The 230,686-nt window shown below is 57.6% G+C and carries 188 protein-coding genes, 6 tRNA genes, 3 rRNA genes, 1 pseudogene and 2 riboswitches (2 of these 200 only partly in view); of the genes and pseudogenes, 113 read left to right on the forward strand and 85 right to left on the reverse strand.

Annotated features, from left to right (window positions below):
* The 4 genes from CKROP_RS01360 to CKROP_RS01375 form a co-directional block, all read left to right on the forward strand.
* Positions 1 to 287, forward strand: partial view of a PTS sugar transporter subunit IIC gene (locus CKROP_RS01360; RefSeq protein ID WP_052292442.1) — the 3' end only. 742 nt of this gene lie to the left of the window's left edge; the window shows 287 of its 1,029 coding nt (coding positions 743-1,029); its start codon lies beyond the left edge, outside the window; it ends in the stop codon at positions 285 to 287.
* 804 nt (positions 288 to 1,091) lie between these two features.
* Entirely contained in the window at positions 1,092 to 2,339 is a 1,248-nt protein-coding gene (gene dnaJ, locus CKROP_RS01365; RefSeq protein ID WP_012730954.1) for a molecular chaperone DnaJ, read from the forward strand.
* A gap of 210 nt (positions 2,340 to 2,549) precedes the next feature.
* Positions 2,550 to 2,960, forward strand: a complete 411-nt coding sequence (locus CKROP_RS01370; RefSeq protein WP_041629054.1) for a heat shock protein transcriptional repressor HspR — start codon at positions 2,550 to 2,552, stop codon at positions 2,958 to 2,960.
* Positions 2,947 to 4,227, forward strand: a complete 1,281-nt coding sequence (locus tag CKROP_RS01375; RefSeq protein WP_041628723.1) for a hypothetical protein — start codon at positions 2,947 to 2,949, stop codon at positions 4,225 to 4,227. Before CKROP_RS01370 ends, CKROP_RS01375 begins: the two co-directional genes overlap by 14 nt.
* Before the next feature lie 58 nt (positions 4,228 to 4,285).
* Here CKROP_RS01375 and CKROP_RS01380 read toward each other — a convergent pair whose 3' ends face one another.
* From CKROP_RS01380 to CKROP_RS01400, 5 genes are all read right to left on the reverse strand, one after another.
* On the reverse strand, positions 4,286 to 7,687 hold the full coding sequence (locus CKROP_RS01380; RefSeq protein WP_012730957.1) for a pyruvate carboxylase: 3,402 nt from the start codon (positions 7,685 to 7,687) through the stop codon (positions 4,286 to 4,288).
* Between the two features lie 73 nt (positions 7,688 to 7,760).
* Positions 7,761 to 11,363 carry a proline dehydrogenase family protein gene (locus tag CKROP_RS01385; RefSeq protein ID WP_012730958.1) on the reverse strand — a complete coding sequence of 1,201 codons (3,603 nt, stop codon included), beginning with the start codon at positions 11,361 to 11,363 and terminating at the stop codon, positions 7,761 to 7,763.
* A gap of 128 nt (positions 11,364 to 11,491) precedes the next feature.
* Positions 11,492 to 13,084, reverse strand: coding sequence for an alpha/beta hydrolase (locus CKROP_RS10500; protein WP_012730959.1), 1,593 nt, complete (start codon positions 13,082 to 13,084; stop codon positions 11,492 to 11,494).
* An 11-nt stretch (positions 13,085 to 13,095) separates the two neighbouring features.
* A complete protein-coding gene (locus CKROP_RS01395; RefSeq protein ID WP_041628724.1) occupies positions 13,096 to 13,434 on the reverse strand; it encodes a hypothetical protein in 339 nt (112 codons plus the stop codon).
* 181 nt (positions 13,435 to 13,615) lie between these two features.
* Positions 13,616 to 14,386 (reverse strand): TSUP family transporter, encoded by a 771-nt coding sequence (locus CKROP_RS01400; RefSeq protein ID WP_012730961.1) that lies wholly within the window; start codon positions 14,384 to 14,386, stop codon positions 13,616 to 13,618.
* Positions 14,387 to 14,457: 71 nt separating this feature from the next.
* On the opposite strand from CKROP_RS01400, the gene CKROP_RS01405 reads away from it, so the two are divergent.
* The 5 genes from CKROP_RS01405 (at position 14,458) to clpB (ending at position 21,827) form a co-directional block, all read left to right on the forward strand.
* Positions 14,458 to 15,288: a carbon-nitrogen hydrolase family protein gene (locus tag CKROP_RS01405; RefSeq protein WP_012730962.1), complete on the forward strand. Its 831-nt coding sequence runs from the start codon at positions 14,458 to 14,460 to the stop codon at positions 15,286 to 15,288.
* Between the two features lie 881 nt (positions 15,289 to 16,169).
* The gene (locus tag CKROP_RS01410; protein WP_012730963.1) at positions 16,170 to 16,886 is read left to right on the forward strand and encodes an ABC transporter ATP-binding protein; all 717 of its coding nucleotides are present in this window, start codon (positions 16,170 to 16,172) and stop codon (positions 16,884 to 16,886) included.
* Between the two features lie 356 nt (positions 16,887 to 17,242).
* Positions 17,243 to 18,190, forward strand: a complete 948-nt coding sequence (locus CKROP_RS01415; protein WP_148209613.1) for a hypothetical protein — start codon at positions 17,243 to 17,245, stop codon at positions 18,188 to 18,190.
* Between the two features lie 35 nt (positions 18,191 to 18,225).
* Positions 18,226 to 18,816, forward strand: a complete 591-nt coding sequence (locus tag CKROP_RS01420) for a hypothetical protein (protein ID WP_041628726.1) — start codon at positions 18,226 to 18,228, stop codon at positions 18,814 to 18,816.
* A gap of 437 nt (positions 18,817 to 19,253) precedes the next feature.
* On the forward strand, positions 19,254 to 21,827 hold the full coding sequence (clpB, locus tag CKROP_RS01425) for an ATP-dependent chaperone ClpB (protein WP_012730965.1): 2,574 nt from the start codon (positions 19,254 to 19,256) through the stop codon (positions 21,825 to 21,827).
* A gap of 61 nt (positions 21,828 to 21,888) precedes the next feature.
* On the opposite strand, the gene CKROP_RS01430 is transcribed toward clpB, so the two are convergent.
* Both CKROP_RS01430 and CKROP_RS01435 read right to left on the reverse strand, forming a co-directional pair.
* Complete coding sequence (locus tag CKROP_RS01430) at positions 21,889 to 23,577, reverse strand: hypothetical protein (protein ID WP_012730966.1); 1,689 nt, start codon at positions 23,575 to 23,577, stop codon at positions 21,889 to 21,891.
* Positions 23,578 to 23,580: 3 nt separating this feature from the next.
* Entirely contained in the window at positions 23,581 to 24,315 is a 735-nt protein-coding gene (locus CKROP_RS01435; protein ID WP_012730967.1) for an ATP-binding cassette domain-containing protein, read from the reverse strand.
* 293 nt (positions 24,316 to 24,608) lie between these two features.
* Here CKROP_RS01435 and CKROP_RS01440 point away from each other — a divergent pair, with 293 nt between their 5' ends.
* From CKROP_RS01440 to CKROP_RS01475, 8 genes are all read left to right on the forward strand, one after another.
* Positions 24,609 to 25,337: a sulfurtransferase gene (locus CKROP_RS01440; protein WP_169302936.1), complete on the forward strand. Its 729-nt coding sequence runs from the start codon at positions 24,609 to 24,611 to the stop codon at positions 25,335 to 25,337.
* 179 nt (positions 25,338 to 25,516) lie between these two features.
* Positions 25,517 to 25,637, forward strand: a riboswitch (glycine riboswitch).
* Between the two features lie 197 nt (positions 25,638 to 25,834).
* A complete protein-coding gene (gene gcvP, locus CKROP_RS01445; RefSeq protein ID WP_012730969.1) occupies positions 25,835 to 28,972 on the forward strand; it encodes an aminomethyl-transferring glycine dehydrogenase in 3,138 nt (1,045 codons plus the stop codon).
* A 45-nt stretch (positions 28,973 to 29,017) separates the two neighbouring features.
* Complete coding sequence (gene gcvT, locus CKROP_RS01450) at positions 29,018 to 30,178, forward strand: glycine cleavage system aminomethyltransferase GcvT (RefSeq protein WP_052292321.1); 1,161 nt, start codon at positions 29,018 to 29,020, stop codon at positions 30,176 to 30,178.
* 86 nt (positions 30,179 to 30,264) lie between these two features.
* Positions 30,265 to 30,663 carry a glycine cleavage system protein GcvH gene (gene gcvH, locus CKROP_RS01455; RefSeq protein WP_012730971.1) on the forward strand — a complete coding sequence of 133 codons (399 nt, stop codon included), beginning with the start codon at positions 30,265 to 30,267 and terminating at the stop codon, positions 30,661 to 30,663.
* Positions 30,664 to 30,802: 139 nt separating this feature from the next.
* Positions 30,803 to 32,665 carry a type III secretion system chaperone family protein gene (locus CKROP_RS01460; protein WP_041628727.1) on the forward strand — a complete coding sequence of 621 codons (1,863 nt, stop codon included), beginning with the start codon at positions 30,803 to 30,805 and terminating at the stop codon, positions 32,663 to 32,665.
* A gap of 54 nt (positions 32,666 to 32,719) precedes the next feature.
* A complete protein-coding gene (gene pyrE / locus CKROP_RS01465; protein ID WP_012730973.1) occupies positions 32,720 to 33,319 on the forward strand; it encodes an orotate phosphoribosyltransferase in 600 nt (199 codons plus the stop codon).
* A complete protein-coding gene (locus tag CKROP_RS01470; RefSeq protein ID WP_012730974.1) occupies positions 33,312 to 34,031 on the forward strand; it encodes a TrmH family RNA methyltransferase in 720 nt (239 codons plus the stop codon). Before pyrE ends, CKROP_RS01470 begins: the two co-directional genes overlap by 8 nt.
* A gap of 116 nt (positions 34,032 to 34,147) precedes the next feature.
* On the forward strand, positions 34,148 to 35,503 hold the full coding sequence (locus CKROP_RS01475; RefSeq protein WP_012730975.1) for a glycoside hydrolase family 76 protein: 1,356 nt from the start codon (positions 34,148 to 34,150) through the stop codon (positions 35,501 to 35,503).
* A gap of 3 nt (positions 35,504 to 35,506) precedes the next feature.
* Here CKROP_RS01475 and CKROP_RS01480 read toward each other — a convergent pair whose 3' ends face one another.
* The 5 genes from CKROP_RS01480 to CKROP_RS01500 all read right to left on the reverse strand — a co-directional run bounded on the left by CKROP_RS01480 (position 35,507) and on the right by CKROP_RS01500 (position 42,928).
* Complete coding sequence (locus CKROP_RS01480; protein WP_012730976.1) at positions 35,507 to 35,923, reverse strand: MerR family transcriptional regulator; 417 nt, start codon at positions 35,921 to 35,923, stop codon at positions 35,507 to 35,509.
* An 8-nt stretch (positions 35,924 to 35,931) separates the two neighbouring features.
* Positions 35,932 to 36,786, reverse strand: coding sequence for an aldo/keto reductase (locus tag CKROP_RS01485; RefSeq protein WP_012730977.1), 855 nt, complete (start codon positions 36,784 to 36,786; stop codon positions 35,932 to 35,934).
* A 147-nt stretch (positions 36,787 to 36,933) separates the two neighbouring features.
* A complete protein-coding gene (locus CKROP_RS01490) occupies positions 36,934 to 38,091 on the reverse strand; it encodes a GIY-YIG nuclease family protein (protein WP_012730978.1) in 1,158 nt (385 codons plus the stop codon).
* The gene (locus CKROP_RS01495; RefSeq protein WP_041628729.1) at positions 38,092 to 40,104 is read right to left on the reverse strand and encodes a DEAD/DEAH box helicase; all 2,013 of its coding nucleotides are present in this window, start codon (positions 40,102 to 40,104) and stop codon (positions 38,092 to 38,094) included. It abuts the gene before it with no gap.
* Entirely contained in the window at positions 40,097 to 42,928 is a 2,832-nt protein-coding gene (locus CKROP_RS01500) for a class I SAM-dependent DNA methyltransferase (protein WP_012730980.1), read from the reverse strand. Before CKROP_RS01500 ends, CKROP_RS01495 begins: the two co-directional genes overlap by 8 nt.
* A gap of 765 nt (positions 42,929 to 43,693) precedes the next feature.
* Between CKROP_RS01500 and CKROP_RS11425 the strand changes: the two genes are divergently transcribed.
* Entirely contained in the window at positions 43,694 to 43,834 is a 141-nt protein-coding gene (locus tag CKROP_RS11425; protein ID WP_012730981.1) for a hypothetical protein, read from the forward strand.
* A gap of 114 nt (positions 43,835 to 43,948) precedes the next feature.
* On the opposite strand, the gene CKROP_RS11430 is transcribed toward CKROP_RS11425, so the two are convergent.
* The 3 genes from CKROP_RS11430 to CKROP_RS01510 form a co-directional block, all read right to left on the reverse strand.
* Positions 43,949 to 44,110, reverse strand: a complete 162-nt coding sequence (locus CKROP_RS11430; protein ID WP_169302937.1) for a hypothetical protein — start codon at positions 44,108 to 44,110, stop codon at positions 43,949 to 43,951.
* 129 nt (positions 44,111 to 44,239) lie between these two features.
* Complete coding sequence (locus CKROP_RS01505; RefSeq protein ID WP_012730983.1) at positions 44,240 to 45,499, reverse strand: AlbA family DNA-binding domain-containing protein; 1,260 nt, start codon at positions 45,497 to 45,499, stop codon at positions 44,240 to 44,242.
* A 412-nt stretch (positions 45,500 to 45,911) separates the two neighbouring features.
* Positions 45,912 to 46,838 carry a DedA family protein gene (locus CKROP_RS01510; RefSeq protein ID WP_237698430.1) on the reverse strand — a complete coding sequence of 309 codons (927 nt, stop codon included), beginning with the start codon at positions 46,836 to 46,838 and terminating at the stop codon, positions 45,912 to 45,914.
* A 210-nt stretch (positions 46,839 to 47,048) separates the two neighbouring features.
* On the opposite strand from CKROP_RS01510, the gene CKROP_RS01515 reads away from it, so the two are divergent.
* Positions 47,049 to 48,176 carry an FUSC family protein gene (locus CKROP_RS01515; protein WP_148209614.1) on the forward strand — a complete coding sequence of 376 codons (1,128 nt, stop codon included), beginning with the start codon at positions 47,049 to 47,051 and terminating at the stop codon, positions 48,174 to 48,176.
* A 46-nt stretch (positions 48,177 to 48,222) separates the two neighbouring features.
* Here CKROP_RS01515 and CKROP_RS01520 read toward each other — a convergent pair whose 3' ends face one another.
* The gene (locus CKROP_RS01520; RefSeq protein ID WP_041628730.1) at positions 48,223 to 48,510 is read right to left on the reverse strand and encodes a WhiB family transcriptional regulator; all 288 of its coding nucleotides are present in this window, start codon (positions 48,508 to 48,510) and stop codon (positions 48,223 to 48,225) included.
* A gap of 769 nt (positions 48,511 to 49,279) precedes the next feature.
* On the opposite strand from CKROP_RS01520, the gene shbA reads away from it, so the two are divergent.
* Positions 49,280 to 49,891, forward strand: a complete 612-nt coding sequence (gene shbA, locus CKROP_RS01525) for an RNA polymerase sigma factor ShbA (protein WP_012730988.1) — start codon at positions 49,280 to 49,282, stop codon at positions 49,889 to 49,891.
* A gap of 168 nt (positions 49,892 to 50,059) precedes the next feature.
* Positions 50,060 to 51,169 (forward strand): hypothetical protein, encoded by a 1,110-nt coding sequence (locus CKROP_RS10505; RefSeq protein WP_012730989.1) that lies wholly within the window; start codon positions 50,060 to 50,062, stop codon positions 51,167 to 51,169.
* Positions 51,170 to 51,175: 6 nt separating this feature from the next.
* On the opposite strand, the gene CKROP_RS11050 is transcribed toward CKROP_RS10505, so the two are convergent.
* A complete protein-coding gene (locus CKROP_RS11050; RefSeq protein WP_012730990.1) occupies positions 51,176 to 51,544 on the reverse strand; it encodes a DUF5319 domain-containing protein in 369 nt (122 codons plus the stop codon).
* 119 nt (positions 51,545 to 51,663) lie between these two features.
* Between CKROP_RS11050 and guaB the strand changes: the two genes are divergently transcribed.
* The 3 genes from guaB (at position 51,664) to guaA (ending at position 56,145) form a co-directional block, all read left to right on the forward strand.
* The gene (gene guaB / locus CKROP_RS01540) at positions 51,664 to 53,178 is read left to right on the forward strand and encodes an IMP dehydrogenase (protein ID WP_012730991.1); all 1,515 of its coding nucleotides are present in this window, start codon (positions 51,664 to 51,666) and stop codon (positions 53,176 to 53,178) included.
* Positions 53,179 to 53,348: 170 nt separating this feature from the next.
* Positions 53,349 to 54,503 (forward strand): GuaB3 family IMP dehydrogenase-related protein, encoded by a 1,155-nt coding sequence (locus tag CKROP_RS01545; RefSeq protein ID WP_012730992.1) that lies wholly within the window; start codon positions 53,349 to 53,351, stop codon positions 54,501 to 54,503.
* Between the two features lie 67 nt (positions 54,504 to 54,570).
* Positions 54,571 to 56,145 (forward strand): glutamine-hydrolyzing GMP synthase, encoded by a 1,575-nt coding sequence (guaA, locus tag CKROP_RS01550; protein WP_012730993.1) that lies wholly within the window; start codon positions 54,571 to 54,573, stop codon positions 56,143 to 56,145.
* 85 nt (positions 56,146 to 56,230) lie between these two features.
* Here the strand turns inward: guaA and CKROP_RS01555 are convergent, their stop codons facing one another.
* A complete protein-coding gene (locus tag CKROP_RS01555) occupies positions 56,231 to 56,695 on the reverse strand; it encodes a hypothetical protein (RefSeq protein ID WP_052292322.1) in 465 nt (154 codons plus the stop codon).
* A 433-nt stretch (positions 56,696 to 57,128) separates the two neighbouring features.
* Between CKROP_RS01555 and imuA' the strand changes: the two genes are divergently transcribed.
* The 3 genes from imuA' to CKROP_RS01570 are packed head-to-tail and all read left to right on the forward strand — an operon-like array spanning position 57,129 to position 60,854.
* Positions 57,129 to 58,001 (forward strand): DnaE2-dependent mutagenesis accessory factor ImuA', encoded by an 873-nt coding sequence (gene imuA' / locus CKROP_RS10510; RefSeq protein WP_012730995.1) that lies wholly within the window; start codon positions 57,129 to 57,131, stop codon positions 57,999 to 58,001.
* Positions 57,998 to 59,719, forward strand: a complete 1,722-nt coding sequence (locus tag CKROP_RS01565; RefSeq protein WP_012730996.1) for a Y-family DNA polymerase — start codon at positions 57,998 to 58,000, stop codon at positions 59,717 to 59,719. Before imuA' ends, CKROP_RS01565 begins: the two co-directional genes overlap by 4 nt.
* 31 nt (positions 59,720 to 59,750) lie before the next feature.
* Positions 59,751 to 60,854 (forward strand): ferredoxin family protein, encoded by a 1,104-nt coding sequence (locus CKROP_RS01570; protein ID WP_081429371.1) that lies wholly within the window; start codon positions 59,751 to 59,753, stop codon positions 60,852 to 60,854.
* A gap of 16 nt (positions 60,855 to 60,870) precedes the next feature.
* Here the strand turns inward: CKROP_RS01570 and CKROP_RS01575 are convergent, their stop codons facing one another.
* From CKROP_RS01575 to CKROP_RS01585, 3 genes are read right to left on the reverse strand one after another with little or no spacing between them, the layout of a single operon-like run.
* On the reverse strand, positions 60,871 to 61,641 hold the full coding sequence (locus tag CKROP_RS01575) for a methionine ABC transporter permease (protein ID WP_012730998.1): 771 nt from the start codon (positions 61,639 to 61,641) through the stop codon (positions 60,871 to 60,873).
* The gene (locus tag CKROP_RS01580; protein ID WP_012730999.1) at positions 61,641 to 62,783 is read right to left on the reverse strand and encodes a methionine ABC transporter ATP-binding protein; all 1,143 of its coding nucleotides are present in this window, start codon (positions 62,781 to 62,783) and stop codon (positions 61,641 to 61,643) included. The genes CKROP_RS01575 and CKROP_RS01580 overlap by 1 nt, the downstream gene beginning before the upstream one ends.
* On the reverse strand, positions 62,783 to 63,673 hold the full coding sequence (locus CKROP_RS01585; RefSeq protein ID WP_012731000.1) for a MetQ/NlpA family ABC transporter substrate-binding protein: 891 nt from the start codon (positions 63,671 to 63,673) through the stop codon (positions 62,783 to 62,785). Before CKROP_RS01585 ends, CKROP_RS01580 begins: the two co-directional genes overlap by 1 nt.
* A gap of 441 nt (positions 63,674 to 64,114) precedes the next feature.
* On the opposite strand from CKROP_RS01585, the gene CKROP_RS01590 reads away from it, so the two are divergent.
* Entirely contained in the window at positions 64,115 to 67,399 is a 3,285-nt protein-coding gene (locus CKROP_RS01590) for an error-prone DNA polymerase (protein WP_041628732.1), read from the forward strand.
* Between the two features lie 37 nt (positions 67,400 to 67,436).
* Here the strand turns inward: CKROP_RS01590 and CKROP_RS01595 are convergent, their stop codons facing one another.
* Both CKROP_RS01595 and CKROP_RS01600 read right to left on the reverse strand, forming a co-directional pair.
* Complete coding sequence (locus CKROP_RS01595) at positions 67,437 to 68,024, reverse strand: tRNA (cytidine(34)-2'-O)-methyltransferase (protein ID WP_012731002.1); 588 nt, start codon at positions 68,022 to 68,024, stop codon at positions 67,437 to 67,439.
* Between the two features lie 75 nt (positions 68,025 to 68,099).
* Entirely contained in the window at positions 68,100 to 68,864 is a 765-nt protein-coding gene (locus tag CKROP_RS01600) for an SDR family NAD(P)-dependent oxidoreductase (protein WP_041629074.1), read from the reverse strand.
* A gap of 742 nt (positions 68,865 to 69,606) precedes the next feature.
* On the opposite strand from CKROP_RS01600, the gene CKROP_RS01605 reads away from it, so the two are divergent.
* Positions 69,607 to 72,318, forward strand: a complete 2,712-nt coding sequence (locus CKROP_RS01605) for an ATP-dependent Clp protease ATP-binding subunit (protein ID WP_012731004.1) — start codon at positions 69,607 to 69,609, stop codon at positions 72,316 to 72,318.
* Positions 72,319 to 72,324: 6 nt separating this feature from the next.
* Here the strand turns inward: CKROP_RS01605 and CKROP_RS11800 are convergent, their stop codons facing one another.
* A complete protein-coding gene (locus tag CKROP_RS11800; protein WP_012731005.1) occupies positions 72,325 to 73,368 on the reverse strand; it encodes an HhH-GPD family protein in 1,044 nt (347 codons plus the stop codon).
* 228 nt (positions 73,369 to 73,596) lie between these two features.
* On the opposite strand from CKROP_RS11800, the gene CKROP_RS01615 reads away from it, so the two are divergent.
* The gene (locus tag CKROP_RS01615; RefSeq protein ID WP_012731006.1) at positions 73,597 to 74,301 is read left to right on the forward strand and encodes a carbonic anhydrase; all 705 of its coding nucleotides are present in this window, start codon (positions 73,597 to 73,599) and stop codon (positions 74,299 to 74,301) included.
* A 115-nt stretch (positions 74,302 to 74,416) separates the two neighbouring features.
* Positions 74,417 to 75,130: a hypothetical protein gene (locus CKROP_RS01620; RefSeq protein WP_012731007.1), complete on the forward strand. Its 714-nt coding sequence runs from the start codon at positions 74,417 to 74,419 to the stop codon at positions 75,128 to 75,130.
* A gap of 134 nt (positions 75,131 to 75,264) precedes the next feature.
* Here the strand turns inward: CKROP_RS01620 and CKROP_RS10515 are convergent, their stop codons facing one another.
* The gene (locus tag CKROP_RS10515; RefSeq protein ID WP_012731008.1) at positions 75,265 to 75,891 is read right to left on the reverse strand and encodes a hypothetical protein; all 627 of its coding nucleotides are present in this window, start codon (positions 75,889 to 75,891) and stop codon (positions 75,265 to 75,267) included.
* Positions 75,892 to 76,136: 245 nt separating this feature from the next.
* Between CKROP_RS10515 and CKROP_RS01630 the strand changes: the two genes are divergently transcribed.
* The 3 genes from CKROP_RS01630 to rlmB all read left to right on the forward strand — a co-directional run bounded on the left by CKROP_RS01630 (position 76,137) and on the right by rlmB (position 79,234).
* Complete coding sequence (locus tag CKROP_RS01630; RefSeq protein ID WP_012731009.1) at positions 76,137 to 76,727, forward strand: CarD family transcriptional regulator; 591 nt, start codon at positions 76,137 to 76,139, stop codon at positions 76,725 to 76,727.
* Between the two features lie 40 nt (positions 76,728 to 76,767).
* Positions 76,768 to 78,189, forward strand: a complete 1,422-nt coding sequence (cysS, locus tag CKROP_RS01635; protein ID WP_012731010.1) for a cysteine--tRNA ligase — start codon at positions 76,768 to 76,770, stop codon at positions 78,187 to 78,189.
* Positions 78,190 to 78,271: 82 nt separating this feature from the next.
* The gene (gene rlmB / locus CKROP_RS01640; RefSeq protein WP_012731011.1) at positions 78,272 to 79,234 is read left to right on the forward strand and encodes a 23S rRNA (guanosine(2251)-2'-O)-methyltransferase RlmB; all 963 of its coding nucleotides are present in this window, start codon (positions 78,272 to 78,274) and stop codon (positions 79,232 to 79,234) included.
* On the opposite strand, the gene CKROP_RS01645 is transcribed toward rlmB, so the two are convergent.
* The 3 genes from CKROP_RS01645 to CKROP_RS01655 are packed head-to-tail and all read right to left on the reverse strand — an operon-like array spanning position 79,185 to position 81,982.
* On the reverse strand, positions 79,185 to 80,162 hold the full coding sequence (locus CKROP_RS01645) for a metal ABC transporter permease (protein ID WP_012731012.1): 978 nt from the start codon (positions 80,160 to 80,162) through the stop codon (positions 79,185 to 79,187). The genes rlmB and CKROP_RS01645 overlap by 50 nt on opposite strands.
* A 32-nt stretch (positions 80,163 to 80,194) precedes the next feature.
* Positions 80,195 to 80,953, reverse strand: coding sequence for a metal ABC transporter ATP-binding protein (locus CKROP_RS01650; RefSeq protein ID WP_012731013.1), 759 nt, complete (start codon positions 80,951 to 80,953; stop codon positions 80,195 to 80,197).
* 9 nt (positions 80,954 to 80,962) lie between these two features.
* Positions 80,963 to 81,982 carry a metal ABC transporter solute-binding protein, Zn/Mn family gene (locus CKROP_RS01655; RefSeq protein WP_012731014.1) on the reverse strand — a complete coding sequence of 340 codons (1,020 nt, stop codon included), beginning with the start codon at positions 81,980 to 81,982 and terminating at the stop codon, positions 80,963 to 80,965.
* A gap of 233 nt (positions 81,983 to 82,215) precedes the next feature.
* Here CKROP_RS01655 and CKROP_RS01660 point away from each other — a divergent pair, with 233 nt between their 5' ends.
* The gene (locus CKROP_RS01660; RefSeq protein WP_012731015.1) at positions 82,216 to 83,409 is read left to right on the forward strand and encodes a LacI family DNA-binding transcriptional regulator; all 1,194 of its coding nucleotides are present in this window, start codon (positions 82,216 to 82,218) and stop codon (positions 83,407 to 83,409) included.
* A gap of 59 nt (positions 83,410 to 83,468) precedes the next feature.
* On the opposite strand, the gene otsB is transcribed toward CKROP_RS01660, so the two are convergent.
* From otsB to CKROP_RS01680, 4 genes are all read right to left on the reverse strand, one after another.
* On the reverse strand, positions 83,469 to 84,326 hold the full coding sequence (otsB, locus tag CKROP_RS01665) for a trehalose-phosphatase (RefSeq protein WP_012731016.1): 858 nt from the start codon (positions 84,324 to 84,326) through the stop codon (positions 83,469 to 83,471).
* An 8-nt stretch (positions 84,327 to 84,334) separates the two neighbouring features.
* Positions 84,335 to 84,694 (reverse strand): 2Fe-2S iron-sulfur cluster-binding protein, encoded by a 360-nt coding sequence (locus CKROP_RS01670; protein WP_012731017.1) that lies wholly within the window; start codon positions 84,692 to 84,694, stop codon positions 84,335 to 84,337.
* Entirely contained in the window at positions 84,687 to 86,213 is a 1,527-nt protein-coding gene (locus tag CKROP_RS01675) for an alpha,alpha-trehalose-phosphate synthase (UDP-forming) (RefSeq protein WP_012731018.1), read from the reverse strand. Before CKROP_RS01675 ends, CKROP_RS01670 begins: the two co-directional genes overlap by 8 nt.
* A 112-nt stretch (positions 86,214 to 86,325) precedes the next feature.
* On the reverse strand, positions 86,326 to 87,321 hold the full coding sequence (locus tag CKROP_RS01680) for a LysR family transcriptional regulator (RefSeq protein ID WP_012731019.1): 996 nt from the start codon (positions 87,319 to 87,321) through the stop codon (positions 86,326 to 86,328).
* A 102-nt stretch (positions 87,322 to 87,423) separates the two neighbouring features.
* Between CKROP_RS01680 and CKROP_RS01685 the strand changes: the two genes are divergently transcribed.
* Positions 87,424 to 88,653, forward strand: a complete 1,230-nt coding sequence (locus tag CKROP_RS01685) for a TDT family transporter (RefSeq protein WP_041628733.1) — start codon at positions 87,424 to 87,426, stop codon at positions 88,651 to 88,653.
* 188 nt (positions 88,654 to 88,841) lie between these two features.
* On the opposite strand, the gene CKROP_RS01690 is transcribed toward CKROP_RS01685, so the two are convergent.
* A complete protein-coding gene (locus tag CKROP_RS01690) occupies positions 88,842 to 89,309 on the reverse strand; it encodes a hypothetical protein (RefSeq protein WP_012731021.1) in 468 nt (155 codons plus the stop codon).
* Between the two features lie 101 nt (positions 89,310 to 89,410).
* On the reverse strand, positions 89,411 to 91,048 hold the full coding sequence (gene thrE / locus CKROP_RS01695; protein WP_081429374.1) for a threonine/serine exporter ThrE: 1,638 nt from the start codon (positions 91,046 to 91,048) through the stop codon (positions 89,411 to 89,413).
* A gap of 227 nt (positions 91,049 to 91,275) precedes the next feature.
* Here thrE and CKROP_RS01700 point away from each other — a divergent pair.
* Both CKROP_RS01700 and CKROP_RS01705 read left to right on the forward strand, forming a co-directional pair.
* A tRNA-Thr gene (locus CKROP_RS01700) sits at positions 91,276 to 91,348 on the forward strand.
* 431 nt (positions 91,349 to 91,779) lie between these two features.
* Positions 91,780 to 92,700, forward strand: coding sequence for an Abi family protein (locus CKROP_RS01705; protein WP_041628734.1), 921 nt, complete (start codon positions 91,780 to 91,782; stop codon positions 92,698 to 92,700).
* A gap of 187 nt (positions 92,701 to 92,887) precedes the next feature.
* Here the strand turns inward: CKROP_RS01705 and trhA are convergent, their stop codons facing one another.
* Positions 92,888 to 93,598 carry a PAQR family membrane homeostasis protein TrhA gene (gene trhA / locus CKROP_RS01710; RefSeq protein ID WP_012731024.1) on the reverse strand — a complete coding sequence of 237 codons (711 nt, stop codon included), beginning with the start codon at positions 93,596 to 93,598 and terminating at the stop codon, positions 92,888 to 92,890.
* Positions 93,599 to 93,731: 133 nt separating this feature from the next.
* On the opposite strand from trhA, the gene CKROP_RS01715 reads away from it, so the two are divergent.
* From CKROP_RS01715 to CKROP_RS01725, 3 genes are all read left to right on the forward strand, one after another.
* Complete coding sequence (locus tag CKROP_RS01715; protein ID WP_041628735.1) at positions 93,732 to 94,706, forward strand: daunorubicin resistance protein DrrA family ABC transporter ATP-binding protein; 975 nt, start codon at positions 93,732 to 93,734, stop codon at positions 94,704 to 94,706.
* Between the two features lie 27 nt (positions 94,707 to 94,733).
* Entirely contained in the window at positions 94,734 to 95,498 is a 765-nt protein-coding gene (locus CKROP_RS01720) for an ABC transporter permease (RefSeq protein WP_012731026.1), read from the forward strand.
* A gap of 102 nt (positions 95,499 to 95,600) precedes the next feature.
* Positions 95,601 to 96,401 (forward strand): fructosamine kinase family protein, encoded by an 801-nt coding sequence (locus tag CKROP_RS01725; RefSeq protein ID WP_012731027.1) that lies wholly within the window; start codon positions 95,601 to 95,603, stop codon positions 96,399 to 96,401.
* A gap of 39 nt (positions 96,402 to 96,440) precedes the next feature.
* Here CKROP_RS01725 and CKROP_RS01730 read toward each other — a convergent pair whose 3' ends face one another.
* A complete protein-coding gene (locus CKROP_RS01730) occupies positions 96,441 to 97,535 on the reverse strand; it encodes an AbrB family transcriptional regulator (RefSeq protein ID WP_012731028.1) in 1,095 nt (364 codons plus the stop codon).
* 190 nt (positions 97,536 to 97,725) lie between these two features.
* On the opposite strand from CKROP_RS01730, the gene CKROP_RS01735 reads away from it, so the two are divergent.
* Together CKROP_RS01735 and CKROP_RS01740 are read left to right on the forward strand one after the other, a co-directional pair.
* Positions 97,726 to 98,430, forward strand: a complete 705-nt coding sequence (locus CKROP_RS01735; protein WP_012731029.1) for a response regulator transcription factor — start codon at positions 97,726 to 97,728, stop codon at positions 98,428 to 98,430.
* A 134-nt stretch (positions 98,431 to 98,564) separates the two neighbouring features.
* Positions 98,565 to 100,400, forward strand: a complete 1,836-nt coding sequence (locus CKROP_RS01740) for a sensor histidine kinase (protein ID WP_012731030.1) — start codon at positions 98,565 to 98,567, stop codon at positions 100,398 to 100,400.
* Here the strand turns inward: CKROP_RS01740 and CKROP_RS01745 are convergent.
* Together CKROP_RS01745 and CKROP_RS01750 are read right to left on the reverse strand one after the other, a co-directional pair.
* Positions 100,375 to 101,340: an alpha/beta fold hydrolase gene (locus tag CKROP_RS01745; RefSeq protein ID WP_169302938.1), complete on the reverse strand. Its 966-nt coding sequence runs from the start codon at positions 101,338 to 101,340 to the stop codon at positions 100,375 to 100,377. The two genes, CKROP_RS01740 and CKROP_RS01745, sit on opposite strands and share 26 nt — an antisense overlap.
* Before the next feature lie 29 nt (positions 101,341 to 101,369).
* The gene (locus CKROP_RS01750; protein WP_041628737.1) at positions 101,370 to 101,804 is read right to left on the reverse strand and encodes an HIT family protein; all 435 of its coding nucleotides are present in this window, start codon (positions 101,802 to 101,804) and stop codon (positions 101,370 to 101,372) included.
* 72 nt (positions 101,805 to 101,876) lie between these two features.
* Here CKROP_RS01750 and purD point away from each other — a divergent pair, with 72 nt between their 5' ends.
* The 4 genes from purD to CKROP_RS11435 all read left to right on the forward strand — a co-directional run bounded on the left by purD (position 101,877) and on the right by CKROP_RS11435 (position 106,435).
* Positions 101,877 to 103,157 (forward strand): phosphoribosylamine--glycine ligase, encoded by a 1,281-nt coding sequence (gene purD / locus CKROP_RS01755; protein ID WP_041628738.1) that lies wholly within the window; start codon positions 101,877 to 101,879, stop codon positions 103,155 to 103,157.
* Positions 103,158 to 103,179: 22 nt separating this feature from the next.
* Positions 103,180 to 104,460 carry a pyridoxal phosphate-dependent aminotransferase gene (locus tag CKROP_RS01760; RefSeq protein ID WP_012731033.1) on the forward strand — a complete coding sequence of 427 codons (1,281 nt, stop codon included), beginning with the start codon at positions 103,180 to 103,182 and terminating at the stop codon, positions 104,458 to 104,460.
* Positions 104,461 to 104,659: 199 nt separating this feature from the next.
* Entirely contained in the window at positions 104,660 to 106,072 is a 1,413-nt protein-coding gene (gene purB, locus CKROP_RS01765; RefSeq protein ID WP_041629086.1) for an adenylosuccinate lyase, read from the forward strand.
* Positions 106,073 to 106,168: 96 nt separating this feature from the next.
* Positions 106,169 to 106,435 (forward strand): hypothetical protein, encoded by a 267-nt coding sequence (locus CKROP_RS11435; protein WP_169302939.1) that lies wholly within the window; start codon positions 106,169 to 106,171, stop codon positions 106,433 to 106,435.
* A 34-nt stretch (positions 106,436 to 106,469) separates the two neighbouring features.
* Here the strand turns inward: CKROP_RS11435 and CKROP_RS11440 are convergent, their stop codons facing one another.
* Positions 106,470 to 106,622 carry a hypothetical protein gene (locus CKROP_RS11440; RefSeq protein WP_169302940.1) on the reverse strand — a complete coding sequence of 51 codons (153 nt, stop codon included), beginning with the start codon at positions 106,620 to 106,622 and terminating at the stop codon, positions 106,470 to 106,472.
* A 19-nt stretch (positions 106,623 to 106,641) separates the two neighbouring features.
* Here CKROP_RS11440 and CKROP_RS10520 point away from each other — a divergent pair, with 19 nt between their 5' ends.
* The 3 genes from CKROP_RS10520 (at position 106,642) to CKROP_RS01785 (ending at position 111,000) form a co-directional block, all read left to right on the forward strand.
* Entirely contained in the window at positions 106,642 to 107,589 is a 948-nt protein-coding gene (locus tag CKROP_RS10520; RefSeq protein WP_169302941.1) for an alpha/beta hydrolase, read from the forward strand.
* Between the two features lie 114 nt (positions 107,590 to 107,703).
* Positions 107,704 to 108,597 (forward strand): phosphoribosylaminoimidazolesuccinocarboxamide synthase, encoded by an 894-nt coding sequence (locus tag CKROP_RS01780; protein WP_041628740.1) that lies wholly within the window; start codon positions 107,704 to 107,706, stop codon positions 108,595 to 108,597.
* 105 nt (positions 108,598 to 108,702) lie between these two features.
* A complete protein-coding gene (locus CKROP_RS01785) occupies positions 108,703 to 111,000 on the forward strand; it encodes a S9 family peptidase (protein ID WP_012731037.1) in 2,298 nt (765 codons plus the stop codon).
* A 5-nt stretch (positions 111,001 to 111,005) separates the two neighbouring features.
* On the opposite strand, the gene CKROP_RS01790 is transcribed toward CKROP_RS01785, so the two are convergent.
* Entirely contained in the window at positions 111,006 to 111,626 is a 621-nt protein-coding gene (locus CKROP_RS01790) for a TetR/AcrR family transcriptional regulator (RefSeq protein ID WP_012731038.1), read from the reverse strand.
* A 139-nt stretch (positions 111,627 to 111,765) separates the two neighbouring features.
* On the opposite strand from CKROP_RS01790, the gene CKROP_RS01795 reads away from it, so the two are divergent.
* The 9 genes and pseudogenes from CKROP_RS01795 to CKROP_RS01835 all read left to right on the forward strand — a co-directional run bounded on the left by CKROP_RS01795 (position 111,766) and on the right by CKROP_RS01835 (position 123,115).
* On the forward strand, positions 111,766 to 112,596 hold the full coding sequence (locus CKROP_RS01795) for a carboxymuconolactone decarboxylase family protein (RefSeq protein ID WP_012731039.1): 831 nt from the start codon (positions 111,766 to 111,768) through the stop codon (positions 112,594 to 112,596).
* A gap of 2 nt (positions 112,597 to 112,598) precedes the next feature.
* Complete coding sequence (locus CKROP_RS01800) at positions 112,599 to 113,039, forward strand: cupin domain-containing protein (protein WP_012731040.1); 441 nt, start codon at positions 112,599 to 112,601, stop codon at positions 113,037 to 113,039.
* An 81-nt stretch (positions 113,040 to 113,120) separates the two neighbouring features.
* Complete coding sequence (locus CKROP_RS01805) at positions 113,121 to 114,536, forward strand: C4-dicarboxylate transporter DctA (protein WP_012731041.1); 1,416 nt, start codon at positions 113,121 to 113,123, stop codon at positions 114,534 to 114,536.
* Between the two features lie 54 nt (positions 114,537 to 114,590).
* Positions 114,591 to 115,079, forward strand: coding sequence for a glutathione peroxidase (locus CKROP_RS01810; protein WP_012731042.1), 489 nt, complete (start codon positions 114,591 to 114,593; stop codon positions 115,077 to 115,079).
* A gap of 84 nt (positions 115,080 to 115,163) precedes the next feature.
* Positions 115,164 to 115,457 carry a phosphoribosylformylglycinamidine synthase subunit PurS gene (purS, locus tag CKROP_RS01815; protein WP_012731043.1) on the forward strand — a complete coding sequence of 98 codons (294 nt, stop codon included), beginning with the start codon at positions 115,164 to 115,166 and terminating at the stop codon, positions 115,455 to 115,457.
* A complete protein-coding gene (purQ, locus tag CKROP_RS01820; protein ID WP_012731044.1) occupies positions 115,457 to 116,125 on the forward strand; it encodes a phosphoribosylformylglycinamidine synthase subunit PurQ in 669 nt (222 codons plus the stop codon). The genes purS and purQ overlap by 1 nt, the downstream gene beginning before the upstream one ends.
* Positions 116,126 to 116,128: 3 nt before the next feature.
* Complete coding sequence (gene purL, locus CKROP_RS01825; protein WP_012731045.1) at positions 116,129 to 118,717, forward strand: phosphoribosylformylglycinamidine synthase subunit PurL; 2,589 nt, start codon at positions 116,129 to 116,131, stop codon at positions 118,715 to 118,717.
* Between the two features lie 408 nt (positions 118,718 to 119,125).
* Positions 119,126 to 120,344: pseudogene (locus CKROP_RS11910) on the forward strand (glycosyltransferase).
* Positions 120,345 to 120,553: 209 nt separating this feature from the next.
* Complete coding sequence (locus tag CKROP_RS01835; protein WP_012731048.1) at positions 120,554 to 123,115, forward strand: ArnT family glycosyltransferase; 2,562 nt, start codon at positions 120,554 to 120,556, stop codon at positions 123,113 to 123,115.
* A 64-nt stretch (positions 123,116 to 123,179) separates the two neighbouring features.
* On the opposite strand, the gene CKROP_RS01840 is transcribed toward CKROP_RS01835, so the two are convergent.
* Positions 123,180 to 124,238: an acyl-CoA thioesterase gene (locus CKROP_RS01840; RefSeq protein WP_012731049.1), complete on the reverse strand. Its 1,059-nt coding sequence runs from the start codon at positions 124,236 to 124,238 to the stop codon at positions 123,180 to 123,182.
* Between the two features lie 100 nt (positions 124,239 to 124,338).
* Here CKROP_RS01840 and CKROP_RS01845 point away from each other — a divergent pair, with 100 nt between their 5' ends.
* The 3 genes from CKROP_RS01845 to purM all read left to right on the forward strand — a co-directional run bounded on the left by CKROP_RS01845 (position 124,339) and on the right by purM (position 127,682).
* Complete coding sequence (locus CKROP_RS01845) at positions 124,339 to 124,713, forward strand: sterol carrier family protein (RefSeq protein WP_012731050.1); 375 nt, start codon at positions 124,339 to 124,341, stop codon at positions 124,711 to 124,713.
* A gap of 56 nt (positions 124,714 to 124,769) precedes the next feature.
* The gene (purF, locus tag CKROP_RS01850) at positions 124,770 to 126,383 is read left to right on the forward strand and encodes an amidophosphoribosyltransferase (RefSeq protein ID WP_420838950.1); all 1,614 of its coding nucleotides are present in this window, start codon (positions 124,770 to 124,772) and stop codon (positions 126,381 to 126,383) included.
* Positions 126,384 to 126,572: 189 nt separating this feature from the next.
* The gene (gene purM / locus CKROP_RS01855; protein ID WP_012731052.1) at positions 126,573 to 127,682 is read left to right on the forward strand and encodes a phosphoribosylformylglycinamidine cyclo-ligase; all 1,110 of its coding nucleotides are present in this window, start codon (positions 126,573 to 126,575) and stop codon (positions 127,680 to 127,682) included.
* Between the two features lie 148 nt (positions 127,683 to 127,830).
* On the opposite strand, the gene CKROP_RS01860 is transcribed toward purM, so the two are convergent.
* Together CKROP_RS01860 and ygfZ are read right to left on the reverse strand one after the other, a co-directional pair.
* Positions 127,831 to 128,013, reverse strand: a complete 183-nt coding sequence (locus tag CKROP_RS01860) for a DUF3073 domain-containing protein (RefSeq protein ID WP_012731053.1) — start codon at positions 128,011 to 128,013, stop codon at positions 127,831 to 127,833.
* Between the two features lie 283 nt (positions 128,014 to 128,296).
* The gene (gene ygfZ, locus CKROP_RS01865) at positions 128,297 to 129,607 is read right to left on the reverse strand and encodes a CAF17-like 4Fe-4S cluster assembly/insertion protein YgfZ (RefSeq protein WP_169302942.1); all 1,311 of its coding nucleotides are present in this window, start codon (positions 129,605 to 129,607) and stop codon (positions 128,297 to 128,299) included.
* Positions 129,608 to 129,765: 158 nt separating this feature from the next.
* On the opposite strand from ygfZ, the gene CKROP_RS01870 reads away from it, so the two are divergent.
* Positions 129,766 to 130,638: an aminodeoxychorismate lyase gene (locus CKROP_RS01870; RefSeq protein WP_012731055.1), complete on the forward strand. Its 873-nt coding sequence runs from the start codon at positions 129,766 to 129,768 to the stop codon at positions 130,636 to 130,638.
* A 77-nt stretch (positions 130,639 to 130,715) separates the two neighbouring features.
* Here the strand turns inward: CKROP_RS01870 and CKROP_RS01875 are convergent, their stop codons facing one another.
* Together CKROP_RS01875 and CKROP_RS01880 are read right to left on the reverse strand one after the other, a co-directional pair.
* Complete coding sequence (locus tag CKROP_RS01875) at positions 130,716 to 131,774, reverse strand: N-formylglutamate amidohydrolase (RefSeq protein WP_148209619.1); 1,059 nt, start codon at positions 131,772 to 131,774, stop codon at positions 130,716 to 130,718.
* 192 nt (positions 131,775 to 131,966) lie between these two features.
* Positions 131,967 to 134,909: an FAD-binding and (Fe-S)-binding domain-containing protein gene (locus tag CKROP_RS01880; RefSeq protein ID WP_202795512.1), complete on the reverse strand. Its 2,943-nt coding sequence runs from the start codon at positions 134,907 to 134,909 to the stop codon at positions 131,967 to 131,969.
* Positions 134,910 to 135,177: 268 nt separating this feature from the next.
* Between CKROP_RS01880 and CKROP_RS01885 the strand changes: the two genes are divergently transcribed.
* The 3 genes from CKROP_RS01885 to CKROP_RS01895 all read left to right on the forward strand — a co-directional run bounded on the left by CKROP_RS01885 (position 135,178) and on the right by CKROP_RS01895 (position 137,773).
* A complete protein-coding gene (locus tag CKROP_RS01885) occupies positions 135,178 to 135,720 on the forward strand; it encodes a YceI family protein (RefSeq protein WP_012731058.1) in 543 nt (180 codons plus the stop codon).
* A 145-nt stretch (positions 135,721 to 135,865) separates the two neighbouring features.
* On the forward strand, positions 135,866 to 136,762 hold the full coding sequence (gene hchA / locus CKROP_RS01890; RefSeq protein WP_012731059.1) for a glyoxalase III HchA: 897 nt from the start codon (positions 135,866 to 135,868) through the stop codon (positions 136,760 to 136,762).
* Positions 136,763 to 136,846: 84 nt separating this feature from the next.
* Positions 136,847 to 137,773 carry an esterase/lipase family protein gene (locus CKROP_RS01895; protein ID WP_237698431.1) on the forward strand — a complete coding sequence of 309 codons (927 nt, stop codon included), beginning with the start codon at positions 136,847 to 136,849 and terminating at the stop codon, positions 137,771 to 137,773.
* A 38-nt stretch (positions 137,774 to 137,811) separates the two neighbouring features.
* On the opposite strand, the gene CKROP_RS01900 is transcribed toward CKROP_RS01895, so the two are convergent.
* Positions 137,812 to 138,546: a heme-binding beta-barrel domain-containing protein gene (locus CKROP_RS01900; RefSeq protein WP_041629099.1), complete on the reverse strand. Its 735-nt coding sequence runs from the start codon at positions 138,544 to 138,546 to the stop codon at positions 137,812 to 137,814.
* Positions 138,547 to 138,616: 70 nt separating this feature from the next.
* Positions 138,617 to 139,510, reverse strand: coding sequence for an LmeA family phospholipid-binding protein (locus CKROP_RS01905; protein ID WP_169302943.1), 894 nt, complete (start codon positions 139,508 to 139,510; stop codon positions 138,617 to 138,619).
* Between the two features lie 152 nt (positions 139,511 to 139,662).
* Between CKROP_RS01905 and CKROP_RS01910 the strand changes: the two genes are divergently transcribed.
* The 8 genes from CKROP_RS01910 to CKROP_RS01945 all read left to right on the forward strand — a co-directional run bounded on the left by CKROP_RS01910 (position 139,663) and on the right by CKROP_RS01945 (position 148,383).
* Positions 139,663 to 140,340 carry a winged helix family transcriptional regulator gene (locus CKROP_RS01910; RefSeq protein WP_012731063.1) on the forward strand — a complete coding sequence of 226 codons (678 nt, stop codon included), beginning with the start codon at positions 139,663 to 139,665 and terminating at the stop codon, positions 140,338 to 140,340.
* Positions 140,341 to 140,487: 147 nt separating this feature from the next.
* Entirely contained in the window at positions 140,488 to 141,573 is a 1,086-nt protein-coding gene (gene mshD / locus CKROP_RS01915; RefSeq protein ID WP_012731064.1) for a mycothiol synthase, read from the forward strand.
* Positions 141,574 to 141,749: 176 nt separating this feature from the next.
* Positions 141,750 to 142,865, forward strand: coding sequence for a phosphate ABC transporter substrate-binding protein PstS (pstS, locus tag CKROP_RS01920; RefSeq protein ID WP_012731065.1), 1,116 nt, complete (start codon positions 141,750 to 141,752; stop codon positions 142,863 to 142,865).
* Between the two features lie 100 nt (positions 142,866 to 142,965).
* Entirely contained in the window at positions 142,966 to 144,030 is a 1,065-nt protein-coding gene (gene pstC, locus CKROP_RS01925) for a phosphate ABC transporter permease subunit PstC (protein WP_148209620.1), read from the forward strand.
* Between the two features lie 63 nt (positions 144,031 to 144,093).
* A complete protein-coding gene (pstA, locus tag CKROP_RS01930; protein ID WP_012731067.1) occupies positions 144,094 to 145,035 on the forward strand; it encodes a phosphate ABC transporter permease PstA in 942 nt (313 codons plus the stop codon).
* Positions 145,036 to 145,102: 67 nt separating this feature from the next.
* Positions 145,103 to 145,879 carry a phosphate ABC transporter ATP-binding protein PstB gene (gene pstB / locus CKROP_RS01935; protein WP_012731068.1) on the forward strand — a complete coding sequence of 259 codons (777 nt, stop codon included), beginning with the start codon at positions 145,103 to 145,105 and terminating at the stop codon, positions 145,877 to 145,879.
* Positions 145,880 to 146,222: 343 nt separating this feature from the next.
* On the forward strand, positions 146,223 to 146,939 hold the full coding sequence (gene deoD, locus CKROP_RS01940; RefSeq protein ID WP_012731069.1) for a purine-nucleoside phosphorylase: 717 nt from the start codon (positions 146,223 to 146,225) through the stop codon (positions 146,937 to 146,939).
* Positions 146,940 to 146,949: 10 nt separating this feature from the next.
* A complete protein-coding gene (locus CKROP_RS01945) occupies positions 146,950 to 148,383 on the forward strand; it encodes an MFS transporter (protein ID WP_012731070.1) in 1,434 nt (477 codons plus the stop codon).
* On the opposite strand, the gene phoU is transcribed toward CKROP_RS01945, so the two are convergent.
* Entirely contained in the window at positions 148,380 to 149,114 is a 735-nt protein-coding gene (phoU, locus tag CKROP_RS01950; protein WP_012731071.1) for a phosphate signaling complex protein PhoU, read from the reverse strand. The two genes, CKROP_RS01945 and phoU, sit on opposite strands and share 4 nt — an antisense overlap.
* Positions 149,115 to 149,189: 75 nt before the next feature.
* Complete coding sequence (gene dusB / locus CKROP_RS01955) at positions 149,190 to 150,293, reverse strand: tRNA dihydrouridine synthase DusB (RefSeq protein ID WP_052292328.1); 1,104 nt, start codon at positions 150,291 to 150,293, stop codon at positions 149,190 to 149,192.
* Between the two features lie 323 nt (positions 150,294 to 150,616).
* Between dusB and scpC the strand changes: the two genes are divergently transcribed.
* Together scpC and CKROP_RS01965 are read left to right on the forward strand one after the other, a co-directional pair.
* A complete protein-coding gene (gene scpC / locus CKROP_RS01960) occupies positions 150,617 to 152,131 on the forward strand; it encodes a succinyl-CoA:acetate CoA-transferase ScpC (protein WP_012731073.1) in 1,515 nt (504 codons plus the stop codon).
* A gap of 157 nt (positions 152,132 to 152,288) precedes the next feature.
* Positions 152,289 to 152,361: transfer RNA gene (locus tag CKROP_RS01965), tRNA-Lys, on the forward strand.
* A gap of 44 nt (positions 152,362 to 152,405) precedes the next feature.
* Here the strand turns inward: CKROP_RS01965 and CKROP_RS01970 are convergent.
* The 4 genes from CKROP_RS01970 to CKROP_RS01985 all read right to left on the reverse strand — a co-directional run bounded on the left by CKROP_RS01970 (position 152,406) and on the right by CKROP_RS01985 (position 155,698).
* Positions 152,406 to 153,473: an ABC transporter substrate-binding protein gene (locus CKROP_RS01970; RefSeq protein WP_012731074.1), complete on the reverse strand. Its 1,068-nt coding sequence runs from the start codon at positions 153,471 to 153,473 to the stop codon at positions 152,406 to 152,408.
* Positions 153,474 to 153,579: 106 nt separating this feature from the next.
* Complete coding sequence (locus CKROP_RS01975) at positions 153,580 to 154,242, reverse strand: ABC transporter permease (protein ID WP_012731075.1); 663 nt, start codon at positions 154,240 to 154,242, stop codon at positions 153,580 to 153,582.
* Positions 154,239 to 154,889 carry an ABC transporter permease gene (locus tag CKROP_RS01980; RefSeq protein WP_012731076.1) on the reverse strand — a complete coding sequence of 217 codons (651 nt, stop codon included), beginning with the start codon at positions 154,887 to 154,889 and terminating at the stop codon, positions 154,239 to 154,241. The genes CKROP_RS01975 and CKROP_RS01980 overlap by 4 nt, the downstream gene beginning before the upstream one ends.
* Positions 154,886 to 155,698 carry an ABC transporter ATP-binding protein gene (locus CKROP_RS01985; protein WP_012731077.1) on the reverse strand — a complete coding sequence of 271 codons (813 nt, stop codon included), beginning with the start codon at positions 155,696 to 155,698 and terminating at the stop codon, positions 154,886 to 154,888. The genes CKROP_RS01980 and CKROP_RS01985 overlap by 4 nt, the downstream gene beginning before the upstream one ends.
* A 205-nt stretch (positions 155,699 to 155,903) precedes the next feature.
* Here CKROP_RS01985 and CKROP_RS01990 point away from each other — a divergent pair.
* Positions 155,904 to 155,976: transfer RNA gene (locus CKROP_RS01990), tRNA-Glu, on the forward strand.
* Positions 155,977 to 156,186: 210 nt separating this feature from the next.
* Here the strand turns inward: CKROP_RS01990 and CKROP_RS10525 are convergent.
* The 4 genes from CKROP_RS10525 to CKROP_RS02010 all read right to left on the reverse strand — a co-directional run bounded on the left by CKROP_RS10525 (position 156,187) and on the right by CKROP_RS02010 (position 159,627).
* Positions 156,187 to 156,612 (reverse strand): hypothetical protein, encoded by a 426-nt coding sequence (locus tag CKROP_RS10525; RefSeq protein ID WP_012731078.1) that lies wholly within the window; start codon positions 156,610 to 156,612, stop codon positions 156,187 to 156,189.
* Between the two features lie 27 nt (positions 156,613 to 156,639).
* The gene (locus tag CKROP_RS02000; RefSeq protein ID WP_041628743.1) at positions 156,640 to 156,837 is read right to left on the reverse strand and encodes a hypothetical protein; all 198 of its coding nucleotides are present in this window, start codon (positions 156,835 to 156,837) and stop codon (positions 156,640 to 156,642) included.
* A gap of 232 nt (positions 156,838 to 157,069) precedes the next feature.
* Complete coding sequence (locus tag CKROP_RS02005) at positions 157,070 to 158,152, reverse strand: glycerophosphodiester phosphodiesterase family protein (RefSeq protein ID WP_012731079.1); 1,083 nt, start codon at positions 158,150 to 158,152, stop codon at positions 157,070 to 157,072.
* Positions 158,152 to 159,627 carry an MFS transporter gene (locus CKROP_RS02010; RefSeq protein WP_012731080.1) on the reverse strand — a complete coding sequence of 492 codons (1,476 nt, stop codon included), beginning with the start codon at positions 159,625 to 159,627 and terminating at the stop codon, positions 158,152 to 158,154. The genes CKROP_RS02005 and CKROP_RS02010 overlap by 1 nt, the downstream gene beginning before the upstream one ends.
* Positions 159,628 to 159,948: 321 nt before the next feature.
* On the opposite strand from CKROP_RS02010, the gene CKROP_RS02015 reads away from it, so the two are divergent.
* The 6 genes from CKROP_RS02015 (at position 159,949) to CKROP_RS02040 (ending at position 165,041) form a co-directional block, all read left to right on the forward strand.
* Positions 159,949 to 160,022: transfer RNA gene (locus CKROP_RS02015), tRNA-Asp, on the forward strand.
* Between the two features lie 139 nt (positions 160,023 to 160,161).
* Positions 160,162 to 160,309: riboswitch (cobalamin riboswitch) on the forward strand.
* 136 nt (positions 160,310 to 160,445) lie between these two features.
* On the forward strand, positions 160,446 to 161,579 hold the full coding sequence (locus tag CKROP_RS02020; protein WP_169302944.1) for an ABC transporter substrate-binding protein: 1,134 nt from the start codon (positions 160,446 to 160,448) through the stop codon (positions 161,577 to 161,579).
* Positions 161,576 to 162,613: a FecCD family ABC transporter permease gene (locus CKROP_RS02025; protein ID WP_012731082.1), complete on the forward strand. Its 1,038-nt coding sequence runs from the start codon at positions 161,576 to 161,578 to the stop codon at positions 162,611 to 162,613. Before CKROP_RS02020 ends, CKROP_RS02025 begins: the two co-directional genes overlap by 4 nt.
* Positions 162,606 to 163,418: an ABC transporter ATP-binding protein gene (locus CKROP_RS02030; RefSeq protein WP_012731083.1), complete on the forward strand. Its 813-nt coding sequence runs from the start codon at positions 162,606 to 162,608 to the stop codon at positions 163,416 to 163,418. Before CKROP_RS02025 ends, CKROP_RS02030 begins: the two co-directional genes overlap by 8 nt.
* Positions 163,419 to 163,576: 158 nt before the next feature.
* Positions 163,577 to 163,649 (forward strand) — tRNA-Phe (locus tag CKROP_RS02035).
* A 1,089-nt stretch (positions 163,650 to 164,738) separates the two neighbouring features.
* On the forward strand, positions 164,739 to 165,041 hold the full coding sequence (locus tag CKROP_RS02040) for a GNAT family N-acetyltransferase (RefSeq protein WP_012731084.1): 303 nt from the start codon (positions 164,739 to 164,741) through the stop codon (positions 165,039 to 165,041).
* Between the two features lie 42 nt (positions 165,042 to 165,083).
* Here CKROP_RS02040 and epsC read toward each other — a convergent pair whose 3' ends face one another.
* Both epsC and cysK read right to left on the reverse strand, forming a co-directional pair.
* A complete protein-coding gene (gene epsC, locus CKROP_RS02045) occupies positions 165,084 to 165,704 on the reverse strand; it encodes a serine O-acetyltransferase EpsC (protein WP_041628744.1) in 621 nt (206 codons plus the stop codon).
* Positions 165,705 to 165,795: 91 nt separating this feature from the next.
* A complete protein-coding gene (gene cysK / locus CKROP_RS02050; protein WP_012731086.1) occupies positions 165,796 to 166,734 on the reverse strand; it encodes a cysteine synthase A in 939 nt (312 codons plus the stop codon).
* Positions 166,735 to 167,127: 393 nt separating this feature from the next.
* On the opposite strand from cysK, the gene CKROP_RS02055 reads away from it, so the two are divergent.
* From CKROP_RS02055 to ramA, 3 genes are all read left to right on the forward strand, one after another.
* Complete coding sequence (locus tag CKROP_RS02055) at positions 167,128 to 168,003, forward strand: enoyl-CoA hydratase-related protein (RefSeq protein ID WP_012731087.1); 876 nt, start codon at positions 167,128 to 167,130, stop codon at positions 168,001 to 168,003.
* Between the two features lie 70 nt (positions 168,004 to 168,073).
* Positions 168,074 to 168,634 carry a DUF2505 domain-containing protein gene (locus CKROP_RS02060; protein ID WP_012731088.1) on the forward strand — a complete coding sequence of 187 codons (561 nt, stop codon included), beginning with the start codon at positions 168,074 to 168,076 and terminating at the stop codon, positions 168,632 to 168,634.
* Between the two features lie 566 nt (positions 168,635 to 169,200).
* Positions 169,201 to 170,040 carry an acetate metabolism transcriptional regulator RamA gene (ramA, locus tag CKROP_RS02065; RefSeq protein ID WP_012731089.1) on the forward strand — a complete coding sequence of 280 codons (840 nt, stop codon included), beginning with the start codon at positions 169,201 to 169,203 and terminating at the stop codon, positions 170,038 to 170,040.
* A gap of 46 nt (positions 170,041 to 170,086) precedes the next feature.
* Here the strand turns inward: ramA and CKROP_RS02070 are convergent, their stop codons facing one another.
* The gene (locus CKROP_RS02070) at positions 170,087 to 170,686 is read right to left on the reverse strand and encodes a cob(I)yrinic acid a,c-diamide adenosyltransferase (RefSeq protein ID WP_012731090.1); all 600 of its coding nucleotides are present in this window, start codon (positions 170,684 to 170,686) and stop codon (positions 170,087 to 170,089) included.
* Here CKROP_RS02070 and CKROP_RS11445 point away from each other — a divergent pair.
* The 5 genes from CKROP_RS11445 (at position 170,685) to rrf (ending at position 178,067) form a co-directional block, all read left to right on the forward strand.
* Complete coding sequence (locus CKROP_RS11445; RefSeq protein WP_169302945.1) at positions 170,685 to 170,855, forward strand: hypothetical protein; 171 nt, start codon at positions 170,685 to 170,687, stop codon at positions 170,853 to 170,855. The genes CKROP_RS02070 and CKROP_RS11445 overlap by 2 nt on opposite strands.
* Before the next feature lie 18 nt (positions 170,856 to 170,873).
* Positions 170,874 to 172,151 (forward strand): UDP-N-acetylglucosamine 1-carboxyvinyltransferase, encoded by a 1,278-nt coding sequence (murA, locus tag CKROP_RS02075; RefSeq protein WP_012731091.1) that lies wholly within the window; start codon positions 170,874 to 170,876, stop codon positions 172,149 to 172,151.
* A gap of 686 nt (positions 172,152 to 172,837) precedes the next feature.
* Positions 172,838 to 174,358 (forward strand): 16S ribosomal RNA (locus tag CKROP_RS02080).
* Between the two features lie 409 nt (positions 174,359 to 174,767).
* Positions 174,768 to 177,842, forward strand: a 23S ribosomal RNA gene (locus tag CKROP_RS02085).
* A 108-nt stretch (positions 177,843 to 177,950) separates the two neighbouring features.
* Positions 177,951 to 178,067 (forward strand): 5S ribosomal RNA (rrf, locus tag CKROP_RS02090).
* The 16S, 23S and 5S rRNA genes sit together here, the layout of an rRNA operon.
* A gap of 180 nt (positions 178,068 to 178,247) precedes the next feature.
* On the opposite strand, the gene CKROP_RS02095 is transcribed toward rrf, so the two are convergent.
* Positions 178,248 to 179,468, reverse strand: a complete 1,221-nt coding sequence (locus CKROP_RS02095; protein WP_052292448.1) for an aminotransferase class I/II-fold pyridoxal phosphate-dependent enzyme — start codon at positions 179,466 to 179,468, stop codon at positions 178,248 to 178,250.
* Positions 179,469 to 179,600: 132 nt separating this feature from the next.
* On the opposite strand from CKROP_RS02095, the gene CKROP_RS10530 reads away from it, so the two are divergent.
* Positions 179,601 to 180,758, forward strand: a complete 1,158-nt coding sequence (locus CKROP_RS10530; RefSeq protein WP_052292329.1) for a hypothetical protein — start codon at positions 179,601 to 179,603, stop codon at positions 180,756 to 180,758.
* A 90-nt stretch (positions 180,759 to 180,848) separates the two neighbouring features.
* On the opposite strand, the gene CKROP_RS02105 is transcribed toward CKROP_RS10530, so the two are convergent.
* The 3 genes from CKROP_RS02105 to CKROP_RS02115 form a co-directional block, all read right to left on the reverse strand.
* On the reverse strand, positions 180,849 to 181,490 hold the full coding sequence (locus tag CKROP_RS02105; protein WP_012731095.1) for a DUF3239 domain-containing protein: 642 nt from the start codon (positions 181,488 to 181,490) through the stop codon (positions 180,849 to 180,851).
* A 4-nt stretch (positions 181,491 to 181,494) separates the two neighbouring features.
* On the reverse strand, positions 181,495 to 183,171 hold the full coding sequence (locus CKROP_RS02110; RefSeq protein ID WP_012731096.1) for a DNA repair helicase XPB: 1,677 nt from the start codon (positions 183,169 to 183,171) through the stop codon (positions 181,495 to 181,497).
* Positions 183,172 to 183,251: 80 nt separating this feature from the next.
* Positions 183,252 to 185,960, reverse strand: a complete 2,709-nt coding sequence (locus CKROP_RS02115) for a helicase-associated domain-containing protein (RefSeq protein ID WP_012731097.1) — start codon at positions 185,958 to 185,960, stop codon at positions 183,252 to 183,254.
* A 74-nt stretch (positions 185,961 to 186,034) separates the two neighbouring features.
* Here CKROP_RS02115 and CKROP_RS02120 point away from each other — a divergent pair, with 74 nt between their 5' ends.
* Positions 186,035 to 186,235, forward strand: a complete 201-nt coding sequence (locus CKROP_RS02120; RefSeq protein ID WP_041628746.1) for a hypothetical protein — start codon at positions 186,035 to 186,037, stop codon at positions 186,233 to 186,235.
* Positions 186,236 to 186,434: 199 nt separating this feature from the next.
* Here CKROP_RS02120 and CKROP_RS02125 read toward each other — a convergent pair whose 3' ends face one another.
* On the reverse strand, positions 186,435 to 187,217 hold the full coding sequence (locus CKROP_RS02125; protein WP_012731098.1) for a resuscitation-promoting factor Rpf1 domain-containing protein: 783 nt from the start codon (positions 187,215 to 187,217) through the stop codon (positions 186,435 to 186,437).
* A 465-nt stretch (positions 187,218 to 187,682) separates the two neighbouring features.
* On the opposite strand from CKROP_RS02125, the gene CKROP_RS02130 reads away from it, so the two are divergent.
* Complete coding sequence (locus CKROP_RS02130) at positions 187,683 to 188,075, forward strand: cold-shock protein (protein WP_012731099.1); 393 nt, start codon at positions 187,683 to 187,685, stop codon at positions 188,073 to 188,075.
* Between the two features lie 88 nt (positions 188,076 to 188,163).
* Here CKROP_RS02130 and CKROP_RS02135 read toward each other — a convergent pair whose 3' ends face one another.
* The 4 genes from CKROP_RS02135 to CKROP_RS11450 form a co-directional block, all read right to left on the reverse strand.
* Positions 188,164 to 188,772: a DUF2771 family protein gene (locus tag CKROP_RS02135; protein ID WP_041628747.1), complete on the reverse strand. Its 609-nt coding sequence runs from the start codon at positions 188,770 to 188,772 to the stop codon at positions 188,164 to 188,166.
* A gap of 21 nt (positions 188,773 to 188,793) precedes the next feature.
* Entirely contained in the window at positions 188,794 to 190,302 is a 1,509-nt protein-coding gene (locus CKROP_RS02140) for an MFS transporter (protein ID WP_169302946.1), read from the reverse strand.
* A 42-nt stretch (positions 190,303 to 190,344) separates the two neighbouring features.
* Positions 190,345 to 191,064 carry a glutaminyl-peptide cyclotransferase gene (locus CKROP_RS02145; protein WP_041629112.1) on the reverse strand — a complete coding sequence of 240 codons (720 nt, stop codon included), beginning with the start codon at positions 191,062 to 191,064 and terminating at the stop codon, positions 190,345 to 190,347.
* 119 nt (positions 191,065 to 191,183) lie between these two features.
* Positions 191,184 to 191,462 carry a DUF2530 domain-containing protein gene (locus CKROP_RS11450; RefSeq protein ID WP_169302947.1) on the reverse strand — a complete coding sequence of 93 codons (279 nt, stop codon included), beginning with the start codon at positions 191,460 to 191,462 and terminating at the stop codon, positions 191,184 to 191,186.
* A gap of 102 nt (positions 191,463 to 191,564) precedes the next feature.
* On the opposite strand from CKROP_RS11450, the gene CKROP_RS02155 reads away from it, so the two are divergent.
* Both CKROP_RS02155 and CKROP_RS02160 read left to right on the forward strand, forming a co-directional pair.
* Entirely contained in the window at positions 191,565 to 193,058 is a 1,494-nt protein-coding gene (locus tag CKROP_RS02155; protein WP_012731104.1) for an NCS2 family permease, read from the forward strand.
* A gap of 16 nt (positions 193,059 to 193,074) precedes the next feature.
* On the forward strand, positions 193,075 to 194,052 hold the full coding sequence (locus CKROP_RS02160; protein ID WP_012731105.1) for a TrmH family RNA methyltransferase: 978 nt from the start codon (positions 193,075 to 193,077) through the stop codon (positions 194,050 to 194,052).
* Here the strand turns inward: CKROP_RS02160 and CKROP_RS02165 are convergent.
* The 3 genes from CKROP_RS02165 to serC form a co-directional block, all read right to left on the reverse strand.
* Positions 194,049 to 195,143 carry a DUF6928 family protein gene (locus CKROP_RS02165; protein ID WP_012731106.1) on the reverse strand — a complete coding sequence of 365 codons (1,095 nt, stop codon included), beginning with the start codon at positions 195,141 to 195,143 and terminating at the stop codon, positions 194,049 to 194,051. The genes CKROP_RS02160 and CKROP_RS02165 overlap by 4 nt on opposite strands.
* 74 nt (positions 195,144 to 195,217) lie before the next feature.
* Positions 195,218 to 196,750, reverse strand: coding sequence for a septation protein SepH (gene sepH, locus CKROP_RS10540; protein WP_012731107.1), 1,533 nt, complete (start codon positions 196,748 to 196,750; stop codon positions 195,218 to 195,220).
* Between the two features lie 292 nt (positions 196,751 to 197,042).
* Positions 197,043 to 198,203 carry a phosphoserine transaminase gene (gene serC / locus CKROP_RS02175; protein WP_041628748.1) on the reverse strand — a complete coding sequence of 387 codons (1,161 nt, stop codon included), beginning with the start codon at positions 198,201 to 198,203 and terminating at the stop codon, positions 197,043 to 197,045.
* 439 nt (positions 198,204 to 198,642) lie between these two features.
* Between serC and CKROP_RS02180 the strand changes: the two genes are divergently transcribed.
* From CKROP_RS02180 to CKROP_RS02200, 5 genes are all read left to right on the forward strand, one after another.
* Positions 198,643 to 199,953: a citrate synthase gene (locus tag CKROP_RS02180; protein ID WP_012731109.1), complete on the forward strand. Its 1,311-nt coding sequence runs from the start codon at positions 198,643 to 198,645 to the stop codon at positions 199,951 to 199,953.
* A 152-nt stretch (positions 199,954 to 200,105) separates the two neighbouring features.
* A complete protein-coding gene (locus CKROP_RS02185; protein WP_012731110.1) occupies positions 200,106 to 200,465 on the forward strand; it encodes an FKBP-type peptidyl-prolyl cis-trans isomerase in 360 nt (119 codons plus the stop codon).
* 67 nt (positions 200,466 to 200,532) lie between these two features.
* Positions 200,533 to 200,943: an ArsR/SmtB family transcription factor gene (locus CKROP_RS02190; protein WP_052292330.1), complete on the forward strand. Its 411-nt coding sequence runs from the start codon at positions 200,533 to 200,535 to the stop codon at positions 200,941 to 200,943.
* Complete coding sequence (locus CKROP_RS11640) at positions 200,940 to 201,176, forward strand: hypothetical protein (protein ID WP_012731112.1); 237 nt, start codon at positions 200,940 to 200,942, stop codon at positions 201,174 to 201,176. Before CKROP_RS02190 ends, CKROP_RS11640 begins: the two co-directional genes overlap by 4 nt.
* Before the next feature lie 12 nt (positions 201,177 to 201,188).
* A complete protein-coding gene (locus tag CKROP_RS02200) occupies positions 201,189 to 202,925 on the forward strand; it encodes a heavy metal translocating P-type ATPase (protein WP_012731113.1) in 1,737 nt (578 codons plus the stop codon).
* 17 nt (positions 202,926 to 202,942) lie between these two features.
* On the opposite strand, the gene CKROP_RS02205 is transcribed toward CKROP_RS02200, so the two are convergent.
* A complete protein-coding gene (locus CKROP_RS02205; RefSeq protein ID WP_012731114.1) occupies positions 202,943 to 204,493 on the reverse strand; it encodes a carboxyl transferase domain-containing protein in 1,551 nt (516 codons plus the stop codon).
* A gap of 158 nt (positions 204,494 to 204,651) precedes the next feature.
* On the opposite strand from CKROP_RS02205, the gene CKROP_RS02210 reads away from it, so the two are divergent.
* The 6 genes from CKROP_RS02210 to CKROP_RS02235 all read left to right on the forward strand — a co-directional run bounded on the left by CKROP_RS02210 (position 204,652) and on the right by CKROP_RS02235 (position 212,256).
* Entirely contained in the window at positions 204,652 to 205,536 is an 885-nt protein-coding gene (locus CKROP_RS02210) for an aldo/keto reductase (protein ID WP_052292449.1), read from the forward strand.
* 90 nt (positions 205,537 to 205,626) lie between these two features.
* Positions 205,627 to 206,487, forward strand: a complete 861-nt coding sequence (locus tag CKROP_RS02215) for an enoyl-CoA hydratase (protein ID WP_012731116.1) — start codon at positions 205,627 to 205,629, stop codon at positions 206,485 to 206,487.
* Between the two features lie 123 nt (positions 206,488 to 206,610).
* On the forward strand, positions 206,611 to 209,184 hold the full coding sequence (locus CKROP_RS02220) for an HAD-IC family P-type ATPase (protein WP_012731117.1): 2,574 nt from the start codon (positions 206,611 to 206,613) through the stop codon (positions 209,182 to 209,184).
* A 180-nt stretch (positions 209,185 to 209,364) separates the two neighbouring features.
* Positions 209,365 to 210,588 carry a cation:proton antiporter gene (locus CKROP_RS02225; RefSeq protein WP_420838949.1) on the forward strand — a complete coding sequence of 408 codons (1,224 nt, stop codon included), beginning with the start codon at positions 209,365 to 209,367 and terminating at the stop codon, positions 210,586 to 210,588.
* Positions 210,589 to 210,711: 123 nt separating this feature from the next.
* Positions 210,712 to 210,784 (forward strand) — tRNA-Arg (locus CKROP_RS02230).
* Between the two features lie 188 nt (positions 210,785 to 210,972).
* A complete protein-coding gene (locus tag CKROP_RS02235; protein ID WP_012731119.1) occupies positions 210,973 to 212,256 on the forward strand; it encodes a heparan-alpha-glucosaminide N-acetyltransferase domain-containing protein in 1,284 nt (427 codons plus the stop codon).
* A gap of 5 nt (positions 212,257 to 212,261) precedes the next feature.
* Here the strand turns inward: CKROP_RS02235 and CKROP_RS10545 are convergent, their stop codons facing one another.
* Together CKROP_RS10545 and CKROP_RS02245 are read right to left on the reverse strand one after the other, a co-directional pair.
* Positions 212,262 to 213,008, reverse strand: coding sequence for a hypothetical protein (locus CKROP_RS10545; RefSeq protein WP_012731120.1), 747 nt, complete (start codon positions 213,006 to 213,008; stop codon positions 212,262 to 212,264).
* A 67-nt stretch (positions 213,009 to 213,075) separates the two neighbouring features.
* Entirely contained in the window at positions 213,076 to 213,642 is a 567-nt protein-coding gene (locus tag CKROP_RS02245) for an SRPBCC family protein (RefSeq protein WP_012731121.1), read from the reverse strand.
* A gap of 238 nt (positions 213,643 to 213,880) precedes the next feature.
* Between CKROP_RS02245 and CKROP_RS02250 the strand changes: the two genes are divergently transcribed.
* Positions 213,881 to 214,201: a cg0963 family protein gene (locus CKROP_RS02250; protein ID WP_148209622.1), complete on the forward strand. Its 321-nt coding sequence runs from the start codon at positions 213,881 to 213,883 to the stop codon at positions 214,199 to 214,201.
* Positions 214,202 to 214,265: 64 nt separating this feature from the next.
* On the forward strand, positions 214,266 to 215,090 hold the full coding sequence (cobF, locus tag CKROP_RS02255) for a precorrin-6A synthase (deacetylating) (RefSeq protein WP_012731123.1): 825 nt from the start codon (positions 214,266 to 214,268) through the stop codon (positions 215,088 to 215,090).
* 28 nt (positions 215,091 to 215,118) lie between these two features.
* Here the strand turns inward: cobF and CKROP_RS02260 are convergent, their stop codons facing one another.
* The 4 genes from CKROP_RS02260 to CKROP_RS02275 form a co-directional block, all read right to left on the reverse strand.
* Positions 215,119 to 215,406: a mycoredoxin gene (locus CKROP_RS02260; RefSeq protein WP_012731124.1), complete on the reverse strand. Its 288-nt coding sequence runs from the start codon at positions 215,404 to 215,406 to the stop codon at positions 215,119 to 215,121.
* Positions 215,407 to 215,447: 41 nt separating this feature from the next.
* Complete coding sequence (locus tag CKROP_RS02265; protein ID WP_012731125.1) at positions 215,448 to 216,113, reverse strand: dihydrofolate reductase; 666 nt, start codon at positions 216,111 to 216,113, stop codon at positions 215,448 to 215,450.
* Positions 216,114 to 216,142: 29 nt separating this feature from the next.
* Positions 216,143 to 216,961, reverse strand: a complete 819-nt coding sequence (locus CKROP_RS02270; protein WP_041629128.1) for a thymidylate synthase — start codon at positions 216,959 to 216,961, stop codon at positions 216,143 to 216,145.
* 90 nt (positions 216,962 to 217,051) lie between these two features.
* Positions 217,052 to 217,810 (reverse strand): 3'(2'),5'-bisphosphate nucleotidase CysQ, encoded by a 759-nt coding sequence (locus CKROP_RS02275; protein WP_041628751.1) that lies wholly within the window; start codon positions 217,808 to 217,810, stop codon positions 217,052 to 217,054.
* Between the two features lie 287 nt (positions 217,811 to 218,097).
* Here CKROP_RS02275 and CKROP_RS02280 point away from each other — a divergent pair, with 287 nt between their 5' ends.
* Together CKROP_RS02280 and CKROP_RS02285 are read left to right on the forward strand one after the other, a co-directional pair.
* On the forward strand, positions 218,098 to 219,711 hold the full coding sequence (locus CKROP_RS02280) for a PepSY-associated TM helix domain-containing protein (protein ID WP_052292331.1): 1,614 nt from the start codon (positions 218,098 to 218,100) through the stop codon (positions 219,709 to 219,711).
* A gap of 14 nt (positions 219,712 to 219,725) precedes the next feature.
* A complete protein-coding gene (locus tag CKROP_RS02285; protein ID WP_012731129.1) occupies positions 219,726 to 220,859 on the forward strand; it encodes an ABC transporter substrate-binding protein in 1,134 nt (377 codons plus the stop codon).
* Positions 220,860 to 220,922: 63 nt separating this feature from the next.
* On the opposite strand, the gene CKROP_RS02290 is transcribed toward CKROP_RS02285, so the two are convergent.
* The 5 genes from CKROP_RS02290 to CKROP_RS02310 all read right to left on the reverse strand — a co-directional run bounded on the left by CKROP_RS02290 (position 220,923) and on the right by CKROP_RS02310 (position 226,297).
* Entirely contained in the window at positions 220,923 to 221,828 is a 906-nt protein-coding gene (locus CKROP_RS02290) for an ABC transporter ATP-binding protein (protein WP_012731130.1), read from the reverse strand.
* Positions 221,825 to 222,916 (reverse strand): FecCD family ABC transporter permease, encoded by a 1,092-nt coding sequence (locus CKROP_RS02295; RefSeq protein ID WP_012731131.1) that lies wholly within the window; start codon positions 222,914 to 222,916, stop codon positions 221,825 to 221,827. The genes CKROP_RS02290 and CKROP_RS02295 overlap by 4 nt, the downstream gene beginning before the upstream one ends.
* Positions 222,913 to 224,022 (reverse strand): FecCD family ABC transporter permease, encoded by a 1,110-nt coding sequence (locus CKROP_RS02300; protein WP_012731132.1) that lies wholly within the window; start codon positions 224,020 to 224,022, stop codon positions 222,913 to 222,915. Before CKROP_RS02300 ends, CKROP_RS02295 begins: the two co-directional genes overlap by 4 nt.
* Positions 224,023 to 224,166: 144 nt before the next feature.
* On the reverse strand, positions 224,167 to 225,837 hold the full coding sequence (pgi, locus tag CKROP_RS02305; protein ID WP_012731133.1) for a glucose-6-phosphate isomerase: 1,671 nt from the start codon (positions 225,835 to 225,837) through the stop codon (positions 224,167 to 224,169).
* 148 nt (positions 225,838 to 225,985) lie between these two features.
* Positions 225,986 to 226,297 (reverse strand): chorismate mutase, encoded by a 312-nt coding sequence (locus CKROP_RS02310; protein WP_012731134.1) that lies wholly within the window; start codon positions 226,295 to 226,297, stop codon positions 225,986 to 225,988.
* A gap of 138 nt (positions 226,298 to 226,435) precedes the next feature.
* Here CKROP_RS02310 and CKROP_RS02315 point away from each other — a divergent pair, with 138 nt between their 5' ends.
* Positions 226,436 to 229,048 (forward strand): UvrD-helicase domain-containing protein, encoded by a 2,613-nt coding sequence (locus CKROP_RS02315; protein WP_012731135.1) that lies wholly within the window; start codon positions 226,436 to 226,438, stop codon positions 229,046 to 229,048.
* Positions 229,049 to 229,180: 132 nt separating this feature from the next.
* Here the strand turns inward: CKROP_RS02315 and CKROP_RS02320 are convergent, their stop codons facing one another.
* Positions 229,181 to 229,975: a M23 family metallopeptidase gene (locus CKROP_RS02320; RefSeq protein WP_012731136.1), complete on the reverse strand. Its 795-nt coding sequence runs from the start codon at positions 229,973 to 229,975 to the stop codon at positions 229,181 to 229,183.
* A 376-nt stretch (positions 229,976 to 230,351) separates the two neighbouring features.
* Between CKROP_RS02320 and CKROP_RS02330 the strand changes: the two genes are divergently transcribed.
* Positions 230,352 to 230,686, forward strand: the beginning of a protein-coding gene (locus tag CKROP_RS02330) for a cell division protein PerM (protein WP_148209623.1). 1,936 nt of this gene lie beyond the right edge of the window; 335 of the gene's 2,271 nt are visible here — the first part of the coding sequence; the start codon lies at positions 230,352 to 230,354; its stop codon lies beyond the right edge, outside the window.

The following is a 230,686-nucleotide window of genomic DNA, read 5'->3' on the forward strand; positions in this document are numbered from 1 at the left end:
CTGTTGCGCTGTTGCCGGCGATAGTTGCGTGCGGTGTTAGCGGCATTGTGGCGGGCATTTTCCGGGTGCAAGGTACGCCCATTTCGGCCGGGTTCGGGATTTCCGGGCTGGTCGGCCCGCTGGCGGCGCTGAATGCCGACGGCTGGGGCTGGAGTGTTCGGAACATCCTGGTTGTCGCGCTTGTTTACGCGGTCGTGCCGTGTGTGTCGGCGTTTTTCGCGGTCAAGCTCTTCGATAAGAAGCTCGGAGTGACCAATGAAAACATGTATGCCCTGAAATTCCACTAAACCTTTCTGGGGGAGCGATCTGAGATTTAGTTGGCGGGGGATGGCGCCTGGTGTTCGGTGGGGCGCAATCAGTCCGGGTGGCACCGCCTTGTGTTGGTGGGGGCTGAGCTGGTCTTTTTGGGGTGGGGAACGCCCGGTCCAGGCCCCCTTCCGTGCTTAGCGCCTAAAACTGCGGCGGTATATGGCGGGTCTATGCGAGAACTGCGGGGGTATATGGCCAGTTTTCGGCCATTTTTCGCCCTTATACCCCCGCACTTTTAAAACGTCCCAATATTCCCCCGCAGTTTTCACGCTTCACTCAGGTCGGGACGACGCCCGACGGCTCTCGGGCTTGTGACTCGCCGGCTTTGTGATTCCCGACCGCGCCTTATTCCCCGGTTCTTTGCCCGCCGCACTTTATCTAGGAGCAAATCATGAGATGGGCGGTTGAAGCTCCGGCCTCGAAAACCTGGCTCGAGCCTGGAATATTTTCCCTGTTTAAGCCGTTATTCCCAATGTAAAGTTAAGTCTACTAGACTCAACCTTTGAGGTTTGGTGAGCGAGCCACGTGTGTGGTGGCGATAGTTTGTTCTGCGGTTTTGGCATGCACCGACGGTTACCGCGCGTCCGGAACCACGAGCACAAACCCCGACGCCAGCCGGGCGGCGAGATGGTCGGAAACGGCTAACGCGCCACGAAGGTGCCGCAATACCATAAGGCGCTACGTGGCATCCCACATACCCCACGGCGCATCAACCCCACCAACCAACACAAGACAACAACAGTAGCAAGCAACAAAGCGATAAATAGCGGAAGAAGGCAACTATGACGGCTCAACGAGAATGGGCAGAGAAGGATTATTACAAGGACTTAGGCGTTTCTCGCAGCGCTAGCGAGGATGAGATTAAGAAGGCGTACCGCAAGATCGCGCGCGATAACCACCCGGACAGCCACCCGGGCGACTCCGCCGCGGAAGAGCGTTTTAAACAAGCCAGCGAGGCGTATTCCGTCGTCGGCGATGCCAAAAAGCGCAAGGAATACGACGAATTGAAGGACATGCTCGCTTCCGGCGGTCTCGGTGGCTTCGGTGGCAGTGGCTTCAATAACGGCGGGTTTAACTCGGGCGGATTCGGTGGCCAGTACGGGTCGTCGGGCGGTTTCCGCACCACATTTAGCAATTACGACACGGGCAGCGGCTTCTCCGCGTCCGACCTGTTCGGCGGCGGGTCCGGCGGAGGCATCGGCGATATCCTCGGCGACCTCTTCAACGGCCGGGGTAGCGCGTCTGCTGCCGCCAGCCGTGGCCAGCGCAACCTCCGCGGCGCCGACGTCGAAACGGAAATTACGTTGGATTTCCGCGAGGCCACCAAAGGCGCCACGGTGCCGATCCGCTTGACGAACCCCTCGTCGTGCCAGGAGTGTCACGGTTCGGGCGCCAAACCTGGGACGTCGCCGCATACATGTTCGACGTGTAATGGCAAAGGTGTCGTGTCCGACAATCGCGGCGCGTTCGGGTTGTCGCGGCCGTGCTCCGATTGCGGCGGCACGGGCACGAAGATCGACGATCCCTGCCCGGCCTGCAAGGGCAGCGGTGTGACCAACCGCACTCGGACGATTACCGTGCGTGTGCCGTCGGGCGTTGTCGATGGCCAGAAGGTTCGCTTAGCTGGTCAGGGCGAGGCGGGAATGCGCGGCCGCCCGGCGGGCGATTTGTTCGTCACCGTACATGTGCGGCCGGACAAGCTCTTCACTCGCAAGGGCGACGACCTGCGCGTTACCGTCCCAGTTAGTTTTTCTGAGCTCGCGTTGGGCGGGGTCGTTACAGTGCCGACGCTGGACAACAAGGTTCGCGTCAAGATCCCCGCGGGCACTAACGACGGCCGGACGTTGCGTGTTCGTGGTCGCGGTGTGCCGAAGCGCAATCAGAAGAATGGCGACCTCCTCGTGACGGTGAAGGTGGCGGTCCCGCCGAAGCTGGACGAAGGGGCCGCCTCTGCGCTCCGTAGTTACGTGGCCGAAGAGAAGCGTCTGGGCTTTGATCCGCGCGCTAACTGGCCAGGGAAGGAGGGGTAAGTCATGGCTTCGAACTCTGATCGACGACGCAATACGACGGGCCCCTCGAACGCTGGCGGAGCTGCTGGAACGCGTGGGGCTGGCGCTGGCGCGACTGGCGGAGCTGCTGGAACGCGCGGTGGCGAAGCTGGCGCCGAAACACGTGGCGGCGAAAACCGCGCGACCCCCGACACGTCTCGGCAAACTCACACCAGAGGAAATAGGCAGCCGCTGGGCGAGGTACGTCGGGAAGAAGTTTATGTCATCTCGGTGGCAGCGGAACTGACCGGACTCCACGCTCAGACGCTCCGCACCTACGACCGCATGGGGCTGGTGACGCCCGAGCGAACGCGGGGAGGTGGGCGTCGGTACTCGCCGGACGACATTGAGATGCTTCGCGAAATACAGAAGCTTTCTCACGAAGATGGTGTTAACCTCGCGGGGATACGGGCGATCATTGACCTGAAGTCTCAGGTGGATGAGCTGCAGGCGGAGAACCACCAGCTTCGGGAGCGGTTGGCTCGTATGGAAGCTCAACACGGCAGGTCACGTGGGGAAATTGTGCATGTGCCTCGGTCTACCGCTGTTGTGATGTGGGAACCGGGGGCTCGCCGTAGAAAGGATAGGCGTGATAGAAGGTAGCCGGCCGCGCGGCCATGACTCCGTGGTGCAGGATGGCGACGCCGTTGACGACGATGTGGCGCAGGACGCCACCGGAGTCCATGAAGCATCCCTGGTCCCCGTCGTCACTGTCCTTCAAACAGACGGGTCGCGCTTCGTCGACGCCGTGTTTACTCATCTTTTCGCCCGCCGTCCCTCGTTTATCCGGCGTCTTCCGGCGGACTTGTCGCAGCTTAAGCCCAGTTTTCGGCGTGCGCTGGTGCACGTCTACGCCAAGCAGGCAACAGGTAATGGGTTGGATCGACGCACGCGGCGTTTCCTCCGGCACCTTGCCGAGGACCACCGCAGCTTCGGCGTCGAAGCCCCCGACTATGTCGCAATGGGGGACGCCATTATCGACGCCGGCCGCGAAATAATCGCGCCGCAGGTCACGTCGGAAGAATTCGAGCTGTTCGCGATGGCGACCGGCCAAATCATCGGCCTCCTTGAGGAAGGCGCCGCCGAATACAGCGAAGTCCCCGTGCGCTGGGGCGCCACCGTCCTGGATGTCGACCACCGATCCGACGCCATCACGGTCGTCCGGCTCGCCGCGGATTCGCCGATTCCGTACCGCGCCGGGCAGTTGGTGCCAGTCCTGGCGCCGCAGTCGTCGGGTAAGCGGAAATGGCTGGCGCCCGCCATCCCGCACAGCGACGATAGGCTGATCGAGTTTCATCTCGAAGTGCCGCGATTTGAGGGGCCCCGGCAGCAGTCGCTAAAGGGCAGCTCAGCGCTGGTTTTTGACCTCGCCCGCATGACTCGTCCTGGCGACGTGTGGGAGATCGGCGCCGCGCGCGGTTCCATGACGGTTGATCTTCTCGACGGTTCGCGCCCCGTATTGATGGTGGCCCACGGTGCCCATCTGGCGGCGATTCGCGCGATCATCCTCGACCTTGCGTCGAAACCGTCGCCGCCGCAGACGTACCTGTTCTTCGGCGCCGAGTACCCCAGCGACCTGTACGAACTCCGGACGCTCTGGTCATTCGACACGGCCATGGACTGGCTGACCGTGCACCCGTCGACGGTGCATGCGGAGGAAGACCAGTTCGCCCGCATGTCGGCCTACGCTGTCGCGCCACGCGATTTCACTGTTCGGGAGGGTATTTCACTTGCCGACGACGTTATGGCGCGCGGCCCGTGGCTCGGCCATGAAACGCTGTTGGCGGGGCCGAAGACAGTGGTGGGGGATATCAAACGGAAGCTCATGGCGTCGGGCATGAACCCGGCGCTGATCACCATGGCCTCGTAGGCGGCCCGACGCGGGGAACGACCCGGTCGCCCGACGCGGGGCCGCTTTTCGTCGCGCGCTACGAAATAACCACCACGAGATCCCCACCATCAACGTGGAAGGTCCCGTCGGAAATAATGCGCTCGATGGTTCCATCAACGGGGGCCGTGATGCTGGCCTCCATCTTCATCGCCTCGATCACCGCGATCTTGTCGCCGGCGTGAACAGTGTCACCTTCGTCCACGGTCACCGTGACATTGCCCGCGTAGGGCGCGGCAACGTGGCCGGGGTTGGAGCGGTCGGCTTTCTCCGCGGGGTTGACGTCGGCTTCGACGGATTCGTCGCGGACAAAGACGGGCCGTAGCTCACCGTTGAGGAAGCACATGACGGTCCGCACGCCGCGCGCGTCGGGCTCCGAAATGGACTGCAGCTGCACAATAAGGTCAATGCCCTTTGCCAACTGAATCTTTTGTTCTTCGTTGGGGTACAGGCCGAAGAAGAACTGGTTCGTGGAGAGGCGGCTGACCTCGCCATATTCGTTGCGGTGGGTATCAAAATCGGCCGCGGGTCCGGGGAAGAGCAGTCGATTCAGCGTGTTCCGCCGATCCTCCGATGACCCATTCAAGTGGTCTTCGTCCTCGGCCGACACGGGCGTGATCTCTGGCGTCTTCTCCCGACCCTTGAGCGCCTGGGTACGGAACGGCTCGGGCCACCCACCGGGCGGCGTCCCCAGCTCACCGTTGAGGAACCCGATGACCGAATCCGGGATGTCATAGTCATTCGGATTTGCAGCGAAGTCGGCCGGATCAATACCCGCTCCGACCAGCTGTAACGCGAGATCGCCGACCACCTTGGACGACGGCGTTACCTTCACCAGGTGCCCGAGCATCTTATCGGCCGCGGCATACGCGTCCTCGATCTGCTCGAAGTTGTGCTCCAAGCCCAGCGCCGTCGCTTGCGCGCGAAGGTTCGTCAGCTGGCCACCAGGGATTTCGTGGTTGTACACCCGGCCCGTCGGGGCAGCGAGCCCCTTATCAAACGGCGCGTACACCGAGCGCACACCCTCCCAGTACGGTTCCAACGCACTCACGGCCGCAAGGTCCAGGCCAGTGTCGTACTTCGTGTTCGCCGTGGCCGCGACGATGGCCGACAGCGACGGCTGCGACGTCGTCCCCGCCATAGGAGCCGACGCACCATCGATAGCATCCGCGCCAGCCTCCCATGCAGCCATGTACGTGGCCAGCGATCCGCCGGCCGTGTCATGTGTGTGAATATGGATGGGCAGGTCGAATTCCTTACGCAGCTCGGTGACAAGCATGCGCGCCGCCTCGGGGCGGAGCAGCCCGGCCATGTCCTTGATCGCCAGAATATGCGCGCCCGCATCCACGATCGTGTGCGCCAGATTCATGTAATAATCCAGCGTGTAGAGCTTTTCGTTGGGGTCGGCGACGTTGCCGGCGTAGCTCATCGCTACTTCCGCCACCGCGGTCCCGGTCTCTCGGACGGCGTCGATCGCGGCCTTCATCTGGCTCACGTCGTTCAGGGCGTCGAAAATTCGGAAAATGTCGACGCCAGACGCGGCAGCTTCCTTCACGAACGCCTTCGTGACCGTCTCGGGGTAGGGGGTATATCCGACGGTGTTACGCCCGCGGAGCAGCATCTGGATACACACGTTCGGCATCGCTTGACGCAGGCGGTCCAGCCGCGCCCACGGATCCTCCTTGAGGAACCGCATGGCGACGTCATAGGTGGCGCCACCCCACGCCTCGACGGACAGCAGCTGGGGTGTCGTGCGCGCAACATGGCCCGCGGCGGCAACGAGGTCGTTCGTGCGGACGCGCGTGGCCAGCAACGACTGGTGCGCATCGCGGAACGTCGTGTCGGTCACCGCCACACCGCGGCGTTGCCGCAGCTCCTGCGCGAATTTCTCGGGCCCGAGCTTCAGGAGCCGGTCGCGTGATCCCTCCGGCAGCGGAGCCGACGTGTCCAGCGTCGGCAATTTATCTGCCGGGTTGAGAGTGGTCGCGCGCTCACCGTTCGGCTTATTCACCGTCACAGTGCCCAAGTACCGCATGATTTTGTCGGCGCGGTTGGCGTACGGCTTGGTCGTGAGCAGATCGGGGTGATCCGCGATAAACGACGTGGTGAAATTGCCGGCGCGGAAATCCGGGTTATCCAGGACCCCGCGGAGGAACCGGATGTTCGTCGCCACACCCCGAATGCGGAACTCGTCGAGCGCGCGCCGGGCACGATGGACAGCGGAGTCGAAGTCTCGCCCGCGGCACGTGAGCTTGACCAGAAGCGAATCGAAGTGCCCGGTGACCTCCGCGCCCGTGGCGGTACCCCCGTCGAGGCGAATACCGGAACCGCCCGGCGACCTATAGGCCGTGATGTATCCGGTGTCGGGGCGGAAGTCGTTGGCTGGATCTTCGGTGGTGATGCGGCATTGCATCGCGGCACCGTGGAAAGAGATCGTGTCCTGGGTCAGCCCGATCTCGGGCAGCGACGCGCCCGCCGCGATCTGCAGCTGTGCCCGGACAATGTCGATATCCGTGATTTCCTCGGTGACTGTGTGTTCGACCTGCACGCGCGGGTTCATTTCGATGAACACGTGGTTGCCGTCTTCATCAACAAGGAATTCGACGGTTCCCGCGCCGCGGTAGTTGATGTGCCGCGCGAAGTTCACCGCGTCGGTGCAGATGGCCTCGCGCTGTTCAGGCGTGAGGCTAGGCGCAGGCGCGAGTTCCACGACTTTTTGGTGGCGACGCTGTACGGAGCAGTCGCGCTCAAAGAGGTGGACGACATTGCCTTGTCCGTCGGCAAGGATCTGCACCTCGATATGCTTCGGATTAACCACGGCCTGCTCGAGGAAAACGGTGGGGTCGCCGAAGGCGGTTTTGGCCTCATTAGATGCTGTTTCGCACAGCTCGCGGAGTTTGTCGCGGGAGGGAATGAGGCGCATACCGCGCCCGCCGCCCCCAGCAACCGCCTTGACGAAGAGCGGGTAGGGCATATCCGATTCGTCAGCCAGGCGTTCTAGCTCGTTGAGGTCGTCGGTCGCGGGAGTGTCCCCGAGGGTAGGCAGCCCCGCCTCTTTCGCGTTATGAATAGCGGTGGCTTTGTTACCCGTCATATCGAGGACGTCGGCGGTGGGCCCGACGAACGCGATGCCCTCGCGTTCACAGGCGCGCGCGAGCTCGGGGTTCTCGGACAGGAACCCGTAGCCGGGGTAGATGGCTTCGGCCCCGGAGTCTTTGGCGACGGAGATGATTTCGTCGACGTTGAGGTAGGCCTTGACCGGGTGGCCTTCTTCCCCGATTTCGTAGGCTTCATCAGCCTTGATGCGGTGGGAGGAGTGTCGGTCCTCCCAGGGGTAGACCGCGACTGTGCTGGACTCGAGTTCGTGTGCTGCGCGGAACGCGCGGATGGCGATCTCGCCGCGGTTGGCGACGAGAACCTTAGAGAACTGACGTAGTGGCATAGCTTCCTATCTCAACATTGAGGCGAGCTGGTCGTGTCGATGAGTTTAGCGGTAACCATGCCAACAAACGATGTCAGTTGGTCAGGCCCTTGATGTAACCAAACCGGTGGTTCGTGATCGATACCGCTTGTTCCAGCAGGAATGGCAGAATTTCACGACGCCCATCGGCAAGAACCGGGTGGTCGATAACAATCGATCCCGAGTGCGCCGCCGCTTTGTACAGCGCCGGGTCGACGTCGCCGAGGGTGCGCACACGAACGGACTCTGCGTTTTCCACTTCGGCCGCGTAGGTGGCGTCTTCCACACGACGGATACTGAATCCCATGGCCCCGAGCTCGGTGGCGGTCTCTGCGGTAGCGGAAACGTCCATCGGAGTGCCCGAGATTTCCGACGCTAACGTCAGGCGGACAAGGTCACGAATGAGGGTCGGCGACGAGCTGGGCGATCCAACTCGGACGCGCAGCGGTGCCAACAGAGGCCGGTAGCGGAAGATGTTGGACTCGGCGATGAGTGCGGTGTTGTCGTGCTCAACGCCGAACTCGGTGCTCCAGGCGTAGGCGTCGGATTCAGCCGCGCGACGCAGCCAGTACAGGTCGGCCGGGGTGAGCGTGTTGTCCAGCTGGCCCTTGATCCGGCGGAGCCGCCGGGCAACGTGGCGCTGAAGCCCCGCACGGGGTAGCTCGTCGACGTCCCCTTCGGACCAGGTTCCCTGTTGCGCCACGTAGTTCGGGCCGCCAGCTTTGGCGCCCGACCCGAGCGCGGAGGCCTTCCACCCGCCGAAGGATTGCCGCTGCACGATGGCCCCGGTAATACCCCTGTTGACGTAGGCATTACCGACCTCGACGTGGTCAATCCACCAGTCGATCTCGTCCGGGTCGAGGGCGTGCAGACCACCGGTGAGCCCGTAGCCCGTGGAGTTCTGCCATTCGGTAGCTTCCTCCAGGGTGGCGGCGTGCATGATGCCGAGCACTGGCCCGAAGCACTCGTGTGTGTGGTACCACGATCCGGGCTTGACATTGTCTCGCAACCCCGGGGACCAGAGCGTCCCTTCTTTGTTCAGCTTCCGTGGCTTGACCAGCCATTTCTCTCCGCTCTCTAGCTGCGTCAACCCTCGCATGAGCTTGTCGGATGGGGGCTCGATGATTCCATTCATGGTGGTGGAAATATCGGTTCCCGGGCCGACTTTGAGGGTCTCGACGGCGTCGATCAGCTGGTTCATGAATCGCTTTGACTTGCCGACGCTGCCCACCACAATGACCAGCGACGACGCCGAGCACTTCTGCCCCGCGTGGCCGAAGGCCGACTTGTAGACGTCGGAAACGGCGAGGTCTGGATCGGCAGATGGCGTGACGATGATGGCGTTCTTGCCGGAGGTTTCCGCGTTGATCACCATCTGTGGTTTCCAGCTGCGGAAGAGCCGCGCCGTGTCGGAGGCGCCGGTGAGGATGATGGAGTCCACCGCCGGGTGGGAGACGAGGTGTTGGCCGGCTTCATTCTCGGCAACGTTGACGAGCTGGAGGAGTTCCTCGTCGATGCCAGCTTCACGCAGTATCCCCACCGCAACTTCGGCGATGCGGACGACTTGTGGTGCAGGTTTGATGACAACGGCCGCGCCGGCAGCGAGGGCGGCGAACACGCCACCCATGGGGATGGCCAGCGGGAAGTTCCACGGCGGGGTGATAAGGACTACGGAGTACGGGGTGAACCGTGATCCCTTGACGCCGTCGAGCGCGCGGGCGGATTCCGCGTAGTAGCGGGCGAAGTCGATGGCCTCGGAGATCTCGGGGTCGGATTCCGCCACGGTCTTGTTCGCCTCGTGCGTCATGGCGGCCAGTAGTTCCCCGCGGTGCGCGGCCAGCGCGTTAGCGGCGGCGTCGAGTACCTCGGCGCGGTCGTGTCCGCTGGTGTTGCCCCACGCGGAGGACCGTGATCGTGCGCGGGCCACGATGGCATCGATATCCGACTTCTCCGTGATCAGCGGGCTGGTGACGGGGCCCGGGTCGTGGTCCAGCCACCGCAGGGCCCACTCGCGGTTGGCGGGCAGCGATGGGTCGGTGTCCGGCTCGTTGACGAAGTGGCCGGGGACGGACTCGACTCGCTTGGACACGTCAGCAGCGGATCGTTCTTGCCGACGGTCCTGCTGGCGCCGTGGTCCTGCGAACGTGGTCCAGCGGTCGTTGACGGCGTTGAGGTAGCGCTTTTCTTGCTCCTGCATGGGCGTCATGTCGTCATCGCCGGCGACATCGGGCGCGAACAGCGCGTACAGGAAGTTTTGGTGCGCGCCGTTTTCTTCGAGCCGTCGGACCAGGTAGGACACGGCAACGTCGAAGTCTTCCGCGTGCACAACGGGGGTGTACAGGATGACCGTTCCCGTGATCTGACGCACGGCCCTGGCCTGGGCGGGCGCCATACCTTGGAGCATTTCGATATCGAGCTGGTCCTCGACGCCGCGCTGCACAGAGAGTTCGTGCGCGGTGGCCACCGTGTAGAGGTTGTGAGAGGCCGCACCGATCCGAATGGCGTTGGCGTGCTCAGGCTGCAGCGCCACATCCAGGAGCCGCAGGTAGTTGGCGTCTACTTCAGCCTTCGTGAGGTACGGGGTCTGCTTCCAGTCGTGAATTTCGGAGTCCACGCGCTCCATGGACAGGTTCGCGCCCTTCACAATGCGCACCTTGATGGGCGCACCGCCCTTGTTGACGCGCTCGTGCGCGAAGTCAATGAGTTCGTGCAGGGCATCCAGGGTGTCGGGGAGGTAGGCCTGAAGCACGATACCGGCTTCCAGGTCCATGAACTCGTCTTCACTCATGAGCTCCTTGAAGAGCTTGATGGTGAGGTCGAGGTCTTTGTATTCCTCCATATCCATATTGATGAACGGATGCGGTGTGCGTTTGACCGCTTCCCGGTACAGAGGACGGAGGCGTTCCTTGAGCCGCCGCGTGTTGCCTTCGATATCCCACGGGTTGAGCTGCGAGCACACCGACGATGCCTTGATGGACACGTAGTCCACCTTGGGGTTGCGGAGCAGCTCGATGGTCCGGTCTAGCCGACGTGTTGCCTCGCGCTCGCCGAGGACAGCCTCGCCGAGGAGGTTGATGTTGAGCCGGAATCCGTTGGCGTGCGCGTCGTCAAGCAGTTTGTCAAGCGCCTTGCCATTGGCGTCGAGCACCAGGTGTCCCACCATTTTCCGCAGGTAGCCGCGGGCGATGGGCATCACGATGCTGGGCAGCACTTGTCCGGCCAGCGCTCCGAGGGAGACGAGTGCCGTATTCAGCGGCCCGAGGAAGTCGGGGAGGGATTCTTTCCGTCCAAACGGGCTGCCCAGGGAGGCAAATTCCTTCGCGGCGACGGCGTTGTCTTCTGGGCGCGCGACTCGGTCGACGAAGCCCATGGTGAAGTCGATGCCCTGTGGATCGTGAACGAGGGCCGCGAGTTGTTCAGTGGACGACGATTCCTTCCGCGTCTGTTCCCCGTTCGTCGCCTCGAGCCATTCGTGTGCGCGGGCGATGGCGCGGTCGGTGATGTTGTCGAGGTCGTGGGAGTTGGGCGGGGGCTTGAGGAAGTCGGGGTTGTCGACGTTGCTGGCGGTTGTGGTGGTGGCGGAGATTTCGTCACCGGTGGCGTTCAGCTTCTTATCTTTCTTGTTTTTCTTACCGCTTTTGTTGTGTTTGCTGCTCATGGGGTGCTCCCTTGTGGAGTGTGGGTGGTTGGTGTGCGTCCTGGCTCAGTGTGTGGCCGAAAGCCACAATTGCGCTGGTCAGTATGTGTGAAAACCACATTATTGCGCTGCTGCACCTCCTGCAATGATCACCCCTGAGATGTGTGGGCATCGGCCGGCACCCCGTCGGTAATGACCTGTGCAAGCGCCGCCGAGTAGTCCCTGTACCGGTGGTTTTTCATCAGCTCACCGAACCTCAGCCCAGGAATAACGAGTCCTCCCAGGTCGCGAATTTTCTGGTCACTGGGGGGAGTAGCCGCCAGACCGTTGGGGGTGAGCCACGCATCGGCACCCCAGCGTGCGTAGGACGGGTCTGGGCCGTGCGCACCGACGTCTGGTCCGGCTGCGAACATGATGGGATCAGCATCATTCCTACCGACGACGATCTCCGCGTGCCTGTCCAGCGCGTGTGGCGCTAATTCGTGCGCATGATTCGCGCCGGTTCCGGGGGAGCCGACGATGACGACGGTGTCGGCTTCGAGTGGCGGTGTTGTGTCTGACGGCGTTGCGTCTGAAGATGTCGCGTCCGAGGACCGTGCAGCATGCCCGACGACGACGCTGCCGTAGCTGTGGCCGGTGACGGTGAGTTGGGCGGAGGGGTTGCGTGTGCGGAGCGATTGTTGGAATGAACGCAGGTTTTGTGCTCCGCGGATGGCGTTATCTGTGCTGGCTGCAGCGGGTAGCGATTTGGGCGCGGGGTAGGCCGACCATGCGATGACGCTGGCTTTGTTGCCGCTGGCTTGCCTGATCTCACGTGCCCAGTCTGTGTGCCCGTGAATACGTCCGGGTTCACTGGAGCCGACTCCGCCGACGAGGGTGGCGACGGCGGGACTTGTGGTGGGATCTCCCAGCGCGATGGCTACTCCGTCATGGTCGAGGTGGACGAGGTAAGCGTCGTCGTTGTCGGCGAGTGTCTTCAGTATTCCCTCCAAATACTGCTTTTCTTTGTCGTCGTGCGCGGTAGAAAGCCAGGTGTCGAGGCGCTCCCGGAGGATATAGTCGGTGTCTTCAACGGTGCGTCCGTCGAGCCAAGGTTGTGAGTTGTCACGTTGGGGATCCGGGGCGGGCACGGTAGTGGGGAGGAAGGCGTCGGTGATCCCGGCGTCGGCAAGGACATGGGCGAGTGCTTTGAAGTTGGGGCTATTCCATACGTCGACCAGGAGGTGCGCGAGCACACCGTCGATAGTGTCCAGGAACTTGAGTAGGAGGGCGAGGTCGGCTTTGTGGGCCGTTTCGATGATGTACAGGCCGGCGCTGATGAATGGGTCGGCGGTGGCGTCGCGTTGAGCTTGGAGCTCTTTGATGGTGTGCTCGAGGGATTGCGCGTGGCAGAGGGGGCCGCAAAGTGCCGACGAGTGCGCGCGCAATAAGCCGACGGACTGTGTGATGTGGTCGGTGACCGCGCGCGTATCCGCATTAATCGATTTTAGCGATGCATTGGCGGCGTCGCCGTTGATTCCGCCGATGATGGTGGCGGGGATGGGGCTATCTGAAATGCGGGTGGTCAGGGGTCTGATGAGTCCGGCCATTGAGGCGGCGACGGCATTGAGCTCGTCGGGGCTCCACTGAGGGACATGTGTGAGCGGTCCTCCTCCGAGCAGTCCGTGTGCCAGCGGTCCTCGCATTACCGACGCTTGAGCTGCCGAGGTTTTGTTCACCGTCGAGGTTGCATTAAGTGCCATGAGCTGCGCCTTTAGCCGAGTTTGTCCGCACGCGTGGCAGTGTCACCTGCATGCATCGGGGATAGTTCGCTCAAGTGCGTTGACGAGGCGTCGTCCGCGGCGCAGACACGACGTCGTAATGAATCGACGGATTCCGCGAACCGCGTATGCCGTGCGCTCAGTTCGTGGGCCTGGGTATAGGCGGCGTCGGCCATAGCGAGCAAAGCGGCATGGGTTCGCGATAAGTGGAAGCTGGGCGCTTGTTCATGCGCGGCGTCGCATACGGCGCCGACGTGCTCGGCGTGTTCCGCATGGTCGTGGTGGTCGTGCATCAGGGTGCGCAGCGCGGACGGAGTGATCGTGAGAGTCATGCGCCACATCGTGCCAAGAACATGCCCGTGGTGCGCGTCGTCAATAGTCGTAAATCGCGTTTTCTGTGGATAACTCCGCGCCTGTGGATAACTGGGGGTCGGCGGCCAAAATAACCCCTAACGTGTCACATCCTGCCGTTAAACTGCCACGGGGGGACCTCTATGCCGTGACAGCAAGCCCCTATGCCGTCACCCCAAATTGATCGAGCGCCAACTTCCCGGCCATCAACACCACCACGACAAGCAAAACAATACGGACGAATCCAGCACCTTTACTGAGGACCATTCGCGCCCCGATCTGCGCGCCCACAATGTTGGTGACGGCCAGCCCGAAGCCCAGCAACCACCAGATATCCCCATTGATCGCAAACACAACCAGCGCGCCTAAGTTCGTGAAGGTATTGAGGATTTTGGCCCACGCGGCACTGTTCAAAAAGTCCTCCCCCAGCAGCGACGTGACCGTGAGGATCAGAAACAAACCGGTGCCGGGGCCGAACGCGCCGTCGTAAATCCCGAGCCCCGTGATCAGCAACAATGCCGCAATCCATCGCTCATGCGTGACGGTCCGTCGGACTGTGACCTGCCCAAATGACGGCCGGAGCAGCACGAACGCCCCGACCGCGATAAGGAGCACGATAACGATCGGCCGCATAATGTCCTTATCAACGGACGACGCGATAACCGCCCCGAGCGCCGACCCACCAAACGCCAAAGGCGCGTAACGGAAAGCGGTCCGCGCGGCCGGGACGCGCCGGGCCATGGTGATCGCGGAGCTGCCGGTACCGCAGATAGCAGCGACTTTGTTTACGCCGAGCGCCTGCGAATACGTAAAGCTGGGGTTCAGGATCATGATGAGCGGGAGGAGGATGAGCCCGCCGCCTCCGACGACGGCGTCGACCCATCCGGCGAAGAGTGAGGTGGTCAGCATGAGGGCGATCACGGTGGGGGACATGCGAAAATCGTATCGCTTCCCTTACTGGTTCTCACTGATAGCTACTGCTATTCACTGATAGTCTGTGGCGTATGCGCATTTCACTGGCCCAGATTTGTTCCGTCCCCGATGTTTCTAGGAATACGGATGCTGTGTGTGAGTTGATCATGCGCGCGTCGTCGGAGAACTCTGACCTCATCGTGTTCCCGGAGGCCTCGATGTACCCGTTCGGTCAGGGGCGGTTGGACACGATCGCGGAGCCGCTGGATGGTCGGTTTGCGACGACTGTCCGCGAGACTGCCGAGGCTGCCGGCATTGTTGCCGTGGTGGGTATGTTCGCGCCGGCCGATTCTGTCGAGACGGAGAAAGGCACGCGCCATCGGGTGGACAACGTTGCGTTGGCGGTTGGCCGCGATGGTGCCGACGGTGATCGCGTCGACGCGGCGTACCGCAAGATCCATTGCTATGACGCGTTCGGGTACCGCGAGTCGGACACGGTTCGCCCAGGTAATGAGCTGGAATATTTCCAGTGCGCGGGTATGACTGTCGGACTGTCGACGTGTTACGACATTCGCTTCCCGCAGCAGTTTAAGGATCTGGCACGGGGTGGTGCGCAGGTTATTGTTGTGCCGACGTCGTGGTCGGATGGCCCGGGCAAGCGCGACCAGTGGCGGACATTGACCGCTGCACGAGCGTTGGATTCGACGACGTGGATCGCGGCTGCGGGGCAGGCTCGCCCGGGCGGATATGACAAGGTTGGCCAGTCCGACGGTCCGACCGGGATTGGCCACAGTGTTGTGGTCGGTCCCGACGGAACGAGGGTCGCGGAATTGGGCTACACCTGCGGATATGTCACCGCGACTATTGATACTGATCGGCTGAACTCCGTGCGACAGAGTATCCCGGTGCTTGGCGACGATTAGTGCCGACGGTGGAGTCAGTGAATCCCGAGGATGGTTTTATTCCTCTATATGATTCGACGGCTGCCCTGGTTTAGATGAGGTTGGTGAGGGAGCGTACGAAGTTGTATCGATTCATCCCACGCTGCTGTATTTCGCCCCTTGCTTGTTTTGAGGCGCGCTTATAGGGCTGTAGTGTCCAGTTTTTCATCCGTCAGTAACTGAAGTTACGCACCCTACTCGGTTTTGAGGGTAGAGACACCTTAAGTGTCGTCACAGTTAGAAAATTTGCTAACTTAAGTAAAAGCTTTAAGAAAAACTTTTACTTACTGGTAAATGTTATAGGTAAGGGTTAAAGTTATCAGCTTTGCTGAAAGTGGGGTTAACCTGGCCAAACGAAGAGGTAGCGTTGTAATAAGTTAGCCCCAGGTGGGGGTGAAATCTACATCAAATAAGGGTTATCTTTCTTAGGGTATGGACATCTGTTTAATGGAGCTTATATCCTAAATTTGAGTTGCTTACGAAATGAATTTTGTAAGAGCTCTGACCGAATTTTGACTTTGATTGGATTTGCGATGAAGAAGAAAAGCGTACTAATTGCTGCCGCAATGGGGATTATGGCGTCATTTTTTCCGGTAGGGGTAGCCTCCGCCGCTCTTGACATCCCGCAAGGAACCGCGGACTGCGGAGACATTAATTTGGATGGTTCGAAGGCAAATGCCGAATGTAAGAATCTAACAGATCACAGTGTAACGGCGGAACTTTGGGTTAATTGTAAACCTGCTTCTCCGGATCAGCATACAACTCAAGAGTTGCAGCCAGGTGAATCCTCAAGGTTGCAAGTAGATTGCCCAGCTCCATGGGATCATGCCTCTGGCGGAGCGGCATCCGTACACTAAGATACTATGCGCATCGAAGTAAGCGGGTTGAGTTTTTCGTATAAAAAGGCTAAGTCTGTGTTGGACGGAATTTCGTGCACTTTTTCCGGTGGAATTAATATCGTGCTCGGTTCTAATGGCGCGGGGAAAAGTACCTTAATGAAGATTCTCGCGACAGAGCTTGAACCCCAGTCCGGCGTGATCAGGTATGATGGCAAAACAGCGGAGCGAAAAAACCGTCCTACAATCGTTTCGCGCTTAGGTTGGGTGCCGCAACATAATGCGGTTGATACATCTCAAACTGTGCGGGACTTAGTTCAGACGGCAGCGTGGCTTCATGGTTATTCCATGAGTGAGGCCCGGAGCGCAGCGTCCGAGGCCATTGCGCTTGTCCATTTGTCCGATAACGAAGGCGACCGTTTTTCTTCGTTGTCCGGTGGCATGCAACGTCGGGCGATGGTTGCTGTCGGGATAGCTCACCGTCCCGACGTCCTTATTTTGGATGAGCCGACATCGGGATTAGACCCAAACCACCGGGCGTCGCTCCTGAATATAATTCGTCGCCTCAGTGAGAAAACCTCAGTCATTATGTCGACGCATATTTCCTCCGATATTGAGCCTACTGATCGAGTTCTTTTCCTTGATTCCGGACACATTGTCGCTGATGTGCCCTCGGAAGAGCTCGAAAGGAAATATGGAAGTATTGATGCTGCTTTCGGTCAATTGACTGCGGGAGTGATCTAATGGGGTGGCGACGACATCTCCGTTATTTTGTCCCAGTGCCCTTCGTTGCTTTTCTTTTATTCTCCGCGTGGCGAGTGGGCTACATTATTGGCTATTGGCCGGACGTTAACGAAGTACATTCTGAAACACTTGCCCTTATCGGAGTGTGCTTAGCGGGGTGTACTGCCTATGACATCGCGCGTCATGATGTTGACTATCTCCGCACGATATCGTCAACCTCCATAAGACTAAGCTGGTATCTTTGCGGGCTCGGGGCATTGTATGCATTGATATACAACATCGTAACAATAGTTGTGTTGTATGCCGTGTGTTTATCCGGAGACCCCGGTGGTTATCCATGGTGGTCGATTCCGATTATGGGACTGATTTGGTCCCTGTTCTCCGTGGGGCTCGGCGGAGTTATTGGCCGATCACTCCATACCAAACCGCGTTTAGCGGCGATTGTCGGCTTCATTGCGGGGATGGCCGTCGTGGTTCTCACTTTGATGGCAGGGCTGCTACGCGTAGTTCCGAAAATTCTATTCTTGAGGCCGTATTCATCGGGGAACTACGTGGGCTACGTAGAACAATCAGTCCAATTACGTCCAGTTGTTGTTGGTGTTGTTATAGGAATTGCACTGGCAGCAGTGCTCATTTTCGTCACCACAGCCGATTGGGTAAGGGGTAAAAAGCTTTTATCGTTAGCTCTACCTGGAATCGTTATCGTCTCTGTGGTGGCAACTCTCGTCGGAATAAATGGGCCTCTGGTGACTGCACGTGAGAAACCATCGAATCCTTCATGCACTCATTCAGCCGACGGTGCTCGGTATTGCAGTTGGCCAGAAGATGAATCCACTGTGCGTGAAGTGGATAAAAACTGGTCTGCCTTTTTGTCTGAATTGGACGAGTTGGGGTTCGGGGTCGACGCTGGTGAGTATGCTCCCAAAAGAGTTGGTGGCGACGTCACCTTGATGGCGGCTGACGCGGGACGATCCTCAACTCTTGTGTTCCATGACGTGGCTGAAACCGTCATTGCACAAGACAGCGATAAATCGGGGTGTGAGCTTTCCGAAACGGATGGAGTATCGACTATCTATATCGTCGCAGAATGGATTGCCGATCATTTCGGAGACAAGCCAGTTCGCGACGTCATCGGTGGGGCGAATGGCCCGGGTACCAGTGATGCCCAGAAGTGGATGGACAAGAACACTGAGGGGCGGCCATTTCAGGAGCAAGAAGAGCGAATTAAAAACATCACGGGGGATCTTAAGGCCTGTATAGCTTCTTCTGAGAAAGGCAATGCCCAGGATAATCCAGGAAAATAAAGCACCCTGAAGTGAAAGAAGTGTGAGGATTACATATGAGTAATAGCGTCTTCCCCTATCTCCGCCTTCGTGGCTGGCGTGAAGCGCTATTGCTGTGTTGCGTTGTCATTCCTCTGATCTGGTTCCATGATTTTTCGCTCCCACAATTGTTTGGTCCAGAATTGAGCATCCCTGTTTTCCTTCCGAATCTGGTCCCGGTGGTGATGGCAGGGGCGATGGGTGTTCTGCTGGGGAGTCAATGGTCGGAATCGTATGAGCGCGCCGTGACGTCTCGCTCGACGGAACGCCCGCGCCTGATTCTGTCTGTCATATGTGTTCTCATCTTGGTTGCTGTAGCCGGCCTGATGAGGGCTCGTTATCTGGGGTGGGAAACGGTTAGTTTGATCAGTGCTCACAGCATTGTGGCTATTGGGTGTGCGGCTGCAATTGGTGGCTGTTGGGGGTCGGCAGTGTCTTTGCGCCTAATGCCGGCTCTTTCTCTTATCCTTTGCCTCAGCCCGTGGTTTGTGGGGGAGAGCACGGCGTTGGGAAATTCGGTCGGGATCGGTACGAGTCCCGTGGTGTTAATAGGGGAAGCTGTTCTGGGGGTCATAGGTTTGGGCGTCTGGGTCCGGCAGGGTCGTTAGCTCATCTGGGTGCGGTGGCCCGTTACTGCCGACGTGCCCCATCCCGCCGGTCGACGTTCCCGTCCGGCTCGCACGTGCCCATCTCGCGCATACGCGCACAACTCATGCACCCATCATGCGTCCATCCTGCGCACGCATGTCCAACCCACGCACTCACCCCTCACCACCGTCCCCATCCGCCACAAAAATTTTTTCTAAAAAATCTACCTTGAGTGGAATAGACTCAACTTCGTGTCAGTTGTACTAGATGTGATTAAAACTTGCGTGACGTACACTCAACAATGGTTATAGCAACGTTCTTCGTCGGCTAGCGGTCAGCAACCCGGTCGGTTCCGTCGACTGAGTCACAAAGCTTCCGCCGCACAGGCCACACACAGAACGGTCAACATAGAAACAACAAATACAGAACAACGAACAAAGAACAGAAAGGTGACATCATGAGCTCTTTTACCCCCACAACACGCACAGCTGAGGCCCTCCAGGCTGCACTTCAGGACGCCTCGAAACGAGGTAACCCGGACATCCGTCCAGCGCACTTACTCGTCGCTCTCCTCGAGCAGGCCGATTCTATTGCGTCGCCGGTTATTCAGGCTGTCGGCGCAGACCCGAACCAGGTCCTCACTCGGGCACGAAGTCTGGTTGGCGGATACCCCACCGCCACTGGCCAACAAATGGCGAACCCACAGTTCAACCGCGATTCCCTCAACGCACTAACCACCGCGCAGGAATTAGCAGGCCAGCTGGGCGATAGCTACGTCTCCACCGAGGTTTTGCTCGCCGGCATCGCATCCGGCGATAGCGACGCAGCGAAATTGCTGCAGGAGTTCGGTGTCACCGCGGACGCCCTCAAGGCAGCGTTCCCGTCGGTACGCGGAAACCAAAAAGTGACTACCGAGGACCCAGAAGGCCAGTTCCAGGCCCTCGAAAAGTACTCCACGGACCTCACCGCCCGAGCGCGCGACGGCAAAATCGACCCCGTCATCGGCCGCGACGCCGAAATTCGACGCGTCGTCCAAGTGCTGTCACGGCGGACGAAGAACAACCCGGTGCTCATCGGTGAGCCCGGCGTCGGTAAAACCGCCATCGTCGAAGGCCTCGCGCGGCGTATCGTCGCTGGTGATGTGCCCGAATCGCTGAAGGATAAGAAACTCGTCTCGCTCGACCTCGGGTCCATGGTCGCGGGTGCAAAATACCGTGGCGAATTCGAGGAACGGTTAAAGGCCGTCCTTGACGAAATCAAGAACGCCGACGGCGAAATCATCACCTTCATCGATGAGCTGCACACCATCGTCGGTGCGGGCGCGACCGGGGAATCCGCAATGGACGCCGGCAACATGATCAAGCCGCTGCTGGCTCGTGGCGAGCTCCGGCTCGTGGGCGCAACCACCCTGGAGGAATACCGCAAGTACATCGAAAAGGACGCCGCCCTTGAGCGTCGGTTTCAGCAGGTGTACGTGGGTGAGCCCAGCGTCGAGGACACTGTCGGTATTTTGCGTGGCCTCAAGGAGCGCTACGAGGTTCACCACGGTGTTCGGATCATGGACTCCGCGCTGGTCTCGGCCGCGACGCTGTCCGACCGCTACATCACAGCGCGGTTCCTTCCCGATAAAGCCATCGACCTTATTGACGAAGCCGCCTCGCGGTTGCGGATGGAAATCGACTCCCGGCCAGAGGAAATCGACACCGCCGAGCGCGTGGTGCGTCGGCTAGAGATCGAGGAAATGGCCCTGGAGAAGGAGACCGATGAAGCGTCGAAAATCAGGCTCGAGCATCTGAAAGAAGAGCTTGCCGACGAGCGCGAAAACCTGAAGGCCCTGACCGCCCGGTGGGAGAACGAAAAGTCTGCCATTACCGAGGTGCAAAGTGTCAAGGAAGAGCTGGAGAAGGCTCGGTCTGATTCGGAGATCGCGGAGCGTGACGGCGACTACGAGAGGGTAGCAAAGCTGCGCTACGGCACTATTCCTGAACTGGAAAAGAAGCTGCACGCGGCCGAAAAGTCCGTGAACTCCACCGAAGAGAACGCCATGCTCTCTGAGGAAGTTACGCCTGAGACCGTGGCCGAAGTTGTCTCCGCGTGGACCGGCATCCCCGCCGGCAAGATGATGCAAGGCGAAACCGAAAAGCTCCTGGCCATGGAGAAAGTTTTGGGTCGTCGCGTGGTCGGCCAGGACGAAGCCGTGAAGGCCGTGTCCGACGCGGTACGCCGTGCGCGTGCTGGTGTTGCGGATGAGAACCGCCCGACAGGGTCGTTCCTCTTCCTCGGCCCCACCGGCGTCGGCAAGACCGAGCTGGCTAAGGCGTTGGCGGACTTCCTCTTCGACGACGAAAAAGCCATGGTTCGCATCGATATGTCGGAGTACGGCGAGAAGCACTCCGTGGCGCGGTTGGTTGGTGCCCCTCCGGGATACGTCGGTTACGACGCCGGTGGTCAGCTGACCGAAGCAGTGCGTCGTCGGCCCTACACGGTGGTCCTGTTCGACGAGGTCGAGAAGGCTCACCCCGACGTCTTCGATGTCCTCCTGCAGGTGCTCGATGAAGGCCGCCTGACCGATGGGCAAGGCCGCACGGTGGACTTCCGGAACACCATCCTGATCCTGACCTCGAACTTGGGCGCAGGCGGGACCAAGGAGCAGATGGAGGCGGCCGTCAAGGCCACCTTCAAGCCGGAATTCATCAACCGACTTGACGACGTCGTTATGTTCGACGCTCTGACCAGCGAACAGCTAACCAAGATCGTCGACATTCAGATCGACGCTCTGGCCAAGAGGCTGGAGTCTCGACGCCTCGTGTTGGACGTTCACGACGATGCGAAGGAATGGCTGGCCAAGCGCGGTTACGACCCCGCGTACGGTGCTCGCCCGCTGCGTCGGTTAGTGCAGCAAGCCATTGGCGACGAACTGGCGAAGGAACTCCTCGCCGGGGATGTTCGCGACGGCGATGTTGTCGAAGTCACGGTGGCCGAGGGTGGAGACAAACTCGACGTCCACGGCGGCGGTGTGTCGACGCTGTAAGCGAGAATTTTTATAGCCCTTCCGGAGTGGTGTTCGGGAGGGCTTTTCGGGTTTCGTAACACTATTGGCCGTTAAGGCAATGCTGGAGTTGGATGAGGTCTTCTTCAGGTGGTGGGGGATTGTCCGGACTCCCTGGAGCGGGAGTAGCTAGATAGAGCGCTGAACTCGCCTGCACATCTTTGCAGGAGTTCCCTATCGTTTGGCCAAGTTCGGAGGAAATATCCGTGCTCGGCAAAGCTTGGGGGACTGCGAGTGAGCGTTTGCGGTAGAGACCAAACTTAGCCATTGGGCTATCTGAGGGCGCGAAGGCATTATTGACCAAGTACAAAGTCTGCGGAAGGTATTGCTTGGCCGGTGCATCAGCATAGAGATCACTTAGTGTGCGTGCCGCTGCATGGAGAAATGGTGCATTCGTTTCGCTCGAACAAACTTGGCGGTTGAGCTCTGGAATTGATGCACAAGCAGTCAGTTTGTCCCTTCGGTCGGTAGAAACGTGATCAACCTGACTGTGTCCCACTATGAGCACGATGAGGGTGAGGATAAAAGCGACAGAGGGGACCCAAATCCCTTTGCGCTTATGACCAATTGCGACGCCGGTTAGTGCTAATACGGCGACAATGATAAGGAAAGCACCAATAGTTGTTGTTGCTGAACTTGTCCCGGCGACAACAACGGATGAAGAGACATCATGTGAAATAAGGAACCAGCTATTGGCGGCCAGAGCGATAACACTGACTGTGATAATAGGGATTAAAACAGCGGTAGTTACGGAAAGCGCTGGTTTTTTAAGGAGTGCAATGGTGGTGTAGTTACTTAGTTTCTCCCAGACTGCGATCCCAGTGCGCCAGCGAGTTTGCCCCACAAAGGTTCCAACGGCCATAGCTACTGAACCGAAAACAAAAATGCCATTGAGGCACGTGGAGGCTAATTCAGCCGGGCTGCCACCCCAATTCTTTTTATCCTGGAGCAGGTAATACGAATCGCTTATAGTTATGATCAAGCCGATGGCGATTTGTTGCGTAATTCGTCGCCACCCGCGAGCTCGTAATTGTGCGACAGGAATATTACCTGCACGGTACACAGTGGAACGGCTAAAAATATTGGACTGCTGGTTGGCATGAAAACGACCCCGACCGACAGTGTCCTGACGTAAATATATGACGCTTAAAAGGATAAAACTGCCTAGGCAGAGGGGAATACTCAGGTCGATAGTGCCATCCGAGTAGAAAGACCCAGGACTTCGCAAAGCGCCATATACGGTGTCCCAAACAGTTGGATACTGTGGCCAGGAAAATAGCATGGATCCCGCTGTTGCGATGAGCGGGAGAATCCATATCCGAGTTTGTCCTAGAAGTTCGCGCCCAAGCAATCCGAGTGTGAGAAAAACAAGGATATTTCGAAATACGGCAATAAATCCAAAATCCGTGAGATTAGTGGGATAACAGGCGATCGAGACAACAGCTCCAGTAATAACGGCAGATCCCAACAGAATAAGTCGACGCCGGATGAGTGGTCGTGGAGCACATAGATCAGGTTTTGTCTCGTGACTGAAGATGAATACTAAAGGCAGGCTTGCAATGAAACTCAGCCACAATGGTTCAATTTCAATGGTGCCGCCGTTAGACTCCAGGGTTAGAAGGATAGCCATTCGCAGCGCGAGCGTAGACACCACGGCGATAACAATATCGTGTGGTAGCCGATGAAAACGTGCCCATAACCACCAGCCTGGTGTTTTTCGTTGCAGTACCATGAGCTAGCGCTCACCTACTAGGTCTAGGTACTGGGCTTTCAGCTCGGGAAGCTGGCGGGTATGGCAAAACTCATCCCACCCTCCAGAGAACATAAAGGCACCCCGGGACATGACGGTGAGGGTGTCGGCGATGTCAATAATGTCTTCGACAATATGAGTCGAGGTAAGGACGACGGCATCTTGAGCAACAGTCGCAACGATTCTTCGAAGTGAATCACGCTGTGCCATGTCAAGTCCAGCCGAAGCTTCATCAAGTATGAGTAGACGTGGGGAACCTACCAGTGCAGAAGCGATTCCGACGCGCCGTCTCATGCCGCCGGATAGTGACCCAATGGTGGCATCCGCTTTGTCTGATAGCTCTGTCAGATTTATCAACCGATCAACTTCGGCCGACACGTTCCCATCCGGTATTTGTTTGAGCCAGCACATATAAGCCAAATGTTCTCGGACGGTAAAACGTGATTTCGGCAGGTTCTCTTGTGGTAGATATCCCAGAATGTGCCGCAGGTCCATGCCTGTGTAGTCATTCCGATTAGCCGAATCGGGATCATTGTCAGTAAAACGAAAACTCCCCGACGAAGGCTTTCGTAACGTAGCGATTACCTCAAGTAGTGAAGATTTACCCGCACCATTGGGGCCCAGCAGGGCATGAACACCAGCGCCCAAAACTAGATTGGCATCCTGCACCGCCACTGTGGAGCCGTATTTCACGGTCACATTGTCGATGCATAAATGCATGTCAAACTCCCTTGTCTGGAATTAACTAAGCTTTGAAAACTAAGACTATATGAAGCCTACCCTCAATACGCGTGAGTGACCGGATGACACGCTTTTAAAGGGTAACCGTTGTCGTTACCAGGAGCATCTCACAACCTGCCACACTGCAGTCTGGAGCTCGTCCGCATAAGCTAGTGCCCATGACCGTGTACGTTTCTCCAGATATCTTGTCCAAAGCTATCAACAAATCGAATCGTATTAGTATCTTGAGCACCCACTGGTCCAGTGGAAGCCGCACCGCGTATTCGAGGTTCGTGTCCGAACACATTCCGGACGCTCAGTTCTGCCCGCCAGAGTTGGCCCTCACGGGGCTTCCTTCGCGCGAAGCCGGGCGTAACCCGCTTCCGAACAAAGGGATCCTGCAGGACTGGGTCTACAAGTGGGGGCTGGACAAGAAGACGCCGATCATCATTTACGGCCAGCACCACGGCATTTTCTCCGCCCGCGCCTGGTGGATTCTCAAGTGGGCTGGGTTCACCGACATTCATATTCTCGACGGTGGCCTTCCGGCGTGGGAAGACGCCGGCCATCCCGTCATCGCCGGGCCGGGGAGCCTCCCGCAGCGGTTTCGCACAGAGATCACCGTCGGCAATATGCCCACCATCGAAGCCGATGAGATCGACCAGTGGATTAAAGACGGCGGTTTCCTCCTTGATGCGCGCGACGAGCGTCGTTTCAATGGGATCGCCGAAAAGTTGGACTTCCGCGCTGGCCACATCCCGGGTGCGATCAACATGCCGGTCCAGGACTTTTATAACGAGGACCGGACGGTGCTGTCGCCCGACGAGATTCGGGCACGGTTCAACAGGGCGGGAATTACCGACGGCTCGAAAGTGGCTGTGTATTCCGGATCCGCGCTGCACTCGTGCGCGATGATTGCCGTGATGGAGCATGGTGGGATCGACGGTGCCACGCTGTTCACCGGTGGTTGGTCGCAGTGGGCGGGGAATCCTGAGAATCCCATCGAGCGCTCGGGCGATTAAGCATTGCGCGACCCCGTCACCGCCCGAACCATGTGACGTTCGTGTAAATATTTCTGCCCGTCGGGGGTAACCTACTGGCGTCGTGCCTGCTCATTGCCTCGAAATGAGGTAACCAGATGGCGAAGTGCGCTCGACATGTCCGGGGTTGCGGATATAGTCGAGTGACGAACATGCCGTTACGAGTTGCAACGGGAGAGCTTGCTTTCCGCGCCGGGCGCATTGTGCTTCCGGCCAGGAAAGTAGCGCCGTAGGAGCAAACCCTCCCCGGGAATCTCTCAGGCCCAGTACCGCTGCAATGAGGCACCACTGGAAAGAGCTGCGTATGCAGCCGCCGAAGGAGAAAAGCAGACCGAAGCAACGCGACCTGTGGGCTCTATAGATTTGTAGGGCTCCATGCAGGGCCAAACACAGCGCGTTGCTAAGGCTGCCGAAGCTCTCAGGTACAGGAGACAGTGCGGGGGAGGCGACCGGTCATCGCCTTCGACGAATGGGAAACAATGTCTCATCCACAGTCTCAGCAGCAGTCACCCCACCAGGCTCACCCGAAATTTGATCCGCAGAACACGCAGGGTGCGGCCCCCGCGTCTATTAAATCCACGGCAGACCTCACCGCGCCGTTGAGTTCACCGCGCGTGTCTGCCGCGGCGTTCCCGTCGCGCCACATTGGCCCCAACTCGTCGAGCATTCGGCAGATGCTGCAGACCTTGGGGTATTCGTCGGCACGCGAACTCGCCGAGGCAGCGTTGCCTGATTCCATCAAGAACCGGGATCTCAATCTGCCGCCTCGTCGCACTGAGCAGGACGTGTTGTCCGCGCTGCAGGTGTATGCCGATAAAAATGTTCAGAAGAAGCAGCTGATCGGCGCGGGTTATTATGACACGGTCACGCCGGCGGTGATCAGGCGAAACATTGTGGAAAACCCGGGGTGGTACACCGCGTATACGCCGTATCAGCCGGAGATTTCTCAGGGCCGCCTGGAGGCGCTGCTGAACTTCCAAACTGCGGTGGGGGATTTAACCGGGTTCGACGTCGTTAATGCGTCCTTGCTGGATGAAGCCACTGCCGTCGCGGAGGCCGTTCAGCTGATGATCCGCGGTGGGCGGCGGCGTAAAGGTGGGGAGTCGGTCGTGCTCCTCGATAGCGCCTGCCACCCGCAGGTGATCGCTGTTGTTCGGTCGCGGGCGAAAGCTGCTGGTATTTCGCTTCGCGTATCGACGATTACCACAGACACGATTGCCGACGAGGAGAACCTTGCCGGCGTCGTTATTGCTCAGCCCGGAACGACGGGTGAGGTGCGTGACCTGAAGCCCCTGATTGACGCCGCGAAGGAGAAGAAAGCGCTGGTCACGGTGGATTGTGACCTTCTTGCGCAGACGCTTCTGGCATCGCCGGGTGAGCTCGGTGCGGATATCGCGGTGGGTTCTGCGCAACGCTTCGGTGTGCCGCTGTTCTTCGGTGGGCCCCATGCGGCGTTTATGGCTGTGACGACCTCGCTGACCAGGAAGATGCCGGGGCGCATCGTCGGTGTGTCGAAGGATGAGGAAGGAACTCCCGCGTATCGCTTGGCTCTGCAAACCCGCGAGCAACATATTCGACGCGACCGCGCGACCTCTAATATCTGCACGGCGCAAGCGCTGTTGGCTGTTGTGGCCGGCATGTACGCGGTGTGGCATGGGCCGGATGGCTTGAAGGAAATCGCTGGCCGTATTCACGCGCATGCTGCTGCGCTGGCCGATGCCGTCGTTGCGGCTGGTCTTCGCATTGAGCATGAGACGTTCTTCGACACCGTCACCGTGAAGCACAGCACTGATAATGCAGCGCGTATCGCCGTCGCGCGGGCCCATGAAGAGGGCTTTAACCTGCGAGAACTCGGTGGTCGGCTGGTTGGTATCTCCATCGGTGAATCTACGACCGATACTGATATTCGTCAGTTGGCTGCGATACTGATCAGCGCTGAGGGCCGCGATAGTGGTTCCGGTCCCGACAGTTTGGATGAAGTGCGTGAGCTCACCTCCGGGCTACCTGGTGATCACCGCGATGTGGCGACGGCCGGGACAGCGCATCTGCCTGCGGATCTTCTTCGTCTCGATGAGATTTTGACGCACCCGATCTTCCACGCCATTACCTCAGAAACCGAAATGATGAGGTATCTGCGGATGCTTTCCGACCGCGACCTCGCCCTCGACCGCACCATGATTCCGCTCGGTTCATGCACGATGAAACTGAACTCTGCAGTAGAGATGGAGCCGATCACGTGGCCGGGCTTTGCCTCCATTCACCCGATGGCTCCCGACGATCAGACGGCGGGGTGGCGTGAACTCATCCATGACCTGCAGGACAGTCTGGCGGAGATGACCGGCTACGCGGCTGTGAGCGTGCAGCCCAACGCGGGGTCGCAGGGCGAATTCGCTGGTCTGCTGGCTATTCGCCGCTACCACCAATCGCGCGGCGATAATGAGCGCACCATCTGCCTGATCCCGGAGTCCGCCCACGGTACCAATGCGGCGTCGGCGGCATTGGCTGGTCTGAAAGTTGTCGCGGTGAAATCTCGCGACGACGGATCCATCGACCTCGATGACCTGGACGCGAAGCTGGAGAAGCAAGGCGACAAAGTTGCCGCCATCATGATCACGTACCCGTCCACCCATGGCGTTTACGAAGAGCATGTTTGCGACGTGTGTGAGAAGGTCCACGCGGCCGGTGCGCAGGTGTACATCGACGGTGCTAACCTCAACGCGCTGGTCGGGCTGGCGAAACCCGGGCAGTTCGGTGGCGACGTCAGCCACCTCAACCTGCACAAGACCTTCACCATTCCTCATGGTGGTGGCGGCCCCGGCGTCGGCCCGCTGTGTGTTGCTGAGCACCTGGTGCCGTTCTTGCCGGCTGATCCGATGGAAACAACAACTACCGACGCAGAGCGCTCCGGCGATGTCCCGTCCGAGGCTCACGGCGTGCCGATTGCCGGTGCCACCTATGGTTCCGCCGGCGTCGTCCCGATCTCCTGGGCATACATCGCGCTGATGGGTGGCGATGGCCTGGCGGCCGCGTCGGAAATGGCCCTGGTGAACGCTAACTACATCTCTCACCAGCTCGCCGACGATTTCCCGACCCTGTACACGGGCAAGAACGGTTTGGTTGCGCACGAATGCATCCTCGACCTGCGCGAGATCACGAAACGCTCCGGCATCACCGCGGAGGACGTGTCCAAGCGGCTCATGGACTTCGGCTTCCACGCGCCGACCCTGGCCTTCCCCGTGCCGGGGACTCTCATGGTGGAGCCCACCGAGAGCGAGGACAAGGGCGAACTCGACCGCTTTATCGAAGCCATGCACACGATCCGTCGCGAAATTGACGAGGTGATCGACGGCACCGTCGCTGAGGAAGATTCCGTGATTCGCCACGCTCCCTATACGGCCTGGTCAGTGACGCGCGACGACTTCGACGACGCCGTGTCCCACGGCCACTTCACTCGTGAGAAAGCGGCATTCCCCGTCCCCGGGTTGCGTCGGACCAAGTACTTCCCGCCGGTTCGCCGCATCGACAATGCCTACGGCGACCGTCATGTGGCGTGCTCGTGCCCACCCTTGGAGGATTTCGCCATCACCGACGATGAATTCAACAGCCTGGATAAATAGGCACCCACACCAGCACCAACCCCCACGGACGACTAACCCCAAGCGATGTTGACAGGAGAACACGACGTGACAGACCAACCCGCCACAGGATCCGGCACAGGATCATCCACCCCACAAAAGACCGCATTGCACGATGTCCACGAGGAACTCGGCGCCCGCTTCACCGATTTCGGCGGCTGGGATATGCCCCTCAAATACGGCAGTGAACTGGACGAACACAAAGCCGTTCGCACTGACGCCGGCATTTTCGACCTCTCCCACATGGGCGAGGTCCGAGTCAGCGGCCCACAGGCAGCCGAAGCGCTCGACCACGCACTGATCTCACGGTTATCCGCCGTGGCCGTCGGCAAGGCGAAGTACTCCATGATGTGTACCGAGGACGGCACCATCATCGACGACCTCATCACCTACCGCCTCGCCGACGACGAATTCCTGGTCATCCCCAACGCCGGCAACGCGCCGACGGTGGCCTCGAAATTAGTCTCTCGCGCTGAGGCTTTCGACTGCACCGTGGCCGACGAATCCAGCGAAACGTCGTTAATCGCTGTGCAAGGCCCCAATGCGGAGCGCGTCTTGGCGTCGCTACCCGGCGCGGATGTCCGCAACCTGGCTGAGGTGAAGTACTACGCCTTCTTCCGCGGCACCGTTGCCGGGCACGACGTGATTATCGCCCGCACGGGATACACCGGGGAAGACGGGTTCGAGATCTTCGTTCCGAACAGCGGCGCCCACGACGTATGGGCCGCGATCATGGGTACCGACGCGGTGACACCATGCGGGCTGGCCAGCCGCGATACGCTCCGACTGGAGGCGGGCATGCCTCTCTACGGCCACGAGCTCGACCGGTCGCACACCCCGGTCGACGCCGGCCTTGGCGTGTTGGCCGCGACGAAGAGCAAGGACGCCTTCGTCGGCCGGGACGCCATCGTCGCTGCGAAGAAGAACGGTGCGGCACAGAAACTCGTCGGGCTCAAAGGGGACGGGCGGCGAGCTGCCCGCGCCGGCTACACCGTCTTGACCAGCGACGATAAAGAGGTCGGGGAGGTCACCTCGGGCGCGCTGTCGCCGACACTCGGCTACCCCGTGGCCATGGCCTATGTGGACGCGGACGTCGCGGAGCCGGGAACCGCGCTTTCCGTGGACATTCGTGGTAAGCATTATCCCTACACGGTGGTTCAGCTTCCGTTCTATAAGCGCGACCGCTAGCCCCCAACAATCGACCCCCATCAATCGACGGTAAAAACCATTCATCCGCAGCGACGAGTGCGGATAACAATGCGAAGGAGATCCTGATGTCCAACGTTTCATTGCCCGCTGACTACCTGTACTCCAGTGACCACGAGTGGATCGACAACGACGCCGCCGAGCCTGGCGACACCGTCCGCGTCGGCATTACCCATGTTGCCGCTGACCAGCTGGGCGAGATCGTGTATGTTGACCTGCCCGACGTCGGCACGGAGGTCGAAGCCGGAGAGGCTTTCGGTGAGGTGGAATCCACCAAGTCAGTCTCCGACATTTTCGCTCCCGTCTCGGGCGAAGTGGTCTCGATCAATGAGGACCTTGGCGACGACGCCGGCGTGATCAACTCCGACCCCTACGGCGATGGCTGGCTGTACGAGGTTCGCATCTCTGACCTTGGCGAGTTGTTAGACCAGAGTGCCTACGCCGCCGAGAACGATATTGACGTGTAGGGTCTGTCAGCGAATAACTGGTCAACGACGGCTGCCACTACTCCCTGTCGGGCTCGACGCGTGATCCCCAGGGGCAGGGGTGGCGGCCTTTGTGTGCGGGTGGAGGCATTGTCCGCGTAAGCGGATAGACTATCTAACGATGAATTCCGCAGTTTTCCTGATTCTTGGCGCTCTGCTGCTCCTCGCGGCTGCAGCGCTGCTGTGGGCTGCCAACCGACCGGCAGATGATAGGGAGTGGCGCCGAGTTCTCAGCCGCCACGCTGGCGTGCACGAACGGTCGACGTCTTCCATGGTGGCGAGGGGTGACCGTTCGTTTGAAGGGGAGAGGGCGTCCGGTGGTACGCGTGGTGCGTCTGATGATGTTCCGTTTAATGATGCCGACGCTGGCTCTGGCGATGCTGGCGATGCAATCCCGCCGCGCCGCAGAAACCCACGCTTTAATCCCCAGCAGACTCAGACTGCGGATGAAGCATTCTCACATTTCGGTGTGCACCCGCATGTTGAGGCGGAGGAAGAGCGCGCTGATCAGGAATGGTCCGACGCTGGCCTGCCTGGTAACGACTTCTCGATGACGCACGCGGATGAGCCAGTGGATGCCCAGCGTGGAACGGCGTCCCATGATGACGGTGAGGACAACGCGTCCGCTGGGACGCGCAATGATGGAGGCGAACGTCGGGACACAGTTTCACCATCTCGCAGCGTCCCCGCAGGTAACGCGGGTGCCGCGTCGGAATCGCCGGCCGACTCACCAGAAGGCGCAGCTGCAAACACAGCTCCACCAGCAGAATCACCAGAAGACACCACAGAGGAGTGGTTCGAGAACCCCACCCGAGCGACCCGTCGGGCACGTCGATCATGGGCCGCCGAGCACGGATGGCAGTTTGACCGCACCGATCCCGACTTGGCTCACGAGTGGGCCGACCACGTCGGCGCATCACCAAGCGAAGCCAAGGACGTCGTGTCGGGACGGATGCGCGCCCGCCGCGCCCACGTGGCCGACATCAACGACAACTCTTACCTGGGGTTACGTCGATCCGGATCCTCCGACATACTCATCGACTTCCGGGACCGCGACCGCTGGGCACCGCAGGACCAGTCTGGCGAAGCCCCCGGCCACATCAAACCGCCCCGGCCCGACCAGGAATACGTAGGATCGTGCGGCGGATTCGCCGTATTCTCCTCGGACCCGCTGTCCGTCCGGCTCATGATGGATTCCCGCGCCGACCGCGCACTCGCACACCTCCGCGGCGCCACCGCAGCCATCGTCATCGACCCGTGGTGGATCCTCGTCCGCTGCAACCGCCGCCCCACCATCGACGATATCCCCAGGATATTCGCCTATATCGCCGATCTTGACGACGCCACCCGCGTCCTGCCCAACCCGACAGCCGAGTATCTGGACATGACGGATGGCGACCCCGGCCGCGCGTATTCGTACGACATCTTCACCCTTGGCGACGGCCCACGCATGCAGGCCGTTCCCGACGCTGGCCTCGCCGGTCATTCCGCCACGGCTGGCCAACCGTCTGGCGGGCAGTCCGCTGCCGATCAACCGGCTACCGCCAGCCAATCCGGCAGTAACGACGTCGGCAATAATGATGAGCCGACTAGCCAGGAGGACCAATCTGGTGCGGATGCTCACATAGGATGGTCGGATAGGCCCGAATTCCGCCACGAATATGTTGATTTGCCGCGCCGGGATCGAAGCCGACGAGAGGGGACCACGACGGACGACGAAGCGTGGGATGAAGTGGGGAAATCCACCGGAGATATTCCCGTTGTCGGTAGCGATCCTGACCACTCCGGTGCGCATGAGCGGTCAGGGCGAGTCATCCGCGTGGAGTCCGATTACGACAAGTCCACCATTTTCGGTGACCCGCCGTCGGAGGGGCGGCACCGGAAGAGCTCGGCCCGGCGAGGTGCGTCCCACCGGCGGGAGGATGATGATGTGCCCATCGTTGATGGTGAACTCGAGCCCGAGAATCGGCTAGACCAGGATTAAGCGGAACTACAAGCGGGCAATGAACAATCCAGCAGCCAGAAGGAGTTTCTTTTTATGACGGATCACACGAACCCAGGGGCGAAAGACGCCGAGCCAACATCTGCCGCGAAGAATTTGGATCCAGAGCGCCGGGCCCGGCTTGCAGAGCTGGTCAAAGAGCTGGCAGTCGTAATGGGGAAGGTTACCTTATCCTCCGGTAAAGAGGCAGATTATTACGTCGATTTGCGGCGGGCGACGTTGCACCACGAGGCATCGCCATTGATCGGCGCTCTTCTGCGGCAGCTCACCGAGGATTGGGATTTCGACGCTGTTGGTGGCTTGACCTTGGGCGCGGACCCCGTCGCCGATTCCGTTTTGCACGCATCCGGCCGGCCCATCGACGCGTTCGTCGTGCGCAAAGAGGCGAAGAAACACGGCATGCAGCGTCGTATTGAAGGACCGGACATCAAAGGCAAGCGTGTGCTCGTCGTCGAAGATACGACAACCACAGGAAATAGCCCACTGACGGCGGTCAAGGCGGCACGTGAAGCCGGGGCCGAGGTTGTCGGTGTCGCCACCGTGGTGGACCGCAACACGGGTGCGGCCGATGCCATCCATAAAGAAGGCTTGGAGTACCGATCCATCCTGGGGCTGAAGGATCTCGGACTTGAGTGATTCACCCCACGCGGCGGATCCCCACGCGTCAGGCTCAGGCACGGTCAAACCACCAGCTGGCGTCGGTGCCACCGAGTGGAATCCGCACCCCGTCGGCGTTGGCCCGTGGGAGGTTGAGCATCCTGGCCAACCACGTCCGACGGATGATCGTTATGATTCCACGCTCTTGGACGAGGGCGACCGGCGCAATGTCGTTGACGCCTACCGGTATTGGAAGCGCGAGGCCATCGTCGCGGACCTGGACACGCGCCGCTTCCCGTTCCACGTTGCGATCGAGAATTTCACGTCGGACCACAACATCGGGACCGTCGTGAGGACCGCGAACGCGTTTGCAGCGGAGGCGGTGCACATCGTCGGCAAGAAGCGGTGGAATCGTCGCGGAGCCATGGTGACCGATCGCTACCAGCATCTTTATCATCACTCGACGGTTAACGACGTGCTCCAGTGGGCGCATGAGCATGATCTCACCGTGATTGCTGTGGACAATGTGCCCGGCTCGGTTCCTGTGGAAACGGCCGAGTTGCCGGAGCGGTGCCTCCTCCTGTTTGGCCAAGAGGGGCCGGGGGTGAGTGAGGAAGCGCAGCGCGGTGCTGTGCAGACGGTGTCGATCGCCCAGTTTGGTTCAACGCGGTCAATTAATGCGGGGGTTGCGGCGGGGATCGCGATGCATGCGTGGGTGAGGCAGCACGCGGACCTGTCGCGAGCGTGGTGAGTCGCGCGGGTTCTCGGCGGCGACCGCGCGTGGTAACCGCGCAGTACCCGCACAGCGCCCGCCCAATCGTGTGGGTTCAGTAGCGCCTACATCATCTATAGGGCACGATTAATACAATGCAGGATAAACGACATAGCAATCAGACTGACGCGCCCGCCGACGTTACCGCGGACGCTACCGCCGGCGATGTGGCCGACAACGAGGGCAGTTCGCGAATTAACCGCGCCGAGCAGGTCAACCATCGTGGCAGCTCGTTGCGGCCGCAACGCCGCCAGCAGGAGCTGTGGGAGAAATGGGACCACCGCGCCGATTTAGCCGAGGACGCCATCCATGAGCGCCACGCGCGCCGGGTATGGGGCCTGCCGGGGACGAACCTCGCGGTGGTCTCGTGGCCGGCCTTGACGCGGGATAAATTCTTCCTGCGCTGGCATTACTGGTGGCAAGCCCACTATTTGGATTGCTTAGTGGACGCGGCGTCGCGCCGTCCGCTGAAGTCCCGCTCGCGCCGAATCAGCCGGACCATGCGGGGAATCCGCCTCCGCAACGGTGCGCCGCTAACCAAGAACCGCTATTACGACGACAAATCCTGGTTAGCGTTGGCACTCGACCGCGCAGAGGGGCTCGGCCACGGTCACCAGGCGAGGAGCCTGAAAGACCTCCAGCAGAACATCATCGACGGCGTCGACTCGCTGACCGGGGTTGTTCCGTGGCGCGTGGGGGAGGCGTTTTATAACGTCCCGACGAATGGCCCGGCGGCGATCATGATGGCGCGGATGGGCCGCGTGGATGAGGCCGAGGCCCTCACCGACTGGATGTTTGAGAACCTGATCAACCAGGACGGCCTCCTGATCGATGGCATCCGCATGAAGATGGATGGCCCGGAGCCCTCGACGGCTGTGTACGCCTACAACCAGGGCGTTGCTCTGGGCGCCTGCGTCGAGATTGCTCAACGACGTCGCGAGGAAGCCGGCATCACCGATGATCCCTCGAGCGCCGGAGCACACGCCGGTTCCGGCGTGGCAATGTCCTCGATCACCCGGGTCCACAACCTGGTCCACGCCATCGCGGTCAACTTGGCGACGGACACCGGCGTGATCAAGGGCTCCGGCAGCGGTGATGGCGGACTCTTCCGCGGCATTTTGGTGCGGTACCTGGCTTTAGTGGCGACGGATCTTCCCGACGATCAGAAACTTTCCCGTGCGACGAAGCGCTTGGCAGCAAAACTTGTCTTGTCGACGGCAGACGCGGTGTGGGACCAGCGCCTGGAAGTGAACGGGCTCCCCGTTTTTAGTGCCGACTGGACGCGTCAGGCGGAGCTCCCGCGCTCGGGCGGGCGCATCGCTGGGTCGACCGGTGGGGCATTGGCAGGCTCGGAGATCGCCGAGCGTGATCTGTCCGTGCAATTGTCTGGGTGGATGGCGATTGAAGCTGCTGCCCGGGTGGTCAATAACGAGCGGCTGCGAGGGGCCTAGTGGCTACCGGTCTTTGACCGGGGCAACTGGCGCGAGCAGGCTGGATTCGTACTTGATCTCACCGGCGCGAACTTTGTCGTAGTAGCTGAGCTTTGAATCGATAAAAGCCAGCATGTCTCGCAAGTTCGAGATCTTGTCTTCGACAACACGGCGTTGATCCCGGAGGATGTCCTTGCGCTGAGGGATACTGCCCTCGCCCTCCAGGCAGAGCTCCATGTATTCGCGCATTTGGTCGATTCCCATGCCGCATTCGCGAAGGCAGCGGAGCCCCCGCAGCCAGGCAATATCGTGCTCATCAAAGACGCGATAGTTGTTTTCATCGCGCATGACGCGCGGCACGAGCCCGATTTTGCAGTAGTACCGCACGGTGTCTACGGAGATTCCGCTGGCCTCGGAGGCTTCTCTGGTCGAATACAACATGGGGTGCTCTATCGCCGCTGGTTGATGAGGTCCGTGAAGAAATCGACGGTCTCGACTGCTTCGTGGTCGAAGAACAGTGAGGATCCAGTATCAAGCTCAGCGATGGCGGCCATATCCTCATCGGTTAAGCTGAAATCTTCGATGTCGAAATTCTGCTGGATACGCTCGGCATGGACGGATTTTGCCAGCCCGACGATGTCCCGCTGGTAGAGCCACCGGAGCACAACCTGGGCGACTGACTTATCGTATTGCTTCCCGATCTCGGTGAGCACGGGGTTATCGAAAAGCCCATTGCGGCCTTCACCAAACGGGGCCCAGGCCTCGACGGTCACGCCGTGCTTCTGCAGCTCAGCGACGCGCTCGGTTTGCTGGTTGAATGGGTTGATCTCAATCTGGTTCACGACGGGGTAGGCGGAGTTGAAAGACCCCAAGTCGTGCACGCGCGACGGGGTGAAGTTCGATACACCGATGGAGCGGATCAGGCCCTCTTTCTGGGCGCGTTCGAGACCCCTCCAGGCGCCATAAACATCGTTAAAGGGCTGGTGGAGCAGCATGAGGTCAACGTAATCGGTACCTAGTTTGTCCAGTGAGACCTTCACGCTGTTGTAGGTCGCATCTTCGCCGTAACGGTCAAGCCACACCTTGGTGGTCAGGAAGAGCTGGTCACGATCAATGCCGCTTCGACGGATACCTTCGCCGACGGCTTCCTCGTTGAAGTAGGCCTGGGCGGTATCAATGTGACGGTAACCGGCTTCGATGGCGTGGGTGACTGCGTCGGCCGTTTGGTCGGCGGGAATCTGGTATACGCCGAATCCCTGAACGGGGATTGTGCGGCCGTCGGACATAGTCAGTGGTTTCAGCATGATGTACTCCTTTGAGATTGACTACGCCCAATTCAACAACTTGAGAGTGACTCCCAAGCAAATCTGGGTGTGCATCGGCGGACTGACTGGCTGGAGCTGTGAGCACCGCGTGACACAGTGGTCAGGCCCCTGGAGAGCGCTTTTCTTTTAGCTAAAGAGCTCTCCTATGACTTTGTCGATCGAGTCTAGAGGAGCTACAAACCACTCGGTGACATGAGTAGCCTTAGTTGAACTGTCTAAGGAATTAGGGTCTTGAGCAGTAATTTCCAATCGGGCGTGGGAGAACGCTCGATGGATCGCGGCCTCGACGGCTGACGCCTTGACGTTATACAGCTTGTAGGTCGCGGCTATCTCGACAGGCGCGAATAGATAGGTAGCTGATTTTTCTGCGCCTCGAATGCGGCCTTCGACAGTGCCAGTAGTGAAACCGATCTTGTACAGGTCCTTGATCTGTTTGATGTCAGGATCATCGCTCAAGGATCGCAGGACATAGATATACCCAGAGGCGATCTCTTCGCCATCGATTTCTGAGGTTTGGATAGGTGTCGTCCGGGCAAGTACTTTTCCATCCTCCTCGTAAAGGCGAATCGCGAAGGACTGTACATACATGGCGCTCTCGGTTCCGTTTTCAAAAATCAGCCGCAAGCGAGCTTTGGGCTTGCCGCCAGAATCGAGTGGCGCATTGGGCTCGGGGTCGTGAACTTCCGCTACGAATACGAGAGAACCTTTGAGCAGATAGAACTTGCCCTCGGTGATAGACGTTTCGCCGGAGAACTCTGCGAGTGCAGCGGTGCCGTTGCGCAATTCTTCGTGCTTTTTCTTGAAAAAGTCACGGAATTGGTCAAAGTCCTTCGCTTTTTTACGCTTGGCTACAGAGTCGGCACTCTTACGCGTCGCCTTCGGAAGGACACTGACATCGTAGAGGTCAGATTCTTTCTCTCCATCAGACAGGATGTTGCCGAGTACATCATCGCCGAACTCTGGGTCTTCCAGGAGGGCATCGACGGAGTCCGGTACCTCAGGAGGATCTAGCAGTCCTACATCATCGAGGTGGGCGAGGGCTGCTCGTTTCTTGTCGTCGGCACGAATACCAACAAGGCGAGCCCCGAGCTTCCGCTCTGCAATGTTAAGAGTATCCGGTGACGGTTCGCGACCGTTCTGGTCGTAGAACTCGAGTACTTCTATAAAAGCCCGCTCAAGACGATCATCGCTGGTGAGTTTGCGTGGCTTGGCTGGCTCATCGAAGAGTCCCTCTGTGTCGTTTTCCAGTAATTCTAAGAGCTCGGGAGAAAACTCTTCTGACATCTATGCTTCACCCCTCTGGGGCTCCTGCTCGCTTTCCGTGTTCTGTTTAGTAGAATTTAGTTGCCGCTTCTTTGCTTGCAGCCACAGCAGAATCTCGCCTAGCCGCTTTTCCTGCGGACTGTCAGAGCGTGAGTCGGGCCTGCGCTTGTGCATTTCCACGAACGCCTTAATCTTCGGCGCCATTTGTAGCGCCTCAGCTTCTGTCACTTCGACCTTAGAAGCCGTGATCGCATCCTGGATCGTTCGCAATACTGAGGTGTCCACGTTTTTGCTCATGATCTCAAACGCTTTTTGGAACGGGTTGATGGAATCAATGAGGTTGATATTGATTTCCTCGATATCCACAAACTTGTCCGCCATGCGAATAAAACGATCATCGCCCACTTCTCGGACTTCGCCGTTCTTAATCACGGAGTCCACCACTACTTGCTGGCGGACTTCTTCGACTTCTTTCTCGGTGAGATCCGGATAGCGTTCCCGGATGATCCTCGGAATCAGGACCTTGTTAGTGGTCTCCGGTTCCATTCCACCGGCGGCAGCTTTAGCGAATGTGACGTCCTGCAGAATTGTGGCCTTAAGATCGCTCAAGTCTGTGTCCACGATTTGCTTGACGCGCGCTGTAGAGGGCTCCTGGAAACCCTGGATCTTGACTACACCTTTGTCAGTCTCGTTGTTGGAATCATCAGTCTTCTTTGCTTTGAAGGTGAAATTCGGAGCGAGAACTTGCTCCATCAGCAGCGATGCGGTGATGGCCTTGAGCATATTGTTCACTGCAAGGGTGACATCGCCCGTATCCGCGTCCGGCTGGGCGACCAGGTTAGTGAATTGTGCGTGCGATTTTCCTTCGCAATCTCGAGTAACCCGCCCGATAATCTGAATGATTTCCGTCAGGGAAGCGCGGTAGCCGATGGTCAGGGCATGCTCAGCATAAGGCCAGTCGAAGCCTTCTTTTGCCATGCCGAGAGCAATGATGATGTCTACTGCATCTCTGTCTTTAGATGCCACAGTGGAGAGGTAGTGAAGCACCTCTGCGCGCTGCTTTTGGTCTGTGTCATCCACGAGATCTGCTACGCGGATGAGTTTGCCGTTGTCTCGGCGGCGTACAACGTGTATTCCGTGCTCATCGGTTTCGACCACCTTACCGATGGCATCTATTATCCTGCCGACCTCTTCATATTTGTCTTTAGTAGAATCGCCAGAGTTTACCGACGGGATATGAATGATCGTTTTGAGGTCAAGATCGAGAGCTTCGCCGATGCTATCGGTGTATCGACCTTGGTAAAAGTGGTGCCCGATGCCAAGCGAGTGCAAGTAACGGTATCCGTTGAGCTGGTCATAGTAGTTGAAGGTAACAGGCGTGAATTTGGCTTCATCTTCTGCGGTGAGTACGGGCACGCTGTCGCCACGGAAATAGGAGCCGGTCATTGCGATTACATGGACATCGGATTTGGCCATGACATCGCGGAGAACTCCGCCAAGGCGATTGTTATCCAAATCGGCCGAGACGTGGTGGAATTCATCGATCGCTAGCACACAGCCATTGAAATCCTCGGGGGAGAGTGCATCGAAGGCATAGCGCAGGGTGGCATGGGTACAAACGAGTATGGCATCTTTGTTTGCCATAAAACGCCTAAAGGATTCCACCATGGAGGCCGTGGATCCGGGTCTGCATAGGTTGTTTTCCGGTTTGACGGTCCAGTTGGCGAAGAACCCGTTAGTCTGCAGGTCAGTATCTCCGAAGGATCCGCCGATGGATCGCTCGGGGACTGCGACGATGACTTTCCTGCGCCCCTGGTTGAAGAGCTTATCGAGTGCGACGAACATGAGTGCGCGTGATTTACCGGAGGCCGGTGGGGCTTTGATCAGCAGGTACTGGGCACCGCGCGCTTCCCACACACGTGCCTGCATTTCCCGCATGCCGAGTTCATTCGTAGCTACGGACTTCCCTGATTGCTGGTAGGTCACATCCACGATGTTCATGGCGTTGATGTCAGGCTTCGACTGTTCACTCATTGTGTTGCCTCTTTCTTGGTTTCCGACGCCGCCGCGTAGTGGTTTTAGCTGCTTTCTTGGCTGCCTTTTTGGCTTCGATAGCTTCTGCTTCTTCTGTGGTCATCTTTTCGTATAGCTTGAATAATGCGGCAAGGCGTTCTTCATCGGACTCGAACCCTGATTTGCGGTAGATGCTATCCACGAGCGCGTCATTCTCCGCGTGGGCCTGGCGTAGCAGGTCCGGCATCGTGTCTGGGTCATACAGCTCGGCAAGTGTGAGTTCGCAGAAGTACTCTCGCACGTCCAGGATCCTCAGTGCCGTTCGCGTGAGCTTTTCTTTCATCGGGCCCGTGAGGTGCGGGACGGGGAAGTTGTTGTAGACGATGGTGTTGGAATAGCGGTAGTCCGTCTTCATCTTCCCGCCAACGGCGCCTAGCCAGACCATGTGGATCTTGGAGGTGAGCAGGGCGAAGAGCCACGGTTCGGCGTTGTAGGTAGCGAAGGCCAGGTTCGAAATGACGGTATCGGGTCCAAGAAAACCAATCGGGACGTATTCGCGCCGTTCAGATGAGACGCTGGGCACGATGATCGAGTCCGTGGGCTTGTAGGCGCGTTGTCGGAAGCGATTCGGGTAAGCAGCATATTCTCGTGTAGACGCTGCCTTGCTCTCAGAACGGAAACGTGCGACGGTATCTAAACGGTCAGCGACCTCAGGTATCAAAGAAGCTGCTTCTACGTCTTGATCCTCAATCCATAGGCAATATCGATCATTTCCTCGGATATAATCAGCCGCCCCAATATATTTCTTCAAGAATCTCTGAGTCTCTGGGAAAGCTTGAACTAGTGCGTTGTATTCCGTTTGGTCCAAGTTTAGATGACCGCCATCAGTTGGCTGGGAACCACGAACCATTGGGGGAAAACCTGATAGTGGTTTGGGCCTTCTCTTCAAACTAACAATTGGTCCGGGGGTCAAATAGCCATTAATCTCGGCGACTTCGTTTCGAACGGAATTACTGAAGAGATACTTTGGTGACTTGCTGGATTTGCGCAACGAAATTACGGCCACGGTAACCCCGGCGTTGCCTTTTGCGTTGTTTGACCATTTGAACGATGTGTAGGCGTAACCGATTTCTAATCCCATGTTGAAGATCGTGGGGAAGAGCAGTGCGACGTGGTCGCCTTGAGACACGCTATTTGTAGTAATGAACGCGAGCTGTGCTCGGGATTCTTGAATGTAATCAGAGCCTTTGATGAACCAAGCGGAGATGTAGTCCTGGTTTGTGGAGAACTTCCTTCCTGCGTACGTGGCAGCTAGGTCTTCCTTCTGTTCCTTGGTCTGCATGCTTGACCCGAGATAGGGCGGGTTACTGATGAGATAGACCTCGTCCTCAGTCTGGTGGGGACAGACTTCCTGCCAATCGATGCGGCAGGCGTTCGCGCAGGTGATCTGCCCCATGCTGCGCAGCGGAATCATTGGTAGCTGGAAGCCGAACTTGTCTAGATACTCCTGGTTCATCTGATGTTTGGCGATCCACAGTGCCAGAATGGCCACCTCGGTCGCGAAATCGTCAATCTCAATCCCGTAAAAATGATCGATTTTTACTACAGAATCAGAGAACAGGGTCTGGTGTTTAGGACTGAGATACGCAAGTCGGTCCAGGATGGCGTGTTCCAGACGTCGTAGCTCCTTGTAGGCGATGACAAGGAAGTTTCCCGATCCACAGGCCGGGTCAAAAATCTTGATGTCTGCGATGCGGCTTAGTAATTTCTCAAGTCTGGGTACTGAGTTGTAGGCACTGTCGAACTGTTCCTTGAGATCATCGAGAAACAGAGGTTCGATCGTCTTCAAAATATTAGGCACTGATGTGTAGTGTTGTCCCAATTCGGAGCGTGATCCCGTTTGCACCACGGCCTGGAACATGGAACCGAAGATGTCTGGATTGACATCTTTCCAGATCAGGCGGCCCAGCTCGATGAGGAGGTCTCGGGATTTTCTATCAAAGTTTGGAACTTGGTAAGGAGCATCTGCAGAAAAAAGGTGGCCATTGACGTAGGGGAAAACTTGAAGATGTTCAGCAAGTTCTGATTTATCAGCCATGTCTAATGCCGCGAAAATATCTGTGATGACACGAGCTACATCAGATCCATCTTCATGCGTGTAGGACGCAATGGCCTTGGTAAATGCTCCTTTGGGGAAGAGATCCGTGTCTTCCGCGAAGTAGCAGAAGAGCAACCGAGTAAAGAAAATATTGAGCCCATGACGATCGGCATCCGTGGCCAGCGAAACAGCATTGTTGCCTACCAACGCATCGAAGAGCTTGCCCATTTTTTCTGCAGCTTTAGTGTCTGCATGCTTTTCAGCGGCGAACTGGGCTTTTTCCATTCCTGCCCACGGAAGGAAGAAGGTATAGTGCTTATCAATCTGCGCGATTGGGAAGATTCTGTTCTCGTTAGTCTTTGTATCTACAGCTGCTAACCATTGGTTGTCAGAGACGATGACGAAGCGGGTAGTGAACCGGACGACGCGCTCATGTTGACGGAGCTCCTGGACCGCTTTCAGGAGGCGAGTTTCTCTCTCAGCGGGGGAAAGCTGTTTGGTTGACCGGTTGGCATCTGTGGCGTCACTGGTATCGGCAATGTTGCGGTAGTACACGACATTCTTCTGTGCGTATTCCTGCGAGGGATCCTCGGCTACGTTGATAGAGCCGTTGCGGAGCCGGGTGATGCTGCTATTAGAGCGGCCATATGCCGAAAGAAGTTCGAAGAGCAGCTCATCATCGTACTCTTCGCGTCCAGCGAGAGCTTTGACTCGTTCTTCGATTGTTTTGATGTTGAGCAGGGGCACGGGTAGAGCCTTCTAAATGTCACGGCGGGAGTTACGTGCTACCAGTTTATCGGACCGCACTGGCCTTGAGAATGGTCTCCTCACAATATGGGTGTGCTTTCAGACTGTCATTTCTGAGTCACCCCAGGCGTGGGAATGCTTTTTCGCTCAGTTTTACTCGTGCATAGACTCACAAACTCCCACTGAAACTTGTACAAAGTTAAACTCAGATTGAAAAAGTGGTGCTTTGCCAATTGTGTGATAGTTTTGAAGATTGGCAATTATAAAGTGCCAGTTCAGGTCGCGTTTAAAGTATAAGTATTCTTACTTTGTAGGTGCGATTCAGTCACAAAGCCTCACTGAACGTCACTGAAGATCACAACTCACGCCAAGTATGCAAAGTTTTAATACTTAGTTCGAGGTGTGCGGTCTGGACTGCCTATCGGAGAACACCGCCGTATGATGAGGACACAACGAGTTCGAACGTATCAGCACTGCCTTCTGTCGTATTACCCTCTAAAATTCGCGCGATGGCGATCTTTTTCAACGTAGTAAGCCGTTACGGCAAGCGTGTCTACAGTGCGTTGGAGTAGAGCTTCCTCTCAATAGTTGCCCCATCCGTATGGGGCTATGCAATCCGCGCAGCTGCACCCGGCAAACGCTCCACCTCACGTCACGAGTTTTCTCGGGAAAACTCGTTGTGGCCAGTGTCGGGCCTGGTACAGATCTGAAACCCGGTATGCTGAAACCAAGTAGGAAAACATCTCTGGAAGTACAACCACAAATATGATGCCGACGTCCCCTTGTGAGACTCCGCACCTCAGCGATGCGCAAATCGCCGAAGCTTTCATGGACGCGGTTCACATGCTCCCGACTGAGTCCACGAGTACAGACAAGATCGTTGAGAAGCTGTTCTCGCTGAGCTAGGCACCGCCGAACGTCGCTTCGAGACTAAGTAAGTTTTCGTGTGTGACCGGTGATGCCGAATCCATCGAGGCTCCTATTACTCGCAATGCTCGGAGTGGCTCGAGACCAAAGCGACTACCAGCGGTAATTCGAAAACTCATTGCCAAACATGTCAGTCTGCTCTCCGAACACTCCAAACTTCTTGACCAGGTCAGTGACTTGGAGAACCGGCAGTTCACCTTCCTTCACAACAAAGAAGAAGTCTCCGCACTCGCCCCCTGCCAGCATTGAGTTCATCCCATACCTCGAGCACATGTTCATCGACCATGGAGAGGCCGGCAAAGATGGAAAGCTGACCTTCACATTCTGAGATGGAAGCACGCTCAACACCCGGAGGTCTGCAGGCTACTGAGGAGTCTAATGAAGCTAGACGTCCGGCTCCGCCATCACTTTGAGGTGCTGAACACCACCTTGGTTGATGAGATCTCGTGCCAGATCATTCACGATTGGCATCATTTCATGCACGTCCCCAAGTGGGTCTAAAACTGTCGTTACCGGCTGGAACTTGACAATGGGCTCCACATACTCCGCATCGAGCAGTAATCTGGTCATCGCTTGGTTAGTGCGAATATAGATCGGTCCGTTGTCTACTCCAACAAGCCCAGCCCGAATACGGAAGCCACCGTTCGATCGACGTTCTTCCGCGTGAGTTCGTAGAACTGTGATGAAATCAATGACTGCAGACTCCAAATGTGAAGACATACAGTGATTCACCAAACCGACTGGGTAGTACGAAGTTGCCTTTTCTCCGTTACGAAGAAGGCCTAACTGATAGGCACCTAACACAGTAGCGTCGTCATACAAATACTTGCGAAACGCGCCCGAACTACGTCGATCATTACGTAACACCCATTGCCGCGTACCCTTCTTGACGTCACCATGTTCCCACCAGCTGCCTGTTCCTTTTCTAAGTAGTTCAGGTATTAGTGGCTTCAACGTGTACTGGTAAACATCGTTTTGACTGGCTGGCTTACGTTCGCTTACGGGTTCGAATGGGATCGCAGCTACGGCAAGGAATACACCTTTTTCTGGGGGAAGCGCAGTGCACGCACGTTCGAAACGATCTTGGAGTAGGCGCTCTTGGTCATCGGCATATTGAAACCGTTCTCGAAAGCCGCGCTCGATCTCGCGGTCGCTCATAAACTCGGTGTGCGGGCCGTTTCGTCGTGGCGCGACAAAGGCATTATCACCCTTGCGAGCGAAATGGGGTGCATCGCGCGAATCTGGGATTCTCATTATGACAACGCTCCCGGTTCGTGTCCCATCCCTGTAAGGAAACTCGAAAAACTCCAGACCGAGTACGGGTGGGCCGATCTTGGAATAGGCGGTTCTGAGGAGCCGCTGTTGAGTGTCGGCCGACCATTCCACGGCGTTGATCCTTGAGGCGGCATTGTTCGTGCCGTCTTCATCTACACCAAAAACGATCCAGCCGCCACCGCTATTCGCCATCGCTGCGATGTCTTTGGCAGCTTCTTCATCCCACTTAGGATGCTTGACATTATATGGGGTCTTCTTCCAGTCAAGATCGTTACTTTCTTCGACTCCATGTTCGACCGCTTGCTCAATTAAATCGAGAGACAGATCGCTCGCTTCGAGCCCTAATGCCCGATGAATAGGTGTAAACACGGTACTCCTTACAATCGATCTAAAAGATGGAATATGTCCCAGCAAAACTACTTCGAAGTTGAACTAATAATCTCCAATTTGCACCACTCAGCCAGCCACCGCATACAATCTGCGAATTTATATGAAACTTCGGTGGAGGGCTTCGATAATCTTGGCGCCCGCGATGCGATTTAGGAATTTTCGAGTTGTCCGGGCCGTAATAACGCTTTTGCTTGTCTGCGGCGTAGAAAGCACTCACAAGCTCTCACTGAGCGGCACTGAGGACCGCAGATCACACTAAATATGCAAAACTTTAAGACTTAACTCGAAGTTTTGTGACTTGCTCGAAGTTTTGTCAGTTTGTTTGTGACTTTAGGGTCAGCGGGCACCGGTTGTAACGCTCCGTCGCCATGTTTTTTATGACTCGGCGAGATTATGACTCACTAGCCTCACGCTCATGCAGCGTCTCCTTAGCATCACGTGCAGCCAGCGGAGCAGCAGAGTCGTCGCTAGTAGCAGCTCCCTTCGACGCACGTGATTTCTTAATCGCGCCGATAATCCCCGGCAGAATAGAAATAAACACGATCGCCAGGAATATGAGCTCGATATTCTCGCGCACAAAGGTGAAGCTACCCAGCCACACGCCGAGAACCGTCACACCGCCGGCCCACAGGAACCCGCCGCAAATGTCGAAAAGGAAGAAGCGGGCATAATTCATGCGCGCCATGCCGATCGTCATAGGCGCATAGGTGCGGACAATGGGGACGAACCGGCACAGAATCACAGCCAGCGCCCCCCATTTCTTAAAGAACGCCTCGCCTTCGGTGATATAGGCCTTCTTAAAGATGCGCCCGTCGGGACGTTTCCTGATGCGGTCGCCGAGCTTCCTACCAATCCAATATGAGGACTGGTCACCAGCGATAGCGCAGGCGATCGCCACCAAAAGCACCTGCCACACGGGCGCAAACCCATTGTGCTGGTTAGCCAGCATGCCCGCGGTAAACAGCAGGGAATCGCCGGGGAGGAGGGGAAACCCGAGCCCAGTTTCCACGAAAATAATGAGCCCCAGGCCGGGGAGAATCAGGTGGCCGAAGGGACTATCGGCGCCTAGCCAGTACATCGGGTCCAGCAGTTTCGGAGCTGCTGTCACCGTTTCACTCGCCTGAGCGAGGATGCTGGTGCGCAACTGCGGCACCAGGTCAGCAGAGGCCGCTAGCGTTGCTCGGGCCGACGTAGCAGCGTCGGCAAGCAAGTTTGTGCCGTTAGCAAGAGCGGCGGAAGCGAATGTTTTTACCCCTGTACCACCCATGGTGAACGCTTGGGTAAGAACAGTGAGGTCGACAGCGGTCAGTGCACTCATGATCCCACAGCATACTTGGTACCGATCCATCCTTTTGACTCCGAAACCGTGAATTTTCTGTGAAATTCCTTAATGGGGCATCACGATGCAGGTCATGAGTGGTAATGGGCGCGGGTGCGTGGGCACCTTTCTCGTGGTAGTTCCGCCTGATTTCTCGGGTTATTCCCCGCAGTGGCCGATTCTCCCCTGCCGTGCCGTATTTTCTTATGTGTGAACCATTTCCACGGCGTAGAACGGCTTAGCGACGGCAAGATGATCGTGATCCAAGGATCGGTGGCCGCCGGGATCGCATTTTGGTTTGCACACCATGTGATCGGCCACCCGCAGCCGTTCTTCGCCCCCATGGCGTCGGTGATCGCGCTTGGCACTAGTACCGTCGGCCGATTGCGCCGGTCGGTCGAACTTGTCATGGGGGTCTCCCTGGGAATCGGCATCGGCGACATCATGATCTCCCACATCGGAACCGGATCCTGGCAGATCGCCATCACTGTGGCCTGCGCCCTGGCAGCCGCACTCTTCCTCGACAAATCCCCGCTGGCCCCGATCCAAGCGACGTGTTCCGCCGTTTTAGTAGCGACGATTATGCCCCCGGGAACAATGGGCGGGATCACTCGAATGATCGACGCCCTGGTCGGCGGTCTCATCGGGATCATGGTGATCGCTCTGGTGCCCAATAGTGCCATCCGGCCGGCGCGACGCGAAGTAAGCCGGGTGATCGGCCACGCGGGGCATGTCCTTGACACCGTGTCGCGAGGTTTGAGGAGTAACGACGTCGGGGTCGTTTCCGACGCGTTGGTGTCCGCACGAGGAACTCAGGCACGCATTAATGCCATGATTGCCGCTGTTCAGGGCGGTACAGAGGTCGCTGCGGTGTCGCCGTTTTATTGGGGTGCGCGCCGTGACATGCGGAAAATGAGCCAGATTTTGTCGCCGGTGGACAATACGATGCGTAACTCGCGCGTTCTCGCGCGCCGGGCGGCCACGATTATCTCTGATCAGAAAGACATTGACGAGCGTATTCCAGTTATTTTGGACGCCTTGGCGCACGCCTGTACCGAATTAGAATCGATCTTCGCCGAGCAGGGGAAATCGGGGAAGCTTCATGAGGCTCAGCGTTTACCCGCAGTGATTGAGCAGCTGAAGAATACCGCGGCGGTGACGTCGGGGGATCATGGTGAGAAGTCTGGCATTTCGGGCATCGTTGTGATGGCGCAGGCGAGGTCCATCATTGTGGACTTGCTCCAGGTGTGCGGCTTGTCGCGTGAATCGGCTGTGGTTGTGTTGCGGCCGGAAGATAAGAAAGGCGACGGTTCGGATCTTCAGATTTGGGAAGGGTAACGGATCGGGTAGGGCAGCGGGGAAGGCTAGCTGGGAGGGGAGAAGCCTAAACGTGGGCGTGGGTTCGCGCGATCGCGTCACGCTCGCTTTCGCTGAGTCCGCCCCAAATGCCGTAGGTCTCGCCCACAGAGAGCGCGTGTTCTCTGCATTGGTTAATAACGGGGCAGGTTGCGCACACCAATTTTGCCGCGTGTTCGCGGGCTGCGCGGGCGCGTCCTCGTTCGCCTTCCGGGTGAAAGAAGAGTGATGCGTCGGTGTCTCGGCATGATCCATGCCGTTGCCATTCCCAAGATTGGATGGTGGGGGTGGGCAGGTTGTGGATCTGAGGAAGCATGTTCTCCTCCGTCGGGTGTGATGTGGGTTTCGTTGTACAGATATGTGGCGTCATTTGTGTTTGTTTTTGGTTTTGTGGTTTGTGCCGTGACGACGCCGTGTATCTGCGGGGGTGTGCGCCTGCTATTCAGTCAAGACCGCGTTGGTGAACAGAACGTAACGAGAACACGACTTTTAGATTGCAAAAGTAATTGTTGGGGGGGTAGTAGGTGTCGTGCTTGTGTGTGAGTGCTCACGGGGCTCGCTGCAGGCGGGCAAAGAGTCGTCGCAAGAAACCCGCGGGACTCTTCGCGAAGCTCGCCGGGAAAACCGCCCGCCTCTCCTCGCCCACAAGTTAAAACCCACCCCCGCGACTCCCCGCCACCCCCTGCTGAGGGGCAGAAGAATCGCTAGCTCCGTGCATTTAATACATAAAATTATTTTCATTCTTTTATATGTTTTTCGAGTCCCGCACAGTTATGTGCGCGCTCATGTAGTCTGGTTCCTCAGGTTCTGTAGTGGTCATCCGCCTTCTATGGAATCGTAGTGATATTTTTACGACACATCGTCGTCATGAATTGTCCATTTTCAATAGGCGAAAACGCCGCCGACCAGGCTCGTTGTTTGCTGATATATTCATCGACGCAAATAAAATTGTCTTTTTCTGGTCTTCACGTCAGAATGAGGCAAGAGAAATCGCGGTTTAGTGCCCGAAGCTGCGGTTGGGTGTTTTATCGTCGGTGTTGACGACGCTGACGAGACGTCGTCGATAGTGAAAGAAGAGGAAGTTAATGACTGCAGCAGCTAGCGATGGGGCTATTAATGGCCTGGTTGCCGCAGCTGCGAGCGGGGATCGCGATGCCTTGCAGAAAGTCATGGATTATATTCACCCGAAAGTGGTGATGTATTGCCGACATCGTTTGTCAGATGATTCTTTTCCTGGGCCTGAGGATACGGCTCAAGAGATATGTATGGCTGTATTGAAGTCGTTAGATCGCTTTGTTGACCGTGGAACTCCGTTCATGTCGTACGTGTACGGAATCGCTAGTCACAAGGTGAAAGATGGCTATCGTTCGATGGGGAGAGACCGTAGCCAACCGACCGATGAGATCCCCGAATCTATCCATGATGCTGCTGGGCCAGAAGAGTTGGCTATCCAATCGGATGGTCGTAACAAACTTTTGCGTTTGCTCGACATACTGGGTGAGAGACCACGCGAGATCATTATTTTGCGAGTTCTTGAAGGGTATACCTCGGAGGAAACCGCCAAGATCATTGGTTCCACGCCGAATGCCGTTCGAGTAGCTCAGTTCCGGGCGATTGCTAAGTTAAAAAAGGCAATGACTGATTCGCCTGACTATCGTGAGGCGATTGCTTTGGCCAACAAGGCCAAAGAGAACTGACATTGATCACGGGGGTTAACTCACAAAGGAAGTACATACGTCGCGGCGGCAACACCGCGCCCATGATGGTGATTATTGCCGACGACGGACGTAGTGCGGTGTCGCCCGCAGGCGGAGCCGTACACTAATAACCGGTTTTGATGTGGATGGAGCAGCAGGAGCGAACAGATGAGTGGTTTTGATAACTGGGATCGTGAGGGGGTTGAGCACGATCCAGAATCCCTAGCTGCTGTTGACCGCTACCTTGATAACCTCTCCCGGGGTACCGACTCCGACGATGACCTCGGTCAGCTGTTCATCCAAGCTCGGCAGGAAGCGGAACGTGATATCCCGGCAACACCTCAACTCAGCGACCTAGGCTTCTTCGATAGCTTCTCTGACGCCGACGCGCTGGATGATTCCCCCGTTGCCAATGCGCCGACGACTGTGTTCCGCCCCGTGAATGCTGAGGGGCAAACCACTAAATCCGGCGACGACGCAGCTCGCGGTAGCGAGGGTGACACCACGGTCCATGATTTCGCGGCCTGGAAGAACCAGCGTGACGCGTCGGGTAATTATGCTACTGGCAAGTCGCGTTCGGGCCGTCCACGTCACCGCTCGTGGCGCCATGGTGATAACCACCATCCGGTTCCGCGGTGGATGTATGCCCTCGGTGGCGCTGCTGCGTCCTGTGTTCTCCTCGCCGGTGGCGGAGCTGTTATTCATGCCTCGACACCCGGTTCACCTCTGTGGGGGCTGAACCAGCGGTTCTTCGGCGATCACGCTGCCGCGGTTGAGCTGGCCTCGACGCTCGATCAGGTCCGCGAAAAGCAGGAGGCCGGGGACACCCAGGGTGCCGCTGCGTTGCTGGAAAAGGCGCGCGAAGTTGCCCACAAGGCCAAGGACTCCAGCTCGAAGGATTCGAAGAAAGACGAATCAACGACGACGGTTACTGTCACCGATCAGTCTGTCGTGAAGGGTCCCGACGGCAAACCGACCACCATCGAGAAGACGATGAGCAATGGTGAGTCGAAGAAAGCTGAGCCGCGCAAGGACCCGACGACAACGAATGATCGCGACGCCAAGGGCACCAAGACGACCACTGAAACGTCGACGGTCACTGTGACCGTGACGACGACGGTGACACCTGCTCCTGTGCCTGGGTCGAACAGCAGCAACAGCGGTTCGAACTCCGGGAGCGGAAGTTCATCGCGTGGATCGTCGTCATCGGATGGTTCGAGTGACGACGTGACCGAGTCTCCGTCGTCGGGCGACTCAAGCACTTCCGCCGAGGAGTAGAAGCTTCTACCGGTACCCGGCGATTCCGTGGTTGAGGCCATCGAGGAACCCGAGGCAGTAATCCCACGGGGCGTATTCGTCGGGATTGGGGTTGGCGCTCGGTTCATGAATGGGTGGCTGCTCGTGGTTATACAGCGCGAGCAGATTGTTGATCAGTATTCCCCAGTCGTAGTAGTGCTTGTCTTCACAGTCATCGCACAACATCTGTACGCCCCGTATACCCAGCGGGGTGAGCACACGCTGCATCTCCCGAACGTGGTGAAGTTCGATAATGACTTCGCCTTTTTCTTCGTCGGTAAGGGGTTCCATAGGCTCATCGGGGTCGAGGAAAGAGGCGGGATCATTGGGATCTCCCGCGAATGGGTCCGGGGGCATATGGTCTGCGAAGTTCACCCCACTAGGCTAGCCCATGTGCCACAAAAATTTTGCGGTAGCATATGGCAAAAGAGTGCGTGGTGGCACTTCGCTTTCGTCATGGTCCTAGGAGATAAATAGTGGAACGCACAGGTGGCGACGACCCAAACAAAGTTGCTCTTGTAGGTCTTACTTTCGATGATGTCCTTCTCATTCCCTCCGCCTCCGATGTGATTCCTTCCGAAGTGGACACATCTGCGCAGCTCACGCGCAATATCCGGCTGGGTATTCCGCTGGTGTCCGCGGCGATGGATACGGTGACAGAGTCTCGGATGGCCATTGCGATGGCCCGGCAGGGTGGCATCGGCATCCTTCACCGCAACCTTTCTATCGACGACCAAGCCCAGAACGTGGAAGTAGTGAAGCGTTCCGAGGCCGGCATGGTCACCAACCCCATTACCTGTTCGCCGGGCGATACGATCGGTCACGTCGACGAGCTGTGTGCCAAGTTCCGTGTCTCTGGTTTGCCGGTGGTTAACGACGAGGGCATGCTGGTCGGCATTTGCACCAACCGTGACATGCGGTTTGAGTCCGATCTGTCCCGCAAGGTTGCCGACGTTATGACGCCGATGCCGTTGGTCGTCGCCCAGGAGGGTGTCTCGGCAGAGGCTGCTCTGAACCTGTTGTCCACCCACAAGGTGGAGAAGCTGCCGATTGTTGATTCGGCGGGCAAGCTGACGGGTCTGATCACGGTGAAGGATTTCGTGAAGCGTGAGCAGTACCCGAATGCGTCGAAGGATAAGGAAGGTCGTTTGATCGTCGGTGCCGGGATCGGTACGGGCGAGGATTCATGGAAGCGTGCGGGTGCGTTGGTCGATGCGGGTGTCGACGCCCTCGTTGTCGACACTGCTCACGCGCACAATTCCGGTGTTCTGAACATGGTCGCGCGGGTGAAGAAAGAATTCGGTGACCGCGTCGACGTTATTGGTGGCAACCTAGCGACGCGTGAAGCGGCCCAGGCCATGATCGATGCCGGTGCCGACGCCATCAAAGTGGGTATTGGGCCCGGTTCCATTTGTACGACGCGCGTTGTTGCGGGTGTGGGCGCGCCACAGATCACGGCGATTATGGAAGCTTCCGTTCCGGCGCATAAGGCCGGGGTTCCGGTTATTGCCGACGGCGGTATGCAGTATTCCGGCGATATCGCGAAAGCCCTGGTTGCTGGCGCGAACACGGTGATGTTGGGTTCGCTGCTAGCCGGCACTGCGGAGGCTCCGGGGGATGTTGTCACCGTCAATGGCAAGCAGTACAAGATGTATCGCGGTATGGGATCGTTGGGGGCTATGCAGGGCCGCGGTCTGAAGGGTGAGCAGCGGTCGTACTCGAAGGATCGTTACTTCCAGGCGGATGTTCGTAGCGAGGAAAAGCTGGTCCCGGAGGGGATTGAGGGGCGTATTCCGTTCCGCGGGCACATTGATGGCATTGCTCATCAGCTCGTGGGTGGTTTGCGTGCCGCCATGGGGTACACCGGTTCCGCAACGATCGACGACCTTCACGACGCCAAGTTTGTGCAGATCACCGCGGCGGGTCTCCGCGAGTCGCATCCGCATGACATCCAGATGACGGTGGAAGCGCCCAATTATTACCAGCACTAGAGGCGTCGTCGGGCCCGTTGGCGTGTTGTTCGTCCCCGGCGACGTCGCCCGTGTCGGCCACGCGCGGTCTCCGTTGCCGCGCGAAGTAGCCGGGATTAATTGAGTGAATTGTTTTTGTTGTCGGCAGCCGGTTCGGGCTGCCTGTCACTGTGAGGAAATACAGAAAAATCATGCGTGAAGTTGTGGAAATTGGTTTGGGGCGGGAAGCTCGCCGGACATATGGGCTCGATGACATCACGATCGTGCCCAACAGGCGCACGCGGTCGTCGAAAGATGTGGATACGTCGTGGACGATCGACGCGTACCACTTCGGCATTCCTGTCCTGGCACAACCGAGCGACGCATTAACCAGCGTGGATTTCATTAGTGAAATGGGCCGCCTGGGGGGCGCTGCGGTTATCAATGCTGAAGGCCTGTGGGGCCGAGTGACGGACATGGACGCTGCCGTGGAGCAGATCGTGTCGACGGCCTTCGATGAGGAAGGCTACGACGATGGCCAGATGACCAATCGGGCTATCCCGCTGTTGCAAAAGCTGCATGGTTTGCCGCTGGATAAGGATTTATTGTCGGACCGTATTCGCGATGTTCGCGCTTCGGGTGTGACGACGGTGGTCCGCGTTTCGCCGCAAAATGCTCGGGAACTGGCTCCGGTGGTGGCCGCGGCGGGTGCGGAGATCGTGGTCATTCAAGGAACGTTGATTTCGGCCGAGCACGTGTCGGCTGATGGCACGCCGCTGAACTTGAAGGAGTTTATCGGCTCGTTGGATGTTCCTGTCATTGCGGGGTCGGTGTTGGATTACACGACGGCCTTGCATCTGATGAGGACGGGCGCGGCCGGCATTATCGTCGGTGGCGGATCGACGACGAATGCGGACACGCTGGGTATTGATGCCCCGAAGGCGACGGCCATTGCCGACGCGGCGGCTGCGCGTCGCGATTATTTGGATGAGACCGGCGGCCGGTATGTTCACGTGATCGCGGATAGTGAGTTGGAAACCTCGGGTGAGATGGCGAAAGCCATCGCGTGTGGGGCTGACGCTGTGATGCTGGGCAGCCCGTTGTCGCAGGCCAAGGAAGCTGCAGCGACGGGATATTACTGGCCTTCGGTGGCTGCGCACCCGCGGTTCCCGCGTGGGGTTATCGAGAACCTGCTCATTGAGCGCGATGAGGCCCCATCCTTGGAGAAAGTTCTTTTGGGGCCGGCGACGGAACCATTCGGCAGCTTGAATCTGATCGGCGGTGTTCGGCGTTCGATGGCGAAGGCTGGATACACGAACTTGAAAGACTTCCAGAAGGTTCAGTTGAGCGTTCGGTCCTGGCTGTAGCTGGTGATGACCTTGGAGTGTGAGACGGGGTCGAGGTTTGTCCATCTGACGCGGTAGAGTCTTCTGCGTGAGTGAACAGCAACAAACCCCGTCTCCTGTTCTTGTCGTTGACTTTGGTGCCCAGTACGCCCAGCTCATTGCTCGGCGCGTGCGTGAGGCCCGCATTTATTCCGAGGTCATTCCGCACACCGCGTCGGTGGAGGAAATCAAGGCGAAGCACCCGGCTGCGCTGATCCTCTCGGGCGGACCCTCCAGCGTTTACGCTGATGACGCTCCTGTTTTTGACCCGTCGGTGCTGGACTTGGGCGTTCCCGTGTTCGGCATTTGCTACGGTTTCCAGGCGATGACGCACGCGTTAGGTGGAGTGGTCGCGCGCACGGGGGACCGCGAATATGGCCGGACGACGATGTCCATCGTCGGCGATGGCGGCCTCCTGCACGACGGCGCGGTGAATGACGTATGGATGAGCCACGGCGATGCCGTGTCCGAGGCCCCGGAGGGCTTCGTGGTAACAGGCCGCTCATCCGGAGCACCGGTCGCTGCGTTCGAGGATGCGGATCGGCACATGGCCGGTGTGCAGTACCACCCGGAGGTCATGCATTCGCCCGAGGGACAGAAGGTCCTGGAGCGTTTCTTGACGCAGATAGCTGGGCTGAAGCAGACGTGGACGCCCGGCAATATTGCCGATCAGCTGGTGGAACAGGTTCGTCAGCAGGTTGGGCCTGAGGGGCGGGCCATCTGTGGTCTGTCTGGCGGTGTGGATTCGGCCGTCGCTGCTGCCTTGGTGCAGCGGGCGATTGGTGACCGCTTGACCTGTGTTTTCGTTGACCACGGTTTGTTGCGCAAGGGGGAGCGCGAGCAGGTCGAGAATGATTTCGTTGCGTCGACGGGTGCGAACTTGGTCACAGTCGACGAAACCGACGCATTCTTGTCGGCGTTGAAGGGCGTGACGGACCCGGAGAAGAAGCGTAAGGCGATCGGTAACGAGTTCATTCGTTCATTTGAGCGTGCTGTTGCCGGTGTGTTGTCCGATGCTCCGGAGGGTGCGCGTGTTGATTTTCTCGTGCAGGGTACGTTGTACCCGGATGTGGTGGAGTCCGGTGGGGGCAGCGGTACCGCGAATATCAAGAGCCACCACAATGTGGGCGGTTTGCCCGACGATGTTGAATTTACGCTGGTAGAGCCGCTGCGTTTGCTGTTCAAGGACGAGGTTCGTGCGGTGGGGCGCGAGCTCGGTTTGCCCAGTGCTATTGTGTCGCGCCAGCCTTTCCCTGGTCCGGGCTTAGGTATCCGCATTATCGGTGAGGTTACGTCTGACCGTTTGGCGACGCTCCGCGAGGCCGATGCGATTGTCCGCCAGGAGCTGTCCGCTGCGGGGCTGGACGATTCGATTTGGCAGTGCCCCGTGGTCTTGCTGGCGGATGTGCGGTCCGTGGGAGTGCAGGGCGACGGCCGGACTTATGGCCATCCGATCGTGTTGAGGCCAGTCTCGTCGGAGGATGCGATGACAGCGGATTGGACGCGCATTCCTTACGACGTGATGGAGAAGATTTCGACCCGCATTACCAACGAAGTCGCTGAAGTGAACCGCGTGGTGTTGGATTGCACGTCGAAGCCCCCAGGAACGATTGAGTGGGAGTAGCCCGCGTCGGCGTGTGAATCGGGGGTCGGCCGGCGCTTGAGCGGGGACCCTGTCGACGTGTGAATCGGGGGAGTCCCCGTCGGCACTACGGGGTGTCCGGTTCTTGGGTGTACGCGGTGCCGTCGATCCAGGGGAAAACGAGGTAGTTATAGACACTGGCTACGACGAAGGCGATGATGCCCAGGAACGTTCCCTGCATGGGGATAACGGGGAGGATCATGAGGGCTAGCCAGTCGGGGAAAAGGGGGATGAGCCGTCGGACTGTGGTCCGGTATTCCCCGTATCGGTTCATGTAGGCGGCGCTCACGTCGCGTCGGTACGGGTGAATAGTGATGAAAAGTAGCCCAGCTCCTGCGAGGACAATGAGCAGGATGACTTTAAGCAGCGGCGCGATAGCGAACCCCATGACTCCCACGGCTCCACCGAGGAGAAGCGACGCGATAGTTCGTACCAGATTCGGCGTCGAGACCGTGGTGATGTACTCGGATTCAGATAGTTCGTGGTCGGATGTTTCACGGTTGTTGTCGCGGTGAGTGTCGTAGTTAGTCATATGTTTCAGGGTAGTTGTTTGACGATCAGTAGCGGCTAGTGCGCCTAGGTCTGGGGAACTGACCAGGCGTTTTCTTTGTGTGTGGGGGCGTGTGGGGTGCGTTGTGTGCCCCTCTAGACTTTTTATATCGAACATGTGTACGATACTTCCACGAGTTTTCGATTTTTATGTCCGGGTGGATCGGTACAACTGTTCATAGCTCCTTCGGTTTGAAGGTGCGATGAGTATGAAGTATAGCCGACGCTCAACGAAGAAGAAGGTGGACGATAGTGGCTTATTTTTATGGGTACGTACGTTCTAAAAATCGTATATCGTCCACTCTGCGAACGATGTGGATGGAGTGGTTGTCTCTCTTTTTGTCACCTCGTGGTCTTATGTATGAGCAGGTGAAAAGCCATTTTTATCCCGCGCTGGGTGTGAGGGCTGATCAAAGATGACACAGGCGGGAGCTAGTGCAGTAGCTACGGACCTTACTGCACTTTCGAATGATGAAAAGGTGGAGATCCTTCGCTCGCGCATGGCGCATCTGGTGTCGGTCCCTGACTATCCTCAAGTCAAGGAATCCGACTCTTTGCCGCATCCTGGTGAACGACGTTCATATCCTGAGGAAAAAGAATCGTTCGAACGTTCGATGCTGGAAGTTCTCTCTCTACAGGGGCCTTTAGGGGAGCTGACATCGCTGGGCGGTCTTCCTCGTGGCGCGGCAACATCGATTGCGGATTGCCCGACCGCGCTGGTGCACATCATTGCCCAGGTGACCGCTACGGGAAAACACGTTGCTGTTATCGGATTGAGTGACCTCTTGTGGGCCGCAGTCTCAGATGCGGGCGGTGATTTATCGTTAGTCGCCGTGGTCGATTGTCCCGACGCTACTGGCGACGCGGATATCAACGCCCCCGATCCTCTCAGCGTGCTGGGTGTGCTGTGCGAGGGGATGGACCTCGTCATTTATTGCGGCCAAGGGCAAGCAAATGTGCCGCCATCATTGGCGCGGCCAGTGATGAGCCGTGTCCGCTCGTCTCGGTGTGCCCTTCTTGTCTGCGGTGTGCGGTGGCCTGGTGTTTCTTTGCGTATCGACGCCATCGTGAGCGCTTTTCGCGGTTTAGGCCGAGGTCGCGGACGTATTCGTGGCATGAGCGTGGATATGCGTGTGGAGGATCGGCATCGACCTCCCCAGCGAGGGCAGTGGCACATGGGTGTGGGGTCCTTCGCCCAACCGATACGCCACCACCGTCCGACGCAGACCCACCATTGGCGCAAGAGTGTGAAAGCTCTTGATCTGAACGCAGTGGAGGCCGCAGGATGACACCGGATAACTCTATTGATGCAAGTCAGTGCGCAGATGATCCTCATCGTGAGCAGTCAGGCGTGCCCATGGATGAGCGAACAATAGTCCTCTGGGTTCCAGATTTCCCTCTCTATGCTGCCCGCTGTGACAACGAGGTTCCGGACGGGCCGCTGGCGTTAGTGGACCAGCATGGTGTGTATGTATGTGACCGCCAGGCGCGGCATGTAGGAGTCCGACGCGGCATGAAACGCAGACAAGCTCAGTCGTTATGCCCGACGATGCACATCATGCCCGCCGACGACGACCGTGATGCCAGATATTTTGAAGACTTTGTTGCCGACGTCGATTCCATTTCCGCTGGTATCGAGCTTTTGCGTCCCGGGCTCATTGCTGTGAAGTCAGCACCGCTGGTGAAATACTACGGCTCAGAAGAGCGTGCGATCACCATGGTTCTTGATGCGGTCGCTCGGCCGGGAGTGGACGTTATCGCCGGAGCTGCAGGAACACTACCTACTGCGGTATTCGCTGCTCGTCGGGGGATGACTATCCCGGAGGGACACGATGCAGATTTCTTGGCCGGGCTACCTGTACGAACATTGTGCGAGGACAAAGCATTAGGCCAACCCCAAGAACTGGTGGACACCCTCGAGAAAATGGGCATAACACGCATGAAGGACTGGGCGGGTCTATCGCGGCGAGATGTGTCATCTCGTTTTGGGGCAGAGGGCTTGTGGTGGTGGTCTATCGCCCGTGGTGCTCCATCGCGACGACTAACTCCCCAAGAAAACACCAGTGACCTGGCCATTACGCATCATTGCGATTCGCCCGAGTCCCGCTCCGATACGGTCGCGTTTATTGGTCGTCGTCTAGCGGCAGATCTTCACGATCAACTCTCCGATAGAGGGCAGATATGTTTGCGCGTCGCTATACGGGCACTTATTCGCACCCCCGATGGGGATCAAGAATTGGAACGAGTGTGGCGGTGCACGGACCAGCTCACCGAGCACGCCATAGCCCAGCGAGTGCGGTGGCAACTGGAGGGGTGGCTTCACCGTTTTGTGTCGCGTGCTGCTGCCACCGTCGGGCAATCTGACCATGAATCGGGTGCGTCCGATAACGCTGGGGTGCCCGATAGCGTCGAGGTCGATGCAACCCCGGTCGGTGTGGGCGTATGCGAACTCACCCTTGACCCCATTGAAACGACAAGCAGCTCCATGCGTGGTTTATGGGGTGCCAAGGAAGACCATGCTGCCCATGCCGCATTAGCTCGGGTGCAGACAATGCTGGGGCCAGACAGAGTATGCACTCCCGTGCTGAAAGGTGGGCGTGGCCCTGAGGACCGCATTGCTCTTGTCCCCGTGGGTGAATCCGCCCCCGATCTTCCGAGCAGCACGTATTCGTGGCCAGGTCAATTTCCAGCCCCCATTCCAGTCACCAAACGCGTCGAGCGTGGGCCTAGTACTGCACACCCTGCGAGTGGAGTCTCTCTTCTCGACGAAGACGGCCACGACATTATCGTGACAGGACGCTCACTACTCAGTGCCCAGCCAGCCTGTGTGGCATGGGGAACTAAGCGCTATGACATCACAGGCTGGTCCGGACCCTGGCCCGTCGATGAACAATGGTGGGCACAAGGACGTCGCTTCGCACGCCTACAAGTGACCACAAACCAACCCAGCGGGTTGCTACTCATCTGCAGAGGAAAGAAGTGGCGAATTGAAGGTGTATATCGGTGAACCACGCAGTACGCGGGTACCCTCATGCTCTATGACCACCAAGGAAGGGCACATGGAGGAACAAGCCACGCAAGAAAACGCAGCGGAGCAAATAAGTGCACAGCGCGCGAGTTCAGCCCGTCAGGGTGTTGAGGCCAACCAGGCTGACGAGGCGTGGAAAACTATGCGATGCTCAGACTTTGGCAACGAAGCTCTCCCCGGCACGGCCAAATCCATGAGGCTTTTCCTGGCGGTTGAATATCTCAAAGGGTGGGGCCGGGACATTATGGATGACGATGTCTTGGGAAACCTCACCGCGCCCCTCAAGAAAGTCCTTAAAGACAATGGCGCATCAATGCAGTTCATCAGAAAACCCGGCAGAGCTGGGCAATTCCGCGACGAAAGAAAACTCTATATAGCCAGAACAGACCAAGGCACCTGCTTTACCACGCGCATCTCCGGCGTCGAAGACCTCCTGCACCTGGATATCCAAGCCCTTGCCGACGGCACATGGGGGAGAAGCGAACTTCCCGCCCGGCCCGTTGAACGCGTTAACCACCCGATCATGCTTGTCTGCACGCATGGGAAAAGGGACCGCTGTTGTGCAATTAAAGGACGACCCCTCGCAGCGGGGATGCAGACGTGCTTCTTCGGTGATGAAGTGTGGGAGACATCGCACTCCAAAGGACACCGCTTTGCGCCCACCATGATCCTGCTGCCCTGGGGATACTCCTACGGGCGGATTCCCACAGGTCAAGCCATCGACGCTGTGAAAACAAGTGCGCAAGGACACATGTACCTCACCGGCTTGCGTGGTCGCGGATGCTGGGATGCGCCAGGACAAACCGCCGAAATCGCCGTCGCGCAAAAACTCGGAGCGCACACAGTTCCCGTCGGCAGTCTCGTCGTCAAAGAAACGACAGAACAGGAACAAGAAAGAGCAGAAAAAGAAATAGCGGCCCGCGACCGCACATCGTCCAGAACCAATTCCGACGACCACCACCCAAAAACAGCGTGGCGAACCGTCGAAACATCACGTGGAGACACGTGGGTTGTTCACCTGGAGCAGGTGTCCGCTGGAGACGTCATGGCTTCGTGTGGAAAACCCCCGAAACATGGAAAAACCTGGGTGGCACACCATGTCACCCAGGTCTAGATCCTCGCGCTAAGCGCTATCGGCGCATGACCAGCCGCGCGAGCGTGTTACCAATCAACTGGGCGAATTGCACCAGCACGATGATAATCACCGTCGCCACCAAAGTGACGTTCCAGTCGAACGCACGGTAACCATAGGTGATGGCGAAGTCACCCAAACCGCCACCGCCGATGTAGCCAGCCATCGCGGACATATCGACAATCGCGATAAAGATGAACGTGTAACCCAAAATCAACGGGCCCAAAGCCTCACGGATCACCACGCTCCACAAAATCTTCAGAGGCGACGCACCCATCGCACGGGCAGCCTCAACAACGCCAGGATCAACACTCACCAGGTTCTGCTCCACAATGCGGGCCACCGCAAACGTTGCAGCAATCACCATGACGAACGTAGCCGCCTCCGTGCCGATCGTCGTCCCCATCACAGCCTTCGTCAGAGGACCAGCCGCCGCAATCAAAATGATGAACGGTATCGGGCGAATAATGTTCACCAAAATATTCAGCGTCCAGTACAAAGGCTTATTAGCCAACACACCAGACGACCTCGACGCATACAGCAACACGCCGATGATCAGGCCAAACAAGCCACCCAGAAGGATCGTCCACCCGACCATCCACAGCGTCGTCCAAAACGCTGTGATCATCGTGGGCTTCAGATTGTCCCAGTCCGTCGTCCCCGCAGCAAGAACGAGATCGCGCGCCACGGCGCTGTGAGCCACAGCATTGTGAATTGATGCGCCCACGCCAGCCAGGGCGTCGGCAGTATGTAACGCTACGCTGACCATTAGTTGATCTCCTCACACTCGGTTAACTCGGCAAGACGGGCAACAACATCCTTGACGCCGTCCTCTGGCCCGGTCAGCTTCACTGTCAACCGTCCAAACGAATGCTCCTGGATATTATTCACAGCCCCATGCACAAACCCGACGGTCACATTCCGCTCGGTAGCCAGGGCAAACGCCGAACTCAGATCGCGCGCATCGTCGACACGAACCGTGATCAGCCGCTCACGCGGATTATCGGCAACTTCCGTAAGCAGTGAATCACGCTCGCGGCCCTCCGGAGTATCGCGAAGAGCAGTCGCGACGAACCGCTCAGTCACTTCCTCACGCGGATTCGAGAAAATCTCGTGCACCGGCCCATATTCGACAACCTTGCCCTTTTCCATCACAGCCACGCGGTCCGCAATCGAACGAACAACTTCCATTTCGTGAGTAATCACAACAATGGTGATCCCGAGCTCCCGGTTCACCTTGTGCAGCAAATCCAGAACATCCTGAGTCGTTTCCGGATCCAGTGCCGACGTTGCCTCGTCGGCAAGAAGAAGCGAAGGATCGGTTGCCAACGAACGGGCAATGCCCACGCGCTGCTTCTGACCACCCGATAGCTGGTCAGGATAGTTTTTGCCCTTATCGCCCAATCCGACGAAGTCCAGCAATTCCTTCACACGCTTCGAGCGCTGAGACCGCGGCACCTTGGCCAGCGCTAGGGGGTACGCCACATTCGCGGCAGCCGTGCGGGAATTCATCAGGTTGAACTGCTGGAAAATCATGCCGATGTTCTTGCGCAGGCCACGGAGTTTTCGCTCCGGCAAATCGGTGATCGTGGTGCTACCCAGCGTGACCGACCCCGAGGTGGGCCGATCCAAACCGTTAATCATGCGAACCAGCGTGGATTTACCTGCGCCGGAATACCCGATAACGCCCAGGATCTCGCCCGGCTCGACGGTGAGCGAAATCCCGTTGAGCGCGTGAGTGTCGCGTTTGCCCTGCTTGAACGTCTTGGTGACATCGCGGAACTCCACCCGGGTGCCGTGATCCGTCGGGCGGTCATCAAAAGTGAGTGTGGAGCTGCCGGAAGTCGGCTGGGTAGACGTTGACCCGGTAGACGTTGGTTGGGTGGAATTCTCTGTTGGAATCGATGCCATTAGGATTCCTCCCGTGTTTTCTTTTCAGTATCTTTCAAAATATCCTCTAGTTGATTAGCGGGGAGATCAACAGATACGGACGTACCCTTGGTGTCCTCCGCATTCGCCTTTTGTACGGCGTCGCTGTGCCACGCTTTCACCAATTTCTTGATGTTTTCGTCATTCTTCTTTTCAGGTCGAGTGGCGAGAACGTTGATATATGGCTTTGCATTTTCAGCTTTGGGATCATCAGCGGCGATGGCCGTCTTCGGATCAATTCCCGCACGAAGGAGATACGTGTTATTGACGACGGCGGGCGTTCCCTCACCCCACGCTGTAGCCGTTTGAGCAGCGTCGACAGGCGTTACGCTGACCTTCGACTGTGATTGATCGATGTCCGCTGGGGTGGGGTTCAAAAGGCCCGTTTTCTTCAGCGTCACCAAGTGCTGTGCTTCGAGAAGGTTAATAGCGCGACCCTGGTTCGTGCTGTCATTGGGAATAGCGATCGACGTTCCGTCTTTAAGATCATTAATGTCTGTATGACCCTTATAGAACAAAGCGAGCGGAACAATTTCTGTCGAACCAACGGGAACGAGATCCGAATTAGATTCGACGTTATACGACGCCAAGAATTTAATGTGTTGGAATAGATTCACGTCCAAGACGCCCTCGCTGAGCGCGGTATTCGGCGTGTTGTAATCCGAGAAGTCCTGGACGTCCAAGTGGACGCCTTCTTTCTCAGCTTCTTGACGGAAAGCTGTCCATGCCGTTTTCGACGAATCGGTCGTACCAATGGTCACGGTGTTAGACCCGCCGCCGCTTTCTCCCGGCGGATGGCACGCGGTGACGCCGGTCAGTGTGAGCCCGGACGCCAGAATGAGCGCGCTGAGACGCCGTAATGATGTGACCATGATCGTTGTGTCCCTTCATTCATGTGGTTGTCGTAATGATGTGATTGTCAGTCGAGTCTCTAAAGCGCTGCGTCTAACTCGTGGCCACAGCGGTGAGGCCAGACAAGGCTGGCCATGCTCGGACGGTGGAGATGAGCTCACGTGAACCGATACCCCAACGGCCAAAATCATAGACCAAGCTGTCTAATTGTCGAGACTCATTCTGCCTTCTTGTGAAGAGATATAAAAATTTGGGCCTAATGAGCGAGGTGACAAGCCATGTTGCGACGGAATTATGACCGATTTACGACGGGGGGTGATGGGGTAGCGACGCAATAGCCGACAGGAAATTGGCGGGGTGAAGGGTGGGGTAGTGTGCGAAAAATAGGGCGCTGCCAGGCAATGTCTTGGATGTGACGGATCGTGCTAGCGATAATCGAACACGCGTACTAATCTATCGCTATGGATTGGGTGACGGCTCGAGGTTCGATGAATGGCAGGCCACTGTCGTGGTCGCGGCTGGAGCGTATCTTATCAGGAACAGATACGGAGCCCATTTCTTCCTCGGACCCCTCACAAAATGCCACGTCATCGGGTGTTTCTCCGGCGCGGTCGGGTACGGCGACGATGGTCTCTCATCGGGACGAGAGCTCTCGTCCTGGAGTTGACCACCGCGATCATATTCCTTTTGCTGAACTGCACGCATGTTCGGCATATTCATTTCTCCGTGGAGCGTCGTCGCCCGCAGAGATGGTGGACTCGGCTGCCGAATTAGGCCTCGAAGCGCTCGCGTTGGTGGATCGTGACGGGGTGTATGGCGCGGTTCAGTTCGCGGAGGCTGCCGCCGATTCCGGAATCGCCACCATCTTCGGCGCGGAGCTGACATTGACGCCGTCTGTTTCCTCATCCCAGCCTGCGTCGTCGAAAAATGAAAGAATTTTAACGGTGCTCTGCCGTGGTGCGGAGGGGTATCGACGCCTGTCACGCGTGATTTCCGACGCCCACATGTGTACGGGCGAGAAGAATGAGGTGCGCTATCCGTCTCTTGACGAACTGGCCCGGCGCGGTGGTGACCACTGGATTATCCTGGCGGACTATTCATGGACGCCCTACCTCGATGAGCTCGTGGAGCATTTCCCTCGGGTTGTTGTGGAGCTCGACCGGCTGCTCGTGCCCGATGATGCCGACCGTCATGAAGAACAGTTGGAGGCCGCTGAACAGCTGGGTCTAGCGGCGGTGTATTCCTCCGCGGCCACTGCGGCGCGGCCAAAAAGTGGGCGTCTAGCAGGGGCGAAAACAGCGCTGAGGTATCGGAAAGATGTTGAGGATGCGGAGCCGTACACGCATCCCATCGGCGGGACATACTTGCGCAGTGGGGCCGAAATGTTCGACGCCGACTATCCGGAACTCACGGCGAATACGCTTGCCGTGGCCCGTGACTGTGCCTTCACGCTGACCACCATTGCGCCGGAGCTTCCTGATTGGCCGGTCCCGGAAGGGTATACCGAAATTACCTGGCTAGAGCACATGGTGGAGAAGCGAGGCGCTGTGCGTTATGGCTCGCGGGAGGATAATCATGCAGCGTGGGCGCAAATTGATCACGAGCTCAACGTGATTGGGGGCTTGAATTTTCCGGGGTACTTCCTCATCGTGACGGATCTGGTCGACTTTTGCCGCCGGGCCAATATCCTGGCGCAGGGGAGAGGTTCGTCGGCCAACTCGGCGGTGTGTTTTGCCCTGGGGATTACCAATGTTGATCCCGTTGCTGCTGATCTTCTCTTTGAGCGCTTCCTCAGCCCAGAAAGGGAAGGGCCCCCGGATATTGACCTGGACATTGAGTCGGGCCGTCGGGAAGAAGTGATCCAGTATTGCTACAACAAGTACGGCAGAGAAAACGCTGCTCAGGTGGCTAATGTCATTACTTACCGACGACGGGGAGCCCTTCGCGATGCAGCCCGCGCTCTGGGGTATTCGTCTGGCCGCATCGACGCATGGGTGCGTGGCCTGGACGACGTCCCCAACGATGTAGTCACCCTTGCCGATCAACTCCGCGGGCAACCCCGCCACCTGAGCATCCACTCGGGTGGGATGGTGATCTGTGACCGCCCCATTGCCGACGTTGTCCCCGTCGAGTGGGCACGAATGGAGAACCGCTCCATCATCCAGTGGGACAAAGACGACGCCGCCAGCGGAGGCCTCGTCAAATTTGATCTCCTCGGGCTCGGCATGTTGGAAGCCATCCACCATGCCATCGACCAAGTCCGCGACCATCGCGGACGAACAGTGAACCTGTGGCAACTCGGGCTCGATGATCCCGAGGTGTACGCCATGCTCGCCCGCGCCGACGCTGTGGGCGTATTCCAAGTGGAATCCCGCGCCCAAATGTCCGCCCTGCCCAGACTCAAGCCACGCGAGTTCTACGATCTCGTCGTCCAGGTTGCCCTCATTCGCCCAGGTCCCATCCAAGGCGGGTCGGTCCACCCCTACATTCGACGTCGAAACGGTGAGGAAGCGGTCACCTTTGACCACCCCTGCCTCAAGGACGCGCTAGCAAAAACGCTGGGAGTCCCGCTGTTTCAGGAACAGGTCATGAGGGTTGCTGTTGACGCCGCAGGATTCACGCCCGTCGAGGCCGACGCCCTCCGGCGTGCCATGGGGGCGAAGCGCTCTGCCAAGAAAATGGAGCAGCTCCACGAACGCTTCGCCCGCGGCTGCCGTGAGAAACACGGCATGGATGAGGCCACCATCACCACGCTGTGGAAGAAAATCATTGCCTTCGCCGCCTACGGTTTCCCCGAATCCCACGCACAATCCTTCGCGTCGATCGTCTACTTCTCCGCGTGGTTCAAGCGCTACTACCCGGCGGAATTCTGCGTCGCCCTCCTCCGCGCCCAGCCCATGGGGTTTTACTCCCCACAGTCGCTCATTGCCGACGCCCGACGCCACGGCGTCGAGATCCTCCCCATCGACGTCAACCACTCCGACGTAGAGGCCAACGCCATCGACAACCCTGACCTGGAACCCGGCGCCCCCAACAGTCTGAGACTGGGGCTCGACGCTGTGAAGGGCCTCGGCGCCCGTGGGGCGAAAGCCGTCGTTCAGGCGCGCGCAGATGGCGGCCCCTTTACACGAATCGCGGATCTATCGCGCCGGGCGGGAATCAGTGTGTCCCAGGTGGAGGCGCTGGCTACCGCAGGTGCGCTCCGCAGCATGGGGATCGACCGGCGTGAAGGCCTGTGGGCTGCAGGAATTGCGGCCCATGAACGGCCAGGCATGCTCCCCGGGATGAGTGAAATCTCGATACCGTCTCTACCAGGGATGAGCGCGTTTGAACTTGCCGCGGCGGACATCGCATCGACGGGCATCACAGCCGATATCCACCCCGTCGAACTACTGAGAAAACACCTGGACAATGCGGGGATCATATCCATTAGGCAGCTGGCGTCGTGCGAAGACTCCACCCGCGTGACCGTCGCGGGGACAGTCACACACCGTCAACGGCCAGGAACCGCAGGAGGCGTGGTTTTCCTCGGCCTGGAAGACGAAACAGGCCTTGCGAACATCACAGTGTCCCCCGGGTGCTGGACGCGCTACAGAACGGTGGCCCAAACATCACGCATGGTCGCTATACGGGGAATCGTCCACAACGCAGCCGGGGCTGTTGCTGTCGTGGCAGACCGCATCGACTCTCTGGACACCACACTGGGAGGAGCAGCCCTTGCCGGACCATCACGAGATTTCCGGTGACCGCCTATACGCCCCGGGCAAGCACTACTACGCCCACCTATACGCCCTGGTAGCCGAGCTGGCGCCACGCTTCGTAAGCACCCACCGCCGCCGCGTTCGACAAATTCATCGACCGGCGCCCGGGAAGCATAGGGATCCGCACGTGGCTCGTAATCCGGGGATCGGCCAACGCCTCCGCACTCAGGCCGGTCGGTTCACAACCGAAAAGGAGCACATCGCCCCACTGGTAGGGCACAGTGTCTACGCGCACCGACGTATGCGACGTGAACGCATAGACCTTCGGCCCATCCGGCGCCCCCGCGCCCAACGTCGTTAAACACTCGTCCAAGCTGGGGTGAATAGTCACGTCTACCAAGTCGTGATAGTCCAGCCCGGCTCGTCGTAAATTCTTTTCCTCCAAATTGAACCCCAGCGGTTCGCACAAATGCAGATGCGCCCCTACACCTGCGCACATGCGGATCGCATTGCCAGTGTTCGGAGGTATCACCGGCTGGTCAAACACAACATGAAGGGGAGGGTTGGGGTTGCGGATCGTGTCCTCGCCCAGCGCACGCGCTATCCCATGGGCCCGATCATGCACCGACTTAAGATCGCGCACCGAATTCACATCAGCTTCACTCATCATGGATTACCGTACTCACCCTCGATCCACTGATTCCCGCTGCCACCGCGCCGAACTCGCTAACGTGCTCACTGCCGCTTAGCTAGCCGTAGCACCACCGTCGATAGACAAGCTAGAGCCGGTAATCAGGCGCGCATAGTCGGAGCACAACCAAATGATTTGTGCAGCGACTTCATCCACCGTCGCCATTTCCTTGATCGAATTACGGTTCAGCAGCACTTTCTCTACGACTTCATCTTCGGGGAGCCAATGCAGCGCAGCCTGCTGCCGGATCTGCTTCTGAACCTGCGCAGTCCTCGTAAAACCGGGGTTCACACAATTCGCGGTCACACCATGAGGCCCACCCTCAATCGCCGTAACCTTCGTCAAACCCTCCAAGCCATGCATCGCGGACGTGTAGGCCACACGCCCTTCCGACCCGCGGAGCCCATGCACGCTACACACATTCACAATGCGCCCCCACTCTTCCTCGTACATGTGGGGGAGCGCCGCCCGAGTCAGCAAAAACGGTGCCGTCAACATGGTGTCGATAATCCGATCCCAGTCCGCTGGTTCGTAATCCTCAATATGGGCAATCACCTGCGAACCTGCACAGTTGACCAAAATATCGCAGTCCAGAGTCATCTCGGCCAGGAGTTCGTGGTCGCGCAAATCCACATCCCACACTTCCGCGGAACCACCGAGCTCATGGATATCATCCACCGTTCCATCGGTATCCTGACCAATTAAATCAGCGACGATGACGTGCGCACCCGACGCCGCCAACGCCCCCGCCGCAGCCGCACCAATCCCGCCGGCACCCCCAGTGACGACGGCGGTACGTCCACTTAAATCGACAGAAATAAAACCATGCGGTTCAGTTTCGACGACGCTCTGGCCGGCGTTTGATTTCACATTCAACGATGATGCGGTGACGCTCTGATCCTGGCGCGCGCCCGTGGTGTCGGTGGTGTTCGCGGTGGCCTCGGCGCGGTCGAAATGTGATCCTTGCGTCTCGCTCGTCGAGGAGGTCGGGGTAGAAGCGCTATCGGTGTCTGCTGAGCCGTCGGTGCCTGCTGAGCTATCCGTACCTTCCGCGCCGCCGGAGCCTCCTAAGCCTTCCGAGTCGTCGGGGCGAGGCGAAGCAGATTTCTTCCGAATCATGATGATGTGTCTCCTACGTGGTGTTGTCGATTATTAATTGTGCGCGCTGGAGCGCGATCGTTATGTTGGGCTACTTTAGCCAGCGCCATGCAACCCCGCAGCCGCCGTCGCAGTAAGTTCGAGCGGGGGTGTCGCCGATCGTGCGCAATTTCGGCCTCATATCGCTATGTTCGCTCCCGGCGTACGCGCATCCGAACCCCCGTCGAAAAGGTCTTTGAACTGCATAAACAAGCCTGCAGCAGTATGTCTGATGTCCCATTTTCGACGTTTTGGGCCGAGTAATCTTCCTCAAGGGGAAGTTCATGTCCGGCCCAGCCGTTACAGTGGTGTGAAACCATAAGTCGCTGGTGTGTCTGTTACCCCGTTCGGTGAGCATCCACCGTCCCGGAGAGAAGAACCCAACGGCCGGACAACACTTATTTTTCAACGCGAAGGACAGTACATGTTTGAGAGGTTTACAGACCGCGCCCGTCGTGTGGTTGTGCTCGCCCAGGAAGAAGCTAGGGCATTAAATCACAATTACATCGGTACGGAGCACATTCTGCTCGGCCTCATCCGCGAGGGTGAGGGTGTCGCTGCGAAAGCTCTCGAGTCGATGGGAATTTCCCGCGAGGCTGTCCGCAGCGAAGTAGAAGACATCATTGGCGAGGGATCACAGCCGCCCAGCGGTTACATCCCCTTTACCCCGCGCGCGAAGAAAGTCCTGGAGCTTTCGCTGCGTGAGGCTCTGCAGTTAGGCCACAAGTACATCGGCACGGAGCACATTCTGCTCGGCCTCATCCGCGAGGGTGAAGGCGTCGCCGCGCAGGTGCTCGTCAAATTAGGGGCAGATCTCCCGCGCGTCCGCCAGCAAGTTATCCAGCTGCTCTCGGGCTACGAAGGCCAGGGCGACGAGTCTCAGGAGCCGGGAACGAGTGAGCCCGCCGGAGCTGGTGTCGGTTCGGCCACGTTAGGGCGTTCGTCCAATAACGAGTCGGGGCGCAAGTCCAACTCGCTGGTCCTTGACCAGTTCGGCCGGAACCTCACCCAGGCCGCGAAGGATGGCAAGCTCGATCCGGTCGTCGGCCGTGAAAAAGAGATCGAGCGCATTATGCAGGTCCTCAGCCGCCGGACCAAGAACAACCCGGTCCTGATCGGCGAGCCTGGCGTTGGTAAAACCGCCGTCGTCGAGGGGCTTGCTCTGGACATTGTCAATGGCAAGGTCCCGGAGATTTTGAAGGACAAGCAGCTGTATTCCCTGGATATGGGCTCGCTGGTTGCTGGTTCTCGTTACCGCGGTGACTTCGAGGAGCGTCTGAAGAAGGTTCTGAAGGAAATTAACCAGCGCGGCGACATCATCCTCTTTATCGACGAGATCCACACCATTGTTGGTGCGGGTGCCGCCGAAGGCGCCATCGATGCCGCGTCGCTGTTGAAGCCGAAGCTGGCCCGCGGGGAGCTCCAGACCATCGGTGCCACGACGCTGGATGAGTACCGGAAGCACATCGAAAAAGATGCCGCCTTGGAGCGTCGTTTCCAGCCTGTTCAGGTTCCGGAGCCGTCCGTCGAGCTGTCGGTCGAGATTCTGAAGGGCCTGCGCCCGAAGTATGAGGCACACCACCATGTTTCCATTACCGACGCTGCCCTCGTCGCGGCTGCGTCGCTGTCTGACCGCTACATCAACGATCGTTTCTTGCCGGATAAGGCCGTTGACCTTATCGATGAGGCTGGTGCGCGGATGCGCATCAAGCGGATGACCGCGCCGGAGTCTCTCCGCAAGGTCGACGAGAAGATCGCGAAGATTCGTAAGCAAAAAGAAGCGGCTATTGACGATCAGGACTTCGAAAAAGCCGCTGGCCTGCGCGATCAGGAGCGGAAGCTCGGCGAAGAGCGCGAGGAGAAAGAACGTCAGTGGCGTTCCGGTGAACTGGAAGACGTTGCCGAAGTCGGTGAGGAACAGATCGCGGAGGTCCTGGCGAACTGGACCGGCATCCCCGTGTTCAAGCTCACCGAGGAAGAATCCGACCGTTTGCTGCACATGGAGGAAGAGCTCCACAAGCGCATCATCGGCCAGGAAGACGCAGTCAAGTCCGTCTCCCGTGCTATCCGACGCACCCGTGCCGGCCTGAAGGACCCGCGTCGTCCGTCCGGCTCGTTCATCTTCGCTGGCCCGTCCGGCGTCGGCAAGACCGAGCTGTCGAAGGCATTGGCGGAATTCCTTTTCGGGGAAGACGATGCCCTCATCCAGATTGACATGTCCGAGTTCCACGACAAGTTCACCGCGTCGCGTCTCTTCGGTGCCCCTCCGGGGTACGTCGGCTACGAAGAGGGCGGCCAGCTGACCGAGAAGGTCCGCCGCAAGCCGTTCTCCGTGGTGCTCTTCGACGAGATTGAGAAGGCCAATAACGAGATTTATAACACGCTGTTGCAGGTCTTGGAAGATGGCCGGCTCACCGACGGTCAGGGTCGCGTGGTCGACTTCAAGAACACCGTTCTGATCTTCACCTCGAACCTCGGTACCGGGGATATCTCGAAGGCCGTGGGCATGGGCTTCTCTGGGGTCGGCGAGACTGACGAAGAAGGCCGCTACGAGCGGATGAAGTCGAAGGTCAACGACGAACTCAAGAAGCACTTCCGCCCCGAGTTCCTCAACCGTATCGACGACATCGTCGTGTTCCACCAGCTCACCCAGGATCAGATCATCCAGATGGTCGACCTGCTGGTGAACCGCGTGGGCATCGCCTTGCGCGCCAAGGACATGGACATCGAGCTCACTGACAAGGCCAAGAAGCTCCTGGCGAAGCGCGGATTCGATCCCGTCCTGGGTGCCCGCCCGCTGCGTCGCACCATTCAGCGCGAGATCGAGGATCAGCTCTCGGAGAAGATCCTCTACGGCGAAGTTGCCGCCGGTGAACTGGTCACCGTGGATGTTGAGAACTGGGACGGCGAAGGCAAGGGCGACGATGCCAAGTTCACGTTCTCCACGTCGACGAAGCCGGGTGCCGTGATGGGCGAGGGCGAGTCCAGCCTGGAAGAGCGCAAGGAGGATGCGGACGACTCCTCCGACGAGGCCGACCAGATCGTGCCGATGGAGTACTCCTCCAACGCCTCATCGGGTAGTGGCCCCGACGCTGGCACCTCCGGGTCCGGAGCCGCCCAGCCCGAATCTGAGTAAGCGGGGCTACCGGGGGAGCCCTAGCTTTCCATCAGTATCCACAACGAGCCCATCAACCAGCAGCGATTGAAGGGCTCGGTGGAGCTGTTCTTCATCTTTCGACGCGTGCGCGATCGCGTCCCTTTCAACGGGGCCAGTCGCGTCACGCAAAACCTTCATGATCGCCCCGCGGACTTGCCGATCCGTACCCTCAAACTTCTGAACGCGTCGCGCCACAGCAGACCGTTCCGATTCAGTGGGTTCCGGGCAGCCCGCCAGGCGCCACGCACATGTGCGAACAAGGGGGCACTGCTCGCAGCGCGCTACCCGCGACGTACACACCAGCGCGCCGAGCTCCATGATCGACGCCGAAAACACGGCAGAGCGCTCCACATCCGTCAGCTGCTCATTGCTCAGATGCCCGAGCCCGATGCCAGGACCGTCGAAAAGAGTCCCGGCCTCTACCGGAACCTCGGGTATCCCAGCCTTCTCCCGAATGTGCTGCACAATCGCGCCCACCGACGAGCCGGCTTGTTCCTCCGACACCGGCATCAGCGCCCGCATATCATCCAAATCCGCACGCCGCGCCGGGCCCTGCAAATACTTCCCGTGGACAGCGCGCGCCATCACGCGTCGGATATTCGTATCCACCACAGGCACCGCCCACCCGTAAGCAAAACAGGCCACCGCCCGCGCGGTGTACTCACCAATGCCGGGCAAATCGAGCAGCTCATCCACCGTGGCAGGAACCGCACCAGAATGCTTATCGACGATCGTCCGTGCGCACTCGTGAAGACGGAGCGCCCGACGAGGGTAGCCCAGACGACCCCACGCGCGGAGGACCTCGTCACGCCCGGCGCGGGCGAAATCGGCTGGTGTCGGCCAACGGTCCATCCATTCGCGCCACGCAGGTTCGACGCGGGAGACCGGCGTTTGTTGGCTCATGACCTCGCTGAGGAGAACTCCCCACGCGGAGCACCCGGGCTCGCGCCAGGGGAGATGGCGGCCCGCCAGGATAAACCAGTCGTTGAGTTCGTCGACAAGAAAGGGTTCTGAATGGCCAGTAGACATTGCGAATGATTGTAGTGCTGTGGCGAGTGAGTTGCTGCGGGCGGTCACGGGGCTGAGTACGGTTATTGGGTGACGCCCCTGATCACATTGCCCCGGTGGTGACCCGCGTGTCTGTGTGCCCCTGATGACGCGCGCCGGTGAATGAGCAGAGGTGCAGAGGTAGAGCCACCCATGACGAGTGTGGCAACCAGCCAACCAGTATGTGGACTTTTCATCCGGAGGATTCTCATGACGACATCAGCACCCGGCTCCGACCCGCAGCCCACTCCTAGTACGAACGCGGACCCTGGTACGCCAGCGAACTCTAGTGCGCGTGCGGACGATCGCACCCCACAGGCTGTGCTCCAGCAGTTGCTGGACGGCAACGACCGCTTCGTGCAGGGCAAGGCGCTGCGCCCGCACCAGGATCGCGACCGGCTGTCCAGCCTGACCCAGGGGCAGGCCCCGAAAGCCGTGGTTCTGGCGTGCTCGGACTCCCGTGTGCCCGTCGAATTGCTCTTTGACCAGGGGTTTGGCGATGTCTTCGTAATCCGCACGGCCGGCGAGATCGTGGACATGTCCGTGCTGGCCTCGCTCGAGTTCGCGGTGGAGGGCCTCGGTGTCTCACTGGTCGTGGTCCTCGGGCACGAGAGCTGCGGCGCGGTCAAGGCAGCCTCGGAGGCCATGTCCCAGGGTGCCGTTCCGGAATCCTTCCAGCGCGTGCTGGTGGAGAAAGTCGCCCCATCGGTCATGGTCGCCCGCTCTGAGGGGCACACCACCACCGATGACTACGAAAAACAACATGTGCGGTCCATTGTTGATCACGTGGTCGGTCGGAGCCCCGAAATCACAGCAAAGCTTGCCGACGGCACCGTCGGCGTTGTTGGTCTCCGGTATTTACTGGAAAACGGCCAGGTCGAGGCGGTGACCGCGCGCGGCGTCGCGATGCCATAAAACACAGCGGACCGGGTGCACAAAACCACTCACCGACGAACTCCCAGCCCTCACGTGAGGTGACACGCCGTCCGGTTTCCGGCGGGGCAGCGGGAGTTCCCGTTAATCTAGTCACGTGAGCGCTCAAGGTAACTACAATGGTCTTCCACATCCACCCGAGATCTATCGACGGCGGAGAATCGCCGCCGTCGTCATCGTGGTTGTTGTCATCGCGTTGTTGTGGTGGATCATTTCGGCCTTGAGCGGAGGCGGAGACTCGTCGTCAACCGCGACGGAATCCAGCGTCACGACGACTACCACTAAGTCCACGAAACCGACGTCGTCGTCGCGCTCGTCGGAAAGCACACGTCCCTCGTCGGAATCTGAAAATCCTGATGAGTCCGAGTCGGAGGATCCCGACGCGTCAGAGGAGCCCTCGGTAGCGCCCGACGCGAAAGACACGTGCGATGTCAACGACCTGCAGATTGAGGCGCGTACGGATGCAGATTCCTACGATCCGGGGCAGATGCCACGCTTCTACTTGATCGCGCATAATCCCACCAAGGGGTCTTGCCATGTGGACCTGGCAAAGGCTCCGATGAAGTTTGAGGTCTACAACCTCGAGACGAATGAGCGCGTCTGGTCCGACGTAGACTGCAACAACCCGGCAGCAACGGGTGCGTTGGATATCGGTGCTGGTCAGACGAAGAATTACATGCTGAGCTGGTCCCGGACGACGTCCGCGCCGGGTGAGTGCTCGGATCGTGTCGCCGTGCCGAGTGGTTCGTACTACCTGCACACCTTGATTGGGGATCAGCACTCAGAGCCGACGACGTTTAACCTGACGTAGCAGCAGCGTGGCGGCGTGTAGCCGCCCGACCGTGACAGCGACAGAGCAGCACAAGAAAGCCCCGGAGCAGTTCCCTGTGAACTAGCCTCCGGGGCTTCGGTCTACCTGGCTGCGCTTTAGCTCTCAGTCAGCTATTAATTGCTGAACTCGTCCTTCAAAACGCCTTCCTTGTCACGGTAGGTCTGGCCAGCTTCCGGAACGGACGCGGCGACCGGCGCCTTCATGGAAACCTCACCGTTATCCAGGGTGAAGGTGACATTAACGGCGGTCCCTGGCGTGGGTGTGCCGTCGAAACTGGTGTGAACGTAGCTGACGCAGTTAATGCGCGCTTCGCCGTTGGGATCAGCCTTGGCGCCCTCTGACGCGGAGCTGTTGGTGTGCACATCGTTAGCACCCATGGCCTCGATGGCCTTTTCGTTATTGCCGACGATCTGGCACTGCGGCTTCAGATCCTTGTTGCCGTCGACTTTAACCTCTTGGCCATCGACGCTAATACGCTGGAGCTGGCGCTCAGTGTTGGTGGGGTCGACGTTGGAAATGGCGAAGGCGACGGCTCCGCCGTGGTCGTCGGTCTTGGGCTGGACGGTCACATCGCGCAGCGTGATGTTGTTGTCCTCAGCATTGGCTGCTCCCCCGTCGACGGCGGGGACTTGGTTGGCGGTTTGGGAAATTTGGCCCGCGCCGCATGCACTGAGGGCCAGTGCGGAACCGGCAGCGACAATGGCAATGCCGGAACGTAGGGAAGCCGACTTCAACGACATTTTGTCCTCCATAGGAAGCTGTGGGGCAGCCACGTATTCGTCTTATTTTGCGTCAGGGTTTTCTGTTCAGCGCACAGAATTTAATTATTACATTAACGCGACGTGTCTGTTTCCACATAGTCTTGTGACATTCGTCGTGGCTAATCAGGGGGTAGTGCTATGATAGACGCGCTGAAACGTCAATTTTTCACACAGCTTTACCTGTCCGCACGCGGTGGGCGTGCGCGGCGGATCTGAAGGGACTCATGGAATTCAACATTGGGGATACCGTCGTTTACCCGCATCATGGTGCTGCCGTCATTGAAAAGAAAGAGCAGCGCCAGATTAAAGGTGAGACTGTCGATTATTTGGTCCTGAAGGTTCACCAGGGGGACTTAACGGTCCGCGTGCCGGAAAAGAACGCGGAGTCTGTCGGTGTTCGCGATGTTGTCGGGGAAGAGGGGCTCCTCAAGGTTTTCAGCGTTCTCCGCGAAACCGACGTTGAAGAGGCCGGTAACTGGTCCCGACGGTACAAGGCGAACCAGGAGCGCCTGGCATCGGGCGATGTGAACAAGGTTGCGGAGGTTGTCCGCGACTTGTGGCGTCGCGACCAAGACCGCGGCCTTTCCGCTGGTGAGAAGCGCATGTTGGCGAAGGCTCGCCAGGTGTTGGTGGGTGAGCTCGCTCTTGCCGACGGCACCGACGACGCCAAGGCCGACGCGATGTACCAGGAGGCCCAGGAGGCTATTGCTCGGCACCGCGCCAAGTTGTTGGGGGAGGACGAGGACTCGACGAAGAAGCCGGGCCCCTCGGACGATTCCGACATTATCGACTTGGACGAGGACGTCGAGGATTAGTTTTTCGCTAGGTCACGCTCCGAACCGATAAGCTGGGGGCGTGACTTTACGTATTTTCGATTCCGCGTCCCGTCAGTTACGTGATTTTGTTCCCCTCCGCGAGGGGCGTGCGTCGGTGTATTTGTGTGGTGCGACGGTGCAGTCGGCGCCGCATATTGGCCACCTGCGTTCGGGCGTGGCTTTTGATATTTTGCGTAATTGGCTGACCTACATGGGCCTTGATGTGGCGTTCATCCGGAACGTCACTGATATCGATGACAAGATTTTGAACAAGGCCGCGGAGCATAATCGCCCCTGGTGGGAATGGGCTGCGACTTATGAGCGCGAGTTCCAGTGGGCCTACGACCAGTTGGGTGTGACGCCACCGTCGTTGGAACCTCATGCGACGGGGCATGTTCCTGAAATGATCGAGTACATGCAGCGGATTATCGATGCTGGCCATGGCTACGCTGTGGACGGAAATGTGTACTTGAGCCCGATGTCGTTGCCTGATTATGGTTCCCTGTCTGGCCAGAAGCTCGACGAGATGGATCAGGGTGAATCCGCGGGCACGGGTAAGCGTGATCCGCGTGACTTCACGTTGTGGAAGGCTGCGAAGCCGGGGGAGCCGAGTTGGGATACTCCGTGGGGCCGTGGCCGTCCGGGGTGGCACTTGGAGTGCACGACGATGGCGACGAAGTACTTGGGCGCGGAGTTTGATATTCACGCCGGTGGCCTGGATTTGAAGTTTCCGCACCACGAGAACGAGATCGCTCAGGCGCATGCTGCGGGTGATGGATTCGCCCGCTATTGGATGCATAACGGCTGGGTGACCATGGCTGGCGAGAAGATGTCGAAGTCCTTGGGCAACGTGCTGTCCGTGCCTAACCTTCTTCAGATCGTCCGGCCGGTTGAACTGCGTTATTACTTGGGGTCCGCGCATTATCGCTCCATGTTGGAGTTCTCCGAGGACGCTCTGCGTGAGGCGGCCGCAGGGTATCGGCGACTGGAGAAGTTCGTTCATGCGGCGTCGAGTGTGGCGGGCAAGAACGACCGCACCTTGGGCCGCTCCGAGGTCACGGACGCGTTCACCGACGCGATGAATGATGACATTGGCGTTCCGGCCGCGTTGGCTGAGGTACACAAGGTTGTTCGTTCGTCTAATTCGCGGCTGGATGCGGCTCGTCGTGGCGATAGTGATGCCGTCGAGAGCGTGGTCTCTGCCGGTGAGCAGGTCCGTGCCATGCTTGGTGTGCTGGGCGTCGATCCGCTCGACGAGAAGTGGCAGGAGATTGCCGCGGAGTCCGGTGCGGAACATGACGCGTTGGATACGTTGGTTCGCGCAGAATTGGATATCCGTGCGAAAGCTCGCGCTGAGAAAGACTGGGCGACGGCCGATGCAGTGCGCGATCGGTTGGCGGCCGCAGGCATTGTTGTGACCGATACGCCCTCTGGGGCCGAGTGGGAGCTGTCGGAGCAGTAGGATCGTCGGGCGCTGAATAGTTCGGGCCCCGAACACGACGGGGCCTGGAGTGCATAGGCAGCTGGGGATATAAGGAGGATTAATGGCAGGTCATTCGCGGAACCATGGCGCTATTCGTAAATCGAATAAGAAGGGTGCGACGAAGGGTTCTGGTGGTCAGCGACGCCGCGGCTTGCGTGGCAAGGGGCCGACGCCGAAGGCTGAAGACCGCGTGTACCACAAGGCGCACAAGCGGAAGGTTGAGCAGCAGCGGAAGGCATCCGGGCGTCACGATCGGCGCAATTTGCATGGTTCGGAGCTTGTTGTTGGCCGCAACCCGGTTGTGGAATGCCTGCGGGCGAAGGTTTCGGCGACGGCTTTATACGTTGCGGAGGGCACCGATAATGATGACCGCCTGACTGAGGCAGTGCGTGTTGCTGGTGATCGCGCGATCACTGTACTGGAGGTCCCGCGTATTGAGCTGGACCGGATGACCGGCAACGGGATGCATCAGGGCCTCGGGTTGCTGGTTCCGGAATACCAGTATGTCGACGTTCAGGATTTGATTGATCGTGCCCACGCGTCATCGTCGACGGGGTTGATTGTGTGCCTGGACAACATCACGGATCCGCGGAATTTGGGTGCCGTGATTCGTTCGGTGGCTGCCTTTGGTGGTCACGGTGTGGTCATCCCGGAGCGCCGGAGTGCGTCTGTGACGGCGGTGGCGTGGAGGACCTCGGCGGGCACGGCCGCGCGCCTGCCCGTCGCGAAGGCGACGAATATGACTCGCGCGCTCAAGCAGTTCCAAAAAGAGGGCTATCAGGTCGTCGGTTTGGATGCTGGCGGGGACCATACTTTGGATACTTACGACGGGACGACGCCGGTCGTGGTGGTCGTCGGTTCCGAGGGTAAGGGCCTATCCCGTTTGGTTTCCGAGACGTGTGACACGATCATGTCGATCCCGATGGCGGACAATGTTGAGTCGCTCAACGCGTCCGTGGCCGCTGGTGTGGTGCTCAGCGAGTTCGCGCGGCAGCGTCGTGCGGTGAAGAAGGCTCGGGGCTGACGTTATCGGGACTGATGTCCTGCGAGCTGACGTCGTGATGTGAAGTCCCAGGCGTGGTTTCTCGCGGCGTAGTCTCTGAGCCGACGATAACGCGTTGCGTTCGCCAGCCAATCAGTCGGCAGAACAGGTAGATTGCGAACGAAATCGTCGTGACGAACACGCTGACGGGAAGTCCGGGAGCCAGGGAGAGAACAAGCCCGCCCACCGCGGACACCTCGGCGAAGATCGTCGATAAGAGGACTGCTTTTCGTGGCGACGCTGTGACGTGAACAGCTGCCGCGCCGGGGGTGATGAGGAGGGACACGACGAGGAGCGCACCGACGATCTGCACCCCTTGCGCGGCGACGAGTCCGACGAGGGCGGCGAACACGATGCTGATCGTGCGTAGGGGAATGCCGCTGGCTGCGGCGACGTCGGGGTCGACGGACGCGAAGAGAAGGGGGCGCCACAGTACACCGAGTGTCGCGATGACGATGATGGTGATGGCTATGAGCATCCCCACAGCCGCGCCGGACACGCCCACGATCTGGCCGGTGAGCAGGGAGAACGCGTTGCTCGCTTTGCCGGGGTAGATGTAGATGAACAGGACAGAGAGCCCCATCCCGAAGGAGAGGATCACGCCGACAGTGCTGTCGGTATCGCGCATTCCGAGTACCGCGAGGGCGATGGCCGCCACGATCGATCCGACAACGGCGCCGGCACCGACATTAATCCCGGCGAGGAGTGCCGCCGACGCTCCCATGAGCGCGAGTTCCGATGTGCCGTGCACGGTGAATGACATGCGTCGCATCACGATGAGCGGTGCGATGAGCCCCGAAATGATCCCGAGGAGTGCGGCTGCCAGCAGCGCGTGGTGGACGAAGGGGTAGTGCAGGAGTTCGGTGGTGTCACTCCACCAGGTGTCCCAGGTGATCGTGGTATTGGGCATGAAGTGGTGCGCTCTCCTAAACGATGACGTGCCTAAACAATGATGAGTCTGCCGTTGACGTGAACGACGTCGACGTGGGTGCCGTACAGCTCGCTGAGGACGTCGGTCGTGATGACGTCGTCAATAGTGCCGATAGTGTGGCCATTCGGCGCAAGATATAGCACGCGGTCGGTGGCGTCGATCACGGGATTGATCGTATGCGTGACGAAAACGACGGCCGTGTTGTGGTCGCGGCGTTGCGCGTCGATAGTCCGGATCGCTTGCTTTTGTGCAGCGTAATCCAGGCTGAGCAGGGGTTCGTCGCACAGGAGGATATCGGGATGCGTTGCGATCGCGCTGGCTTGACGGATCAGCTGCTGTTGGCCGCCCGAGAGGTGGCCGATGCGTCGATTTGCCAGGTGCGCGGCGTCGACAGTGTTAAGAGCCTCGTCTATTTGGGCTGCTGGGAGCCGCCGACGGCGGAAAATACCGTGCCCACCGGATAGACCGACGATGTCCCGCGCGCGCAGTGGCAGCGTCGGGCTGAACATGCGCTGCTGGGGGATAAAACCGGTGGTCCCGTTGACATGGACTTGCCCTGAGGTCAGTTTTCGCGTCCCGGTGAGGGCGCCAAGGAGCGTGGATTTTCCGACGCCGTTGGGCCCGAGAACGGTGAGCCATTCGCCGGGGTTCAGCGTGAGGGACAGGTCGGTCCAGAGCGGCTCGATACTCGCTTTGCTTAGTTCGATGACGGGCCCGGTGGGACGGTCAGTAGTCCCGGTGGGGCGGTGAGTGGTGCGCGGGTTGTTCACGCGGTGGTCTTACTCCTTGCTGGCATCGTGGAGCCGTTGGACGGCCTCAGAGAAAAAGTCCAGGTAATGGGTGCCTTTTTCCGGTGTTTCGTAAATATCGACAACCGGGATTCCCGCCTTCTTGGCAGCGGAGACGAGGTCCTTGGACACACTATCTTCAGTTTGCGGATTATTAACCAGAATATCGACTTTCTTATCGTTGATGAGCGACGTGAACTCGGCAACATCAGCCGCGGACGGATCCGACTCCTTCAACGACGCACTGAGGTAGCCGTGGGGAGTCACATCCTCCATGGGAGATTCCTTAAGCAGGTACCCGGACACGGACTCGGTGCTCGCCACCTTCTTGGCTGGCAGTGCCTTGATCTTCTCATCAATAGCGTGGAGCTTGTCGCTGAAGTCCTTGGTCGACGCCTTGATATCGCCGTTCTTGTCATTCAGCGTGTCCGCAATCTTTGTTGCAAAGCTATTGACAGTGGCGACGTCGTACCACACGTGAGGGTTGGTGGGCAGGTCGGAACCATTGTCCGCGTGATCGTCTGCATCGTGATCGTGCGCGTCTTCGCTCTCGTGCTCGTGTGCGTCCGCGTCATGATCATGCGCGTCGTGGTCGTGTCCATCATGCTCGTCCCCGTCGTGATCATGCTCCTCCTGGGGAAGAGCAGTGATGACGGTCGCGTCGGAACTGGCATGCTCTGTCAGCCAGTTGTCGTACCCGGCCCCATTTCCGACGACGACGTCGGCATCCTTAATCTTCGCCATATCCTTGGCGGAAGGGTTGTAATCGTGGGGGTCCACGGAATCGCCCTCGATCAGGCCCGTGATCTTGACGTGGTCGTTATCCCCTGCGATGTCGTGGACGACGTCGGCCCACAGCGCGGTTGATGCAACGACATTCACGGTGTCCGACGAACCAGACGTCGTGGAGGAGTCGTCTGAGCAGGCCGTGAGTCCGCCCATTCCGGTAAGAAGCCCAGTGGCGAAAATGAATGCTAGTGCTGACCGTCGCCTATTTTTTATCGCTCGCATGTCCCCCAATGAACCACTAATGAAATATGATGTCAATTGGTTTTCTTAAGCCCCTCCTAGCCCCGATAATGCGGCTTATTGATAACCAAAAGAGTTCGGGCACATCTCAGGGCAGAAAACAGATTGCGCGCACAAAACAGAAATCAAGTTCCCGTACCTAGCAAGCCTGCCCTCACCCCGGGAATACGCGAAAGCCCTTTCCCGGTAGTGCCGAAGGTTTAAGATTGCTACACATGAGTCCGCGCCGATCCCCGAAAAATAGTCATAAGGCTACGTTGGAGTCACTCGCGGAGGCCGTCGGGGTGTCGCGCACAACGGTGTCCAACGCCTACAACAAACCCGACCATCTGTCGCCTGAGACCCGCGCCCGCATCTTCGCCACCGCCGACAAGCTGGGGTATTCCGGTCCAGATCCTGCCGCCCGATCCCTGCGGACGCGCCGGGCAGATGCGATCGGCGTCCTTTTTACCGACGAACTCACCTACGCCTTCGAGGACCGCTCGTCGGTCGATTTCCTGGCTGGCTTGGCGGAGTCTTGCCAGGTCCTGGATTCGTCCCTGGTGCTCATTCCCGCTGCTCCTGGGCGTGCCGCGTCGGGAATTAACCGCGTCGCGCAAGCCGCCGTCGACGGTTTCGTGGTGTATTCGGTCGCCTCTGACGACCCCACGTTGGAGGTCGTGGCCTCGCGCGGCCTCCCGACTGTCGTGTGCGATCAGCCGTATTCCACACCGAAGCTGAAGGATTACGCCTTCGTTGGCATTGATGACCACGCTGCCATTCAGTCCGGCGTTCAACAGCTTATCGACGCTGGCCACCGGAAAATTGGTGTGTTGTGCATTCGTCTTGACCGTGAGGCCAACGCGGGCGAGGTGTCGCCGCAGCGCCTTCGCACTGCCCACATGCATGTGCAGAAACACCGCGTCGAGGGCATTGTCGATGTGATCCGTGGTGCCCACCCGGATTCGGCGGAGGACATTCCGATCGTGGAGTGCTATATCAACGACGCCGACGGCACCCGCGAGGCTGTCCGCGCGTTATTGGATGCGCACCCCGACTTGACCGCCGTGGCCTGTACGACGGATTCCTTAGCGTTGGCGGTGATACAGTGCGCTGCTGATCGCGGGTTGTCCGTGCCGGGCGATCTGTCGGTTACAGGGTTCGACGGTATCGACCTCGCCGTGCAGCAGCAGATCACCACGGTGTCGCAGCCGAACAAGGACAAAGGTCGCACCGCCGGACATGTTCTTCAGGACCTTATTTCCGACGCCACACGGGGGAAGGGAAATGCCGGCGCGTCTTCGTCTAGGAGCGTGGCGACATCCACAGGCGCTGGTGGTGCCCGCGGTCACGCATCGGCAACCCGCGGTTCTCACACGCTGTTGGAGACGACGTTGATCACGGGACGCACTGTTGGTCCGCCGCGGTAACGTAGCAGCGGTTTTGCGCAACGCCGCCACCGCGACGTCGCACTCTAACGCCGCCGCTGCTATAACACTCCGTTCTCAGTGAGATACTCGCGCCGCATGGTGGCCAACCGCTGGTACACGTCGGCAATAGCGTCGGTATCCGGAACGCGCAACGCAGCTGCGGTGTGAGAATCACCGACCTTAATGGACACATCATTGCCATGAAGGACGCGGAACGCGTTCTCGTCGGTCGTGTCATCGCCGGCATACACGATGGCGTCAACGTTGTACCGGTCGCGGGCGCTTTCCAGCCACTTCCCCTTGTCGACCTTCATGATCTGGGCTTCCAGAATGTGCTTGCCGTACATGTAGGAACCCGTCGTCCCATCCAGCAGCGAATCAAGAATGTCAGCGAACTTCTGCTGCAGCTGGCGCTCCAGCTCGTCGTTATTCATCGCCACACCATGCAGACCGACACCCAGCGGTTTTTCCTCCACAAACATGCCCGAGTGCGGAGCACTATCGGCCACGGCGTGTGCCTCACGGATCATGCGCTCAAGGAGCTTCTTTTGCTCCTCATTGGGTTCGACGCCACTGCCGTCATTCGCTTCAGCTCCGTGGGATCCCGCCAGAATTATCCCGGAGATGTCGCGAACATCGTCGGGGCCGTCGTCGGCAATATTTTGTCCCTGTGGTCCGGTCCGGCGGGCGAGGCGTTCGAGTTTCGAGATGTCCCGCCCGGAGACGAGTGCGCCGAAAGTGTGCGGCATGTGGGCGAGGTCGATGATGGCATTCATGGCGGTGGGGTTCGCGGTGACGGCCATGGCGTCTTTGTTGAGCGGCGCTAAGCAGCCGTCGAAGTCGCTGGCCAGCATCAGTGTGGGGCTGTGGGCAGCGGTGCGAAGGGCCCGGTTAATGTCATCGGACGGGGTAAACACTCGTTCTCCTAAAAGTCGTAGCTGACGTCGAATTTTCCGCCGGGAGTGTCGGACAAAGTTTGGCAGGCTAAGGTCATGTCGTCGGCGATGTCGTACTCATCCAACACATTGTTGTGCACCATGTGCGTTGTTGCATTGTTATGGGGTTCGACGACGCACTGGCAGGCGCCACATTCGCCCTCGGTACAGCCGTAGGGTGCATCCAAGCCCGCGTCCAACATGGCGTAGAGGAGCCGTTTCCCCGCGGGCCATTCAATATCTTCCTCCGTGTCCTCCATGAAGACGTGCGCGGTGGAGGGCTCTGCGTCGGAAGGGGTGGCGGCGGAGTCGTCGCCCGCGGAGTTGTCGTCGGGAATGCTGTTAGTCATTGTCACTCTCTAAGCAGTCGAGGAATGCCGATGCCCAGGCGTGGACGTCGTGTTCGGTCACTTCGTTGAACATGGACATCATGCGGTCATGCAGGTCTTCTTTCTTTGCCACCGCCGCGGAATGCACCTGCCGCTTAATCGAATCAATATCATGCGGGTTGCACAGGAACGCGCCATCAAGCTCGGCCGCGGCACCCGTAAATTCACTAAGTACCAGTGACCCCGTGCCATCCGGGTGGCACGCCACATATTCCTTAGCGACGAGGTTCATGCCGTCCTTCAGACTCGTAACCAGCATAATGTCGGCCGCCTTGTAATAGGAGACGAGGTCCTGGAACGGAATCGACCGGTGCATATAGGTCACTGCCGAGTGCCCAATGCTGCTGAAGTGGCCATTAATGCGGCCGACGGCTTCTTCCACTTGCCGACGCGCCACCTTGTAGTGCTCAATGCGCTCGCGCGATGGCGTCGCCACCTGCACGAATGTGGTGGTCTCGGGGTCGAGCGCACCGGTTTCCAGGAGCTCCTCGTACGCCTCGAGGCGCTGGAGGATCCCCTTCGTGTAGTCCAACCTGTCGACGCCGAGGATCAGCGTTTCAGGATCGCCCAGCTCAGAGCGGACCTTTTCCGCGTCGGCGTCCTTCGCGGCGGCGGTCACCGACTTCGTGTCGATGGAAATGGGGAACACACCGACGCCGACGGGGCGACCGTCGGATGCGGTGATCGTGGCGGTAATTTCCCTCATGCTGGCCTTGCCGCGGACGGGCAGGCTATCCGGCTGGCCTGTACTCGGTGTCGCGAACCCGCCGACGTCGCGGGAGAGTTCCAGGAAGTTGGTTGCGTTGTGGATGGAGTGGAACCCGATTACGTCTGCGCCCAACAGACCACGGACCAGTTCTTCACGCCACGGCAGCTGGCGGAACAGCTCCGCCGGTGGGAACGGAATGTGCAGGAAGAACCCGATTTTCAGGTCCGGGCGCATTTGCCGCAAAATGCCGGGCAGCAGTTGCAGCTGGTAATCCTGCACCCACACTGTTGCGCCTTCGGCCGCGCGTCGGGCCACCTCCATGGCGAAGCGCGTGTTGACATCGCGGTACGTCACCCACCAGTCGCGGTTGAAGATCGGCGTCACGATCAGGTCGTGGTAGAGCGGCCACAATGTGGCGTTGGAGAACCCTTCGTAGTATTCGGCGTAATCCCGTTTGGTCAGCCCCATCGGGATCAGCGTGATGCCCTCGTCGGTGGTGAACGGGTCGGCGACGGGGGTTGCCGTGGGCCCTTCGGATGTTGCTCCGGGCCAGCCGATCCATGCCCCTTCGTGTTCTTTGAGAACGGGTTTCAGTGCCGTGACCAGGCCACCTGGGCTTGGTTCGAAGTGCTTGGTGCCGTCGGGGTCGATCTCAATATCGACGGGTAAACGGTTAGCGACGACGATGAACGAGTAGGTGTCTTTCACGGTGTCGTCGGTGGATGCGTCGGCGTGCGTGTCGGTGCCGGTGGTGTTGTCGGATGAGGACATGGTGTTGTTACCTCGTTCGGGTTGATGGGTGCTCCGGATGTTTCTGTCTTCCAGGGTAGTGCCGAAGGAGCCAGTGCAGCGACTGCGGCCTAGCCCCGTGGTCGCTGTGATCTCAGTGCCTTTTTCGTCCTTGCGTGGCAGCCCGCGTTGTTGTGGCTCGTGCCGCGCTGGATCTCGTCGCCGAAGCCCGAGCCGCGCTGGCCCGTGCCGCCTCCAGGAGCGTGCGCGAGGATCCACGTAGCGTTGTGCCCTTCCTCCACAAGGCCCGAATCGGCCGTGCCAGGCGGGTGTCGTCGATAGTGATTTCGCTTAACCGGCCGTCGGCTATCTCTTGTTCCACCACGCAGCGGGGAAGGATCGCCGGGGCCCGCGTCGCCAAGACTGTTGACTTGATGGCGGTCGCCGATTCGAGTTCGGCGAAGGGTGCTTGAAGAGCCTGGGGGAGTACACGTTCGATGGTGGACCGGGTACCTGAACCGGGTTCGCGGACGATGAGCGGCGTTTGAGCGACCGTGAGCGGAGATACGTGGCCGAGCCCGGCCCATTCATGATCGGGTCGGACCACGAGGGTGAGATAATCGGTGGTAATGACCGTGCTGTCGAAATAATCCTCGGTAGGGATGCCTTTGAGTTCCGGGAGCGAGAGGGATTCGATAAACCCGATCGTTGCGTCCCCACTGGCAATCGTGTGGGCGACCTGTTGGCTATTGCCCGTCGTGATGGCAAACCGGACTCCGGGGTGTGTGTCGGTGAGGTGGGCAATCCAGCGCGGAATGTAGTGATCGGTGATGGTCTGGCTGGCAGCGGCCCGAATAATGTGGTGAGTAGGGTCTTTGTCGAAGGAGACAGTGTCCGCCAAGCTGTTCGCGCTGCGGATGACGTCGCGGGCGTGGTTAATAAATTCCCTGCCTTGGGGCGTGGGGTGGGTGCCCCGTGGTGTGCGGCTGACCAGGGTGAAGCCCAGAATAGATTCGGCGCTGCGCACCCGCTCAGAGACACCTTGCTGAGTCATCCCCATCTGCCGCGCCGCCGCACCGAGGGACCCCGTATCGGCGATAGCGACCAGTATTTCCAAGGTGCGGAGATCGGGGATATGAGCAAGTGACATGGGCCCATCCTAGGGTACTTGTGACAGTCACAGGAAATACTTGTGACTACCCAAAGAAATAGTGTCTGTTCAGGCTAAATGATGATGCATAGGCTCGTTGCTATGACCATGACTGCTACAGAAACCGCCTCGGCCGAGCCCGTGTCCTCCCGCCTTCGACCAGCCCGTCCCCACCCTGGCTCGTCCGGTCCTCGTCGGCAGCCTGCCATCGTCCCACCGGCCGGCCCCGCCTGGTTCGGTTCGATTATGGGTACCGGGATTCTCGCTAACCTTTTGGTCTCTGTCGCATTACCGCGGTTTGGGGAAGGTAGCTTTCTTGCCGACGCCACTCTGACGGCAGCTGCAGTCGTCCTGGTCATCGGCTGGATCGCGTTTGTTGGCCTGACTGTGGGGTTCGTCGGGCGGTGTCTCCGTCAGTTTAAGGTTTTCCATCAGTCGATCGTCCACCCTGAGCAATGTACGGCTTGGGGAATGGTGTCGATGGGGATACTCTCTCTTGGCTCAGCTACCCCCATTGTTCTTGATGAGCTCACCAGCTCCGGGGCCGGATCTCACAACTCGGCTGCGAATCCGATCCAGTGGCTAGCACGTGCCCAAGGCCTCGGGTGGAGTATTGATCTCACCTTCTGGTGGATCGGCACCATCCTCGGCATCGTGACAGCCTTTGGCTTCGCGCTGGTAGTCGTGCGAAATCGCTGGTCCGAGCCGCGTCCGGTGTGGGGGCTGCCCATCGTTCCGCCGATGGTGTCTGCAACAACGGGTGCAAGCCAGCTGTCCCATATTTCGACGATGTCACTTCGTATGACCATGCTGATCGTGAGCGTCGGCTGTTTCTTCGTTGCCCTGACCCTTGGAGCCATCATTTTTGTTGTGGCCTATGAACATGCGTGGCGACGCTCACCACTGCCGCTGGCAGCGTCTGCCTCGGCGTGGATTCCCCTCGGTATCGTTGGCCAATCCACGGCTGCAGCTCAAGCTATTGCCCACCAGATCGACGCTGTGATTACTCCGGCGGGGCAGCAGTGGGTTCAAGCGGCGGCCAATCTGTATGGGCAGGTGATCCTTGCTTGTGGAATACCACTGATTGCTTACGCGGCCTTCTGCACGATTCGAGGATTTGCTGGACGCATGCCTTTTAGCCCCTCGTGGTGGGCGCTGACATTCCCCGTGGGGACGTTGTGCCTGGGTAGCCACCTTCTCTCACATGGGACGGGCTGGGAATGGATGAACTGGGTCAGCCTCGGGTTCCTCGTCCTTCTGACTCTCCACTGGCTAACGGCCTCTGCGGGAACCGTCAAGGCTCTCAGCGGAAAGGTGTTCGCGACGGCCTAGATGGCCGAGCACTCGGCATCGTCGTTGTGCCGCGCTAAGGGTGAACCGCAAAAGCGACCACCCCCCGCAACACAAAAGCGACCACCTCCGCGCGTGTGGCGCGTTAGGTGGTCGCTGCTTGTCGTGCCGTCGAGCCCGGCCTCACTAAGAAGCCAAAGCTCAATACCTCTATGAATTACCCCGACTAATTATGAGGACTTCTTAGCCGTCGATTTCTTGGCCGTCGACTTTTTCGCGGTGGATTTCCGCGTGCTCTTCTTCGCCGCGGATCCGGACGACTTCTTCGTAGTTTTCTTGGTGCTCTTCTTGGTCGACTTCTTCGTGCTCTTCTTTGCTGAAGACTTCGTCGACTTCTTGCTGGTCTTCTTCGTGCCCTTGCCGGTGGACTTCTTACCGGTCGATTTCTTGCTGGACTTCTTGGCTGCTTTCTTCTCCGGTTTCTTGCCGGGGATTTCGGGTTCACCGAGTTCTTTGGCGACTCGACGGTAGATCAGCCCTTTGGGTTCGACGCCCAACATGCTGGTCAGCGTGGTGTAGTCAAAGAAGTCCTCTGCATATGTAGCGACGATGCGTTGGGCCGCGATAGCTGTTTCTTCTTCGACGGCGTGCAGTGATTCTGCGTTGGTTGCCCGTTTATCAGTGACCTTGGGGGGCACAAATCCTCCTGGAAAATCCTCCTGGGATGGATGGTGAACAGAGTAATGGTAGCTCACGCGGTCGGTTTCGTGGTAGCCGCCACCGTGGGTTTTATCGGTTCTTATCGACGACGCCACTGCGAGCGCGCTTTTGTGTTTCGGTAGGAACGGTTGCGCCAGCGAGCCCGGATGGATCCCGTGTTCGGCGTTCGAGGGGCCCCACGGCCATTGGCGCGTTGGCCGTTTGTTCGTTGGCCATTAGTCCGGGGACCGTTGACGCGCGACCCGTTGGTGCGTGCCTTCACCGCGAGCGGCCGTCGGACGATATTGCGGACTCCGCGGTAAGCGGTGGCGATGCGGGGCCGTCGTAGTCTGCGCGCAATCCATTCACCAAGAACGACGCCCGCCGCCAGACTCGTGGCGATGGCGAAAGCAGTGGCCATCGAGGAGAACCCAATGGACGGCCGGTCGTTAAGCAGGGAGTACATGCCGCGGTAGAGAGCGAAACCAGGTAGGAGCGGGGTAATGCCGGAGACCGCGGTGATCAGCGGGGGGATCATGTACCGGCGGGAGAGCAGACCACCGAACAGTCCGATGAGCGTGGCCGCCATGCCCGAGGCCGCGATGGTTCCGAAGCCGATGGGGATAAGGATCATGTAGTAAATCGCGGCACCGATGAGGGTGGTCACCGTCGTGATGACCGTGGATCGCAGACGTGCGAAGCACGCGACCGCGAAGAATGCGCCCGCCAGCGCCCCGGACACCGTAATGACGACGTTTTGCACGACGTTGGTGGACGCCGAGCCCTCAAATCCGGGGAGAGGAATGCCCAGGCGGGAGGCGATATTGAGCCCGAAGGCAACGCCGGCAATGATGGCGCCCGTGGAGAGCGCGGCTTCGAAGAATCGTGCAGAGGCCGTGACCGGCGCTCCCGTGATGCCGTCTTGGAGTGCCTGAACCAGGGTGAGCCCGGCCAGCATGGCGACGATCCCGGCGCCGATACAGACCGACGGATTGACTTCTATTCCATAGTGTTGGCCCACGTGATAGGCCAGGGCAGCGGGAACGGGGGCGACGAGCCCGCCGAACACGTTTTGGAAGAACAAGGGCAGCCCGTGCCCGGCCAGCACCGCGGATCCCCACATGATGACGATGGCAGAGAGACAGGAAATGACGGCCTCGGGTAGGTGTCCACCGATCATGAATGCCACCGATCCGGTGAAGATGCCCCACATGATCAGCACAAAGGTCGAATTGTAAGTCGGCGGCGCCGTGACGATTTCGTGGAGTTCGTCGGCGGCTTCTGCCCGCGTGAATCCACCGGTGAGGATGCGTCGAACAAGAACGTCGATTTCCTCTAATCGGGCGAAGTCCATGCTGAGTTTACTGACGACGCGGAACGCCGAGAGTGCACCTTCTGTGGGTCCCATAGTGGTGTACAGCATGAGGGTGTTGAGGGTGATGTCGACGTGGACGTCGTGAATACCGTATGTTTCGGTGATCGCGTGCATGTGGGCTTTGACGTCCCCGTTGCTCATGCCACTGGCTAGGAGGACGTCGCCAATGCGGGCGGCGAGGTCGAGCACCGCGTTGATTTCGTCGGCATTGGTGAAGTCGATGGGCTTCAGTGGCGACGGTGCCGGGGCGGCTTTGACGGCGTCGATGGTGGCGACAGGATTGGACCCGCCGGCGGTGGTGCCGGGGGCGCGGGAGCCAGCGACGCGGCGGAATGCCTGGCTGAATCCTGAGACAAAATCCATGGGGAGATCGTTGCCTTCGCTGATCGGGATCGGTGGGGTGAGGAATGTTTTGTGGTCACAGGCTACGACAGAAACTACGGTGTGGGCGAGTGGGGTAGCGATAGGGGCTGTTTGCGCTGGTGGTGGTGTATTTGTTTCGTTGTTGGTGCAGTTATGTGTATTATGGCGGGGCTGGTTAACGGGGCCTGGCCGGGTGTTCATGCTTGGCGCGGGTCAGTGTCCAGTGTGCTGGAGTGGCGCAATCGGTAGCGCAACGGTCTTGTAAACCGTAGGTTGTGGGTTCAAGTCCCATCTCCAGCTCAAAATAGCAGGTCGGGGGTTGAGGGGCAGTTGCCTTTGAGGCGAGTTTTAGGCCGAAAGTGTCCAAAAAATGTCCAAATAATAGGTCACCTGCACCGTGTCATGGTGGCCTTTGTAAGCGTCGTTATAAGCTAGCTCGCCGAAAAGGTTTGAAGTACAGCGCCAATTGCGCTGTGGGGTGTGGTCTCGTCGCGCACTCCGTAGCCTGCATAGATTTCTTCACCTCTAATCGAAGGCGCGATGGCTAAGGGAGTTTTGGTGTTTGTTGCCATCTCCGACGTTGGTGCAATTCGGTCTCGGTTCGCCGGGTACTTTGAGCTTGTTGTATTTTCGCGAACCGGCACGTATCCTTAATTACAACATGACCGGTTCCGCTGCCCATTTCGATGGGAGTCCAGGGCCGGTCTTTGTTTTAGAAAGGCACCAGAGCATTGAGTCCGGCGAAACGCTTCGTGACCTACGATGACCAGGTCAAACTCCTTTGTGCGCGGGGGATGCACATTGAGAATCAGGATCGCGCCAAGGATATTTTGGCGTGGCTGAGCTATTACCGCCTGTCGGGGTATTGGTATCCGATGCGTCACTTCGACTATGGAACTCGGAGAAGGTTCGATAGTTTCATCGAGGGTGCGTCCTTTGATTTAGTGGTTGAGCTTTATAAATTTGACGAACGACTTAGACACGATGTTTTTATGGAGTTAGATCGTGTTGAGATGGCCATTCGAACAATGCTCGGATATGAATTAGGCCGTGTTCATCCATTGGTCTATCTTGACGCAAAAAGCTTAGGTGCTCGGGCGCAACAGCGACGCGGAAAAGGCAATCGTAGGGTACACGACGTCTGGCTAGAAAAATACGAAGGGGCCTTGGACAATTCCAAGGAGGTTTTCGTTACTCACCACAAAAAGAAATACGGTGGTGAGTTGCCGGTATGGGCAGCAGTGGAGATTATGGACTGGGGTATGTTGTCTTATTTATTCGGCATGTCGCCGAATATCGTGCGGAACCGTATTGCTGAGCGATGTGCGTTGACTGCTCCCCAATTGGAATCTTGGCTCAAATCGTTGAATATTGTTCGTAACTACGCCGCCCATCATGCTCGGATGTTTAATCGTGTTTATGACATTAAGCCCAAGCTCGGTGATGATCAACGGCTGAACTCAGTAGCCGGGAAAATGAATCGTACATTTGGTCAGCTGTCCTTAATTCAGTACTTGCACCACCAGCTTCATTTATCGCCGGCAAAGCGTTTGCCAGCCTTAATGAATACTTACCCACATAATCCTATAGTGCCACTGGAGCGGACAGGAGCCCCTCGTAACTGGTCAGACCATCCGCTCTGGGAATGTTAGTTTAGAGATAGTTAATGTCTTTAGAGCTGCGTCATTAAAATTAGATCGTGATAGACAACCTCAAACGTTTTATATGATTAACTTTACTCCGGTTTTCGGAGCTTAAGTCGCGAGAAAGTGTTCGCACTACCTCGAGTCGATTAATCGGCCATAACTGCAAAATTACTAAGCGCTTTCTTCGACATTCTTAACCCACTGCTAATAACCAGATAGCAATGTGATGCAACGCGGCCGCGATGATGGTGCTGGCGTGGAATACTTCGTGGAAGCCGAACCAACGCTCGGACGGGTTGGGGCGCTGGATCCCGTACACAACGGCTCCGAGTGAGTAGATAACCCCGCCGACGATAATCAAAACCAACGCGGCTACGGGAACAAGCGACACCAGCGCAGTGGCTTTGACCACCACCAGCCACCCCAAAACAAGATAAATAACGACATCAACCCAGCGGGGATGGTTGGGCCACAGAAGGTTGATCGCGACGGCCCCACCTGCAGCGATCCACGCCGTAGGGAGGATCCACAATCCGTCGCTCATCGAGTTGAAGGCGTACACCGCGACGGGTGCATAGGTGCCGGCAATAAAAATAGCGATCATGGAGTGGTCGGCGCGTCTCCATATATCGACGGCACGCTTCGTATGCCACGGTACTCGATGATAGAGAGCCGACACTGCGAGCATTCCAAGGAGACACACGCAGTAAAGAACGATTGCAGCGATGAACGTCGCACTGTTATGCAGCGCAGCAGTCGTGGCCACGAGCGCAGTACAGGTTCCTGCGAAATAAATGGCGGCGATTTCGTGCAAGCGGCCACGGAAAATCGGTCTGGGCCCGCGATCGTACGGGACGGTGGCGCGTGCATCATGTCGTGGCGAGTTCGCCGAAACAGGAGTCATAGAGGAGAGTGTATGTATTTGTGGGCGCCCATGCGTGCGACTGGATGGGAAATTAGTTGGCCTTGTCCGTCCGTTCCAACCAGGCTTGTTTTCTGGCATGATGTGAGCCATGCCTAATAGCCCTGGTAAGCCGATGATTGAAGCGCATGACCTGACCCAAACTTTTCGTGGCCGAGGTCGTGATAAGAAACCGGTAAAAGCCGTCGATGGTGTGAGTCTGCATGTTAATCCCGGCGAAATCATTGGCTTCCTAGGGCCTAACGGTGCTGGTAAGACCACGACACTTCGCATGCTCACGACGTTGTTGAAGCCGACGAGTGGTTCTGCCCGTGTTGCAGGCTTCGATGTGGCTACCCAGCCCGTGGAGGTCCGTCGCCATATCGGTTATGTCAGCCAGGTGGGGTCGGCCGGTTCCAACGCGCACGCAGGTGAGGAACTGATGGATCACGGCATGCTGTATGGCCTACGTAAAAAAGATGCTCAGCGTCGTGCACATGAGTTATTTGAACAATTTAGTTTAGAAGGTTTGTGGGACAGAGAACCCAAGAATATGTCGGGCGGTCAGCGCCGCCGTCTTGATATCGCGATGGGACTGATCCATAGCCCCGGCCTCGTTTTCCTTGATGAACCGACGACCGGCCTAGATCCACAAGCCCGGAGCAATCTTTGGGATCACATTCGTAGCCTCCGTGAAGACCAAGGTACAACGATTTTCTTAACAACCCATTATTTGGATGAGGCAGATGCTTTAGCGGATCGGATCATTGTTATCGATCATGGGCGAATTATCGCATCAGATACGGCAGAGAATTTAAAGAGCTCGGTGTCTGGGGATCATGTTTCTCTCCGTCTTGACGATGCCACGCGGCAGGCTGATGCCGCGGAGATCATCACCCGCGTGATGTCAGGAGCAGATGCGTCGACAACCCCTGATCCGAAGCTCAGTGGCGACCTGATAGAGGCAGACGTCTATAACTCCGGCCATGTGCTACCGGATCTGATTAGGGCATTAGACGAGAAGTCGATCGGTATCGCTGATCTCAATGTCCGGCGCCCTACCCTGGATGACGTCTTTTTATCACTAACCGGTCGATCGCTGCGAGATTAATTCTCCACAATCTTTTGAGGATATTTCATGGGTATATCTAATTTCTTCCGTGAGAGTTTCATTATCTGCCGCAGACAATTGCGCATGAATTTACGTAACCCCGCCTGGATCATTATCGGCTTATTGCAGCCAGTGATGTATTTGGTGTTGTTCGGCCCCCTACTTAAGCCCTTGACAGCACAATTCGGTGCGACGAACGCCTACACGTTCTTTGTCCCCGGTTTGTTGGTCCAGCTGACTGTTTTCGGGGCGATGTTCGTCGGTTTCGGCGTTATCGCCGAGTGGCGTGACGGAGTGATCGAAGCTGAGCGCGTTACCCCAGCTAGTAGGACTGCGCTGTTATGTGGGCGCCTCATGCGCGATGTGACGCAACTGGGCGTTCAGTCCACCATCCTCATCGCGTTGGGTTATGCGATGGGAATGAAAGCACCCATCGCTGGTGTGATCTTAGGCATGATCATCACGCTCTTTGCCGGCGCAGCGTCGGCAGCGGCATCGAATGCACTGGCTTTGACCAGTAAAGACGAAGACGTCATGGGTCCCCTAACCAATATGCTTATCATGCCTATTCTGTTGTTATCCGGAATTATTTTACCGATGTCACTTGCTCCCGCGTGGCTCGAACGGCTATCGGACTTCATGCCCACTCGATATATTGTCGACGCTGTTCGCGCGATCTTCGCGGAAAACCCTGATGCTGCCACAGTGACTTGGGGGATTCTGTGGTCTCTTGTCATTTTCTTTGCTGGTATCTGGTGGGGGACTTGTACATTCCGTAAGGAAAATTCATAGCAATAACTCGGATTGCACCAGAGACGGTGAATAAAAGCCATGAAAATCGTTAGAGAAAAAATGATGTCACCCCTAGGCACGTAAACGTCTACGGTTGGGGGCATGGCTTTTATTGACGACGATACGTTTACGAAGAACACACATGGCCGGGCTGCCGAATGGGAAGCAGTCGGCTTGAATTGGCTGCGCGAGGCTGAATCGTCGGGTGGGGCACGCGTCGTTAAGGTTTTCGGTCAGGACGATTCTGTCCCTGGTGGTGGGCTTGTCCTGGAGCGTTTGGATAATGGTCGCGCCTCAACCCGGTTTGCCCGCGAGTTCGGTGCTGCGCTGTCACACACCCACGAGGCAGGAGCTGTGGCGTTCGGCGCTGGCCCAGACGGTTGGGAGGGCGATGGCCTTCACGGCCCGAATGATGAGTTAATGCCGCTGAGCTTGAAGCATTATGACCACTGGGGTGAAATGTATGCGGAGGCTCGCATCATGCCGACGCTGGAGCGCATCAACAGTTCGCAGCGCGGAGCATCCTTGGGAGAACAGGGCAACAAGGCTGTAGAGGCTGTGTGTGAGCGTCTTCGCGATGGCGATTTCGACGATATCGATACTCCAGCTCGGATCCATGGAGACCTATGGGCGGGCAACGTGATGTGGACTTCGTCCGGGGCGGTGCTGATTGACCCGAGTGCCCACGGCGGACACCCACTGACGGATCTCGCCGCACTCGCTCTCTTCGGAGCTCCCAAGCTCGACGCTATTTACGAAGGCTATGAAAGTGAGGGCTTTCTCAATAAAGGATGGCGGAAACTTATTCCGTTGCACCAGCTAAGCATGTTGCTTAGCCACGTGTACCTCTTCGGAAGCAGCTACGTTCCGTCCACGGTTCAAGCAGCCAGCCAGTACGCCTAGTTCTGTGCAGGTCACCTGCCGCCACCGACATCCACCTTTTTAGTGGTGCGTGGCGGTATTTTTGATCCGTCGTAAAGCGCGGATGAGCTGAGGCACAAATGCAGTGACAATCAGCATGACGATCATCCTGGTCACCTGCATGACGGTAACAATTGGTCCCGCGTCACGGTCGTGTGCGATAGCCAGGACGATATAACGGCCGCCGGGCGTCGTCGCTAAATATGTTTCAGTGAGCGTCCCAAGGCCTAGGGCTGTGAGTATTCCGGCCATAACGCCACATCCCCCCATCAGAACAATAATGCACAGGAATGCGAGTGGAAGGCGTTTAGCGTTAGTTACCAATGATTGTCGGTCAAAAGCTCCACCGGCTTGCCAACCAATCAAAACAAATGCGGCCGCTTCCAAAACACCAGGTATCGAGATGAGATGTGGTTGCCATTCGCCTATCACAATGGCGATGGCCAAAGGGGCAAGCAAGCGGGGTGCGGGCAATGGGGTAAAACTGGCAAGCCACCCGGGAATAGTAATCACGGCTAGCACGACCAGCCAGTTCATTATCGAGTGGGAGGAAAGGTTTACGAGGGGTTCTGAACCAACATCAACATCTCCGCCCACCAGTAGTGGAATTAAAAATGGTAGTGAGAAGGAAACGATAAAAACGCGGAGATACTGGGCAACAGTGACGTATCGGAAATCTGCGCCCAATTCTTCGGAAAGAACAGACATTGCCGACGCCCCACCGGCGAGCGTTGACATGACTGCGGTGGGTGAATCGATTGTTGAAAAACGCGTAATCGCCCATGCGCAGGCAGCGCAGAGAAGCAAAGTGATCCCAATAGCAATAAGTGACGGAAGCGCGTAGGACGCCAAACGGTCCGGGGAAGAGTTAACCAAAGGGCCTGCCGCTATGAGCGAAATAACGCCTTGCGAGGGACCGATGGTGGAGCGCGGCGGCCGGATCCGCGTGCTCGCGATGATCGCTCCGCAGAGCCCACCCACCATCGCGCCCAACATGAGAGGGGAGGGAAGCTGCGCTACCCGGCAGAGTCCTACGGCAACTAGCGTCGCAATAATCGCGATAGTCCACCCGACTAGTGACCTGCGGGTACTGGCCTTGATGTGGTGGGTAGTCACCTGATGCATCGCCTCCCGGTTGGTGTTGCTAAGTTTACGCGGATTGCACGTGAGCTGAGCGTTCACAGCATTCGTACACTAGGCTCCCAGGATGCTCACACCCGACGTACAGGAAACAGGCTGAAAGTGCTCAGTAACTTCATATGCGGTGTATGCAGACAAATCATCAGTAATCGTGCACACTGGAACTATGAGTTCTGCTGAAGCCCCCACACGCGTTCTTGTTGTTGATGATGAAGCAAACATCGTAGAGCTTCTCAAAGTGTCTTTGAAGTTCCAAGGTTTCGAGGTCGCGACCGCGAGTGACGGTGGGGAAGCGTTGGATATTGCACGTTCGTTCCATCCCGACGCATTTATTCTGGACGTCATGATGCCCCGCATGGACGGGTTCACTCTATTGAGCAAGCTCCGTGCGGATGGCCACGATGCGCCGGTCCTTTTCCTGACGGCCAAAGATGCCGTTGATGACCGCATTCACGGTTTAACAATTGGTGCCGACGATTACGTCACCAAACCGTTTAGTTTGGAAGAAGTCGTTACGCGTTTGAAAGTGATTCTTCGCCGCGTCAGCCCGCCAGAAGTGGATGACGATCAACGAATCACCTACGCCGACCTCACCCTGGATGACAATTCACATGAGGTAACCAAGGCAGGGGAATACGTGGATTTATCCCCGACGGAATTCAAATTGCTCCGTTACTTGATGGTTAATGCCGAAGTTGTCCTGAGCAAGGCAAAAATCTTGGACCATGTGTGGAATTACGACTTCGGTGGCGATGGAAACGTTGTTGAATCTTACGTTTCTTATTTGCGTCGGAAAGTGGATAAGGACGAGCCGCATTTGATTCAGACCGTCAGAGGCGTGGGATACGTTCTCCGCACACCCAGGGCGTAACGAGTATTGCCATCTGGATGCACGGGTAGACCGATGTGCGGTGCACCGGTGAATTTCATTTGATCGTGTAACGGTTATTCGATTGCTTAACGTAAGGGGCCATTGCCATTTCACTACATTCGCGTTTCAACGCAGTGTTACAACGTCTGAAAAAGAGTGATGCGCCGAACGACGCTGACACGAGCCAGCCGGTAGCCGCGCAGCAGCCCAGTGCTATCGATCAAACGAACTCATGGGCACTTCCCACAACGTTTGCTTCCGACGACGGCGCCATCCACGACGCCGACGTCCCCCACGACGCTTCCGCCAACGTCGACGAAGCCAACTCCTCCAGTCCCACGGGCGTGTCCGGCAACGACGTCGAGTCCTCCCGCAACGACGACGATTCAGCACAGAAGAAAAGCGTGCCGGTTGCTCCGCCGGGGCGGCAAACAACGCGCCCACGAAGCTATAGCGAAAAACGTCGGCAAGAATGGGAACGCAAACAACACACAGGCGCAGCTAAGCGCGGCCTCTCGCGGTTGCCCCTGCACACGTCGCTCATCATTATCGTGATGGTGATTTCCGCAGGTGGAATGTTCTTCACCGGGCTCGCAGTGACCTCCACGCTGAGGGAATTCATGCAGTCGCGCATCGACGCCTCGCTGGAATCCACAGCGCATTCGCCCTTCATCGAGCAAGGCCGCCTGCCCGTGCAAAGCGCATACAGCGAAAACCCGAGGCTTCCTAGCCAATACTTTGTGCAGGTCACACACTCCGACGGGTCCGTCGTGCCCTACGACTACGGGTTCGAGTCCTACCCCAACCTTGACTCGGTCACCCACGAGACGGGCCCCGTTACCGTCTCAGCCGCCCGAGGTTCGAAATCCACAGCACATTGGCGCGCTATGGCGCTGAAAAGCCAAGACGGCGATCTCGTCGTCGTCGCGGTCTCACTCGACGACAACGAGCGCACAATCTCCCGACTCTTCCTCCTCGAAGCCGGCCTGGGAATGCTCGTCCTCGCCGTGCTCCTCATTCTGACCTGGTACGTTGTCCGACGATCACTCCGGCCTCTCAGCCACGTGGAACGCGTCGCTGGAAAAATTGCCGACGGTGACCTCTCTCAGCGTCTCCCAGAATGGCCGCCGGACACCGAAGTCGGTGCGCTCTCACGGTCGCTGAACAAGATGTTGGCGCAAATTGAGCAATCCTTCGTCGCAGTGGAACGAAGTGAAGCAGAAGCTCAGGAAAATGCTCGCGTTGCACGCAAAGCAGAAGCACAAGCGCGCGAAGCAGAGCAAACCATGCGTCGTTTTATAGGCGATGCATCTCACGAATTACGTACGCCATTGACATCAGTCAGCGGGTACGCGGAGCTCTATCGGACGGGCCAAACCGACGATCTCAACCTTGTGCTGGATAGTATCTCCGCCGAGGCAGAAAGAATGAGCGTTTTAGTCCAAGACCTTTTGGATCTTGCACGGATGGATAATTCGCGTCCATTGGAACACAAGAGTGTCGATATCCTCAGTGTCGCAATCAGTGTTATTCAGAACATGAAAGTCAACTATCCTGATCGCGATATTTCCATGACAAACAACTGCGTGGAACCACCCATAGTCACAGGCGATAGCGCCCGCCTTCACCAGGTTCTCACCAACCTGATGACGAACGCCCTCAAACACGCAGGTCCAGAGGCTGCCGTGCGCATCGCTCTGGACGATTCGACCCTGGGAACGTCACCGAAGAAGAAAGCGGTGCGAATTCGGGTCATCGATAATGGTGTAGGAATACCGCCAGAGGATAGTGAGCACATTTTCGAGCGCTTCTACCGAGCCGATTCATCCCGATCACGACATCAGGGTGGAGGCTCCGGATTGGGCTTATCCATCGTTCAAGGTTTAGTGGAACAGCACGGTGGAAAAGTCACCGTCGATAGCGTCGTCGATGAGGGAACCACATTTACTGTTCTTTTGCCCCACGAATAGAATTCTTGCGGGTGGAGTCCTCGCGAGCAGATTCCCCACGAATAGGGCTTTTCGCGATGGCAGCCTTCACCATCGCGATGGCCCGCCCGTCGCGCGGCAACAAATTGTGCAGTATCTTCGCGCCGGGAAAATAATCCTGAAGAAGAACCGGCGTCACGTGGTCCGTCGGCACATCAAACGCAGCACTGGGCCGCACAATGTAATCGGTGCTGCTAGCGATGGGAATAACTTCTATCGACCGATCGACTCCGCGTAACGCCCGCTGCAAATCCGGCGAGTCCTTGAACTGATCTTCAGCCGACGCGCCGACGGCCCAATATGCAAACCTGTGCGTCAACCGAAAGAAAACCGAAAGAACGGGGCCATACGAGGACACATCTTTCGGTAACAGTTTCCACCGAGGAATTCCCGAAAAATGGCCACCCAACCCAATAATCCGGCGAATTGTGACAACACTCTGAACCTCAGGCCGCGACGCAGCGAGAAGCGCAATCAATCCACCCCGAGAATGACCAAGCAGAATAAGTTTCCGAGCGTGAATCTTTTGGCTCAGATCAATAATCTGTTCCGCTAATTCATCGACACATTCATCAACGGGTGCGGTACCTGCCTCGCCATAATCAACATAAAAAGTCCGCCGGTCCGTGATATACCGAACAAGAACTTCCCAATTGCCTTTCGCTCCGATCATCCCGTGCACACAGAGCAGCGGTGGATTTTCATCATCCGCTATCGGGCTAAAATCCTGCTCCGGCACCCGCCCCATATCGGGAACATGCGCCATGGCAGGTATCCGCTCGCCACGATGAAAACGCCCATCCTCGTCGGTGTAGGGGTGCACGCGTGACGAACCAGCCCACTGATGCCCGCGGGGGCGAAGCATCCGCGGTTTCACGTGCAGAGGATGCGCGGTCATCGCCCCACGCAGTCGTCGAGACACTTTGAGCATCGTCAGCTATTCACCGTCAGTTATTTGTCGTCGACTCCGGTATCGATCCCGGCCTTGGTCAGCTCCGCGCGGATCTTTGCAGCGGCAGCGTCCATGGCATCCGGGTCGGTATCGTCGGTACGCATGATGTTTTGCAAGCTATAGCCGGACATGTCGGAAGCCGGGAAGACATGGACGTGAGCATGGGGAACTTCAAATCCCGCGATCAGCATGCCGGCACGAGGCGCGTCGAAGGCGTCGGTAATGGCGCGGCCAATGTTGTGGGCGACGGCAGAAACATGCGCCCATTCGTCGAGACTCAGGTCCGTCCACCGGTCAACTTCCTTAATGGGGACAACCAAGGTGTGACCGTACGCGATGGGTTCGATGGTGAGGAATGCGGCGACGGTGTCGTCGCGGTACACGAACCGACCTGGGATCTCGCCGTTGATGATTTTCGTGAATACGGTAGCCATAAGTCCAGGGTAGCTATTTCCGAAGTGGGTAAAAAGCTTTGTATGTCAGGTGGGTGCCTTAGAGTATTGGGTATGCAGATTCTTGTCCTGGGTAATGGTTCTCGTGAGCACGCTCTTCTTTATTCGTTGTCCAAAGATTCGCAGGTGAGTGGGCTGCACGTCGCCCCGGGTAATGATGGGATGACCGCGATCGCGCAGCTTCACCCCGATATCGACATCAACGACGGCTCGCAGGTTGTTGGCTTAGCGACGTCATTAGGTGCGGATTTGGTGGTGATTGGTCCGGAAGCACCGCTGGTCGCTGGGGTGGCGGACGCTCTTCGCGACGCTCATATCCCCGTGTTTGGGCCGGGCGGCCAGGCTGCGCAGATCGAGGGGTCGAAGGCGTTCGCCAAGGACGTGATGAAGGCTGCTAATGTGCGTACTGCCCAGGCGGAGTCCCTGCAACCAGGGGCATCGGCGGATCAGGTCGACGCTGTCCTGAACGACTTTGGCCCGACGTTTGTCGTGAAAGATGATGGGCTGGCCGGCGGTAAAGGTGTTGTTGTGACACAGGACCGCGACGAAGCCCGCGACCATGCGGTCGCTGTATTGGAGTCGGGTCACCCGGTGTTGGTGGAGTCCTTCCTCGACGGTCCGGAGATTTCCCTGTTTTGCCTGGTAGATAGCGATACGGTGGTGCCTTTGTTGCCGGCTCAGGACCACAAGCGCGTTGGCGAGGGAGATACGGGTCCCAATACGGGCGGAATGGGTGCCTATGCACCGCTTCCGTGGTTGCCCGAGGGCGCCGTTGACCGGATTGTTGATGAGATCGTGCAGCCGGTGGCCTCAGAGATGGTGAAGCGCGGCTGCCCCTTTAACGGGCTGCTTTACGCGGGTTTGGCCTGGGGGAAGGAAGGTCCGGTGGTCGTCGAGTTCAACTGCCGCTTTGGGGATCCGGAAACTCAAGCGGTGCTGGAGCTTCTCGATACTCCGTTGGCAGGGGTGCTGAACTCCGTGGCGACGGGCCACTTGGCAGATGTACCCCCGTTGACCTGGAAAGATGGCTACGCCGTGACGGTGGTGTTGGCCGCCCAGGGGTACCCAGCGGGACCGCGAAAGGGAGACCCCATTTCGGGCGCGGAGCCCGGTACGGAGGACGACGGCGTCCGGCACGCGGGTGTTGCGCGGCTCGGCGACCGCTTAGTGTCCTCGGGCGGACGTGTGCTCAGCGTGGTTGGCGTCGGCAAGGATCTAGACGAAGCACGGGCAAAGGTGTATCGAAAGATGGAAGGTATATCGTTGCCGGGCGGGCATTATCGGCGCGATATTGCTCAGAAGGCCGTCGAGGGCCGTATTGGCATCGCAAACTGATCTGGAGGAGTGCAGAGTAACAGTGGGACGTGACAATTCGGAGTCAGCCGATTACAGCGGAATGAATTATTCGGAGGATCAGCATTCAAATTCGGGTAGCTCTGGAAAGGATTATGGCTTAGCAATTCAACGCGGCCATGCCGATCCTTTTTATACGATGGAAATGGTGGCCCGCACCGCGGAAAGAGAAGCCGAGAAGCATGACACGGTGCCGTTATGTATCGGCCAGCCGTCTACTCCCGCGCCGCGCGTTGTCCGAGATGTTGCTATTGAAGCCATCCAAAACGACAAACTGGGATATACTGAAGCGTTAGGTATTCAACCGTTGCGTGAGCGTATTGCTCGGTGGCATTCCGAAACATATGGGACGGATACCAAGGCCGATAACGTTATTGTCACGACGGGGTCCTCGGGCGCATTCGTTGCCATTTTCGCAGCGTGCCTGCCCTTCGGTGGGACGGTTGCCCTGTCGAGCCCCGGGTATGCGGCATACCGCAATGTTCTTCAAGCATTGGGTAATTCCTTTATTGATATCCCGACGACGGCCGAAACCCGGTTCCATATGACCCGTAAGCACCTTGAGGATCTTGCTCAGGCGGGGAATAAGCCGGATATGGTGTTGATTACGTCGCCAAATAATCCGACAGGGTCAATTATTGATCCCGACGAATTGCGCGCAATTTCACAGTGGTGCGATGAAACTGACACGGTGTTGGTCTCTGATGAGATTTACCACGGAATTAGTTATGGTCGGCCGACCGTGACGGCGAGGTCGCTTTCCGATCGTGCCGTGGTTATTGGCTCGACATCTAAGTACTTCTCCATGACGGGCTGGCGTTTGGGTTGGCTGATCATTCCTGATGATCCGACGCTACGGGAAACGATTGAAAATATCTTAGGAAACATTTCTCTTTGTGCTCCCGCTCTTTCGCAGATCGCGGCAACCCGCGTGTTCGACGATGATGCCCTGGCCGAGCTTCGCGTACATGTCGAGCGCTACAAAGAAAACCACGACATTCTTAACAAGGAGCTGCCCGCAGTGGGACTGCCCCGCTTCGCGCCCTCCGACGGTGCTTTCTACTTCTGGGTTGATGTGTCGAATTACACCGACGATTCCGTCGCCTTCGCCCACGAGCTCCTTGACGCCACGGGTGTGTCGGTCTCTCCGGGGACTGACTTTGATGGAAGCGCCGACAAAGCGCTGGGCAAGAAGTACGTCCGCGTGAGCTACGCGGGCACACCCGAAGAGATGCGGGAAGCGTGCCGTCGTTTGAAGCCATTCTTGGAGGCCCGGCGTCGGTAACTCCGATTAGTGTGTCGGTAAAAGTGTCTGCCATATCCGGGTGGTGTCGTGGCTGGTTATGGCCCTGGTAGCCCCCTAGACTGATAGTGTGGCTGAGAACAAAACGGACAACTCGCGTACCAATTCCGTCGACACAGGCAAGGGCACATCACCCGACCAGGGCAGCACTGGTGCTCCGGCCGGCACACATAAGAAAGACATAGCGAATGTGCTAGCGCATCGGTATGCCTCGCCAGAGCTGGTCAATCTGTGGAGCCCCGAGCACAAGATCATCATGGAGCGTCGGCTCTGGATCGCCGTTCTTCGCGCGCAGAAAGAGCTCGGCGTCGATGTTCCTGACGAGGCTATCGAGGCCTACGAGTCGGTGATTGACCGCATCGACCTGGATTCCATCGCTGCGCGTGAGCGCGTCACCCGACACGACGTCAAAGCGCGCATCGAGGAATTCAACGCCCTGGCTGGGTATGAGCACATTCACATGGGCATGACCAGCAGGGATCTCACCGAAAACGTTGAACAGCTGCAGGTGCACCGGTCGCTGGAACATGTGCGGGACAGGATGGTGGCGGTTCTCCGGGCGTTGGCTGATTGTGCGGTTCGCTACCGCGATCAGGTGATGGCGGGGCGATCCCACAATGTCGCTGCTCAGGCGACCACGTTGGGCAAGCGTTTCGCGTCGGCAGCTAATGAAATTCTGGTTGCCTATGAGAGGTTGGAAAACCTTATCTCGCGGTATCCACTCCGCGGGATTAAAGGCCCCATGGGAACGTCCCAGGACATGCTGGATCTCGTCGGTGGGGATGAAACCAAACTCGAGCAGTTGGAAAACTCTGTATCGGAATACTTAGGTATTTCCCGACGGTTCGATTCGGTCGGGCAGGTGTACCCACGCAGCCTTGACCTGGATGTGATCTCGGCGTTGGTGCAGTTGGGTGCGGGGCCGTCGTCGCTGTCTATGACCATCCGCTTGATGGCTGGAAATGAGCTGGTCACGGAGGGGTTCAAGGAGGGGCAGGTGGGGTCCTCTGCAATGCCGCACAAGATGAATGCCCGTTCGTGTGAGCGTATCGGTGGTCTGCAGATTATCCTTCGTGGCTATCAAACGATGGCTGCAGATCTGGCGGGTCAGCAATGGAATGAGGGCGATGTCTTTTGTTCTGTTGTTCGCCGTGTAGCTCTGCCGGATGCTTTCTTTGCTTTCGACGGAATGGTGGAAACCTTACTGACCGTTCTCAAAGAGTTTGGCGCATTCCCCGCCATGATTGATAAGGAACTAGAACGGTATTTGCCATTCTTGGCGACGACCCGCATCCTCATGGCCTCTATTCGCGCTGGCCTGGGACGCGAAACCGCCCACGAGATCATTAAAGAGAACGCCGTCGCCACCGCGCTTGATATGCGCGAGAAAGGCACAGAGCAAAACCTCATCGAGCGTCTCGCCGCCGATGATCGGCTCCCGTTGAACCGCGAACAGCTGGATGCAGCGATTGCGGACCGCCATGCCTTCATCGGAGCAGCGGGTTCGCAGGTTGATCGAGTTGTCGCACGTGTGAAAGACATTGTGGCGGAGCACCCCGACGCTGCCGCATACATGCCTGGCGACATTGTGTAGAGGGTGTGCCGGCCCAGCTCATCGCACGGTTAGGCATTCGGCGGAACACCGCTGTATGGCCAGTCATTCCGTGCCGCGTAACCGTATGATGGGCCGGTGCATATTCTTGGAGACATTTCCCTCGTGGGGACGATGCCCTCATTAGTCAATGGTGTTGTCATCATTCTGGTGTGGGCTTTCTTCTTCGTATCGACGGCACGCGCACGCGGCGTCGGCTATGCCACTCGCCTGGCATGTGTGCTGCTCGGCGGCGTGACGACGGTGACCGCCTTGGTGTGGCTGGTCCTGGAAAAACCTGGAAGCCGTTCGGTGGCGGGACCGCTATTGGTGTGTATGTCGCAGGCTGGGCCCTCATTGTTTTGATTGGCCTGGCGATTGGATCCTATTGCGCGCGGGGTCAAACCCGGTTGGTGCCCTGGTTCAAGAGGATGCGCGCGACGGGGCCGCGTTCATCGAAGCCACGCGCCAGCTTTTCGCAGCGGTGGGCGTCGATCAGGTGGAAGTCGGTGGCGCGCGTTGTTGGGGCGTGTGCTGCGTTCGTCTGTGGCACTGTCGCGTGCGTCAATGTAGTGAATAATAGTTTTGCTCTGTACCCGTCGGTCGATTCTCTGGTTGGCAAGGAGCCGTACACCACCGCCCAATATGCCGATGTCAAGGGAACATCGACTTCCTTCACTCCTCCTCAGGGCAGCACGATTGCCGGAGCGTGGAATGGGGTTTCACCACGAAACAAGGGTGTGCTTGTTCCCTTTATGATCCCGTCGCCGGTATCTCATTTCCAGACGACGGAATCTCGGGTGTATTTACCACCGGCCTATTTTGCGAATCCACGACCATTGTTGCCGGTAGTTGTGCTGATGAATGGTTTGCCGGGCTCGCCGTCGCAGTGGTTTGAGATCGGCAACGCGGGCCAGACCCTTCATCATTTTGAGCGCGTTCACCACGGTTTGGCGCCCGTGGTTGTGGCCATTAATACGACCGGTAATGATGACGAGGATTTAGGGTGCTTTGATACAAAGAAAGCCAAAGTGCAGACCTATATGGACACTGACGTTCCGCAACAAATAAAAAAGTATTTTCAGGTATCCAATGATCCGACCCAGTGGGCCATCGGTGGCCTGAGCTATGGCGGAACATGTGCGCTCCAGGCCATCGTGAATAATCCGGAACCGTACCGTTATTTCCTTGATTTTTCGGGCGACCGCACCCCGGGGACCATGTCGGCCAAAGGAAACGCGGATACGTATTTCGGCGGGAACCTCAATGCTTATCTACGGGTTAATCCGGAAGATATCCTAAAGAGAAGAAAATTCACGGGGATTAAAGGTGTCTTTGTTGCCGGCCAGTCGGACAAGTCGTCCGTTCGAGATTTGAAGTATATGAATGGGTTGGCTCAGAGCGCTGGAATCGACTCATCGTCCCGTGAGGTTCCCGGCGGCCACGATTTTGGCACCTGGCGGCTGGCCTTGGTTCTCACTCTTCCCGATGTGGCCCGAGCCACGCGTTTAATCGGTTAGCGGTTCATCCGTTAGCAGTTAACCGGTGAGAGGTCGTCGCTGCACAGCGCGGTAAATCGCCATTGTGGGGATATGAATCGGGTTTTCGGGTTCAGGGGAGTAACATACCGGGCCATGCGCCCTGAACTCTCTTCATATGAGCACCTTTCCGCGGGAAAGGTTCGCGAAAATTATGAAATTGACGACGACACTTTGTTGATGGTGGCGTCGGATCGTGTTTCTGCGTTCGACTATATTCTGGATACCCAAATACCGGATAAGGGCAGAATCCTTACGGCAATGAGCACGTTCTTTTTCGAGCAGCTCGATATGCCGAACCATTTGGTTGGCCCCGTTGACGATGAGCGGATCCCAGAGGAAACGTTGGGCCGCGCCTTAGTCTGCGAAAAGCTCAAGATGATTCCTTTCGAGTGCGTTGCCCGGGGATATCTGACCGGCTCGGGTCTGAAGGAATACAACGAGACCGGCCGGGTTTGCGGCATCGAGCTTCCCGAGGGCCTAGTTGAGGGCTCGAAGCTTCCGGAACCCATTTTCACTCCCGCGACGAAAGCAGAGTTCGGCAGCCACGACGAGAACGTCGATTACGACTACGTTCTCGAGCACCTGGGGGAGCGTCGCTCGGAAACGATCCGTGACGCAGCACTGTCGCTCTACTCTCAAGCAGCTGCTATTGCCGAGGAGGGCGGCCTGATCCTGGCCGACACCAAGTTCGAGTTCGGCGTGGACGCTGACGGAAACGTGAAATTGGCGGATGAGGTGCTCACCCCTGATTCGTCGCGGTACTGGCCCAAGGAAGGGTACCGCGAAGGTCACCGCCAACCCAGCTTCGACAAGCAGTACCTGCGTAACTGGTTGATCGGTCCGAAGTCCGGCTGGTCCCGCGAATCCGGAGTGCAACCACCAGCGCTACCGGGCTCGATCGTGGAGGCCACCCGCGACAAGTACGTGGAAGCCTACGAACGCGTGTCGGGCTTGAAGTTCGCCGACTGGATCGGCCCGTCAGCGTAAGGTCCGTCAACCTAAGGCCAGCCGGGCACGCTATACGCGCAGCTCATCCCTACTTTTCGACGCCATCACATGATCGTGTCCGGGGCGAACAGTAGGGTAGTGGCTATGTCTCACGTTGATGATGCTCATAACGCAACTCACCCACCGCGCAACGTAGCCTCCACGGACCCCGACGAGGGTTCCCTCCAGTACAGTTCCTCGGGCGCGCCGATCCCTCCGACGGCGCATATTCATCCGACGACGCGCTCGCATCATGGGCATGACGTCGTCGATAATTATGAATGGCTGAGGGATAAGGAAAGCCCTGAGACCTTGGCTTATCTTCGGGCCGAAAACGAGTACACCGAGGCCCGCACTCGTGATTTAGCTCCTTTGCAGGATTCGATTTTTCAGGAGATTAAAAGCAGGACGCAGGAGACGGATTTGTCCGTTCCGGTTCGTTCGGGGGATTGGTGGTATTACGGCCGCAGCCTCGAGGGGAAGAGTTATGGGGTGTCGTGCCGGGTTCCGGCGTCCTCGACGGGGGATAAAACCAAGGATTGGACTCCGCCGGCGATTGATGCCGAGTCTGCGCCCGAGAATGAACAGATCATTCTTGATTCCAATGTCCTGGCTGAGGGGGCGGAGTTTTTTTCGCTCGGTGCGTCGAGTGTTTCGGTGGACGGAAATTACTTGGCATATTCCACGGATACGACGGGTGATGAGCGGTTTGACCTGCGCATTAAGGATCTCCGGACAGGTGAGCTTCTTGACGACGCTATCGACGGCATCGGGTATGGAGCCACGTGGGTCGGTTCGGAGTGGTTGTTTTATGAGCGTGTCGACGATTCCTGGCGCCCGAACGAGGTATGGCGTCACCGCGTCGGCACCCCGACGGACCAGGACGTATGCATTTTCCGTGAGGACGACGAGCGCTTTTGGGTCGGGTGCGGAACAACCCGCTCGGAGAAGTACCTTTTTGTCGAAGTCGGATCCAAAGTCACGTCGGAGGTGTGGTTCCTAGACCTGGGGGTCACTGGTGACGGAGAGTCGAAGACGGTTGACCCCGAGCGTGTGACGGGTGAATTGCAGTGCATTCTGCCCCGGCACACGGGCGTGCAATATGACGTTGATCATGCCGTTATCGGTGGAGACGATCGCTGGATCGTGCTGCATAACGCGCATGGCGCGGACTTTGAGCTCGGCATGGCCAGTGCCACGCCGCTGACCAGCCTGGACGACCTGGACGTTGTGATCCCTCATAAGCAAGGCCGTCGCATCGAGGGAATGGATGTGTTCGCGCAGCACATGGTTGTGGGCTACCGCGAGAACGCCATTAACAAGTTGGGGCTTTTCTCGTTTGCCGACGGCACCGTCGGGAATCTCGAGCCTATCGATTTTGATGAGGAACTCTACAGCGCCGGCACCGGGGGAAATGCGGAGTGGGAGTCCCCGTATATCCGCATGGCCTACGAGTCCTTCGTGACGCCCGGCCTGGTTTTTGACTACGACTTGGCGACGGGTGAACGGTTGGTGCGCAAGCAGCGGATAGTGAAGGGCGGATATGACCCATCTGACTATGTTGCACGCCGGATGTGGACGACAGCCCGGGACGGCGCGAAAGTTCCCGTCTCGTTGATCTACCGAGCAGATCTCGAAGGGAAGACAGATTCCGACGGTCTCCCCACCGACGGCCCTCATCCGACGATTCTTTATGGTTACGGATCATATGAAGCGTCGATGGACCCCGCGTTTTCGATCGCGCGACTGTCGTTACTCGATAGGGGCATCGTGTTCGCCATCGCGCATGTTCGGGGTGGCGGAGAGATGGGCCGATCCTGGTACGACAACGGCAAAACGTTGGCTAAGAAGAACACGTTCTACGATTTCATTGACGTTGCTGATGACTTGATCAGCCGGAACGTGACTGACAACAAGCACATGGTTGCGCTTGGTGGATCGGCCGGTGGCCTGTTGATGGGTGCCGTCGCGAATATGGCGGGAGACCGGTTTTCTGGGATTGAAGCCGTCGTCCCGTTTGTGGATCCCTTGACGTCGATCCTCATGCCGGAGCTTCCGTTGACCGTGATCGAATGGGATGAGTGGGGCGACCCCCTTCACGATCCCGAGGTGTACGACTACATGGCGTCATATGCTCCGTATGACAACGTGTCGGCAGAGAACACCTACCCGCCTATCCTCGCGTTGACCAGCCTGAATGATACCCGAGTGCTGTATGTGGAACCGGCCAAGTGGGTTGCGAAGATTCGCGCGACTATTCCAGGGTCCGACATTTGTCTGAAAACCGAGATGATCGCGGGCCACGGAGGCGTGTCCGGCCGCTATGAGCAGTGGAAACAGACCGCGTTTGAATATGCCTGGATGATTCGCCGCGCCGGCGTCGCCGAGGATGCAGCCGTTTAAACCCATCAATCCCGAAATTGAGCTGCGCCATGGCTGAGCAACTGTGTGCTAAGCGTGACCAGCTCATCGAGGGGCATTGTTTTACCATCGGCAATCCACTGACGGTACATGTCCAAGGTGCCGGCTACGAGAAAAGTATTGATGGTGTTTTGCTGTTCACGGGACAGATGCGCATACGGATTATGCCGTGCCCGGTTATGGATGAGATTCATGTGGAAGAAACGCTCGGCATAGTGCCGATATTCGGGGGACACTACGAGCTGTTCGAATAAAGGCCCTTGCCGCGTGGCGAAGTCGAAAAATACGCGGTTGATGTCCGCAATAGTCATTGTTGGAGGAATTGAATCAATAATCTCTGCATAGTCTTGCTTCATTGATTCCAATTCCTCGCGGAAGAGTTCCTCCACCGAGTTGTAATGCAAGTAAAAGGTTTTCCGGTGGATATTTGCGCGCCGGGTAATTTCCGCAACAGTAATTCGATGCGGAGGTTTTTCGCAGACGAGCTCTTCTAACGCACGATGGATAGCCGCCTGTGTTTTGGCAACACGACGATCGATGTGGCCCTGGGGACGGCCCTGCTCTGCAGAGCTGTCACGCGAATCGTCGCGTTCGGCAGTGTTGGTCATCGTGCCTCCATCATCGCCGGGTGGATAATCACCACTTCGGCATAGAGTGTTGATTATTCGACAATTACACCCTTTCTGTTCATTGTGCATGAGGGGGCTTCGTGTGAATATGACTGGCACCACGTGATAGGAGGTCACCATGTCAGCTTCACAACCTGATGCAGACGCACAGCCAGATCCACGTCATACCCATCGATCCATACCGGACGTCTTTCGTGAAGTCTTCGACCACGACTATTCGCCACTGGGTTCCTCAGCGCGGGTGCGCGACGAGTTTAACCAGATCACCGACCGGTTTGCCTTTGGCGAGATGTGGCCTGCCAGTGGGCTCGATGACCGACGCAAGATCTTGGTCAGTGTGGCGTGCGTGGCCACGAGTGGTGGCGATGAATTATCCGCCTTATTGCGGGCAGGCCTTCATCTAGGTGTTGCAGCGGAAGAGCTACAGGAAGTTTTCCACCAAATAGCGCCCTACGTTGGGATCAGTCGCGCCCGGCACGGACTAGAGGAGCTAGACAAACTTGTCGACGCTCCCGTCGACATCCAATCGACGGTGACCGAGGACGATCGCCTGGCCAAAGGAATTGCCGCGCAGAAAGCAATGTTTGGCGACGGAATCGACACAATGCGTGAGAATGCACCCGAGGATGAGAGTTTCATTCAAGATGCTTTGTCAGCCTATTGTTTCGGTGATACGTACACCCGGAAAGCGCTAAGTCTTGCTGACAGGGAATTGTTGACGTGGGTGGCCATCATTTCCTTGGGCGGCTGTGACCCGCAAGCTCGGGCCCATGTTTCAGGGAACCTCGCAGTGGGGAATGATCGCGCAATTCTCTTGGGTGCTCTGGCGGTTTGCGTGCCCTGGATTGGTTTCCCAAGGAGCCTTAATGCCCTGGCCGCGATTAATAGCCAGACGAAAAATGACGTTGCAGAAGACAAAACTGCAGAAAATGACGATAAGGAGTCATAACCATGGAAATCACGAGTAAAGATGAATTCGACAAAGTCAATAAGTTTGGCACGGGTGATTCCAATGACGCATTCGCCGAATACTTCGTCGGGAAGTCATTTTTACAACCCATCGCCCAGCTTGATGAGGCGGGCTTGGGGATCGCCAATGTGACCTTTGAACCCGGATGCAGGAATAACTGGCATATCCACCACGCCCGTCGCGGCGGTGGCCAGATCTTGATGTGCACCGCGGGGGAAGGCTGGTACCAGGAAGAGGGCAAGACCCCCGTCAGCATGACGGAAGGTTCCACAGTGGTCATTCCGCCGAATGTGAAGCATTGGCACGGCGCTAAGGCGGATAGCTGGTTTTCCCATATCGCTATCTCGGTGCCTGGGGAAGAGACCAGCAACGAGTGGCTGGAGCCCGTCTCGGACGAGGACTATCAATCCCTCACGTCGTAGCGGCCGGGTGTTCTGGTTCGGGGGTAATCTTTTCGATAATGATTACCCACACAGGGGAACCCGGCTGTAGCATCTCAGCTCATGAGCTCCTCTCCAGTTCGGATCGTCGAACCCAAAAAAGAGAAAAAAGATAAGTCCCACTGGCTTTATATCTCTGTCATTGTTGCCGTTCTTGCGGGCGTCATTCTGGGGCTTGTTGCTCCAGACGTGGCGGTCAAATTCGAGTTATTAGGAAAACTCTTTGTCGCCTTGATCAAAATGATGATCGCGCCCGTTATTTTCTGCACGATCGTGCTGGGGATCGGCTCTGTTCGAGCAGCAGCATCGGTGGGACGGGCCGGCGCAATTTCGCTCGTGTATTTCATCGTCATGTCGACGTTCGCCCTGGCCATCGGCCTCGTCGTCGGCAATATCGTTAAACCCGGATCCAGCTTGGCTATGCCAGAGGCTGGGTCGGGAATGTCGTTTGTCGATAACAATAAAGAAGCCGCTCATGGGCTGAGCGGGTTCGTTATGTCCGTTATCCCGGATACGTTATTCTCCTCGCTGACCAGCGGTTCTGTTCTTCAGGCCTTGTTTATTGCACTCCTGTGTGGCTTTGCTATTCAGTCGATGGGCAAAGCGGGGGAGCCTTTATTATCCGCCATTGCTCAGGTTCAAAAGCTTGTTTTTAAAGTTCTGATGATGGTTCTGTGGACAGCCCCTATTGGTGCTTTCGGCGCCATTTCCTGGGTTGTGGGGTCCACCGGTTTCGACGCCGTCAAGCAGCTCGTTTTGTTGATGCTGTGCTTCTATGTCACCTGCGTGATTTTCATTTTCGGAGTATTAGGTCTGGTTCTCTATGCCTTTACCCGTTTCAATATCTTCAAGTTAGTGAAGTATTTAGCCCGCGAGTATCTCCTCATTTTCGCGACGTCGTCGTCAGAGTCCGCGCTGCCCACGTTGATTCGCAAGATGGAGCACGTGGGTGTTGATAAATCTACCGTGGGTATCGTCGTTCCAACCGGTTATTCGTTCAATTTGGATGGCACCGCAATTTACCTCACGATGGCGTCGATTTTTATTTCCGACGCTATGCACAAACCCCTTAACTTGGGTGAACAAATTGGGCTTTTGGTGTTCATGATGATTGCGTCCAAGGGGGCCGCTGGCGTTTCTGGTGCCGGACTAGCAACCCTGGCTGGTGGGCTCCAGGCACACCGGGCTGAGCTGTTGGATGGTGTCGGGATCATCGCTGGTATCGACCGTTTCATGTCTGAAGCCAGGGCTTTGACGAACTTCGCCGGCAACTCCGTGGCGACGCTGGTTGTGGGCGTCTGGACCCACACGGTCGATAGAAATCGTGTTAACGCCGTGTTGTCCGGTGAGATTCCGTACGTGGAGACTCCGGAAGATATGGAGTCGGACGTGAACCTCCGCAATCCTTCCGTGAAGAACCCCGCCGACAAACTTCAACCCACGCCTCAGGTGGATGTCGACGAGTATCAGCGCGCCTAAATACGACTAAATATTTCTAGATATTCTGCCCCCAGACACGCGTACTCTGGGGGTATGAGTATTTATGACATCCCAGTAACGACGATCGAGGGTAAAGAAACAACATTGCGCTCGTGGGAAGGCCACGTTCTTTTAATTGTGAACGTCGCTAGCGAGTGTGGTTTTACGCCGCAATATGAAGCTCTCGAGCACATTTTCGAGGAATACGCGGCGCGGGGCTTCTTCGTCATCGGCGTTCCCTGCAACCAGTTCGGTGAGCAAGAGCCCGGCTCGAATGAGGAGATCAAGGAGTTCGCGTCTTCGAAATTTGGTGTGACATTCCCGCTGCTCAGCAAGACGGATGTGAATGGGGACAATGAGCACCCGCTCTACACCGAGTTGAAGAAAACCGCTGATAACAATGGCGAAGCGGGCGACGTGAAGTGGAACTTTGAGAAATTTGTTCTGTCGGATTCGGGGGAGGTCCTGGGTCGGTTCCGCAGCGACGTCGATCCCGAAGATGATGCCCTTCTGGATCTGATTGAGGACAACCTCCCTCTCTAGCTGGCTTTTCAATTGGTTGAGTTCCCCAACTATTCGGTAATGTTGTCGGTGGTGTAGTCAACTGACCTGATAGGGAGCGCCACTGTGGCTCGAGTTGTTGTCAATGTCATGCCGAAGACCGAGATTTTGGATCCGCAGGGGCAAGCAGTTCTGCGGGCGTTGGGGCGAATCGGGGTGAATGGGGTTCGCGACGTCCGCCAAGGCAAGCGTTTTGAGCTGGATGTCGACGGTTCAGTATCCGACGAGGAGCTGGACCGGTTGGCATCGACGCTTCTGGCCAATACCGTCATCGAGGATTATGACGTCGTTGCCGAGCGTGCCGATGATTCCGACGCCACCCCCGTGACCTCAACCAGCGCGAACGAGGGGGCTAACTAATGCCACGTATTGGTGTGGTGACATTCCCCGGCACCCTCGACGACGGCGACGCTGCCCGCGCGGCCCGGTTGGGTGGTGCCGAGGTGGTGCGTTTATGGCACGCTGACGCCGACCTGAAAGGCGTCGATGCTGTGATCGTGCCGGGCGGTTTTTCGTACGGGGATTATCTCCGAGCGGGCGCTTTGGCAAGCTTAGCGCCGGTGATGGGTGAGGTCGTGCGACGAGCTCACCAGGGACTTCCCGTACTAGGTATTTGCAACGGGTTCCAGATTTTGCAAGAGGCAGGCCTTCTTCCAGGAGCGTTAACCAGGAATAAGGGCCTGCATTTTCATTGTGTGGACACATACTTGCAGGTAGAACGCACATCCACCCCGTGGACTGCCGGTTTCACACAGGGCCAGAAGATTTTGGTGCCGGCCAAGCACGGTGAGGGCCGTTTCCAAGCGCCCGCGGAGACGATTTCTCAGTTGGAAGACGAAGGTCGCGTCGTCTTTCGATATACCGATAATTTCAATGGCTCAGTGAATGCCATTGCCGGGGTGTCCAGTGCCGACGGTCGTGTCGTCGGGCTCATGCCGCATCCGGAGCACGCGGTGGAATTGCTGACGGGCCCGTCAACGGATGGGTTGGGTTTGATTCATTCGGTTCTTGATTCGGTGGGAGTGTAAGCGATGGTGAACCAAGCGAATAAGAACCAAACGAATAAGACTGACATGAATACCGAGGATGACCAGATGCTCAAGTCCACAGAGACTGCGCGCACCGACGCGGGCGCTGACAATGCGGCCGCTGATAATGCAGTCGAAAGTTTTACGGCTGCTCAGGTGAATGACACGGTTGCTGCCGCTCAGTCGGACCCGGATGCGTCGCAACCCTATGCGTCATTGGGCTTGAAGGACGACGAATACGCCCGAATTAAAGATATTTTGGGCCGACGTCCTACCGATGCGGAATTAGCAATGTATTCCGTCATGTGGTCGGAGCACTGTTCTTATAAGTCCTCCAAAGTGCATCTTCGTTACTTTGGCGAAACGATGACAAAAGAAATGTCGTCGAAAATTCTGGCCGGCATTGGCGAAAACGCCGGTGTGATTGATATTGGCGACGGCAACGCGGTGACTTTCCGCGTGGAATCCCACAATCACCCCTCCTATGTCGAACCGCATCAGGGCGCGGCGACGGGCGTCGGCGGAATTGTCCGCGACATCATGGCCATGGGCGCCCGCCCGATCGCCGTCATGGACCAGCTGCGTTTCGGCCCAGCCGATGCGGCGGATACCCAGCGCGTTCTCCCCGGGGTGATTGACGGTGTGGGCGGTTACGGCAACTGCCTGGGCTTGCCGAACATCGGTGGAGAAACCGTCTTCGACGAGTCCTATGCCGGAAATCCGTTGGTGAATGCTCTGTGCATTGGGACGTTAAAAGTGGACGATCTCAAGTTGGCCTTCGCCTCTGGTAAGGGGAACAAAGTGATGCTCTTTGGTTCCCGAACAGGACTGGACGGCATTGGCGGAGTATCCGTCTTAGCGTCAGACACTTTCGAAGATGGCGCTGAGCGAAAACTGCCGTCGGTTCAGGTGGGCGACCCCTTTGCCGAAAAGGTCCTCATCGAATGTTGCCTGGATCTGTATCACGCCGGGATCGTCGTCGGGATTCAGGACTTGGGCGGCGCGGGATTGTCCTGCGCAACATCCGAGCTCGCTGCTGCCGGGGACGGCGGCATGGAGGTCAACCTCGACGCGGTGCCGCTGCGCGCGGAGAACATGACTGCGGCCGAGATCCTGTCGTCGGAGTCCCAGGAGCGCATGTGTGCCGTCGTCACCCCGGAGAACGTTGATCGTTTCCGGGAGATCTGCGCCCATTGGGACGTGACCTGCGCGGAGATCGGCGAGGTCACGGATGGTGATCATCTGGTCATTCGCCACCACGGCCAGGTTGTGGTGGATGCGCCGGCGCACACGATTGCGCATCAGGGGCCTGTCTATGATCGCCCCTATGAGCGTCCCGATTGGCAGGACGACCTGCAAGAACCCGGTGTCGAGACTAAGGGGTTTGCCCGCACTCAGGGTGCCGACGAGTTGCGCGAGACGTGGCTTCGCATGGTTGCTTCCCCCGCATTGTGTTCGCGCGCGTTCATCACCGAGCAGTATGACCGCTACGTCATGGGGAACACAGTGGAGGCACAGAACGCCGACGCCGGAGTGTTGCGCATCGACGAATCCACCGGCCGCGGCGTTGCCGTGTCGGCGGACGCGTCGGGGCGGTACACGAAGCTCGATCCGAACATGGGGGCCCGCCTGGCTTTGGCGGAGGCCTACCGCAACGTTGTTGTGACGGGCGCCCGTCCGGTGGCGGTGACCAACTGCCTCAACTTCGGTTCCCCGGAGGACCCCGCCGTCATGTGGCAGTTCCGTGAGGCCGTGCATGGCCTTGCCGATGGTGCCCGTGAACTGGGCATTCCCGTGTCAGGCGGCAACGTGTCGTTCTATAACCAGACGGGGTCGGAGGCGATCTTGCCGACGCCGCTCGTTGGTGTTGCGGGCGTCGTGACCTCGGTGGATCACCACATCAACCACCTCCTTGGTGGCTTAACGACGGAACGCTCGGCCTTCCCCGAGAGTGAATCGGATGCTGGCGATGATTCATCGGCGTCGACGTCGGGATCGGCCAATGACCAGTTCGAAGAGCTGTATCTCTTGGGTGAGACCCATGATGAGCTGGGCGGTTCCATCTGGCAGCAAGTGAAACATAACGCGCTTTCGGGGCTTCCTCCGCAGGTCGATTTGGCAGCGACGTCGGCCCTGGCTGATTTCTTCTGCGATCAGGCTGATCCCGACACGCCGCGGGTTGTCACTGCCGCGCACGACCTGTCCGAAGGCGGACTTGCGCAGGCCCTGGCCGAATTGGCGATGATCTCTGGCGTCGGCATGGACGTGGATGTGTCCAAGGTTCACGCGGATCCCTGTGTCGCGCTGTTTTCGGAATCAGCTAACCGAGTCGTGGTCGCCTGCGCCCATGGAGACGGTGACAAGCTAGTTTCTCTTGCGAAACGCTGTGGCATCCCTGTGCTGCGGTTGGGTTCTGTGACCTCACGCGCATGTGGGTCTTCACAGGAAACGTCCGCTCAAGTACGGGTCAGGGTTAGCACTGATGAAGCAGATGAGATCATGCTCCCTGTCTCAGAATTGAGAGAGGCCTGGACAAGTACGTTGCCCAAGCTCTTTGCTCACGCAGCGGGTGCGAACTCTGTAGTGGAATAAGATATTCAACTTTTTCTGGGAAGAATATCTAAGTTTTCCGTGACAGATTTTCTAAAGGTTATTTTTCCAAACCTGCCAGCGGGGAATACTTGAGTATAGGCCATGACATTTCATGCGCTGTATACCAGTAAGTCCAAGAATCCGACCATCGAGACCAGCTCCTTCGCACCGACGGCACAGCCATCTGATCTCAGTGCCGTCGCTGGGGGAGCCTCCGTTGGTGACACCCGCTCCGCTGTATCCACGTTGAATTCTCGTGCCGACTCGGAGCATTCAACTGTCGCTTCACGGGTGTCCACCGCCACGCAGGAGAGCTCATCTGCCACGGGGGAGAACACGCCTGCCGCGCCGGGTGACTCAGCTCAGGGGAAAGCTGAATCCTATCATCCCACAGATCCACGCCAGGCCATCGTGGAAATCGTCATTCCCGTGTACAACGAGGCCACCTCCTTGCCCACCTCCATCCCTCACTTGGTGGAGAGTCTGTCGAGCCTGGTGCCATTCACAACAATGGTCACGATTGCTGACAATGCGTCGATCGATAACACATGGATCGTCGCGGGGGAGTTGGAGCGCCAGCTGCCGTCGGTTCGTCGCGTCCATTTGGACCAAAAAGGCCGTGGCCGGATGCTGAAGAAGGTGTGGTTGGAGTCGCAATGCGATGTTGTGGCTTATATGGATGTCGATCTCTCCACCGATCTGCATGCTTTGCTTCCGTTATTAGCGCCATTGGTTTCTGATCATTCCGATATCGCTATTGGTTCACGGTTAGCTCGGTCAGCCAATGTTATTCGTGGTTCAAAGCGTGAATTTATTTCGCGGACATATAATCACATGCTTCGTCTCATGATGTCAGCACATTTTTCCGACGCTCAATGTGGTTTTAAAGCAATGCGTACCGACGTTGCTCGCGCCATTTTGCCTCATGTCGAAGACCCCAATTGGTTCTTTGATACGGAAGTGTTGCTCCTCGCGGAAAAAGCTGGGTACCGGATTCATGAGGTCCCCGTCGATTGGACTGATGATCCTGATTCGCGCGTTAATGTCGTCGAAACTGCGTTGCAGGATTTGCGTGGAATGTGGAGAGTGAGACGAAATATTGCGTCTCATCGGATAAACCTTGATTCGTTCCGTCGATCGTCGAGGACATCTGAACCCCCGGTGTTGGAGGGGGTGAAGGGTCGGCCGGAACCCCAGCAGAGTTTTTAGGCATGTCTGGCGATTCGGCATTGTCGGAGTCGCCTCGACGGTAGCGTATGCCGTCCTTTATTTGGCTTTCTCGGCGTTTTTACCCGCACAAGTTAACAATTTTCTGTGCCTTCTGATCACGGCAGTGTTAAATACGGCCGCCAATAGGGCATTCACCTTTGGCATATCCGGCCGAAAAAATGCGGCCAAAGATCAGCTGAGTGGTTTGGTTATTTTTCTCGTGTGTTGGTTGGTCACGTCGTCATCCCTTGTGGGGTTGTCGTGGGTGAATCCTCATGCCTCAGCAACGACAGAGTTGATCGTATTGACTGTGGCCAACGTCGTAGCCACGATCATCCGTTTTGTTGCTCTACGTGCGTACTTCTATTCATTCCGGCATAGGCATAGGCATAGGCGTCGCGCGGGTAGCAGGCAATAAACAACCTTCTAAGCAGGGGAAAATAAGAAAGTTTTATGACAGGGACATATGCATTACACGGCGTGTTCAATCGGATTGCTAGGCAGTCTTTGGGATCACGACAAGGCCGTGTCATGACCGGCCAGATTAAAGAAGAAGGAGCATCTCATGAAAACAGATGAAGTGTGCGGATTGTGTGGAAATGATCGGGCGAGAATGAGGAGAAAGAAATGACGATGGGCATTGTGAAAGGGGCTGGTGGCAGTCATAGTGAGACAACACATCACAGGCAGCATCACACCAGCGTCCCGCAGGGGCCGAACACCCGCGAGAACACCACAAAGTCGGGTCTTCGTGCCCAGGTTCAGGGTTTCCCGCGCGGAAAAGAACTAGTTGGATTCATAGCCCTATTACTAGGCTCAGCATTCCTTTTCATGTGGGAACTGGACAACAACAACTATGGCAACGACTTTTATGCTGCCGCTAGCCAAGCCGGCTCAAAGAATTGGACTGCATTTCTTTTCGGTTCATCGGACTGGGGCAACACCATTACCGTAGATAAAACTCCACTATCATTGTGGCCCTCAGCTTTAGCCATAAAGATCTTTGGCTTAAATTCATGGTCCGTCCTGGTGCCATACGCCCTTCTTGGTGTGGCTTCCGTTGCCGTCCTGTGGGCTACGGTCCGGCGCTATGCCGGGTCGACAGCGGCCTTCGTGTCGGGAATTGTGCTGGCTATCACCCCAGTTGCGGTGCTGATGTTCCGCTTCAATAACCCCGATGCGATGCTCGTCCTCCTTATGACGTGCTCGGTCTGGGCGGCCATGCGTTGCGTGGAAACCGGTAAATGGCGCTGGGCCGTGTTAACCGGCGTCTTCGTCGGCCTTGGTTTCTTGGCTAAGCAGGGCGAAGTTTTGCTGATCATCCCCGCGCTCGTTGTTCTCTTAGCGGTGGTTTCCCCGCGCTCCTGGAAAGTGAAGCTGGGGCAAAGCCTCGCTACCGTCGCCGCCATGGTCGTTTCCGCTGGTTGGTACATCGTGGCCGTCGCGTTGTGGCCGTCGTCGTCACGGCCCTATATCGGTGGCTCGACCAATAATTCTATTTGGGAATTGACCCTTGGCTATAACGGATTCAGCCGGCTCAGCGGCAACGGAAGTGCCCCCGGCGGTGGCTCAGGTGGCGGTCCCGGTGGTGCAGGTGGCAGCGCAGGCCAAGCAGGAAGTTCAGCTTCCGACGCTGCCCAGGGCGCCGCTCAGGGTGCAGCCTCTGCTGCCACTAACGGCATGGGTCAGGCTGGAAGCTCCGGGCAGATGGGTAACATGCCGCAAGGCGGATCTCCAGGTGGTGGTGGCCATGGTGGCCCGACGTTCTCTGGTGAACCGAGCATCCTGCGACTGTTCAATGAGCAGTTAGGTGGCCAAGCTACGTGGCTATTCATTGCAGCGCTGATCGCCCTCGTGATGGGGATTGTGCTGTGCGGCCGAGCTCCTCTGAAAAACACGAAACGGGGTCTTTACATCGGGCTTGGCGTCTGGCTGCTCATGTGCGCCGGGACCTTCAGCTTCATGGAGGGCACAATGCACCAGTATTACACCGTGGCTATGGTTCCTCCGATGGCTGGACTGGTCGGCATGGGCGCGGCCGATGCATGGCAGCACCGCGACCGCCTGTGGGTTCGTGCCGTGAGCGCCGTCGCTATCCTCGCATCCGGTGTGACGGGATTCGGCGTCCTTCGTCGTGCGTCCGATTCATTCCCGACGTGGTTACCGTGGGCTATTCTCGCCGCCACCGTCATCGGTGCAGTAGGATGGTTCGCTTTGCCGTGGATGTCTGCGGCAGGGGCTCGTCGGCACGCTGACGGATCTGCGTCTTCGATTTCCGCACGTGCTCTGTCGTTCCGGGTAGGCGTCGTCGGTATTGTTGCAGCAGCGATGCTTGCCGGCCCGAGCGCGTACAGTGCGTACACCATCGCCCACGCCAATACCGGTTCAATGGTCTCGGCTGGGCCGAAATCCGATTCCGGTATGGGAGGCCCAGGTGGCGGCGGTCCCGGTGGCCAAGGTGCCGACGGACAGGGTGGCGACGAACAAAATACTGGCGACGGCCAGCCTGATGCTGATGGTCAAAACAATACCGACGGCCAAAGCGCTACTGATGGACAATCCAGTGCGGACGGACAAAGTGCCAACGGCCAAGATGGCGCTTCCTCACCTGGCCAGGCGTCCAGTAACGGTCAAAACGGCCGACCTGACGGCACTCCACCGAACGGTGGGAATGGTCAGGGTATGCCCGGCGGACCTAACAGTGCTAACGGCACCGATGGCACTGGCACGACGTCGGATAACTCAAGTAACGGTATGCCGGGTGGCTCGTCGGATGGATCGAATGGATCGTCGGCTGCAGGTGGTAAGCAGGGTGGATCGTCGTCACCGGGTGGTCCGGCTCAGATGACGGTCAGTGACACTCTGAAGAACAAGCTGAAGGAAGATTCGGACAAGTATAAGTGGTCCGCGGCGACGATTGGTTCTCAAGGTGCAGCCAGCTACCAGTTGGCTACGGATACGGACGTGATGCCGATCGGTGGCTTCAGCGGCAGCGATGATGCGCCTACGCTGGACCAGTTCAAGAAGCTGGTCTCGGAGAAGAAGATTCACTACTTTATCGCCGATTCTGGTCAGGGCGGCGCCCCTGGTGGGAACAATGAGATCACGTCATGGGTGAAGGAGCACTTCAGTGCTACGACTATCGATGGCGTGACCGTTTACGACCTCACCCAGGAGAAGAGCTCATAACGCTCTGTGATTGCAGGCGCTCCAGCTCCCGCCCCGGGTACCATTGAGCGCCTCACCGAACGCGCTACTGAATCCGCCTCGAGATCGGGTTTTGCGACACAAGCGGCTGAGGGGAGTACTCGGCGCGCAGATTACGCAGCGTCTCCGCGTGCTCGGCAAGGCGCTTATCTTCCTCCGTAGTGGGGGTGAAGTGGCGCGCAGCCAGCGGGTTCCCGTCCTCGTCGATACCCATATAAGCGGCCGAGGCGTGAATTGCTAGTTTCATTCCGCTCCGGCCTTCCCGCGGGTCACCGGCATAAACGTGAACACTCGTTTGCATCGAACGCGTGTCGGTGCGGATGATCCGAGCGTCGGCTTCAATGAGATCCCCAATCTGGATCGGCCGATAGAACCGGATCCCGCCCGCATAAACCGCGACAGTGCGATGACCAGCAAACTCCATCGTGCAAGCGGTGGCTGCTTCGTCGATCCATGCCATCGCGGTACCGCCGTGGACTTTGCCACCCCAGTTGACGTCTTGCGGTTTTGCCATAAATCGGGTGACCAGCTCAGGGGCCGTGGAGTCCTCCGTGTACGTCTGTTTCAACATCTCGTCTTCGATGGCTTTACGGAGGTCGACGCGGGAGAGGGCGGCGTCGCGGACCCGGATCTCTTCATCCGTGGTGGGGGTCCAGGTGGGGACAGGGATGGATTTCCCGTGCTCATCCAAGGCGACGAAAATGACCAGGCAGTCGCAGGCGCGGCTGAAGGAGCCGTCGCGCGGGTCGGCGGAGAAGACTTCGTTGACAATGTGCATCGACGATCGCCCCGTGTAGGCGATGGTGGATTTCACCTCGACGAGGTGCCCTGATGGGATCGGCCGGGTGAAGTGAATATGCCCGACGTATGCCGTGACACAGTAGGCCCCTGACCAGCCGACGGCACACGCGTAGGCAGCTTTGTCGATCCACTCGAGGACGCGCCCGCCGTGCACACCCATCGCGCCCGCGAGCAGGATGTCGTTAGGGGCTGCGAGGAACCGGAGTGTGACGCTGTTGTTGCGTCGGCCGGTCGCGTGGGGCTTCTTGGCCGTCGCTCCGGATTCTGCGGTGTCAGTGGTGTGTCCTGTGTCCTTGGTTGTCATGGTTTCCTTTATTGATGAGTCGGTGCTTATGCGGGTCCCGCTCAGCGGGCAGTGAACTATGTAACTCTTGCATTGTAAGGGTTGGCGATACAGTTAGTGCGTGACCAAGAGAATTGATGCGCAGCAGTTGGTGGCGGACCTGGAACAAGTCAGGCCCTGGGCGACGGACCCACAGAACGTCGAACGCCCCCCTCGGAGTGTGATCGCTCGCGCGGTCCGCACGAGTCTGAAGGCGTTGGAAGCCGACGCCCCCGGGCATAGCGTGGAAGTTCGTGTTCCTCCGTTTGCGGCGGTGCAGTGCATCGAAGGCCCACGTCATACTCGGGGGACACCGCCGAATGTGGTGGAAACTGATGGCCTCACGTGGATTCGGCTCGCGCTGGGCATCGTTGAGTGGGAGGACTGCAGCTCCGAGGTCGAGTTCTCCGGTTCTCGCGCGGCAGAGGTGTCGCGCTGGTTGCCTCAGGTCCGGTAACGGTTGGCACCCCTCCTGCGCTCCGCATCGTGGGGATTTAGTTGGGAAAACCAGCAATTGTTATTACAGTGGGGGACGTGTCGCGCACTGATTGTGTTGATCCGTGGTGTGTAGAGGCCAATGCCCCCACCTCGAGCGAGCCGTTCACGACCGGGCCCTGGGAGGCCGATTCCGGTGTACCTAGTGGAGGATTCGCACCAATCAACCTCGACGATCGCGGTGAAACCGAGCCGCACGAAGAGTGTGGCGTTTTCGGGGTGTACGCGCCGGGGGAAGAGACCGCGAAGCTCACCTACTACGGTTTGTACGCCCTGCAGCACCGGGGGCAAGAAGCCGCGGGAATCGGCGTCGGGGACGGACAGCAGATCCTGGTCTTCAAGGACCTCGGCTTAGTGTCGCAAGTTTTCGACGAGCCCACGTTGTCGGCCCTCAGAGGCCATGTGGCCATCGGTCACACGCGATATTCCACGGCTGGCGGTGTCCGGTGGGAGCACGCCCAGCCCATGTTCCGCACGGCCCGCAGCGGTGGCGACGTCGCCCTCGGGCATAACGGAAACCTCATCAACCAGGGCGAGCTACGTCGGGAAGCAGCAGCATATGGCCTGATTGACCCCGCGTCAGACCCCACCGACTCCGACGTCATGTGCGCGTTGCTCGCGTACTACCACGACGAGGACACCTCGCTGATCCAGTCGGCCCAGGAGCTCCTGCCACGCCTTCGCGGCGCCTTCTGCCTGACCTTCACCGATGGCGAAAAGCTCTACGCCGCTCGCGATCCCCACGGTGTTCGCCCTCTCTGCCTGGGTCGCCTGGAACGTGGCTGGGTTGTCGCGTCGGAAACCTGTGCCCTGGATATCGTCGGTGCCCGCTTCATTCGCGAGATCGAGCCGGGAGAATTCCTTATTATCGACGACGACGGCGTGCACTCGCACCACTTTGCCCGCGCGCAGCATCGCGGGTGCGTGTTCGAGTACGTGTATTTGGCCCGCCCGGATTCGACGATCCGCGGCCGTGCAGTCAATGCGACGCGCGTGGAAATTGGCCGTCGTCTCGCCGAGGAAGCCCCGGTGGACGGTGATTTGGTGATCCCCGTGCCCTCATCGGGGACGCCAGCGGCCGTTGGTTATGCGCAAGGTTCGGGCATTCCCTTCGGCGAGGGGCTGACGAAAAATGCCTATGTTGGCCGCACGTTCATTGAGCCCTCGCAAACCATCCGCCAGCTGGGGATCCGCCTCAAGCTCAACCCGTTACGCGAAGTTATCCGCGGAAAGCGGCTCATTGTTGTCGACGATTCCATTGTGCGAGGCAATACCCAGCGCGCCTTGGTCAAGATGCTTCGCGACGCCGGAGCGGCCGAGATCCACGTCCGCATTGCGTCCCCGCCGGTGAAATGGCCGTGTTTTTACGGGATCGACTTCGCCTCCCCCGACGAACTGGTGGCTAATGAGTTTGATTCCGATGACGTCGTGGAGGGAGTGCGTGCCTCGATCGGCGCGGATTCTTTGGCTTACGTGTCAGTGGAAAACATGGTGGCTGCGTCGCGTCAGCAGAGGTCGGAACTGTGTTGCGCCTGCTTCGATGGCCATTACCCACTCGGGTTACCCGATATTGGCCGCAAGGCGGGTGCGGTGCGTGACCTGCAAGAGCACACCGCGCCGGGCGGGCACTGACTAGGCGATGGCAGGCCAGGCGGCGGTGCTAATGGCGCTGACGGCGACCGAAATGCTCCTTGTACTTAGGCGGCGCGTTTAGTTTTATGTCGATCGCGGTGTGCTCACTGTGATCGAGATTAATTGCCCAAGGTTATATTAATTTTAGTGAGACCGACATTTATTTAGCGAGAAAGAGATATACACAATATGAATGCTCATGAGGTAGGCAGCACAGGCAATAGCGACGACACGTCGGCGGCTAACGAGGGCATGTCGTATGCCCAGGCTGGCGTGGATATCGAGGCAGGGGACAAAGCTGTTGAGCTCTTCGCGCCATTAGCTAAGAAAGCGACCAGGCCAGAGGTTCGCGGTGGCCTCGGTGGCTTTGCCGGGCTTTTCGCCTTGGGGAAGTACAAGGAGCCGCTGCTGGCTGCCTCATCGGATGGCGTGGGCACCAAGCTCGCTGTGGCTCAGGCGATGGATAAGCACGACACGATTGGCCAGGATCTCGTGGCGATGGTCGTCGATGACCTTGTGGTGTGCGGTGCGGAACCCCTGTTCTTGCAGGACTATATCGCTATCGGCAAGGTGATTCCGGAGCATGTGGCGCAGATCGTCGGCGGTATCGCTCAGGGGTGTCAGATGGCGGGGTGCGCGTTGCTCGGTGGCGAGACCGCCGAGCACCCCGGTGTCATGGAGCCTGGCGAGTATGACATTTCCGCGACCGGCGTGGGCGTCGTCGAGGCGGCGGATGTGTTGGGGCCCGATAAGGTCCGCGATGGTGATGTCATTATTGGCATGGCTTCGTCGGGGCTTCACTCCAACGGATATTCGCTGGCCAGGAAGGTTTTGCTGGAGGACGCTGGCCTTCCGCTTGATGGGGTTGTAGAAGAACTTGACCGGCCCTTGGGTGAGGAGCTTCTTGAGCCGACGCGGATTTATGCGTTGGATTGTGTGGAGCTTATTCAGGAATGCGAGACGCACACGTTTTGCCACGTCACCGGTGGCGGACTCGTGGGAAACATGGAGCGCGTGATTCCCGACGGTCTCGTCGCGGAGATGGACCGTGCGTCCTGGACACCGAATCCCATTTTCCGGTTGATCGCGGAGCTGGGCTCTGTGTCTGATGCGGAAATGGAGAAGACGTTCAACATGGGTGTCGGCATGGTCGCCGTGGTGAGTGCGGATGAGGCTGATCGCGCTCAGGCACTGTTGACGGCCCGTCACGTGGGTTGTTGGACCTTAGGCCGGGTGCGTATTGCCGGCGATGGTGAGCAGGACCGCGCGGTTCTGGTCGGGGATCATCCGCAGGCGTAGGCCCGGGTACATAGCAGGAAGCATGCCCTGCCCTCTGGGCACACGAAAATGGCCAGCTCAGCTATGCCGCGCTGGCCTGGGTTTTCGTTGGGTTGTTCCGGGGGTGAGGTGGACTGGATGTGCCCAGGAAAGACGCCCCCAGTGGTAGTTAGCGCCAGTCGTCTTCGTCGGGCTCGTCTTCTGCCCAACGATCCCACTTGTCGTGGGAGTCTTCTTCTTCCCGTTGTCCGGTCAGTTCACGCTGGAGGCGCTCGAGGTCCATCTCAGGTGAGTTGTACTTCAACTGACGTGCTACCTTGGCTTGCTTTGCCTTGGCGCGGCCGCGACCCATGGTCTGACCCCCTTGGGTTAGCGGGCCGGTGCGGTAATCCTGCGCCGGCCCATGACGAGTTCATAGTTTCTTCCTGCCCATACCCTACCGGTTCTGAACGAAAAATTCTGCATAGGGGGACGCTATGTCGCCGACTTGTGCCGTTGTTGCAGCGCACAGGGCCCTTATTGACTAAAAATTCGGGGTAGGTGCCCGGAGTGTGAAGGTGTGGGGCGCTCCGAGTCTGGTGTAGCGACGCGCGTGGGGTGGTCGGTTCAGGGGCTTCTAGGTTAGCGCGTTTCAGTTAGCGCGTTTTCCCACGCAGCTTGTCGACGGCTTGCCGTCCGGCTTTGGGGGCTTCGTCCAGGTGAGTGGAGTCGGGATCGATGGCGAGCGTTGTGCCCTCGACCTCGAGAGTGTTCGTTTGCGTCCCCACTGCCGACCGCGACCCACCGGTTGCCCCACTGCCGATTAATTTTTCGACGATGCTCCGCTTAACGAGCCCCAACGCGATAGGCCCTTCGTCGCAGTCGTCAACGACGGTTCCGATTCGGCCGACTTTCCGTTTCCCAGAGGTAATCGCCTCACCCGGTTCGGGTCGCCGGGCTGAGTAACCGTCGACTTGAAGTTTGACCAGGAGCCGCGGCGGTCGCCCGAGGTTTTGGATCCGCGATACCGTCTCTTGCCCGCGATAGCACCCTTTGTTCAGGTGAACATAGGAGACCGTGGGCCCATCGTCGGCGGTTGCTCGTTGGGTCGGTGCATTGGCGGGTGTTCCGATAAAGGAGTCTATTTCGTGCGGTACCGTGCGATCGTCGAGGTCAGCGTGTACCTCCGGTATGACCGCTTTGATGCGTTCTGCTTCGTAGGCCATGAGTCCAGTGGGTTTCGCACCCGCCTTGATGAGCGTCGTGAAAGCGTCGGTCAGCACAGGCCTGGGCACCAAGAGATGGACAGAATTTTCCGTACCGACGAGGGGATCAGTGAATGTGATCGTTTCTTCGGGAAGCGTATCGGGCGGGGTAGTGGCCGCCAGCGTACTCGTAGCGTGATGGTCCTCTAAAGTGTGTGCCACAACTGTCGACGTGTCCGGCCCGATGACGGTAATGAGAGCGAGGTCAGCTTCGTGGACGCTGACTGCGGACCAAAAGACCATTTGCGTCAGATACGTCTGAAGAGCGTCGAAAGTGTCTGGTCCGGAGATCAAGTAGATACTGGGATCTTCGTCACGGTCCGGCAAAGACGCTTGAGGCCGCACGATAGTGAACGCGTGTTCGATGTGCCCCTTAGCGTCCAAAATCAGCCCGTGAGTGGTCGAGCCAGGGCTGAGCGCATCAATTTTCTGGCTGATCAGCGAGTTCAGCCACGACAACGTGTCCGCCCCGCTGATCTGGAGCACCCGCTGATGGGATCTATCGACAGCCCCCGCGAACCGCTCAAATGCGCGTTGTTCACCAAGAGGGTTCCCATAATGCCAGGCCACGCCGTGTTGTTGGTGCCCGTCGGGCGCGTCGGCGGCTCCGTCAATGGCGTCGAGAAGCGGGCTCTGATACGTCGTGGGAGTGGGCGCTTCTCCGGGGGTCTTGCTGGTGTTCGAAGTTTCGCGGGTGGCCACGAGTGTCAGTGTAGCCGGGAATGTGGTGGTTATCATGAAATGTTTCGCCCCGGATATGTCCCAGGGTCGTCATACAATACGGATATGTCCTCTGCTTCATCTGCGCTTCCACCGTTGTCGCCCCAGTCGCCGGGTACGAACCCCCGCTCGTTGTCTCTGTGTTGCACGCAGGTTTGGATTCGGTCGGGCGCGAGCCCCGTGTACACGATTCGTCCCAGCCGCTGTTATTTGCCGACGACCTCGCCGCGGTTCGTGGCGACGGAATTTTTGAGACGCTCATGCTCCGCGGTGGAAGTGTCCGGAATTTGGACCGGCATGCGAAGCGGTTCCGTCGTTCTGCTGCCATGTTGGGGCTGCCGGAGCCGGACCTGGATTTGTGGGGCCGCGCGACGGACTTGGCCGTGGAGGAGTGGAAGAAGCAGTACCCCGAGCTAGCGGATCGCGATTGTGGCTTGCGGTGGGTGTTGTCTCGTGGCCGTGAGTCGACGGGTCGGCCGACGGGGTGGATTACGGTGGCGCCGATGTCGGAGGAAGTTGAGCGTGGCCGTCGCGAGGGCGTGAAGGTGATGTCCGCGGAGCGAGGGTTCCGCTTGGATTTGTCGGAGCGATCACCATGGGCCTTGATCGGCGCGAAAACCCTCTCATACGCAGCGAATATGGCTGCCTTGCGCTATGCCCATGAGCATGACTTTGACGACGTCATTTTCATTTCCGACGACGGTGCCGTGTTGGAGGGGCCGACGTCCACCGTGATCGCGGTGTCTGATCGTCGCATGATGACGCCGAAGACGGACGCGGGGATTCTTGCTGGTACGACGCAAGCTTCCATGTTTGGAATTGCGCGCGAGCGTGGTTGGGAGTGTGAGGAGCGGCGGCTCACACTTGACGATCTCAAAGCAGCCGATGGTGTGTGGTTGGTGTCCTCGGTACGGGTTGCTGCGAGGGTGCTGAGCTTGGACGGATTCGAGTTTGACCGGCCGGATACAGCCGACGAGGTAGAGGAGATTGCCGCCGAAGCCGTGAGGGAGTGAGCATGCTTGCGGGATGCGTTCCAGCCTCAGTGGGTGCATCCTTAAGTGCGTCGTTTTGGCGGCCACTCAAAACTGACTTACGTGAGATGTGGCAGTCGCTCTTCTCCATTCGCTTCGGGCGTCGTCGATAATTGAGGGAATTGGTCAGCTGCCTTGGAAAATGCACGTGTTAGGTGATCCAATGTCTCCCCAGCTTGGCCAGATTTGGGGTCTCGGAGGCTGCGGCTTAACTCAATCTGCAGGACGGAATGTCCCTTTTTCTGCAGGTAATCGGTCACGGTATAGCCGGACTCTGCCTCAAATTTATCCTGCGACACATGACCATCAAACTCGTCTTGCAAGGCGCCAACGATCGCATCTGTCGATTCCGATGGCTCGTCACCGGTGCCGGCAGATACAGGTTCGTCCAGCGAAGAATCTTTCATCCCATGAATTTCAACGATGACGGCATTCTTGGGGAGGCGGTCGATGATCCGTGTGAACTCGTCATCCCTCGTACACCAATTCTTATTCCAGTCGGAAACCTTGCCCGTCGTTGTTAACGATGACGCGCCTACGCGGTCGGCCACAATCTCGGTAATGCCACCGGTGTACAGGTCAGCCGGTTTCCGCTTGCCATCGCGAATCTGGGTTGTGGCATGAGGGGCGATTAGTACAAGAGGTGAGGTTGCTGTCCTATTCACCCATCGCACTGAATCGGCCTTTCCAGCGCCATCGTTGTGATTGGACTGGTACTTTTCATTCCGTTCGATAAGCTCTGCAGTCCCCGAGTTATGGGTTGTCGTGGATTCCGAAGTCGCGAGATCGGGAGTAGCAGGTTGAGCCGTCGCTGAAGCCTCGGATACAGGTGACGCGTCAGAAACAGATGCCTGTGCCGAGCCTAGATTCCGTCCGCTTACCGCACCATGAACAAGAAACGTGCCGGCAAGACCGAGAGTCAGCCCCAACGCTATCCCTAATCTTTTGTTACCTAATGAGGGGCCGCGTTGGTCTGCGGAGTGGTGGGTTCTTCTAGTGTGCGCCTTGGCAGACTTCGTCGAATTGGAACCGCTTGTTAGAAGCTTTTCCGGTGACAGATGCCCGCAAAGAGACTGGCTATGAAGGGGTTGATGATGAATAGGTTGATTATTACGCATACCTAGACAGTAACTCAGAATCGGCACTGGCAACCAGTGTTTGTGATCGGTGTGACTCCGCCACATGGGCTGCATTTCCACTGCTTAAGGGCTTTCAGCGGGTTTCGCAGCCCCGAGAGTCACACCGATGGACTACACCTCAACCTGCCGCACTTCCTAGGCCGACCACACGTCCAATACTCATCACACGTCCTAGGCCGTCGCCTCCGCCTTTTCTTGTCGCGTCGCCCATTCCAGAAGCTGGAACAGGTTTTGGTAATTCTGTCCGGTTGCCTCGGTCATCCCTTGCTCGCACGTTCGGTTGATCGATGCGTAAGCAGAGTATGGCCGCTCATTAACCTCATGCGCTTCCGATCGCGTTGCGCTCTTCGTTAGCTCAGGGTGGAGCATCCCGCGGTCACCCGCGTACGCGCAGCAACCCCAATGCTTCGGCACCGTCACATCCCGGGCGACAACGCGCCCGATCGCGCACATCTCGTCGATAAGACCTAAATGAGTTAGAGAGCATGTCGGGTGGAGGACCAGAGAATCCAGTTGCCGGTTCGCTTCCACGTGGGGGAGCAGATAGCGCACACAGAACTCGACGGCATCCATCACCTGCACGTTCTCCCACTTAGGGTCGCAGGCTGCGGCCTTCTTAACAGTGTCCCGCATGACTTGAATGCCCTCTGTACAGGAGGCAGCATCGCACACGATCGGCAGCCGGCCTTCCTCCGACGCCTCCCACAGCCCAGAGAGCACGCGCTTGCGCATGACCTCGTAGCCCTCCAGCATGCCCTTGGACTTCCACGGCGTACCGCAGCACATGCCACCAATACCTTTCGGGGTGCGCCACGTGAGCCCCGCGCGCCTCGCTACTGCCTCGAAAGCCTTGGTCGCATTCATTGCTCGCTTTCCGTCACCGTCGATGCCGCCGAACATTTCGTTGACGCAGGCGGGGAAGAAAACAAAATCCGCGTGGTCGGTGGAGACATCATGACGCAGAGGGCCACCTTGGGGCAGCGCACTCTTATAAAGAGGCATCGTGTCATCGCCGACCACCTTCCGCGCAACCCGCGTGGCAGCCGTCGGCAAGGACGACGGGACAGCATGCGCGGCAGTCATCGCCAGCGAACCAGCCCTGGCGCCCAGGTTCCACCCGTGTGCGGCCGCCTTCCAGCCCTTCTGTGCAACACTGCCAGCACTTTCTGTGCGCAGCTGACGGATCAAATCGCCCGTGTTGATCCCCACGGGGCACCGCGTGAGGCACATCCCGTCCACCGCGCACGTATCCTGCCCGTCGTACTGCCACCGCTCCTGCAACTCCGTGGCCAGCTTTGTGTCCCCGCGGTTCTTCGCTGCAGCAATTTCACGACGCACAACAATCCGTTGGCGTGGCGTCAACGTCAGATTTCGCGACGGGCATACCGGCTCGCAATACCCACACTCGACGCACCGATCCGCCACCTTCTCGATCCGGTCAGCCACCTTCAGATGCTCGACGTACTCATGCGGATCGTCGGTAATAATAACCCCGGGATTGAGCATTCGTTTCGGATCAGCCGCATCCTTAATCCGACGCATAATCTGGTACAACTCCGAACCAAATTGGCGCTCAATAAACGGAGCCATAATGCGCCCTGTTCCATGCTCTGCCTTTAGTGAACCGTTATAACCCAGAATGACATCAACCATATCCTCGGTGAAACGCTGATATCGCTGAAGTTTCTTTACATCCCTGAATTGTTCATTTAAAAGGAAGTGAACATTGCCATCTTTTGCGTGACCGAAAATAACAGAACCGGGATAATCGTGGTTTCGGAAAAGATGCGTGAGATCATCGCACGCCCGGCCCAAATCCTGGACCGGCACAACAACGTCCTCCAGCAATGCATTCGTTCCACTTGGCCGAGCTCCAGCAACGGCCGCATACAAATTGTTTCGCGTTGCCCACAAGAGATTTCGTTCTTTTCTATCCGATGTCATCTCGTGGGGCACCGCCAAGGGCATTGCTTCAAGGTGGGGGAGCGCAGTCGAATACCGGTCGTGCAGCTCGTCGTCGCTGTCCCCGGTGAACTCCACCAGCAGCGCAGCGTGATCCTTCACGTCAATTTCGCGAATTGAACGTGCTACCGATCCTGTCCGCTGTGCAACCTTGAGACTCGTCGCGTCCAACAACTCAGCAGTCTGAAATCCATCCGCGACCAATTGAGGAACTGCGGACGACGCGTCGATCAAATTAGAGAAAACCAGAAGCCCAGTAGAAACTCGTGGTTTTACTTCCAAGGTATTAAACGTAGCCTCGGCGATATATGCCAGAGTGCCTTCCGAACCAATTAAGAGGTGCGTGAAAATATCGAGCGGGGACTCATAATCCAAGAACGAATTTAAGCCATATCCCATGGTGTTCTTCATCGAGTACTGGTGCTTGATTTTCCGCACCAACTCAGGGCTAGACGTAATCTGCCGACGCATCTGAACGAGAGCCTCAAACAACTCTGGCTCCTGCGTGCGGAACTGTTGCTCAGCATCGTGGTCAGCTGAGTTAATGACAGTTCCACTAGGAAGAATAAATACCAAGGAATCCAGCGTCTGATAGGTATTGAATTGCGTACCGCAATGCATCCCTGACGAATTATTCGCGACCACGCCGCCAATCGTGCACGCACTTGACGACGCGGGATCTGGACCCAGCTTCCGTTTGTATAGCGACAGATAGGCGTTAACCATTTGGATCGTCGCGCCCGGCTGAACGCGCACCTTGCGGCCATCATCCAGAACCTCGATGTCTTGGAACCGCCGGCGGGTATCGACCATCACCGCGTCAGTCGTCGCCTGTCCGGATAGGCTGGTTCCTCCAGCTCGGAAGCTGACCTGTAGGTTGCACCGGTCAGCAGCCGCCATGATGCGGGCGACCTGGTCGGCGCTGTCGGGGCGCATGATTCCCTTCGGAACGAGCAGGTAGTGCGAGGCATCGTGTGCCTGCGCGATGCGGGACAGTCCGTCGTACGCATAGTCGATATGTTCCTTGCCGTCCGACTGAAGGGTGTTCAGAAAACGCCGGAATTGTGGGTCCTCATCGGCGTGGGGATGAGTGATGGGGGAGTCCGCCTCCGTGACAGGGGTTGAGGTCGGATCCATATGTGTCGTCGTCATGATCCTTAGTCTAGGAACGCAATCCCAAAATCCGTGCACCGGTGAGCATGGATCGTGGCACGTCACACCCATAAATGCTTCATGAAAGTGGGTCCAGCTGCCGACTACGTATCAGTAGCCGTTTAGCGGTTCGGCACACATGATGAGTCCTTCGCGAGATATTTTCCGCCATTTGGTTGACAAGTCACTACAATATGAGCAATATAGTTGATGTGTCACATAAAGTGATGCGGGCGCAACGCGTCAAGCGGTTAAAAAGGAGAAAATAATGTCCGACCTGTCCACCATTAACGGAACCTACGACATTGATGCATCGCACTCTCGTTTAGGATTCGTCGTTCGCCACGCCATGGTCACGAAAGTTCGCGGATCGTTCTCGGACTTCACCGGGGAAGCCTCTGGCGATGCATCCGATCCCTCGTCAATAAAGGTCAATGTGACGGCGCAAGCTGATTCATTTACCACTGGTAACGAAGACCGTGATAAGCACGTCAAATCAGGTGATTTTCTGGATGTGGAAAGCAACCCGACGTTAACGTTTACCTCCACCTCGGCGGAGATTAAAGGAAACACGCTGGAACTTACCGGTGACCTTACTATTAAAGGAACCACCCAGTCTGTGACGATTCCGTTCGAATTCGGCGGCGAGGCTAAGGACCCATTCGGCAACGTGCGCGTTGGGTTCGAAGGCGGCATCACCATTTCTCGAAAAGACTTCGGGTTGTCCTGGAATGCGGCTCTGGAAACTGGCGGAGTTTTAATTTCCGACGCCGTTGCGCTGGAATTAGAAATCAGCGCCATAAAGAAGTAAGCGCAACCAGGAAACAATAGTTAGCGAGGGCGCTTAACTAATCATCGCTGGCGGAATGCCCGTCGGGGAAATTTTGCCGATGTTGTTAGCCTGTGGCCGACTGGCACCGGTGGCACTTTCTCGCCATTCCCTGTAGAAAGGCGATATGGCTACTAAAGTAAAGGAATTTGTCCAACGGTACGCAACCAAGACCGACGAGAACCGGAAGCCAACCCCCGATCCGGCGGAGGATAACGCCTTCTTCCCGTCGGCATACTCTCTTGAGCAATACACGGCAGAGACCACCGATTTCTCCGGGCTCGTCACCGAGGACACGTACACCGGTGACCGGTGGAAAATCCTCGTTATTGCAACCGAAGAGCGCTACATGCCGATGCAGAATGGCACTTTCTTCTCTACCGGCAACCACCCCGTGGAAACACTTCTTCCCCTCTATCACATGCACAAAGCCGGTTTCGGGGTCGACGTCGCGACTATCTCAGGCAGCCCGGCGAAATTCGAATGGTGGGCGTTCCCGTCGAAGGACGACGCCGTCAATGATGCATGGGATGCAACGAAAAGCGCCTTTAAACAGCCCAAGAAGCTGAGCGACGTCGTTGCGCAAGGGCTCGATGATTACGCTGCGGTGTTCATCCCGGGTGGGCACGGCGCCATGAACGGTGTGCCATCGGATAGCTCAGTAGGCGAAGCACTGCGCTACTTCCTGAACAATGATCGGCTCATTATCACGCTGTGCCACGGGCCAGCAGCTCTTCTCGCGGCGGGTAACGGCTCCGACGAGAATCCTTTCGCCGGATATAGCGTCGTGGCTTTTCCGGATGCCCTCGACTTCGGCGCCAATATTGAGATCGGTTATCTACCTGGTGAGATGCCGTGGAAGCTGGGAGAGAAGCTCCAGGAAGCGGGCCTCACCATTTCCAATGAGGACATGTCCGGAGCGACCACGCGGGATAGGAATCTTCTGACAGGGGATAGCCCCTTAGCTGCGAACGCTCTAGGTAAAGAATCGGCACTCGCCCTGTTGGAGAAATTTAACGGCTAGCTAAAAACAACGGCTAGGCACAATTAAGTTATCGACACTGTAGCTACTCGCGGCCAAGTGATGTAGGTTAGCCTCATGATCCCCATGACCGCTCCTCGTCGCACAGTGTTCTCCCTGTGTGTCATCCTCACGGCCGCGATCACGCTATTGCTGTCGTCCCTGCCTGCCCACGCTGGTGACGCTCAGCCTCCAGCGCCCGCCGAATCACCATCCACGGACGGCCCGCTCCCAGTCATCTACGTGTCCGCCTCCAATGAATCACGGGACTCCGCGGAATCGTACGCATCTAGCTTGCGTAAGCACGGATTAGACGTTCACGTCTTCATGACATGGGAGCCTGACGACCCGACCACCAGCCCCTATGTCACCGTCAAGGGTAATTCGGCCCGCCTGGCCACCTTCGTCGACAAGCTGAAAGAAGAAACCGGGCACGAAAAGTTCGACGTCGTCACGTGGTCCCAAGGCGGATTCGTGACTCGATACTGGCTCAAGGATTTCGGCGGTGCCGATTTCGTCCGAAAAGCCGTGATACTGTCCGGAATGATCAAAGGATCGCCCCACCACGCCGATGCCCTGCGCAAAGGCCAATGCCCGCCCCCGAATGCGCGGCTTTATGTTCCCCAGGAGCTGCTCAAGAGCCCCAGTGACACCTGCCTCGAGATGTCGTCAGAGGGGGAGAGCATTCGCGCACTCAACACGCCGTCGGAAGCACTGCCGGGCATCAAGTACTACGCCATCACGACGAAACAGGAAATCAACGCCGCTCCCTATGAAATCAACCTGATGGACGGCCCGGGTGACTACACGAACATCATCACTCAAGACCTGTGCCCCAACGACATTGTCGGGCACGGTGGGCTGACCAAACTCCCATCCATGCAGGCGTTGGTGTCCAACCTCCTGAAAGACGACAATCCGACGATGCCCTGCATGGCGCCCGATTCGCCTGATGGCCTGCCGACTCTCGGGGAGATCACCCCGCCGCTGACGTCCGCGCCCAGCCTTGGTTAAGTGGCCACAAGTGCGGGGCTGCGTTACATCAGGGACGCCTACCCCGCGTGGCGAGTCAGTTCCGCCGACATACGAGGAACCATCTCATTGTCGACGGCACGCTCGTCAACCCAACCCAGGTGGTTATTCGGCATAAGCCCGTAGAGGCGCTTGCCGGGGCCCAGCGTGGAGGGTCCAGACGCGGTCACCATCGTCGAGGCTGACTGCACATCCCATTGGCGCTCAGTCGTCGGCTGGCCATAGAAGATCTCGACCACGCCGCTGGCATGCGCACACACGAATTCGATCTCATCTTTATCGTTAATGCGCCAGAAACCCGATTCGCGCTCGTCGGGGCCGGAGGCCTCGCCTTCTTTATTTAGCCTCCATGTGCGGGACTCATATGACAGGTAGTTCTGGCCGTCATGAGCAAACGTAATTTGTTGCCCAAAGGGATATTCTTCGCCCGTCGATAGATTCCGAGCTTGCCCTTCGCCGCGCCAGACCCCAACAAGGGGAAGAAGCGCCAGAAGGCCATCGTGAAGAGAAGGACCCTGGCGTAAATTCGCCGTGTCATCCGGGATAGGAAGGTCACCAAAAACAGGAATGTTCCGGCTAGCCGTCGTTTTGGCCTGCTCCGCAGCGCGATTCACGGCCTCATTGCCGTCGAGTTTGTGCTCCTGCGGCGTGCCCTCACCAGCGGAAGCGTCGCTGGGGGAGTGATCTGCCTGCCCCGCGGAACCAGTTCCGGGAACACCGAATTTTTGTGCACTGTCTTTGTCGTTTTCAGCCATGGTGCCCAGCGTACCGGAGGGGTAGGACACGTCACGCTCCCGTCCTCGCTACTCCTTACTCCGTACCTCTTTACTCTTTGTCGTTTTCGTATTTCGCTTCCTCAGGTTCCTCCCGAGCCATGGGCGCTAGATCCGACAAATTAATCGTCACATTTTGTTGGCTAGCCTGCAGGAAAATAGATCCGCCTTCGCAATAAATAAAGTCAGGACGTGCCCGTAGTGGAAGGTATTTTCCTTCTAATTGGAGGGAAAATGCTTTCTTTATTTCATCCCTAATGTCTTCTGGGATCTCTCGGCCCTTCACAACTGGGGCGTCCTTATCCCTGTTAGCCGGCCCGTCGAGAACCTCGTAGGCATCCATGGAAATAACGTCGGCTTTAATTCGCAACCGAACTGCAACTGTGGCCGGCTTATCTAAACCACCAATAGAACCACTAAACACCGAATCCGATTCCTGACCGCCGTTCGGCGCCGTATTCGCTAATCGTCGGATAGTCAGATCGGTAATCCCGAGCCGCTCGCCCAAAGCTAATCCGTCCAGCGATAGCGTTGTCGATACTGTTTCTACCGGGGCATCCTCAATTCGTCCGTGAAGAATATCGTGTGTCGACGCTTCAATATTTGTTGCCGAGGAATGGACAGTCACCAAACCAAAACCAGGAACATCGAGATCCTGAGCATCCACCGTCAGCGATGATAACTTCCCGCTCTCGGCTTCATACAAGAAAGGAAAACCGCCGGCTGTTACATCGGGTTGAACAGGCAAATTAGAGTAGTGCTGCAGTTCACGCGAGATACGCGACTCCGTCCGAGCCGCCACCAATGAATCCCCCACCCATGCGCACACAGCAAGAAACATCAGGACGATAGCGGCGATGACGCCCACTTTGCGCACCGTCCGACGGCGACGAGACCGCGCCACAACGGGCACGGAACCGGCGGGCGAGGAAGGCTGATGAGTCACCCCTACAGTTTTACCGGTTTCCCGGCTATTCATCGAACTATTCATCGAACCTACAAACGCAAATAGACTATCCGGTTCGGTCAATGGGGCGAACTGGGCTAAAGTGACCCAGTATTGAGCTGTTGAGCTAGTCAACGAAAAAGGATTACACCGTGAGGATAGCGTTACTCACCAATGCCACAAGCGTGGCCGACGTGCTCCCGCCTTTGGCGCTGTTGCCACACGAGACCGTCATTCTTCCCCCCGACGCTACGTCCTCACGACAACTTGACGACGTCGAACTCGCAGTTATCGACGTCACAGGCTCCGACCTCCTCGGCGCACGCGAGCTCTGCCGCACCGTTGCCGCTGCTCACCCCGACATGCCCGTGGCCGTCGCCATCGCGGAAACCAGTCTGATCGCCTTGGATTCGTCCTGGGCCGTCGACGAATTCCTCCTGGCCAGCGCCACGCCGGTCGAGATCGACGCGCGCTTCCGGCTCCTGCTCACCCGTCGGCCAGTCCCCGTCAACGAGATCGACGATTCGAACGTCGTTACCGTCGGTGAACTTGTCGTTGATGACGCCACCTACACTGCGCGGATTCACGGCACCCCGCTGGATCTGACGTATAAAGAGTTCGAATTGCTCCGCTTCCTGGTCCAGCATTCCGGCCGCGTGTTCACCCGAAAGCAGCTGTTACAAGAAGTGTGGGGATACGACTTTTTCGGCGGCACCCGGACTGTCGACGTGCACGTTCGGCGGCTCCGCGCCAAGTTGGGCACAGAGTACGAGGGAATGATTGCCACCGTGCGTAACGTCGGCTATAAGGCTATCGACGTTGACGCGTGATCGTTGCGTGCCCGAAACTGTGACTCGAAACTATGACTCGCGCCAGAACACCGGTAGCCTGTGCGACGAAAGCCAACCACATTCGGCCACAAGTACAGACGAACAGTACAGACGAGCAGAACCCAGAAATGAGTGAGGATTGTAGTGATGGCAGACGCACCCACGTTCAACGCACAGCCGTGTGACATCATCACGCAGCTGGTGTTAGGGCCAGTTTCTCCCCGGGTTCGCAATGCTCGACAAGCCTCAGCCGATCGCTGGATGGAAATCGAAACGATTCTGCACGAGAGCACCCGGCATGACGGCGTCGCACCGTTTTCCGAACAATTCTTGCGCGGGATGGAGGAGCCGGACCTCAATCATTGGCACGCGTTAGTCAGAGTTGACGGGCATGTGCGCGGCATTGCAGCCGTCGATCCTTCTGGCCCGGCCGTTGAGCTCGCGGTTCATCCTTCTTATCGACGGGGTGGGCTGGCCACAGCGCTGCAGCGTGCGGTGCGCGCACATGCGTCGTCGCTTGGCCTGGGGGATGAGCGTGATATTCACACCAATGGAATTGGGTTGACGTGGTGGGCGCATGGTGACCTTCCCCCAGCGCGGGCGGCAGCTGAACACATTGGCGCTACCGCTGACCGTGAGCTCCTCGTGATGGAGCTTCCCGGGTCTGTCGTCAAAGACGAGTCTGATAACAATCCCGTTGCTCAGGCAGCAGCGACGCTACCCGATGATGTCACCGTTCTCAGCTGGACGGAATCGGCACGTCGATGGGGGAAAGACGCGGTTGATGCTGCATGGCTGGCCGTCAACAATGAGGCCTTTGACTGGCACCCCGAACAAGGTGGCTGGGATCAAGCACGGTTGGATCAAGCCCGGAGAGCATCGTGGTACGACCCCGACGGCGTGCTGTTGCTCTGGGGGAGCGAGGGTGACCAGAAGGACGGAGACACCGATTCGCTTCCCCCTCTTCTAGGGTTCCACTGGACGAAATTAGCGCGCGAGGGTGACGACGAAACCGGGCGTAAAGTCGGCGAGGTGTACGTGATCGGGCTCGCGCGGAAGGCCCAAGGACGCGGCTTAGGACGCGCCTCAACTGCGAAGGGAATTCAGTACCTGGCCAGCAACGATGCGGCCTACGTCGAACTCTATGTCGAGGCGGATAACGCGCCCGCCGTTCACGCTTATGAAGCGCTCGGATTCACGGTGGTTGAGCGACACACAGCGTGGAAATTCTGAGTGTTCACTCTCTGTTCATCTTGAATCTGCTCACTGGCAACCTCCACGGGTTACTTTCAAACCTGAAACCGTATGTGTCGGAATCAGTAGGCGCCGAACGAGGCAGATGACGTCAGCCATCCGACGTGGCTCGTTCTGCTCCTCACCTGGCGAAATCCCTGAGTCCCGGAGGAAAAGTGAACAGGAAACAAGTAGGACGTGGCACTGCCCTGGCTACCATCGCAGCCGTCTCAGCTCTCACCTTGGTGGGCTGCAATAGTGATGACAACAGCGCGGACGGGGGGTCATCATCGTCCAACGGAGATTCAAACCTCTCTGGAACCACCGGACAACTCACCGCAGAGGGCTCATCTGCCCAGCAGAAAGCCATGAGCGTTTTCTCTGCGAAATACTCACAAGCAGTACCTGGCGCACAGTTCTCGTACAACAGCACCGGTTCAGGTGCTGGTCAAAAGCAATTCATAGCCGGACAGGTTAACTTCGGCGGGTCCGATTCGCCGCTTGATGACAGCCAAATGACTGAGGCGAAGGACAAGACCTGTAAATCCGACGTCTGGCAACTTCCTATGGTGATCGGGCCCGTTGCCGTCGCTTATAAGCTCGATGGCCTTGACAGTGTCGCCCTCAGCCCTGAAGTGATCGCCAAGATTTTCAAGGGCGAGATTAAGAAGTGGAATGACGACGCCATCAAGAAACTCAATGATGGAGTTAATCTTCCCGACAAAGACATCAAGGTTATCTATCGTTCAGATGAATCGGGAACCTCAGATAACTTCCAAAAGTTCTTGAAGGCATCCGCGCCGGGGCAGTGGGATTCCGAAGGAAAAGCGTTCCCCTCTACCACAGGGTCGGGAGCGAATGGGTCGTCCGGCGTCGTCCAGGAAGTCGGAGCCACCGATGGGGCTATCACATATGTCGAAGCCGGATTTGCCAAAGAGGCCAAGTTGAAAGAGGCTGCGATCGATTTCGGGCAGGGTCCCGTCGAACTCAATAAAGATACCGTCGGCAATGCCTTAGACAAGCTCACATATAAAGGTGAGGGCAACAACATGGTTGTTGATACCGACGCCCTGTTCGGTCTGAAAGAAAAAGACAGCTACCCGCTGTTCCTCACCACCTATGAACTGGTGTGCTCGAAGTACCAAGATTCGTCTACCGGTGATCGCGTCCGCGACTTCCTGACCGTCGCCATCAATGATGGGCAGGACTCGAATTTGGAAGACCAGGGTTATATTCCGGTTACTGGTCAATTGAAAGACAAATTGACCAGCGCGATTAAAGAAATCAAGTAACCCGAGGGAACGCGTCAATTCAGGCCTTTTGGATTGCGCGTTCCCCGGGTACAGCCAAGTTCAAACGTTCCAATAGACCCCAATGAGTGCAGAGACACTAATGACCACTCCATCTAGCGCCGGAGCTGCAACATTCCAGCCCGCCGGATCTCATCTTCCCTCCGCTGCTGACCAGCCAGGACTATCATCACCCAGTAACGGAGATATCCCGCCGAAGGCCCAAGATGGCCACAACGCACCAGGAAAAGTCCGCGCCGGTGACCGAATCTTCCACGGCTTGGCGACGGGGTCCGCAATGATGATCACCGTCATCATTGCTGCTATCGGAGCGTTTTTGCTGTGGCGTGCAGTTCCCGCACTACGGAACAACACCGAGAACTTCTTCACCTACAGCGGTGACTGGAATACCGCGACGACGTCGGCCATGCACTTCGGCATTCCGAACCTTTTCTTTGTCACCGTGACAGTTTCCTTGGTGGCCCTTGTGTTGGCGATGCCGGTTGCGCTGGGGATAGCGATCTTTTTAGCGCATTATTGCCCCCAGCGATTCGTCAAACCGATCGCATTTGTTGTTGATCTTCTCGCAGCCGTTCCCTCTATTGTTTTTGGTTTGTGGGGTGCCCAAGTTCTGGGGCCAAAACTCGGAGGCTTCTACGAATGGATTCATTCCTGGGCAGGCCAGTTCATTCTTTTCAAAACCTTTGCTAATTCCCCAGCTTTCGCAACAAGTAGAAACCTGTTGACCGGTGGGATCGTCCTCGCCATCATGATTCTCCCCGTGATCGCGGCAACGGCCCGAGAAGTTTTTGTTCAAACTCCGCAAGGTCACATTGAATCTGCCTTGGCATTAGGGGCAACCCGATGGGAAGTCGTCAGGTTGACCGTCTTACCTTTTGGCTTTTCGGGATATATTTCCGGAGCCATGCTGGGGTTAGGCCGTGCCCTCGGCGAAACAATGGCCCTGTACTTAGTGATCTCACCGAGTTCAGAATTCCGCGGATCCCTCTTCGACGGTGGCACGACGTTCGCCACGGCCATTGCGAACGCCGCTCAGGAGTTTAATAACAACATTCAGGCGGGAGCCTACATTTCGGCTGGCCTCGTTCTTTTCCTCTTAACGTTCGTCGTCAATGCCATTGCCCGGGCCATTGTGGCGAAGAGATAAACACAGAGATAAGCCCCGACCCGACACACCAGCTATCAGTTACACAAAGTAGGGAGCGCCACGATGTCACACGCGGTCTCATCGCCAGCATTACAACCACATATTTCTCCGCATCAAAGAATCGAAACCTCCACGACCTTTACTGCTATTTCGACTCGTCGAAAAGTGACGAATAACATGGCGCGGGTTCTCGTCTTTGCGACGGTGATCGTCGCGTTTATTCCGCTGCTCTGGGTTCTGTGGGAGCTGGTCTCACGCGGTGCTGCCGTCACCTTGAGTTCCACATGGTGGATGAAGTCTCAGATGGGCATTATCGAATCCCAGGCCGGTGGCGGTGCGTATCACGCGATTATGGGAACGCTCATTCAAGCGCTCATAACCTCGGCGCTTTCGATCCCGATTGGTGTGCTCACGGGAACCTATTTAGTTGAATACGCAGGACAATCACGTCTGGGGAAAGTGACCACCTTTATGGTGGATATCTTGACGGGTGTGCCCTCCATCGTCGCGGCGCTATTTATCTATTCGCTATGGGTAGTGCTCTTCGGATTTGAACGCTCAGGTATGGCCGTATCTCTTGCCTTAGTTCTGCTTATGGTCCCGGTGATTATCCGAAACACCGAAGAGATGTTGCGGGTTGTTCCTCAAGACTTGCGAGAAGCGGCCTACGCATTGGGAGTTCCGAAATGGAAAACTATTGCCCGTATCGTTCTTCCCACCGCAATGTCCGGCATTATCACCGGAATCATGTTGTCGGTGGGCAGAATCATGGGGGAATCAGCGCCCGTTCTCATCTTGGTTGGATATAACGTCGGTACGAATTTCAATCCGGTCGAAGGGCCACAAACGTCGCTTCCGCTGATGATGTTGGCCATGTATAAAGCGGGAACTACGGGTGCAGCCGTCGACAAGATGTGGGGTGCAGCCTTCACACTCGTCGTCATTATTGCTGTATTGACTATTGCGGCTCGGCTTATTTCCCGTCGGTTCTCGGTCAAGTCATAACAACGTCAGTCCGGGCATTGGCGGTCCGGACAATTATCTGCACACGGTTATAAGGAGAACGGTCACGATGGCTAAGCGCTTAGATCTAGAAGATGTCAATATTTATTACGGAGATTTCCACGCGGTGCAAGACGTCACCATGCATGTTCCGCCGCGATCTGTGACCGCTTTTATTGGACCGTCGGGGTGTGGTAAATCCACCGTGCTCAGGACAATTAACCGGATGCATGAAGTGACGCCCGGGGCGTATGTCACGGGGTCGATCAAGCTAGACGGGGAAGACATTTACGATGCCAAAGTTGATCCCGTCGCTGTGCGAAACACCATCGGTATGGTTTTCCAAAAAGCGAACCCGTTCCCGACGATGTCCATCGAAGACAATGTCGTCGCGGGATTAAAACTATCCGGCGTCAAGAACAAAGCGCGTTTGAAAGAAGTCGCCGAACGGTCGCTGCGTAGCGCGAACCTGTGGGATGAGGTAAAAGACCGGCTGGATAAACCAGGTGGGGGACTCTCCGGTGGCCAGCAGCAGCGACTGTGCATCGCGCGCGCGATAGCCGTGGAGCCAGAGGTGTTGCTCATGGACGAGCCCTGCTCTGCGCTCGACCCCATTTCCACATTGGCGGTGGAAGATCTCATTCACGAGCTGAAGAAAGAATTCACCATCGTCATCGTCACCCACAACATGCAGCAAGCTGCGCGCGTCAGCGACCAAACAGCGTTTTTCTCACTCGAATCGACAGGTAAACCAGGTCGGCTCGTCGAAACTGGGCCGACACAAGAAATCTTCGAGCGCCCCAAGCGGAAAGAAACGGAAGACTACATTTCCGGTCGGTTCGGATAGCAACCCTCACTAGTAGACCGTGCGGGGCAGCCCAACGAGACACATCGCCCGCACAGGTCAGGTTGTCGAAACATACTGTCGTGAAAAAGTGACAGGGCCCATACTGCGCCACAGGCGAAGACATGAGATAGTCATAGGGGTGTGCAACCACAGCCACGCTGACCGGAAAAGTGGGGTGGTTGCGGACCGGTGTTCGCGGGCACAGCGCTCGACACAACAGGTAGCTCACGCGGACATCCAGATCAGAGGGCGAACTGGGGGTCATTCGGGCCTAGGGGAGTCCTGCAAACTTGTCAACGTAACCGCACGGTGGCGTCATGACGTGTCCCGAACAGGAGAAAACATGGGCCGACAATCAACTCCGCATATCAACCCGAACGGCGTACCCATCGCCGAAACGATCCTCCTGCCCGGCGACCCGCTCCGCGCAAAATTCATCGCAGAGACCTACCTCGACGACGCCGTCCAGTTCAACTCCGTCCGCAACGCCTTCGGATACACCGGCACCTACCAGGGCAAAGAAGTCTCAGTGATGGGGTCGGGGATGGGCATCCCCTCCATCTCCCTCTACGCCTGGGAGCTCATCCACGACTTCGGTGTGAAAAAGCTCGTCCGCGTCGGCTCATGTGGCTCACTGCAGAAGGATCTCAATCTTTACGACGTCGTCATTGGGCAAGCTGCCTGCACCGACTCGAATTTCCTGTCCCAGTACAACCTGCCCGGGGTGTATGCACCGATCGCCTCATACCGGCTAATTGAGGACGTCCGAACCCGTGCGAAGGAAGCCGGAATCACCACCCACGTGGGCAACGTCCTGAGCTCCGATGTGTTCTACAACTACCAGGACGACGTCAACCAACGGTGGGCCGCAATGGGTGTCCTCGCCGTGGAAATGGAATCTGCCGGGTTGTATGCCACCGCCGCAGAAGCAGGCGTCGAAGCGCTGGGGATTTTCACCGTCAGCGACAACATCGTGACGGGCGAGGCCACCACCGCTAGTGAACGGGAAAAAGCATTTACCACCATGATGGAGCTCGCGCTTCCACTCGCGGCGATCTAAGCAGGCAACGATGGCACATACTGAAACAGCAACACTTGCCCCGGAGAAGGCCGGCAAAAAGGTACTTAACCCCAAAGCCGCCGTCCCTGTTATTTTATTTACCTTCGTCTTCAGCTTGGTCATTGACAACGGCTTTAAGTTCATGTCCAAGCCCATTGCCGACGACCTCCACCTCTCTGCGACGACGGTGAGCCTGCAAGCCACACTGGCAGGAATTGTCATCGGCATCGGCGCTGTGGTGTATGCCGCGCTTGCCGATACGTTCAGCATCAAGAAGCTGTTGTACGTGGGCATCGGGCTGACCGTCATTGGTTCCATCATCGGGTTTGTTTTCCAACACTCGTGGCCGATGGTGCTGACCGGGCGAATTATTCAAACCACCGGTTTAGCCGGGGCGGAAACGCTCTACGTCATCTACGTCACCAAGCACATCTCCGCGAAAGACCAGAAGACGTACCTCGGTTTCTCCACCGCTGCGTTCCAACTGGCCATGCTGATCGGTGTGCTCACCAGCGGATTCGTGTCCACGTACATCTCGTGGACCGCAATGTTCTTGGTCTCTGCGGCCTTAATCCTCGCAGTGCCTTTCATCGCGAAAACCGTACCCGATGATGAAAAAGTCAGCGCCAACTTGGATGTCATTGGTCTCTTTCTCATCGGTGTCTTCGCCACATTCGCCGTCATTTTCATGCAAGAGTTCCAGCCGATCTACGCTGTCTTTTCAGTCATCGGGGTTGTGCTCTTCGCGGTGTACATCAAGATCAACAACAAGGCACTCGTCCGGCCAGAATTCTTCCTCAACGGTCGTTACGTGTGGGCCCTAGTCGTCGTTCTCATCTTGTACTCTGTGCAGCTGGGGTACATTTTCTTCTTCCCCTTCATCGTGTCCACCCTGCACGGGTTGGGAACCGATACGGCATCCATGTTGATCGCGCCGGGCTACGCCTGCGCAACCGCCGTCGGAGCAGCGTCGGGAGCTATCGCGAAGGTGCTGAAAACGCGGCCGGCTATCATTATCGCGCTCTCCTCGATTTGTGGTGCGCTTGTCATTCCCGCAATTATTCCCGACACATCCCTGTGGTTGTTGATTCTTTCCATGATGTTCTTCGGGAGCGGATTTGCGCTCATGTACGCACCGCTGATGGCCTCAGCGATCAAGAAGATCCCAGCCGAGAAAACGGGCGTTGCCATCGGTTTTTACAACCTGACCATCAACATCGCGATCCCCGTCGGCATCGCGTACACAGCCAAGCTGATCGATATCGAACCGACATTCCTCAGCGGGCTGACGCAGGGCTCAGGACACACAGCTCACGCGTATGCCACCGTGCTGTGGATCCTCGCAGGCATCACCGCCGTGGCCTTCGTCGTGTATGTGGCGTCCGACCGCTATCTCACCAGGAGGGAGAAGCGGCGTGGTGAGACGCTTGATGGGGCATCCTAGAACGTTCCGCCGTAGCGTTGCTGGATTTCGTCAAAGTGGCGGATGAACGTGGCTTCGCGGTCGCGTTCATCTTTCCCGCCGACGTACTCTTCCGGACGCATACCCGTCGCCAAGTAAATAACGCGGGCACCGATCTGGACCGCGTGATCGGAATAACGCTCGTAGTAGCGCGATAGCAAGGTGACGTCCACGGCGTTCGTCGTCGTGTATGGCCACTCGCGCTGCGTCGTTAAGACAAAAATGTGGTGGTGGAGGTCATCGATGGCGTCGTCGTCGCGGGCCAGTTGCAATGCCAACTCCGGATCGTAGGACACTAGGACGTCGTGCAAGGTAGCCGTGATGTCCAGACACTGCTTCGCCATCTCGGAGAAATACGGCACCATGGATTCCGGAACTGCGCAATCCGGGTGACGGCGGCGGGCCACCTTCGCGATGTGCACCATCAGCGCCGACATCCGCGAAAGATCTTCCACAATGTACGTGCCGGAAATCACACGGCGAAGATCCCGGGCCACCGGGCTTTCTAACGCCAGAAGCTGAAAAGCTTGTTGTTCGCATTTCACACGAAGCTCTTCGACATCCTCCACGCTGGTCAACACATCTTCTGCAGAAGTGAGATCAGCGCTCAATAACGCTCGGGAAGCATGCGACGCCATCTCTTTAATCGAATCGCACATGACGATGAGATTATGGGCGAATTCCGCCAAGTGTTCCCGATAATCGTCTCTCATGATGGCCTAGTTTAGGACAAATCGGCTAACAACGCTTGGCTAACCCAAGGCCACGCAGTTCACACCGACCCCGAATTAGCCACCCGAGTGCATGATGTCCGCACCAGCGGGGACGGTCCGGTCATCAGGATCATCCAGCCACCCCTCCGGCAGCGTCACCGCCTTCGCGGACCCTTGGCGGCCACGAGGGCCGTCGGCATCGTCGGGGAGAGCCGACGCCAACGCCGGATCGCTCACTACCGTATTCAGGATCTCTTTTAGTTCATTGATGCTCGTGATGCGCGTGACCTTTTGACGTAGGTCCGACCCCGCAGGGTAGCCGCGCAAATACCAGCCCATGTGTTTCCGCATGTCCCGGCACGCGGTGGACTCCCCGGAGTGAGCCGCCAACAAGCGGGTGTGGCGCAGAATCACGTCGCATACCTCCGCGAATGTGGGCTGAGCAGGGAGGGGCTCGCCGCGCAGGGCGGCAGATAACTCAGCAAACAACCACGGGCGCCCCAAACAACCGCGCCCCACAACCACACCGTCGCAGCCAGTCTGATCCATCATGTCCGCGGCATCTGTTGCCTTGAAAATATCGCCATTGCCGAGCACCGGCACGCCCGTACCCGACAGATGCTCCTTAAGTTCCCCGATGCGGTTCCAGTCCGCCGTGCCCGAATAACGTTGCGCTGCTGTACGCGCGTGTAACGCCACAGCCTGAGCGCCCTCCGCGGCGGCAATCGCACCCGCGTCCAAAAACGTCAGATGGTCGTCGTCGATACCCGTCCGCATTTTGACCGTGACCGGGATCGTCGTTCCCTCGACACCACGGACGGCCGCTGCGACAATCTCGCCGAACAGACGTCGCTTATAGGGCAGGGCAGCTCCGCCGCCTCGTCGAGTCACCTTCGGCACCGGGCACCCAAAATTCATGTCGATATGGTCAGCCAGGTTGTCGTCGGCAATCATGCGAGCAGCTTCGTACGTCCACTTCGGGTCCGTGGTGTACAACTGCATGCTGCGCGGCGTTTCTTCGGGAGCGAACTCCGTCATGTGCAGAGTTTTCTCATTCCGCTCGACGAGTGCTCGCGCGGTCACCATCTCGCAGACATAGAGCCCCGACGTCGTCCCCGTTTTTTCTATCTCGAGTTCACGACACAACAACCGAAAAGCCACATTTGTTACCCCCGCCATGGGTGCAAGAACGACGGGGGACGATAGCTCAAATGGGCCGATTCGGAGGGGTGTGCGGGATCCAGAAATCACCGTGCCAGTGTAAACGTGTGTGAATCTCACACCAAGCGAGGGAAGGGGGAACCCATTTAGGGGAATAGTCTGGGCTAAGACTGCCGTTTCTGTCCCCCTCTTGACCTAAAGTGGTACACGTAACAACACACCACGATCGTGGTGCGCCTCACCGAGCGGTGCCCCCTCGACGACGCGCCAAATTACGGACGTGGAATGTAAAGAGAACCCCCGATTGACCAGGAATTTCGGCGGGAGCACAGGAGGAAAATATGTCAGGACGGATAGCCAACCCGAAGTTGCAAGGCCTCATCATGAGTGCCGACGAAGCCGCCGCCAAGATCAACCCCGGCGATCAGATCGGCTTCAGTGGATTCACCGGTGCCGGATATCCCAAAGAATTCCCTCAAGCCCTGGCCCGCCGGATCAAAGAGGCACATGACCGCGGCGAAGAATTCAAAGTCAATGTGATGACTGGTGCATCGACCGCCCCGGAGCTCGACGGTGCATTAGCCGAGGTCAACGGCATCAACTGGCGTATGCCGTACCAATCTGACCCGACTCTTCGTAAGCGGATCAACGCTGGCGACACGTACTACAGCGACATTCACCTCTCGCACTCGGGGATGCTCCTGGACCAGGGATTTTTCGGGGCGACCGACGTGGCCGTCGTTGAGGCAGTGCGCATTAAGGAAGATGGGGCAATTATCCCCTCGTCGTCCGTCGGTAACTCGACAAACTACCTGCGTAATGCCAATAAAATAATTATTGAGGTCAACTCCTGGCAGTCCGAAGACCTCGAAGGTATGCATGACATCTGGAGCTATGGTCAGCTGCCTAACCGTCAGCCCATTCCGATCGCCGACCCCGGTGACCGGATCGGAACCCCGTACATCGATATCGACGTCGACAAGGTCATCGCAGTCATCGAAACCGACGCTGCGGACCGCAACTCCCCGTTCAAGCCGATCGACGACGATTCCAAGAAGATTGCCAACTACCTGCTTGATTTCCTCGACGGCGAGATCAAGGCTGGGCGTCTGACCAAGGAATTGCTTCCGATGCAGTCCGGTGTGGGGAACATTCCGAACGCTGTTCTCGCGGGGCTGCTGGAAGGGCCGTATCACCACATTACGTCTTACACGGAGGTTATCCAGGACGGGATGATCGACTTGATGGATCAGGGCACCATGACGGTGGCGTCGGCAACCGCATTCTCGCTGTCGCCGGAATACGCACACCGGGTCAATGAAAATGCTGCTGAGTACGCCAAGAAGATTGTTCTGCGTCCGCAGGAAATCTCCAACCACCCAGAAGTTATCCGACGCCTCGGCGTGATTGCATGTAACGGAATGATTGAGGCCGACATTTACGGCAACGTCAACTCCACCCATGTCACGGGCTCCAAGATGATGAACGGCATCGGCGGATCCGGCGACTTCACGCGTAATGCCTTTGTGTCGTGCTTCGTGTCGCCATCGCGCGCAAAGGGTGGCGACATCTCCGCCATCGTGCCCATGGTTTCGCACGTTGACCACAATGAGCACGACGTCGACGTGATTATTACTGAGCAGGGTCTGGCTGATCTGCGCGGACTTGCTCCGCGGCAGCGCTCCCGGAAGATCATCGAGAACTGTGCCTACCCGGATTACCGCGAGCCGTTGCTGGAGTATGTGGAGCGGGCAGAGAAGAACGCATCCGGATTGCACACTCCTCATGACCTCCACGAGGCATTCAATTTCCACACTCGTTTCATGGAGACTGGCTCCATGATGCCGGAGAAGTAGTTGACGGTGGCGGCGGCCTTGGGTGGTTCTCCAGGCCGTTTGCCAGGCGTCCGCTGTCATGATCTATACTGACTAGCGCACATTCAAACATTGTGTTGAGTGCTGTCGTTTACTTTCGTGGTGGTGGCAGCAGTTAGCGCTTAATCAGAATGTGTGTGGGCCTTTAGCTCAGCTGGTAGAGCTACGGACTTTTAATCCGCAGGTCGAGGGTTCGAGCCCCTCAGGGCCCACAACAACGCCCCTCACCAGAATTGCCTGGTGAGGGGTATTTGCGTTAGCCCTTCTGCACGCTGATGTCGTTGTGAGCTAGCCATTCTTTTGCAATACGCGCGGCCCGTTTCTGATCGGTGACGCTTTCGTTGTTGAGCTCCGCCAGATCCTCCGTCGTCATCTTTTTACTTATTGAATTGATGATGTCCTCTGCTTTGCCATCCTTAAAGTTATTCAATTTTTTACTAGCAAGAGGAACGACATTTGACGGGAGGAGCAGGTGCTGTGGGTCGTCGAGAACAGTGAGATTATTTTTCTTAATAGCCGGATCTGCACTAAAGATATTCGCTACCTGAATTTTTCCGTCTGTCAGTGCCTTGACCGTTAATGGCCCGCCAGAGTCTTCGATAGGCGTGAAATCAACGTCGACGCTATACACCGCTTTAAGACCCGTCGGCCCGTAGGGGCGGGATTCTGCCTCTGAGGGTCCTCCGTATTTCACCGACCCCGGTACGCGCGCGAGGTCACCCACGCTGTGAAGGTGGTAACGCCGGGCGAAGTCATGGGTAACGGTGTACGTGTCTTGGTCCGACGCGGGGGAGTAGTTCAAGAGGTGAAGTCCCTGTGGCGTGGCGTGAACGAGGTCGCGATACACGTCGTCAGGATCTTTCGCAGCTGTCGCGTTGTCATTATCTCCGTGTGATGATTCTTTCTCGAAGTACTGGAGTAAGTTTCCCGAATATTCGGGGATCAGGTCGATCGATTGGTGCTCTATTTCTGGGATATAGACCTCACGCTGGCCAATCCGAAATTGTCTATCAACCTTAATGTGGTTTTTTTCAAGCGCTTGAGCGTAAATTTCGGCGATTATTTCATTCGAATAGTAGTCCTGTGAACCGATAACGATGGTATCGGAATCAGCACTCCCACTGGACAAAGGATTAGATCGCGCGCACGACGATAACGTGAGGATAAGAAGGCATGAGGTGATGATGGCCGCAATAATCGTGAAAGATCGTGATCGGGACTGTGACCGGGGCTTCGGTCTTATACCTGAAAGAAACGTGTTGCTGGCCGGAAGCGGAGTTCGGCGTGATGCGGTGTGTACGTAGTCCAACCAGTTGATCGTCATGGTAAGTGTCCCAGCTTTGGTGTCTGTAGTTTGTGTTGCAGGGCGGGAGTTTTTATCCGTTACATAGTTGCTGTTACATAGCTATTGTTAGCTCCAGCCTCAATGTTTAATGATCGCCGAAACGATTCCCGGCCCACCTCTGAGCACGCCCAAGGGCTGCATCAATGACAACTGCGAGCGCAATGACAATAAGTGACGATCCCAACATTTCGGAATAATCGCGCGATTTCAATCCTGCGAACAGAAAGCGCCCAAGCCCAATATCAGCGGTGTATGCCGCGAGCGTTGCGGTCGCGATGACTTGTAACGTTGCCGCTCGGATTCCACCCATAATCACGGGCAATGCCAGCGGAAGTTCGACGGAAGTTATGACTTGCCAGGGCGTCATCCCGATCGCTTGGGCTGCCGACGGGATATCCGGCGAAATCGATTCGACTCCGGAATAAGCTCCGGCCAGCAGAGATGGGATAGCTAACACAATGAGCGCGAGGGTGGGCGCTTTTAATCCGATGCCCAGCCACAGACCGAATAGTGTCAGCAGGCCCAACGTAGGGATCGCGCGTGCTGCTCCGGTCAGCGCACCAATGAGGCCAGCTCCTCGTCGAATATGGCCAATGACTATTCCTGTTGGTATTGCTAACACAGAAGAAATAGCCACAATCATTACCGTGAACCATAGGTGTTCAACTAATCGTTGCGTGATCGAACCGTTTCCTGACCAATGGTCTGCTGAAAAAGCCCAGCTTAGGGCGTCGATAAAATAGTTCATGATGATGCGCCACCCGATGCGTGGCTCCATGGAGTGAGCAGCCAGGTAAGACCTTGAATAATGGCATCGATCACGAGGGCAACAATAATCGTGGCGACGATACCCGCGGTGACCTCCGCCGTTATGCCGCGCTGAAAACCGTCGGTGAGTAGTGAACCCAAACTAGGGATACCGACGAGTGCACCGATGGTGACCAGGCCAATCGTGGAGGATGCGACCACGCGGAGTCCCGACGCGATGACGGGAATAGCCAGCGGTAGGTCCACTTTCCACAGGATTGTGCGGGGGGAGTGCCCGAGGGCGAGTGCCGCGTCCCGAGTGTGTGCATCGACGGAGGCGAAAGCGTCGGCCGCGGTGCGGACAAGTAACGCGACTCCGTAGACCGTGAGCGCGGTGATCATCGTGAGGTTTGATCGCAATGGTGTGCCAATGATGATCGGAATTGTAATGATGAGTGGTAAGGAAGGCACTGCGTACATGAGAGAGGCCGCATTTAGCAATGGCCTACCGAACAGAGGGTGGGAAAATGCATAGCGCCCTATCGGAATGGCAATAAGCAGTGAGAAAAGAATCGGGGGCAGCGCTAATCGGAGGTGTTGGCCGGTTAGTTCCGCGATATCCTCCCAATTGGTGATCACCCAGTTCATGAGGTAAGTACCCCCACGCTTCTTCCGTAGGAATCAACAGCAACGGCTTGTCCATTGACTGTTCGCGTTGTTAATTTCCTATTCGTATTGCTTGCTCCGGTAAACGATGCAACGAAGTCATTCTTTGGGTTGGTCATTATCTCGGAAGGTGATCCATGTTGTGATATCACTCCACCTTTTTCGAGAATAACGACCGAGTCGCTAAGCCGAAATGCTTCGTCGATGTCGTGGGTCACGAAGAGAATCGTTTTCCCTAATTCTTGTTGGAGGCGCAGGAGCTCGTCTTGCAATTCCCGACGGACGATCGGGTCAACAGCTCCGAAGGGCTCGTCCATGAGCAGGATATTCGGGTTTGATGCAAGGGCCCGTGCCACACCGACCCTCTGCTGCTGGCCGCCAGAAAGCTGGTGAGGGTATCGCTTCGCTAAGGCAGGATCGAGCCCCACGCGCTCCATAATCTTTCGAGCGTTTTTCCGGGCCTCGCGACGAGGTGTGCCTAGGAGCGTCGGCACAACCGCAATATTCGCTTCGACTGTCTTGTGGGGCATGAGCCCACCAGATTGTATGACGTACCCAATTCGACGCCGGAGGTCGACGGCGGACTCGTCCATGACGTTGTGATCGTCGATGCAGACTTGGCCGCTCGTGGGCTCGGTCATGCGGTTAACCATGCGTATTAACGTCGTTTTCCCCGAGCCAGATGTGCCGACGAGTGACACGATGTGATGCGACGGTATGACTAGTGAGAAATCGTGGACGGCGGTTGAGCCATCTGGGTAGGTCTTGGAAACGTGATCGAAGGTAATCAATTATTAGGCCTCCTCAGCAATAGTCTCGAGGCTATCAGAATTCGACGTACCGGTGCCGGGAGGTAGTGGGGGAGAGTGGTTCTTCTGGGGTTGAGGTGGTGTTGAGGAAGTGGCCGTGAAAAGAGGTGGCTTACCAGGCGATTTTGTGAATTTTAGGTGGTTAACGTAGTCTGTAGCAGCTGCTGCAGAGAACTCTGTAGCGCGTGCTCTCATCGTCTAGTGGCCTAGGACTCCGCCCTTTCACGGCGGCAACACGGGTTCGAACCCCGTTGAGAGTACAGCACCCCCTGGCCTGTAATCGCAGGCCAGGGGGATTTTCGTTTGTCGTATTAGCCGCCCCTACCTGTCTGTGGTTCTATTTTGGTTCTACGTGCAACGGGCCGGCTACCCCCTGGTCGGCGTATAAGCTCCGTAAAACCCCCTTGTGATACGTAAAAGCCCGCGCCCAATGTGACTCGCTGGTACAAGACAGTTTATCCCTGGGTGGTTTACTTGCTTGAGCTCTCTTTCTCCGCCTTTTTACGCTTTCGGGCCCAGAAGTCAATATCCCAGATAATTGTGTTCATGTGAATCACCATTAGTGGGAAGAACCATTTTGGAGTGTGCCCCGAATATATTGGATCATCTTCGTCAGATACGGCGATTTTCTTGATCCCGTAATAACACCACATAACATCGATGATGATAGTGGCCAGGAGCGTTTGCCAGTCCATAAACACATAAATGGGGGCCAAAGCCGCGGTAAAGAGGAAATGCAGCGTTCCGACTAACCATTGGCCAAGAAAGAAATTATGTCCGCCGAGGCATGAGCTCCACACTGCGAATTTGTAAGCGCGGGATTTCGTTCTTTTTACTTCTTTGAAATTAACATAGCGAGAGTCGAGGTCGTGTTTCTCGGGGATGTAGTCAAACACAATGCGTACCCTCCGGATATCGAAAACCTAGTCGCTATGGGGTTGGAGCTGCTTTAATGATCTTTTCCGATTTCTATTGAACTCAATGGAACAGATGCCTCCCAGGAGGAGGCCGATTCCTCCGACCTCTTTCGGAACCACGCCAAAGACATACAGGAAGCAAGCGACAATACCGACCACGCCGCCGATCACAGTTAGATATGAGATCGTCTTCGAAGAAGACATCTAGTTCACCTCATCTAGTTTGCGGTGGGCAGCCATCACTACCCTGAGTGTGCAATGCTTGGCTAAGTATATCGAACTTAGTTCCAGTATCGTTCCGGTCGGAGGTAGTTGGCCCTGTCCGAGTCAGTCCCGCTCGTCTCTAGCAGTCGCGTGTATCCACTGAAACTCGAATCGGCACACAACCCAAAAACGCCCGGCAAACAGCAGCCGGGCGGGTATATGGTGGCTCGATCTACGGGAGCTCTTTCAGGACCTCCATTCCTCGCTTCGGGTAATCGGTGATAAGCCCGTCGACGCCCGCGTTATCGATAAAGTATTTGATGGTCTCTTTATCGTTGACCGTCCAGGGGAGAACTTTGATGTTCATCCCGTGCGCTTTTTCTACATAGTCGCGGTCAGCGACGGGGTGGAAGTCCTTGTCGCCAACCTTCGTGTCGTAGGGCTGCGCATAGCCAGGCGACGTGATCTGAGCCCCGAGCGCCTGGATCGCCTTGAGAGCATCACCGTCGTACTTCTCGTAGGTGTAATCGGCTAGCCACGGTGAATCTTTTTTCCACGTGGTCTCGTCGTATAATGCGGCCAAGGTGACGTCGGGCTGATGTTCTTTCAGGAGTTTGAGTGACCGCCAGTCGAAACTCTGGATGGTCACTTTGCCGCGAACACCGTATTCGTCAACAACACCCATGATGGTTGAAACGAATTCTTCCGGTGTCGCAGAGACTTCCCGTTTATCCGCCTCAATCTTCGTTTCAATGTTGTAGCGGACGTCGGCTCCTTTTTCTTTAACGAGGTCAAAAACGTCGTTGAGCTTCAGAATGTGGTTATCGGGGGCCACCTTCTGGTCAGGAAAATCAGCGAGCTTCTTGTCACACTTCAGCGTGCTGATTTGATCCCACGTCAGGTCATGAACATTCTTGCCGACGTATGGGAACTGCGGATCATCAGGTGTGGCGGGGTGGGTGTCAGAGCATTTCTCGTCCTCGATCTTCGGATCGTGCCACACCGCCGGCACGCCATCCTTCGTAAGGACAATGTCCATTTCGAGAGTATTGACGCCTTCATCGATCGCTGTTTCAAAAGCTTGTTTGGACTCTTCGGTGTTCTCGCCACGGCCACCGCGGTGCGCCTGAAGATCAAAACTTGCGAGGTCGACGTGGTTTCCGCTGGTCTTCTCTGCGGACTGTGTCGTCGAGTCTGATGCCGACGTGGCGCTGGAGGTGTCATTGTCGTTGTCAGAGGTGCTGCACGCTGCCAGTGACCCGACGGTTGTGAGCAGAAGTGCTGCGGTATAAATCCGTGCCCGGGGAGTTCTCATTACTTGGCTCCTTCGTCGTTTTTCTGTGCGTTGGTGCTGTTGGCAGTTGCTTCGGTCGTGTCGGTTGTGTCAGTCGCGTCGGCCGGGGTCGCGTTGGCCTTGGAGTGATGCTCCATCAGCAATTTCTCGTCCTTGCCGACGCCGGCGATAAGGGCAATTGCGATGAAGGCACACACAAGCAGGAAAATGAACGTGACATTCCATCCCCAGTGCTTGATGATAAAGCCGATTCCTGTCGAGGCAAGCGTTGCACCAACGACGTATCCCATGAGCCCCGTGAATCCAGCCGCCGTGCCCGCAATATTTCGTGGGGCGAGGTCGATGGCTTGAAGGCCGATCAGCATGACAGGTCCGTAGATGAGTCCACCGATGAGGCTGACTAACAACAGAGGAATCCACAAGGGCGAGTTATGGGGGACGAGCCAGTAAGCAAGGGTGCACAGAGCAACTGCACCGAGGAAGAGAATTCCGGTACTTGTGCGATATCCGCGGAAGATTTTATCCGTGACCCAGCCGCAGATGAGGGTGCCAATAATTCCGGCAATTTCGAAGGTTGAGAATCCGGCGATCGAGCCGTTGAGGCTAGCTCCGTGGATGTCGTGGAGATACACAGGCGTCCAGCTGAGGATTCCGTAACGCAGAACGTAGATAAAGATGTTGGCCAGAGCTAGGAGCACCATAACGCGATTGGTCAAAATGTGGCGCCAAATGATGGTGAAGGTCGACTGGTTTGCGATCTCGCTGTCGTCGATTGCTTCGGTTTTGGCCGGGTCGTTCCGGTACTCCTCGATGGGAGGGAGGCCTTCGGACTCAGGTGTGTCTCTAATTAATAGGAAAGCGATGAGAGCAACGATGAGCGAGATAATGCCTGGGAGCCAAAACGCTGATTGCCATTGGTTTCCGGTGATGGACAATGCCCATGCGATCGAGATGCCGACGCCAGCACCGCCCACGTTGTGAGCGCAGTTCCAGATGGCCGTTTTCCACCCGCGCTCTGTCGTCGAAAACCAATGGACGAGGGCTCGGCCGGACGGAGGCCAACCCATGCCTTGGAACCACCCGTTGATGAACATGACGAGGGTGAAGATGGCCACCGTGGCATGGAGGGCGGGGATGGTTCCCAGAAGGATGTTGGTGATGCCTGACAGTGCGAGTCCGAGTGGCATGAACAGTCGTGCGTTCGCGCGGTCAGACAGCGTGGCCATCATGAACTTGGAGAGGCCGTACGAGATATAGACGGCGTTGGCAATAATGCCGATGGCGACTGTATCGAGGATGCCGTCGTTCTTGATCAGTGCGGCGACTGGCGAAATGTTGTTTCGGACCAGGTAAAAGCCTGCATATCCTATGAATATCCCCATGAATACTTGCAGACGGAGCCGAGGATATTTATGGGCGATTTCGTCTGCGGGGAGCAGGGGTTGTGGTGGGAGCGCGCGGAAGGATAATTGGCGCGCAGTTTTCTCTTGTGACACGCCAAATATTATGCGGTAGCTGGGACCCTAAAAAATATTATCAATTGGTAACTGTCGCATCGGTCGAGGTCAGACAGGCCCGCATATCCCCCGAATGGGGATAAAACCCTCATCCTTAAGCGACGGTTGCGTAGGTTTCGGGGACCTCCGGTGACCCCGCGGCGGTTTAGGGCATTTTTTCGCGCTGTTTTCTTACAGAAAACGGTCTTGACGTGGTGATTTGTGGACATTCTGTGTTCCGTGTAGAGTTCTAACACGTTCGAGCGGCTCCCCGAGAGAGCTACTCAACGCAATCGGCGCTCTTTTAATAGACGTGCTGATGGCCCTGTGGCGCAGTTGGTTAGCGCGCCGCCCTGTCACGGCGGAGGTCGCGGGTTCAAGTCCCGTCAGGGTCGCATTTATTTCGGCCGGACTTTGTGTCCGGCCGTTTTTGCATTCCGGGGGCCGCAGCATCACTGTCGTAGAGGCCGCCGTCGTATAACCCCGAATATATCTCCCCAGTGTCGCCGTGTTTCTCCTGCATAAATGGGTAGTTGAGAAGCTCTACCGTAAGCTACCTGTAGACGGATAGCCATCAAACTGGGAAATGCGGGGAATGCAGTGCGAATCTGCAACTGACGCGCAACGGTGACACGCTATTTTGCGTTAAGTCCGGATACCGCGTTTTGCCTTGGAAGGCTAGCCGTGAGCTTCGATATCTCGCGTTTAGGTAGAGAGGATAGTTTTCCATGCGCGGTTTCTCACTCTTTTCCCACTCTGGTTCGGACCATTCGTGGAGGACTCCAACACTTGCAAGCCAATCACCAAGCAATCGCCGAATGACGCGGAAACGCAGGTTGAGCGTGGCTATTCTCGCGTCGGTAACCATGCTGGGAGTGGCCGGTTGTCAGTCGGGAAATGAATCCTCAAATGATGCAGAAAAGTCAGCATCGGATAGCGCTTCGTCGAAGGGGGATCAATCGGGAGACTATCCGGTTACCCTGAAGAATTGCGGCCGGGATTTGGAGATTAAGCAAAAACCTGAACGCGTCGTTGCTTTAAACCAAGGTGTGACCGAGGAATTATTGTCAATGGGCTTCGGTGATCGAGTTGTTGGTACAGCGACCTGGACCGATCCAATTTTGGATAATCTCAAGGCTCAGAATGACAAGATCAAACGCTTGTCCGATAACAACGCCTCGATGGAGACAGTTCTCGATCAAAACCCAGACTTTGTAGCCGCGACATTTGCGCAAACGTTGGCTGATAGTGGTTCCGGAAGTTACGAGAGCTATAAGAAGGTCGGTGTACCGGCATATCTCGATCACACGGAATGCACGAAGTCGGATAAGCCGGGTGATAATGGCGACGGTGGTCGGAAAGAAAAACTCCGGATGTCTGATATCTATACAGATATTCACGATCTCGCCGAGATCATGGGTGACAAAGCCGCAGGTGATGAGCTCCAAAAGAAATTAGAGGACCGCATTGCCAACCTCAGCTCCTCAAGTAAAGACATTCCTTCCGGGACGTCTGTAGCCTTTTGGTTTGCCAATTCAGAAAGCCCGTACATGGCCGGTGGTAAAGGCGCTCCCCAGATTATTGCGGACCAGCTCGGGCTCAAGAACGTGTTTGAGGATAATTCGGAAGAATGGCCACAAATTGGGTGGGAGGCCATAGCCGCGAAAGACCCCGATTATCTCGTTGTGGGAGACCTCACCCGTAAGCAGCAAACTGCCGAGACCGCCAAGGAAAAGATCAAATTCCTTAAAAATAACCCGGTCGCGAAGAATATGAAGGCAGTGAAGAATGACCACTTGATTGTGGTTGCCGGTGGTGATCTCAACCCTGGAATTCGCACTGTTGATGGCATGGAAAAGGTTGCTCATGCTCTCGCTGATGGCAACAAGAATGATGGTCAGGGCTCCTCAGAGGACAATTCTCCGTCAGAGCAGGGGAATAGAGAAGAGTGACGTCGACAGTCAAACTCTGGATTCTCGTTAGTGCATCGCTGGTAGCTCTCTTTGTCTCAATTTTATTTTCTATAACGTTGGGGCCATTGAGTGTTTCGATGACCGATGCATGGCGAGTTGTCGCTTTCAAACTAGGTCTTAGTTCGACGCCCGAAGGGGTCACTCTTTTAGAGCAAAACGCGATTTGGGAATTGCGTATGCCACGTGCGCTGCTGGCTGCAGTGGCAGGTGCTGCTCTCTCCATATGCGGTGCCGTGCTGCAGTCTTTGCTACGCAATGGTTTGGCCGACCCCTACCTGCTTGGTATCAGTTCCGGAGCCTCGGCTGGGGCCGTAGTGGTCGTTCTTACTGCCTCGACGGCGGCGTCGTTTGTGATGGCGCCGGGAGCTTTCGCGGGAGCACTAGCAGCGTTTTCGCTCGTCCTTCTCCTCGCGTGGGCCGCGGGGAATGGTAACCACAACATTATTCTGGCGGGGGTTGCCATTACTCAGCTCTTCTCCGCTCTCACCAGTTTCCTCATCATGTTTTCAGCCGACGCGAACACCACGCGTGGAGTGCTGTTCTGGATGCTGGGCTCCTTGGCGAGTTCATCCTGGCAGACGGTTGCTCTCAGCACTGCCATCTTTGCAGTCAGCTTCGTGGTGCTCTTTTGTCATTCGACGGCGCTAGACGCCTTCACCTTCGGCGCCGATAGCGCGGCGTCATTGGGCATCAACGTCAAGCGCGTCCGGATGGTGGTTATTGGCGTTGCCTCCCTTTTAGCCGCGACGATCGTGTCCAGCTCTGGGGCGATTGGCTTCGTCGGCCTGGTCCTTCCGCATGCCGCTCGGCTGATTGTGGGAACCGGTCACCGCCGGGTGCTTCCCGTCTCTGCTGCTCTGGGGGCCATTCTGTTGGTTTGGGTCGACGCCCTGGGCAGAACGGTGGCTGCACCTGTCGAGATTCCCGTGGGCGTCATCACGGCCCTCGTGGGTGTCCCGTTGTTCATCGCTCTGTTGGTCAAGCAGGGGAGGGGAAGCCGTACTCATGTCTAACAATCATGATGCAGTAACTCAGCGGGCCGCGAACACGGATCGGTCGGTATCGTTCGTTGTTTCCGACGTGTGCTCGCGCGTTCCTCCAGTTAATAACGTGTCGTTCGAGGCTCGTTCAGGTGACACAGTCGGAATAGTCGGGCGTAACGGGTCGGGCAAGACCACTTTGTTGCGTGCTATCGCCGGCCTGGCCCCACATTCCGGTCACGTCACGATTGATGGGGAAGACTGGGATACGATTCCGCGGAAGATTCGCGCACGTCGGATGGCTTTTGTCGCGCAACACAATGTGGCTAGTGCCGACGTCACCGTCCGTGATGTTATCGCGTTGGGGCGAACCCCGTACCTCGGTGTGCTCGGGATGCGCCAAAGCGACCGTGACATGGTGGTGGCGTCGGCACGAGAGGTGGGAGTGCATGACCTGCTTGATCGGCGCTTCGTCCATCTCTCAGGCGGTGAGCAGCAGCGTGTGCATCTCGCGCGCGCTCTGGCGACGCAGCCTGATGTGATCCTTCTTGATGAGCCGACGAACCACCTTGATATCAGTGCTCAGCTGCAGCTGATGGGGTACGTGTCGAGTTCGATTTTGGTGACCGTTGTGGTTCTCCACGATTTGAACCTAGCCGCGAAGTTTTGTGATTACGTCATTGTTTTGGATGGGGGCGACCCAGTTGCTGCGGGGCCGCCGCGCGATGTTTTCACTGAGGACGTCATTGAGCGGCACTTTGATGTGGAATCGCGCGTGTGGGAAACCCCGGATGGGATTAATCTCGAGTTCCACTCGGCGACGACTAATGCCGGTTGAGTAGCCAGATTCCGTCGTCTGTGCATCCCCCTGTGCATCCCCCTGTGCGGCCTTGTAAGTGTTGTACGTGCAGGGTGTGGGGCTACTTGCGTTCTTTCTCAGGCGACAGGTAAAGTATCGTCCGTGCGTGAAGCCCGGGTTACCTGGGCTGACGTGGTGGCCAGATAGCTCAGTCGGCAGAGCGTTCGCCTGAAAAGTGAAAGGTCGCCGGTTCGATCCCGGCTCTGGCCACATCACCCCTACTACACCGATGTGTGGAGTAGGGGTTTACTGCTATGCAGCAACAGGTGCGGATACGTTGCCGTATAGGCAGCGTTGGTCGTCGTCGGGGGCTTAATGAGGCAATGCTTCATGTTCGAGAGCTCTCCATCCCGATCAGATGTGAGCGTGCTGCTACGGGTCTCGGACACGAACATTTACGAGTTAACCCGGTTCCACCGTTTTTATATGGTCTAGAAGTAGTTTCGGTATAAAAGCACAATTTAGATAACGGCGCTGTTAATGACGTATAGAATTCCTTGATAAGTTCTGGCCTCGATGGCACCGTAAGGGGAAAAGGGATGGAATGTTCGCGCATCCGAGAACTTTTCCCAAAAATAGTTGCGGGCAATATTGGTGCTGGTCAAAGAATTGATCGGATATCGGCAAATAGTGAGCCCACGGGAGAGCATTATGTCTCAGACGGCTGCTGAGAATAGAGGAATAGACAGGACGCCAGGAGTGTTTGCCTGGTTTATCCTGGTCATATCTGCTGTTTTGCTAGCAACAGGTGTGTATGTGGCATTCATTCTTCCTCTAGGCGCTGCTATCTGGGGTTTTGTTTCCTACCGTAGAACTGGTCGACAAGGCCGTAAGGCGTGGATGGCGTACGTTGGCATAGCTGCAGTTCTTGCGTCTTTAATGGTGATTATGTTGCTTTTCATGGCTCCATCAGGTTCCACTGTTCAAGGCCCTACGACTTCAACGCCGTGGGAACCGGTTGGATAGGCCAGTCCATTCAGTTCCAATTGAGATAGGAGCGATGTCCGGGTCTCAGCCGAAGTTGAGCTGTTCACAGCACCATACTCGAACCGTTGTGAAAGCAACGGCCATTGACTAGCGATGAGAACGTCAAACACGCGTTGAGCTGCCGTGGGACTCTCAAACGAGAATTTCATGATCTCGGTTATCAGCGAGAGCTCGGACAGTTTGCGGTACCGGTTCTCTCATATCCGTGTGCTACCGCTGGTGTGGGGTAACTCGAGGTTATATGCCGAAAGTCTCCGTACCGCCTTTTGTCGCACAGCCCTTTCATCTGTTCAATCCGTCTAGAGTGGGCCTATGTCAGATAACGATGTCAATGCCCACGTCAAGCATGAAGTTGATCGTCACCGTTTCATCATTGAAGTCGATGGCGAAGTAGCAGGATTCGCCGAGTACGCTCCCACAGCCGCTGGGGACGTGCGGGATTTCAACCACACTGTGGTGCATCCCGAGTTCCGCGGCCAAGGCCTGTCGTCAAAGCTTATTAAGTCAGCTCTCGATGAGACTAGAGAAGCCGGCATGCATATCATCCCGACGTGTTCAGCCGTTGCTCACTTTGTGTCGAAGAATCATGATTACGCCGACCTAGTCGTGGACTAGCTACGACGTTGGCCACCCGTTCCACCAGCTCCTGTGACGCTTCTATGAAGCGTCCGACTTTTTAGACCCACCCTTGAGCGGGTTGTGAGCACTCGTGACGTATTTGTCGGGGTCAACCAGCTTGGTGCACTCGCATTCTTTACGTCGCCTGCACGTTGCGGGGATTCCGACGGCAATGCAGTTCGCCGGGATATCCTTCGTCACGACGGCGTTCGCGCCGATCGACGTGTTGTCACCGATCGTGATCGGGCCGAGCACCTTCGCACCAGCGCCGATGGTCACGTTATCGCCCACGGTGGGGTGACGCTTGGTTTGCGTAAGCACCTGACCGCCCAGAGTCACGCCGTGATAGAGCATGACGCCGTCGCCAATTTCGGCGGTTTCGCCGATGACGACGCCCATCCCGTGGTCGATGAAAAACCTGCGTCCAATCGTCGCGCCGGGGTGAATCTCGATTCCCGTCATAAATCGGGTGAATTGCGACAGGACACGGGCGGGGCCTTTCCAGCCGCGTTCCCACCAACAGTGTGCTACTCGGTATGCCCAAATCGCGTGAAGACCGGAGTAGACCAGGGCGTTTTCTGCGTCGCCTCTGGCTGCAGGGTCATGTTCGCGTGCGTTGCGCAGATCCTCTTTGAGGGTTGTGATGATCGAACCGAGCATGCCAAGAAGAGTACCTGTTATGAACAAAACGGGCGGATGGAGGGTGTCCATCCGCCCGCAAGACCTCTCAACGCGGCAGGTTTAGCTGGCTTTAGTCGTCGCGAAGTCCTTCGAACAGCGGCGTGGAGATGTAGCGCTCACCGAAGTCGCACACCACAGTCACAATGGTCTTGCCCTTATTTTCCGGCTTCTTCGCTTCCTGAAGCGCAGCCCAGATGTTACCGCCGGAGGAAATCCCGCCGAGGATGCCTTCCTTCGCGGCCGCAGCCTGTGCCGTCGAAACGGCGTCCTCAAAGCTGACGGTCAACACATTGTCCAGGATATCGCGGTCGAGCGTCTCCGGGTAGAAGTTGGTTCCGATCCCCTGGATCTTGTGAGACCCCGCGCGCCCCTCAGAGAGCAGCGGAGAATCGGATGGCTCAACACCAACAACTTTGACGTCGCTCTTTTGTTCTTTCAAGTACTTGCCGACGCCGGTAATGGTGCCGCCAGTGCCGACACCGGCAACGAAAACATCAACGTTTCCGTCGGTGTCGTTCCAGATCTCAGGCCCGGTGGTGTCGTAGTGCTTCTTAGGGTTGGCCGGGTTGGTGAACTGAGACGCCAAGATGGAGTTCTCGGTGCTATCGGCTAGTTCTTGAGCCTTGTCGACGGCACCCTGCATGCCTGATGGAGGCGGGGTGAGGACGAGTTCTGCGCCGAGTGCGCGGAGGAGTGCGCGACGCTCTTTCGACATGGATTCCGGCATGGTGAGCACTACTTTGTAGCCTCGTGCAGCTCCGACCATAGCCAGGGCGATGCCGGTGTTACCAGACGTTGCTTCAATAATGGTGCCGCCGGGTTTGAGGGAACCGTCGGCTTCGGCTGCGTCGATGATTGCTGCACCGATGCGGTCCTTCACTGAGTTGGCGGGGTTGTAGTACTCCAGCTTCACGAGGACCTCGGCGTCGAGGTCTTTTGTGAGCGAGTTCAGTCGAACTAGTGGCGTGTTGCCGACGAGTTCGGAAACATTGTCATAGACGTTTGACATGGGTGAATCTCCAATTCGTGATTTCTTACTGGTCTTTGGTCTAATGGCCGCAGACCTTATTTTCGCTGCGTGCTGAGGGAATCGTAGATGTCGTCCCTCGCCGTTCGTCAGTTTACGCTTTCTTCCCCGAAATAAACAGACAGATCGGTCTGTAACGTGTGGATGTGCACTGAGCGAATGTGCACCGAGTTTGTAACGTGTGAGTGCCTATTGAGAACGAAAACTGCGTTTCGTCCCGTGTGTCCGGGCCTCACGTTAGGATCGTCCCCACAGACTTCTGCCGGATCGCTGATGTCCAGACGGCCACAGATCTGGAACGGGGATCTGGCGCAAGAATCCAGTTGAGACGAATACGTCACTAACACTGAGTACTAACACTGAGGTGGAAAATACATGGCCAGTAACGCGAGCAACAACGCGGAGGACCCGTCGACAATGAGCGAAAAGAATAATGAAAATAAAGCCAGCGAATCGACGGTTCAGCCCGATTCGGCTGAATACGAGACGGTGCTGGTGTCACAGGACGATCGCGTAGCGACGGTGACGCTGAATCGTCCGCGCGCGCTCAACGCGCTCAATGCGGCGTTAGTGCGTGACTTGGTGGATGCCGTTGAGAGTTTGGATACCGATCCGTCCGTCGGAGTGATCGTGATAACTGGATCTGAGAAGGCTTTCGCCGCCGGCGCAGACATTAAAGAGATGAAGGACCGCACCTTTCCTGAGATCAGGGAACGACGGATGTTCGGCGAGCTCGATCGCCTGCGCGAGGTCGATACGCCAATCATCACCGCGGTGTCGGGGTACGCGCTGGGGGGCGGGTGCGAACTGGCCATGACCGGCGACATTGTGTTGGCCTCGGAAACCACGAGCTTCGGGCAGCCGGAAATCACGCTCGGAATTATTCCCGGCCTCGGTGGTACTCAGCGTTTAACCAGGGCAATCGGTAAAGCGAAGGCGATGGATTTGGTGCTAACGGGTCGGCCGATGCGTGCCGACGAAGCTGAACGCTGCGGTTTGGTCTCCCGGGTGTTCCCCGCTGACTCCTTCACCGAGGATGTTTATGAGGTGGCGAAAACAGTTGCTGGTTTCAGCGCTACAGCTCTTCGCGCTGCGACGAATGCTGTGGATCGAGCCTTTGAGACGACGTTGTCTGAGGGGCTTCGTGCGGAGCGGGAGAGCTTTTATAGCCTGTTCGCCACTGCTGATCAGAAGGAGGGGATGTCGGCTTTCGCCGAAAAGCGTCCGGCGAAATGGCAGCACAATCAGTAGAAATTGCTGTTAGTGCATTCGTTCCAGTGTCTTCGGCATGCTCGTGTGACTTCATGAAAGAATGGCACGTATGAGTGCGTCAAAAACGGAACAACGTGACTTTGCTCAGCCGATTGACCGCGTGTACGAAATTTGCTGTAGCGAGGAATTTCTACTGCGAAGTGGTGGCACGTCCGAGAGACCGGTAACGATCGTTGACTCACGCTATGAACATCGTGACGACGGCTCAGTGTTCTCTGAGGCGACGGCAGAACAGGTCATGCAGCCGCCGGAAGACGCTGGCGAGGACGCCAAGCCGAAAACACTTCGCATGACGCAGTCGAGTACGGTTTTTCCGTTGGAAAATGGCTCATTCCGCATTGAAAGTGAAGCGTCGCTGCCGGGGAATACCGGGCGCATGAGCATCACGTTTCGCTATTCTGCGTCGTCCGGTGGGGTTGAGCAGGGTGAAACGAATCAAGTCGGTGAAAAACCGCTCGGTTGCCATGTTGAGGCGAAGGCGACCGCGAAGTCTCGTATTCCTGTGGTGGGGCGGAAACTCGAAAAAAGCGTCGTCTCGAGTCTCGGCTCCTCTTTGGATAGGACGATTGAGCGGATAAATAATCTGGCCACCCAGACGCGGGGACAGTAGGTGTGCTGGGATGATGAAAACACCGCGCTCAACACGCATGGGGGTAGCGGGGGTAAAAACAACGGAACCGTAGGTTTTAATTTTTGGTTTTAGGAGACTATAAACCCCCTTTATAGCGGGCTATCATTCCGTCGTCTCCTGGCGCGGTTTTGGTTGTTGTTTCGTCATTCTGGTGGCTCGTTGCGCCCATTGTTTCGCGCGCCCTTTTATGAAGCCGATTATCCGAAATGTTCACATATTCTCCGTAACTCCTGGTAAATACGTTTTTCCGCGTCGATTAGCGATCGGCTGTCGGTGCGTCGGTAATAGTTGGCACGTAATTTTGCTACTAAAAGAATATGAGAAATCGTATTTATCTCTGTGAGAGAAAGTTCACATTTTTTCACGCTCGCGTAGCCTGCTCACAGTGGAAAACCCCTGATCATAGCCGGTGAAGCGACCGTCGATGATCGTTTGAATCATCTGGTTACGTTTTGTAGGGCAATTTAGTGGCTTTATAGTGAAGCTCGAAGCGTGTTTTTGCCCCCATCGGGTGTAACCCGGTGGGGGATACCAGGAGGGTAGTCGTGGACGCACTACGATACAAAGACGATGGTGAGGCCGTTCGGAGAGCTCTTGCCTCGTTGAAGAACGCCACCGGAATTCCCGTGACTATGTATGGCGCGATCGAGACGGATAACAGCCTGAAGATCAACGCGTGGGTTGGGCTTCGTACACCGGCTTTACACAATCTTTCCATTGACGCCGGTTCAGGTGTGGGCGGTCGCGTAGTAACGACCCGTCGCCCGGTCGGTGTGAGTGATTACACCCGGGCAAAGGTCATATCCCACGAGCACGACCGTGCCATTCAAGATGAGGGCCTGCACTCTGTGGTCGCGGTGCCGATCATCGTCTCTCGTGACCTGCGTGGCGTGTTGTATGCCGGCGTTCACTCGCCAGTCCGCCTAGGCGACAAAGTCCTCGAAGAAGTCACCATGACTGCCCGCACCCTTGAACAGGATCTTGCTGTCGGCGACGCTTTCCGTCGCACCGACCCGACCCGCGGTGGCGGGAAGAGTGGCCGGTTGATGAACGGTGCCGAGTGGGAGCAGGTCCGTTCCACCCACTCGAAGCTTAGGATGCTGGCGAACCGGGTCGAGTCCGATGACCTCCGCCAAGAGCTTGAACAGCTGTGTGACCAGATGGTTCAGCCAGTTCGTGTCAAGCAAACGACCAAGCTTTCCGCCCGTGAGCTGGACGTTTTGGCCTGCGTGGCCTTAGGGCACACCAACGTGGAGGCCGCGGAAGAGATGGGCATCGGAGCGGAAACCGTGAAGAGCTATCTCCGTTCGGTGATGCGTAAGTTGGGTGCGCACACTCGCTATGAAGCGGTGAATGCTGCTCGTCGCATTGGGGCCCTGCCGTAACACAGAGCTCCGGACGTTGAGACCGCCTGTACCGTTACAGGTGCGTCTATAACGAGTCGCGTGTGCCTCCACCAACCCATTTCACGTCGTTACCGTCGTTCGCCACACGCGACAAGATAAACAGCAGGTCAGAAAGCCTGTTGAGATACTTGGCAGGCAACTTCGACGTCGTGTCCGGATAGGCCTCAACAGCTGCCCACGCCGCCCGTTCCGCACGCCGCACCACCGCTCGCGCGTTCTGTAAAAACGCCGAAGTCATCGTCCCCCCGGGGAGGATGAACGAATCAAGTTTAGGCAAGTTCTCATTGAATTCGTCGCACCATTTCTCGAGGCGATCGATGTAGCGTTGCTCAATCCGTAGTGGGGGGTATTTCGGATTTTCGACGACGGGCGTTGACAGATCGGCCCCCGCGTCGAAAAGTTCGTTTTGAATGATGGCGAGCGCGGATTGCGCAGCGTCGGGAAGTTGCGGCTTCTCGGCGCTATTTTCAACTGCGAGAGCCATGCCTATGATGGTGTTCGCCTCGTCGCACGTCGAATATGCGACAAGCCGCGGGTCGTTTTTGCTGACGCGCGAGAAGTCCGATAGTCCGGTGGTTCCGTCGTCGCCGGTTCGTGTGTAGATGCGGGTGAGATGGACGCTCATGATCTCATGTTACGTCCGCGCTCTGCCGTGTGTTCCCCATTCGCGCGCTTTATATAGCCCCGTCGCCCATGAACGGTTTCATCCCGTCGGCAAGAAATACTCCATGAATATTTTTGACAACCGCGCTGTTGAGACGGGTTTCTGCGCATTCCCGATCATGCTTGTTTAACCTGTAAGTGTGAGTGACGTGAAATCCCGAAACGATAGTTTCAAGGTAACTGGTGGAGCCCGTTTGCAAGGGCAGGTTCGTGTGGCGGGGGCGAAGAACAGTGTCCTTAAGTTGATGGGGGCCGCGTTGTTGGCCGAGGGCACGACGGTGCTGACCAATTGCCCCGAGATCGCCGATGTTCCTTATATGGCCGACGTCCTGCGGGGGTTAGGGTGTCGAGTGGTTCTGGATGGGCCGACGGTTTACATCACGGTTCCAGAGCACGTGACGAGTGACGCAGATTTCGACGCTGTGCGTAAGTTCCGCGCGTCGGTGTGTGTGCTCGGGCCGTTGACTGCTCGTAGTCATCGCGCGGTGGTTGCCTTGCCAGGGGGAGATGCGATCGGTTCGCGCCCGTTGGACATGCACCAAAGTGGTCTCGAAAAGCTGGGTGCGACGACGAAAATCGAGCATGGTTGCGTCGTATCTGAAGCTGAAAGTCTGCACGGTGCGTCGATCAAACTCGATTTCCCTTCGGTTGGTGCGACGGAGAATATTTTGACGGCCGCGGTGTTGGCGGAGGGCACCACCGTTCTGGATAACGCTGCTCGCGAGCCTGAGATCGTGGATTTGTGCACGATGCTCTCAGAAATGGGCGCCAAGATTTCCGGGGCTGGCTCGAACACGATCACGGTCGAGGGCGTTCCCCGGCTGGATCCGGTTCGCCACGAAGTGATCGGTGACCGCATTGTCGCGGGTACCTGGGCATATGCCGCTGCTATTACTCAGGGCGATATCACCGTCGGCGGAATTGATCCCTCTTTCCTCCACCTTGTTCTGGAGAAAGTCAAGGGTGCGGGTGCCGAGGTAGAGACCTATGCGACGGGGTTCCGCGTTGTGCAAAACCACCGTCCGAAGGCTGTCGATTACCAGACGCTGCCTTTCCCAGGCTTTCCGACGGACCTCCAACCGATGGCGATTGCGCTGTGTTCAGTGTCGGAGGGCACCTCGGTGATCACCGAGAATGTCTTCGAGTCGCGTTTCCGATTTGTTGATGAAATGACCCGCCTAGGTGCCGACGCCTACATCGACGGCCATCACGTCATGATCCGAGGGGTGGAACAATTGTCGTCTGCCCCGGTATGGAGCTCCGACATTCGCGCAGGTGCCGGGCTTGTTTTGGCCGGTTTATGTGCCGACGGGATGACTGAAGTCAACGACGTTTATCACATTGACCGCGGGTATCCGGACTTTGTGGAGACGTTGACGGAGCTGGGAGCGACGATCGAGCGTGCCCACCACGACTCTGCGGAGTGATGTTCCTTAGTGCCGCAGTGTGATGCTTTGTAGGTCCGTGGCGTGTTCCCTCGTAGGCCTACTGCTTGGTCTCTCGCAAGAGTGGTTTTCTCTGAGCGCTAGGGGGTCAACTAGGTTGCCGACGATGGAGCGAACGGAAAGGGATCGCGTGTGCGGTCCCTTCTTTTGTTTTCTGTTGGTGTGTTTTGTGGTGTTGTGCTGGGGGTTTGTGGTGTGTGGGTGGGGTGTGTAGTGTTCTTTGTCGTCGCCGAGACAGCCGCCGGGTAGCTGGAAAGTTAGTTGCTTGGTTGTTGGTTGTGTTGGTGGTTGGGGTGGAGATTCTTTCACTTTTTGTTGGCTGGTTTCAGATTGCGTGTTTGCGTCTGGCTGGTTGTGGTGTTAGGGTTTCTGCTTGCTGCACATGCTGGTGCACTGATTGTGGTGTGCTTGGTGTTGTGTGTGCGTGTGTTGTGTGAGAACTCGATAGTGTGCCAATGTACTTTTGTGTTGGTCGCAGCAGGTGCCACAGTGTTGTGGTGGTTGCTTTGATCATCATGACAAGACTTTTAACACCTAATTTTTTGGTGTGCTTGTGGTCTGCCTTCCCCGTTGGTGGGCTGCAACAACTATTTTTTCGGATTCCGATACGGGATTTTTTGTGTCGGGGTTTGTTTTTTGCTTGGTTTTCAGGCTTTTTGTGCTTTGTTTGTATGGAGAGTTTGATCCTGGCTCAGGACGAACGCTGGCGGCGTGCTTAACACATGCAAGTCGAACGGAAAGGCCCTGCTTGCAGGGTGCTCGAGTGGCGAACGGGTGAGTAACACGTGGGTGATCTGCCCCTTACTTTGGGATAAGCCTGGGAAACTGGGTCTAATACTGGATAGGACCATGCTGTAGGTGGTGTGGTGGAAAGATTTTTTCGGTAAGGGATGAGCTCGCGGCCTATCAGCTTGTTGGTGGGGTAATGGCCTACCAAGGCGTCGACGGGTAGCCGGCCTGAGAGGGTGGACGGCCACATTGGGACTGAGATACGGCCCAGACTCCTACGGGAGGCAGCAGTGGGGAATATTGCACAATGGGCGCAAGCCTGATGCAGCGACGCCGCGTGGGGGATGACGGCCTTCGGGTTGTAAACTCCTTTCAGCCATGACGAAGCCCTTGTGGTGACGGTAGTGGTAGAAGAAGCACCGGCTAACTACGTGCCAGCAGCCGCGGTAATACGTAGGGTGCGAGCGTTGTCCGGAATTACTGGGCGTAAAGAGCTCGTAGGTGGTCTGTCGCGTCATTTGTGAAAGCCCGGGGCTTAACTCCGGGTTGGCAGGTGATACGGGCATGACTGGAGTACTGTAGGGGAGACTGGAATTCCTGGTGTAGCGGTGAAATGCGCAGATATCAGGAGGAACACCGGTGGCGAAGGCGGGTCTCTGGGCAGTAACTGACGCTGAGGAGCGAAAGCATGGGTAGCGAACAGGATTAGATACCCTGGTAGTCCATGCCGTAAACGGTGGGCGCTAGGTGTGGGTTTCCTTCCACGGGATCCGTGCCGTAGCTAACGCATTAAGCGCCCCGCCTGGGGAGTACGGCCGCAAGGCTAAAACTCAAAGGAATTGACGGGGGCCCGCACAAGCGGCGGAGCATGTGGATTAATTCGATGCAACGCGAAGAACCTTACCTGGGCTTGACATGCACTGGATGCGGCCAGAGATGGTTGTTCCCTTTGTGGCTGGTGTGCAGGTGGTGCATGGTTGTCGTCAGCTCGTGTCGTGAGATGTTGGGTTAAGTCCCGCAACGAGCGCAACCCTTGTCTCGTGTTGCCAGCATTTGGTTGGGGACTCGCGGGAGACTGCCGGGGTTAACTCGGAGGAAGGTGGGGATGACGTCAAATCATCATGCCCCTTATGTCCAGGGCTTCACACATGCTACAATGGCTGGTACAGAGAGTTGCGATACCGTGAGGTGGGGCTAATCTCTTAAAGCCAGTCTCAGTTCGGATTGGAGTCTGCAACTCGACTCCATGAAGTCGGAGTCGCTAGTAATCGCAGATCAGCAATGCTGCGGTGAATACGTTCCCGGGCCTTGTACACACCGCCCGTCACGTCATGAAAGTTGGTAACACCCGAAGCCGGTGGCCTAAACTCGTTAGGGAGCCGTCGAAGGTGGGATTGGCGATTGGGACGAAGTCGTAACAAGGTAGCCGTACCGGAAGGTGCGGCTGGATCACCTCCTTTCTAAGGAGCTTTTTTCTTTTGTGTGTTGGCGCAAGCGCTGGCCGGTGGCTGGTGTGCGCCAATTGTTTGTTTTTGTGGGTGGATGGCTTGCTTCGGCACGCAAGTGTTGCGTGCGGCGCCACAATCATCGGGTATTGGTATCTGGTGGTGGGTGGTGTGTGGCTGACACAGAGTGTTGGGGTGCGTTGGTGCATTGTTGGGTGTCTGGGATGGCACATGGTTGTTGTTCCTGGCCCGGCTACATGTGGTTGCTGTTTTGTGGTGGCTTTGTGTGGTGTGGGTGTGTTGTGTGAGAACTGGATAGTGGACGCGAGTAATCTTTTCTTTTTGTATTTTGTCTGGTTTATTCTTACTCCGTCACACAGACAGTGCTTTGTGTGTGTGGTGGGGTAGTGTGTTGCCTTTTTGTTGTTGTTTGTTGTAGGGGCGCACGGTGGATGCCTGGGCACATTACGCCGATGAAGGACGTGGAAGGCCGCGATAGTCCTCGGGGAGTTGTCAATCAAGCGTTGATCCGAGGGTGTCCGAATGGGGTAACCTTGCCGTAGTTGTGTGCGGTGACCTGCTGGTGAATGTATAGCCGGTGTGGGGGTGACGCGGGGAAGTGAAACATCTTAGTACCTGTAGGAAGAGAAAATAATAATGATTCTGCGAGTAGTGGCGAGCGAAAGTGGATGATGGCTAAACCATATGCGTGTGATACTTGCTAGGGGTTGCGTGTGTGGTGTTGTGGGGCCGTGGTGTTGGGTGGCTAGTGACGCCCTCCTGCGTGTGGTGTGTTAGCGGAAGTGGTTTGGAATGGCCTGCCGTAGACGGTGAGAGTCCGGTACGTGAAAACACATGGTGCGTGGGGTGCTGTGGTGCCCGAGTAGCAGTGGGCTCGTGGAATCTGCTGTGAATCTGCCGGGACCACCCGGTAAGCCTGAATACGTGATGTGACCGATAGTGGATAGTACCGTGAGGGAATGGTGAAAAGTACCCCGGGAGGGGAGTGAAAGAGTTCTTGAAACCGTGTGCCTACAAGCCGTCAGAGCCTCCTTGTGGGGTGATGGCGTGCCTTTTGAAGAATGAGCCTGCGAGTCAGCGGCGCGTCGCGAGGTTAACCCGTGTGGGGTAGTCGTAGGGAAACCGAGTCCTAATGAGGGCGTGTTAGTGGCGTGTCCTGGACCCGAAGCGGGGTGATCTACCCATGGCCAGTGTGAAGCATCGGTAAGACGTTGTGGAGGCGCGAACCCACGTAGGTTGAAAACTGCGGGGATGAGTTGTGGGTAGGGGTGAAAGGCCAATCAAACTCCGTGATAGCTGGTTCTCCCCGAAATGCATTTAGGTGCAGCGTTGCGTGTTTCTTGTTGGAGGTAGAGCGACTGGATGGTTTAGCGGGACTATCATCTTAGCGACATCAGCCAAACTCCGAATGCCAGCAAGGTGAGAGCGTGGCAGTGAGACTGCGGGGGATAAGCTCCGTGGGTCGAGAGGGAAACAGCCCAGATCGCCGGCTAAGGCCCCTAAGTGTGTACTAAGTGGAAAAGGATGTGGGATCGCGAAGACAACCAGGAGGTTGGCTTAGAAGCAGCCATCCTTGAAAGAGTGCGTAATAGCTCACTGGTCGAGTGGTTGTGCGCCGACAATGTAGTGGGGCTTAAGTGCACCGCCGAAGCCGCGGAAACCATGCTTTTGTGTGTGGTTTGGTAGGGGAGCGTTGTGTGCTCGTGGAAGCTGCCAGGTGACTGGTGGTGGAGGGTATGCGAGTGAGAATGCAGGCATGAGTAGCGAATGACAAGTGAGAATCTTGTCCGCCGGATGACTAAGGGTTCCTGGGTTAAGCTTTTCTTCCCAGGGTGAGTCGGGGCCTAAGGCGAGGCCGTCAGGCGTAGTCGATGGATAACGGGTTGATATTCCCGTACCCGTGCATGCGCGCCCATGGTGAATCAGTGATACTAACCGCCCTGAAGCACGTGCAATGATCTTTTGGGTTGTTGTGTGTGTGGATGCGTGGGGCCTGATCTGGTAGTAGTCAAGTGATGGGGTGACGCAGTGTGGTAGCCGAGCCACTTATTGGATTGTGGTGTAAGCGTGTAGCCCGGCATCTAGGTAAATCCGGATGCTGTTGTGGGTGAGGCGTGATGCGTACCCGTTGTGGGGATGTTGGTGATCCATTGCTGTCGAGAAAAGCCTCTAGCGATGTGTGTGTGCGGCCCGTACCCGAAACCGACACAGGTGGTCAGGTAGAGAATACTAAGGCGACGGGTGAACTGTGGTTAAGGAATTCGGCAAAATGCCCCCGTAACTTCGGGAGAAGGGGGACCACTGCTGGTGACAGACTGGTTGAGCTGGTGGTGGTCGCAGAGAGTAGAGGGAAGCGACTGTTTACTAAAAACACAGGTCCGTGCGAAGACGTGAAGTCGAGGTATACGGACTGACGCCTGCCCGGTGCTGGAAGGTTAAGAGGACCTGTTAGGCCACGTTGTGGTCGAAGCGGAGAATTTAAGCCCCAGTAAACGGCGGTGGTAACTATAACCATCCTAAGGTAGCGAAATTCCTTGTCGGGTAAGTTCCGACCTGCACGAATGGCGTAACGACTTCTCTGCTGTCTCAACCACAGGCCCGGCGAAATTGCAGTACGAGTAAAGATGCTCGTTACGCGCGGCAGGACGAAAAGACCCCGGGACCTTCACTATAGCTTGGTATTGGTGTTTGGTTCGGTTTGTGTAGGATAGGTGGGAGACTGTGAAGCGGCCACGCTAGTGGTGGTGGAGTCGTTGGTGAAATACCACTCTGATCGTATTGAGCATCTCAACCTCGGCCCATGATCTGGGTTAGGGACAGTGCCTGGTGGGTAGTTTAACTGGGGCGGTTGCCTCCTAAATGGTAACGGAGGCGCCCAAAGGTTCCCTCAGCCTGGTTGGCAATCAGGTGGTGAGTGTAAGTGCATAAGGGAGCTTGACTGTGAGACTGACGGGTCGAGCAGGAACGAAAGTTGGGACTAGTGATCCGGCACTGGCTTGTGGATGCGGTGTCGCTCAACGGATAAAAGGTACCCCGGGGATAACAGGCTGATCTTCCCCAAGAGTCCATATCGACGGGATGGTTTGGCACCTCGATGTCGGCTCGTCGCATCCTGGGGCTGGAGTAGGTCCCAAGGGTTGGGCTGTTCGCCCATTAAAGCGGCACGCGAGCTGGGTTTAGAACGTCGTGAGACAGTTCGGTCTCTATCCGCCGCGCGCGTGGAAACTTGAGAAAGGCTGTCCCTAGTACGAGAGGACCGGGACGGACGTACCTCTGGTGTGCCAGTTGTTCTGCCTGGGGCAGGGCTGGTTGGCTACGTACGGGAGGGATAACCGCTGAAAGCATCTAAGCGGGAAGCCTGTTTCATGATGAGGTTTCTTTTGAGGTTCCCCAGAGATGATGGGGTTGATAGGCCGGATCTGTAAGCATTGTGAGGTGTTGAGGTGACCGGTACTAATTGACCGAACTAAACAACAACAAAGTCTTGTGGCGGAATACGATGGTTTGTTGGTTGCTTGCGTCTGCTGTTTGGTGTCTTGTGCAGCACACCACCCGGTGTTGGGTGTGTGTTGTCCCTATAGGTTGTGTTGGTGGTTAGTGCGGTGGGGTCACGCCCGGTCCCTTTCCGAACCCGGAAGCTAAGCCTGCCTGCGCCGATGGTACTGCACCTGGGAGGGTGTGGGAGAGTAGGTCGCCGCCAACCGTAACGTAGTTAATTTAATATGTTGTGTGTGTTTGTGTGTGCACGCACCCGAGATTCGGGCGGGCATACCTGTATCTACTAATCAATCCAATCCGGTCGGGCTCGACGCGGAGGGAGCCCCCATATTCGGGCTAAGCGAGGCCCATGCCAGCGTCCACTACTTTTTCGTCCGCGTCTGCACTATTTTGCTTTCGCCCATGCGGTCAGCTTATCAACGGCACCGTCAATGACGTTCGCCTTCTTACAAAAAGCCCACCGAACCAGGGTTCGATACTGTTCCTCATCGTCAACGAACGCGGTGACAGGAATAGCTGCAACGCCCGCGTCCTTCGGAAGAGCAAGACAGAAGTCATCTGCGGTCATGTTCTTCGTCGCTTCGCACGTTGAGATGTCGGTAACCACGAAATATGACCCATCACTGGGGTACACGGTCATCCCGATATCCCCACACACCTTTGCGATCTTCTTATAGTTGCTTTCCAACCGCTGGCTCAGTCCTTCGACCCAATCAGCTTCCTCACGTAACGCGTACGCCACTGCCGGTTGAAACGGTGTCGCCCCCACAAAGGACATATATTGCTTCGCTGTGATCGCCGCATCAACGAGCGGAGCAGGACCCATAACCCACTCCGTCTTCCAGCCCGTCGCATTAAAGGACTTCGCCGTCGACGAAACGGTCACAGTGCGCTCGCGCAAACTTCCCACGGAGGCCACGGGAACGTGGCGCGCTCCACTAAACACCAGGTGCTCATAGACCTCGTCGGAAAGGACAAGGCAGTCGTGAGCCTCCGCAACTTCGCTGATCGCCAGTGTTTCGTCGGTTGTAAATACGTGCCCTGTCGGATTGTGAGGAGTGTTGACGACAATCATCCTCGTCTCATCCGACACAGTGCGGCGCAGTGCCTCAACATCTAATGCCCAGCGTGGGGTGCCGTCCTCGTCTGTCGTTGGGAGCAGCGGGACCGCTACATGGTTGCCACCCGCCAGCCGGACAGCAGCTGCATAAGCGTCGTAATAAGGTTCGATGAGGACCACTTCAGAGCCGGGCTCGACCAACGCCAAAATCGACGCTGCAATACCTTCCGTGGCACCGACGGTCACAGCAACCTCGGTATCCGGATCAAAAACCTGGCCGTAGCTCTGCTCGCGATTAGCAGATATCGCTTTGCGTAGCTCCGGTATGCCCCGGCCTGGAGCGTACTGGTTATTGCCCGACAAAATCTGCTCAGAGGCGATCTCCAGCATTCTTCGTGGGCCGTCGCTGTCCGGAAAACCCTGGCCCAAGTTAATCGCGTTGTTTTCTACTGCTAACCGGGTGATGCGCGAAAAGATCGTCTCAGGGATGTCACGGAGGCGCGACACGATCGGTGAAGTTAAAAGTGAACCGCTCTGTTCAGTCATGGAGCCATTGTAAACACCAGCGCGGATAACGCCGCAGACGGGGCTGGTCATGAGTGGCCGGGGCTCCGGGCAAACACGACGGCTCTGTAAACACAACGGCCGTATGAACTAGGCGGTATATAAAATAGCCACATGGCCAACAAACCCACCTCTGGATCTTCATCGTCGTCTGCGTCCCTAACCAGTGCATCGTCTTCCGCATCGGCCGGCACCTCTGCCGGTACCTCTGGCTCGGCCGGTTCTTCTGCGGGTAACACCGGGGTGGGTCGGTCGGACGATGTGCTCGCGGGGAACCCGATCCTCACTCCGGAACAACAGCTTGACCAGATCGCGAGCTTTATTTCGGTCCACTACAAAGAGGTGTGGGACATTATTTCTTCCCCAGGGGATTTCTCCGCTGAGCGTGAGCAGCAAGCACCGGGAGAGCAACGCCAGTTGCAAGAGGACGCCGAGCAGACAGTGGGGCGTTTAAACGACATCGTGACGCATACCTCGCAGCTCGTTCTCGGGGTGGGCCTCGACCACTCCATCCCGGGCGTGGCATTCACGTCGAACGGGCCAGACATGCACACCGTCGACGGCAACACCGCAGTCTTCGTCCCCTCAACCCCCACAGGGCGGATAGCGGTATCGCTACATGGTGGCCCGGGGTGGCACGGATCAGGACAGGAACTCGAGATCTTCTGGCGGCCAACCATCGCCGCGATCGCAGAGCTCTCCGGCACAACAATTATCGACGTCGACTATCAGCTTCCCCTCATACGACGGCGCCTTTCCTCCGATGCGCAAGGAAACGCTGTGTATAGCGATCACGCCGAGGGGACAGAAGGAATCATTCGTGATGCGCTTGCCGCAGTCGACGCGGCGGAAGGTGTGCTCAGCACTATCCCCAGCGATACACGTGAATCAGACAGCACCACCATTACGCACGACGAGGCCCGAGGCTACGACATCGTGGCCTTCGGCAGCGGTACATCTGCTGGGCTAGAGCTCGCAGCGAAGTGGAACAGCGAGCGCATTGTTCTGCAGCACCCTCGGCTATTCCAGCCCAGTCCAGAGAACGAGACGTGGCGGAACCACGATTTCAGCCAGACTCAAGTTCTTGTTCAGAAAGCCACGCGCGACACCATCGCCGTCGATCCAGAAGCGATTGCTCATAACCTTCAGGAGCTAGGAGCAACCACAACCGTGACCGAGCACCTGGGCTACCACGTGTTGGCTACTCCGGCGGTACAAAGAGAGTGCGCCCAAGAAGCCGCCAACTTCCTCCAGGACGGATCTGTTCGCTAAGGATCTCTTCACGGATTTATCCGCCACGGCGTCAGCGCTCGATTGGGACGGCAGCTCTCATCGAGGAGACAGCACGCACATCGACGTCAGCTACAGCGGCAAGAGATTCCGCTTCGCACCCATCACGTCGTCAATGCGATCAAGATTGTCGGCCAGCATTTTCCACTGTTGGGGCGCAATGGCAGCCTCGGCATCGCGCACAACGTTCTGGTTCTTCGTCGCCCACCCAATCGGCATGGGATTAATCTCATCCCACCGATCCTTATGCTGAACCGACCGCGTCGCCGTGACCGCTACCGACGGGATACGCTCGCCGACCTCGCGCACCGTACCCGGAATCCGTGCCACGGTCCGTGCAGACAGCGCCCACCGCGGCTCATCATCCGCATTCACCGAGGTATTCACCAACGCCATGATCTCAACGTCGTGGGGATTCACCCGGGCAACCATCGCCGGTGCCAGCTCATAGCGGTCATACAACGACTGTCCCGAACCCACCATGCGCGGAATGACCTGAACCATCACCAGGCTGAACAACCCGAAGAGCCCCAGAACTATGGCGAACAACACGAAGGCACCGTCGTGGCCAGCAAAAATAAAGATGAGGACAGCTGCGACAACGAGGATCCCACCGAGCACGCCGGCACTCACCTGGAGCCGGCGCGAATCTCGCACGAACTCATTATGTTGGCGGTTAAAAGCCTCGTCCACGGTGAACTGAAAAGTGCTCATGGTGTTAGTCATCCTCAAGGTCCGGTAAATCCGCCGAGTTCACAATCCGGTACGCATACCCCTGCTCAGCCAAGAAACGCTGACGATGGGCCGCGTACTCGGCGTCGATCGTATCGCGCGACACCACTGTGTAGAAATGCGCACTCCCGCCGTCGCGCTTGGGGCGCATCAAACGGCCCAAACGCTGCGCCTCTTCCTGCCGCGAACCAAACGTCCCGGACACCTGAATAGCCAACGACGCCTCAGGTAAATCAATAGAGAAGTTCGCCACTTTACTGACGACGAGCGTCGAAATCTCCCCAGAACGGAACTGCTCGAAAAGCTCTTCGCGCTTCTTATTCCGCGTTTTGCCGTCGATAAGGGGAGCGTTCAGCTTCTCGCTCAGCTCCTCCAACTGGTCGATGTACGCGCCAATGATCAACGTCGGTTCGTTGGGGTGCTGGGCCATGATCTTGCGAGCCACGCGGATCTTCGTCCCCGAGCACGCCGACAACCGATACTTATCCGACTTTTCAGCGGTGGCGTACACCATGCGCTCTGACTCGGTCATCATGGACCGCACCTCAATACACTCCGCCGGCGCAATCCAGCCTTGGGCCTCGATGTCCTTCCACGGTGCGTCATAGCGCTTGGGCCCAATCAAGCTGAACACATCGCCCTCACGGCCATCCTCACGCACCAGCGTCGCCGTCAAACCCAAACGACGACGAGACTGCAGATCAGAGGTCAAACGAAACACCGGGGCAGGCAGCAGGTGCACCTCGTCGTAAATAATGAGGCCCCAATCGCGCGAATCGAAGAGCTCCAGCGCGCGATACTCACCGCGGGTTTTTCGGGTCACGACCTGGTACGTTGCGATCGTCACCGGGCGGATTTCCTTCTTCTCGCCGGAGTACTCGCCGATCTCATCCTCGGTGAGGGTGGTGCGACGAATCAGCTCGTCCCGCCACTGGCGCCCCGATACGGTATTCGTCACCAGAATCAGCGTCGTCGTCTTGGACTTCGCCATGGCCGCCGCCCCGACCATCGTTTTACCTGCTCCACAGGGTAAAACGACGACGCCGGACCCGCCATCCCAAAACGAATCCGCCGCGAGTTTTTGATAATCGCGAAGCTGCCAGTCCACGTTCTCCGTCGACAAGGAAATAGCATGGGCCTCACCGTCGACGTAGCCCGCCTGGTCATCGGCAGGCCACCCGACCTTCAGCAACTCCTGCTTCAGGCGACCGCGCTCGGAGGGATGAACAGTCCACGCATCATCCGCAATGGCAGACCCCAGCATGGGCTTGATCTTCTTGTGGCGAATAACCTCCGACAACACGGCCTTATCCGTCGCGTGCAGAACCAGTCCGTGGATCGGATCCTTGTGCAACGTCAGGCGGCCATAGCGGCCCATCGTGTCGGCAATATCCACCAGCAGCGGCTGCGGAACAGGGAAACGAGAATAATTCTCCAGCACATCGACAACCTGTTCAGCGTCGTGTCCGGCAGCGCGCGCATTCCACAATGCCAGCGGCGTAATGCGGTACGTGTGGATGTGCTCAGGTGCTCGCTCAAGCTCAGCAAACGGGGCCAAAGCAGCACGGGCCTCCTCGGCCTTCGGATGATCAATTTCAAGCAGAACTGTCTTATCTGATTGAACAATAAGAGGCCCATCGAAGGCGTTAGTGCCCTGCGCCATACAAACCCTTTCCTTTCGTTGCTCAGCGGTCGAGGACCGTGTTCACCGGCCCATCACTGATTAGCGGTTCAAGCCTGCGCTCACCGGTCCAGGAGCGTAATGCTTGTGACATGGTGGAACGCAATACGTCGAACTTCCGACGAATGAACATCGAACCCATCAAAATAGCCCGATGTCACAGTTAACGGCTCCATGCGGTATCGCTTAGTTGCGCCATTCTTCTCAACGTACGTCACAATGACTTGCATTCCCGACCGCGCATAATGAGAAAGCTGCGGAACCCAATCCTGCGGGTGAGTGAGAACCCGGCCCTCGACGTCATCGGCATCCTCCCGACGGACCGCAGCAATCGCACCAGCAATGCCGTCCTCCGGAGTGGGCGTCACATTCACCGAATACCGAGTCAACATCTCGGACTCATCCGCTGGCGAGAGATCAAAGTGGCTATCAAACCGGGCAACCGAATCCGACTGGACCGCCATACCACCGGCATCCTCCTGGACAACCTGGAACCCCTCGGCAGCCACATCCCTCAGCGCCGTTGCCAGCGGTACCGACCCCACCAACACCGTCGGCGCGATCTTTCGTAAACCTGCCGACGACGCTGCGGGGGAAGCCAGCACATCGTCGACGACCTGCGGATCATCAATGCGTAGATAACACGAGGCCTCGCCACCGCGCACCGATCCATAGAAGCGGCCCACGTCGTCGATGAGGAAAGTGAGCCCCTGGGGAACACCATTGAGCACCCGAAGCGACAGAAACGACGAAATATCCTCAGGCGTGAGACCCGACGCCATCCCGCGGCGGAGACTATCCTCCGAAACCCTGTACAGCGTTGCCAGCCCGGGGCTTTCCACGTCGGCAATACGATCCATCATGCTCGTTGTCGTGTCATCAAGAGGACTAGGGGCCAGAACGGTCATATCGCCCTGAGCAATGAGCGTCGACGACGGCGCAGGAAATGAGGCCTGGCAGTGCCGGATCAGAGCGACGACATACGCGTCGTAGAGCGACAAATCTGCGGTCGACGAATTTGCTGAGTCCGGCTGAGAGCTACCGGTGTCCTTATTGTTCCCCGCCGAATCGCTCCCCACCGACGTTGGCTGGGACGTTGGCTGAGAAGCGTAGGTGCGCGACAGGCGTAACACATAATCGGCCATAGGTGTGGAATGTGTCTCGCGATCTGGGGGAATGTCGCGGAACAGGGGGAGGAGAATGTCCGTGACCCCGGTGGTTGCCCGCCCAGAAATAAGCCCGAACGCCTCCGCATTGGTCACCATATTGGGAACAGCCCGCGGATCCATGTAGACCACATGCTGCGGATACATGTACCCGTACGCCGAGTACACATCCTCCGTTTTCCCGGTTGCGGAAGGATCAAAACCGCGCGCCGCAGATAAGAGGTGCCGACGCAAAACGAGAGCACCCGGGGACACCGTCTCCTCGTCGAAGACATTGATGTTCTTGCCGTCCTCATCCTTGCCGACGACCCACGTCTGTGCCAGGGAACCAAACCATCCCATCGCCAGCAGCGCCCACTGCGTGCCGGCATCGGCGTGGATCCACTCTTCGGCCAGGCGCGTCGGACCCCACCACCCGTAATCCGCCTCATCATAAAGAGATTCCGGATCGCCCCAGTCCAGAAAGCCGAGGCCACGGGCCAGCTCAAGAAGAGTAATGAGCCTCGTGCGAGTGAGCCCGATATCCGACAATTCTTTTTCCGCCCGCCGCAGTTCGCGAACGCCGATTTCCGAATTACGCAGCGCCTTAAACGGTGTTCGCGCAGCGAACCGCAAAAGCTCCCGCATATGGAACAAGGTCAGGGACACTTCCGCCGCGGCTGCCGACGACAACTGCGCGCGGGCGGGTGAGACGGTATCGATAATGTCATCGGGCGTCTGCTTCATCGGAATGGGCGACGGCGGGAAATGAAAACCTTCCGGCGGCTGGAGGGATGTCGGTACGAAATTGTCGTGCCGTCCCGCGAGGTAGTTATGGACGCGGAGGGGGAGCCGGACGTAGACGTCGGCCGGTGGTTGCTGGGTGGATGAGTTCGCGCCGCTTGGTGTGCGGCCTTTGTGTGCCGACGAGGGGCGCCCGGTCGATTGAGCTGTGTCGTACACCTCCAGCAAACCGAGTGAAATGAGGTGGGGGACGGGGGCAGACGGATCTGAGTTCTTTGCAGGAGAATGGACTCCTCGGCCCCCTGCGCCGTGGAGGCGCTGCAGCACACGTCGTTCTTGAGGAGTCACTGTGTCCAGCAGTGCAGTCCAGTCCTCACCGATGGGCAGGGGAGGCTCGATGAATGCAATTTGCGAGGTCGGCGACCGTACTGCATCGGAAACGACCCGGAATTGTGACTCCACGGTGGCGTGATCCGCGGTATCGGGGAAGGGGAGGCCCCAGACTAGCCCATGCTCGGACAAGTATTCCAACGCGGAGAGAACGTGATGTTCCGTCGGCATGGATGATTCATCGACGCCGACCTCGGCTAATGACGACGTGAGTCGGTCGTAGAGATCCGACACAGTGAGTGGCCCGTTGTTCCGGCCGTGATCCGTCAGATCCGCCATGACCCTGAGACAGGCCGACGACAGCATATCGAGGGCTTCCACAGTTTGTGTGACCGTGAATGGGCTGGTTAGCCGCGCAGCTAGTTGGCCACTGCCGACGGGCATCGGGAAGAGATTCTCCAGGCGCTCGCGAAGAATCAGCGAGAGTTGATCGTCGCTAATCTGTGCGAGCCACTCAGACAAGCGATCGGGAACGGAACCGGGAGAAGACATAAACCCCCATTCTAACCGGGGGCAATCGTTCTTAGTAGGGTGACTAATACGTACTGATCTGAAAAGATGGAGCCATGGCGAAAGATAAAGAACAATATGTTGATCCAGGTTGGCCTCAGCATTTAGAGGAGGGCGAGCACCCCGTGACAGAGGTGGTCTCCCACGTGCCGGGCGCGACGAGCCCCTACGGTGAGGACACGAAGTTCCCTGTCGATTCCAGCGAGCTTAACTACGTTCACCCGTACACCCCTGTGAACAGGCCATTTAAGCGTTAATTCCCGCGCCGCTGCGCGGCCGAGTGCTCTAGTGTTGCTCGAGCGTGCCTCAACTGTGTGCTGGTTGCTTGCCAACGTGTCTTAGTTCCAGCGCGTCTAATGTTGGGCTCCCATAGCCTGGCTACATAAAACGAACCCCTCGGGAGATATCCACCAATGATGGTGTTTCCCGAGGGGTGCTCGTTATAAAGCGCGTCGCTTATGCAGCGCTGCGTGACGAGTGGAAGTTCTTCTCCACGGCGTCGTAAATCTTCGTAGCCTGAGCGGTGGCCTCAGCGTAACCGTTCACAGCTGCGCCAATGGCTTGATTGTAGGCACCAACGAGCTCGTCGTGATGAGCGTGGTAGTAATCCGTGATCACGGCGGGCATCGGAATGCCAGCTTTGTTGAAGGCAGCCTGGATGGCGTCGAAAACCTGGTCCAAGCTTGCGATGCTCTGCGTTGCGGCCAGGTCCGTCACAGCCTTCTGCGGGGTCGGAGCCTCGTCGGCTACGTCGGCAGGAGCCTGAGCTGCAGGTGCAGCGTTCTCGGCAGGTGCAGCCTCTTCAACAGGAGCGGCTGCGGGCTGAACGGCAGCCTGAGCACCGTTGGCGTAGGCGTTATCGCGCTGAGAAGGGGCACTGCTCAACCCGAGCTGCGCGGAGCAAGCCGGCCAGGCGTTCCAGCCCTGTTCAGCGAGGACGCGCTCGCCGACCGTGATCTGCTGCTCACGGGTTGCCTGGTTAGCAGTAGCAGCGTATTCGGTTCCGCCGTATGCAGACCAGGTGGACGGTGCGAACTGCAGACCACCCTGGAAGCCGTTGCCAGTGTTGATGCCCCAGTTGCCACCAGACTCGCACTGAGCTAAACGATCCCAATCGGAATCTGGTGCTGCCGACGCTGACGGAGCGACAGCAATGCCGCTAGCTGTGATAGCCAAGCCCGACAGGGCAACCTTGGCGCCGGTAGAAATACGGTTGGTGTTCTTGGAGTGCTGTCCCATAAAGGGGTATAACCTCTCTGTGCGATAATCGGCGTCCTTGGCGGACCGCTTCTTGACGTACTGGACGGCCACGCTACATGAAGGTTACGAAAAGGTCACATTCTGGTAGCGACTTGGAGTCGGTCGTGAGCGAGTAACATGGGTAACAGTGCAGCGTAAAGCTATATTTTGACCGAATTATTGACGAAAAGTGCCGTTAAAATGTGATTAAGAACACTATTATTCGTGCGTGCGGCAGGTAGTACTGCGCGTTTATTGACGAGTAAAAAACGTAAACCTACCTATGAAGCGTCGGGGTGGGCTAAAAGTTGTGGATCGTTTAGAATAAGGAGTTTCGCCCATCCACGCTGGGATAGTCTCGAGTTCACCCCGCGATACATGGTTAAACCGATACACGGTTACAGAGCCAGATGTAGAAGATGTAGACACACCCAGCTTATGAAATACAGAGAAAGGAAAACCCTCATGCCAATCGGAAGAGTCAAATGGTTTGATCCCGATAAGGGATTTGGGTTCGTCACCAACCCGGGCGATGACGACGTCTTCGTCGGCACCCAAGTATTGCCCGATGGCGTGGAAGAACTACACCAGGGGCAGAAAATAGAGTATGAGTTCGCTGCAGGCCGGAAAGGCCCGCAGGTGCTCAGGATTACGGATATTCAGGAGACTGGTCGGCCTCGGCGTCGCCCTTCCCATAAGTACAAGCCAGATCAGCTGCAAAGCATGATCCAGGACTTGATGACGCTGTTAGAAGGACATGTTCAGCCGAGCCTCCAAGCGGGCCGCTACCCAGGGCGGAAAGAAAGCCGCCAAGTGGCCGAGGTTCTTCGCGCTGTGGCCCGGGAACTTGATGCTTAATAATCTCGATGCCTGAGGCAGGGGGCGGTGCACCCTTCGCGTCCGTCGTGCGCCGCGCTATTTCTCCAAGCGGCCACTTATCCAGGCGCTACTCCGGGGAAATAGCCCACACCATGGTGTAGGCATCCTCGTCATCGGACGAATCAGAACCGTGAGATTTATCGCCCAAAAGAACGGCGTGGACCTCAGCGACTTTCAGTCGGGAACCATCTTTACTTCCATCGATGGTGACCGACTTTTTGTCTTTCGCCTTGTAAACGGACTCGTAATTCTTGGCGTTATCCTCATAGATCGTCAACAACGACCATTGGGTATCGGACACCGTCGAGGGCACGTCGATAGTGGCCTTCCCATCCTTGGGCAGGGAAATCTTTGTCATCGACTTCTCCGTGCAGTCCGTCGACCCCAGGGCACAGGCCTGATAAGGATCCGCCGTGACGCTCTTTCCCTTGGAATCAGTGATGGATAGTGTGACCGTGGTGGGGTCCACAGAGTTGTGTCGTTGTTCCCAATAAGTGAACGCAATTCCACCGACAATCGCGACGAGCACGATAACAGCCATCACAGATCCCACGATGATCATGGTGCGCCGTTCCCGACGTCGCTCTGCCTTGGTTTTTCGACGGCCGCGACGACCGCGACGGGCTGGGGCCTGGGGTGATGGTTCTGAGCTGGAGGACGAACCCGGATCGGTCATGGCGTCCACAATAGCGAGGCCCTAATGACGTCGTACATGCGGGACCTTGACAGCGAGAAAAAGAGTCCGTAGATAGCCGACGCCGATGATGATGGACAGAGCGATGAACCCTGTGCCAAGCTGCGGCGGAAGGACAATGCCCATCGTGCCACCGAACACCCACGCGAGTTGACCGAATGTTTCGCTGCGGCCGAATGCGCTGGATCGCGCTTCTTCGGGGAGGCCTTCCTGGATGGTTGCATCAAGGCTTACTTTGCACAGTGAACTAGACAGCGACAACGCGAAGGTCGCGACTGCCGTCAATATCAGCCCAGGCCAGATTGCTGCGCAGATCACGCCCGCCCACGCGATACCTGCAATCGTGAGCACCGTAACTCGTGGAGCTCCGAGGGGGATCCACGCGCCCAATAAATTCCCCGAAAACGTGCCGACGCTTCCTGCGGCGCCCGCGACGGCCAGCATTGCGAGTTGCTCCCACGCGCTCAAACCGTTGGTCGATTTAGCTGCAAAAGCGACGAAGATCGTGAGGAATCCGGTGCCAGACCGGCTGGTCATGACGGACCACAAACACGTCTTGGCGTCGTGGGGGAAAGGAACGATGTGAAGCTGCTGGGCCGCACGAGTGACACGTTGGCGGACGGCCCGTCGACGCGGGGAAGGCTGTGATGGCGACTGCGGTAATGGTGCAGTGTCGGTGGCAGCGTCGGCGTTGGCATTGGCGACGTCGGCCGTCGGATCGTCGTCAAGAGAAGAGTCCTCGGTGAGAGGTGTTCCCGGCACGGACAGCGGGGACGTGGTCGCCCATTCGTCGGGGGACGATTCTGCTTTCCGCGGGATCAAGACGCAGGAATACAACCCCATGAGAGCAATGACAATAATGACCCACAATGCTTCGCGAGGTGTGAATAAAAACGACACACTAGCCGCGATGGCCCCGACTCCACCCGAGCCCACAATGTGCCCCAAGATCGTGAGCCGCGCATTTGTGCGAACCAGATCGATATCCGGCGGCATGAGCCGTGGAGTGACCGATGATTTCAGCACACCGAACGATTTGCTCATGACCATCATGCCCAGTGCAGCGGGGTAGAGGACCCACGAGTGAAAATTCGTGAGCAGCCACACCGTCAATACAATGCGCGCAGCGAACGTCAGCGATAACGCAAAACGACGCCCGGCGTACACACGGTCTAACGCGGGCCCAATCAGCGGAGCAATGACCGCGAAGGGGGCGATGGTCACAAGCAAGTACAGTGCGACGCCTTCACGCGATTCACCCGTCGTCGCGGAGAAAAACAGCGTGCCCGCCAGAGCAACCGCGAGTGCTGCGTCGACACCAGAGTTGCAGATCGTCGTGTATGTCAGCGACGACAGGCCCGAGGCTTTCGCACCGTCGGCCTCGATCCAGCTACCCACCAGGCGGCCAGGGGCCGACAACACACGGCGAACACGAGATGGCCGTGGCGTCGTGTCATCGGCCGGTGGCTCGTGTAGCTCGCCAGTGGTGGGCGGCTCTCCGTGGTTGTTCATGAACCCATTCTTGCACCATCGTCGGGTGGGCATGTATTTGCGCTAGCCACCCAAGCCGTCGACACGAACCCGATACATGTGCGGCCACAACTTGCCAGTCAGATAGAGAATGGTGGGATCCTCAGGATCGCTGGCCACGCCATTCAACACATTCTCACCGGTAGCGTCCCGCGCCGGGGCCAATTCCGACGCATCGATCACGCTGGTCACCCGACCGCTCTCTGGGTCAATGACAATGAGTTCATCGCGATGCCACACATTGGCCACGATGCGGTTGTGGGCGCAATCTAATTCATTGATATTGCCGACGGGCCGACTGTCCAGTGTCACCGATAGCGAGGAGCGTTTCTCGAACGTGTTGGAGTCGCGCCGGGTCAGCCTATTGCTCCCGTCGCTCATAAGAAGGTTATGGCTGTCGTAACACAATCCCCACCCTTCGCCTTCGTAGTGGGCAGAACCTGTCGCCGCTAATGACTGGCGGTCGCGTCGGATCGCGTGGCCCGCTTTCCACGTTAACTGCCACACGGCGGTCGGCGTTGCCGCGATTCCTTCACTGAAATACTTCCGGGGGAGGTGGTGAACATGAGCGCGATGGCCGTCGTCGTTTAGAAAATAAATATCTGACCTGCCGTAACGGCCAGTGCTGACCAGACTCTGCCCCTGTGGAAGGCGGTCCAATCCTTCAGTAAACGCATCCTGAGGCCAGGGAAGCGTGTCAAGAACAGTGATCGACCGGGTCGGAACCGCCCCACGAGCGGACATAGATGAAGTGGACGGTGCGCGCGAAGCCCCGTCGGTACGGGATCGCTGTGACCACGACGCGACAATGATCAGTCCGCACACTGCAATAAGAACGGTGCCCACGAGTACCGTGATGAGGGTTAATCTAAACCGTCTTGAACCCATTGTGCTCCACGGCGGACAGCTTCCCGCTGCCACATATAAACCCCATAACCTAAAACACCCGTGACGGCGCCGATAATGCTGGTCCACACCAACTGGTCAGTCCACCCACGAGTGAGCCCAAAACACACCGCTCCCAGCACCCATACGATGATACCCACGATGAGAGCGGGCCTCGGATCTTCGAGCGCACGGGGCAGCCGGGGAAGGGTAACGTCCTGTAGCGGTTCGGAGTGGAATTGGAATTTAGGGCTCACACGTGCCAACTTACCCTTGTGGGGTTTTCCTCCCCACCCGTCCCAAATCTCACCCGTACCAAGCCCTCCTCGGTGCGGCTTCACACATGTGCAGGAGTTCCGATGTCCAACAATGCTTCCTCCACGGACACGGCGACGGCGCCGTCGTCGAAAAAGAAAAGACGATCCGCGCTGGACAACTATTTCCACATTTCTGACCGAGGATCCACTCTGAGCACGGAAGTTCGTGCCGGTGTTGTGACCTTTTTCGCGATGGCGTACATCGTGCTTCTGAACCCGCTCATTCTGGGCAGCGTCCCCGATCACACCGGTACGGAGCTGGGCATTCCCCGAGTCGCGGCCGTCACCGCCCTTGCCGCCGGTGTGATGACCATCGTCTTCGGCCTGATCGCCCGGTACCCCTTCGGCATCGCGACGGGACTCGGCATTAACACGCTGGTGGCGGTCACGCTGGTGTCGACCGAAGGCCTCACATGGCCCCAAGCGATGGGACTTATTGTGATCGACGGCATCATTATCGTGATCCTGGCCGTCACCGGGTTCCGCGTCGCGGTTTTTAACGCCATCCCCGCACCGATGAAGACAGCAATGACTGTCGGCATCGGTCTTTTTATTGCCATCATCGGTTTTGTCGACGGCGGTTTCGTCCGCCGCGTTCCTGATTCCGCCCACACCACGGTGCCTGTTGAACTCGGCATCGGCGGGTCCATCGCTTCATGGCCGACGGCCGTTTTCTTGGTGGGCTTGTTGATTTGTGGCGTGCTGGTGGCCCGCAATGTTCGCGGCGGACTGTTTATCGGCATCGTGGCGAACACGATTATCGCGATGATCGTCGAGGCGCTCACTCGCTCCGGGGCGTCGGTGAAGAATGGCCAGCCTAACCCGAAGGGCTGGAACTTGGCGGTCCCCGGTATTCCCGATTCGTGGGCGGGGGCCCCGGACCTGTCGTTGGTGGGCAAGGTGGACCTCGTTGGCGCGTTTACCGAGGTGGGAGTACTGACGGCCACGCTGTTGGTGTTCACCCTCGTTCTGGCCAACTTCTTCGACGCCATGGGGACGATGACTGGCTTAGGTAAGCAAGCCGGTTTGGTCGATGAGACCGGCGTTTTGCCGGACATGAAGCAGGCACTGGTTGTGGAGGGCACCGGCGCGATTGTCGGCGGTGCGGTGTCTTCGTCGTCGAACACGGTATTCGTGGATTCTGCTGCGGGTATTGCCGACGGCGCCCGCACAGGCATGGCGAATGTCGTGACTGGTGTTTTATTCCTGGTCGCCATGTTCCTGACCCCGCTGTACGAGGTTGTTCCCACGGAGGCGGCTGCTCCGGTGCTCGTTATCGTGGGTGCCTTGATGGTGGGGCAGATTCGTGAAATTGATTTTTCACGATTTACGACGGCCCTGCCGGCGTTTTTAACGATCGTGGTCATGCCTTTTACGTATTCCATTGCTAACGGTATTGGCATAGGTTTCATTACTTACGCCGTGATGGAAACCGCAGCCGGGCGGGCGAAGAAAGTGCACCCGCTGATGTGGATTGTGGCGATTTTGTTCGTCGTGTACTTCGGCATCGATCCCATTCGGGACGCCGTGAGTTAGATGAGGGATGCGGTAAATGAGTGGCTGTGACTCAGCGGAGGTGATCATGAACGAGTGCGATGTCGTCTATATCGAGGATCCATCAGATCCGAGGCTCGACGATTTCCGAAACCTCAACCACTCGGATAAACGCCCCGATATGCCTGGTGGGAAGGGACTAGTGATCGCGGAAGGCCTTTTGGTCGTTCCCCGCCTGATTCGCTCGCGCTTTCCAGTGCGGGCCATCATGGGGACCGAGGCTAAGCTTCATTCACTTCTTGACGACGCTGACCTCGCGGCGACCCTCGCGCAGGCCAATATCCCCGTGTGGTGTGTGTCCCGCGAGGTCATGGCGGAGATTGTCGGTTTTGATATGCACCGCGGTTTGTTGGCATCGGCGAACCGGGTGGATGTGCCGTCGATCAGCGATGTTCTTGACGAACTGGATGCCCGACGGGACCGCCCCGATCAGCCTCCCGTGAGTGGGACGATCGCTGTGCTGGAGGGCGTGGGCGACCATGAGAATATCGGTGCCTTGTTCCGCAATGCTGCAGGGCTGGGTGTGGATGCCGTGTTCTTTGGGGCTGGCTGCGCGGATCCGCTCTACCGGCGTGTTGTGCGCGTGTCGATGGGGCATGTGCTGCGTGTTCCCTTTGCGTATTTCGACGGCAACCGCTCGACGTGGCAGCGTGGATTGTCGGAACTGCAGCAGCGTGGGTATCGATGTGTGGCGTTGACGCCGTCTGACGATGCGGTCATGTTGCCTGAGGCCCTGGATGGCGCGCAGAGGGCGGCGCTCATAGTAGGGGCCGAAGGGCCAGGATTAACCGAACATGCGATGAGAGCTAGCGATGTGAGGGCCCGCATTCCGATGGCTCCGGGGACGGACTCGCTGAATGTGGCGACGGCAGCAGCGATGGGTTTTTATGAGCGTGCTCGAACATCGATAGTGGGGTGTGGGCGACCACTTCGGCCGGCCCGCGGCGGTAGCAACACCTCGCGGCGACGGATTTAATCGCGCGGTTCGCGACGCCCGGTCTTCCGCGCCCGTGCACGAACGCGATCACCCACAGCGTGAGGAAGTGACGCCAGCGCCCGCCCTCCCCGGAGAGCCGCACGGCCAGCACGAGCGGCACCGCGTTTCATGAACGCGGAGACATCAGAGCGGTCAATGTCGGCCCATTCACGTACAGAAAATGGCGGGACGTGGGCGTAGTCGTCGTAATCAGAATCGTGATCGGCCGGGAGACCGTCGTTAATCCATTCCTCGTCGTCCGCCGATCGCGAATGCGGGTTGTCAGGGGAGGCGTTGCCGTCGGCAGCGTTCGTGTGACGTCGGAAAGCAGAGTGCCCCCGTCGGGACGAAGAACCCGACGCACAATCGAGGGGCAGGCGGGACGCGGGGCGACCGTCGATAGCAAAAGCCGCGACAGGAACGTCCATCGATGTTGACGTCAAGGAAAGGCCTAGCCAGGAGTGGAGCGCCTCCATGGCCAACTCTGCGGGGAGGAAGGGCAGCTCGATCCCACGGTGAGCCCCGTGTGACCGCTCACCAGCCCAAAACGGCGTTTCAAAAGACTCCGGCAGGCCCGTGTCCTCGAAAACCGAGACCCGATTAGAACAGAACGATCGCTCCAACTTGCCCTCGTGCCAATGCGCGAACCCGCCCAGCTGACTGTGGTCGTCGACCGCGAAAGCGTAGATATCGGAGGCGGGGATCGACTCAATCAATTTCATGGGCAACGCGGACAGGTGCGACACATCAAACTCGTAGCCGGGGAATGATGCCGGCACATACTGAATAATGGCCACACCGTCGAACCCACCGATATAAATTTCGCCATGGCCGGCCGACGTCGACCGATTAAGCGGGAAGTCTCCCATGTGCGTGACGGGCCATTGCGGGTTGAGCTGGGCGAGCAATTTCCGCCCAAAGCCGCGATCGGGGGCGGGATCATTGGCGAAGACATCCTTGGGGTGAGCAGTGCTAACACACCAAATGGTGACCGTGGCCGAGGGGAACGGATATTTCACGATCGGCACAGACCCGTGGGGGGTGAAGCCGTCACTGGAACGTGATCCAGATGAATCCGACGCGTGAGCCATGTCGTCCCTCCGTTACTCACAGTTATGCCGTCTCACACAGGTGTGCGGGAGTTTCTGTGTGGACAGTGTCCAGCTTAGTCGTGGTCGCGGGTGTGGTTGCCCCGGTTGCGCGGCGGATCCGACCGGTTCGTTCGCACTCCCAACAAGACATCCTCCCAGTGAGGAGTCACAGCTTTCCGACGACGAGGCCGGGATTCAGTGTCCGGGTGTTGTAAGAATGCGTCTTCATTCTCGGACGATCCACTGTGGCTATCGGATGCGTGATCGTGGTCCGGGCCGTTGTGGCCATCGTTTGTGTTGGTTGGGCCGCTATCGCGGGGATCGTTACTGGCCGATGATCCTGTGTCTGAGGATTTGTTCGCCCGCCTGGATCGGTGGTCATCAAGTCCGACGATTTCCATACGTCCTGTCCGACGACGTTGCGTCCGCCGGCCCCGGCCCCCACCTGCTCGAGAGGGGTGGTGGGGCTGCACGTCGGTGTCCGCGCCGGGCTGTCCTTCGCCCCGGGGTGCTTCCTCCTCGGGTGACGAGGGGATAGCGGAGGTAGAGTCGTCGAAGTCCTCCACTGTTTCGTCATAATCGAAGTCGGGGTCGCCGTCGGTGTGCAGCCCGTGGATCTGCCCTGATTCCTGGCTGCCATCGTCGGAACTCATTGCCGACGAGAAACGCGCGGATCCTCCCTGGCCCCTGGTGCGGGACCGGGGGCGGCCAGGCGATGGGCGGCCGAAGTCGGGGTCGACAAGTTCTGTGGCGGCTTCATTGCGTGCCACTGTCGTGGCGGAGAGCCCGTCGGAGTGGTAGCTCCATTCCGCGGTGACGTCGGACATGCCGGATGTCCAGGTCAGGGTGATGATCCACAGTCGGGCGTCGTTGCGGTAGGCGTCCCATGTGGCTTCCGAGAGGTCCATCCCGCGCGCTGTGAATGCGGTGGCGAGGACGTCGTCGAGAGTCAGTGTGGACGGGCCGTCTTGGCGAACGGGGTGCGATTGGCGGGCCACGGTGGTCATGCGCTCGCGCTCAGCGAGGATGGGGTGCGCGAAGGGCTCGATTTTGCCTTGCGACATCCCGGAGGCGCGGGCGAGGTCTTCGATGGATTCGCCGCCGCGGATGCGCGCCTGGATTTCTCGCGGGGTAAGGACGACGGTCGGTGTCGACGGAGCCGTCAGTGATTCGCTCTGGTCTGTGGCGGTGTCAGATCCTGCGCTGGAACCTTCGTCATCGGAGTCTTTGTCATTATCGACGCTGGAAACGTTGTCTGTGTGTGACGAACCGGAATCGTCGGATTGAGGTGCCGTTTCTGCCGGGGTATCGGTGCTGGTGGAGCCGGTCGAGCCGGTCGAGCTGGAGGCGTCGGTTACGTCGGCAGCGTCGGTGCCCAGCAACCGGCGGAGGGCAGATTTCGTGTCCTCAGCCAGCGGCAGCCTGAAGTGCGTTGGGCCGGTGTTGTCCTCCTGCGAGGAATCCGTCGAGGAAACCTCGGGGGAGTTGCTCGAAGAAACCCCAACTGAATCCGCCGCGGCGGACGCGTCGGGGCTGTGCGGTTCCGAGGCAGCAAAAACCAGGTAGTCGTCGGTGCATTCCTCGGGGACGAGGGAAATTGTCTGCATTACTACCTCCTGGTCACACAAGTCGGGGCGGAATTCCCATTCCTTATGCCTTCGTGAATCGCCGTTCACTGTCTTTCATTCTCGTTCACTGTCGTACGTTTATGTGAAAGCTCCAGAGAACGAATGGCAATGAATGGTCGCGGATGGCCACGAAGGCCGTGACTGGCAAGCCATACATATCCCGACTTTTTCTCAGATACCCCTTTACCTTAGCTGGATTAAGCAAATAGCGGTGATATACGCGCTGGATAGTGCGCGATATCTGGTCCGCTACGCCTCGGAGTAACTGGTACTACGCGCTCTTGTTGGCTAGTTCATTGTCCAGAATGTAATCAATGGCAGATACTAATTTTTCGACATCCGCGGTATCGATAGCCGGGAATGTGCCAATACGCAGCTGGTTTCGTCCAAGCTTGCGGTAAGGCTCAGTATCCAGCACACCATTAGCACGCAAGATGGCCGCGATTCGTGCCGCGTCAATGGCGTCGTCGAAATCAACGGTCGTGACGACGAGGGACCGCCCCTGCGGATCGGCGACGAATGGTTGCGTCTCGGGGCGCTTTTCAGCCCAGTCGTAAATAACGCGTGACGAGGCAGACGTCCGCTGGACCATTCCGTCGAGCCCACCGTTGTTATTCATCCACTGCACTTGCTGATCCATCATGAGCAGCGTCGCTACTGCTGGCGTGTTATACGTTTGGTTCTTGCGCGAATTATTCACAGCAGTCTGCAGATCGAGGAACGCGGGAATAAACCGGTCAGATTTCGAAATCCGCTCAATTCTTTCCAGCGCGGCCGGGCTCATCGCAGCGAACCATAAACCGCCATCGGAGGCGAAGCATTTCTGCGGCGAAAAGTAGTAAGCATCCGCATTCCGAATATCGACGGGTAAGCCACCAGCGCCCGAGGTTGCGTCGATAAGGACGAGCGCGTCACCGGATGGCCGCTCCACGGGAACCATCGCCCCCGTCGACGTCTCGTTGTGCGCCCAGGCAACAACGTCCGCGTCGACATTGTTAAGTTCCGACGGGGAAGGGGCGGTGCCAGGATCACTTTCGAGGATGATCGGGGCATCCAACCAGGGGGCACGCTCGGAGGCAGCCGCGAACTTGCCGGAAAACTCCCCGTACTTCAGATGAGCGGATCGGCGTTCAATCAGGCCGAAGGTCGCTGCGTCCCAAAACGCGGTGGCCCCGCCCAGTGAGGCGACGATTTCGTACCCGTCGGGAAGCTGAAAGAGTGACGTCAGGCCTTCCTGGATAGAGGCGACGATATTCTTGACCCCGGGCTTGCGGTGCGAGGTTCCCATAATGGTGGTCGCGCCCTGGTCAATGGCTTTGATTTGCTCCGGGCGGATTTTGGAGGGGCCGCAGCCAAAGCGACCGTCGTGGGGGAGGAGGTCCTCAGGGAGCTGAGGTGCGTCGGAAGGGGTTGATGATGCGGTGGGTGTCATGGAGGGCTCGTATATCTCTAGAGACTGTGCGTTGGTGGGGATCATAGTGACGCGCTCGTGAATAAGCGAATAAAAACCACAAAACTGTTTAAAATGCGTGCATTGACCTCAATTCAGTCGGGGATTAACCCTGAAAGAGGGTGGAATTCTGGCCATTGATTGGCAACTGTCGTCCACGTCACAACCTTTGTTAAACTGTGCGGCATACCATTACTCGGGTATGTCTGCTGTCGCCCCCACGTGAGTGAGGTTCTACACTAGATCGTGAAGAGGGCAGGTCTTCAGTATTTGTCTTGTCGTCCACATGATGGATGCCGTGAATCGGTGAACATTGACCAACAAAGAGAAGGCCGCCCTCGAAAGTGTATGAGTGCAGGGAAAACTTAAGCGAGCATCAGCTCCATACGGCATAACCACTGCTTTCGGAGAAAGGGAAAACATGGCTGACAACAATGCTGCAGAGGCCAAGGACAAGGCTGTACTTACCTACCCGGGAGGCAGCTATGAAATGCCGATCGTTAAAGCAACCGATGGGAACGACGGTATTGCCCTAGGAAAGCTGCTCCAGGAAACTGGCTACGTTACCCTCGATCCGGGATATGTAAATACAGGTTCCACGCTGTCCAATATCACCTATATTGATGGTGCAAATGGGATTCTTCGCTACCGCGGATACCCCATCGAAGAATTGGCCGAGAAGGCAACCTTCAACGAAGTCTCTTACCTACTGATTAACGGTGAGCTTCCCAACCAAGAACAGCTCGACGAATTCAACCGCAATATTCGCCGGCATACGTTGGTTGATGAAGACTTCAAGGATCACTTCTCCATTTTCCCGCGGTCATCACACCCCATGGCCGTTATCGCTTCTGCGTTGAACGTGTTGTCCACCTACTACCAGGATTCGCTCGACCCGCTCGACCCGAATATGCAGAAGCTCAACACCTATCGCCTGATGGCGAAGGTTCCTGTGCTGGCTGCCTACTCCCACCGCGCACGTCGTGGCCAGCCGTTCATGTACCCGGATAATGGCCTGAACGCTCGCCAGAACTTCATGCGCATGATGTTCGGCTACCCGACGGAGGACTACGAAGTTGACCCCGTTCTGACGAAGGCTCTTGACCAGCTCCTTATTCTCCACGCGGACCACGAGCAGAACTGCTCCACGTCGACGGTTCGCATGGTGTCCTCCGCGCAGGCCAACATGTTCGTGTCTATTGCTGCCGGCTTCAATGCTCTGTCCGGTCCGCTTCACGGTGGCGCTAACCAGGCAGTGCTGGAAATGCTCCAGGAGATCAAGGACAACGGTGGCGACGCGACCGAGTTCATGAACAAGGTGAAGAACAAGGAAGACGGGGTGAAGCTGATGGGCTTCGGTCACCGCGTTTACAAGAGCTACGATCCGCGCGCTGCAATTGTGAAGAAGACCGCGGACCGCGTGCTCAACCACCTTGGCGTCAACGACGATCTCCTCGAAATCGCCGTGAACCTGGAAGAAATCGCCCTCAAGGACGACTACTTCATCGACCGCAAGCTGTACCCGAACGTCGACTTCTACACTGGCCTCATTTACCGGGCCATGGGCTTCCCGACCAACTTCTTCACCGTTCTGTTCGGTATGGGCCGCCTGCCGGGTTGGATCGCTCAGCACCTCGAGCTCGTGAACGACAAGTCGTCGCGCATCAACCGTCCGCGTCAGGTATACACGGGATACGATGAGCGCCACGTCATTCCGCGTAAAGAACGCTAAATAACGAGCGCCAAACATGATGTTCCGGTGCCAGTAGGCACCCCGCCATGAGCCAAGTTCGTCATTACCAGCTACTCTGGTGAGCCGAGCTTGGCTCATTGCTTCGTCAGTTCCCCTATACCAGCGAGTCTTTAACAAAAGGAGAAAATCTCATGAGTAAGCCAACTATCGAGGTCCAATCGGGGCCAGCCCCGCAGGATCTCCTCATTGAAGACATCACGGTAGGGGACGGCCCTGAAGCACAAGCGGGATCCAACGTTGAGGTCCATTACGTAGGGGTGGACTTCGAAACCGGCGAAGAGTTCGATTCTTCGTGGGATCGCGGACAGACCATCACATTCCCGCTCACCGGTCTGATCGCCGGCTGGCAGGAAGGCATTCCGGGCATGCGCGTCGGGGGACGCCGTAAGCTGACCATTCCGCCGGACATGGCGTATGGGCCCGCCGGCACCGGCCACCCGCTCGGTGGCCGAACCCTCGTGTTCGTTATCGACCTGGTGGACGTCAAGTAAGACCTCTGCACCGGGATAAGTGCTGGCGCCCCTAGCGCCAGCTTTTCTCTTATGTCATAATCTTCGTATGTGTGAAGATAAGAAGGCTTGTAGGTTTGACGTTAACAGCGCTTACGTCGATTTAGCCGCGGAAGTTTTTCGTCTCTTGTCCGATCCCACCCGGATCAGGATCATCCTCGCCCTCCGCGACGCAGGAGAGATGTCTGTCAATCACCTCGCGGACGTCATCGACAAGTCCCCAACGGCGACGTCCCAACACTTAGCCAAGTTGCGGTGGGGGCGCATCGTTGATGTGCGTCAAGACGGCACACGCATGTTTTATCGGCTGGTTGATGAACACGCGCGGGAACTCGTCGCTCAAGCCGTCTTCCAAGCAGCACATGCTCTCGATATCGAGCCCGCCCACCACCGCACGCACAAGCATTGCCCACGGGAAACGGGTTCCGCGGAAGGTAGAGATCGGGAGACCGAACAATGACCACCGATCTTGAGCCGTCGACAAATACACACATCCCGACGCAAGACGCGGTAGATTCGTCCGATTCGCCTGTTTCACCCGATCCGCGTAATTCAGCTGAATCAGCTGCTCAGGTTAGGGAAGCTATTCGGCCTTCATCCTGGTTAAAAACCGCTGTGGCCTTGCCAGAAGTTCAATGGGCAGTGGGGTCCTTGGCATTCTTCCTCCTCGGCTGGGGCTGCCAAGCTATCTAAACGCCGGCTCCAGTGTGGTGGACCCTGTTTATCGCCTGCTACCTCGCGGGTGGATGGAATCCACTCATATCAGCATTGCAAGCAATCAAGAATAAAAAGCTCGATGTCGACCTACTCATGATTGTGGCGGCCATCGTCGCCGCTGCTATCGGGCAAATTCTTGATGGTGCGCTCTTAATCGTCATTTTCGCCATCTCCGGAGCCCTGGAAGTCATCGTCACACAGAGGACGGCACATTCAATATCCTCATTGCTCAGCCTTGCTCCAGAGCAGTCGAATCTTCTTAATGACGACGGAACAACCCGCGTCGTCAATTCGAAAGAATTGCAGGTCGGGCAGCGGATCCTTATTTACCCGGGGCAGCGCATCGGTGGCGACGGAATCGTCGTTGATGGTGTCAGCGAAGTCGACCAACAGGCAGTCACCGGTGAATCGGTCCCTGTTCTGCGCAAAGTTGGCGACGAGGTGCTCTCCGGCACGATGAATGGCACGGGAACCCTCACCGTTGAGATATCGCGCCCCGCGTCGGACACAGTGATCGCTCGGATTGTCTCCCTGGTTGAGGAAGCGTCGAACACCAAAGCTCGGACTCAGGTCTTCATTGAGAAAGTAGAGCAGCTCTATTCGGTCGGGGTTATTATCGGGACGCTTATTGTTCTTTTCCTCCCGATCGTATTGTTAGATTATAGCTTTGAGCAGGCATTATTACGTGCCATTGTGTTCATGATTGTTGCGTCACCATGTGCCGTTGTGCTGTCGACGATGCCACCATTGCTGGCCTCTATCGCTAACGCGGGGCGGCATGGTGTCCTGGTGAAAACCGCGACCGTGATGGAATCGATAGGGCACTCGAGCATCATCGCCTTCGATAAGACCGGGACACTGACCCAGGGTGCGCCGGACGTCACGAACGTTGTTCCCGCAGAAGGATATGACGCTGATACCGTCATCCGGTTTGCCGCCGCGGTGGAGCGTTTCAGCGAACACCCGTTGGGGCAGGCGATTGTCCGCGCCGCCGAGGCCCGCGCGATCACCATCACGAACGCCACCAACTTCCGAGCAATCCCTGGTCAGGGTGTGGAAGGAGTCGTCGAGGGACATACCGTGACAGTGCGCCGTGCTGATGAAAAATCTGCGACGGCAGGCACCGACGTCATCGTCACAAAGGACGATGCCCAGGTAGGGACAATTATGCTTGTCGATAAAATTCGGCCAGGTGCGGCCCGAGCTATTGACGACGTCAACGCCGTGGCTCCGGGTGGGTTAATGCTGTTGACAGGGGACAATGCCTCTGCGGCGTCGACCGTTGCTCGGCATATTGACCTCGGGTCCATCCATACCGAGCTATTGCCCGAAAATAAAGCCCACATTGTTGCGGAACTAGAACGGGACGACCATCGAGTCCTCTTTGTCGGAGACGGAATTAATGATGCGCCCGGACTGATGGCAGCCTCAACCGGCATCGCGATGGGGCGGCGTGGTTCCAACCTTGCGCTAGAGGCTGCGGATGCGGTGATTGTTTATGACGATCTCTCTGCCGTTGCTCCGTTGATCAAGCTGTCGCGTCGGGCACGACGGTATGTTGTCGCCAACCTGTGCATTGCTGCGGCAGTGATCATTACGCTGGTCACCTGGGATCTACTGGGGACGCTGCCCTTGCCTCTAGCAGTCGCTGGGCATGAGAGTTCGACCGTCATCGTTGCCGTTAACGGAATCCGGCTGCTGAGGAAATCAGTGTGGGAAGACTGACTTTCTGGACGCGGCCCCTACACGATCGTGGCGAGCCGCTCGTAATGTGCCAGACGCTGCTCACGCCCACGTCGCAAAGTGGAATTGAGCTTAATCTCCCACAAGGCGCGAGCAATTGAGTCAATGACCACCTTGCTGTCGGCCTCGGCATCGGTGCTATTCAATGCGGGAATAAGACGATCGACGATTCCGCGTTCGTGAAGCTTATCCGCCGCAACAGACTGGTTTTCCATCATCGCCGGCGCATGATCGACATCCCGGTAAATAATCGCGCTGGCCCCCTCCGGGGGGAGAGGCGCCAACCACGCATCTTCACAGGCCAGAACCTGATCGGCAGGAATCATCGAGAGCGCGGCACCGCCACACCCCTGGCCGATAATGACCGACACTGTCGGCACGTCGATATCGAGAATCTCCGCCAGCGTGCGTGCAATGGAGCCAGCCATCCCAGTCCGCTCCGCACGGTCTGACAACTCGCCACCAGGCGTATCAATGACGCTGACCAGCGGAATCCCCAGCTCATGGGCCAACGTAATTCCGCGCCGGGCGAAGCGCATCGCCTCTGTGCTCAAGGGGCAGTCGCCCAATGGTTCCTGCGCGGTCCGGTCCATTCCGACGAACACGAGAGATTGGTCGTTGATCCGGGTTAACCCCACGATCACAGCCTCAGACATTCGTCCGTCGCCGGTTCCCGAGAGCTGAATCCAGTGGTCAGAGAGTGCATTCACGAGATCCGCGGCGCCGGTCCGCTGTGGGTTGCGGGTTCGGGTGATGGCGTCCCACGCTGACCTCACCTCACCAGACGGTGACGTCGGCTCGGCCGGTTCCGTCGCATGATCAGGGCGGATAAGAACGTCGAAAAGTTTTGTAAATTGCCGACGAAGGCCCGTGGGATCGATGACCCCATCGATGACCCCGTGGCGGGAGAGATACTCGCCCGTCTGAACCCCAGGTGAGAGAGGCTTGCCCGTCGTGAGTTCGACGACGCGGGGGCCCAGGAATCCCAGCGTGGCGCCGGGCTGGGCGAAGGTGAGGTGCCCCGCGGAGCCCCAGGACGCCATAGCCCCGCCCGTCGTGGGGTGGCGGAGATACACCAGGTAGGGCAGGTGCTGGTCTTTAAGCCGGTGAATCGCGGCGGTGATCGAGATCATCAGCGCAAAGGCCGGCGTTCCCTCTTGCATTCGCGTACCACCGGACGCGGGCGAAATGAGAAGGGGCAAACTTTCCGCTGTTGCGCGGTGGATGGCGTCGATAATTCGTCGTGATGTCGCAGCCCCGATGGACCCACCGAGAAAAGAGAACTCCGAGGCCACCACGGCAACACGGTGACCGTCAATCGTTCCGGCCCCGGTGATCACGGCCTCATCAACCCCCGACTTTTCCCGCGCGCGAGCTAATGACGCTGCGTAATCGTCGGAAATATCTCCATAATCAGGTTTAGTGTCCCAGCTATCCCATGAATCGGTATCGAGAATGTCATGAATGAGGTCATGGGCGGACAGGCGCTCGGGCTGAGGGGTGGACGGGGAAGAAGAAGTCGGAGTAGATGAACCGGAATGTGACACCATTTTTCTAGCGTAACTCTCATATGTCCCCCGCGAGGGGGCTTTAGTGAAATGATGTGCAGGCCGGGTGTGGGGGATAGTGTTGTGGGCGATGGAGTGCGTGTTTAGCCCTGCGAGCTGGGGTTCTGCAGGACTGAGCCATAGCGTGTTCAATGGCTCGTATGGCTAACAACACTTCGAAAGCAGAGACGACACACCAGAACAATGCTGGCCCGACGGCCACGCTGAGCGATGGGACTGTGATCCCACGCTTGGGATTTGGAACATGGGAATTGTCCCAGGAAGAGACATATTCCTCGGTTCGCACTGCAATTGCGGCTGGATTCCGGCGCATCGATACCGCAATGATTTACAAGAATGAGGAATCAACGGGCAAAGCTATTCGCGATGCTATTGAGAATGGTGATGTCACCCGTGAGGAACTCACGGTCTCAACCAAATTGTGGAATTCCGACCAGGGATATGAACCCACTTTTGAAGCATTCAACACCAGCATGGAAAAGTTGGGGCTTGATTACGTTGACATCTATTTCATCCACTGGCCGTACCCTGAAAAGAATCAATATAAGGAATCCTTCAGGGCGATGATTGAGCTACAGAACCAAGGTCGTATTCGCTCCTTGGCTGTGTGCAATTTTTATCCAGAAGCAATGGATGAACTTGTCGCGGAAAATAACAAGACGCCGACTATTAACCAGATCGAACTCCACCCCGGGTTCTCGCAGGCAGCGATGCGTTCCTTTGATGACCAGCACTCCATTCTGACGGAATCATGGTCGCCGTTGGCCCAGGGTAATTACTTTGATGAGCTAGTTATTAAAGATTTGGCTGCTAAGTATGGAAAGACACCAGCGCAAATTGTTCTTCGCTGGCACCTTGATATGGGGCTCTCTGTCTTGACCCGCTCCAAGTCCAAAGAACATGTGGAATCCAACTTCGATATTCTCGACTTCTCCTTAACGACGGATGAGGTTGAGCAGATCACTGCGTTGGACCGTGAAGACGGGCGCATTGGTGCTGATCCCAGCACTGCTAACTTTGAGTGATCCCCACGCAGCCCGTGTGACACGCGGGCGTGGTGCGGGTACGTTGGCGAAAACGCCGCGCGGGGCTTGCGCGGCGCATAGCCTGTATTTATGACGAATGAGAACAATGTCACATCTGCATCACCCGACGGCGAGGTCACTTTAGACATCCTGCCCGTGGATAACGACACTCCAACCGATGGCGAGCCACAGCCACGGGTGGCAGTCATTACGATCCGTCGCGATCACAAGAGAAACTCGCTGAACGCCGACGTCTGCAGCCAGATCGCGACATATGTTCACGAGGCGGAAAATACGGACTCAGTTCGCGCCATCCTTCTCCGCGGGGAGGGGAAGGCTTTTTGCGCCGGAGCAGACCTCGCCGGCGGCGTGTACACATCAGCTTTCCATCACAATCTCGATGCAATGCTGACCTCTATTACTCATTCGCCTCTCCCCGTTATTGCCGACGTCCACGGCCCGGCGGTCGGTGCGGGCACCCAGCTGGCGATGGCGTGCGACCTCCGCGTCGTGGGGGAGAGCGGCTGGTTCAGCGTTCCTGTCGTTCGCCTAGGCATCGCCGTCGATCCGTGGACGATCCATCGCGCCGTCGAATTACTCGGCGGTGCCCGGGCGCGGTCCTTCCTCTACACGGCTGAGCGACTCGAGCCCGACGCTGCGATATCAGCAGGGTTGGCGTCGTCACGAGGAAACCACGACGACGCCTGGCAGGTCGCCGTCGATCAAGCCACGAATGCTCCGCTGACCTTGAGGTATCTCAAAGCCGTCTTTAATCAGGTAGTTCCGACGGGGGTGGCCCAGGGTGGTTCCTCCGAGGGGACTGGTCATGACGACGAGGTGCTCACCGCTGTTCATGAGCGCTTGCGCACAGAGTGTTGGGATTCCGACGATGCTGCCGAGGCAAGGGCTGCGCGGTCCGAAAAACGTTCCTCGGTGTTTAAGGGCAAATAGGTTCCGGCATAGGCAGCCGAGCGTCGGGACTCGAGCATCGCCAACCCGGCCCCGGGAGTGAGCGTCGGGAGTCGAACGTCGATAGCCGAGTCGTGTTAATAAGGCGTTCTCTACAATGAGCACATGGCTCAACAACAGTCCGACGCTTCGTCGTCTCACGATCCTGTGGCGTCGTCCGATTCTTCTGCCGCTGATGATGACCGTACTTTCCACACGGATCCGTCGGTGGGGCTGACTTCGCAGGAGGTCGAGGAACGTCGTCGTGACGGTAAAGGCAATACGCTGCCTGAACGGTCCGGCCGCTCAACCTGGTCGATTATCAAGGCGAATGTTTTTACCCGCATCAACGCGATGCTGGGCGTCCTCCTTGTCATCGTGCTGGCAACGGGATCGCTCATTAACGCGATGTTCGGGCTGTTGATCATCGCAAACTCGGGCATCGGGATTATCCAGGAGCTTCGCGCCAAGCGGACGCTAGACAAGCTCACCATCGTGGGCGAAGCGCGACCCACCGTCCGAAGAGACGGGGAGGACCAGGAGATTTCCCGCGACGAGGTTGTGCTCGATGACCTCATCATTTTGAAGTCGGGGGTCCAGGTCGTTGTTGACGGCGTCGTCGTTGAGTCTGAGCACGTCGATATCGACGAATCGATGCTCACCGGGGAATCCGACCCCGTGGAAAAATCGCCGGAGGATGAGGTCCTATCCGGATCGTTTGTGCAGTCCGGCCACGGGCTTTACCAGGCGACGAAGGTCGGGGCGGATTCGTACGCCGGGAAATTGACGGCGGCGGCGAATAAGTTCGAGCTCACCGACTCCGAGTTGATGACGGGCATCAACAAGATCCTTCGCATCATTACGTGGCTGTTGATTCCGACCGGCATTTTGACCATTTGGACTCAGCTGTTCCGGTCAGGGGATTCACTCCGCGACGCTATTTTGGCCATGGTCGCAGCCCTCGTCCCGATGGTCCCCGAAGGCCTGGTCTTGATGACATCGATCGCCTTCGCCGTCGGAGTTGTGCGCCTAGGGAAGTTTAAAGCGCTGGTCAATGAGCTGCCAGCGATTGAGGGCTTGGCCCGCGTCGACGTCGTCTGTACCGATAAGACCGGCACGCTGACGGAAAACAGAATGGTGCTCAACGACGTCGTAGAGGTGGACTCGGAGCGGAAATCGGACTCCGACAGCGATTCGTCGGTTGACGAACCATTGTCGGAATCGGACGAGGGCTGGGTCCGCGTCGACCACGACGTCCTCGCCGCGTTGGCGTCGTTAATCGCGGCCGACGACGACAAGAACGACACCTCGGAGGCCATCGCCGAAGGAATCCACGATCTCGAGTCGGACGCAGACGTCGAGGTCATGGACCCCACGGACACCAAGGCGTTTTCGTCGGCACGAAAATGGTCGGGAGCCAGCTTTGGCGAGACCACGTGGGTGATGGGTGCCCCGGACGTTATTGCGCTACCTGGGTCGGATGCGGCCGAAGCAGCCGATGAGGTGGGCCGACGGGGCTTGCGTGTTCTACTGTTGGCCCAGACATCGAAGAAGCTCGACGACATTACCGCGACGCCTAAAGAGCCCGGCGATGATGACCTCACCCCGCGGGGACTGATCGTTCTCGAGCAGAAAGTGCGCGACGATGCGCCGGAGACGATCGAGTATTTTGACCGCGAGAAAATGCACGTCAAGGTCATTTCCGGGGACAACGCAGAGTCCGTGGGGGCTGTGGCGTCGTCGGTGGGGATTGATAGTTCGAAGACCATCGATGCCCGCGAACTCCCTGATTACCAGTCCGACCAGGATAAATTCGACGAGGTCGTGGAAGAATCTACGGTGTTTGGGCGCGTGACACCCGAACAAAAGCGCGCGATGGTGGGCGCGCTGCAGCGCAATAACCACACCGTCGCGATGACGGGTGACGGCGTGAACGACGTGTTGGCCCTGAAGGACGCCAATATCGGTGTGGCGATGGGCGCAGGTTCCCCGGCGACGCGGTCGGTGGCTCAGCTGGTGTTGCTGAACAATTCCTTTGCGACGCTGCCACATGTTGTTGCCGAAGGCCGCAGGGTGATTGGCAACATCGAGCGCGTAGCTAACCTTTTCTTGACGAAGACCGTGTACTCGGTGCTGCTGGCGCTGATCGTCGGTATCTTCGGAATGAGCTACCCCTTCCAACCCATCCACGTGACCATGACCGGCTGGTTCACCATCGGGATCCCGGCGTTCATTTTGTCGCTCGCCCCGAACCACGAACGGGCAAAGTCCGGTTTCGTAGGCCGCGTCCTGCGGCTGGCGGTTCCGTCGGGAGTTCTTATTGGTGCAGTGACAGTCGGGTTCTGGCTGTGGGTCACGCGAGGCGACAACTTCGATCGATCACAAGCATCGACAGCGACGCTGACGGTGATGATCACGATGGCGCTGTGGGTGCTCATTGTCGTTGCTCGCCCGTACAAGCTGTGGAAGATCGTCCTGCTGGTGGTATCGGCCCTGGCCTACGTCGTCATTTTCTCGGTCCCGTGGATTGCTCACATTTTGTTGCTGGACCCGACGAACCTTGGGCTGATGACGCAAGCGCTCATTGTCGGCGCGGTTGGATGTGTTGCCATCGAAATCGCGTGGTGGATCAGCCACACGAAGCGCGGCGATGCGCAGCTGTGGGATCACTCAGAGGCTGAAGGCGTGTTTAAGTACTGATTCCGCGCAGATCGGCCCAGGGCTGTGGCCCGTGTCTGTGGCCTGTGCCCGTGCCCGTCGTCGCTGTCTCCGCAGGCGGTCTGGGTTATTTAGCTGTACATTGTGGTCAGGCTCATTCGATTCCCGATCGACCAATCAGTAGGGTTGTCATCCATGACTTCAGTCCCAGTAGCCGACACAATGGCGGTCTCTCAGATGGTGCTGGCGTCGGGCCAGGCAAATACCGACACCATGATTTCACTCACCGCAATTCTGGCGGTGGCACTGTTGGCTCCCATCTTGTCCTTCATGACAGGCAAACGTATCCCGGCTGTCGTGTTCCTCATTGTTTTGGGCGTCATTATCGGCCCCAGCGTGTGGGGCGTCGCGGAGATCGATTCCGGTATTTCGATCTTGCGTCAGTTGGGCTTGGGAATGTTGTTCCTGCTGGCAGGCTACGAGTTGGACACGGACTCGCTGCGCAGCAAAGAGGGCGGTAATGCCGCGTTGACCTGGCTCATGTGCCTAGCGTTGGCATTCATCGGTGCCCTGGTTTTCCTGAAGGGAAACGGGGCGCTGACTGCGGTCACACTGGCTATCGCTGTGACATCTACCGCGCTAGGTACGTTGCTGCCCATCTTGAAGCAGTCGGATCTATTGCGAACCAACGTCGGTAAATCTGTCATGCTTCATGGCGCTGTCGGCGAGTTGATGCCCATCATGGCCATCGCTCTGTTGCTCTCCGCGAGGTCAATGGGCGTGACATTCCTGATCCTGCTCGCGTTCTTCGCCATCGCAGCCATGGTGGCGGTGGTTCCGCGAACCGTCGCTACTCTCGTCCCCTGGGTGGGTCGCGCGATTATCGACGGGGCCTCGGCGACGAACCAATCGATCGTCCGCATGGTGGTCCTGATGTTGGCGATCCTGATGACAGTCGCCGCGGTATTCGACCTCGACGTCGTCTTGGGAGCGTTCGCCGCTGGTATTGTTCTGCGAGGCCTCGTCCCAGAGCGTGCCCACGGTCTCATCGAGGAGCGCTTGGACGTGATGGGCTACGGCTTCTTCATTCCCGTCTTTTTCGTGTGTTCAGGTATCAATATCGACGTGCAGACCGTGGGTGCCAACATTGGGCAACTGTTTGCTGTGGTCGGCGTCATTCTGGTTGCCCGTGGGGTGCCGGTGTTCCTGCGCGAAATGTTCACCAAGACCGGCTCGAAGCTGACGACGACGAACCAGAAATTCCAGCTCGCCTGCTATGCCTCGACGGGTCTGCCGATCATCGTTGCGGTCACCGAAGTGGCGACGAATGCGCACCTGTTAGAGGAATCGGCGGCTTCCCTTCTAGTCGCTGGTGGTGCGGTGACGGTTCTGCTCTTCCCGCTGATTGCTGCCGCGCTTCAGCCAAAGGACAAGAGGAAGCTATAACGCGGTTTTCTGGTCGCGGTGCTTGTCGGCTATCCTGGTTCTGCTTTGAGTTCCAACTACTGGTGGTGGAGGATCCGTGTATGTGGGCCCTTGCCAGCGGGAATGGTGACTGAAGTGCTTTTTGCCCTAGTAGCTCAGTGGATAGAGCACGGCTCTCCTAAAGCCGGTGTCGGAGGTTCGATTCCTCTCTGGGGCACAATTTTGCGTTTAACGTTTATGTCTATAAACGGCATGTTTATGCATGTGAAAATGTCTAGCGCTGTGTATCGCTCTCCCAGGACCGCAGTTATCGGGTGCGTTGTTGTCGGAGCCCCTACTCTCACCAAGATTCAGCTTCATTAAATTTATTTTCAGTTGAGGGGTGCGGTGGGTTAGGCTCCCCGCATGAAAAAATCTATTCACCCCATTGAGCGGTTGCGGGGGAGCGTTCAATCGCCACGGCTGCCGGGGATCGATGTTGCCCGGGTGCTGGCGATTTTCGGGATGATCGCAGCTCATGTTGCGTCGGGACCGTCGTCGGTAAGCATTATGGACCCGTCGACGTACCCAGCTCTCGTTCACGGTCGGCCAGCCGTGTTATTCGCTTTGTTAGCTGGCGTGTCGATAAGCTTGATGACGGGACGCGGTGAGCGGCCAACGTCGGTCAACGACGTGCGGGGAATAAGGCTGAAGCTTATTGGGCGCGCTCTAGCTATTTTCCTAATCGGCCTTCTGTTAGAGCAGCTTGGTACCGGAATTGCAGTCATTTTGACCTTTTACGGTGTTCTGTACTTCGTTGCTCTGCCCTTTGTGTGGGCGAAGACTCGGACGCTTGTCATTGTGACCGTCTGTCTGGGGCTTGTTGGACCATCTTTGTTGGCAGTTATTCAGTACCTGTTGCCAAAAGGGAACGTCAGCCCAACAATCGGGCTGGTGTTAGGTGGGGTGTATCCGCTGCCTGTGTTCTGGGGCATTCTTCTGTTGGGGATGGCGCTGGGCCGGCTTCATTTGCAGAGCACCCGAGTGCTGGCCGGCCTTGTCGCCGTCGGGATTTGCGCCAGCGCAGTCGGTTATGGTGTGGGATCACTATGGGGTAGTAACGAGGAACCGAAGAACGGATGGATCAACCAAGATGATGGGAATGGCAGTTCCCAGCCCGATTGGTCGACAGTGATTTCCAAGTTACAGAAGCAGAAATCCAAGCAGGTTGATGGCCTGCAGCCGGGAAATCCCGCCGCGGAATCATCGGGGGATGCATCGTCCGACGAAGGAATTGAAAGCCGATGGGGTCAGTATTGGGAAGGGCTCGGTAGTTCGAAACAATTGAAAGACTCCATCAAGAAGTCTGTTGTGGATTCAGCACCGCACAGTGGGGGCACTGCAGAATTCGTCGGATCCGGCGGGTTTGCCCTCATCGTCGTAGCGTTGTGCCAGCTCGTTGTGTCACGTGCGCGGCGGTGGTTTATACCTCTCGCTGTCACGGGGGCTATGCCGCTGACCATTTACACCGCGCACGTCATTGTCGTGTTTGTTCTGGGTGGCCCGGCGGGAACAGTGGTTTCTAATCCGCTTTACTGGTCACTCGTAATTGGTTCGGTGATCTTCGCAAATGGCTGGATGGCGTTCGTTGGGCGCGGCCCCTTGGAGCGATTCCCCCGTTGGCTCGGAAACAGGGCGGCGGGACAGTAGCGCCGCTAATTCTTCCGAGCAGAATTGCCAATGGGTGCGATCAGGTACACCACCGGCAGCCCCACGACGAGGTTCATCACGGACTCGATAATGCCGTTGTAGAACGGCGTCGTTAATAAGAGTGGAAGAACAACTGCCGCGACCAGGACCACTCCGACGATCCAACTGTAAAACAGCGACGGCAGCGTTGTTCCGATATTGAGCACCCACCACAATAACGCGGCGAAAATGGCCACGAGGGCGGCGAAGATCGCGTAATACGTCCGGTCGATGGGCGGATACGTCCAGTTCACGTACGTGGCGATGCGCTCCATGACGAGTTCAAGAATCCATGCCACCACATAAGCGGTAATGGAGGCCACGATGGCAACAGCCACCACTGAGCCGATAAATTTCGGGATATCGAACTGGTCGCTGATCGAGGGACCACTCTTCTGCGGCCGGGACTGCTGAGGCGCCGGCGACTGCGCGGGCGCCTGCTGATAGCTCTGATACTGCTGGTCAGAGTAATAGCCCGCGTCGTTATACCCACGATTGCTGTCGTTGTATCCCCGATTGCTGGGCGCGCTATAACCGCCGGAGTTATATTCCCGGGTGTAGCCGCCTGTCGAATACCCGTCATCGCGGTAGTCCGAGTTCCCGGCCGAGTACTGGCTCTCTGAACCCGAATAACGGTCAGAATAGCTGCTGGGGAAAATCTCAGTTTCGTCGTTCGCGTTGTTGTAACGGGGGTCACTGTCGCGATTAGGCATTAGCAATCAGTCCTTGGCGCTCTATAGAAATCGTGCGTAGGTATTCTACCGGCTCCAGCGCAGACTCCTAGCTCGCGTCGTGTGACGTCTCTTTTTCCACGATGGATTTGATCTTTTTCACTGTCGCGGGAATACCTTCCAGCGCGGCGTCACGTCGCTCATTGAGCTCCGCCTCCGCATCGTCGCCGTATTTGTTGATGAAGAACCGGAAGCCTTCTTGAGTAACCTCCCAGGTCTCCGTCAACGTGGACCCGCCATCGTCGGCGGGTTCAATTTCATAACCCCATTCGACGACGCCACCGTTGACGGCCCACGAGAAAACCTTGGGCCGTTCGGCAGCAGTCACGACGGACTCCGTTTCCCACGTGCGCTTCGGTGTTTCATTATGACCGACGAACCACGCGCCGACCTCGGGTTCCGCGGGCGTTGTGCCGTCGTCACGCTCTTTCCACCACGTAGCTTTGCACACCGGGGACCATTCACCCGTCCGCGAGATGTCCGACACGACGTTGTAGACCTCGTCGGGAGTGGCGTCGATGGTGACAGATACCCGTCGGCGAAAATCGTCGGGATTAAACATGCTCGTATCGACGTCGGAGGATGTGTTGTCGTCAGAATTATGTGGAGAAGTCATACCGGCCAGGGTAGGTGCTTTTGCGCGTGGCAGTAGCGGGGGAGGGGAGCCGACCTCCGTATGGGGGTGAGGCCGGACACGTTCCGGGTTGATAACACGAGCATCGGGGGGACAAACGGAATAGCCTGAAAGGAAGTGGTTACGCGGTTGGCTGAGACCGCGTGACTAATACACCGCGCACGGTGACAGGTGCCTGAACCCCGTGCGTGCACCACAAACACTGGAGGATGACACGACCATGACAGAGAAACCGAGCTTCACTGACGTCAATGGACGGGAAGTGTACGCCAAGATTGAGGAGGGCGAGAACGGCCCGCAGCTGATTATCGGGACCTCTCAGCCAGATGGAACGGTGAAACGTTCCCTCGTGCTGAACAAGTACGACGCCAAGCAAATGGCCGCGGTGTGCGAAGTGTACCTGCGGCAACAGTTCTCCGTCTCCTTCGCCACCGTGGACAGCATGCTCACCGCCGAAGACCGGATGAACATTTACCAAAACGAGATCGACGCGATCGAGGACCCCGAGACCAACCCCGACGACGACCTGCACAAAAGCTAGTCCTTTCCTGGTCAGCCGAGCCGAGAGCTAGAGCCGCGGAGTGGGCATGGAGTAAACAGGGTATATGCGTTTACTCCGTGTCATTGGTATGGGAGCAGGAAGCCCGGGGCATATTAGCCACGATGCTGCCGCGGCATTGGCGTCCTCGGATGCAGTTGTTGCCTTGGATAAAGGGGATGCGAAGGCAGATCTCCTCGAACTGCGCCGCCATATATTGGCTGCTCACGCGCCAGATCTTCCGTTACTCACTGTCGATGATCCGCCGCGTGACCGCCACCCCGCAGGAACCCCCGAGTATCACCGGGAGGTCCAGCGCTGGCACCAGGAGCGTGCGCGCCTGCTGGCCGACACGATTACGTCTTCTCTGAGTGACGGACAAACGGCGGCATTTTTAGTGTGGGGCGATCCGTCGTTATATGACTCGACCTTGCGTATCATCGAGCGGATGCAGAACCTGGGGTTGGAGTGTCGCACCGAGGTGTACCCCGGGATTACCGCTGTTCAGGCGCTCACCGCGGCCCACCGTATCCTCATTAACCGGATCGGTGAGCCGATCACGGTCACCACAGGCCGACAACTACAGAAAGACTTGGACACCCCCGATACGACGTCCAGGATCAAGGCGGTGGCAAACACCGTGGTCATGCTCGACGGCAAAACCGCATGGACCCACCCCGGCATCGACCGCGACCACACCTACATGTGGTGGGGCGCCTACGTCAGTACGGATAAGCAGGTACTGCGCAAAGGGTGGGTTGGTGATATCGCCGACGAGGTTGTGCACACTAAAGCGGAATTACGTGCGGAACACGGGTGGATCATGGATACGTACCTGTTGCGGTACTTCGATCCAGACGGCGACGACCAGCCAGAAACGCTCATGACGTAGAGGCTGGGTTTAGCGTCGTTAAAACGATTTAGGAAGAAAGCTCTTCAACTTTGCGACGAACATCGCCGGCCGGCGGGTTCGTCGCGGTGGTGTCGTCGGAATACTTCACAGTGGGAACAACGCGGTTGCCGTCGTTGACGCTTTCTACCCACTGGCCAGCCTCTTCCGACTGGTCAATGTCGATAAGAGAATACGGCGTTTCGGTGCGATCCAGATTCTCAATGAGCTTCTTGCAGAACGGGCACCACGTTGCGTAGTAGATCGTGGCCGCGGTCTCATTTCCGGATGGGTTATTTTTCTGAATAACTTCACTCATAACGCCCCACTATAGCGCCACAGTGGATTGATTGGCATGGTTTACTTGCTGAAATAGCAGAACCGATAGCGAAGTGGCTGGGTGTCGCGGCCATCGTTGCCATCACCGATGATCGTTCCATTGCGGGACGTTTTCCACTCACTGCGCGACGACGGCACCCACTCCGACGACAATCGGGCAGTAACGGGACGGTCGAAATAGTGCCCAACAGCCGCGTCAATTTCCGTGAGAACGGCCAGCCGGACCTCGGGGCGGGTGAGGGCCTCCCGGTAAACTTCGCCCCCGCCAATGACCCATGCGTCCACATTTTCCGGTGCGACGCGCCGGGTGAACACCGGGTGGGGAATATCCTTGAACGCTGCGTCCAACGAATGGTGAAGGATGACGCCGTCGGGGGTGTCCTCGTCACTCCAGCGTCGGGAGAGAACGATATTGGTACGCCCAGGCAGTGGCGTGAAACGCGAGGGAATACTTGACCACGTTGCGCTGCCCATGATGACGGGCACTCCCCATGTCAGCTGTTTGAAGTGTGCCATGTCTTCGGGGACGTGCCACGGCATTCGTGTGCCGTCGCCAATGACCCCGTCCCTATCGGAGGCCCAGATAACCCCGATGAGTGGCTGTTCGGGTTCCACTGTTCGACGTGGGGACGGGGAAGCGTCGCCACTAGTGGGCGAGTGAACGCCTGTGGAAGATGAAGTAGACATTGAGCTCACCGCCTGTGGAGTGGAATTGGCTACACCGCTACCGGTGCTTTGATGGCTGGGTGCGGGTTATAGTTCAGGATATCGACATCGTCCCAGGTGTACGAGAATAAATCCGCAGCCTTGGTTAACGAGAGCGTCGGATAGGGGCGCGGATCCCGAGATAATTGAAGGTCAATCTGGTCGCGGTGGTTGTCATAAATGTGGCAATCGCCGCCGGTCCAAATGAACTCTCCGACGTCAAGGCCTGCCTGTTGGGCCATCATATGGGTCAAGAGCGCATACGACGCGATGTTGAATGGAACGCCCAAGAACATGTCGGCGCTGCGTTGATATAGCTGGCAGGAGAGTTTCCCGTCGGCGACATAGAACTGGAAAAGAAGATGGCACGGCGGCAGCGCCATGGATGGAACGTCCGCAACATTCCAGGCGGATACGATAATCCGGCGGGACGTCGGGTTGTTCTTAATCATGTCCAGGGCTTGCGAAATCTGGTCGATGGTGCCGCCGTCCGGCGTCGGCCATGACCGCCACTGCACCCCATAAATCGGCCCGAGATTTCCGTCCTCATCGGCCCACTCGTCCCAGATGTGAACATTCTTTTCGAGTAATGAGTGGATATTGGATTCACCCCGGAGGAACCAAAACAGCTCCTCCGAAAGCCCACGCATGAACACCTTCTTGGTGGTGAGAAGAGGGAAGTACTCGGAGAGATCGAACCGCATCTGTTTCCCGAAGAGGCTCGTTGTTCCCGTGCCTGTGCGGTCATCCCGGTGGTTGCCGTCTTTCAGAATCTCACGGAGAAGATCCTCATATGGCGTCGGAATAGCAGTACTCTCGCTCGCGGACATGCCAGTCATGGTAGCGCTTTTTTAATTTCAGTGGTCGGGTGCCCACGAACCCCTGGTCACTGGGGCTGAGACTCATTGCCGACGCGGGGCTTAGTAGTGGCCGTGCTCTTTCTTGAACTCGGCGGCAGCCTCCAAAATGGTGTCCTTCAACTCCGGGCGGCAAATAACAACATCGGGAAGATAGACATCCTCGTTGTTGTACCGCAGCGGCGAACCATCGAGACGAGAGCAGTGCAGGCCAGCGTCCGTGCACACACCGATCGGGGCTGCAGAGTCCCACTCGTACTGGCCACCAGCATGGACATAGGCGTCATAGTCGCCGAGCAGCACGTGCATGGCTTTCGCACCAGCAGAGCCCATGCGAACAACTTCACTGTCGAGCTTGTCGGCAATGACCTGCGCGACCTCAGGCTGACGGTTGTGCGACACAACGATCTTGTTAGCCCGCGGGCCCATCACAGCCTTGGCTGAACCAGTATGGAAGACCTGGCCAGCGTCGGGAAGTCCGACAGCAGCATGCGTCGGAATGCCATTTTCTACGAGTGCAACATGGATTGCCCAGTCCTGGCGTCCGCCGGCAAACTCCTTGGTGCCGTCGAGAGGGTCGACGATCCACACGCGGTTTTTCTTCAGCCGCTCTAAGCTATCTGCGGCTTCCTCTGACAAAAAACCATCATCGGGGCGGTGACGGGAGAGTACGCGCTCAATCCACGTCTGGGCTAAGTCATCACCCGCCGCGCCGAGGCCAGGTCCTTCAAGCAAACCGACGGAACGGACGCCCTTCAGGATCTCACTAGTTCCCGTCGCAAGGCGCAGGGCAAGGGTGGCATCGTCAACGTAAGCACTCACGTAGACGACTTTAGCCGTTGTCAGTCGTTTGTCTCCACCACGGGGGCGGGATCGGTCTCGGTCTAAGCGTGCCCCGGGGCTCGCTTGATGGATCACGCTGGATTGACGACGTGGGCACGTCGTGTCGGAAGGGCATCTCGTCGTCACATGTCGTCTTGGTAATTACCCCCGTTAATGATGAAAAAAGAACAGATTACAGGGGCCGACGGGGGTAGTAGCGACTGTGATGGGAACTCGATTCGCCTTCGCAAGGAACTATCAGACCATAACGCTCGACTAATTAATACGTGACCCTGACAACACAAAGCGATTTTCATCCCGAACAACAGAGTGAAAACCACGACGACGTGAACGACGGCCAGCGTAGCCGTCGTCGCGGACCACGCTTCCCGCATCGCGGCGGCAGCGTGCGGGCCATGATCCACCGGATCCACTTCTACGCCGGCGTTTTTGTGGGCCCCTTCATCCTCATTGCAGCCGTAACCGGCTTGCTCTACGCAGCTGCACCAAGCATTGAGTCCATCGTCGACCACGACAAAATGTACGTCCCGGCCTCGGATGTCCATAGCCATCAGCGGGTAGACGTCAAAGATCAAATACGCACCGCAGCGGAGCGGCACCCGGACCTCACCTTCAGCGGGGTGCAGATCCGCAACGACGACCGTGCCACCACCCGCGTTCTCTTCAATGACCCCTCCCTGCCCTCGAAGAGCTACCGCCGAGTGGTCATGGTCAATCCCTATACCGGGGAAGTCGTTGGCGACACCGTCCAGTTCGGCAGTTCCTCCTCCCTCCGATTCCGCGAATGGACTGACCGCGCGCACCGCAACCTTTTCCTCGGGGAGCCAGGGCGTATCTACGCCGAAACCGCCGCCGCATGGTTGGGCGTGCTGACTGTCTCTGGGCTCGTCATGTGGTGGCGAAAAGTCTATGACAAGAACAAGAAAAAGCGCGCCACGGGATCAGAATCCCACTCAGCGTTGAAATCGCTAAGCGGGCGCCCGAAGAGTATGCGTCGGCACGCGATCATCGGAACATGGGCGTGCTTGGGAATGCTGTTCCTCACTGCCACGGGTTTGACCTGGTCAAAGTACGCAGGCGCACAAATCGCAGACTGGCGAGTCCAGCTCAACTGGGCCAAACCCACCCCCGACACCACCGTCTCGCAGAGCGTCGGTTCCCCCGATGCGTCCATGGACCACAGCCACCACGGGGGACACGGCGACCACAGCGGCCACGGTGGCATGAGCTCTGACTCACCCGCGCTGACACCCCACGATTCGGTTCTCGAAGCACAAAACCACGTCGACACGGTTATGTCGTCAGCCAAACAAGCCGGGATTAAAGCCAGCTTTGAGGCGACGGCCCCTGCCGCGCCGGGCGAAGCCTGGACCGTCACTGACCTGCGAGTCCCATGGTACTTCAGCCACGATTCCGTCTCTGTCGACGGGGAAACAGGGCGTGTTGTCGACACCGTGTGGTTTAAAGACTGGCCTTTCGCGGCGAAACTGGCCGAGTGGGGAATCCAGCTCCACATGGGCATCCTCTTTGGCATTGTGAGCCAGGTCGCGCTGGGAGCCCTAGCCATCATGATCTGCATCATCGTCGTCCGCGGCTACATGATGTGGTGGCAGCGACGCCCAACGCGGAACCGGAACGGTTTCCGGTCGAACTTCGGACGGGCACCCCGCCGAGGTGCATGGAGGAGGTCATCGATCATCGGGTTCGCGGTAGCGGCGATTCTGCTCATCGGGTACGGCCTGTTAGCTCCGCTCTTCGCCATCAGTGCTCTCGCTTTCCTTGCCCTGGATATCGTGATCGGCTTCGTGATGCGGTGGAAAGGCCGACGAGATCACGACAGCTCGTCGAAAGATACCTCTTTCGCTGAGGCCAACGCCTAGGCTAACCTAAATTCATGGTTGAGAATCCTCGAGAGGTATCCAGTAGCTCCCCCGACGACCGCCACGGCGACAAAATGCCGCAGGACCAGCGGGAATCGTCGGCTAACGCAGGTCAGCAGCACGCCTCACGAGAGGAGCCCTTCTCACACCATTATTCGTTACGACGGGCCCATCACTCGTCATCGCTAACGCCCCGAGCCCACGAGCGGAGGCTCTCGCGGCGTTCATTCCTCGTCGCCGGAATGGGAGCCGGCGTGGCCTTAGGGTTGGCGGCATGTTCATCGTCCAGCGGCGACGGTGAAAACGCCGAGGCAGAGTCGTCCAAGAAATCGTCGGATAAAAGTGCCGGCACGCACGATACGTCGAAAATTATTGCCCTGAACACTGTGCAGATCGACGGGCTGCTGGCGTTAGGCATAACCCCGGTGGGGATGGGAGTAGCCAACGCTCAGGCGTCGTCGTCCGATAGTATCCCGCAATACATCAAGGACAAGTTCGGCGACAAGTACGACCTTGACTCCATCACCATCGTTGGGCAGCGGACGCAGCCTGACATGGAGAAAATAGCCGCGCTTCACCCCACCCTCATTTTGGCGAATGACAGGACGAGCAAGGATGTCCTTGACCAGCTGAAATCGATTGCTCCCGTGGTGACGGGCAAGGGTGGGGCCGAGAACTGGAAGGACGATTTCCGGACCATTGCGGATGCCGTGGGGAAGCGCGATGATGCGCAGCGGCTGATTGACGACCACGAGGATGCCGTTGCTGAATGGAAGAAGGACCGCGGAACGTCGCCCACCGTGTCGCTGATTAGGAACAAAGGGACCGACTATCTGATGCTGGGGCCTCTATCGTTGGCCGGGCAGGTTTTGAAAGATGGGGGATGTAACCGGCCGACATCTCAGCGTTTCGAGGATAAGGTGTCGCACCCGATTTCGTCGGAAAACCTTGACCAGCTTGACGCGGATTATCTGTTCTACGGTTTTAATGCCAAAGGGGAAAAGCTCACGAAAGATGCTTTGTGGGGGAACTTGGACGTTGTGAAGAATGGCCACGCTGTCGGGGTGGACCCGGATCCGTGGTTCCTCAATGCATCGGTGGTGGCGGCCAATTACATTTTGGATGAGCTCAAGAAGACCGTGAAATAAAGTTCGGGACATAAAAACCGCCACTTAAAACCGCCGTGGAGTAAAAACTACGGCGGTTTATTTCTATGCAGAGTTCAGCACCTCGGGCTTCCGGGGCACCACCAAAGGTGCTTCAGTGCATTCGGGATCCTCAATGACTCTGGCGTCCAGCCCAAATGACGATTCCAACAGCTCCTCGGTAAGAACCTCGGATGGCTTACCAGCCGCTGTCACCTGCCCATCGGCCATCACGATCACGTTGTCGGAATAGCGCGCGGCCAAGTTCAAATCGTGCAGAACCATCACCACGGTCCGGCCCAAGCGATGCTTCAGCTCGGTGACCAGATTCAGCACTTCAATAGAGTGGGAGAGGTCAAGGTAGGTCGTCGGCTCGTCCAGGAACAACACCTCGGTGTCCTGGGCCAAGACCATCGAAATCCACACTCGCTGACGCTGCCCACCTGACAGCGACGACACTGGTCGGTCCGCTAAATCGGCAACGTGGGTGAGTTCAAGCGCCCGCGCTACTTCCTCTTCATCGTCCGACGACCATTGCCGGAACCACGACTGGTGGGGGTGTCGTCCTCGGGCGACCAGGTCGCTCACCACGACGCCGGGGGGAGCGATGGGCGACTGGGGTAGCACACCAATCCGCTGTGCTAACTCTTTTCGACGCAGCGACCGGACATCGACGTCGTCAAGCATGATTGACCCCGAGGACGAAATCAGCTGAGCTGCAGCCCTCAACAGAGTGGATTTACCACAACCATTGGGCCCGATAATGGTGGTGACAGCTCCGCCCGGAATGGACGCATCCAGGTTCGGAATAACGTTGCGATCCCCGTACGAGACCCTCAGACCAGACAATGTCAGTGAACCTGCCGGGGCAGCGTCGTGTAGAACAGCCTCGTGTCGCGGTGTCGAGTTTCCTGCAGGCTGCGCGGGTGTGGAGCCTGACGCACTGGATGACGAGTTCATGGTGTGGCTCATACCGTGGCCTTTCGTGACGTGCGGACAAGGAGGTAGATAAGGAATACGCCACCGATCGCTGAGGTGAGCAAACCGACGGGAAGCTCCGTGGGGAGAATCGTCTGGGTAGCAATATCGGCCAGGAGCAAAAGCACCGAGCCCGTGAGTACTGAAGTAAACAACGGTGGGGCAGAAGTGCCGGCTAAACGCATCGCCACTTGGGGCGCAACGAAAGCGATGAAACCGATCGGACCACCGGCCGGGACTGCAAAGGCAGCCAACACCACCGACACAACGAGGATCGCGGCATCAACCAGCCGTCGGGGCTGGCCCAAGGAAGATGCCAGGTCGGGGCCTAATTGCGATGCGCGAAGTTCAAAAGAAATCCAGACGCAGATGATGATGCAGATTCCCAGAACAATCATGACAGGCCGCAAACGGTTCCATGTGACCGAAGAAAGCGAGCCCGTTAACCAGAATTTGGCAGCAGCTGCGTCGCTTGTTTCGGCACGAATCATGAGGAAGTGGATATACGAATTGAGCAGCGCAGTGACCACAATGCCCAACAGAACCAACCGATAAATATCCATCTGACGGCCACGGAATCCGATGAGCCACATGAGAACAGTCGTGCCCAGGGCACCCATTAATGCAGCGGCCGGGATACCTGCTCCGGCAAGCCACCCGGCGAAGCCGCTACCCGAACCCAGCACAATGACCGTCACGGCAGCTGCAGAAGCACCGGATGTCACGCCCAAAATGTCAGGGCTGGCCAGGGCATTGCGGGTCACCGACTGCGTGAGCGCACCAGAGAGTGCCAGCGCCGCACCAACAATTACGGCGGATAATGCGCGGGGCATGCGCCACTCGAACACAACCAATTGTTCAATACGCGAGCCGCCGCCCGTAAAAACGACGGACAAGACGTCCATGGGGGCGATGGGGAAATCGCCGATACCAATCGCCACAGCGAAGAGGAAAATCCCGGCTATGGCAAGGGCTAGACACACCAACAATGGGCGAGGGGACAGCACACCCGAGACGGGACCCCACCGAAAGGCCCTACGGTGGTGCGGTAAACGAACCTTACTCTGCTGCGGTGTCGTCATACTTCCACCACCTTGTTACGGCTGATGAGGTAAATGAAGAACGGTGCGCCCACGAATGCGAGGACGATGCCAACCTCCACTTCGCCCGGGCGCGCGATGAGGCGGCCCACAATATCGGCCACCAGTACAAGCACAGCGCCCGTCAACGCCGAATAGGGCAATATCCAGCGATAATCCGGGCCTGTGATGGAACGGACAACGTGGGGCACAACCAGTCCGACGAAGCCGATGGGCCCTGCCGCAGCCGTCGCCGCTCCCGCGAGCAAGGCGATAAGGATGACGCCGACGATCCTGGACCGCCCGACATGAACTCCCAATGACGTCGCAGCGTCGTCACCCAAGTTAAGAAGGTTAAGCGTAGGCCCGGTAGCGAAGGCTGCAATAAGTGCCACGATGATCACCGGAGCTGACACCATGACGACGTTCATATCGCGGCCGGCGATCGCGCCCACAGTCCAAAAACGCATGCGGTTCAGGTTGTCGTTGTTGGTGAGAACCAGTCCGCTGGTTAATGATGACAACACAGCGGCTAGCGCGGCACCGCCGAGCACCAAGTTCAAGGGGCTCGCTGTCGCTTTCCCCACAGAGGCCAAGCCGAACACCAAGGCGGTGGCAGAGATTGCTCCACCGAATGCCCAGAGCGTCGTCGCAACATTCCCCGTCACTCCGAAGAATGCGAAACTCGAGACCACCGCGAAGGCCGCTCCGGCTGAAACCCCCAAAATGCCGGGATCCGCAAGCGGATTGCGTGTATGACCCTGAATCAACGCCCCCGCACAACCAAGTGCCATCCCAACAATCACACCGAGCAGGGCGCGGGGAATGCGGAGGTCAATGATCACCCGCGTATCGGTATCGCTATTTGAAGAATCGGATGATGACGAGAAATGGCTGAGAACATCCCATACCTTGGGCAACGGAATACTCCGTGACCCCAGTGCCATCGCAGCGCATAAACACACTGCAAGCAGCACGAGTAAAACAACCAGGCCGGTAATCCGACGCACATAGAGGCGTCGGCCGGCCTTGCTGCTACCAGGTGGCTGGGGTGAGCCATCGGCGGACGTCGGTGTCGGCGAAGCCGCCGGTGAATGAGTAACAGTCATAAGTGAGAGCGCAAATCAGTCAAGTGTGAACATCAATGGTCAGTGGCACTATGTCTATGCCGCGATATCTGTATGCACAGTATCAGGCCATAGCCTAACCTGAGTGCCCACATAGCTTAGCCCTAGCTTATAACATGGCGGAATCTACTTTCGATTTTCCCGGTACCACGAGATCAGAGAGTCTGTGCTGGCATCCCCGGTATCGACGCCTTTCTCTCCGGTGACGGCGGGCAGAAGCTCGCCGGCCTGCTTCTTACCCAACTCGACGCCCCACTGGTCGAAGGAGTTAATAGACCAGATTGTGCCCTCGGTGAAGACAATGTGCTCGTACAAAGCGATCAGCTGTCCAAGCACCGACGGCGTGAGAGCCGGCGCCAAGATCGTCGTCGTGGGTCGGTTGCCCGGCATGACCTTGTGAGGAACGATGCTGGGATCCACGCCTTCCGCGGTAATTTCGTCGGCAGTTTTACCGAAAGCCAGAACCTTCGTTTGTGCGAAGAAGTTCGACATGAGCAGATCATGCATGCTGCCCGTGCCGTCCGCCGTGGGGAGGTCATCGTTGGGGGTAGCAAACCCGATGAAGTCAGCTGGTACCAGCTGGGTGCCCTGGTGGAGCAACTGGAAGAAGGCGTGCTGGCCATTCGTTCCGGGCTCGCCCCAGTAGATTTCGCCCGTCGGTGCGGTGACCGGGGTGCCGTCGATACGAACGGACTTGCCGTTCGATTCCATCGTCAGCTGCTGGAGATACGCAGGGAAACGTGCCAGGTCCTGGGAGTAGGGCAGCACCGCGTGGGATTGTGCACCCAAGAAATCGTCGTACCAGACACCGAGGAGACCCATCAGAACGGGAACGTTCTTCTCCAACGGGGTGTTCCGGAAGTGCTCGTCGACGGCGTGGAAGCCCTCTAAGAAGCTCATGAAGTTCTGCGGTCCGACCACGGCCATGAGCGAGAGCCCGATGGCAGAGTCCACCGAGTAGCGGCCACCAACCCAGTCCCAGAATCCGAACATGTTGTTGGTGTCGATGCCGAATTCGGAGACCTTTTCAGCGTTCGTCGAGACCGCGACGAAGTGCTTGGCGATGGCATCATTTGCTTCATCGGTCCCGTCCTCCAGGTGGAGGCTATCGAGGAACCATCGACGCGCCGCATGCGCATTGGCCAGCGTCTCCTGCGTCGTAAAGGTTTTCGACGCGACGACGAAGAGCGTCTCCGCGGGATCAAGGTCAGCGACCTTTGAGGTGAAGTCCGCTGGGTCGACGTTGGAGACGAAGCGTCCCGAGATTCCCGCGGTGGCGAAGCTGCGGAGAGCCTGCGTTGTCATAGCAGGACCGAGGTCGGATCCGCCGATGCCGATATTCACCACAGTTTTAATCGTGTGGCCGGTGACGCCCAGCCATTCGCCGGAACGCAAGGCATGCGCAAAATCGCGCATCCGTGCCAGGACGTCGTGGACGTCGGCGGCGACGTTCTGCTCGTCGACGTGCAAGGACTCTTCGGCGGGAAGACGTAGCGCCGTGTGCAGCACTGCTCGGTCTTCTGTCGAGTTGATATGCCGGCCGCTGAACATCGCCTCCCGATGGTCCTCAAGGTCCGCCTTCTTCGCGAGGGCGATCAATGCCGTGAGAGTGTCGTCGTTAATAAGGTTTTTGGACAAGTCAACGTGCAGGTCAGCCACGGAAAAGCTGAGATTCTTCGCTCGATCCTGGTCGTTGGCGAACAAGTCGCGCAACGTCGTTGACTCGATTGATTTCGCGTTGTCCTTCAGCGCGGACCATTCGTCGGTCGCGGTGATATCTGGCAATGGTGAATTCATTAAAAATCCTTCTTATCGACGATAACTGTGGCGCATTGAGGTCGTGTGCGCCCCCTGAGCCATGCTAGTCGCGAATCGGCAATTCCACGGGCAAGCGGTTGACATGCAGCGGCATTGATGGGTGGCCTTTGAGAGGACGTGTGGGGGGTTAGCCCAGCCGTCCCCGCCCCATGCGGAGGAGTGCTGACGCGATGGCGGGACCTTCTGTCCCCAATTCCTCCCGGAACTCGTTGATGATCGCGACTTCTCGTGTGTGTACGAGGCGAGTTCCGCCCGACCCCATTCGCGATTGCCCGATGAGATGCGAGATCTCCGTGCGGCGTTTGATAGCAGAAATAATCGTGTTATCCAGCTGATTTATTTCTTTTCTTAGTTCCTGGATACGTTCGTTCGATAACGGATCACTAGTTCCGCTAGTGACCTCGCTGGACGTAGACAGAGAATCGCGAGGCTCAGTCATGGGTCTTATTGTGTCACACCTGGGTTGTAGGTTGGAGTGCGAGCGCGTGACATTGATTGTTCCGTACTTCGCGGGACCACAATTCGCCTTGAAACTCGCCTTGAGCTAGACAGATTTTATTAGGAAGAGATACGCACTATGAACGATAGCCTTTCCACTCGCTTGCCGGATGGTGGGCCATTGACTCCACAGCAGCTATTGGAAGGACTTAATCCGCAGCAGCGGCAGGCGGTCGAGCACGAGGGTTCTCCGTTGCTTGTTGTCGCGGGGGCTGGTTCGGGGAAGACCGCGGTTCTGACCCGCCGGATTGCTTACCTCATTGGTGTTCGTGGGGTAGCGCCGTGGAATATCGTCGCTATCACCTTTACTAATAAAGCGGCGACGGAAATGAAGGAACGCGTTGCTGACCTTATTGGGCCGATTGCGGAACGTATGTGGGTCTCTACGTTCCACTCCATGTGCGTCCGTATTCTTCGTGCGCAAGCCAATCTTATTCCGGGTTTGAACACTAACTTCACTATTTATGACAGTGATGATTCGCGGCGTCTGCTCACGATGATCGCGCGCGATATGAATTTGGACCTGAAGCGTTTTGCGTCGCGGACGGTAGCGTCGGCGATTTCAAATCTTAAGAATGAATTACGCACTCCCGACGAAGCGCTTGCCGACGCCGAAGAAGATAAGAATCCTTTTAATGAAACCGTGGCGCAGATCTTCGCTGAGTATCAGAAGCGTCTGCGTGCATCGAATGCTGTTGATTTTGATGATCTAATCGGCGAAGTTGTTCGTATTTTCCGTGAGTATCCGGAAGTGGCCCTTTATTACCGACGACGGTTCCGTCATGTGTTGGTGGACGAGTACCAGGATACGAACCATGCTCAGTATGTGTTGGTCTCGACGTTAGTGGGGGACGAGGGCTCTGAGGGGGACTCTATTCCGCCGAGCGAGTTATGTGTCGTAGGTGATGCTGACCAGTCAATTTATGCTTTCCGTGGGGCTACGATTCGCAACATTGAAGAGTTCGAGCGCGATTATCCCCACGCAGAAACAATTTTGTTAGAGCAGAATTACCGTTCCACCCAAACGATTCTTTCTGCTGCTAACGCTGTGATTTCCCAAAACTCTGGACGTCGTGAGAAGAATCTGTGGACGGCGTTGGGGGAGGGTGAACGAATTGTTGGATATGTGGCCGACAATGAGCATGATGAAGCCCGATTTGTGGCGCGTGAAATTGATCAATTAGTTGACAACTCCACCATTAATTATGGCGATATCGCGGTTTTCTACCGAACCAATAATGCGTCCCGGGCGTTGGAAGATATCTTTATTCGCAATGGTCTTCCGTACAAGGTGGTCGGTGGAACGCGATTTTATGAGCGCAAAGAAATCCGAGACATCATTGCTTATCTGAAAGTTCTGGATAATCCGGATGATTCGGTCAGCTTGCGACGGATAATAAACACTCCGCGGCGAGGAATCGGTAACCGTGCTCTGTCTTTGCTCTCTCTGTACGCGGCAGATCACGGCGTCAGTATGGGTGCCGCATTGCGGGCCGCTGCCGATGGGGACATTCCAGCGTTAGGCTCGCGCGGTAATAAAGCGGTGGGGCGTTTTGTCGAGATGATGGACGGATTGCGCGAAGATACCGCCGATAACCAGCTGGTATCCCATGACGGGGATGACTTGGGCATTCCCGATTTGGGCGCGATTGTTAACGACGTGATTGAACGAAGCGGTTATCTGGAAAGCCTGGAGGGATCGAACGATCCGCAGGATGGGGCCCGCCTGGATAACCTCCGTGAGCTTGTCTCTGTGGCGCGTGAGTTCGCCTCTGAAGCTGCACATCAGTTGGCTTATGAACGTATGCCTAGCGCTACCGCATCGGAGAGTGCCCCGGGTGCTGGCGCGGAGGATGGTTCCAGCGTCGGCAGTGATGGCGTCGATAGCAGCGGCACCGATAGCGGCGGAGGAATAGATACTGCAGGTGACGAAGCATTTCTTGAAGAAGGTGAACCTCAGCCGGGGAGTTTGCAGGCGTTCTTGGAGCGTGTTTCCTTAGTGTCCGATGCGGATCAGATTCCTGATGAAGAAAACGGCGTGATCACTCTCATGACGCTCCACACGGCAAAGGGGCTTGAATTCCCGGTCGTGTTCCTCACTGGTTGGGAGGACGGGCAGTTCCCGCACATGAGGGCGCTGGGTGATCCGTCGGAGCTGTCAGAGGAACGGCGATTGGCCTATGTGGGTATTACGCGTGCGCAGCGTCGGTTGTATATTTCTCGGGCTGTGACCAGGGGATCCTGGGGGCAACCGGTGAATAATCCTGCATCTAGGTTTATTGCGGAGATTCCGGAGGATCTCATTCATTGGGAACGCGAAGAACCTCAGCAAAGCTGGGATAGCGGCGACTGGTCACTGGGATGGCCAGACAAGTCGACTTCCGGGTATCGACGGGGGAACGCTCGGTATCGTGGCTCTCAATATGGTGGCGCTGGGTCGTCGGCTCATGGTTCCGGTGGCCGACGAGGTGCTGGTCGTGGAGTCGGTTCGTCCTCGGATCGCCGTTCGGGTACGCCTGCGTCGGCGCTTCATCTCGAGGTCGGCGACCAAGTCAATCACGATAAATATGGGTTGGGAACTGTGGAATCAGTCTCAGGCCTTGGCAAGCACACCAGCGTGGTGATCGATTTTGGGAAGGAAGGCACCGTCCGCCTCATGCTGATCGGCAACGTTCCCATGGAAAAGCTGTAAGAGCGGTTAGCGGGCACTCTTACAGGGAGGGATTTTGCTCCGGCCGGCCGGGGGAGGCCCGAATGCCTCGGTCCCGCGTAGAAAAAATCGCTGGCCCACAAGGGAACCAGCGATCTGATAAGAGAGTTTGCGTTAGCGCTGAATCGGGCCGAGGTTAATTCCGTGCGCGGCCAACCACGGCAGTGGATCGATAGCCTCGCCACCATTGGGGTGGACCTCGAAGTGGCAGTGCGACCCGGTGGAGAATCCACGCGAACCCATCCCGGCGATAACGTCGCCAGCCTTAACACGCTGTCCGACAGTGACGTTGATTGTTTCCATGTGGCCGTACACGAACACGGTGCCGTCGTCGGCACGAAGACGAACCCACTGGCCGAACCCAGAGGCAGGGCCCGCAGAAATAACAGTGGAATCCATAACGGCGTACTCGGGGGTGCCCAGCACGTTGGCGATGTCAATGCCCTTGTGGAAAGCGCCCCACCGCATCTCGAAACCGGTGGTCAGAATGCCTTGAGCAGGCTTAACAATCCCAAGAGCGTTCATGATGGCATTGCCAACCGGCCCCGCTGAAGCAGGCTGTGCAGCAGGCTCAGGTGTCCGCGCAGCAGCATCGGCAGCAAGGCGCTGCTTATTAAACTCAACAGTCTTTGCGATCTGGTCGTGCAGGTTCGCGACCGGCTTAGCTTGAGGAAGCTGAAGAATCTGAGGCGAGGACTCTGAAGCAGTTGCCTCGGAAGGTGTAGCGTCGGCGTCCTTGGCGACCAACCGGACACTATCGCTATGGCCGATGGTGGCGGCTCCTGCGCCGACAGCTCCCGCGGTGCCCAACGCACCGGCTGCAACGGCGACCGAGGCTACCCGGCTGGCCTTAGGAGTTGTCTGGCGGCGATGCGTCCCGACATAATGGCTGCCTCGATTCGTCCGCACGTGTACACCTCTCAAGCAAAAATTGTGGCCAGCCGCACCACGCACTCGGCTGGCTACTGTGTGTTTCACATCGACCGTACTGCTTAACTGTTTTAACAGGTAAGCGTAATCGTTTTGTAATCTCCGAACGAAATAGTAACGAACGGCTAGCGTCGCGGCAAGCTGTTTTCCATCTTTTTCTCACCAAGGTGTGAGCACGGGAACACGGATTCATACCGCGCGCGAATTATGTGATGCGTCACAGATTTGGTATGGGTGGGAACATTAATCACAGGCGACTACAGTTGTCTCAGCTGGCCTGGACTTTTTGGGTTTGTCGCCCCGAAAGCCGGAGTGCCTCATGTGCCCCACGCGCGGAAGGTGTCAGGATAGACAAGTGAGAAATACCACCCCATCGAATTCTCGACGTCCGGGGGATGGGCGGTCACGGAAGAATGGCCGCCGATCCCGCGGCACGGATGCGCAACGCTTGACGTGGGACTCCCCATCGTCGTCACGACAGCATCGCCCCGACCGCTCATCGCGTCAGTCGGAGACGGGTGCGGAGCGATCGTCACATCAATCCAGTCGCCCTTCGTTTGACGACGTTGCGCATCGTGATTCCTCCCGGCCGCGCTCAACCGCTGGCGATTCGCGCGCAAACCAGGCGCCTCGCGCGTCCGAACAATATGTTCGCGAGCAGCGTCCGCAAGCTCGGGCAACGCGTGGCTC

The sequence above is a fragment of the Corynebacterium kroppenstedtii DSM 44385 genome (assembly GCF_000023145.1).
GTDB lineage: Bacteria > Actinomycetota > Actinomycetes > Mycobacteriales > Mycobacteriaceae > Corynebacterium > Corynebacterium kroppenstedtii.

Bases quoted from the DNA above. Each gene is read 5' to 3' on its own strand.
- dnaJ (WP_012730954.1), top strand. From the start codon at position 1,092: ATGACGGCTCAACGAGAATGGGCAGAGAAGGATTATTACAAGGACTTA.
- CKROP_RS01380 (WP_012730957.1), bottom strand. From the start codon at position 7,687: ATGCCACTACGTCAGTTCTCTAAGGTTCTCGTCGCCAACCGCGGCGAG.
- CKROP_RS01385 (WP_012730958.1), bottom strand. From the start codon at position 11,363: ATGAGCAGCAAACACAACAAAAGCGGTAAGAAAAACAAGAAAGATAAG.
- CKROP_RS10500 (WP_012730959.1), bottom strand. From the start codon at position 13,084: ATGGCACTTAATGCAACCTCGACGGTGAACAAAACCTCGGCAGCTCAA.
- CKROP_RS01395 (WP_041628724.1), bottom strand. From the start codon at position 13,434: ATGACTCTCACGATCACTCCGTCCGCGCTGCGCACCCTGATGCACGAC.
- CKROP_RS01400 (WP_012730961.1), bottom strand. From the start codon at position 14,386: ATGTCCCCCACCGTGATCGCCCTCATGCTGACCACCTCACTCTTCGCC.
- CKROP_RS01405 (WP_012730962.1), top strand. From the start codon at position 14,458: ATGCGCATTTCACTGGCCCAGATTTGTTCCGTCCCCGATGTTTCTAGG.
- CKROP_RS01410 (WP_012730963.1), top strand. From the start codon at position 16,170: ATGCGCATCGAAGTAAGCGGGTTGAGTTTTTCGTATAAAAAGGCTAAG.
- CKROP_RS01415 (WP_148209613.1), top strand. From the start codon at position 17,243: ATGGGACTGATTTGGTCCCTGTTCTCCGTGGGGCTCGGCGGAGTTATT.
- CKROP_RS01420 (WP_041628726.1), top strand. From the start codon at position 18,226: ATGAGTAATAGCGTCTTCCCCTATCTCCGCCTTCGTGGCTGGCGTGAA.
- clpB (WP_012730965.1), top strand. From the start codon at position 19,254: ATGAGCTCTTTTACCCCCACAACACGCACAGCTGAGGCCCTCCAGGCT.
- CKROP_RS01430 (WP_012730966.1), bottom strand. From the start codon at position 23,577: ATGGTACTGCAACGAAAAACACCAGGCTGGTGGTTATGGGCACGTTTT.
- CKROP_RS01435 (WP_012730967.1), bottom strand. From the start codon at position 24,315: ATGCATTTATGCATCGACAATGTGACCGTGAAATACGGCTCCACAGTG.
- gcvP (WP_012730969.1), top strand. From the start codon at position 25,835: ATGTCTCATCCACAGTCTCAGCAGCAGTCACCCCACCAGGCTCACCCG.
- gcvT (WP_052292321.1), top strand. From the start codon at position 29,018: ATGTTGACAGGAGAACACGACGTGACAGACCAACCCGCCACAGGATCC.
- gcvH (WP_012730971.1), top strand. From the start codon at position 30,265: ATGTCCAACGTTTCATTGCCCGCTGACTACCTGTACTCCAGTGACCAC.
- CKROP_RS01460 (WP_041628727.1), top strand. From the start codon at position 30,803: ATGAATTCCGCAGTTTTCCTGATTCTTGGCGCTCTGCTGCTCCTCGCG.
- pyrE (WP_012730973.1), top strand. From the start codon at position 32,720: ATGACGGATCACACGAACCCAGGGGCGAAAGACGCCGAGCCAACATCT.
- CKROP_RS01475 (WP_012730975.1), top strand. From the start codon at position 34,148: ATGCAGGATAAACGACATAGCAATCAGACTGACGCGCCCGCCGACGTT.
- CKROP_RS01480 (WP_012730976.1), bottom strand. From the start codon at position 35,923: ATGTTGTATTCGACCAGAGAAGCCTCCGAGGCCAGCGGAATCTCCGTA.
- CKROP_RS01485 (WP_012730977.1), bottom strand. From the start codon at position 36,786: ATGCTGAAACCACTGACTATGTCCGACGGCCGCACAATCCCCGTTCAG.
- CKROP_RS01490 (WP_012730978.1), bottom strand. From the start codon at position 38,091: ATGTCAGAAGAGTTTTCTCCCGAGCTCTTAGAATTACTGGAAAACGAC.
- CKROP_RS01495 (WP_041628729.1), bottom strand. From the start codon at position 40,104: ATGAGTGAACAGTCGAAGCCTGACATCAACGCCATGAACATCGTGGAT.
- CKROP_RS11425 (WP_012730981.1), top strand. From the start codon at position 43,694: ATGATGCCGACGTCCCCTTGTGAGACTCCGCACCTCAGCGATGCGCAA.
- CKROP_RS11430 (WP_169302937.1), bottom strand. From the start codon at position 44,110: ATGAACTCAATGCTGGCAGGGGGCGAGTGCGGAGACTTCTTCTTTGTT.
- CKROP_RS01510 (WP_237698430.1), bottom strand. From the start codon at position 46,838: ATGAGTGCACTGACCGCTGTCGACCTCACTGTTCTTACCCAAGCGTTC.
- CKROP_RS01520 (WP_041628730.1), bottom strand. From the start codon at position 48,510: ATGCTTCCTCAGATCCACAACCTGCCCACCCCCACCATCCAATCTTGG.
- shbA (WP_012730988.1), top strand. From the start codon at position 49,280: ATGACTGCAGCAGCTAGCGATGGGGCTATTAATGGCCTGGTTGCCGCA.
- CKROP_RS10505 (WP_012730989.1), top strand. From the start codon at position 50,060: ATGAGTGGTTTTGATAACTGGGATCGTGAGGGGGTTGAGCACGATCCA.
- CKROP_RS11050 (WP_012730990.1), bottom strand. From the start codon at position 51,544: ATGCCCCCGGACCCATTCGCGGGAGATCCCAATGATCCCGCCTCTTTC.
- CKROP_RS01545 (WP_012730992.1), top strand. From the start codon at position 53,349: ATGCGTGAAGTTGTGGAAATTGGTTTGGGGCGGGAAGCTCGCCGGACA.
- CKROP_RS01555 (WP_052292322.1), bottom strand. From the start codon at position 56,695: ATGACTAACTACGACACTCACCGCGACAACAACCGTGAAACATCCGAC.
- imuA' (WP_012730995.1), top strand. From the start codon at position 57,129: ATGACACAGGCGGGAGCTAGTGCAGTAGCTACGGACCTTACTGCACTT.
- CKROP_RS01565 (WP_012730996.1), top strand. From the start codon at position 57,998: ATGACACCGGATAACTCTATTGATGCAAGTCAGTGCGCAGATGATCCT.
- CKROP_RS01570 (WP_081429371.1), top strand. From the start codon at position 59,751: ATGACCACCAAGGAAGGGCACATGGAGGAACAAGCCACGCAAGAAAAC.
- CKROP_RS01575 (WP_012730998.1), bottom strand. From the start codon at position 61,641: ATGGTCAGCGTAGCGTTACATACTGCCGACGCCCTGGCTGGCGTGGGC.
- CKROP_RS01580 (WP_012730999.1), bottom strand. From the start codon at position 62,783: ATGGCATCGATTCCAACAGAGAATTCCACCCAACCAACGTCTACCGGG.
- CKROP_RS01585 (WP_012731000.1), bottom strand. From the start codon at position 63,673: ATGGTCACATCATTACGGCGTCTCAGCGCGCTCATTCTGGCGTCCGGG.
- CKROP_RS01590 (WP_041628732.1), top strand. From the start codon at position 64,115: ATGGATTGGGTGACGGCTCGAGGTTCGATGAATGGCAGGCCACTGTCG.
- CKROP_RS01595 (WP_012731002.1), bottom strand. From the start codon at position 68,024: ATGATGAGTGAAGCTGATGTGAATTCGGTGCGCGATCTTAAGTCGGTG.
- CKROP_RS01605 (WP_012731004.1), top strand. From the start codon at position 69,607: ATGTTTGAGAGGTTTACAGACCGCGCCCGTCGTGTGGTTGTGCTCGCC.
- CKROP_RS11800 (WP_012731005.1), bottom strand. From the start codon at position 73,368: ATGTCTACTGGCCATTCAGAACCCTTTCTTGTCGACGAACTCAACGAC.
- CKROP_RS01615 (WP_012731006.1), top strand. From the start codon at position 73,597: ATGACGACATCAGCACCCGGCTCCGACCCGCAGCCCACTCCTAGTACG.
- CKROP_RS10515 (WP_012731008.1), bottom strand. From the start codon at position 75,891: ATGTCGTTGAAGTCGGCTTCCCTACGTTCCGGCATTGCCATTGTCGCT.
- CKROP_RS01630 (WP_012731009.1), top strand. From the start codon at position 76,137: ATGGAATTCAACATTGGGGATACCGTCGTTTACCCGCATCATGGTGCT.
- rlmB (WP_012731011.1), top strand. From the start codon at position 78,272: ATGGCAGGTCATTCGCGGAACCATGGCGCTATTCGTAAATCGAATAAG.
- CKROP_RS01645 (WP_012731012.1), bottom strand. From the start codon at position 80,162: ATGCCCAATACCACGATCACCTGGGACACCTGGTGGAGTGACACCACC.
- CKROP_RS01655 (WP_012731014.1), bottom strand. From the start codon at position 81,982: ATGCGAGCGATAAAAAATAGGCGACGGTCAGCACTAGCATTCATTTTC.
- CKROP_RS01660 (WP_012731015.1), top strand. From the start codon at position 82,216: ATGAGTCCGCGCCGATCCCCGAAAAATAGTCATAAGGCTACGTTGGAG.
- CKROP_RS01670 (WP_012731017.1), bottom strand. From the start codon at position 84,694: ATGACTAACAGCATTCCCGACGACAACTCCGCGGGCGACGACTCCGCC.
- CKROP_RS01675 (WP_012731018.1), bottom strand. From the start codon at position 86,213: ATGTCCTCATCCGACAACACCACCGGCACCGACACGCACGCCGACGCA.
- CKROP_RS01680 (WP_012731019.1), bottom strand. From the start codon at position 87,321: ATGTCACTTGCTCATATCCCCGATCTCCGCACCTTGGAAATACTGGTC.
- CKROP_RS01685 (WP_041628733.1), top strand. From the start codon at position 87,424: ATGACCATGACTGCTACAGAAACCGCCTCGGCCGAGCCCGTGTCCTCC.
- thrE (WP_081429374.1), bottom strand. From the start codon at position 91,048: ATGGATTTTGTCTCAGGATTCAGCCAGGCATTCCGCCGCGTCGCTGGC.
- trhA (WP_012731024.1), bottom strand. From the start codon at position 93,598: ATGACTCCTGTTTCGGCGAACTCGCCACGACATGATGCACGCGCCACC.
- CKROP_RS01715 (WP_041628735.1), top strand. From the start codon at position 93,732: ATGATTGAAGCGCATGACCTGACCCAAACTTTTCGTGGCCGAGGTCGT.
- CKROP_RS01720 (WP_012731026.1), top strand. From the start codon at position 94,734: ATGGGTATATCTAATTTCTTCCGTGAGAGTTTCATTATCTGCCGCAGA.
- CKROP_RS01725 (WP_012731027.1), top strand. From the start codon at position 95,601: ATGGCTTTTATTGACGACGATACGTTTACGAAGAACACACATGGCCGG.
- CKROP_RS01735 (WP_012731029.1), top strand. From the start codon at position 97,726: ATGAGTTCTGCTGAAGCCCCCACACGCGTTCTTGTTGTTGATGATGAA.
- CKROP_RS01750 (WP_041628737.1), bottom strand. From the start codon at position 101,804: ATGGCTACCGTATTCACGAAAATCATCAACGGCGAGATCCCAGGTCGG.
- purD (WP_041628738.1), top strand. From the start codon at position 101,877: ATGCAGATTCTTGTCCTGGGTAATGGTTCTCGTGAGCACGCTCTTCTT.
- CKROP_RS01780 (WP_041628740.1), top strand. From the start codon at position 107,704: ATGCGCCCTGAACTCTCTTCATATGAGCACCTTTCCGCGGGAAAGGTT.
- CKROP_RS01785 (WP_012731037.1), top strand. From the start codon at position 108,703: ATGTCTCACGTTGATGATGCTCATAACGCAACTCACCCACCGCGCAAC.
- CKROP_RS01790 (WP_012731038.1), bottom strand. From the start codon at position 111,626: ATGACCAACACTGCCGAACGCGACGATTCGCGTGACAGCTCTGCAGAG.
- CKROP_RS01795 (WP_012731039.1), top strand. From the start codon at position 111,766: ATGTCAGCTTCACAACCTGATGCAGACGCACAGCCAGATCCACGTCAT.
- CKROP_RS01800 (WP_012731040.1), top strand. From the start codon at position 112,599: ATGGAAATCACGAGTAAAGATGAATTCGACAAAGTCAATAAGTTTGGC.
- CKROP_RS01805 (WP_012731041.1), top strand. From the start codon at position 113,121: ATGAGCTCCTCTCCAGTTCGGATCGTCGAACCCAAAAAAGAGAAAAAA.
- CKROP_RS01810 (WP_012731042.1), top strand. From the start codon at position 114,591: ATGAGTATTTATGACATCCCAGTAACGACGATCGAGGGTAAAGAAACA.
- purQ (WP_012731044.1), top strand. From the start codon at position 115,457: ATGCCACGTATTGGTGTGGTGACATTCCCCGGCACCCTCGACGACGGC.
- purL (WP_012731045.1), top strand. From the start codon at position 116,129: ATGGTGAACCAAGCGAATAAGAACCAAACGAATAAGACTGACATGAAT.
- CKROP_RS01835 (WP_012731048.1), top strand. From the start codon at position 120,554: ATGACGATGGGCATTGTGAAAGGGGCTGGTGGCAGTCATAGTGAGACA.
- CKROP_RS01840 (WP_012731049.1), bottom strand. From the start codon at position 124,238: ATGACAACCAAGGACACAGGACACACCACTGACACCGCAGAATCCGGA.
- purM (WP_012731052.1), top strand. From the start codon at position 126,573: ATGAATGCTCATGAGGTAGGCAGCACAGGCAATAGCGACGACACGTCG.
- CKROP_RS01860 (WP_012731053.1), bottom strand. From the start codon at position 128,013: ATGGGTCGCGGCCGCGCCAAGGCAAAGCAAGCCAAGGTAGCACGTCAG.
- CKROP_RS01875 (WP_148209619.1), bottom strand. From the start codon at position 131,774: ATGCGTAATAATCAACCTATTCATCATCAACCCCTTCATAGCCAGTCT.
- CKROP_RS01880 (WP_202795512.1), bottom strand. From the start codon at position 134,909: ATGACGACGACACATATGGATCCGACCTCAACCCCTGTCACGGAGGCG.
- CKROP_RS01885 (WP_012731058.1), top strand. From the start codon at position 135,178: ATGTCCGACCTGTCCACCATTAACGGAACCTACGACATTGATGCATCG.
- hchA (WP_012731059.1), top strand. From the start codon at position 135,866: ATGGCTACTAAAGTAAAGGAATTTGTCCAACGGTACGCAACCAAGACC.
- CKROP_RS01895 (WP_237698431.1), top strand. From the start codon at position 136,847: ATGACCGCTCCTCGTCGCACAGTGTTCTCCCTGTGTGTCATCCTCACG.
- CKROP_RS01900 (WP_041629099.1), bottom strand. From the start codon at position 138,546: ATGGCTGAAAACGACAAAGACAGTGCACAAAAATTCGGTGTTCCCGGA.
- mshD (WP_012731064.1), top strand. From the start codon at position 140,488: ATGGCAGACGCACCCACGTTCAACGCACAGCCGTGTGACATCATCACG.
- pstC (WP_148209620.1), top strand. From the start codon at position 142,966: ATGACCACTCCATCTAGCGCCGGAGCTGCAACATTCCAGCCCGCCGGA.
- pstA (WP_012731067.1), top strand. From the start codon at position 144,094: ATGTCACACGCGGTCTCATCGCCAGCATTACAACCACATATTTCTCCG.
- pstB (WP_012731068.1), top strand. From the start codon at position 145,103: ATGGCTAAGCGCTTAGATCTAGAAGATGTCAATATTTATTACGGAGAT.
- deoD (WP_012731069.1), top strand. From the start codon at position 146,223: ATGGGCCGACAATCAACTCCGCATATCAACCCGAACGGCGTACCCATC.
- CKROP_RS01945 (WP_012731070.1), top strand. From the start codon at position 146,950: ATGGCACATACTGAAACAGCAACACTTGCCCCGGAGAAGGCCGGCAAA.
- phoU (WP_012731071.1), bottom strand. From the start codon at position 149,114: ATGAGAGACGATTATCGGGAACACTTGGCGGAATTCGCCCATAATCTC.
- dusB (WP_052292328.1), bottom strand. From the start codon at position 150,293: ATGGCGGGGGTAACAAATGTGGCTTTTCGGTTGTTGTGTCGTGAACTC.
- scpC (WP_012731073.1), top strand. From the start codon at position 150,617: ATGTCAGGACGGATAGCCAACCCGAAGTTGCAAGGCCTCATCATGAGT.
- CKROP_RS01970 (WP_012731074.1), bottom strand. From the start codon at position 153,473: ATGACGATCAACTGGTTGGACTACGTACACACCGCATCACGCCGAACT.
- CKROP_RS01975 (WP_012731075.1), bottom strand. From the start codon at position 154,242: ATGAACTATTTTATCGACGCCCTAAGCTGGGCTTTTTCAGCAGACCAT.
- CKROP_RS01980 (WP_012731076.1), bottom strand. From the start codon at position 154,889: ATGAACTGGGTGATCACCAATTGGGAGGATATCGCGGAACTAACCGGC.
- CKROP_RS02000 (WP_041628743.1), bottom strand. From the start codon at position 156,837: ATGTCTTCTTCGAAGACGATCTCATATCTAACTGTGATCGGCGGCGTG.
- CKROP_RS02005 (WP_012731079.1), bottom strand. From the start codon at position 158,152: ATGAGAACTCCCCGGGCACGGATTTATACCGCAGCACTTCTGCTCACA.
- CKROP_RS02020 (WP_169302944.1), top strand. From the start codon at position 160,446: ATGACGCGGAAACGCAGGTTGAGCGTGGCTATTCTCGCGTCGGTAACC.
- CKROP_RS02030 (WP_012731083.1), top strand. From the start codon at position 162,606: ATGTCTAACAATCATGATGCAGTAACTCAGCGGGCCGCGAACACGGAT.
- CKROP_RS02040 (WP_012731084.1), top strand. From the start codon at position 164,739: ATGTCAGATAACGATGTCAATGCCCACGTCAAGCATGAAGTTGATCGT.
- epsC (WP_041628744.1), bottom strand. From the start codon at position 165,704: ATGCTCGGTTCGATCATCACAACCCTCAAAGAGGATCTGCGCAACGCA.
- cysK (WP_012731086.1), bottom strand. From the start codon at position 166,734: ATGTCAAACGTCTATGACAATGTTTCCGAACTCGTCGGCAACACGCCA.
- CKROP_RS02055 (WP_012731087.1), top strand. From the start codon at position 167,128: ATGGCCAGTAACGCGAGCAACAACGCGGAGGACCCGTCGACAATGAGC.
- CKROP_RS02060 (WP_012731088.1), top strand. From the start codon at position 168,074: ATGAGTGCGTCAAAAACGGAACAACGTGACTTTGCTCAGCCGATTGAC.
- CKROP_RS11445 (WP_169302945.1), top strand. From the start codon at position 170,685: ATGATCTCATGTTACGTCCGCGCTCTGCCGTGTGTTCCCCATTCGCGC.
- CKROP_RS02070 (WP_012731090.1), bottom strand. From the start codon at position 170,686: ATGAGCGTCCATCTCACCCGCATCTACACACGAACCGGCGACGACGGA.
- CKROP_RS02095 (WP_052292448.1), bottom strand. From the start codon at position 179,468: ATGACTGAACAGAGCGGTTCACTTTTAACTTCACCGATCGTGTCGCGC.
- CKROP_RS10530 (WP_052292329.1), top strand. From the start codon at position 179,601: ATGGCCAACAAACCCACCTCTGGATCTTCATCGTCGTCTGCGTCCCTA.
- CKROP_RS02105 (WP_012731095.1), bottom strand. From the start codon at position 181,490: ATGAGCACTTTTCAGTTCACCGTGGACGAGGCTTTTAACCGCCAACAT.
- CKROP_RS02110 (WP_012731096.1), bottom strand. From the start codon at position 183,171: ATGGCGCAGGGCACTAACGCCTTCGATGGGCCTCTTATTGTTCAATCA.
- CKROP_RS02115 (WP_012731097.1), bottom strand. From the start codon at position 185,960: ATGTCTTCTCCCGGTTCCGTTCCCGATCGCTTGTCTGAGTGGCTCGCA.
- CKROP_RS02120 (WP_041628746.1), top strand. From the start codon at position 186,035: ATGGCGAAAGATAAAGAACAATATGTTGATCCAGGTTGGCCTCAGCAT.
- CKROP_RS02125 (WP_012731098.1), bottom strand. From the start codon at position 187,217: ATGGGACAGCACTCCAAGAACACCAACCGTATTTCTACCGGCGCCAAG.
- CKROP_RS02130 (WP_012731099.1), top strand. From the start codon at position 187,683: ATGCCAATCGGAAGAGTCAAATGGTTTGATCCCGATAAGGGATTTGGG.
- CKROP_RS02135 (WP_041628747.1), bottom strand. From the start codon at position 188,772: ATGACCGATCCGGGTTCGTCCTCCAGCTCAGAACCATCACCCCAGGCC.
- CKROP_RS02140 (WP_169302946.1), bottom strand. From the start codon at position 190,302: ATGAACAACCACGGAGAGCCGCCCACCACTGGCGAGCTACACGAGCCA.
- CKROP_RS02145 (WP_041629112.1), bottom strand. From the start codon at position 191,064: ATGTCCGCTCGTGGGGCGGTTCCGACCCGGTCGATCACTGTTCTTGAC.
- CKROP_RS02155 (WP_012731104.1), top strand. From the start codon at position 191,565: ATGTCCAACAATGCTTCCTCCACGGACACGGCGACGGCGCCGTCGTCG.
- CKROP_RS02160 (WP_012731105.1), top strand. From the start codon at position 193,075: ATGAGTGGCTGTGACTCAGCGGAGGTGATCATGAACGAGTGCGATGTC.
- CKROP_RS02165 (WP_012731106.1), bottom strand. From the start codon at position 195,143: ATGGCTCACGCGTCGGATTCATCTGGATCACGTTCCAGTGACGGCTTC.
- sepH (WP_012731107.1), bottom strand. From the start codon at position 196,750: ATGCAGACAATTTCCCTCGTCCCCGAGGAATGCACCGACGACTACCTG.
- serC (WP_041628748.1), bottom strand. From the start codon at position 198,203: ATGACACCCACCGCATCATCAACCCCTTCCGACGCACCTCAGCTCCCT.
- CKROP_RS02180 (WP_012731109.1), top strand. From the start codon at position 198,643: ATGGCTGACAACAATGCTGCAGAGGCCAAGGACAAGGCTGTACTTACC.
- CKROP_RS02185 (WP_012731110.1), top strand. From the start codon at position 200,106: ATGAGTAAGCCAACTATCGAGGTCCAATCGGGGCCAGCCCCGCAGGAT.
- CKROP_RS02190 (WP_052292330.1), top strand. From the start codon at position 200,533: ATGTGTGAAGATAAGAAGGCTTGTAGGTTTGACGTTAACAGCGCTTAC.
- CKROP_RS11640 (WP_012731112.1), top strand. From the start codon at position 200,940: ATGACCACCGATCTTGAGCCGTCGACAAATACACACATCCCGACGCAA.
- CKROP_RS02205 (WP_012731114.1), bottom strand. From the start codon at position 204,493: ATGGTGTCACATTCCGGTTCATCTACTCCGACTTCTTCTTCCCCGTCC.
- CKROP_RS02210 (WP_052292449.1), top strand. From the start codon at position 204,652: ATGGCTAACAACACTTCGAAAGCAGAGACGACACACCAGAACAATGCT.
- CKROP_RS02215 (WP_012731116.1), top strand. From the start codon at position 205,627: ATGACGAATGAGAACAATGTCACATCTGCATCACCCGACGGCGAGGTC.
- CKROP_RS02220 (WP_012731117.1), top strand. From the start codon at position 206,611: ATGGCTCAACAACAGTCCGACGCTTCGTCGTCTCACGATCCTGTGGCG.
- CKROP_RS02225 (WP_420838949.1), top strand. From the start codon at position 209,365: ATGGCGGTCTCTCAGATGGTGCTGGCGTCGGGCCAGGCAAATACCGAC.
- CKROP_RS02235 (WP_012731119.1), top strand. From the start codon at position 210,973: ATGAAAAAATCTATTCACCCCATTGAGCGGTTGCGGGGGAGCGTTCAA.
- CKROP_RS10545 (WP_012731120.1), bottom strand. From the start codon at position 213,008: ATGCCTAATCGCGACAGTGACCCCCGTTACAACAACGCGAACGACGAA.
- CKROP_RS02245 (WP_012731121.1), bottom strand. From the start codon at position 213,642: ATGACTTCTCCACATAATTCTGACGACAACACATCCTCCGACGTCGAT.
- CKROP_RS02250 (WP_148209622.1), top strand. From the start codon at position 213,881: ATGACAGAGAAACCGAGCTTCACTGACGTCAATGGACGGGAAGTGTAC.
- cobF (WP_012731123.1), top strand. From the start codon at position 214,266: ATGCGTTTACTCCGTGTCATTGGTATGGGAGCAGGAAGCCCGGGGCAT.
- CKROP_RS02260 (WP_012731124.1), bottom strand. From the start codon at position 215,406: ATGAGTGAAGTTATTCAGAAAAATAACCCATCCGGAAATGAGACCGCG.
- CKROP_RS02265 (WP_012731125.1), bottom strand. From the start codon at position 216,113: ATGTCTACTTCATCTTCCACAGGCGTTCACTCGCCCACTAGTGGCGAC.
- CKROP_RS02270 (WP_041629128.1), bottom strand. From the start codon at position 216,961: ATGTCCGCGAGCGAGAGTACTGCTATTCCGACGCCATATGAGGATCTT.
- CKROP_RS02285 (WP_012731129.1), top strand. From the start codon at position 219,726: ATGGTTGAGAATCCTCGAGAGGTATCCAGTAGCTCCCCCGACGACCGC.
- CKROP_RS02290 (WP_012731130.1), bottom strand. From the start codon at position 221,828: ATGAGCCACACCATGAACTCGTCATCCAGTGCGTCAGGCTCCACACCC.
- CKROP_RS02295 (WP_012731131.1), bottom strand. From the start codon at position 222,916: ATGACGACACCGCAGCAGAGTAAGGTTCGTTTACCGCACCACCGTAGG.
- CKROP_RS02300 (WP_012731132.1), bottom strand. From the start codon at position 224,022: ATGACTGTTACTCATTCACCGGCGGCTTCGCCGACACCGACGTCCGCC.
- pgi (WP_012731133.1), bottom strand. From the start codon at position 225,837: ATGAATTCACCATTGCCAGATATCACCGCGACCGACGAATGGTCCGCG.
- CKROP_RS02310 (WP_012731134.1), bottom strand. From the start codon at position 226,297: ATGACTGAGCCTCGCGATTCTCTGTCTACGTCCAGCGAGGTCACTAGC.
- CKROP_RS02315 (WP_012731135.1), top strand. From the start codon at position 226,436: ATGAACGATAGCCTTTCCACTCGCTTGCCGGATGGTGGGCCATTGACT.